General features: G+C 66.2%; 210 protein-coding genes and 7 pseudogenes (2 of these 217 running past the window's edge). 104 read left to right on the forward strand and 113 right to left on the reverse strand.

Going from position 1 to position 230686, the window contains the following annotated elements:
- The 5 genes from DM992_RS19730 to DM992_RS19750 all read right to left on the reverse strand — a co-directional run.
- On the reverse strand, positions 1-2276 hold the 5' portion of the coding sequence (locus DM992_RS19730) for a circularly permuted type 2 ATP-grasp protein (protein WP_111018281.1). 331 nt of this gene lie to the left of the window's left edge; the window shows 2276 of its 2607 coding nt (coding positions 1-2276); it begins with the start codon at positions 2274-2276; its stop codon lies off the left edge, out of view.
- A gap of 214 nt (positions 2277-2490) precedes the next feature.
- On the reverse strand, positions 2491-5907 hold the full coding sequence (locus DM992_RS19735) for a transglutaminase family protein (RefSeq protein WP_111018282.1): 3417 nt from the start codon (positions 5905-5907) through the stop codon (positions 2491-2493).
- A 93-nt stretch (positions 5908-6000) separates the two neighbouring features.
- Positions 6001-6996: a transglutaminase family protein gene (locus DM992_RS19740; RefSeq protein WP_111018283.1), complete on the reverse strand. Its 996-nt coding sequence runs from the start codon at positions 6994-6996 to the stop codon at positions 6001-6003.
- Positions 6997-7004: 8 nt separating this feature from the next.
- Positions 7005-7946: an alpha-E domain-containing protein gene (locus DM992_RS19745; protein WP_034179805.1), complete on the reverse strand. Its 942-nt coding sequence runs from the start codon at positions 7944-7946 to the stop codon at positions 7005-7007.
- A gap of 64 nt (positions 7947-8010) precedes the next feature.
- A complete protein-coding gene (locus DM992_RS19750) occupies positions 8011-9426 on the reverse strand; it encodes a circularly permuted type 2 ATP-grasp protein (protein WP_162631698.1) in 1416 nt (471 codons plus the stop codon).
- Between the two features lie 630 nt (positions 9427-10056).
- Between DM992_RS19750 and DM992_RS19760 the strand changes: the two genes are divergently transcribed.
- The 10 genes from DM992_RS19760 (at position 10057) to DM992_RS19805 (ending at position 23601) form a co-directional block, all read left to right on the forward strand.
- Positions 10057-11052 carry a LysR substrate-binding domain-containing protein gene (locus tag DM992_RS19760; RefSeq protein WP_111018285.1) on the forward strand — a complete coding sequence of 332 codons (996 nt, stop codon included), beginning with the start codon at positions 10057-10059 and terminating at the stop codon, positions 11050-11052.
- A gap of 704 nt (positions 11053-11756) precedes the next feature.
- Positions 11757-12167 (forward strand): hypothetical protein, encoded by a 411-nt coding sequence (locus tag DM992_RS19765; RefSeq protein ID WP_072436544.1) that lies wholly within the window; start codon positions 11757-11759, stop codon positions 12165-12167.
- Positions 12168-12230: 63 nt separating this feature from the next.
- Positions 12231-13004: a hypothetical protein gene (locus DM992_RS19770; RefSeq protein WP_111018286.1), complete on the forward strand. Its 774-nt coding sequence runs from the start codon at positions 12231-12233 to the stop codon at positions 13002-13004.
- A gap of 103 nt (positions 13005-13107) precedes the next feature.
- Entirely contained in the window at positions 13108-15420 is a 2313-nt protein-coding gene (gene pgaA, locus DM992_RS19775) for a poly-beta-1,6 N-acetyl-D-glucosamine export porin PgaA (RefSeq protein WP_111018287.1), read from the forward strand.
- A 15-nt stretch (positions 15421-15435) separates the two neighbouring features.
- The gene (pgaB, locus tag DM992_RS19780; protein ID WP_111018288.1) at positions 15436-17526 is read left to right on the forward strand and encodes a poly-beta-1,6-N-acetyl-D-glucosamine N-deacetylase PgaB; all 2091 of its coding nucleotides are present in this window, start codon (positions 15436-15438) and stop codon (positions 17524-17526) included.
- Entirely contained in the window at positions 17523-18794 is a 1272-nt protein-coding gene (pgaC, locus tag DM992_RS19785) for a poly-beta-1,6-N-acetyl-D-glucosamine synthase (RefSeq protein ID WP_111018289.1), read from the forward strand. Before pgaB ends, pgaC begins: the two co-directional genes overlap by 4 nt.
- On the forward strand, positions 18772-19260 hold the full coding sequence (locus tag DM992_RS19790; protein WP_111018290.1) for a Biofilm PGA synthesis auxiliary protein PgaD: 489 nt from the start codon (positions 18772-18774) through the stop codon (positions 19258-19260). The genes pgaC and DM992_RS19790 overlap by 23 nt, the downstream gene beginning before the upstream one ends.
- A 118-nt stretch (positions 19261-19378) precedes the next feature.
- The gene (gene glmS, locus DM992_RS19795) at positions 19379-21202 is read left to right on the forward strand and encodes a glutamine--fructose-6-phosphate transaminase (isomerizing) (RefSeq protein WP_111018291.1); all 1824 of its coding nucleotides are present in this window, start codon (positions 19379-19381) and stop codon (positions 21200-21202) included.
- Positions 21199-22482 carry a hypothetical protein gene (locus DM992_RS19800; protein ID WP_111018292.1) on the forward strand — a complete coding sequence of 428 codons (1284 nt, stop codon included), beginning with the start codon at positions 21199-21201 and terminating at the stop codon, positions 22480-22482. Before glmS ends, DM992_RS19800 begins: the two co-directional genes overlap by 4 nt.
- A 282-nt stretch (positions 22483-22764) precedes the next feature.
- Positions 22765-23601, forward strand: a complete 837-nt coding sequence (locus DM992_RS19805) for a cytochrome c (RefSeq protein ID WP_111018293.1) — start codon at positions 22765-22767, stop codon at positions 23599-23601.
- 173 nt (positions 23602-23774) lie between these two features.
- On the opposite strand, the gene DM992_RS19810 is transcribed toward DM992_RS19805, so the two are convergent.
- From DM992_RS19810 to DM992_RS19820, 3 genes are read right to left on the reverse strand one after another with little or no spacing between them, the layout of a single operon-like run.
- Complete coding sequence (locus tag DM992_RS19810; protein ID WP_111018294.1) at positions 23775-25025, reverse strand: Zn-dependent hydrolase; 1251 nt, start codon at positions 25023-25025, stop codon at positions 23775-23777.
- Complete coding sequence (locus tag DM992_RS19815) at positions 25018-25542, reverse strand: L-2-amino-thiazoline-4-carboxylic acid hydrolase (protein ID WP_111018295.1); 525 nt, start codon at positions 25540-25542, stop codon at positions 25018-25020. The genes DM992_RS19810 and DM992_RS19815 overlap by 8 nt, the downstream gene beginning before the upstream one ends.
- 18 nt (positions 25543-25560) lie before the next feature.
- Positions 25561-26727, reverse strand: a complete 1167-nt coding sequence (locus tag DM992_RS19820; protein WP_111018296.1) for a branched-chain amino acid ABC transporter substrate-binding protein — start codon at positions 26725-26727, stop codon at positions 25561-25563.
- 177 nt (positions 26728-26904) lie between these two features.
- On the opposite strand from DM992_RS19820, the gene DM992_RS19825 reads away from it, so the two are divergent.
- The 3 genes from DM992_RS19825 to DM992_RS19835 all read left to right on the forward strand — a co-directional run bounded on the left by DM992_RS19825 (position 26905) and on the right by DM992_RS19835 (position 28505).
- Positions 26905-27801: a LysR substrate-binding domain-containing protein gene (locus DM992_RS19825; protein WP_072436531.1), complete on the forward strand. Its 897-nt coding sequence runs from the start codon at positions 26905-26907 to the stop codon at positions 27799-27801.
- 126 nt (positions 27802-27927) lie between these two features.
- Entirely contained in the window at positions 27928-28146 is a 219-nt protein-coding gene (locus DM992_RS19830; RefSeq protein WP_111018297.1) for a ribbon-helix-helix protein, CopG family, read from the forward strand.
- Positions 28140-28505, forward strand: coding sequence for a type II toxin-antitoxin system VapC family toxin (locus tag DM992_RS19835; RefSeq protein WP_111018298.1), 366 nt, complete (start codon positions 28140-28142; stop codon positions 28503-28505). Before DM992_RS19830 ends, DM992_RS19835 begins: the two co-directional genes overlap by 7 nt.
- Before the next feature lie 99 nt (positions 28506-28604).
- Here DM992_RS19835 and DM992_RS19840 read toward each other — a convergent pair whose 3' ends face one another.
- Positions 28605-28886, reverse strand: coding sequence for a GNAT family N-acetyltransferase (locus DM992_RS19840; RefSeq protein ID WP_239511414.1), 282 nt, complete (start codon positions 28884-28886; stop codon positions 28605-28607).
- Positions 28887-29266: 380 nt separating this feature from the next.
- On the opposite strand from DM992_RS19840, the gene ahpC reads away from it, so the two are divergent.
- Entirely contained in the window at positions 29267-29830 is a 564-nt protein-coding gene (gene ahpC / locus DM992_RS19845; protein ID WP_034179823.1) for an alkyl hydroperoxide reductase subunit C, read from the forward strand.
- Between the two features lie 117 nt (positions 29831-29947).
- Complete coding sequence (gene ahpF / locus DM992_RS19850; protein ID WP_111018300.1) at positions 29948-31546, forward strand: alkyl hydroperoxide reductase subunit F; 1599 nt, start codon at positions 29948-29950, stop codon at positions 31544-31546.
- Positions 31547-32073: 527 nt separating this feature from the next.
- Here ahpF and DM992_RS19855 read toward each other — a convergent pair.
- Positions 32074-32820: a MipA/OmpV family protein gene (locus DM992_RS19855; protein WP_111018301.1), complete on the reverse strand. Its 747-nt coding sequence runs from the start codon at positions 32818-32820 to the stop codon at positions 32074-32076.
- 244 nt (positions 32821-33064) lie between these two features.
- On the opposite strand from DM992_RS19855, the gene DM992_RS19860 reads away from it, so the two are divergent.
- Positions 33065-33793 (forward strand): response regulator, encoded by a 729-nt coding sequence (locus DM992_RS19860; protein WP_111020305.1) that lies wholly within the window; start codon positions 33065-33067, stop codon positions 33791-33793.
- Positions 33794-35167: an ATP-binding protein gene (locus DM992_RS19865; protein ID WP_111018302.1), complete on the forward strand. Its 1374-nt coding sequence runs from the start codon at positions 33794-33796 to the stop codon at positions 35165-35167. It begins immediately after the preceding gene.
- A 112-nt stretch (positions 35168-35279) separates the two neighbouring features.
- Here DM992_RS19865 and DM992_RS42780 read toward each other — a convergent pair.
- The 7 genes and pseudogenes from DM992_RS42780 to DM992_RS19900 form a co-directional block, all read right to left on the reverse strand.
- Positions 35280-35369: pseudogene (locus tag DM992_RS42780) on the reverse strand (VapC toxin family PIN domain ribonuclease); the annotation flags it as partial.
- Entirely contained in the window at positions 35366-35611 is a 246-nt protein-coding gene (locus tag DM992_RS19875; protein ID WP_111018303.1) for an AbrB/MazE/SpoVT family DNA-binding domain-containing protein, read from the reverse strand. The pseudogene DM992_RS42780 and the gene DM992_RS19875, both read right to left, overlap by 4 nt.
- Before the next feature lie 170 nt (positions 35612-35781).
- Positions 35782-36579, reverse strand: a complete 798-nt coding sequence (locus DM992_RS19880; protein WP_111018304.1) for an extensin — start codon at positions 36577-36579, stop codon at positions 35782-35784.
- 151 nt (positions 36580-36730) lie between these two features.
- Complete coding sequence (locus tag DM992_RS19885; protein WP_111018305.1) at positions 36731-37285, reverse strand: carboxymuconolactone decarboxylase family protein; 555 nt, start codon at positions 37283-37285, stop codon at positions 36731-36733.
- Between the two features lie 36 nt (positions 37286-37321).
- The gene (locus DM992_RS19890) at positions 37322-38656 is read right to left on the reverse strand and encodes an aspartate aminotransferase family protein (protein WP_111018306.1); all 1335 of its coding nucleotides are present in this window, start codon (positions 38654-38656) and stop codon (positions 37322-37324) included.
- Between the two features lie 15 nt (positions 38657-38671).
- Positions 38672-39721, reverse strand: coding sequence for a C45 family peptidase (locus DM992_RS19895; protein ID WP_111018307.1), 1050 nt, complete (start codon positions 39719-39721; stop codon positions 38672-38674).
- 187 nt (positions 39722-39908) lie between these two features.
- A complete protein-coding gene (locus DM992_RS19900) occupies positions 39909-43448 on the reverse strand; it encodes an ABC transporter ATP-binding protein (protein WP_111018308.1) in 3540 nt (1179 codons plus the stop codon).
- Positions 43449-43568: 120 nt separating this feature from the next.
- On the opposite strand from DM992_RS19900, the gene DM992_RS19905 reads away from it, so the two are divergent.
- A complete protein-coding gene (locus DM992_RS19905) occupies positions 43569-44516 on the forward strand; it encodes a LysR family transcriptional regulator (protein WP_111018309.1) in 948 nt (315 codons plus the stop codon).
- Between the two features lie 43 nt (positions 44517-44559).
- Here DM992_RS19905 and DM992_RS19910 read toward each other — a convergent pair whose 3' ends face one another.
- On the reverse strand, positions 44560-44931 hold the full coding sequence (locus DM992_RS19910; protein ID WP_111018310.1) for an MAPEG family protein: 372 nt from the start codon (positions 44929-44931) through the stop codon (positions 44560-44562).
- Between the two features lie 301 nt (positions 44932-45232).
- Between DM992_RS19910 and alr the strand changes: the two genes are divergently transcribed.
- The gene (gene alr, locus DM992_RS19915) at positions 45233-46354 is read left to right on the forward strand and encodes an alanine racemase (protein ID WP_111018311.1); all 1122 of its coding nucleotides are present in this window, start codon (positions 45233-45235) and stop codon (positions 46352-46354) included.
- Between the two features lie 166 nt (positions 46355-46520).
- Here the strand turns inward: alr and DM992_RS19920 are convergent, their stop codons facing one another.
- The 10 genes and pseudogenes from DM992_RS19920 to DM992_RS19970 all read right to left on the reverse strand — a co-directional run bounded on the left by DM992_RS19920 (position 46521) and on the right by DM992_RS19970 (position 54634).
- Positions 46521-47315, reverse strand: coding sequence for an enoyl-CoA hydratase (locus DM992_RS19920; protein ID WP_111020306.1), 795 nt, complete (start codon positions 47313-47315; stop codon positions 46521-46523).
- 139 nt (positions 47316-47454) lie between these two features.
- A complete protein-coding gene (locus DM992_RS19925; RefSeq protein WP_034179837.1) occupies positions 47455-47907 on the reverse strand; it encodes a DUF3592 domain-containing protein in 453 nt (150 codons plus the stop codon).
- A gap of 10 nt (positions 47908-47917) precedes the next feature.
- On the reverse strand, positions 47918-48490 hold the full coding sequence (locus DM992_RS19930; protein WP_111018312.1) for a hypothetical protein: 573 nt from the start codon (positions 48488-48490) through the stop codon (positions 47918-47920).
- Between the two features lie 257 nt (positions 48491-48747).
- Positions 48748-49113, reverse strand: a complete 366-nt coding sequence (locus DM992_RS19935) for a response regulator (RefSeq protein ID WP_006486240.1) — start codon at positions 49111-49113, stop codon at positions 48748-48750.
- A gap of 36 nt (positions 49114-49149) precedes the next feature.
- Entirely contained in the window at positions 49150-50109 is a 960-nt protein-coding gene (locus DM992_RS19940) for a chemotaxis protein CheX (RefSeq protein WP_111018313.1), read from the reverse strand.
- 22 nt (positions 50110-50131) lie between these two features.
- Positions 50132-50704 (reverse strand): hypothetical protein, encoded by a 573-nt coding sequence (locus DM992_RS19945; protein WP_111018314.1) that lies wholly within the window; start codon positions 50702-50704, stop codon positions 50132-50134.
- Entirely contained in the window at positions 50701-51429 is a 729-nt protein-coding gene (locus DM992_RS19950; RefSeq protein WP_111020307.1) for a methyl-accepting chemotaxis protein, read from the reverse strand. The genes DM992_RS19945 and DM992_RS19950 overlap by 4 nt, the downstream gene beginning before the upstream one ends.
- Before the next feature lie 22 nt (positions 51430-51451).
- Positions 51452-53836 (reverse strand): MCP four helix bundle domain-containing protein, encoded by a 2385-nt coding sequence (locus DM992_RS19955; RefSeq protein ID WP_111018315.1) that lies wholly within the window; start codon positions 53834-53836, stop codon positions 51452-51454.
- Positions 53837-54267: 431 nt separating this feature from the next.
- A pseudogene (locus DM992_RS43520) lies at positions 54268-54456 on the reverse strand (PIN domain-containing protein); the annotation flags it as partial.
- Positions 54440-54634: an AbrB/MazE/SpoVT family DNA-binding domain-containing protein gene (locus tag DM992_RS19970; RefSeq protein ID WP_111018317.1), complete on the reverse strand. Its 195-nt coding sequence runs from the start codon at positions 54632-54634 to the stop codon at positions 54440-54442. The pseudogene DM992_RS43520 and the gene DM992_RS19970, both read right to left, overlap by 17 nt.
- 261 nt (positions 54635-54895) lie before the next feature.
- Here DM992_RS19970 and DM992_RS19975 point away from each other — a divergent pair, with 261 nt between their 5' ends.
- Positions 54896-55579, forward strand: a complete 684-nt coding sequence (locus tag DM992_RS19975; RefSeq protein WP_111018318.1) for a phospholipase — start codon at positions 54896-54898, stop codon at positions 55577-55579.
- 52 nt (positions 55580-55631) lie between these two features.
- Here the strand turns inward: DM992_RS19975 and DM992_RS19980 are convergent, their stop codons facing one another.
- On the reverse strand, positions 55632-57137 hold the full coding sequence (locus DM992_RS19980) for an amino acid permease (RefSeq protein WP_111018319.1): 1506 nt from the start codon (positions 57135-57137) through the stop codon (positions 55632-55634).
- Positions 57138-57240: 103 nt separating this feature from the next.
- Positions 57241-58647, reverse strand: a complete 1407-nt coding sequence (gene aspA, locus DM992_RS19985) for an aspartate ammonia-lyase (protein WP_111018320.1) — start codon at positions 58645-58647, stop codon at positions 57241-57243.
- Positions 58648-58788: 141 nt separating this feature from the next.
- Between aspA and DM992_RS19990 the strand changes: the two genes are divergently transcribed.
- Positions 58789-59763, forward strand: a complete 975-nt coding sequence (locus DM992_RS19990; protein WP_111018321.1) for a LysR family transcriptional regulator — start codon at positions 58789-58791, stop codon at positions 59761-59763.
- Between the two features lie 93 nt (positions 59764-59856).
- Here the strand turns inward: DM992_RS19990 and DM992_RS19995 are convergent, their stop codons facing one another.
- Positions 59857-60921: an asparaginase gene (locus tag DM992_RS19995; protein ID WP_111018322.1), complete on the reverse strand. Its 1065-nt coding sequence runs from the start codon at positions 60919-60921 to the stop codon at positions 59857-59859.
- Between the two features lie 329 nt (positions 60922-61250).
- Between DM992_RS19995 and DM992_RS20000 the strand changes: the two genes are divergently transcribed.
- On the forward strand, positions 61251-63479 hold the full coding sequence (locus DM992_RS20000) for a TonB-dependent receptor (RefSeq protein ID WP_111018323.1): 2229 nt from the start codon (positions 61251-61253) through the stop codon (positions 63477-63479).
- 171 nt (positions 63480-63650) lie between these two features.
- On the opposite strand, the gene DM992_RS20005 is transcribed toward DM992_RS20000, so the two are convergent.
- From DM992_RS20005 to DM992_RS20015, 3 genes are read right to left on the reverse strand one after another with little or no spacing between them, the layout of a single operon-like run.
- Entirely contained in the window at positions 63651-64673 is a 1023-nt protein-coding gene (locus tag DM992_RS20005; RefSeq protein ID WP_111020308.1) for a DUF2891 domain-containing protein, read from the reverse strand.
- Between the two features lie 19 nt (positions 64674-64692).
- On the reverse strand, positions 64693-65643 hold the full coding sequence (locus DM992_RS20010; RefSeq protein WP_111018324.1) for a DUF979 domain-containing protein: 951 nt from the start codon (positions 65641-65643) through the stop codon (positions 64693-64695).
- The gene (locus DM992_RS20015) at positions 65640-66329 is read right to left on the reverse strand and encodes a DUF969 domain-containing protein (RefSeq protein ID WP_111018325.1); all 690 of its coding nucleotides are present in this window, start codon (positions 66327-66329) and stop codon (positions 65640-65642) included. Before DM992_RS20015 ends, DM992_RS20010 begins: the two co-directional genes overlap by 4 nt.
- Before the next feature lie 345 nt (positions 66330-66674).
- Between DM992_RS20015 and DM992_RS20020 the strand changes: the two genes are divergently transcribed.
- Positions 66675-66899, forward strand: a complete 225-nt coding sequence (locus DM992_RS20020; RefSeq protein ID WP_072436500.1) for a hypothetical protein — start codon at positions 66675-66677, stop codon at positions 66897-66899.
- 49 nt (positions 66900-66948) lie between these two features.
- Here DM992_RS20020 and DM992_RS20025 read toward each other — a convergent pair whose 3' ends face one another.
- On the reverse strand, positions 66949-67377 hold the full coding sequence (locus DM992_RS20025) for a hypothetical protein (RefSeq protein WP_111018326.1): 429 nt from the start codon (positions 67375-67377) through the stop codon (positions 66949-66951).
- A 352-nt stretch (positions 67378-67729) separates the two neighbouring features.
- Between DM992_RS20025 and DM992_RS20030 the strand changes: the two genes are divergently transcribed.
- On the forward strand, positions 67730-68734 hold the full coding sequence (locus tag DM992_RS20030; RefSeq protein WP_111018327.1) for a chemotaxis response regulator protein-glutamate methylesterase: 1005 nt from the start codon (positions 67730-67732) through the stop codon (positions 68732-68734).
- 58 nt (positions 68735-68792) lie between these two features.
- A complete protein-coding gene (locus DM992_RS20035; RefSeq protein ID WP_111018328.1) occupies positions 68793-69860 on the forward strand; it encodes a diguanylate cyclase in 1068 nt (355 codons plus the stop codon).
- 13 nt (positions 69861-69873) lie between these two features.
- Here the strand turns inward: DM992_RS20035 and DM992_RS20040 are convergent, their stop codons facing one another.
- Positions 69874-72123 carry an EAL domain-containing protein gene (locus DM992_RS20040; protein ID WP_111018329.1) on the reverse strand — a complete coding sequence of 750 codons (2250 nt, stop codon included), beginning with the start codon at positions 72121-72123 and terminating at the stop codon, positions 69874-69876.
- Positions 72124-72155: 32 nt separating this feature from the next.
- On the opposite strand from DM992_RS20040, the gene DM992_RS42325 reads away from it, so the two are divergent.
- Entirely contained in the window at positions 72156-72395 is a 240-nt protein-coding gene (locus DM992_RS42325; RefSeq protein WP_204356159.1) for a hypothetical protein, read from the forward strand.
- Between the two features lie 216 nt (positions 72396-72611).
- Positions 72612-73334: a haloacid dehalogenase type II gene (locus DM992_RS20050; RefSeq protein WP_111020309.1), complete on the forward strand. Its 723-nt coding sequence runs from the start codon at positions 72612-72614 to the stop codon at positions 73332-73334.
- A 67-nt stretch (positions 73335-73401) separates the two neighbouring features.
- On the opposite strand, the gene DM992_RS20055 is transcribed toward DM992_RS20050, so the two are convergent.
- Positions 73402-74361, reverse strand: coding sequence for a LysR family transcriptional regulator (locus DM992_RS20055; protein WP_111018330.1), 960 nt, complete (start codon positions 74359-74361; stop codon positions 73402-73404).
- A gap of 157 nt (positions 74362-74518) precedes the next feature.
- On the opposite strand from DM992_RS20055, the gene DM992_RS20060 reads away from it, so the two are divergent.
- From DM992_RS20060 to mmsB, 3 genes are all read left to right on the forward strand, one after another.
- Positions 74519-75838 (forward strand): MFS transporter, encoded by a 1320-nt coding sequence (locus DM992_RS20060; protein ID WP_111018331.1) that lies wholly within the window; start codon positions 74519-74521, stop codon positions 75836-75838.
- Positions 75839-75954: 116 nt separating this feature from the next.
- Positions 75955-77481, forward strand: coding sequence for a CoA-acylating methylmalonate-semialdehyde dehydrogenase (locus tag DM992_RS20065; protein ID WP_111018332.1), 1527 nt, complete (start codon positions 75955-75957; stop codon positions 77479-77481).
- 15 nt (positions 77482-77496) lie between these two features.
- Positions 77497-78387 (forward strand): 3-hydroxyisobutyrate dehydrogenase, encoded by an 891-nt coding sequence (mmsB, locus tag DM992_RS20070; RefSeq protein ID WP_111018333.1) that lies wholly within the window; start codon positions 77497-77499, stop codon positions 78385-78387.
- Between the two features lie 131 nt (positions 78388-78518).
- Here the strand turns inward: mmsB and DM992_RS20075 are convergent, their stop codons facing one another.
- The 4 genes from DM992_RS20075 to DM992_RS20090 form a co-directional block, all read right to left on the reverse strand.
- Positions 78519-78851 carry a hypothetical protein gene (locus tag DM992_RS20075; protein ID WP_034179862.1) on the reverse strand — a complete coding sequence of 111 codons (333 nt, stop codon included), beginning with the start codon at positions 78849-78851 and terminating at the stop codon, positions 78519-78521.
- A gap of 224 nt (positions 78852-79075) precedes the next feature.
- Positions 79076-81502 carry a c-type cytochrome gene (locus tag DM992_RS20080; protein WP_111018334.1) on the reverse strand — a complete coding sequence of 809 codons (2427 nt, stop codon included), beginning with the start codon at positions 81500-81502 and terminating at the stop codon, positions 79076-79078.
- A complete protein-coding gene (locus tag DM992_RS20085) occupies positions 81492-81995 on the reverse strand; it encodes a (2Fe-2S)-binding protein (RefSeq protein ID WP_111018335.1) in 504 nt (167 codons plus the stop codon). Before DM992_RS20085 ends, DM992_RS20080 begins: the two co-directional genes overlap by 11 nt.
- 164 nt (positions 81996-82159) lie before the next feature.
- Positions 82160-83317 (reverse strand): FAD-dependent monooxygenase, encoded by a 1158-nt coding sequence (locus tag DM992_RS20090; RefSeq protein ID WP_111018336.1) that lies wholly within the window; start codon positions 83315-83317, stop codon positions 82160-82162.
- Positions 83318-83615: 298 nt separating this feature from the next.
- On the opposite strand from DM992_RS20090, the gene DM992_RS20095 reads away from it, so the two are divergent.
- From DM992_RS20095 to DM992_RS20115, 5 genes are all read left to right on the forward strand, one after another.
- Positions 83616-84368 carry an Asp/Glu racemase gene (locus DM992_RS20095; protein WP_111018337.1) on the forward strand — a complete coding sequence of 251 codons (753 nt, stop codon included), beginning with the start codon at positions 83616-83618 and terminating at the stop codon, positions 84366-84368.
- A gap of 27 nt (positions 84369-84395) precedes the next feature.
- A complete protein-coding gene (locus DM992_RS20100) occupies positions 84396-85226 on the forward strand; it encodes an alpha/beta hydrolase (protein ID WP_111018338.1) in 831 nt (276 codons plus the stop codon).
- A gap of 48 nt (positions 85227-85274) precedes the next feature.
- On the forward strand, positions 85275-86315 hold the full coding sequence (locus DM992_RS20105; RefSeq protein ID WP_111018339.1) for a 2,5-dihydroxypyridine 5,6-dioxygenase: 1041 nt from the start codon (positions 85275-85277) through the stop codon (positions 86313-86315).
- Between the two features lie 19 nt (positions 86316-86334).
- Positions 86335-86988 carry an isochorismatase family protein gene (locus DM992_RS20110; protein WP_111018340.1) on the forward strand — a complete coding sequence of 218 codons (654 nt, stop codon included), beginning with the start codon at positions 86335-86337 and terminating at the stop codon, positions 86986-86988.
- 146 nt (positions 86989-87134) lie between these two features.
- On the forward strand, positions 87135-89426 hold the full coding sequence (locus DM992_RS20115; RefSeq protein ID WP_111018341.1) for a molybdopterin cofactor-binding domain-containing protein: 2292 nt from the start codon (positions 87135-87137) through the stop codon (positions 89424-89426).
- A 25-nt stretch (positions 89427-89451) separates the two neighbouring features.
- Here the strand turns inward: DM992_RS20115 and DM992_RS20120 are convergent, their stop codons facing one another.
- On the reverse strand, positions 89452-89898 hold the full coding sequence (locus DM992_RS20120) for a MarR family winged helix-turn-helix transcriptional regulator (protein ID WP_111018342.1): 447 nt from the start codon (positions 89896-89898) through the stop codon (positions 89452-89454).
- Positions 89899-90430: 532 nt separating this feature from the next.
- Between DM992_RS20120 and DM992_RS20125 the strand changes: the two genes are divergently transcribed.
- Positions 90431-91738 carry an MFS transporter gene (locus DM992_RS20125; RefSeq protein ID WP_111018343.1) on the forward strand — a complete coding sequence of 436 codons (1308 nt, stop codon included), beginning with the start codon at positions 90431-90433 and terminating at the stop codon, positions 91736-91738.
- 273 nt (positions 91739-92011) lie between these two features.
- Positions 92012-92776, forward strand: a complete 765-nt coding sequence (locus DM992_RS20130; RefSeq protein WP_111018344.1) for a DUF4397 domain-containing protein — start codon at positions 92012-92014, stop codon at positions 92774-92776.
- A 63-nt stretch (positions 92777-92839) separates the two neighbouring features.
- Here the strand turns inward: DM992_RS20130 and DM992_RS20135 are convergent, their stop codons facing one another.
- The gene (locus DM992_RS20135; RefSeq protein ID WP_111018345.1) at positions 92840-93388 is read right to left on the reverse strand and encodes a DUF3005 domain-containing protein; all 549 of its coding nucleotides are present in this window, start codon (positions 93386-93388) and stop codon (positions 92840-92842) included.
- A gap of 72 nt (positions 93389-93460) precedes the next feature.
- Here DM992_RS20135 and DM992_RS20140 point away from each other — a divergent pair, with 72 nt between their 5' ends.
- The 7 genes from DM992_RS20140 (at position 93461) to DM992_RS41725 (ending at position 98571) form a co-directional block, all read left to right on the forward strand.
- Entirely contained in the window at positions 93461-93754 is a 294-nt protein-coding gene (locus DM992_RS20140) for a hypothetical protein (RefSeq protein ID WP_239511416.1), read from the forward strand.
- A gap of 315 nt (positions 93755-94069) precedes the next feature.
- Positions 94070-95620 carry an NCS1 family nucleobase:cation symporter-1 gene (locus DM992_RS20150; protein ID WP_111018346.1) on the forward strand — a complete coding sequence of 517 codons (1551 nt, stop codon included), beginning with the start codon at positions 94070-94072 and terminating at the stop codon, positions 95618-95620.
- Between the two features lie 22 nt (positions 95621-95642).
- Positions 95643-96371, forward strand: a complete 729-nt coding sequence (locus DM992_RS20155; protein WP_111018347.1) for an aspartate/glutamate racemase family protein — start codon at positions 95643-95645, stop codon at positions 96369-96371.
- 61 nt (positions 96372-96432) lie between these two features.
- Positions 96433-97599, forward strand: coding sequence for a LysR family transcriptional regulator (locus DM992_RS20160; protein ID WP_111018348.1), 1167 nt, complete (start codon positions 96433-96435; stop codon positions 97597-97599).
- Positions 97600-97629: 30 nt separating this feature from the next.
- Positions 97630-97794: a hypothetical protein gene (locus DM992_RS41720; protein ID WP_162631699.1), complete on the forward strand. Its 165-nt coding sequence runs from the start codon at positions 97630-97632 to the stop codon at positions 97792-97794.
- A 115-nt stretch (positions 97795-97909) separates the two neighbouring features.
- Positions 97910-98341 carry a DUF1090 family protein gene (locus DM992_RS20165; RefSeq protein ID WP_111018349.1) on the forward strand — a complete coding sequence of 144 codons (432 nt, stop codon included), beginning with the start codon at positions 97910-97912 and terminating at the stop codon, positions 98339-98341.
- 20 nt (positions 98342-98361) lie between these two features.
- Positions 98362-98571, forward strand: coding sequence for a hypothetical protein (locus DM992_RS41725; protein ID WP_162631700.1), 210 nt, complete (start codon positions 98362-98364; stop codon positions 98569-98571).
- 83 nt (positions 98572-98654) lie between these two features.
- On the opposite strand, the gene DM992_RS20175 is transcribed toward DM992_RS41725, so the two are convergent.
- Positions 98655-100223, reverse strand: a complete 1569-nt coding sequence (locus tag DM992_RS20175; RefSeq protein ID WP_111018351.1) for an MFS transporter — start codon at positions 100221-100223, stop codon at positions 98655-98657.
- A 100-nt stretch (positions 100224-100323) separates the two neighbouring features.
- Between DM992_RS20175 and DM992_RS20180 the strand changes: the two genes are divergently transcribed.
- Entirely contained in the window at positions 100324-101202 is an 879-nt protein-coding gene (locus DM992_RS20180; protein WP_111018352.1) for a LysR family transcriptional regulator, read from the forward strand.
- A 154-nt stretch (positions 101203-101356) separates the two neighbouring features.
- Positions 101357-102346 carry an ABC transporter substrate-binding protein gene (locus DM992_RS20185; protein ID WP_111020310.1) on the forward strand — a complete coding sequence of 330 codons (990 nt, stop codon included), beginning with the start codon at positions 101357-101359 and terminating at the stop codon, positions 102344-102346.
- A 35-nt stretch (positions 102347-102381) separates the two neighbouring features.
- On the opposite strand, the gene DM992_RS20190 is transcribed toward DM992_RS20185, so the two are convergent.
- A complete protein-coding gene (locus DM992_RS20190; RefSeq protein WP_111020311.1) occupies positions 102382-102762 on the reverse strand; it encodes a phage protein NinX family protein in 381 nt (126 codons plus the stop codon).
- A 226-nt stretch (positions 102763-102988) separates the two neighbouring features.
- On the opposite strand from DM992_RS20190, the gene DM992_RS20195 reads away from it, so the two are divergent.
- Together DM992_RS20195 and DM992_RS20200 are read left to right on the forward strand one after the other, a co-directional pair.
- The gene (locus DM992_RS20195) at positions 102989-104065 is read left to right on the forward strand and encodes a glycosyltransferase family 2 protein (RefSeq protein WP_111018353.1); all 1077 of its coding nucleotides are present in this window, start codon (positions 102989-102991) and stop codon (positions 104063-104065) included.
- Positions 104066-104079: 14 nt separating this feature from the next.
- Entirely contained in the window at positions 104080-105342 is a 1263-nt protein-coding gene (locus DM992_RS20200; RefSeq protein ID WP_111018354.1) for a glycosyltransferase family 87 protein, read from the forward strand.
- Here DM992_RS20200 and DM992_RS20205 read toward each other — a convergent pair.
- From DM992_RS20205 to DM992_RS20260, 12 genes are all read right to left on the reverse strand, one after another.
- Positions 105306-106346: a TadG family pilus assembly protein gene (locus DM992_RS20205; RefSeq protein ID WP_111018355.1), complete on the reverse strand. Its 1041-nt coding sequence runs from the start codon at positions 106344-106346 to the stop codon at positions 105306-105308. The two genes, DM992_RS20200 and DM992_RS20205, sit on opposite strands and share 37 nt — an antisense overlap.
- Complete coding sequence (locus tag DM992_RS20210) at positions 106339-106767, reverse strand: TadE/TadG family type IV pilus assembly protein (RefSeq protein ID WP_111018356.1); 429 nt, start codon at positions 106765-106767, stop codon at positions 106339-106341. Before DM992_RS20210 ends, DM992_RS20205 begins: the two co-directional genes overlap by 8 nt.
- Positions 106764-107624, reverse strand: coding sequence for a tetratricopeptide repeat protein (locus DM992_RS20215; protein WP_111018357.1), 861 nt, complete (start codon positions 107622-107624; stop codon positions 106764-106766). The genes DM992_RS20210 and DM992_RS20215 overlap by 4 nt, the downstream gene beginning before the upstream one ends.
- The gene (locus DM992_RS20220; protein WP_111018358.1) at positions 107621-108565 is read right to left on the reverse strand and encodes a type II secretion system F family protein; all 945 of its coding nucleotides are present in this window, start codon (positions 108563-108565) and stop codon (positions 107621-107623) included. Before DM992_RS20220 ends, DM992_RS20215 begins: the two co-directional genes overlap by 4 nt.
- A complete protein-coding gene (locus DM992_RS20225; protein ID WP_111018359.1) occupies positions 108562-109539 on the reverse strand; it encodes a type II secretion system F family protein in 978 nt (325 codons plus the stop codon). Before DM992_RS20225 ends, DM992_RS20220 begins: the two co-directional genes overlap by 4 nt.
- A complete protein-coding gene (locus tag DM992_RS20230; protein ID WP_111018360.1) occupies positions 109536-110942 on the reverse strand; it encodes a CpaF family protein in 1407 nt (468 codons plus the stop codon). Before DM992_RS20230 ends, DM992_RS20225 begins: the two co-directional genes overlap by 4 nt.
- Positions 110939-112162, reverse strand: a complete 1224-nt coding sequence (locus DM992_RS20235; protein ID WP_111018361.1) for an AAA family ATPase — start codon at positions 112160-112162, stop codon at positions 110939-110941. Before DM992_RS20235 ends, DM992_RS20230 begins: the two co-directional genes overlap by 4 nt.
- Before the next feature lie 24 nt (positions 112163-112186).
- Positions 112187-112570, reverse strand: coding sequence for a CpaD family pilus assembly lipoprotein (locus DM992_RS20240; protein WP_111018362.1), 384 nt, complete (start codon positions 112568-112570; stop codon positions 112187-112189).
- Between the two features lie 15 nt (positions 112571-112585).
- Positions 112586-113965: a type II and III secretion system protein family protein gene (locus tag DM992_RS20245; protein WP_111018363.1), complete on the reverse strand. Its 1380-nt coding sequence runs from the start codon at positions 113963-113965 to the stop codon at positions 112586-112588.
- 62 nt (positions 113966-114027) lie between these two features.
- Positions 114028-115056, reverse strand: a complete 1029-nt coding sequence (gene cpaB / locus DM992_RS20250) for a Flp pilus assembly protein CpaB (protein ID WP_111018364.1) — start codon at positions 115054-115056, stop codon at positions 114028-114030.
- Between the two features lie 19 nt (positions 115057-115075).
- Positions 115076-115555, reverse strand: coding sequence for an A24 family peptidase (locus tag DM992_RS20255; protein WP_111018365.1), 480 nt, complete (start codon positions 115553-115555; stop codon positions 115076-115078).
- A gap of 89 nt (positions 115556-115644) precedes the next feature.
- Complete coding sequence (locus tag DM992_RS20260; RefSeq protein ID WP_034179896.1) at positions 115645-115827, reverse strand: Flp family type IVb pilin; 183 nt, start codon at positions 115825-115827, stop codon at positions 115645-115647.
- Between the two features lie 916 nt (positions 115828-116743).
- Between DM992_RS20260 and DM992_RS20265 the strand changes: the two genes are divergently transcribed.
- From DM992_RS20265 to DM992_RS20290, 6 genes are all read left to right on the forward strand, one after another.
- Complete coding sequence (locus DM992_RS20265; RefSeq protein WP_111018366.1) at positions 116744-117823, forward strand: ABC transporter substrate-binding protein; 1080 nt, start codon at positions 116744-116746, stop codon at positions 117821-117823.
- A 15-nt stretch (positions 117824-117838) separates the two neighbouring features.
- Entirely contained in the window at positions 117839-118681 is an 843-nt protein-coding gene (locus DM992_RS20270) for an ABC transporter permease (RefSeq protein WP_111018367.1), read from the forward strand.
- A 34-nt stretch (positions 118682-118715) separates the two neighbouring features.
- Positions 118716-119546, forward strand: a complete 831-nt coding sequence (locus tag DM992_RS20275; RefSeq protein WP_111018368.1) for an ABC transporter permease — start codon at positions 118716-118718, stop codon at positions 119544-119546.
- A 40-nt stretch (positions 119547-119586) separates the two neighbouring features.
- Entirely contained in the window at positions 119587-120432 is an 846-nt protein-coding gene (locus DM992_RS20280) for an ABC transporter ATP-binding protein (RefSeq protein ID WP_111018369.1), read from the forward strand.
- A gap of 148 nt (positions 120433-120580) precedes the next feature.
- Positions 120581-121534 carry a TauD/TfdA family dioxygenase gene (locus DM992_RS20285; protein WP_111018370.1) on the forward strand — a complete coding sequence of 318 codons (954 nt, stop codon included), beginning with the start codon at positions 120581-120583 and terminating at the stop codon, positions 121532-121534.
- A gap of 159 nt (positions 121535-121693) precedes the next feature.
- Positions 121694-122641 (forward strand): TauD/TfdA family dioxygenase, encoded by a 948-nt coding sequence (locus DM992_RS20290; RefSeq protein ID WP_111018371.1) that lies wholly within the window; start codon positions 121694-121696, stop codon positions 122639-122641.
- 54 nt (positions 122642-122695) lie between these two features.
- Here the strand turns inward: DM992_RS20290 and DM992_RS20295 are convergent, their stop codons facing one another.
- Positions 122696-124357 (reverse strand): ABC transporter substrate-binding protein, encoded by a 1662-nt coding sequence (locus tag DM992_RS20295; protein ID WP_111018372.1) that lies wholly within the window; start codon positions 124355-124357, stop codon positions 122696-122698.
- Between the two features lie 298 nt (positions 124358-124655).
- Between DM992_RS20295 and DM992_RS20300 the strand changes: the two genes are divergently transcribed.
- Positions 124656-125063 carry a DUF427 domain-containing protein gene (locus DM992_RS20300; RefSeq protein ID WP_111018373.1) on the forward strand — a complete coding sequence of 136 codons (408 nt, stop codon included), beginning with the start codon at positions 124656-124658 and terminating at the stop codon, positions 125061-125063.
- 174 nt (positions 125064-125237) lie between these two features.
- Positions 125238-126230: a sulfonate ABC transporter substrate-binding protein gene (locus DM992_RS20305; protein WP_111018374.1), complete on the forward strand. Its 993-nt coding sequence runs from the start codon at positions 125238-125240 to the stop codon at positions 126228-126230.
- 27 nt (positions 126231-126257) lie between these two features.
- Here DM992_RS20305 and DM992_RS20310 read toward each other — a convergent pair whose 3' ends face one another.
- The 4 genes from DM992_RS20310 to DM992_RS20330 form a co-directional block, all read right to left on the reverse strand.
- Positions 126258-126842: a putative glycolipid-binding domain-containing protein gene (locus DM992_RS20310; protein ID WP_111018375.1), complete on the reverse strand. Its 585-nt coding sequence runs from the start codon at positions 126840-126842 to the stop codon at positions 126258-126260.
- Positions 126843-127113: 271 nt separating this feature from the next.
- On the reverse strand, positions 127114-128499 hold the full coding sequence (potE, locus tag DM992_RS20320; RefSeq protein WP_111018376.1) for a putrescine-ornithine antiporter: 1386 nt from the start codon (positions 128497-128499) through the stop codon (positions 127114-127116).
- Positions 128500-128545: 46 nt separating this feature from the next.
- A complete protein-coding gene (locus tag DM992_RS20325; protein ID WP_111018377.1) occupies positions 128546-130846 on the reverse strand; it encodes an Orn/Lys/Arg decarboxylase N-terminal domain-containing protein in 2301 nt (766 codons plus the stop codon).
- A 201-nt stretch (positions 130847-131047) separates the two neighbouring features.
- On the reverse strand, positions 131048-131251 hold the full coding sequence (locus DM992_RS20330; RefSeq protein ID WP_111018378.1) for a hypothetical protein: 204 nt from the start codon (positions 131249-131251) through the stop codon (positions 131048-131050).
- A 93-nt stretch (positions 131252-131344) separates the two neighbouring features.
- Here DM992_RS20330 and DM992_RS20335 point away from each other — a divergent pair, with 93 nt between their 5' ends.
- Complete coding sequence (locus DM992_RS20335) at positions 131345-133525, forward strand: ornithine decarboxylase (RefSeq protein ID WP_162631701.1); 2181 nt, start codon at positions 131345-131347, stop codon at positions 133523-133525.
- Between the two features lie 21 nt (positions 133526-133546).
- Here DM992_RS20335 and DM992_RS20340 read toward each other — a convergent pair whose 3' ends face one another.
- From DM992_RS20340 to DM992_RS20350, 3 genes are all read right to left on the reverse strand, one after another.
- Positions 133547-134704, reverse strand: a complete 1158-nt coding sequence (locus tag DM992_RS20340; RefSeq protein WP_111018380.1) for an iron-containing alcohol dehydrogenase — start codon at positions 134702-134704, stop codon at positions 133547-133549.
- Entirely contained in the window at positions 134701-135036 is a 336-nt protein-coding gene (locus tag DM992_RS20345) for a putative quinol monooxygenase (protein ID WP_111020312.1), read from the reverse strand. Before DM992_RS20345 ends, DM992_RS20340 begins: the two co-directional genes overlap by 4 nt.
- Before the next feature lie 260 nt (positions 135037-135296).
- Positions 135297-136013, reverse strand: a complete 717-nt coding sequence (locus DM992_RS20350) for an SDR family oxidoreductase (RefSeq protein WP_111018381.1) — start codon at positions 136011-136013, stop codon at positions 135297-135299.
- Positions 136014-136146: 133 nt separating this feature from the next.
- Here DM992_RS20350 and DM992_RS20355 point away from each other — a divergent pair, with 133 nt between their 5' ends.
- The 5 genes from DM992_RS20355 to DM992_RS20380 all read left to right on the forward strand — a co-directional run bounded on the left by DM992_RS20355 (position 136147) and on the right by DM992_RS20380 (position 139983).
- A complete protein-coding gene (locus DM992_RS20355; RefSeq protein WP_111018382.1) occupies positions 136147-137124 on the forward strand; it encodes a LysR family transcriptional regulator in 978 nt (325 codons plus the stop codon).
- 94 nt (positions 137125-137218) lie between these two features.
- Positions 137219-138607 carry a nucleobase:cation symporter-2 family protein gene (locus DM992_RS20365; RefSeq protein WP_111018383.1) on the forward strand — a complete coding sequence of 463 codons (1389 nt, stop codon included), beginning with the start codon at positions 137219-137221 and terminating at the stop codon, positions 138605-138607.
- A 361-nt stretch (positions 138608-138968) separates the two neighbouring features.
- On the forward strand, positions 138969-139166 hold the full coding sequence (locus DM992_RS20370; RefSeq protein WP_204356160.1) for a hypothetical protein: 198 nt from the start codon (positions 138969-138971) through the stop codon (positions 139164-139166).
- Between the two features lie 23 nt (positions 139167-139189).
- Positions 139190-139426 (forward strand): hypothetical protein, encoded by a 237-nt coding sequence (locus DM992_RS20375; RefSeq protein ID WP_111020313.1) that lies wholly within the window; start codon positions 139190-139192, stop codon positions 139424-139426.
- Positions 139427-139665: 239 nt separating this feature from the next.
- Positions 139666-139983, forward strand: a complete 318-nt coding sequence (locus DM992_RS20380) for a hypothetical protein (protein ID WP_111018384.1) — start codon at positions 139666-139668, stop codon at positions 139981-139983.
- A 491-nt stretch (positions 139984-140474) separates the two neighbouring features.
- Here DM992_RS20380 and DM992_RS20385 read toward each other — a convergent pair whose 3' ends face one another.
- Positions 140475-140714, reverse strand: a complete 240-nt coding sequence (locus DM992_RS20385; RefSeq protein ID WP_111018385.1) for a hypothetical protein — start codon at positions 140712-140714, stop codon at positions 140475-140477.
- 316 nt (positions 140715-141030) lie between these two features.
- Between DM992_RS20385 and DM992_RS20390 the strand changes: the two genes are divergently transcribed.
- Positions 141031-141435, forward strand: a complete 405-nt coding sequence (locus DM992_RS20390; RefSeq protein ID WP_111018386.1) for an NUDIX hydrolase — start codon at positions 141031-141033, stop codon at positions 141433-141435.
- Between the two features lie 105 nt (positions 141436-141540).
- Here DM992_RS20390 and DM992_RS20395 read toward each other — a convergent pair whose 3' ends face one another.
- Complete coding sequence (locus DM992_RS20395) at positions 141541-141753, reverse strand: hypothetical protein (protein ID WP_111020314.1); 213 nt, start codon at positions 141751-141753, stop codon at positions 141541-141543.
- A gap of 201 nt (positions 141754-141954) precedes the next feature.
- On the opposite strand from DM992_RS20395, the pseudogene DM992_RS20400 reads away from it, so the two are divergent.
- The 3 genes and pseudogenes from DM992_RS20400 to DM992_RS20405 all read left to right on the forward strand — a co-directional run.
- A pseudogene (locus tag DM992_RS20400) lies at positions 141955-142562 on the forward strand (outer membrane lipoprotein-sorting protein); the annotation flags it as partial.
- 3 nt (positions 142563-142565) lie between these two features.
- Entirely contained in the window at positions 142566-142904 is a 339-nt protein-coding gene (locus tag DM992_RS42785; RefSeq protein ID WP_239511417.1) for a hypothetical protein, read from the forward strand.
- A complete protein-coding gene (locus DM992_RS20405; RefSeq protein WP_239511418.1) occupies positions 142865-143605 on the forward strand; it encodes a hypothetical protein in 741 nt (246 codons plus the stop codon). The genes DM992_RS42785 and DM992_RS20405 overlap by 40 nt, the downstream gene beginning before the upstream one ends.
- 165 nt (positions 143606-143770) lie before the next feature.
- On the opposite strand, the gene DM992_RS20410 is transcribed toward DM992_RS20405, so the two are convergent.
- A complete protein-coding gene (locus DM992_RS20410) occupies positions 143771-144304 on the reverse strand; it encodes a DUF6622 family protein (RefSeq protein ID WP_111018387.1) in 534 nt (177 codons plus the stop codon).
- On the opposite strand from DM992_RS20410, the gene DM992_RS41730 reads away from it, so the two are divergent.
- The 4 genes and pseudogenes from DM992_RS41730 to DM992_RS20425 all read left to right on the forward strand — a co-directional run.
- The gene (locus DM992_RS41730) at positions 144303-144578 is read left to right on the forward strand and encodes a hypothetical protein (RefSeq protein ID WP_162631702.1); all 276 of its coding nucleotides are present in this window, start codon (positions 144303-144305) and stop codon (positions 144576-144578) included. The two genes, DM992_RS20410 and DM992_RS41730, sit on opposite strands and share 2 nt — an antisense overlap.
- Before the next feature lie 51 nt (positions 144579-144629).
- Complete coding sequence (locus DM992_RS20415) at positions 144630-145703, forward strand: histidine kinase (RefSeq protein ID WP_111018388.1); 1074 nt, start codon at positions 144630-144632, stop codon at positions 145701-145703.
- 1 nt (position 145704) lies between these two features.
- Positions 145705-146442, forward strand: a complete 738-nt coding sequence (locus DM992_RS20420) for a LytTR family DNA-binding domain-containing protein (protein WP_111018389.1) — start codon at positions 145705-145707, stop codon at positions 146440-146442.
- A 256-nt stretch (positions 146443-146698) separates the two neighbouring features.
- Positions 146699-146924: pseudogene (locus DM992_RS20425) on the forward strand (transposase); the annotation flags it as partial.
- Between the two features lie 136 nt (positions 146925-147060).
- Here the strand turns inward: DM992_RS20425 and DM992_RS20430 are convergent.
- Both DM992_RS20430 and DM992_RS20435 read right to left on the reverse strand, forming a co-directional pair.
- Positions 147061-147720: a response regulator transcription factor gene (locus tag DM992_RS20430; RefSeq protein ID WP_111018390.1), complete on the reverse strand. Its 660-nt coding sequence runs from the start codon at positions 147718-147720 to the stop codon at positions 147061-147063.
- Between the two features lie 741 nt (positions 147721-148461).
- Complete coding sequence (locus tag DM992_RS20435; protein WP_111018391.1) at positions 148462-149352, reverse strand: amino acid ABC transporter substrate-binding protein; 891 nt, start codon at positions 149350-149352, stop codon at positions 148462-148464.
- A gap of 327 nt (positions 149353-149679) precedes the next feature.
- Here DM992_RS20435 and DM992_RS20440 point away from each other — a divergent pair, with 327 nt between their 5' ends.
- Complete coding sequence (locus DM992_RS20440) at positions 149680-149922, forward strand: hypothetical protein (RefSeq protein ID WP_111018392.1); 243 nt, start codon at positions 149680-149682, stop codon at positions 149920-149922.
- A gap of 370 nt (positions 149923-150292) precedes the next feature.
- On the opposite strand, the gene DM992_RS20445 is transcribed toward DM992_RS20440, so the two are convergent.
- A complete protein-coding gene (locus DM992_RS20445) occupies positions 150293-150877 on the reverse strand; it encodes a DUF1003 domain-containing protein (RefSeq protein WP_111018393.1) in 585 nt (194 codons plus the stop codon).
- Positions 150878-150933: 56 nt separating this feature from the next.
- On the opposite strand from DM992_RS20445, the gene DM992_RS41735 reads away from it, so the two are divergent.
- The 4 genes from DM992_RS41735 (at position 150934) to groL (ending at position 155101) form a co-directional block, all read left to right on the forward strand.
- Positions 150934-151167: a hypothetical protein gene (locus DM992_RS41735; protein WP_162631679.1), complete on the forward strand. Its 234-nt coding sequence runs from the start codon at positions 150934-150936 to the stop codon at positions 151165-151167.
- 403 nt (positions 151168-151570) lie between these two features.
- The gene (locus tag DM992_RS20450) at positions 151571-151705 is read left to right on the forward strand and encodes an entericidin A/B family lipoprotein (protein WP_063500114.1); all 135 of its coding nucleotides are present in this window, start codon (positions 151571-151573) and stop codon (positions 151703-151705) included.
- A 399-nt stretch (positions 151706-152104) separates the two neighbouring features.
- The gene (locus DM992_RS20455; protein ID WP_111020315.1) at positions 152105-152341 is read left to right on the forward strand and encodes a hypothetical protein; all 237 of its coding nucleotides are present in this window, start codon (positions 152105-152107) and stop codon (positions 152339-152341) included.
- Positions 152342-153466: 1125 nt separating this feature from the next.
- Positions 153467-155101: a chaperonin GroEL gene (gene groL / locus DM992_RS20465; RefSeq protein ID WP_111018394.1), complete on the forward strand. Its 1635-nt coding sequence runs from the start codon at positions 153467-153469 to the stop codon at positions 155099-155101.
- Between the two features lie 124 nt (positions 155102-155225).
- Here the strand turns inward: groL and DM992_RS20470 are convergent, their stop codons facing one another.
- From DM992_RS20470 to DM992_RS20490, 6 genes are all read right to left on the reverse strand, one after another.
- The gene (locus DM992_RS20470) at positions 155226-156737 is read right to left on the reverse strand and encodes an efflux transporter outer membrane subunit (RefSeq protein ID WP_162631703.1); all 1512 of its coding nucleotides are present in this window, start codon (positions 156735-156737) and stop codon (positions 155226-155228) included.
- A gap of 55 nt (positions 156738-156792) precedes the next feature.
- The gene (locus tag DM992_RS20475; protein WP_111018396.1) at positions 156793-158916 is read right to left on the reverse strand and encodes an ABC transporter permease; all 2124 of its coding nucleotides are present in this window, start codon (positions 158914-158916) and stop codon (positions 156793-156795) included.
- Positions 158917-158931: 15 nt separating this feature from the next.
- Positions 158932-159720 carry an efflux RND transporter periplasmic adaptor subunit gene (locus DM992_RS42330; protein WP_204356177.1) on the reverse strand — a complete coding sequence of 263 codons (789 nt, stop codon included), beginning with the start codon at positions 159718-159720 and terminating at the stop codon, positions 158932-158934.
- A gap of 51 nt (positions 159721-159771) precedes the next feature.
- A complete protein-coding gene (locus DM992_RS42335) occupies positions 159772-160266 on the reverse strand; it encodes a hypothetical protein (RefSeq protein WP_239511466.1) in 495 nt (164 codons plus the stop codon).
- Positions 160230-160883 carry an alpha/beta family hydrolase gene (locus DM992_RS20485; RefSeq protein WP_111018397.1) on the reverse strand — a complete coding sequence of 218 codons (654 nt, stop codon included), beginning with the start codon at positions 160881-160883 and terminating at the stop codon, positions 160230-160232. Before DM992_RS20485 ends, DM992_RS42335 begins: the two co-directional genes overlap by 37 nt.
- A 146-nt stretch (positions 160884-161029) precedes the next feature.
- Entirely contained in the window at positions 161030-161218 is a 189-nt protein-coding gene (locus DM992_RS20490) for a hypothetical protein (protein WP_111018398.1), read from the reverse strand.
- Between the two features lie 390 nt (positions 161219-161608).
- Here DM992_RS20490 and DM992_RS20495 point away from each other — a divergent pair, with 390 nt between their 5' ends.
- On the forward strand, positions 161609-161947 hold the full coding sequence (locus tag DM992_RS20495; protein WP_111020316.1) for an HPF/RaiA family ribosome-associated protein: 339 nt from the start codon (positions 161609-161611) through the stop codon (positions 161945-161947).
- A gap of 38 nt (positions 161948-161985) precedes the next feature.
- Here the strand turns inward: DM992_RS20495 and DM992_RS20500 are convergent, their stop codons facing one another.
- On the reverse strand, positions 161986-162252 hold the full coding sequence (locus DM992_RS20500; RefSeq protein ID WP_111018399.1) for a hypothetical protein: 267 nt from the start codon (positions 162250-162252) through the stop codon (positions 161986-161988).
- 16 nt (positions 162253-162268) lie between these two features.
- On the opposite strand from DM992_RS20500, the pseudogene DM992_RS42790 reads away from it, so the two are divergent.
- The 3 genes and pseudogenes from DM992_RS42790 to fdhF all read left to right on the forward strand — a co-directional run.
- A pseudogene (locus DM992_RS42790) lies at positions 162269-162445 on the forward strand (IS3 family transposase); the annotation flags it as partial.
- A 173-nt stretch (positions 162446-162618) separates the two neighbouring features.
- The gene (locus DM992_RS20505) at positions 162619-164058 is read left to right on the forward strand and encodes an NADH-ubiquinone oxidoreductase-F iron-sulfur binding region domain-containing protein (protein ID WP_111018400.1); all 1440 of its coding nucleotides are present in this window, start codon (positions 162619-162621) and stop codon (positions 164056-164058) included.
- Entirely contained in the window at positions 164046-166760 is a 2715-nt protein-coding gene (gene fdhF / locus DM992_RS20510) for a formate dehydrogenase subunit alpha (protein WP_111018401.1), read from the forward strand. Before DM992_RS20505 ends, fdhF begins: the two co-directional genes overlap by 13 nt.
- A 117-nt stretch (positions 166761-166877) precedes the next feature.
- On the opposite strand, the gene DM992_RS20515 is transcribed toward fdhF, so the two are convergent.
- A complete protein-coding gene (locus tag DM992_RS20515) occupies positions 166878-167327 on the reverse strand; it encodes a CBS domain-containing protein (protein ID WP_111018402.1) in 450 nt (149 codons plus the stop codon).
- Between the two features lie 317 nt (positions 167328-167644).
- On the opposite strand from DM992_RS20515, the gene DM992_RS20520 reads away from it, so the two are divergent.
- Entirely contained in the window at positions 167645-168238 is a 594-nt protein-coding gene (locus DM992_RS20520) for a rhomboid family intramembrane serine protease (RefSeq protein WP_111018403.1), read from the forward strand.
- Here DM992_RS20520 and DM992_RS20525 read toward each other — a convergent pair.
- The 4 genes from DM992_RS20525 to DM992_RS20540 all read right to left on the reverse strand — a co-directional run bounded on the left by DM992_RS20525 (position 168235) and on the right by DM992_RS20540 (position 171363).
- The gene (locus DM992_RS20525) at positions 168235-168825 is read right to left on the reverse strand and encodes a hypothetical protein (protein ID WP_239511419.1); all 591 of its coding nucleotides are present in this window, start codon (positions 168823-168825) and stop codon (positions 168235-168237) included. The two genes, DM992_RS20520 and DM992_RS20525, sit on opposite strands and share 4 nt — an antisense overlap.
- 8 nt (positions 168826-168833) lie before the next feature.
- Positions 168834-169289: a carboxypeptidase regulatory-like domain-containing protein gene (locus tag DM992_RS20530; RefSeq protein ID WP_239511458.1), complete on the reverse strand. Its 456-nt coding sequence runs from the start codon at positions 169287-169289 to the stop codon at positions 168834-168836.
- Between the two features lie 101 nt (positions 169290-169390).
- Entirely contained in the window at positions 169391-170194 is an 804-nt protein-coding gene (locus DM992_RS20535; protein WP_239511420.1) for an Hsp20/alpha crystallin family protein, read from the reverse strand.
- A 209-nt stretch (positions 170195-170403) separates the two neighbouring features.
- Complete coding sequence (locus DM992_RS20540) at positions 170404-171363, reverse strand: acetyltransferase (protein WP_111018406.1); 960 nt, start codon at positions 171361-171363, stop codon at positions 170404-170406.
- 44 nt (positions 171364-171407) lie between these two features.
- Between DM992_RS20540 and DM992_RS20545 the strand changes: the two genes are divergently transcribed.
- Positions 171408-172394, forward strand: a complete 987-nt coding sequence (locus DM992_RS20545) for a ribose-phosphate pyrophosphokinase (protein ID WP_204356162.1) — start codon at positions 171408-171410, stop codon at positions 172392-172394.
- Here DM992_RS20545 and DM992_RS20550 read toward each other — a convergent pair.
- From DM992_RS20550 to DM992_RS41740, 7 genes are all read right to left on the reverse strand, one after another.
- The gene (locus DM992_RS20550) at positions 172372-173448 is read right to left on the reverse strand and encodes a hypothetical protein (protein ID WP_111018408.1); all 1077 of its coding nucleotides are present in this window, start codon (positions 173446-173448) and stop codon (positions 172372-172374) included. The genes DM992_RS20545 and DM992_RS20550 overlap by 23 nt on opposite strands.
- The gene (locus DM992_RS20555; RefSeq protein WP_111018409.1) at positions 173445-174821 is read right to left on the reverse strand and encodes a nicotinate phosphoribosyltransferase; all 1377 of its coding nucleotides are present in this window, start codon (positions 174819-174821) and stop codon (positions 173445-173447) included. Before DM992_RS20555 ends, DM992_RS20550 begins: the two co-directional genes overlap by 4 nt.
- A gap of 328 nt (positions 174822-175149) precedes the next feature.
- Positions 175150-175389 carry a hypothetical protein gene (locus DM992_RS20560; protein WP_111020317.1) on the reverse strand — a complete coding sequence of 80 codons (240 nt, stop codon included), beginning with the start codon at positions 175387-175389 and terminating at the stop codon, positions 175150-175152.
- 73 nt (positions 175390-175462) lie between these two features.
- Complete coding sequence (locus DM992_RS20565; protein ID WP_239511421.1) at positions 175463-175879, reverse strand: hypothetical protein; 417 nt, start codon at positions 175877-175879, stop codon at positions 175463-175465.
- Entirely contained in the window at positions 175872-176321 is a 450-nt protein-coding gene (locus tag DM992_RS20570; RefSeq protein WP_111018411.1) for a CBS domain-containing protein, read from the reverse strand. Before DM992_RS20570 ends, DM992_RS20565 begins: the two co-directional genes overlap by 8 nt.
- Positions 176322-176412: 91 nt before the next feature.
- Positions 176413-176682, reverse strand: a complete 270-nt coding sequence (locus tag DM992_RS43525) for a BON domain-containing protein (RefSeq protein ID WP_343212469.1) — start codon at positions 176680-176682, stop codon at positions 176413-176415.
- 136 nt (positions 176683-176818) lie between these two features.
- The gene (locus tag DM992_RS41740) at positions 176819-177016 is read right to left on the reverse strand and encodes a hypothetical protein (RefSeq protein WP_162631704.1); all 198 of its coding nucleotides are present in this window, start codon (positions 177014-177016) and stop codon (positions 176819-176821) included.
- A gap of 527 nt (positions 177017-177543) precedes the next feature.
- On the opposite strand from DM992_RS41740, the gene DM992_RS20580 reads away from it, so the two are divergent.
- Together DM992_RS20580 and phaZ are read left to right on the forward strand one after the other, a co-directional pair.
- Entirely contained in the window at positions 177544-177759 is a 216-nt protein-coding gene (locus tag DM992_RS20580) for a hypothetical protein (RefSeq protein ID WP_111018412.1), read from the forward strand.
- A gap of 835 nt (positions 177760-178594) precedes the next feature.
- Entirely contained in the window at positions 178595-179809 is a 1215-nt protein-coding gene (phaZ, locus tag DM992_RS20590; RefSeq protein WP_111018413.1) for a polyhydroxyalkanoate depolymerase, read from the forward strand.
- Between the two features lie 87 nt (positions 179810-179896).
- On the opposite strand, the gene ppsA is transcribed toward phaZ, so the two are convergent.
- Positions 179897-182305, reverse strand: coding sequence for a phosphoenolpyruvate synthase (gene ppsA / locus DM992_RS20595; RefSeq protein ID WP_111018414.1), 2409 nt, complete (start codon positions 182303-182305; stop codon positions 179897-179899).
- Between the two features lie 1545 nt (positions 182306-183850).
- Between ppsA and DM992_RS20605 the strand changes: the two genes are divergently transcribed.
- Genes DM992_RS20605 through DM992_RS20615 form a run of 3 tightly spaced genes read left to right on the forward strand, consistent with a single transcriptional unit; the run spans position 183851 to position 186194 of the window.
- On the forward strand, positions 183851-184258 hold the full coding sequence (locus tag DM992_RS20605) for a transposase (protein ID WP_034184983.1): 408 nt from the start codon (positions 183851-183853) through the stop codon (positions 184256-184258).
- Positions 184255-184602 (forward strand): IS66 family insertion sequence element accessory protein TnpB, encoded by a 348-nt coding sequence (tnpB, locus tag DM992_RS20610; RefSeq protein ID WP_034184982.1) that lies wholly within the window; start codon positions 184255-184257, stop codon positions 184600-184602. Before DM992_RS20605 ends, tnpB begins: the two co-directional genes overlap by 4 nt.
- Positions 184603-184631: 29 nt before the next feature.
- A complete protein-coding gene (locus tag DM992_RS20615; RefSeq protein ID WP_111018416.1) occupies positions 184632-186194 on the forward strand; it encodes an IS66 family transposase in 1563 nt (520 codons plus the stop codon).
- On the opposite strand, the gene DM992_RS20620 is transcribed toward DM992_RS20615, so the two are convergent.
- Positions 186191-186556 (reverse strand): hypothetical protein, encoded by a 366-nt coding sequence (locus DM992_RS20620; protein ID WP_034184980.1) that lies wholly within the window; start codon positions 186554-186556, stop codon positions 186191-186193. The two genes, DM992_RS20615 and DM992_RS20620, sit on opposite strands and share 4 nt — an antisense overlap.
- Before the next feature lie 327 nt (positions 186557-186883).
- On the opposite strand from DM992_RS20620, the gene DM992_RS20625 reads away from it, so the two are divergent.
- Positions 186884-187063, forward strand: coding sequence for a hypothetical protein (locus DM992_RS20625; RefSeq protein ID WP_111018417.1), 180 nt, complete (start codon positions 186884-186886; stop codon positions 187061-187063).
- Between the two features lie 222 nt (positions 187064-187285).
- On the opposite strand, the gene DM992_RS20630 is transcribed toward DM992_RS20625, so the two are convergent.
- Together DM992_RS20630 and DM992_RS20635 are read right to left on the reverse strand one after the other, a co-directional pair.
- A complete protein-coding gene (locus tag DM992_RS20630; protein ID WP_111020319.1) occupies positions 187286-188008 on the reverse strand; it encodes a Bax inhibitor-1/YccA family protein in 723 nt (240 codons plus the stop codon).
- Between the two features lie 130 nt (positions 188009-188138).
- Positions 188139-188831, reverse strand: a complete 693-nt coding sequence (locus tag DM992_RS20635; protein ID WP_111018418.1) for a CBS domain-containing protein — start codon at positions 188829-188831, stop codon at positions 188139-188141.
- A gap of 167 nt (positions 188832-188998) precedes the next feature.
- On the opposite strand from DM992_RS20635, the gene DM992_RS41745 reads away from it, so the two are divergent.
- Positions 188999-189205: a hypothetical protein gene (locus DM992_RS41745; RefSeq protein WP_162631680.1), complete on the forward strand. Its 207-nt coding sequence runs from the start codon at positions 188999-189001 to the stop codon at positions 189203-189205.
- 85 nt (positions 189206-189290) lie between these two features.
- On the opposite strand, the gene DM992_RS20645 is transcribed toward DM992_RS41745, so the two are convergent.
- A complete protein-coding gene (locus DM992_RS20645; RefSeq protein ID WP_111018420.1) occupies positions 189291-189986 on the reverse strand; it encodes a VIT family protein in 696 nt (231 codons plus the stop codon).
- Positions 189987-190224: 238 nt separating this feature from the next.
- Between DM992_RS20645 and DM992_RS42795 the strand changes: the two genes are divergently transcribed.
- From DM992_RS42795 to aspS, 3 genes and pseudogenes are all read left to right on the forward strand, one after another.
- Positions 190225-190527 carry an NAD-binding protein gene (locus DM992_RS42795; RefSeq protein ID WP_239511422.1) on the forward strand — a complete coding sequence of 101 codons (303 nt, stop codon included), beginning with the start codon at positions 190225-190227 and terminating at the stop codon, positions 190525-190527.
- Positions 190528-190721: 194 nt separating this feature from the next.
- A pseudogene (locus DM992_RS20655) lies at positions 190722-191495 on the forward strand (IS66 family transposase); the annotation flags it as partial.
- 367 nt (positions 191496-191862) lie between these two features.
- Positions 191863-193137 (forward strand): aspartate--tRNA(Asn) ligase, encoded by a 1275-nt coding sequence (gene aspS, locus DM992_RS20660; RefSeq protein ID WP_063897311.1) that lies wholly within the window; start codon positions 191863-191865, stop codon positions 193135-193137.
- A 550-nt stretch (positions 193138-193687) separates the two neighbouring features.
- Here the strand turns inward: aspS and DM992_RS20665 are convergent.
- Positions 193688-194911 (reverse strand): FAD-dependent monooxygenase, encoded by a 1224-nt coding sequence (locus DM992_RS20665; protein ID WP_111020320.1) that lies wholly within the window; start codon positions 194909-194911, stop codon positions 193688-193690.
- Between the two features lie 139 nt (positions 194912-195050).
- Between DM992_RS20665 and DM992_RS20670 the strand changes: the two genes are divergently transcribed.
- The 3 genes from DM992_RS20670 (at position 195051) to DM992_RS20680 (ending at position 198350) form a co-directional block, all read left to right on the forward strand.
- Complete coding sequence (locus DM992_RS20670) at positions 195051-195980, forward strand: LysR family transcriptional regulator (RefSeq protein ID WP_111020321.1); 930 nt, start codon at positions 195051-195053, stop codon at positions 195978-195980.
- A 315-nt stretch (positions 195981-196295) separates the two neighbouring features.
- Positions 196296-197534, forward strand: a complete 1239-nt coding sequence (locus tag DM992_RS20675; protein WP_111018421.1) for an MFS transporter — start codon at positions 196296-196298, stop codon at positions 197532-197534.
- A 432-nt stretch (positions 197535-197966) separates the two neighbouring features.
- A complete protein-coding gene (locus tag DM992_RS20680) occupies positions 197967-198350 on the forward strand; it encodes an ATP-dependent protease (protein ID WP_111018422.1) in 384 nt (127 codons plus the stop codon).
- A gap of 303 nt (positions 198351-198653) precedes the next feature.
- On the opposite strand, the gene DM992_RS20685 is transcribed toward DM992_RS20680, so the two are convergent.
- Positions 198654-200078 carry an MFS transporter gene (locus DM992_RS20685; RefSeq protein WP_111018423.1) on the reverse strand — a complete coding sequence of 475 codons (1425 nt, stop codon included), beginning with the start codon at positions 200076-200078 and terminating at the stop codon, positions 198654-198656.
- 95 nt (positions 200079-200173) lie between these two features.
- On the opposite strand from DM992_RS20685, the gene DM992_RS20690 reads away from it, so the two are divergent.
- Positions 200174-201046 carry a LysR family transcriptional regulator gene (locus DM992_RS20690; protein ID WP_111018424.1) on the forward strand — a complete coding sequence of 291 codons (873 nt, stop codon included), beginning with the start codon at positions 200174-200176 and terminating at the stop codon, positions 201044-201046.
- Between the two features lie 598 nt (positions 201047-201644).
- Here the strand turns inward: DM992_RS20690 and DM992_RS20695 are convergent.
- The gene (locus DM992_RS20695; protein WP_111018425.1) at positions 201645-202571 is read right to left on the reverse strand and encodes a DMT family transporter; all 927 of its coding nucleotides are present in this window, start codon (positions 202569-202571) and stop codon (positions 201645-201647) included.
- A gap of 153 nt (positions 202572-202724) precedes the next feature.
- Between DM992_RS20695 and DM992_RS20700 the strand changes: the two genes are divergently transcribed.
- Entirely contained in the window at positions 202725-203450 is a 726-nt protein-coding gene (locus DM992_RS20700) for a helix-turn-helix transcriptional regulator (RefSeq protein WP_111020322.1), read from the forward strand.
- 17 nt (positions 203451-203467) lie between these two features.
- Here the strand turns inward: DM992_RS20700 and DM992_RS20705 are convergent, their stop codons facing one another.
- The 11 genes and pseudogenes from DM992_RS20705 to urtA all read right to left on the reverse strand — a co-directional run bounded on the left by DM992_RS20705 (position 203468) and on the right by urtA (position 213885).
- Entirely contained in the window at positions 203468-204559 is a 1092-nt protein-coding gene (locus DM992_RS20705) for a sugar ABC transporter ATP-binding protein (RefSeq protein ID WP_111018426.1), read from the reverse strand.
- Between the two features lie 97 nt (positions 204560-204656).
- A complete protein-coding gene (locus tag DM992_RS20710) occupies positions 204657-205250 on the reverse strand; it encodes a substrate-binding domain-containing protein (protein WP_162631705.1) in 594 nt (197 codons plus the stop codon).
- A gap of 322 nt (positions 205251-205572) precedes the next feature.
- Positions 205573-205893, reverse strand: a pseudogene (locus DM992_RS20715) (transposase); the annotation flags it as partial.
- A gap of 272 nt (positions 205894-206165) precedes the next feature.
- The gene (locus DM992_RS20720) at positions 206166-207191 is read right to left on the reverse strand and encodes an aliphatic amidase (protein WP_111018428.1); all 1026 of its coding nucleotides are present in this window, start codon (positions 207189-207191) and stop codon (positions 206166-206168) included.
- Between the two features lie 77 nt (positions 207192-207268).
- Positions 207269-207604 (reverse strand): zinc ribbon domain-containing protein, encoded by a 336-nt coding sequence (locus DM992_RS20725; protein ID WP_111018429.1) that lies wholly within the window; start codon positions 207602-207604, stop codon positions 207269-207271.
- Between the two features lie 37 nt (positions 207605-207641).
- The gene (gene fmdA / locus DM992_RS20730; protein WP_111018430.1) at positions 207642-208880 is read right to left on the reverse strand and encodes a formamidase; all 1239 of its coding nucleotides are present in this window, start codon (positions 208878-208880) and stop codon (positions 207642-207644) included.
- 61 nt (positions 208881-208941) lie between these two features.
- On the reverse strand, positions 208942-209631 hold the full coding sequence (urtE, locus tag DM992_RS20735) for an urea ABC transporter ATP-binding subunit UrtE (protein ID WP_111018431.1): 690 nt from the start codon (positions 209629-209631) through the stop codon (positions 208942-208944).
- Positions 209632-209665: 34 nt separating this feature from the next.
- Positions 209666-210409: an urea ABC transporter ATP-binding protein UrtD gene (urtD, locus tag DM992_RS20740; protein WP_111018432.1), complete on the reverse strand. Its 744-nt coding sequence runs from the start codon at positions 210407-210409 to the stop codon at positions 209666-209668.
- Positions 210410-210412: 3 nt separating this feature from the next.
- On the reverse strand, positions 210413-211582 hold the full coding sequence (gene urtC / locus DM992_RS20745; RefSeq protein ID WP_111018433.1) for an urea ABC transporter permease subunit UrtC: 1170 nt from the start codon (positions 211580-211582) through the stop codon (positions 210413-210415).
- Positions 211583-211637: 55 nt separating this feature from the next.
- A complete protein-coding gene (urtB, locus tag DM992_RS20750; protein ID WP_111020323.1) occupies positions 211638-212555 on the reverse strand; it encodes an urea ABC transporter permease subunit UrtB in 918 nt (305 codons plus the stop codon).
- A gap of 55 nt (positions 212556-212610) precedes the next feature.
- Positions 212611-213885 carry an urea ABC transporter substrate-binding protein gene (gene urtA, locus DM992_RS20755; RefSeq protein ID WP_111020324.1) on the reverse strand — a complete coding sequence of 425 codons (1275 nt, stop codon included), beginning with the start codon at positions 213883-213885 and terminating at the stop codon, positions 212611-212613.
- A gap of 224 nt (positions 213886-214109) precedes the next feature.
- Between urtA and DM992_RS20760 the strand changes: the two genes are divergently transcribed.
- On the forward strand, positions 214110-217532 hold the full coding sequence (locus DM992_RS20760; protein WP_111018434.1) for an ATP-binding protein: 3423 nt from the start codon (positions 214110-214112) through the stop codon (positions 217530-217532).
- 67 nt (positions 217533-217599) lie between these two features.
- A complete protein-coding gene (locus DM992_RS20765) occupies positions 217600-218538 on the forward strand; it encodes a response regulator (protein WP_111020325.1) in 939 nt (312 codons plus the stop codon).
- A 146-nt stretch (positions 218539-218684) separates the two neighbouring features.
- Here the strand turns inward: DM992_RS20765 and DM992_RS20770 are convergent, their stop codons facing one another.
- Positions 218685-219059, reverse strand: coding sequence for a hypothetical protein (locus tag DM992_RS20770; protein ID WP_111018435.1), 375 nt, complete (start codon positions 219057-219059; stop codon positions 218685-218687).
- Between the two features lie 317 nt (positions 219060-219376).
- On the opposite strand from DM992_RS20770, the gene DM992_RS20775 reads away from it, so the two are divergent.
- The 5 genes from DM992_RS20775 (at position 219377) to DM992_RS20795 (ending at position 227059) form a co-directional block, all read left to right on the forward strand.
- Complete coding sequence (locus DM992_RS20775; protein WP_111018436.1) at positions 219377-220300, forward strand: LysR family transcriptional regulator; 924 nt, start codon at positions 219377-219379, stop codon at positions 220298-220300.
- Positions 220301-220321: 21 nt separating this feature from the next.
- Positions 220322-220996: a response regulator transcription factor gene (locus DM992_RS20780; protein ID WP_111018437.1), complete on the forward strand. Its 675-nt coding sequence runs from the start codon at positions 220322-220324 to the stop codon at positions 220994-220996.
- Positions 220997-221150: 154 nt separating this feature from the next.
- Positions 221151-224405, forward strand: coding sequence for an efflux RND transporter permease subunit (locus DM992_RS20785; protein WP_111018438.1), 3255 nt, complete (start codon positions 221151-221153; stop codon positions 224403-224405).
- A complete protein-coding gene (locus DM992_RS20790; protein WP_111018439.1) occupies positions 224395-225600 on the forward strand; it encodes an efflux RND transporter periplasmic adaptor subunit in 1206 nt (401 codons plus the stop codon). Before DM992_RS20785 ends, DM992_RS20790 begins: the two co-directional genes overlap by 11 nt.
- Positions 225593-227059: an efflux transporter outer membrane subunit gene (locus DM992_RS20795; protein WP_111018440.1), complete on the forward strand. Its 1467-nt coding sequence runs from the start codon at positions 225593-225595 to the stop codon at positions 227057-227059. Before DM992_RS20790 ends, DM992_RS20795 begins: the two co-directional genes overlap by 8 nt.
- A gap of 86 nt (positions 227060-227145) precedes the next feature.
- Here the strand turns inward: DM992_RS20795 and DM992_RS20800 are convergent, their stop codons facing one another.
- Entirely contained in the window at positions 227146-228321 is a 1176-nt protein-coding gene (locus DM992_RS20800; RefSeq protein ID WP_111018441.1) for a porin, read from the reverse strand.
- A gap of 328 nt (positions 228322-228649) precedes the next feature.
- On the opposite strand from DM992_RS20800, the gene DM992_RS20805 reads away from it, so the two are divergent.
- Entirely contained in the window at positions 228650-228922 is a 273-nt protein-coding gene (locus DM992_RS20805; RefSeq protein ID WP_111018442.1) for a DUF4148 domain-containing protein, read from the forward strand.
- Positions 228923-229228: 306 nt separating this feature from the next.
- Here DM992_RS20805 and DM992_RS20815 read toward each other — a convergent pair whose 3' ends face one another.
- The gene (locus DM992_RS20815; RefSeq protein ID WP_111018444.1) at positions 229229-229912 is read right to left on the reverse strand and encodes a response regulator transcription factor; all 684 of its coding nucleotides are present in this window, start codon (positions 229910-229912) and stop codon (positions 229229-229231) included.
- A gap of 58 nt (positions 229913-229970) precedes the next feature.
- On the reverse strand, positions 229971-230686 hold the 3' portion of the coding sequence (locus tag DM992_RS20820) for a HAMP domain-containing sensor histidine kinase (protein WP_239511459.1). 616 nt of this gene lie beyond the right edge of the window; only the last 716 of its 1332 coding nucleotides appear in the window; its start codon lies beyond the right edge, outside the window; the stop codon is at positions 229971-229973.

Below are 230686 nucleotides of genomic sequence, written 5' to 3' on the forward strand. Positions count from 1 at the left end.
AACCGCGAGCGGAACGTGATCGTGCTGTCGAACAGCTCCAGCACGAGCTCGAAGCCGTCCTGCCGGTACACGGCGCCTTCGTCGAACGCGAACTTCAGCACGCTGCACAGAAAGTCCAGCCGGTCGATCTGCCGGCCGATCGACAGCAGCCGCCAGCCGTCGTCGCGCGTCATGTGGTCGGTCTGCGCGCCCGTGATCGCGCCGAGCAGCAAGCCGAGGCGTTCCAGCAGCTGCAGCGCCTCGTTGCCGATCTGCTCGTCGGCTTCCGGATGGTCGGCGCTGTCCGCAAACAGTTGCGTCGCATCGTCGATCAACCGCCATTGATCGCTCGACAGCCGTTCGCGGATCGCGGCGGCCGCGCCGCGCATCCCGAACAGGCACGACGCGATTCCCGACGTGCGATCCGCGCCGCGCGTCAGCGACGTCGCGAGCGCGTGCAGGAACCCGCGCGGCGCATCGACGGCGTTCGGCGCGTCGGCCGCGATCAGGCCCGTGTCGCGGCACAGCGTGTCGAGCAGCTCCAGGTGCGCGGGGCTGTCGACGTCGTCCTCGCCGCGCAGCCGTTCGAGCGCGGCGCGCGCGAGGCGCATCAGGTTGGTCGCGCGCTCGGTGTAGCGGCCGAGCCAGAACAGGTTCTCGGCCGCGCGGCTCGCGATCGCGCGCGGCCGCTCGACGAGGTCGTCCGGGCCGAGGTGCGTCTGCAGCAGCGTCGTCGAATCGACGATGCCTTCGGTCATCACCCACGTATCGACGGTGCTGCCGCCGTGCGGCATCGGCGCGTTGAACAGCGTGTCGCGCGTGCCGACCCGCGACAGCCCGCCCGGCAGGAGCCGCCAGCGCTGCGCGCCGTCGGCGAGCGCGAACACGCGCAGCAGCAGCGGCTTCGGCACGATGCGCGCACCGCCGTTGCCGTCGGGCGTGCCGTGCCCCGGCCAGGTCGGCGCCTGCGACAGCGGCAGGTCGGCCTGCACCGTGTAGTGTTCGGGCTGCGCGAGTATCCGCGCGCGCCAGTCGGCAAGCTGCGCCTGCGTGAGCCGCGCGCCGATCACCGGGTCGAACGGGCCGCCCGCCTGCACGTCGGCCGGATACGACGCCTTCACGATGCAGCGCGCGAGCTGCGGCAGCGCGTCGTCGCACGCGGCCGCCTCGCCGCACCACCACGAATGCACGGCCGGCAGCGTCAGCGTTTCGCCGAGCAGGCCTTCCGCGAGACGCGGCATGAAGCCGAGCATGGCCGGCGATTCGAGGAACCCCGAGCCCGGCGCGTTCGCGAGCAGCACGTTGCCGGCGCGCACCGCCTGCAGCAGCCCCGGCACGCCGAGCATCGAATCGGGCCGCAGTTCGAGCGGATCGAGCCACGCGTCGTCGACGCGCCGCAGGATGCCGTGCACGGGTTCGAGCCCGCGCAGCGTCTTCAGGAATACGCGGTTGTCGCGCGCGGTCAGGTCGCCGCCCTCGACAAGCGTGAGGCCGAGGTAGCGCGCGAGATACGCATGCTCGAAATACGTCGCGCTGTGCGGCCCCGGCGTCAGCAGCACGATCCGCGAATTCCTGGCGGCCGGACTGAGCGCCTGCATGCTCTGCAGCAGCGCGCGGTACGCGGACGCGAGCCGCTGCACGCGCAACCCGCGAAACCCGCGCGGAAAGAGCCGCGACACGATCAGCCGGTTTTCGAGCAGATAACCGAGCCCGGCCGCGCCCTGCGTGTGCTGCGCGACGATCCGCCACTGCCCGTCCGGGCCGCGCGCGAGATCGAACGCGACGACGTGCAGCCATGTATCGCCCGGCACGCGCGCGCCGCGCATCGCGCGCAGGTAGCCCGGGTGGCCGGTCACGAGCGCGGGCGGCAGCAGCCCGCGCTGCAGGATCGTCTGCGGCCCGTACAGGTCGGCCATCGTCGCGTTGAGCAGCCGCACGCGCTGCAGCACGCCGCGCTCGATCGCGACCCAGTCCTCGGGCGTGACGATCAGCGGCAGCAGGTCGAGCGACCATGGGCCGGCCGCGCCGTCGCCGGCGCGCTGCTCGTGCAGCTGATAGAACAGGCCGTTCTCGCGCATGCGCCGGTGCAGCGCGTCGGCGCGGCGATCGAGGTCGGCCACGCCGTCGCTGCCGATCGATGTGAAGAAACTGCGCCATGCGGGCGCGAGCGCAGGCGCGTTCAGGCCGGCCGCGCTGCCGCGCAGTTCGTCGTAACGGCCGGCGGCCGCCGGCGCCGCGAGCGCGGCGGCCAGTTCGGCGGCGTCCGGCTGCGCGCCGGTATCGAATAGCGTGGGCATCGCGTCGGGGTCGGCGAGATGGTCGGAGTGAATGGGCTGCACGGTGTCGTTTCGTCGTCAGGGCGCGGCCGCGCAGGCACGCCGCCGCACGGGCGGCGGGCCGCGGCGTGCGGCCGCAATCTGCCCGCATCCTAGCATTCCGGCGGCGCCGCGATCGGCCGGCGCACCGGAAAGTCGCGAACCGCGCATTGTCGTCCGCTCCGTCATCGGCCGATCACGGCCGCCGCAGGTCGAGCGTGAACGGGAATTCGCGGCTCGGTGCGGCAGCCGACACGTTCATCCGCCCCGGTGTGTGCCCCATCTCGACGAAGCGCGCAAGCCGGCGGCTCTCGGCCTCGTATGCATTGACGGGGAACGTCGCGTAGTTGCGCCCGCCCGGATGCGCGACGTGATAACGGCAGCCGCCGAGCGAGCGCTGCAGCCACGTATCGACGATGTCGAACGTGAGCGGCGCATGCACGCCGATGGTCGGGTGCAGCGCCGACGGCGGCGACCACGCCTTGTAGCGCACGCCCGCGACGTATTCGCCGACGGTGCCGGTCGGCTGCAGCGGCAGCGCGCGACCGTTGACCGTCACGACGTGCCGGTTGTCGTTCAGCCCCGTCACGCGCACTTCGAGCCGCTCGACCGACGAATCGACGTAGCGCACCGTGCCGCCGGGCGCGCCCTCCTCGCCCATCACGTGCCACGGCTCCAGCCCGCCGCGCAGCGACAACTGCATGCCGTTCACCGCGATCTGGCCGAACAGCGGGAAGCGGAATTCGAAGTGCGGCGCGAACCACGCCGGATCGAACGCGAAACCGGCATCGCGCAATTCAGCCAGCACGTCGTCGAAATCCATCTGAAGGAATGCCGGCAGCATGAAACGGTCGTGCAGCGCGGTGCCCCAGCGCGTGAGCGGCGTCGTGTACGGCGCGGCCCAGAAGCGTGCGACCAGCGCGCGCAGCAGCAATTGCTGCACGATGCTCATCCGCGCATGCGGCGGCATCTCGAACGCGCGCAGTTCGAGCAGGCCAAGGCGGCCGGTCGACGAATCGGGCGAATACAGCTTGTCGATGCAGAACTCGCTGCGGTGCGTGTTGCCCGTCACGTCGATCAGCAGGTTGCGCAGCACGCGGTCGACGAGCCACGGCGGCATGTCCTGCCCGTAGAGCAGCTTGTTGCGCTGGATCTCCGCGAACGCGATGTCGAGTTCGTAGAGCTGGTCGTTGCGCGCTTCGTCGACGCGCGGCGCCTGGCTCGTCGGCCCGATGAAGAGCCCGGAGAACAGGTACGACAGCGACGGATGGTTGTGCCAGTACGCGATCAGGCTCGCAAGCAGGTCCGGGCGGCGCAGGAACGGGCTGTCGGCCGGCGTCGCGCCGCCGAGCACGAAGTGGTTGCCGCCGCCCGTGCCGACGTGGCGGCCGTCGACCATGAACTTCTCGCTGCACAGCCGCGACTGCCATGCAGCGTCGTACAGGAATTCGGTGTGATCGACGAGCTCGTCGAAGCTCGCGGCCGGATGGATGTTCACCTCGATCACGCCGGGATCGGGCGTCACCTGCAGCAGCTTCAGCCGCGCGTCGCGCGGCGGCGGATAGCCTTCGAGCACGAGCTTCACGCCGAGCGCGTGCGCGGTCAGCTCGATCGCGCCGAGCAGGTCGAGATAATCCTCGAGCGCGGCGAGCGGCGGCATGAACAGGTACAGGATGCCTTTGCGCACTTCGACGCACAGCGCGGTGCGCGTGATCCACGCGGCCGATTCGAAGCGCTCGGGCCGGCGCTGCGGGTCGTGCGCATGCGCGGCATGCCGCCCGCTGGCCGGGTCGTCGCCGCGCCATTGCATCACGGTCTGCGCGGACGCTTCGCGATGCACGCCGGACAGGTAGCGCGGCGCGTCGGCCGGGCCCGCGTAGCGCGCGCGGATGGCGGCGGCTTCCGGCAGCGCGTCGCGCGGCGCGAACGGATCGCGCTCGACCAGGTACGGATGGTCGGCGCGGGCGGCCCACGGCAGCGAATCGAGCGGCAGCCGATAGCCCATCGGCGAATCGCCGGGCACGAGGTACATCCGCTCGTCGCGGAAGAACCACGGGCCCGTCTGCCAGCGCGGGCCGTCGAGGCCCGGCGCATCGTCCGCACGCTTGACCGGCAGCACGTAGCCGACCACGCTGTCGAGCTGCTGCTCGAACACCTTGCGCAGCCGCGCGCGTTCGAGCTCGTCGTCGAGGCGCGAGTCGAACGGATCGACGTTGACGGGCAGCCGGCGTTCGCGCCACAGGTAATACCAGACGTCCTCGTAGCCGGGGCGGATGAATTCGCCGGTCAGGTTCAGCCGCGCTGCCAGCGCGTCGATGAAGCGCTTCGCGTCGTCGGTCGTATACGCGGACGGCTCGCGCTCGTCGGCGAACAGCGACGGATCGTGCCACACCGGCTGGCCGTCCGCGCGCCAGAAGATCGACAGCGCCCAGCGCGGCAGTTGCTCGCCCGGATACCACTTGCCCTGCCCGAAATGCAGGAAGCCGCCGTCGCCGTATTCGGCGCGCAGCCGCTGCACGAGCTCGGTCGCATAGCCGCGCTTGGTCGGGCCGAGCGCATCGGTGTTCCATTCGGCGCCGTCGCGATCGTCGATCGACACGAAGGTCGGCTCGCCGCCCTGCGTGAGCCGCACGTCGCCGGCCGCCAGCGCGCCGTCGACCTGCGTGCCGAGCGCGCGCACGGCATCCCATTGCGACTCCGTATACGGCTTCGTCACGCGCGGCGATTCGTACACGCGCGTCACGGCCATCTCGTGCTCGAACGACACCTCGCACTCGTCGATCAACCCTTCGACCGGCGCGGCGCTCGTCGGCTGCGGCGTGCACGCGAGCGGGATATGCCCTTCGCCGGCGAGCAGGCCCGACGTCGGATCGAAGCCGATCCATCCGGCGCCGGGCAGGTAGACCTCGCACCACGCGTGCAGGTCGGTGAAGTCGACCGACGTGCCGCTCGGGCCGTCGAGCGATTTCACGTCGGGCGTGAGCTGGATCAGGTAGCCCGACACGAAGCGCGCGGCGATGCCGAGATGGCGGCAAAGCTGCACGAGCAGCCACGCGCTGTCGCGGCACGAGCCGGATGCGAGTTTCAGCGTCTGTTCGGGTGTCTGTACGCCCGGCTCCATCCGGACGAGATAGCCGATGTCGTGCTGAAGCTGCTGGTTCAGCGCGACGAGAAAGTTCACGGTGCCGGCCGGCGTGCGGTCGACGCCGTCGACATACGCGCGGAACAGCGGCGACGCACTCGTTTGCGGATCGCATGCGAGATACGGCGCGAGCTCGGTCTTCAGCGCGTCGTCATAGTTGAACGGATATTGCTCCGCGCTCGCTTCCAGGAAGAAGTCGAACGGGTTGTACACCGACATCTCGGCGACGAGATCGATCGTGATCTCGAAGTATTCGGTGCGTTCCGGAAACACGAGCCGCGCGAGATAGTTCGAAAACGGGTCCTGCTGCCAGTTGATGAAGTGCTGCGCGGGCTCGACCGTCATCGAATACGCGAGGATCGGCGTCCGGCAGTGCGGCGCGGGCCGCAGCCGCACGACCTGCGGGCCGAGGTTGACGAGCCGGTCGTAACGGTAGCGGGTGGTGTGATGCAGCGCGACGTGGATGGACATGGGAGCTCGATTCGGGTTGGATCGTCCGCGCGCGCCGCGTCGCTGTCGACGCGGCGGCCCGGCATGGCGGATTCGGCGAAAGCGCGCGTCGGGTCAGACGAGTTCGGGCGTCTGCACGACGCTGATCTCGACGCCGACGGCCGTCGCGCCGAGCCCCGTCACCGGCTGCGCGTCGCGATAGTCGAGGCCGACCGCGATGCGCACGTAGCGCTCGTCCGGGCAGCGGTTCATGAACGGATCGAACCCGACCCAGCCGAGCCCTTCGACATAGGCCTCGGCCCATGCATGGCCGGCCGGCTGCTGCATCAGCGCGGCGGCTTGCGGCTGCGCGCCGAGCGCCGCCTGCGACTGGCCCTGCGACTGCGATTGCGACTGCGCGGCATGCGACGCGCCGAGCGCCTGCTGCATGCCCTCGCCGCTCTGCAACGCGAGCGCTTCCTCGCCTTCGTCTTCGTCGTCGCCCGCGTTCTGCTTCGCGTCCGCGATGCGCTGCATCGCGCTGTCGGCGAGCACGTAGCCCGAGATATAGCGGGCGGGAATCTTCAGCGCGCGCGCGGCCGCGATGAACGCGTGCGCATGGTCGCGGCTCGTGCCCTCGCCGCTTTGCAGCGCGGTTTCCGCATCGACGGGCGCGTCGGCGGCCAGGTTCGGCGCGTACGCGATCCGGCCGTGCACTTCCGTCATCAGCCAGTGCAATGCGTCGAGGCCGTACGGCTCGATCGGCAGCGCCTGCGCGAGCGCGCGCACGGTGTCGCCCGCCTTCGTGAGCGCGGTCTCGCGCTCGAAGATCCACGGCGGCGCATAACCCTCGGGATTGCCGAGAATGCCCGCGCGGTCCTGCGTCTCGACGACGCCGGCCGCGACGACGACGATCTCGGCCTTCGCGCCGCGGTCGTGACGCACGAGGTCGATCCGGTTGCCGAGCCCGTCGGCGTACGACAGCGTCGGCTCGACGCCGTCGATCGTGACCTGCCACGCGCGCACCGTCTGCCCGGGCCCGGACTGCGGGCGCAGCCGCAGCCGTTGCAGCGCATGGGTGGCTTGATCGTCGAACTGATAACGCGAAATGTGTCGGATGGCGAGTCGCATGGCAAGTCTCAGTCGAAGTTGTAGGCCTGGGCGATTTCGAGCCCGAGGCTGTTGTTGCGGCCGATGAAGTCGGTCAGGAACTCGTGCAGGCCGCTCTTGAAGATCCGCTCGACCGAGGTATCGGACAGCATCTGCAGGATCTTCGTGGCCGTGTCGTGACACGGGTGTGTCACGCCGTAATCCTTCGCGAGCAGGTTCAGGCTCGACACGACGCGCCCGTAGCAATAACGCAGCGAACGCGGCATGCGGCCGTTCAGGATCAGGTAGTCGGCGATGTTCATCGGCTTGTACTGCACGTCGTACACCCAGCGGTACGAACGGTGCGCGGCCACGCAGCGCAGGATCGTTTCCCACTGGTAGTTGTCGAGGATCGTGCCTACGTGCGACACCGACGGCAGCAGCAGGTGGTACTTCACGTCGATGATCCGCGCGGTGTTGTCCGCGCGCTCGACGAACGCGCCGATCTGCGCGAAATCGAAGATCTCGTTGCGCAGCATCGTGCTGTAGAAGCTGCCGAGGATCAGCGCGGTTTCGCGCTTCACCTCGTCGAGCACCGCCGGCAGCTCGCTCTCCGGCACCGGCCGCTCGAACGCGCGGCGCAGCGCGAGCCACGCGCCGTTCACGCTCTCCCACGCCTCGCGCGTCAGCGCCGTGCGCACCATCCGCGCGTTCGAGCGCGCCGCCTCGATGCACGACAACACGCTCGACGGGTTGTCGCGGTCGCGCAGCAGGTAGTCGGTCACGGTATCGGCCGCATACGCGTCGTATTTCTGCCGGTAGCCGTCGTCGGCGCCCGAGCTGACGAGCACCGACGACCATTCGGCCGGCGCGTCGGACGTGCGCGTGAGCGCCATCCGCAGCCCGGCATCGACGATGCGCGCGATGTTCTCCGCGCGCTCGATATAGCGGTACATCCAGTAGAGACCGCTTGCAGTACGTCCCAGAAGCATCTCGTGTCCACTCCGTCTTCGTTCGGTTGGCGCGCCGGCTCCGGCGCGCGCGGTCGTGTCCGGCTCAGTCGGCCAGCACCCAGGTGTCCTTGGTGCCGCCGCCCTGGCTCGAGTTGACGACGAGCGAGCCCTCCTTCAGCGCGACGCGGGTGAGCCCGCCCGGCGTGATGCGGATCCGGTCCGACACCAGCACGAACGGCCGCAGGTCGACATGGCGCGGCGCGAGGCCGGCTTCGGTCAGGATCGGCGTCGTGGACAACGCCAGCGTCGGTTGCGCGATGTAGTTCGCGGGCCGCGCGCGCAGCTTCGCGGAAAACGCGTCGATCTCGGCCTTCGACGCGCACGGGCCGACCAGCATCCCGTAGCCGCCCGAGCCGTGCACTTCCTTCACGACCAGTTCGTCGAGATGCTCGAGCACGTATTTCAGGCTGTCGGCCTCGCCGCAGCGCCAGGTCGGCACGTTCTCCAGCAGCGCCTTGCGGCCCGTGTAGAACTCGACGATCTCCGGCATGTACGAGTAGATCGCCTTGTCGTCGGCGATGCCGGTGCCGGGCGCGTTCGCGATCGTGATGTTGCCCGCGCGGTACACGTCCATGATCCCCGCGACGCCGAGCACCGAATCGGGGCGGAACGTGAGCGGATCGAGAAATGCGTCGTCGACGCGCCGGTACAGCACGTCGATCGGCTGGAAGCCTTCGGTCGTGCGCATCGCGACGCGGCCGTCGATCACCTGCAGGTCGCCGCCCTCGACGAGGTGCACGCCCATCTGGTCGGCGAGGAACGAATGTTCGTAGTACGCGGAATTGTGGATGCCGGGCGTCAGCACCGCGATGGTCGGGTTGTCGGCGTTGCCGCCTGGCGGGCATACCGCCGCGAGCGACTGGCGCAGCATCTGCGGATAGGTCTCGACCGGGCGCACCTTCACCTGCTGGAACAGCTCCGGGAAGAGCTGCATCATCGTCTCGCGGTTTTCCAGCATGTACGACACGCCGGACGGCGTGCGCGCGTTGTCCTCCAGCACGTAGAACTCGTTCTCGCCGGTGCGCACGATGTCGACGCCGATGATGTGGGTGTAAACGTTGCCGGGCGGCCGGAAGTCGATCATCTCCGGAATGAAGGCCTCGTTGTGCGCGATCAGGTGCTTCGGCACGATGCCCGCGCGCACGATCTCCTGGCGGTGGTAGATGTCGTCGAGGAACGCGTTGAGCGCCATCACGCGCTGCTCGATGCCGAGCGACAGCCGGCTCCATTCCGAACCCGAGATGATGCGCGGGACGATATCGAACGGAATCAGCCGCTCGGCGGCCTCCGCATCGCCGTAAACGGCGAACGTGATGCCCGTCTTGCGGAACACGCCCTCCGCGTCGTGGGCTTTCTGGGCGAGGCTCGCGGGATTCTGCGTGTCGAGCCATTGCTTCAGGCGCGCGTAAGGCGCCCTTACCATGTCGCCGGATTGCAGCATTTCATCGAATGGCTTCATCGATCTTTTCTCCATCGATCGTTTTCCCCGGCATTGCGCATGCCGGACCGGCGTAACGACTACTCTGCAAGGACCGTGCCTTGCGATATCCCCCCTTTTGCGCCGCGCCGGGCATGCCCGCGCGGCATGCCGCACCATTACGGTGCGGCGCGCGACGCCGATGGCGGCATCGATGCGCCGCGATCGCGCACGGCCGATGCTGCACCGCGTCTGCCGAACATAGTTCTCCCGCGTGTCACGAATGTGCAATCTGCACTGCACAAAAAGACGGCCCGCCCGGAGCGCCGAAGCGCCGGCCGCCGGATCGCCGGCCGCCGGATCGCCGGCCGCCGGAACCGAAGGGCGGGAAGGCGGGCCGGCACGCGTACCGCGCGGCCGGGCCCTGGGGAAGTACCGTCTGCGGCAGCACCGGCAGTTCGACGCGATGAACTAACCGGTTAGCCGGGTCCGGCACCTCAACGCTATGCAGCCGTAATCCCGCCGACAACGCCCATGCATATTTCGACTGACACCCATCGAAAAAAAACATCGGGACGACCGACGCGAGGCGCGGTACGCTAGAAAATTGTTGCAGCGAAGCGGCGCCGCCGCCGCCCTTCCGGCGCCCGACTATAAAAAGCGAAGATCGAAATGGAAGCAAAGTGGCTGGAAGATTTCCTGAGCCTTGCGGATACCAAGAGCTTTTCCCGTGCCGCGCGTAACCGGCACCTGACGCAGTCTGCATTCAGCAGACGAATCGCCGCACTCGAAACCTGGATGGACGCGAAGCTGGTCGACCGGAGCATCAACCCGATCACGCTGACACCGGCCGGACAGATGTTCCGCGGGCTCGCCGCGGACATCCTGCGCAGCATGTATGCGGCGCGCAATCTCGTGAACGGCTACGACCAGTTCGCGGCCAGCGACCAGGTCGTGCGTTTTGCCGTCGCGCATACGCTCGTCTTCACGCTGTTTCCCGAATGGCTCAAGCAGCTCAACGGCGAGGTCGGCCACGTGACCGCGCGCGTGAACGCGGTAAACGTGCCGGAAGGCGTGCAGCAGCTCGTCGAAGGCGAATGCGACCTGCTGCTGGGCTATCACCATCCGCAGTTGCCGATCGTGCTCGACCCGAACCACTTCCCGTTCGTCAGCCTCGGCGTCGAGCGGATCCTGCCGGTGTCGACGCCCGACGCGCGCGGCAAGCCCGTGTTCCAGCTGCCGGGCACGCCCGATGCCCCGCTGCCGCTGCTGGCCTACTCGTCGGGCGCGTTTCTCGGGAACATCGTCGAGATGCTGCTGCTGAATGCGACCGAGCCGTATGTGCTGCACCGGTGCTTCGAGACGCATATGTCCGAGGCATTGAAGGGCATGGTCGTGGCCGGGCACGGGATCGGCTGGCTGCCCGAAAGCTGCGTCGAGAAGGAGCTCGCGGAGGGCACGCTCGTGTGCGCGGGTTCCGGCGACTGGATCACCGAACTCGAAATCCGCCTGTATCGATCCGCGCGCAAGCGCGGGCTCGCGGCCGAGCAGCTGTGGACCTACATCATGAACCGGCCGCGCACGGCGGTCGACGGCGCGAGCGGTGCCGAGCAAGCGGCCGCGCCGGCGATGCGCATCGCGCGGCGAAGCGCGGGCGGCAGCCGCTGACATTCGTGTCCGCGGCACGAGCGCGGGTGCGATCCCGGGCAACGCGGCGTCCGCGTGCCTGAGGATCGTGCCGCTTCATATCGAGCGCGCCCTCCTTTCCTGAAGCAATCGGCAATCCCGCCGCAGCTCGCAAAATCATCTTGCAGGCCCGGAATCGATATCAAGGAAAATGCAAACGTTTGCGATTCAAAATCACATCTTTTAATCCCGTCGCGTCGATCCAGAATATCTCTTCTTATTTTAATATCAGAAATACCCTGTTACAGAACAAATAAAAAGTTTCTATTTGCCCATAACAAAATGAATATCAAAAAAACGTCGAGCCCCATTTAAAATCGCGTAACCTGTGTCTGGAATTCATCGGTTTGCCTTGAACACAGACGCAAAACTTGCTTTTATCAGTCGTTATTTTTCGGTACGAATTTCGATACCTCCGACTTGATTCAATGCGTGCCCGATCGTCTGTACCGAAATCAATATTCATATCTGGCAATATCGACTTTCGTCAGCGGCAAGCGGGTCATACAAATCCGCCGCAATCCTGTTTAGATAATATCTTTCACCGTCGTTCCATTCAAGCCACACGCGGTTGTTGATTCAAAATCCATCGGGTATCAATAGCGTGTCGCAAAAAAGAACGCTTGAAATTTGACTCGGAGACCCGGAATAAATGCGCTGCCATTGATTCCGGACGGGAGGTTGCAATGTCTTCCTCGTTTCGACAACATGCTCGCCCTTTCCTGAGCGTCGTCGTATCCGCGCTCTGCCTGAATGCCACGGCCCAGACACCCGCGTCCGGTTCCGGCTCAGGCCGCTACGTGATTTCGTATATCTGCGGCGATGCACAAATCGACGGTACCGCGCCGCTTCCCCCCGACGGCCGTCCGTACAACCTCGGCGTGTCGTTCGCGTCGGCCCGGACCGGGCAACCGCTTGCCAACGTACAGGTGCGCCTGAGGCGACACGGCCGCGTGCTCGTCGAATTCAACGCATCGGGATCGCGCTGCCTGTTCAGCGTGCCCGAGGCGAGCTACCGGGTCGAAGGGACCTATCAGGGCGCCACGCAGTTCGCGATCGTCGAAACGGGCGTACTCACCACGCAGTTGCGATGGTGAGCGCCGCCTGAAGCCGCTCCGATTGTGTCATTCACCACAGCGTATCGAATCGAGGAGCATCGAATGACTCGCGCAGAACGACCGGACGACCCGCCCGCCAGCCAGTCGAAACCCTCCTGGGGTCCCGGCAAGAATGCCGCACTCAGCTTCGTCGCGTTTGCCACGATCTTCGGTGTCTTCGCGTATGCCGAGCGGGACACGGCGTTCGGCCATGCAAGCGTGACGCACGACTTCTCCGGCGTGATCGCAACCGCCGTCGGGCAATACCGCACCGCGATCGTGGCCGCGACGTCCCGCGCAACCGCTGCGTCCGGCGTGTCCGGAACATCGGCCGCCCCCGGGCCGGCGCCGACGATCGCACCGGCCGCGCCACCGGTGCCGCCCGCTGCGGCAGCGCCGCCCGTCAAGCTCGCGGCCGAACCGGAAGCCGCACCTCGGGCAGCGTCCCGCGCCGCCGCGAAACACCGCCAACCGTCGCATGCGCCGCCCGTGGCACTGGCGGCGAATACGCATGCCGCGCCGGCCTACGACCGCGCCAACGCAAGGCTTGGCGATGCGCATCGCGCACCGCGAACCGAGACGCTGGCGGGCACGAGAAAGCGCATGGACCTCGCGCCGAAGCGGCAGTCGTACAGCACCGACACGGCACGCATGCAGACGGCAAGCGTCACGCACGCGGAACTGGAAGGCGCCCGCGCGCTGGCAAAGGCGCGCTGGTGCGCGCAGATCGACGAATGGAACTGTGTGGAGCAAAACGCAAGTCGGGCGCTCGCGATCGACCCGACGAACAGCGAATCGCGTGCGTTACTCGGGCAGGCGATCCGCAATCGTCTGTGAGCCGGTTCCGCATGACCGGGCCCTCGCCGTCCGGCAGCAAGGCGAGCGGCGGCGTGCATCGTCGGCGGCAACCGATGTGATCGTTTCGAAGTGAGGACATACCGTGGCCAACAATCGTAAACAACAATGCACCGCCGCCGCCCCGTCCAGCCGGCGGATCCTCCTGCATGCGCCGCTCGTGTTGCTGCTCGTCGCGTCCGGCCCCTGCTTCTCCGCCGAAGGCGACATGGAACCGGGCGGCGTCGGCGAAATCACCGGGACCAGCGGTACGCCGGATCCGAAGCCGCCGGGCATGCCGACACCGGGCGCGCTCGCGCCGGACGCGCCACCGCCGAATGCGCCGACCCCGATCGCGCAGGCCGCGAGTGCCCGGATGCCGAATGCCCAGGCGCCCGCTGCCCAGACGCCGACACCGCAGACACCCGGCGCGCCGATGCCGGATGCGCAGGCGCCTGGTGCCCAACCGCCAGGCGCCCAGATCCCCGACGTGGAAACCCCGAACGCGCAGATGCCCAACCTCCACACCGCCGATCCGGCCACCGTCCGCAACGACGTGTTCGGGCTCGCGTCGAGCGGCGGCGCGGTCATGGCGCTGGAGGAAGCGAAAGCGCGCCCCGACGTCTTCTCCGCCGCCGATCTCGCGCAGCTCGAGGAACTGTCGATTCGCCAGCAGGTGCGCGGCGGACGCGACAAGTCGCGCTCGATGACGAGCGCCGACCGCTTCGACGGGCTCGACAGCGCATTGCGCGCCGCGGACGACCTCGACAAGCGGATGCCGGCCACACCCGAGTATTCGCAGGTCAGGACGGCGCTCGCCGGCGACCGGACGATCGCCTACGCCGCGCGCGGCGAAATGAAGACGGCCGTCGCGACGTTCGAGACGATTCCGCCGGATGCGGAAATCTCGATCGACGCGCTGGCGGCCGTCGGCGACGCGTACCTGTACCTGAGCGAACCGGGCAAGGCCAACGCCGTGTACCAGCGCGCGCTGAAGCAGGCGACCGCGTCGCCGACGGACCGTGCGACGCGCGGCTTCCTGTATGGCGCGCGCACGCGTCCGATCGAATTGCGCGAGGGACTGTTCTGGTCGTACGTCGACCAGGCACGCGCGGCGGATGCGAGCCAGGTGCTCGACGACATGGGCAAATCGCTGCCGCCGGCCAACCAGGTGCGGGCGTGGGGGCCGGAAAACGACGACTACCTGCGCTACTACCGGCTGCAGGCGCAATACCTGATCTACACGGGCCGGGTTGAAGAAGGGATCGCCGCGCTGGAAAAGCTCGAGAAGGAAGTGCCGTTCAATGCCGAGGTCCGCGCCGCGCACGCCGACGCCGTATCGGGCCAGTCGCATCCGCGCCAGGCGATCGCGATGTATCGCGCGTCGCTGACCGACCACCCGGACAACGTGGAAATGCTCGCGGGGCTAGGCCGCGCATCGCTGACGGCCGACGACTACGCGACCGCGAAGAGCGTCGACCAGACCTTCGGCAACACGTTCCCGGACAGCGGCTCCGTGCGCGCGTTCAAGCGCGACTACAACGCGTACCGCAGCCCCTTGTTCACGACCGACCTGAGCTTCGAGCACGGCAACAGCGCACTGGCTGACAACAGCTTCTCGTCGGACAGCTATGTGTATTCGCAACCGTTCGGCGACAACTGGCGCGTGTTTTCCCACACGTTCTTCGGCCATGCGCAAACCGACGCAGGCAGCGTCAGCCGCACGCGCACGGGTGTCGGCGGCGACTACCGGCACGGGCCGCTCACGATCCAGGGCGAAGTCACGCGCTCGTTCGGCAGCGACGGGCGCACGGGCGGCCGCGGCTCCATCACGTACAACCTCAACGATTACTGGACGGTCAGCGGCGCGCTCGATTCCAACGACAACTCGCTGCCGTGGAAGGCGTATCTCGCGCACGTCTGGGGCCGCTCGGCGAACGTCGAGGTCGTGTATCGCCAGAACGACCGCCGCGAAGTCAAGCTGAGCTACGGCGTGAGCCGCTACAGCGATTCGAACCTGCACCAGGAGATTTCCGCGACCGGCACGCAGCGCGTGTACACGTCCGCGAACCAGCTCGTCAACGTATCGCTGAATCTCGGCACCGACAGCAACACGCGGCAGGACGCGCCCTACTTCAGCCCGGGCCGCGACTACGCAGCCGCGGCGACCGTCATGCATCAGCTGACGCTGTGGAAGAAGGGTGACATGTCGTTGCAGCAGCGTCTGTCGGCGTCCGGCGGCGTGTACAACGAGCGCGGCTTCGGCACCAGTCCGCTGTGGAGCGCCCGCCTCGCGCACACGTGGACGTTCAAGCACGACATCACGCTGACCTACGGCGTCGAGGTCAGCAGCCATGCATATGACGGCCAGCGCGAGCGTTCCGAAACCGGCTTCCTGTCGCTCAACCTGCCGTTTTAGAAAGGAGCTCGAACGATGCAATCCAGACGGTTCTTCATGTGCGGATGCCTCGGCACGTTTGCGGCCTGTTCGTTGTTCCCGGGCGTGACGAATGCGCGGATGATCGACCTGCTGCCGCCGTCCGATCCCGTCGACGGCAAGACGTTCCGCGTGATCTGCCTGCACGACGTGCGCGACAACCTGCTGTCGACGTTCGCCACGTCGACGATGGTCGATCCGTACGCGGTCGATACCGGTACGCTGACCGCCATCTTCTCGTGGCTGCAGACCAACAACTACCACACCGTCACGGTCAAGCAGATCGAGGCGTCGCGGCGCGGCGGCAAGCCGCTGCCGCCGCGCGCGGTGCTGCTGACGTTCGACGACGGCTACCGCAGCCACTACACGAAAGTCCTGCCGCTGCTCGAGCGCTTCAAGTATCCGGCCGTGATGGGCATCGTCACCGCATGGATCGACGCGCCGCCGGATACGCCGATCCGCATCAGCGACAGGATCCAGATGCCGCGCGACTACTTCATGTCGTGGGACGAGGTGCAGAAGGTCGGCAAGTCGAATCTCGTCGAGCTCGCGTGCCACACGCACAACCTCCATCACGGCGCGGTCGCGAATCCGCAGGGCAACGAATTGCCGGCCACCACGTCGCACCTGTACCTTCAGAACGAGAAGCGCTATGAAACCGATGCGGAGTTCGAAGCCCGCGTGCATGACGACCTTCAGACATGCGTGCGGCAGATTCGCGAACGCACCGGCATCGTCGCACGCTCGATGGTCTGGCCATACGGCGCGGAAAACCAGCCCGTGCGCAAGATTTCGACGTCGCTCGGCATGGACATCCAGTTCAGCCTCGACGCCGGCCCGAATACGCCGGACGTGCCGCTCGACCGGCTGCGGCGGATCCTGATGATGTACGACGTCGACATCGGCGGGTTCGAGCGGTCGATGCGCGAGCCGGCGACCAACCGCGGCGACGTCGATCGCCCCGAACGCGTCGTGCAGGTCGATCTCGACCAGGTCTACGATCCGGATCCGGCGCGGCAGGAAACGAATCTCGGCAAGCTCATCGAGCGCATCTACCGGATGCAGCCGAAATCGGTGTATCTGCAGGCGTTCGCCGATCCGAAGGGCACCGGCGTCGCGGAATCGCTGTACTTCCCGAACCGGCACCTGCCGATGCGCGCCGACCTGTTCTCGCGCGCCGCTTGGCAGCTCAACACGCGCGCCAACGTGCAGGTGTACGCATGGATGCCGGTGCTGGCGTTCCGCCCGCCGGCCGACAAGCATCGCGGGCTCGAGGCCGTCAGCGCGTACGGCGGCGCGCCCGCGCGCGAAAACGGCTCGCGCGTATACCGGCTGAGCCCGTTCGACCCGCAAGCGCGGCTGATGATCGAGCAGATCTACGAGGATCTCGGCAAGTACGCGTCGTTCAACGGCATCCTGTTCAGCGACGATGCCGTGCTCGACGATTACGAGGATGCGGGCCGGCACGCGCTGAGCGCGTATTCGCAGTGGGGGCTGCCGGCCGACATCGGCAAGATCCGCGCGACGCCGGACCTGATGAGCCGCTGGACGCGGCAGAAGACGCGCTACTTGATCGACCTGACGCGCCAGCTCGAACAGATCGTGCTCGCGAACCAGAATGCGGGCGACGTGCTGACCGCGCGCAACATCTTCGCGCTGCCGGTGCTGAAACCCGAGTCCGAAGCGTGGTACGCGCAGAACTACGACGACTTCCTCGCCGCCTACGACTTCGTCGCGCTGATGGCGATGCCGTACATGGAACAGGCACCGGACCCACAGCGCTGGATGGACCAGCTCGTCGGCGCCGTCCGCGCAAAACAGCGCGGCCTCGCACGCACCGTGTTCGAACTGCAGTCGTACGACTGGCGCGCGCGCAAGGACATTTCCGGCAGCGCGCTGATCGCGCAGATGCGGCGGCTGCGCAGCAACGGCGCGGTGAACTTCGGCTACTACCCGGACAAGTTCCTGAACAACCAGCCGGATCTCGACACGATGCGCGACGTGATGTCGCTGAAGTCGCGGCTCGATCCGACGTCGATCAACGCGCTGATGCAGATGCAGCATCCGCAGGGGACGAAGACACCATGACGACCCACAGCATCATCCAGCGCCTGCAGGATTTCGTCTTCTACTACCCGTTCTTCATGTCATATCTGTGGATGATTGGCGGCGTCGTGCACTACTTCCTGCTCGAAGAGGGTCGCGTGCTGTCGACGCGGACGATCGCGTCGAGCGGCATCCCGAAGATCTCGATCGTCGTGCCCTGCTTCAACGAAGCGGCGAACGCGCGCGCCGTGATCGGCCACCTGAACGCGATGCAGTACCCGAACTACGACATCATCGCGGTCAACGACGGCAGCAAGGATCGCACCGGCGAGATCCTCAACGAACTGGCCGCGGAGATCCCGCGGCTGCTCGTGATCCATCACGCGCGCAACGAAGGCAAGGCGGTCGGGCTCACGACCGCGGCGGCCGTATCGAACGCGGAATACCTGCTGTGCATCGACGGCGATTCGCTGCTCGCGCACGACGCGATCGGCTGGATGCTCGAGCACTTTCTGACCGATCCCGGCGTCGGCGCCGTGACCGGCAATCCGCGCATCCGCACGCGCACGTCGCTGCTCGGCCGCATGCAGGTCGGCGAATTCTCGTCGATCGTCGGACTGATCAAGCGCACGCAGCAGGTGTACGGTCGCATCTTCACGGTGTCTGGCGTCATCACGATGTTCCGCAAGACCGCGCTCGCCGACGTCGGCTACTGGAGCTCGGACATGCTGACCGAGGACATCGACATCAGCTGGAAGCTGCAGTGCCGCGACTGGCGCGTTGTATACGAACCGCACGCGCTGAGCTGGATCCTGATGCCCGAAACGGTAAAGGGGCTGTACCGGCAGCGGCTGCGCTGGGCGAAAGGCGGCATCCAGGTGCTGATGAAGTATGCGGGCACGCTCGCGCGGCCGACGCAGATGATGATGTGGCCGCTGTTCGTCGAGTACCTGATCGGCATCGCGTGGGCCTACTCGATGTCGTTCATCCTGCTGCTCGCGCTCGTCGATGTCGTTCATCCGCTGCCGCGGGACTGGCACGTGTCGGTCGTGCCGCACTGGCACGGAATGCTGCTGGTCGCCACCTGCATCCTGCAGTTGATCATCGGCAGCATGATAGATCGTCGTTACGACGAAAAACTCCTGATGTATTTCCTGGACACCGTCTGGTATCCCGTGGCCTTCTGGCTGATCAGCATGATCACCACCGTTGTCGCCCTGCCCGCCGTCGTATTGCGGGGCCGCGGCAAGCGGGCCGTATGGGTCAGCCCCGACCGAGGCATTCAACATGAAGAACGCACCGATTATTGATCTTTCCCTGCGCACGCCGCGCGAACTGATCGCCGAGCGCGGCCGCATCATCGGGCTCGTGCTGGTCGTCTGGTTCCGCCTCGTGCGACCCGCGCTGGTGGGCGCCGTGTGGGCATCGATCTGCATCTACACGTACCGCTACCTGCTGCCGTTCAACGAGGCCGAGATGCCGATCGAACAGATCGTGTTCTACGCGACCTGCATCGCGATCATCGCGGGCACGACCGTCACGTGGCTGATCGCGGGGCGCGTCGTGCATCCGCTCGCGTACCGGCTGCGCGTGTCGAAGATGCTGCGGCGCTCGGCCAGCGCGAAGGTGCGCGCGGTGCCGCCGACCGCGCTGGCCGGCGCCCGCCGGCGCGGCGCGCGGCGCACGACGCGCATTCTCGTCGCGTCGCACGACGCGAACGGGTCGATTTCCGGCATCGAGTGGGTAGCCCATGCGGGGCCGCCGCCCCGCGAGTAGGTCAGCGGAGACGCGCCGCCGCGCACGGGTCGGCATCCGTGCAGCGCGGCGCCGCTCCCGACGCCGCGCTGCCGTGCATCGCCGGCAGGCCGGCAACTTCTTGTGGACGAGGTGAATCATGTGCGGAATCGTCGGAGCAAGCGGTCTGAACAATCAGGTGCCGCAACTGGTCAATGCGCTGAGCCGGCTCGAGTATCGCGGCTACGATTCGTGCGGCATCGCCGCGCAAGGCAACGGACGCCTGCTCAGCGAACGCACGCTGCGGCGCGTGACGGACCTGCAGGATCGCGTGATGACGCTCGGTCTCGAAGCGCAGACCTGCATCGCGCATACGCGCTGGGCGACGCACGGCGCGCCGTCGGAAATGAACGCGCATCCGATCATGTCGGGCGACACGATCGCGGTCGTGCACAACGGCATCATCGAGAACCACGACGCGCTGCGCACCGAATTGCGGCAACGCGGCTACACGTTTCGCGGCGAAACCGACACCGAAGTGATCGCGCACCTGATCCACAGCCTCTATCGCGATGACCTGTTCGACGCGGTCATGCGCGCCGTCAAGCGGCTGCACGGCGCGTACGCGATCGCGGTCCTGAGCGCGCGCGAACCGCAGCGCCTCGTCGCCGCGCGCGCCGGCTCGCCGCTCGTGATCGGCATCGGCGCCGAACAGAACTACCTCGCGTCGGACTGCGCGGCGCTCGGCGACCTGACCGACCGCTTCGTCTACCTGGAAGACGGCGACGTCGCGCTGATCACGCCGGAGCGCATCGCCGTGGTCGACTCGGGCGGGCACGAAGCGCAACGCCCGCTGTGCCAAGTGAAGGCGCGCGACGGCGACGCCGCGCTCGGCCCGTACCAGCACTTCATGCAGAAGGAGATCTTCGAGCAACCGAAGGCAATCGCCAGCACGCTCGACGGCATCGACACGATCTCGCCGGCGCTGTTCGACGAGAGCGAAAGCACGCGCGCGCTGCTGTCGCGCGTTCGGAGCGTGCTGCTGCTCGGCTGCGGCACCAGCTACTACGCGGGCCTGACCGCGAAGTACTGGCTCGAAAGCATCGCGGGCGTGCCCGCGCAGGTCGAGATCGCCAGCGAATTCCGCTACCGTGACACCGTGGCCGATCCGCGCACGCTCGTGGTCGGCATCTCGCAGTCGGGCGAGACGGCCGACACGATCGGCGCGATCGAGCGTGCGCGCGAGATGGGCCAGGATCTGTCGATGGCGATCTGCAACGTGGCAACCAGCACGATCGCGCGCAACGCGCCGCTGCGATTCCTGACGCGGGCCGGCATCGAGCTGGGCGTCGCGTCGACCAAGGCGTTCACGACGCAGCTCGTCGCGCTGTTCGTGCTGACGCTGACGCTCGCGCAATTGCGCGGCCGGCTCGACGCCGCGCAGGTCGCGATGCACCTGAAACAGTTGCGCGCGCTGCCCGACCGCATCAGCCACGCGCTCGCGCTGGAAACGCAGATCATGGGCTGGGCCGCGAAGTTCGCGCGCACCGAGAACGCGCTGTTCCTCGGGCGCGGCATTCATTACCCCATCGCGATGGAAGGCGCGCTGAAGCTCAAGGAGGTGTCGTACATCCATGCGGAAGGCTATGCGGCCGGCGAACTGAAGCACGGCCCGCTCGCGCTCGTCACGAGCGCGATGCCGGTCGTCACGATCGCGCCGGACGACCGCCTGTTCCAGAAGCTGAAGTCCAACATGGCCGAGGTACGCGCGCGCGGCGGGCGGCTCTACGTGCTCGCCGGCAACCAGCTCATGATCGACGCCGATCGCGATACGCACCTGATCCGCGTGCGCGATTCGGGCGACCTGCTGTCGCCGATCGTCAACGTGATCCCGCTGCAGTTGCTCGCGTATCACGTCGGCTGCGCGCGCGGCGCCGACGTCGACAAGCCGCGCAACCTCGCGAAATCGGTGACCGTCGAATGACGGGGCGAACGCGCGCGGCGCAGGCGGGCGCGCGGCCGAGCCCGGCTCGCCGCGTCGCGGCTGCGCTCTGCGGCGCGTGCTGCGTCGTCGCGACACCGCCGTCGGCGCTGGCCGCCGCGCCCGTCGTGCATACGGTCACCGTTCAGGGCCCGGCAGTGCCGCAAGACACCGGCGACTCGCGGCGCTTCATGCACGGCATCGGCGTGGCCGACGCGGGCAACGGCAAACGCTGGGTGTTCTTCAGCAGCTCGGGCATCGTGCCGCGCGGCGCGATGCGCAACGGCAACTGGCCGCACGACGTGTATGTCGGCGAGTGGCTGCCCGGCAAGCCGCACCTGCTGCACGTCCGACCGTTCATCAGCCGCCCCGAGGCGCAGGAGCCCGTGTCGATCGCGCAGAACGCGCGCGGCGACATCTTCGTCACGTTCGAGGACGGCTGGAACGCGCCGCAGGAAGTCAGCCAGCGCTACGGCGTCTACCGTCGCGACCTGAAGCCCATCAAGCCCTACCCGAACGACGTCGAGCCGGGCGGCCACTCGGGGCATGTCGCGACGGTGGGCGAACGCTTCGTCGTGTTCTATTCCGCCGACTGGATCGACGGCGGCGGCGTCGACAACCTCGGCACCGGCAACGGCGTCTATCTGAAAACCTACGATGCGGCCGGGCGCATGCTGAACCATGTCGCGGTCGCGCCGCACCGCCGCGAGTGGTGGCCCGTGATCGCGGGCTCGCCGCGCAACGCGCTGCTCGTCTGGCAGAAATTCATCGACGGCAGCACGGACGCGACGCTCGAATACGCAATGTTCGATCCGGTCACGGCGAAGCTCGACAAGCTCGGGCCGCTGAACGGTGCGATCCGGTACTACGTGTACTCGTCGGCCTACGTGTCGGCGATCGACCGCTTCATCGTCGTCGCGACGACGGCGAACGATCGCGGTGTCGCGATGCTGATCGACCCGAACGGCCGCCGCACGGCGACGCTCGACTGCCTGCCGGCGTCGGTGCGCGAATCCGGCATCGGTGTCTCCGGCACGCATGCGTATGTGCCGACCCGCGACGGGCGGCTGCTGACGCTGGCACTTGCGCCGGCGGAAATTTCGGTGAGCGGCGCGCAGCACTCGCCGATTCCGTGGGGTACCACGGGCATTGCCGGTTTCCCGGCGCAAGGCGCGGCGATGCATTTCGTGTCGCTGACGCCGGCAGGCGCGCGCGAAGCCGATTTCGAACCGGAGCGGGACACGCCGCTGTCGAAGAATGAAGTGCCGTGTGCGAATCGCTGACGGTGGTCCGGTAACGGCAATCTCGTGAACGCGGGCAGTCCGCGTGCGCCACCCTGCCCTTCGTTTTCTCCCTGCCCGAACCGCGCTATGACAACGCCACACCAATTTGGCGGCCCGGTAGCCGGACATGCTGTCGCGGGCCTGTCCGATCGTAGCCGCCCAACCTTTCCCGCACCGAAGTCGCCAGCGCCGCGCGTACCGGATAGACTGTCGCCCGATTCCTTCCATCGGCTGCGGCTTGCGCGTCCTGCCGCCGCCGTAACGCCCCTTCCCGGAGAACGAATGCTGAAGCGCCAGTGGTTTTCGCTCGTGCTGCTGACGGTTTGCCTGATCGGACAACGCGCGTCGGCCCAGTCCACGCTCGAACTCGAGACCGACGGCACGGCCCGCACCCTGACGCGGCAGACGCTGCTCGCGCGCCCCGATGCGACGGAGATCCACGTGCCGCGCGACATCGCGTACGGCCGGCCGATGACGTTCCGCGCGGTGCCGTTCGCCGCGCTGCTCGGCGATACGCCGCTGCCGGCCGAAGGCGTGCTCGAAACGCGCGCGGCCGACGGCTTCGCCGCGCAACTGCCGCTGGATCTCGTGCGCCGCCGCGCGCCGGCCGGCGCCGTCGCATGGCTCGCGATCGAGGATTCGGCCCATCCGTGGCCGAAGCTGCCCGGCAAGCAGCTCAGCGCGGGGCCGTTCTATCTCGTGTGGGTCGGGCCGGACGCGCCGTCGGTGCGCGGCGAGCAGTGGCCCTACCAGATCGTGCGCGTCACGATCGAATCGTCGCCGGTCGCGCGCTGGCCGTCGCTCGCCGTCGATCCCGCGTTGCCCTCAAGCGATCCGGCCCGCGCGGGCCAGCACCTGTTCGTCACGCAATGCCTCGCGTGCCACCGCGTCGATGGCGCGGGCAGCAGCCATGCCGGCCCCGACCTGAACGCACCGATGAATCCGGTCGACTACTTCCAGCCCGCCGCGCTGCGCCGCTACATCCGCAATCCGGCGTCGGTGCGCGACTGGCCGGGCCGGAGCATGCCGGCGTTTCCGCCCGATCAGTTGAGCGATCGGGAGCTCGACCAGATCGTCGCGTATCTCGCGTATATGGCGCGGCGCAAGGCGGGCAAGTAACGCACGGCCTGACAATATAAGGAACGTTGACGACATCAGGCGACATGCTGTTCACCATCGCATCGATCGAGGCCGCGCAGACGCAACCGCTCAGGCGACGGTCCTGCTGAACGGCGATCCGAACGCTGCGAACTGCCGGCGAACACCCGCCCGCCGGGCCGCCTTCGTCACACTCAGGCTTCCTGCGCGCTCTGCAACACCGCACGCAACAGCACGTCGGCACCCGCCGCCGCCCATTCGGGCGTAATCGCTTCGGCTTCGTTGTGGCTCAGCCCGTCCACGCACGGCACGAAGATCATCCCGGTCGGCGCGACGCGCGCGACGTAGCACGCGTCATGCCCCGCACCGGACACGATATCCATATGCGACAGCCCGAGCGCCCGGGCCGCATCCCGCACCGCGTCGATGCAGCGCGGCGCGAACGGGATCGGCGGGTACTTGAAGATCTGTTCGATCTGCGCGCCGAGGCCGGTCTCGTCCGCCACGCGCGCGAGTTCCGCGCGCAGCGCCGCGTCCAGCTCGTCGAGCACCGCATCGTCGGGATGGCGAAACTCGACCGTGAAGAAACAGCCACCCGGCACCGTGTTGCGCGAATTCGGCCGCGCTTCGATCATCCCGACCGTCGCGCGCGCGTACGGCGCGTAACGGCGGCCGAGCACGTCGATGAACGAGATCATCCGCGCGGCGCCGACCAGCGCATCGCGACGGAATTCCATCGGCGTCGTGCCCGCGTGCGCATCGACACCAGTGAGCGTCACCTCGTACCAGCGCTGCCCCTGTCCGGCCGTCACGACGCCGATCGTCTTGCCGGCCCGTTCGAGAATCGCGCCCTGTTCGATATGCAGTTCGTATGCGGCATGCACCGGATAACCGCCGACGGGCTCCGCGCCCGCGTAGCCGATCCGCTCCAGTTCCTCGCCGATCGTCCTGCCCGCGCTGTCGGTGCGCGACAGCCCGTATTCGAGCGTATAGACACCCGCGAACACGCCGGCCGAGATCATCGCCGGCGCGAAGCGCGACCCTTCCTCGTTGGTCCAGATCACGACGTCGACCGGGCGCTCGGTTTCGATACCCGCGTCGTTCAGCGCGCGCACGACCTCGAGCCCGCCGAGCACGCCGTAGATGCCGTCGTAGCGGCCGCCCGTCGGCTGCGAATCGGCATGCGAGCCCGTCAGCACCGGCGCGGCATCGGGATTACGGCCTGCGCGGCGCGCGAACACGTTGCCCATCCGGTCCACCCGCACCGTGCAGCCGGCGTCGCGCGCCCACTGCACGAACAGATCGCGCGACTCGCGATCGAGATCGGTCAGCGCGAGACGGCAGACGCCGCCCTTCGGCGTCGCGCCGATCTGCGCCATCCGTTCGAGCGACGCCCACAGGCGGCCGCCGTCGACGCGCGGCGCATTCACGTTGTCGTCACGCATCGCCGTTCTCCGGCGCCCTCTGCAGTGCGTAGCGGAAATCGCAGCGCTTGCCGCCCTGCATGATCGTGCTGGTGCGCGTCAGCGCGATGTTCGGCGCATAGCCCTGGATGAAATAGCTGTCGCGCGCGCAGCTCAGCAGGTGGCCGATCTCGCCGAGCCCCATCGCGTGATACATCTCCGCGTAGCTGCAGCGATGCACGTCGTAGTCGTAGTGCGCGTCGTCCGCGCGCCGCACCTCGACATCGAGCGCGTCGTCCTTCTCCCACAGCACCTGCAGCGCGATGAACGACTTCACGCTCGTGCCGCCAGGCTCCTGCGCGGCGAACGTGCGGCCCGCATCGACGGCCGCGCCGCGCACGGCTTCCGCGATCACGGCCTGCGCGCGCTCTGCGCCGAATTCGCGCTTCATGATCTCGTAGATCGGCTTGATGATTTCCGCTTCGATGCGGCGCCGCGCGAGGATTCCGAGGCGCGTGTCCTCGGGTGCGGCGGCGGATGTCCGGGTCGGTTCGGTCATGGGGATCGTCCGTGTCGTTTATTTGGTCGTGGTGCGCGTGCCGCCGAGCACGTCGACGACGCTCCACTTGCCGCCGCGCACCTGGTAGATCGTGAAGGCCGGGGCCTTCAGGTTGCCTTCGCCGTCGAACGCGATCCGACCCGTCACGCCGGGCCGGTCGATCGCGCGGACCGCCGCGACCAGCTTCGCCGGTTGCGTCGTGCCGGCCTTCTGCGCGGCTGCGATCAGCGTGGCCGCCGCGTCGTACGCGAACGGCGCATGCAGTTCGATCGGTGCGCGGAAACGCGCCTGATACTGCGTGTCGAACGCCTTGCCGCCCGGCATCCGGTCGAGCGGCAGGCCCGGTTCGAGCGCGGTCACGCCGTCGCCGTCCTTGCCCACGAGCGACAGGAAGGTCTGGCTCACGAAGCCGCCCGCGCCGAGCAGCGGCGCGTTCACACCGAGCTGGCGCATCCGGCGCGCGATCGGCGCGGCCTGCGCATCGAGGCCGCCGAAGAACACGAGATCCGCGCGCTTGCCCTTGATCGCGGTCAGCACGCCGCTGAAGTCGGTGGTCTTGTCGTTCACGTACTGGCGATCGACGATCGCGCCGCCGTTCGCCTGCACGCCCTTGATGAACTGGTCGGCCAGCCCCGCGCCGAATGACGTGCGATCGTCGATCACCGCGATGCGCTTCGCCTTCAGCGTCTTCACCGCATACGCGCCGGTGAAGTTGCCGCCCGCATCGTCGTGACCCATGATGCGGAAGGCCGTCGCATAGCCCTGCTGCGTGTATTGATGGCCGGTGGACGCCGGCGCGATCTGCGGAATCCCCGCATCGCGGTAGACGCGCGACGCCGGCACGCTGCAGCCGGTGTTCCAGTGACCGACGACACCGATCACGTGCTGGTCGACCAGCTGCTGCGCGACTGCGACGGCCGTGCGCGGATCGGACTGGTCGTCAGCCGCGACGAGCTTGTAGACGACCGGTTTGCCGCCGATGGTCGGATGCTTCGCGTTCGCGTCGTCGATCGCGAGTTGCGCGCCGTTCTGCAGGTCCTTGCCGATACGTGCGGACGGGCCGGTGAGCGGCGCGGCGAGACCGATCAGGATCGTCTGCGGCGCGGACTGCGCGAACGCGGGAACGGGTGCGACCAGTGCGGCCGCCGAGAAAACGAGGCTGGCGTGAAGGAAGGCGATTTTCATGTGCGGGGATCGGTGATTCGGATCAAAACATGAAAAATATTAAATATTCAGCACCCAAGCCCCAAATACCCAATTGTTTGATGCTTATTCCGTTCTCGACACATTAACTCAACATATTGTAAATACAAGATATTTTCTTGTTGTCGCTTACCCTGACTTTTCGATAAAATTCGATACATGAAAAATATCGAACAATTGCCGCACGATCCGCCGTTGCGCGCGGTGCGTGCGTTCGAAGCGTTTGCGCGTCTCGGGTCGGTCACCGCGGCGGCGGGCGAACTCGACATCACGCCGTCGGCAGTCAGCCATCAACTGCAACTGCTCGAAGCATTCATCCAGACGCCGCTGACGGTGCGCGAAGGCCGGCTGCTCGCGCTCACCGACGAAGGGCGCGACTACTACCGCTCCATCAGCGCCGCATTCTCGGTGCTGCGCAGCGCGACGCGCTTCGTGCGCGACCGCTCGTCGCTGCGGCAGATCACCGTCAGCCTGATTCCGCTGCTCGGCATCGGCTGGTTCATTCCGCGGTTGCATTCGTTCCTGGCCGACAACACGGATGTCGACGTGACCGTGCTGTACGCGCATCACCGCAATTACCGAAGCGATGCGTCGGACCTGTCGATCCGCTTCGGCACCGGCGACTGGCCCGGCTACCGCTGCGAGCGGCTGCTGCCGGGCGCGATGGTGCCGATGTGCAGCCCGTCGTTCCTGAAGCGCCACGGGCCGTTCCGCACGCCGGCCGATCTCGCGCATGCGCCGCTCGTGCACGACGAGGATCGCAGCACGTGGGTCAACTGGCTGCAGGGCGCCGGCGTGCGGCATGTGTCGCACGCGGTGGGGCCGATGTTCGAAGATGGTCAGTTGACGCTGAGCGCCGCGCGGGCGGATCTCGGCGCCGCGCTGCTGCGCGCGCCGCTGGTCGAGCGCGAACTGGCGAACGGCGAGCTCGTGAAACTGTTCGATCACGCGCTCGACGACGGGCGCGATTATTACCTGTGCACGCGCGAGGACGCTGACATGCCGGACGGGGCACGGCGGCTGGCGGAGTGGTTGAGGAAGATGGCGGGGATTTGAGCGAAGGCGCCCTGTCGCTTGCCGGACAACGGTTTACGCGAAGGCGCCTCCCGCCGCACCCGATCCGGGTCTTGCATACCCTCGAACTGGTATATATGATATGCATATCATATATCGGAGGCTGTCATGAGCCGAATTCTGGTTGATCTGTCGGATGGCCAGCTCGACGAGTTGGCCGTCATCGTCAAGACTGAACGTCGTCCCCGCGCCGCGATCATCCGCGACGCGATTGATGCCTACATTGCCCTGCACAAGCGCCCGCTCGCCGACGACGTATTCGGCCTCTGGAAAGATCGCACGGTCGACGGGCTCGCGTATCAGGAGGAAATGCGCTCGGAATGGTAAAAGCTCTCTTCGACACCAACATCCTGATCGACTATCTGGGTGGCGTGGAATCCGCCCGCGCGGAGCTAGGCCGCTATGACTATCGTGCGATCAGCACGATCTCGTGGATGGAGGTTCTGGTCGGCACGTCCGCACGTAACGAAGCGCCGACTCGCGCATGGCTCTCGTCATTCGATGTCATCGCGCTCGACAGCACGGTGGCGAATCGTGCGGTGATCATTCGCAAGGAACGCCGCATACGCCTGCCTGACGCGATCGTCTGGGCATCGGCGCAAGTGAACGGGCTGCTGCTCGTGTCGCGCAACACGAAAGACTTCCCTCCCACCGAACCCGGCATTCGAATGCCGTATCAGATCTGAGCCGATAAGCGCGGCGGCAATGCAAATGCGTCAACTCGACGTAGACAAGCCGAACCGCTTCTGCAAAAAGTATCGCGTGTGCCCCGCCGGAAAATCGGCCTACTCGCCGAACACGACGTAGCCGAATCGCTCATAGAGCCGCTTCGCATCGGGATTGAAGGTGTCGATCCACGCGGCTGCGCACCCTCGTTCCGCCGCGACCTGTTCCGCGCGCACGAGCAGGCCGGACGCGTATCCCTGGCCGCGCGCGTGCTCCGCGACCCACAGCCACTGGACGAACAGCCATCCCCACGCGGTGTAGCCGATCAATCCTCCGGCGCAGTCGTCCGTGTCGCCGACCGAGACGGCCAAATCCTTGTAGTTCGACGGCCCTTTCGACACCGCGTTGAATCCGGCCAGCCCGTCTCCGATCAGATCGGGAAACGACGGCGGTATTTCGTCCAGAACGATCAGGCTTCTTTTCCTGGGATCCCGCGCTGTTCAGGTGAATCGGCTGCCCGCAGATAAAGGCCCTCACGCGGCATGCTTCAGATTGTATTGCGCCCGAAGCCACTCAGGCGCCGGGCGCCTTGCTCGGAGCTCCGCCCCCACCCAGCCCGCCCATACGTCAAGAGCACCTCCCCGCCACCCCACCCAATCAAGGGCCGGAAGCAGATAGAAATTCCCGATGCCCCGGATTGAAACAAGCAATTTCCCAAAGTCAGGGTGAACCCGGATACTGGCAACACTCCACTCACCACTGACGCAAAGGAAACCACCACATGCCGATCATCAACACCCAAATCAAGCCGTTCAAGGCAACCGCATACCACAACGGCGAGTTCGTGCCCGTCTCCGAAGAGAACTTCAAGGGCAAGTGGTCCGTCGTCGTGTTCTACCCGGCCGACTTCACGTTCGTCTGCCCGACCGAACTGGGCGACCTCGCCGACCGTTACGCGGAATTCCAGAAGCTGGGTGTCGAAATCTACGGCGTGTCGACCGACACGCACTTCACGCACAAGGCATGGCACGACACGTCGGACACGATCGGCAAGATCAAGTACCCGATGATCGGCGACCCGACGCTCACGCTGTCGCGCAACTTCGACGTGCTGATCGAGGAAGAAGGGATGGCGCTGCGCGGCACGTTCGTGATCAACCCGGAAGGCGAGATCAAGCTGTGCGAAATCCACGACAACGGCATCGGCCGCGACGCAGGCGAGCTGCTGCGCAAGGTGCAGGCTGCGCAATACATCGCGGCTCACCCGGGTGAAGTGTGCCCGGCCAAGTGGACGCCGGGTGCGGAAACGCTGACCCCGTCGCTCGACCTGATCGGCAAGATCTGACGATCGCTCCGCGCGCCTCGCACGAGGCGCGACGGCGGGCCGTCGCATCGCGCGGCCCGCGCCCTCCTCCGGCACGACGTGCCCGACCATAATCATTAATACGGAATCCGAAACGCCATGCTCGACGCCAATCTCAAGAACCAACTGAAAGCGTACCTCGAAAAAATCACGCGCCCGATCGAACTCGTCGCCTCGCTCGACGACAGCGCGAAATCGCAGGAACTGCTGGCGCTGCTGAACGAGATTGCGTCGCTGACGGATCGCGTGACCGTGGCCGAACGCCGCGACGACGCCGAGCGCAAGCCGTCGTTCTCGATCGGCGAGCCCGGCAAGCCGGCCGGCATCCGCTTTGCCGGCATCCCGATGGGCCATGAATTCACGTCGCTCGTGCTCGCGCTGCTGCAGACGGGCGGCCACCCGATCAAGCTCGACGACGACGTGATCGAACAGATCCGCGCGCTCGACGGCGACTACGCGTTCGAGACGTACTTCTCGCTGTCGTGCCAGAACTGCCCGGAAGTCGTGCAGGCGCTGAACGTGATGTCGCTGATCAACCCGCGCATCCGCCACGTCGCGATCGACGGCGCGCTGTTCCAGAATGAAGTCGAGTCGCGCCAGATCATGGCCGTGCCGACGATGTTCCTGAACGGCGCATCGTTCGGCCAGGGCCGCAGCAGCGTGAAGGAAATCCTCGCGAAGCTCGATACGGGTGCGAGCGAGCGCGCCGCGAAGTCGCTCGAAAACAAGCCGGTGTTCGATACGCTGATCGTCGGCGGCGGCCCGGCAGGCGCGGCCGCGGCAATCTACTCGGCGCGCAAGGGCATCGCAACGGGCGTCGTCGCCGAGCGTTTCGGCGGCCAGGTGCTCGACACGATGGCGATCGAGAACTTTGTGTCGGTGCAGGAAACCGAAGGGCCGAAGTTCGCGACCGCGCTCGAGCAGCACGTGAAGCAATACGACGTCGACATCATGGACGTGCAGCGCGCCGACGCGTTGATCCCGGGCGACGTGCACCAGATCCGCCTCGCGAACGGCGCGGTGCTGAAGGCGAAAACGATCGTACTCGCGACCGGTGCGCGCTGGCGTGAAATCAACGTGCCGGGCGAGCGCGAATACCGCAATCGCGGTGTCGCGTACTGCCCGCATTGCGACGGCCCGCTGTTCAAGGGCAAGCGCGTCGCGGTGGTCGGCGGTGGCAACTCGGGCGTCGAGGCCGCGATCGACCTCGCCGGCATCGTGAAGGAAGTCACGCTGATCGAATACGGCGCGCAACTGCGTGCGGACGAAGTGCTGCAGCGCAAGCTGCGCAGCCTGCCGAACGTGACGATCGTCACGCAGGCGCAGACGACCGAGCTGACCGGCAACGGCAGCAAGCTGAACGGGCTCGTCTACAAGGATCTGCGCTCGGGCGAAACGCAGCGCATCGATCTCGAAGGCGTGTTCGTGCAGATCGGCCTCGTGCCGAACACCGAATGGCTGAAAGGCACGGTCGAACTGTCGAAGCACGGCGAGATCGTCGTCGATGCGCGCGGCGCGACGTCGGTGCCCGGCGTGTTCGCGGCCGGCGACGTGACGACGGTACCGTTCAAGCAGATCGTGATCGCGGTCGGCGAAGGCGCGAAGGCATCGCTCGGCGCGTTCGACCACCTGATCCGGCAGGACGTGACGCCGGCGGCAGCCGCTCAGCCGCAGGCCGAAGAAGCGGTCGCCGCGTAACGCACGTCAGCGCATCGTCGCAACGGTTTGTCTCTCTTGGCCCCGCATGCCTTGGTCGGCGTGCGGGGTCCTTTTTCGTGTCGACGTATGGAGACGCAGAGGAATCGCGAATTGTCTTTAACTGTATAAGGCTGGACTAGACCCAACAGACGGCGTCAGATCGACTGACTCAGTTCGGCCACCTGCGGACGTTGGCCAGCGCTGCTGGATAGACATTACAGCGGCGGCTACGCCCAGATAACGGTCGTTGGTTGAACGCTACGAGCATGGCTCGACGCTTGCCGTGTCCCGCCGCGTAACCCACTGTCACAGTGCCCGTCACCTTCCCGGCTGGCCAGCCTCACCGTGATCGCGTGTTGTTCGACTCTCTAGTTTGATCACCTGATCGTGCAGTGATAAGAACGCATCTAACGACACAATTCGACAGCATCTACTATCTCTTGAAACCACACCTATACACGTACTCGATCGGTTTCTCCCCGTCGCGTCCCGGCGCAACATACGCGGCTGCGTTGTCGCTCAACGCTTCAGAACTTGTACGTCGCGCCGGCCATCCCATAGTAGTTGCTGCGCGTCTGGACGATCGGGCTGTCGCCGTAGCGCCCTAGCAGCCGCGTGAAGCCGCTGCTCGCGTGCACCGACCAGTGCCGCGACACCCCCCAGTTCCACGCAAGCGACAGCGTCGCACTGTCGACCCCGCCGCTCGTCGAGTACGGTCTGAATCCGCTGGCCCTCGACTGTGCGTCGGTCACGCCGTAGAAGGTCTGCATGTTGCGCCCCGTGCCTGCATGCACGCTGCCCGTCAAGACGACATCGTGCCGTCCGGCCTCAAACACGGGTATTGCGAGATCGACATGGCCGGACAAGCCGCGCGACGTGTGCGTGACCGGCGCATCGACCGTGACGCTCAATTCGCCGCCATCCAGCAGCTTCACACCCGCCCGCATGCCGACGAGCACCGCGCCCGGAATCCGACCCATCCCCTTCAAATGGTCCGAACCCGGCAGATCGAAACGACTTTCGTCGGTACGGCCTGCGGCGTAACCCACTGCCGCCGACACGAACGCACCGTTCGGCAGATTCAGCCGGTAGCCTGCGCCGGCGCTGGTGTCGATGAAGAAGCCGTTCCCGAACATCGCGGAGAACGAGGGCAAGACTACGGCGCGATACTGGTTGCTGCCCTGATAACGTGGGGCAAAGCCGCCGCCGAGCGAAATCGCGTACTGGTTTTCGGCGTGGGCCAACGTGGCGAGCGTCAGGCCGGCAAGCGGCATGTAACAGCAGAAGGAGCGGAGGGATGAACGCACAATATCGGGACAAGAGTGGCGGAGCCCGAAGTCTAGGTTCGACCGTGCGGCGCGACTGTCCGGAATCTGCGGTGAATGTGTGTTCAATTGTGATCGATTGTTCCCGATTGTCGTGTGCCGCCCGTGCCGCCGAAACGACGGATAGAATTCGGCCTCCGCGCCGCGCGCCCACGTGCAGGACGAAGGACGGTGCGTGCATTTCGAGGAGACCATGAACGACAATCCGCTCGAACACCGAGTGTTGCTGATCGAGGACGACGACCGACTCGCGCGGCTCGTGCGCGAATACCTCGACGGCTATGAATTTACCGTGAGGATCGTGCGGCGCGGCGACCTTGCGGTCGCCGCGGTACGCGAATACCGGCCCGCGCTCGTGATACTCGACCTGATGCTGCCGAATCTCGACGGGACGGAGGTATGCCGGCGCATTCGCGCGTTCACCAATGTCCCCGTGCTGATTCTCACTGCACGCGCCGACGTCTACGACCAGGTCGCGGGTCTCGAAAGCGGCGCCGACGACTACGTGACGAAGCCGATCGAGCCGCGCGTGCTGGTTGCGCGTGCCCGCGCGCTGCTGCGCCGTGCGGAGCCCGCCGTACCGGAGCCGGCCGCAGATGCGCAGCCGCACGCGCTCGTGTTCGGCGACCTGACGATTTCGCCGCCGAACCGCACGGTCACGTGGCGCGGCGATCTCGTCGACCTGAAGACCACCGAATTCAATTTGCTGCTGATCCTCGCGCACGCGGCCGGCACGGTACTGAGCCGCGACGACATCCTGAAGCAACTGCGCGGGATCGAGTTCGACGGAATCGACCGATCGGTCGACTCGAGCATCTCCAAGCTGCGCCGGCGCTTCGAGGACACATCATCAGAGCCGCACCGGATCAAGACGATTTGGGGCCACGGCTACCTGTTCAGCCCTTCTGCCTGGGACGAGTAAATGCTGCGCCCATTGATCAAGCTGTATCTCGTCGTAATTCTGAGCTGCACCGCGTCGATCCTGTTGATTCAATACTCGTTCAATAGGATTTTCTACGAACGCGTGGCGCAGGCACAGCGCGATTCGCTGACTACTTACGCGTTCGTGCTGAACGACTATATCGAACGTCATCCCGGCGCGAAGCGCATGCTCGCGCTGCGCGAACTCGCGCAGCACGGAAATGAGCAATTCGGTTTCTTGACGATGGCCTACGCTCGCAGCCAACTGAGCGGCGCGCCGCTACGCGACCTCGACGCTGGCAGGATCGCAATCAGTTACGACCGCAAGCATTACTACATGCCGCTCAAAGACGGCTCGGTATTGCATGCGAACCCGATCGGGCCGGCCGGCCTTGACATCAAGATCTATGCAAACGGCATGGTCGCGCTGGCGGCGCTGTTCGCCGTCGCGCTGTGGATCTCGTATCACTGGCGCGACCTTCGCCGGCTGCAAAACGCCGCTCGCGCCTTCGGCGCGGGGAACCTTGCAACGCGCGTGAAGCTGTCAAGCCGGTCGAACATCTACGATCTCTCGCAGCAGTTCAACGACATGGCCGAGCGAATCGAAGCATCGATCAAACAGCAACGGGAAATGATGCACGGGATCTCGCACGAGCTGAAGACGCCGCTCGCGCGCCTCGAATTCGCGCTTGCGCTGCTCGCCGAAGGCGACGACAGCACCCGGATGCGCGAGCGCCGCGAAGGGCTGCAGCGCGACGTGCGCGAACTCGACGAGCTCGTTACCGAGCTGCTGACGATCGGGCGGCTGGAACAAGGCGCGAGCGAGCTTGCACCGATGGAAGTCGACGTCGCTGCGCTGATCGACAGTGTTGCCGGCAATGTCGCGAACGATGTCGCCGATTGGGGTCTCACGCTCGGCGTGTCGACGACCGGTGCGCAGGCCACCCACGTGTGCGATCCAAAACTCGTCGCGCGCGCGCTACTGAACCTGATTCGCAACGGCTCGCGTTATGCGTCGCGCACGGTGCTGCTGTCGGCGGCGAGCGATGCGTCGGGTGGACTCGTGCTGAGCGTGGATGACGACGGTCCCGGCATTCCGGTCGACGAACGTGCACGCGTGTTCGAACCGTTCCAGCGGCTCGACTCGAGCCGCGACAGGCAGACCGGCGGATTCGGTCTCGGACTCGCGATCGTGCGGCGCGTCGCGCTCGTGCATGGCGGAAACGTGCGACTCGAGGACTCGCCGCTCGGCGGTGCGCGCTTCGTTATTTCGCTGCCAGCGCGGGCCCTGGTGGAGCGTGCGGGCGATGCGCGGGGGAAGACGGTGTACGGCCGGAACGAGTGCGCCGATCGCATCGCCGCGTCGAGATCGTGACGTTATCGCGCGGACGATCGCAACGGAGCGCCGCTTCGCCCGTGATGGCGCCGACGACATCCTCCGATCTCAGGCCGGAGCGCGACGTCGCGACTGAACGCGTCGCGTGCTGAGATTCGACCAGCCGGGTCGCCGTCTTCGATTGCACCAGGTCATCCTGCACGAGATATCTCACAAGCACATTCGTGTCGCGACCGATCATCGCGCCGACGCGCTCCGCTCCGCGATCGCGGCATTCATGTCCTCGATCGACACGGGTTTTGCCGGCTTGCGAATGATGCCTTCGAGAGAGGCAATCGAACCCGTGGCGGGAACGACTTCGTACCGCCCGGTCTGGTCGTTGAAAATGAACTCGATTCGATCCCCGGTCGCAAGGCCCAGGCGGGTCCTCGCGCCCACGGGTATGGTGGCCTGCCCGTTCGATGTCACGGTTGCCGATGCCATTGCGCCTCCGATTCGGATTTCCTTACTTTTAGGTAAGGAAGCGGAAACCGCAAGAATGCATGCATCAGCAGTCAGCAGGTCAGCCCCCTGCGACTGCCGGGCAACGGGCGCGTCAGCCGAATGCCGGATACCCGATCATTTCCAAAAAATTACCGCTCGAATCGTGCGGCTCACTTGGTCGCAGAAGAATCGCCGTTCGCCGGAGGCGGCGCCTTCAAACTGCTCGACTGCCTGACCAGTTGCTCGGTCATCGCAGCGGCAACCGGGTTCGCGCCCGACGACGAACCGCCCTGCCGAGTCGAACCGGAACTCGTCGACATCGACATCGACGACATCGGCGGCGGCGGCAACGACGGATCGAGCTTCGCCGATTCCCTGACGAGCTCGGCCGTCTCCGGCGTTTCGGATTTCGTTGCGGATTTCGGTGCGGCAGGCGCAGCGGCTGCGTGGCGTTCGAGGCTGTCGCGCTTGCGCGGTGCGCGCTGCGTGACCTGCGCCGGCGCGGCCGGCTGAGCCGGTTGCGCCTGTTGTGCGGCCGGCGGGGTCGAATCCTGCGCATCGACCGTCACGACGTTGACCTTGGGCGGCGGCGCGCTCGGTTTCGTCACCGGCTGCGCTTTCTCGCTGACAACCGGAACGGCGGGGACAGATGCAGGTGCGGCGCTGACGCGCGCGGGTGCTGCCGCCGGCGCAGTCACCGGTGCGGGTGTTGGCGGCAGGACAGCCGCCTGTTTCGGTGCCGTATCGGCATGGGCTGCCGTCGCGGCAGCGGGTGCCGGCGGCGCGATGGCGCCCTGCACCGCGTGATCGTTGTCCGCGGGCGCCGTGGCAACCGGCGCGGACGGATCGCCGATGCCGGCGTCTTCGATCGCACGGTGGTCCGCGCGCAGGAGCATCACGTATGCAGTGCCGGCTGCGGCTACCAGGAGCCCTCCGGCGATCATCAAGGTCTTGCGGGTACTCGTCATGCTTGCTCACCGATCATATCGACGTGAACAAGCCATCATACGCGGCCATCGGCCGTTGATCCCGCATGAATACATTTGGTTGCATTGATGCCGGCGGCGCGATCGTCAGACGTATCGCAGCCGCTGTTCCGGCACGGTCAATGCACGTCGATTACTCCGGAAACGGCAAATCGGCTTGCCCGTCCGCACGCATGCCGAACGTGTTGAGCGTCATCGCGACCAGCGCGTAGTAGCCGAGCAGCGCAACGAGATTCACGACGGTTTCGTGACCGAAGCGGGCCTGCGCACGCGCGAACGTCGCGTCGCTGACGCGCCGCGTGTCGTACAGCTCGCTCGCGAACGCATGGATCAACGCATCGTCGTCCGATTCGAATGCGGGTTCGACGCCGCGCCGGATCGCATCGGCCGTCGCGGCAGGTACGCCCGCGTCGAGCGCGATCGGATGATGGATGTGCCACTCGGCCTGCGAGCGCCAGCGCGCGGCCGTCACGAGAATCGCGAGTTCCGACAGCCGCAGCGGCAGGCCGGTGCGGTAACGGCAGAATGCACCAAGCTTCTGCGCGTGCTGGGCCAGCTCGGGGCTTGCGATCCAGCCGAGAAACGGCCCGTTCAGGTTGCCGCGCGGGCCGCTGAGTATGTCGGCCAGCACGGCCTTCTGTGCATCGGTGGCCGACGCGGGATCGAACGGCGGCAGTCTGTCTGTCATGGTGATGATCCGGTGAGGTTCAGTGCATCGATGCCGTCACGCGCCGGCCACGGCGAGCGCCGCGTCGATCGCGCCCGACAGCCGCTCGACGATCGTATCGATCTGCTGCGCGGTGCAGATGAACGGCGGCGCAATCAGGATGTGATCGCCGTGGACACCGTCGATCGTCCCGCCCATCGGATATACCATCAGGCCGCGCTGCATCGCTTCGCGCTTGACCGCCGCATGCAACTTCAGCGCGGGATCGAAGGTCGTCTTGCTGTCGCGATCGCGTACGAGCTCGACGCCGACGAACAGCCCGCGGCCGCGCACGTCGCCGACATGCGGATGCGTGCCGTAATGCTCGCGCAACGACGCGCGCAACTGCTCACCGCGCGCCTTCACGTTGTCGAGCAGCTTCTCTTCGGCGATCACGCGCTGCACCTCGAGCGCGGCCGCGCACGCGGTCGCATGGCCGAGGTACGTGTGGCCGTGCTGGAAGAAGCCCGACCCGTCGACGATCGTCCGGTAGATGCGGTCACTGACGAGCGTCGCGCCGATCGGCTGGTAGCCCGCGCCGAGCCCTTTCGCGATCGTCAGCAGGTCGGGCGCGACGCCGTCTTCATCGCATGCGTACAGGTAGCCCGTGCGCCCCATCCCCGACATGATCTCGTCGAGGATCAGCAGTACACCGTATTTGTCGCACACCGCGCGAATCTTCTTCAGGTATGTGCGCACCGGCGGCACCGCGCCGGCCGTTGCGCCCACCACCGTTTCCGCAACAAACGCCGCGACGTTTTCCGCGCCGAGTTCGACGATCTTCTGCTCCAACTCGTCCGCCAGGCGCCGCGCATACGCCTCGTCGGTTTCTCCCGCCTGCTGGTCGCGATACGCATAACACGGGCTCACGTGATGCGCTTCGATCAGCAACGGCAGGAACGGCTCGCGTCGCCACGCGTTGCCGCCGATCGCGAGCGCGCCGAGCGTATTGCCGTGATAGCTCTGGCGCCGCGCGATGAAATGGCGGCGCTGCGGCTCGCCCTTCTCGACGAAATACTGGCGTGCGAGCTTCAGCGCGGCCTCGATCGCCTCGGAGCCGCCCGACACGAAATACACGTGCTCGAGGCCGGCCGGCGCGCCGTCGACGAGCCGGTCGGCCAGTTCCTCGGCCACGTCGGTCGTGAAGAACGACGTATGTGCGTACGGCAGTTGCTGCGCCTGGCGCTTGATCGCATCGATCACGCGCTGGTTGCTGTGGCCGAGACACGAGACGGCCGCGCCGCCGCATGCGTCGATATAGCGTTTGCCGGTCGAGTCGATGATCTCGATGCCGTCGCCTGCGACGGCGACGGGCAAGGTGGCGCGCGGGGCGCGGTGGAAAACGGTCGTCATGCGCTGCCTCAAGGATCAGGACGCGCCGTGCGCGCGCCCGGACGGCACGATGCGCGTCGCGAAGTGCTGCGTGCCGTGCTGGTGAATGGTGAAATCGATCGCCGCCGCGCCGATCGCGAACACCGCGGTCGCGAGTGTGTTCTCGTCGTCGGGGTCGGCCGGGTCGTCGCGGTAGATCGGCAGCCCTTCCGGTGCGCGATCGCCGAGCACGCGCAGCAGCGCGGCTTCGTCGATAGCGTCGATGCAGGGCGTCAGCACATCGACGCGTCGCTGGCGGTCGGCCGACGATTGCGTGACGATCTGCGCTTCCGCTTCACAACCGGGATGCACGAGATGGTTCGCATGGCCCGCGAGCCGCGCGACATTGATCACCGAACAGCGCGCGGAGCTCGCTTCGATGCTCAGCAGCCGCGCATCGCCAGTTGCGCCGAGCGTGTGATGAAAGCCGCCCGCGCGTGGATGCAGGCGCAGCACGTCGGCCGCCGCGTCGAGCGACGTCGCGTCGAGCACGGCGCGCGCGAGGATCATCCGCGGCACGCCTGATGCCGGTGTGCGGATCCGCAGGTTGTTGATCGCCTGCGCGATGCCCGCGCGGTTCGCGGCAAACGTATGGCCCGGCAGCGAACCGGGGTAGTAGAAACTGATGAAGCCCGGCTTGCCTGCCGGCTGCACGTCGACGAGCAGACAGCGCTCGCGCAGGAACGGATCGCCGTCCTCGTTGTGCGCGATCCAGCGCGTACCGTCTGCGCCGCGCGCGGCGAGCGTCGTGCAGCCGTCCGGCGCGTTGTGGATCAGCTCGCCGCGGCAGTTCCACAGGAAGATGTCCTCGGCCGGCCAGCCGATGCCCGCCGCGATCCCGTCCAGTTCGGCGACGAGATCGGGATATGCGGCCAGCGCGGCCTGCCGCAGCGCGCCGACGAACGGATGGCCGCGCCAGCGGCGCACGGCCTGCCACGCGCTGCTCTGCTGCATGTACGCATCGAACACGGGACGGGCGAGTTCGCCGAGGCGCACGCCGATGTCGAACGGCGTGCCGGCGATGACGGGGGTAAGGGAAAGCGGCATGTCGGGCGAAAGGAGTCGGATTCCGTGGCGTGTAGCGTGCGCCCGGCTGGCGCGGCCCGTCAAATGAAGCCGGAACCTCCGTCGCCGGTCGCTCGCAACACGCGATGAAGAATTAGACAATCACACAACATATGTTGTCAATAGCCATGCACCGACAACATGGGATGCGGCCGCGCTCACCGGTCCGTTACGCCGCCACCCCGCTCGCCTGATGCGACACGAGCCGCGCATACGCGCCCTGCCGCGCCATCAGTTCCGCATGACGCCCCGCCTCGATGACGCGGCCCTGCTCGATCACGAGAATCGTGTCGGCATTGCGCACGGTCGACAGCCGGTGCGCAATGATGATCGACGTGCGTTGCGTCATCAGGTCCTCCAGCGCCGCGCGGATCTGCTGCTCGCTGATCGTGTCCAGATGGGACGTCGCCTCGTCGAGGATCAGCACCGGTGCATCCTTCAGGAACGCGCGCGCGATCGCGACACGCTGGCGCTGCCCGCCCGACAGCTGCACGCCGCGCTCGCCGACGCGTGTCGCGAGCCCGTCCGGCAGCCGCGCGACGAATTCGCCGAGCGCCGCATGATCGATCGCGCGCTGCACGTCCGCGTCTGACGCGTCGCTCGCGGCGAGCCGAATGTTCGCTTCGAGCGTGTCGTTGAACAGGTAGGTATCCTGCGCAACGAGCGCGATATGCTGCCGCAGGTCGTCGAGCCGCAGATCGCGCAGGTCGACGCCGCCGAGCGTCACGCGGCCCTGCTGCGGATCCCAGAAGCGCAGCAGCAGGCTCGCGACCGTCGACTTGCCGGCGCCCGACGCGCCGACCAGCGCGACCGTGCTGCCGGGCGGCACCTCGAAGCTTACGCGGTCGATCGCGGGCACGCTGCGGCCCGGATACGTGAAGCACGTTTCCTCGAAGCGCACCGCCGGGTCGCCGGACATCGGCTGCGTGCCATCCGTTACCGTCACGGGCTCCTTCTCGAGCGCGCGCAACCGTCGCGTCGACGCAATCGTGTCGGCGAGCTGGCGCGCGACCTGGCCGATCTCGGCAACCGGCATGAACGCGGCCACCGCGACCAGCACCAGCAGCGGCAACGACTCGCGCGGAAACCAGCCGCGCGCGCACAGCAGCGCACCGAGCGCCGCGACGGCCAGCCCGCCGAGCCCGCTCGCGATTTCCAGCGCGGCGCTTTGCGTCGACAGGTCGTCGAGCAGCTTCGCGCGCCGCTTGCGGTACGCATCGACCTCGGCCACGAACGCTTCGCGCCGGCGCGCGATCGCCTGGAACGCGGTCAACTCAGCGAGCCCCTGGATCGTTTCGGTCAGGTGCGCGCCGAGCCGGCCGAGCGCTTCGCGCGCGCCGGTGCCGAGCCGGTCGACGTCGCGGCGGGCCAGCACGGGTGCCAGCCCCGCCCACAGCAGGAACGGCAGCAGCACGAGCGCGAGCGGCCACGCGACCGACGCGAGCAGCACCAGCACGCCGGCCGGCACGAGCACCGCGACGAACGCGGGCGCCAGCGTATGCGCGTAGAAATACTCGACCGTCTCCACGTCCTGCGTCGCGAGCGCGACGAGATCGCCGGAGCGGCGGCGCAGCAGCCCGGCCGGTGCGAGGCGTTCGAGCGTCGCGAACAGCGCAATGCGCATTTCCGCGAGCAGCCGGTATGCCATGTCGTGCGCGAGCCACGATTCGAGCCAGTGCAGCACGGCCGCCACCGGCGCGATCACGAGCAGCGCCGCGACGAGGGCGGTGCTCGCGTGACCGGCCGACACGGCGCCGACCACCAGCGCGCCGATCACGCCGACGCCGATGAACGCGAGCACGCGGCCGATCCCGAACAGCACGGTCAGCGCGACCTTGCCCTTCCATGGACGCACGAAGCGCAGCAGCGTCCGCAACGTTTCCGGCCAGCCGATCGTCGCCGCGTCGTCGTTCAGCGGCCTGACCTGCGGGCCCGACGACGCACGCGCGGTGGCGCCGGCCGTCGTCGCCGCGCCGATCGATTCGGCGACCGCCTCCAGTTGCGGCCCCATCAGCCGGCGATACGGGCCGTCGCGCGCGATCAGCGCCGCGTGCGTCCCTTCGTCGACCACCTGCCCCTGGTCGAGCACCAGGATGCGGTCGGCGCCGATCACGCTGGACAGCCGGTGCGCGAGCACGAGTGTCGTCCGCCCGCGCGTGAGCCGGTCGAGCGCCTGCTGGATCAGCGCTTCGTTCTCCGCGTCGACCGACGACAGCGCCTCGTCGAGCAGCAGGATCGGCGCATCGCGCAGCAGTGCGCGGGCAATCGCGATGCGCTGGCGCTGGCCGCCCGACAGCATCAGCCCGCGTTCGCCGATGCGCGTCGCATAACCGTCGGGCAGCGCCGAGATGAAATCGTGCGCGTTGGCGGCGCGCGCGGCCGCGATCATGTCCGCGTCGCTCGCGTCGGGGCGGCCGAGCCGCAGGTTGTCGGCAACGCTGCCGTCGAACAGCGTCGCATCCTGCGCGACGACCGCGATCATCCCGCGCACCTGGTCGGCGTCGAGCGTGCGGACGTCATGGCCGCCAATGCGGATCGCGCCGCCCTGCGCATCGTGCTGGCGCAGCAGCAGGCGCACGATGGTCGACTTGCCCGCACCGCTCGGGCCGACGATCGCCACCGTCTCTCCTTCGCGAACCGAGAAGCTCAGCGCCGCATGCGCTTCCGCACGGCGCCCCGGATACGCGAAGCTGACGCGGTCGAACGCGATCTCCGGCCGCAAGCCCGTCACGCGCGGCGCGTCGGCGGCCGGCGCGTGGCTGCCCGCGTCGAGCAGCGCGTGGATCGCATTCGCCGCCGACTGGCCGATCATCCCCTGATGCAGCACCGCGCGCAGGTCGCGTAGCGGCCGGAAGATCTCGCTGCCGGCCATCAGCACGATCAGCAGCGCCTCGAGGCTCATGTCGCCGTGCCGCACGCGCCACGCGCCGACCGCGATAGCCGCGGCCGCGCCGAGGCCGCTGCCGAGATCGGTGAAGAGCCGCGTCAGCAGGCCGAGCGCGAGCACCCAGAACGTGCTGTCGGACAGCGCGCGCGCCTTCGCGGCCAGCTTCGCGCCGAACGCGGTGCTCTGCCCGAACGCCTTCAATGTCGGCAGGCCCTGCACCGCATCGAGAAACTCCTCGCCGAATGCCTTGAAGGCGGCCGAGCGTGCGAGCGCCGCGCGCCGGTCGGCGCGATGCACGAGCTGCGGCAGCGCGAGCGTGACGAGCGCCGCGACCAGCAGGATCGCGGCCGTCGGCGCGTCCCACCACGCGAGCACCGCGAAGATCATCACCGGCGCGCACGCGGCGATCACGAGCTGCGGCAGGTAGACGCCGAAGAAGGTCTGCAGCTGCTCGACGCCGTCGACGACGGCCAGCATCACGCCGCCCGTGCGTTCGCCGCTGAACCATGCGGGGCCGAGTGCGGCGATCCGGTCGAACAGCCGCGCGCGCAGCGTGGCCTGCACGCGGCCCGCCGTATGCTGCGCGAGCACCGTGCGGCGATGGTCGAGCCATGCGCGCAGCAGCACGCAGGCCGCCGTTGCAACGACGGCTTCTACGATGCTGCGCACCGGCGCGCCGGAAAAGACCAGCGCTAGCACGCGGCCGAGAAACACGAAACGGAGGATGCCGACACCCATCGCGAGCAGCCCGAGCGCGACGGCCGCGGCCACCCGCCCGCGCAATCCCGCCATCATTGCCCATAGTCGTCGGTCGAAATACATGAAGCCCTCCAGTCGATGTTTCGGTGCGGTTTTTCTTGACCGGATCGAGGCTACCCGCGCGGCCTGCGCGCGGCAAAAGATGATTTTTCAACGGGTGTTGAGTCAACTACAATACCCCGCATGTCGCACCTTCCTCCCCTCAGCGCACTGCGTGCTTTCGAGGCAGCTATCCGCCTCGGCGGGTTCGCGCGCGCGGCGGCCGAGCTGAGCGTATCGACCAGCGCGGTCAGCCACCAGATCCGCGCGCTCGAGGAGTCGCTCGGTGCGCGGCTGCTCGAACGCAGCACGGGGCTCGGCGGCATCGGCCTCACGCCGGCCGGCGCACGCCTGCTGCCGGCCGTCAGCGATGCGCTGTCGCGCCTGACCGACGCCTGCGCCGAGATTCGCGGCACCGCGCAACGGCTCACCGTTTCCGCCAATGCGCCGTTTTCGTCGATGTGGCTCGCACGCCGTCTCGCGGAATTCTCGTCGCTTCATCCCGAAACGCCGCTGCATGCCGTCGTGCTCGAAGATGAACCGGATTTCGCGCGCAGCGGCATCGATCTGGCGATCGTGCACGTGCCCGCGAACCGGCTGCGGGCCGACGACGACGTGCTGATGCGGGAGACCGTGTTTCCGGTATGCAGCCCCGAGCTCTACCCGCACGCATCGGGGTATGTGTGCCGCTCGCGGCTGCTGCAGGAGATGCACGAAAACAGCCCCGAGATCGACTGGCGCAACTGGGCATCGGAGTTCGGCCTGCCGGACGATTTCGAAACGAAGATCGTCCGTTACAGCAGTTTCAGCCAGGTGATCGGCGCGGCACTCGGCGGCGCGGGCATCGCGCTCGGCCGCGTGCCGCTCATCGAGCCCGAACTGCGCAGCGGGCGTCTGGTGCCGCTGGTGCCGGGCCTCCAGTGCGATGCGTCATGGCGCTTCGTGCTGCGCCGCCATCCGTCGACGCGGCACCGCCTGCTCGATCCGCTGATCGCGTTCCTGCGCCGCGAAGCGGACGCGCCGCCGTTCGTCGCCAAGATCGTTGCGCCCGCATCCAACGACAGTCACGCGCGCGGCGCGGGCGGCGCATAGCAGTGCAGGCACGCGAAGCCGGCACCGCCTGCTCACCGGCCGGTCACGGCGTGGCGAAGAACAGCGCGACGACGCACGCCATCCCCGCGAACCACACGAGCGAACGCAGCGACGCCCAGTTCAGCAGGTACATCAGCGTATAGACGACGCGGATCGCAACGAAACCCATCGCGAGCTGGTCGACGTGATGCGCGTTCGCGCCGTTGTGCCACGCGACCACCAGCGCCGCCGTGAACAGCGCAAGCGCTTCCCACGCGTTCTGGTGCGCGGCCTGCGCCCGTGCGCGCCAGCCTTCGAGTTTCGCCAGGTAGTCGCGCGGCGCACGGTTGTCGTAGCCCTTGCGCGCCTTGGCCAGGAACGTCAGCGGGAACGGCAACAGCGCCACGATGAACAGGCACAGCTGGGACGTCGTCATCAAAGTCTCCTCCTTTATGGTTACATTGTCCAATGACAAGATCGCCGAGAGCTTAGCATCGCGCCGTGCTGTTCGCGCACCGGTTTTCTAGACGGGAGACTCGGCTGCACGGGCCGCCAACGGCCGCGGTCAGCGTAGTCCGCCACCCGAATTTCCACCAAATCGTCCACAAATACGTTAATTAAAACTGGTCGAACACCAATAAGATAGCGCTCAACACTAGCTTGACGCGTAACCGCGCCAGCCTGCCGATCCGGACGCGCCGCCGCGCGCCGAACGACATCCGACCCGAGCCATCGCCATGCCCCGTCCCATCGTCGCCCATATCCGCCCCGACGCCGTCCGCCACAACCTCGACTTCATCCGCCGCACCGCCGCGCAATCGCGCGTGTGGGCCGTGATCAAGGCCAACGCATACGGCCACGGCATCGAACGGATCTACCCGGGCCTCGCGGCCGCCGACGGCATCGGTCTGCTCGATCTCGACGAAGCCGTGCGCGTGCGCGAACTCGGCTGGGACAAGCCCGTGCTGCTGCTCGAAGGGATCTTCGAGCCGACCGACGTCGAGCTGGCCGATCGCCACCGGCTGACGGTGACCGTGCACTGCGACGAGCAGCTCGACCTGCTGATCGCCGCGAAGCCGCAGCAGCCGATCGACATCCAGCTCAAGATGAATTCCGGGATGAACCGGCTCGGCTACCGGCCCGCCGCGTTCCGCGCCGCGTGGGAACGCGCGGCGAGCGCACCGTCGATCGGCAGGATCACGCTGATGATGCATTTCGCGAACGCCGACGAAGGCGAGGTCGACTGGCAGCTCGATCAATTCGACGCGACCACGGCCGGGATTCCAGGCGAGCGCTCGGTGTCGAATTCGGCGGCCGTGCTGTGGCATCCGCGCGCGCACCGCGACTGGGTGCGGCCCGGCACGATCCTGTACGGCGCGTCGCCGACGGGCACGGCGCGGCATATCGCCGACACGCCGCTAATGGCCGCGATGACGCTGACGAGCAGGATCATCGGCGTGCAGACGCTGTCGCCGGACGAAACCGTCGGCTACGGCCGCCGCTTCACGGCCGACCGGCCGATGCGGATCGGCGTCGTCGCGTGCGGCTACGCGGACGGCTATCCGCGCCATGCGCCGACCGGCACGCCGATCGCGGTGGACGGCGTGATGACGCGCGTCGTCGGCCGCGTGTCGATGGACATGCTGACCGTCGACCTGGCGCCGTGCCCGAACGCGGGCATCGGGTCGAGTGTCGAGCTGTGGGGCGACCAGGTGAAGGTGGACGACGTCGCGGAAGCCAGCGGCACGATCGGCTACGAGCTGATGTGCGCGCTGGCGCGCCGTGTGCCGGTCGTGATCGTGCCGCCCGGCGCGTCGACCGCGCAGCCGGCGCTGCGGACCGGAAGCTACGGGCGCTGACCGGGAGCGATGCTGCGGCGCGCTACCGCGTCGCAGCGTATGCCAGGTCACTTGCGGGCCGCCTCGGGCGGTTCGTTTGCGTTCCGGCGGACGGGAAACCCGAGCCGGAGAATACGCGTTTGTTACAGCACTTCCGCTCCGCTCGACCTGCCTGTCCGGCGGCGTACTACGAACGCCACGTTGGCTTCCGCTTCTCGAGGAACGCGTCGATCCCTTCGCCCGCATCCTCTTCCATCATGTTGCGTGCCATCACGTCGCCCGCATACGCATATGCTTCGTCGAGCGGCAATTCGCGCTGGCGATAGAACATCTGCTTGCCGTAGCGCACCGCGGCCGGGCTCTTCGCGACGATCTCCGCGACCTTGCGCGCAACGGCCGCGTCGAGCGCGTCCTCGGGCACGGCCTCGTTGACAAGCCCCCACGCGGCGGCCGTCGCCGCATCGACGAAGCGCCCGGTCACGAGCATGTCGAACGCTCGCTTCGCCGTGACGTTGCGGCTCAGCGCGACGGCCGGCGTCGAACAGAACAGCCCGACGTTGATGCCCGATACCGCGAAACGCGCGGTATCCGCCGCGATGGCGAGGTCGCACGCGGCCACGAGCTGGCAGCCGGCAGCCGTCGCGATGCCGTGCACGCGCGCGATCACCGGCACCGGCAACGCGCGCATCGCGAGCATCACGCGGCTGCACTGCGCGAACAGCGAGCGGTAGTAGTCGAGTTCCGGCTTGCCGCGCATCTGCCGCAGGTCGTGGCCGGCGCAGAACGCCTTGCCTTGCGCGGCCAGCACGACGCAGCGCACGTGCGGATCGGCTGCCAGCGCACCGAACGCGTCGTGCAGGCTCGCGAGCATCGCTTCGGACAACGCGTTGAACTGCTGCGGCCGGTTCAGCCGCAGCGTGACGACGCCGCCGCGCACCTCGCGCAACAGGATCGGCTCGGCAATCTCTTGATCGGGTTCCATGATGTTCCGCTCGACGGGGTTCGGCAGGATTCGGTGCGGCACGAACGGGCGGCGATGGCGCACGCGCGTTCGCGGCATGTCGGTGAAATGGTCCTCCACATTCCGCGCGGCGTCCAGTCCAGTCGCGTGGCACCGGCGCTCAAGCGCGCGTGCGCCCGCTGTGCCATGCACGCACGCCCGACCAAAGGTGCCCGATACCGGCCAGGAAAAAAACGGCACCCATGACACCAAAGGTCAGCACGTCGCCCCAGATCGCGCCGAACGTATTCATTCGCGCGGTCATCGCGGGCGCCTCCGGCGCGTAGCGCACCTCGACCGTCGCGCCGTCCTTCACGCTGACGTCGCCGCCCTGCGGGTATTCGACATGCTCGCCCGCAAGCGTCGTGAACGCGATCTCCGGATGATGCGGGCCCGCGTTCAGCCTCACGACGTGGCCCGGCACGACGACCGACGTCCGCAGGAACTCGCGCGTCGATTGCGCATACATGACGACGCCGATCAGCATGCACGTGCCCACCACGGCAAAGAAGACGCCCTTCACGATCAGCATCTCCATGTGCTGCGCGGCCGCACGCGCCGATTCGGGCACCATCTCGCCAGCCCTACGGGCGTGACTGATGGAACGACACGTCGATCTTCGACGGTGTCTTGCAGCGGTACATCGCGCCGTGCCCCGCTTCGTCGGTCACACCTTCGTACGGGCCGTTGCAGCCCGTGACCTTGTAAGCCGCGAACGGGATGCGCCGGCCGTCCGTCGGCCGGACCAGCACCGGAATACGTGCGGTCGGGCCGACGCCGATCATGCTGACGAGCACCATGCGCGAAGCATCGATCGGCGCGGCGGAGCGCACATACGCCGTGCGCCCCTTCTCGTCGGTCGTGCCTTCGACTTCGAGTTCCTTGGTGTTCTGGGCCGCGCTCGTGTAAAGCGCAAATGCATAGCGCGTATTCGGCAGCGCCCGTTTCGTCGCGGGATCGTGCAGCACGAAATAGCAACCGTTGGCTCCCCCTCCGGCCGACACCTGCCCGTCGGCTTGCGTACGATTGCAGGTGTACGACGAACCGCTGTCGGCGGCGGCCTGCTGCCCGGTGCTTGCACATCCGCCCATCAGCGCGGCCACCAGCGCCACGCATGCGCCGCGCGCGGGCGCTGCCCGATCGATTTCGATTTTCATTGGAATCCCGTTCCCGATTGTTACGGATGCCGGGCATGATGCGCATGACGCGCAGGCACGCCGCCCTCGGCATCCGGCAGGATACGGATATCGCCGTGCGCTGTAAATTGCGCGCGCTATTCGCCACCATCAAGCGCTGCCCGCCGCGCGCGATCGTCTGCCGCAGCCTGATGTGCGCGACGGCGCAGCAGCCGTGCAACCCGGGCCGCAGCGTTGAACGCGGTACCGGTATCGGGCCCGCTCCAGCCCGATGCGCGTCAGCCCGCGAGCTTCTTCAGCGCGTCGAGCACCGCATCGCCCTTGAACGGCTTCACGATCCAGCCCTTCACGCCGGCCGCCTTGCCGCGCTCCTTCATCGCCGGGCTGCTTTCTGTCGTCAGCATCACGACGTTGACCGCCGTGTTCGCCAGTTCACCGCGGATTTTCTCGACCATCGTCAGGCCGTCCATGTTCGGCATGTTCACGTCGCTGATCACGAGGCGCACGCCGGGCGTCGCCTTGAGCTTCGCGAGCCCGTCCTTGCCGTCGACGGCCGTCGCGACGTCGAGCCCGTGATTGCGCAGGAAGCCCGCGACCTCGTCGCGCACCGTGCCCGAATCGTCGACCACCAGAATCTTTGCCATGTCGTATTCCCCTTCCTTTCTTTCGGACTTCAAAATTCAAAACAGTTCGAGTTCGCCCGACTCGACCATCTGCCCCACGTCCGGCACCGATTCGCGGAAATCCTCCGGCGACCAGCTCAGACTGAACACGAAACGCTGGTCGAGACAGACGGCGCGCCCCGATGCCGGGTCGGTCATCCGGTACTTGAAGCAGAGCTGCGGACAGTCGCCGCCGAACGAGATGAACTTCTGCTTGTGATTGACGACGAGCGGCACCTGCACCGGATGGCGCGCGAGCGCCTCGGCATCGCCGAGATAGCGGTTCTTGAACGCGCCCCACACGAGGTTGGTCAGCTCGCCGAGCACGCTGTTCACGTCGCGGAAATCCGGAGCGCGGCCGTCCTCGCGCGTGCCGCCGATCATGTCGAGCAGCGGCTGCTCGCTCGTCTGCAGCAGCATGTAGCCGCGGCACCATGCGCTTTCGAGCGCGATCAGGCTGAACACTTCGCCGAAGATGATCTGGTCGCGGACGATGCACGGCGTTTCGTGCTCGATCGTCATGCCCGGAAACAGGCTGTCGATGCGCGCCTCGGTGATCTCCGAGATGCCGCGCACGAGCGCGTTCGGGTAGTCGCGGCCGAACAGGTATTCGTCGATCGCGCGCTCGAGCGGCGTCATGTCGTCGGCGGCATAGGCCGCGCATGCCACCCGCGCGAGCGCGTCGGGCAGCCCGTCGCGCGATGCAAGCGATTCGCGGCGCAGGATGATCGGCAGCTCGGGCCGCAGCGCATCGATCTGCGTCGCGATGATCGCGCTCTCGACCGGCGAGCCGCCGTAATCTTCGGCGAGCAGGATCGCGCCGAGATCGATGTTCGAGCGCAGCACCTTCAGCAGCCGGCTGCGCCGCACGGTCAGGCCGACCAGGTTGTGCTCGTCGCAGAAACGCTTGATCGCATCGGCATGCGTGCGGCTGTCGTCGAGCACGAGCACCTTGCTGACGGGTTGGTCTTCGGTCATCTCAAGGGTTCCTCATGGTCGATCAGAACAGTTCGAGTTCGCCGCCGGTATCCACCGCGGCCGTTTCCGGCACATGGAAATCGACCGGTGCGTTCGCGCACACGCACAGCGTCGCGCCGACCCGCACGTCGCCGTCGAGCGTCAGATCGTAGGCGGCCACGTAATCGGGTGCGAGCGCAGGCAGCCAGTCGATACTCGCGCCGCTCAGCAGGGAAGGCGTCGACATCCCGAGATCGGGAAACGGCGCGGTCAGCGCCTGGTTGATCGCGCCGCAGCACAGGTTCGCGACTTCCATGAACGCTTCGGGCAGCGGCCGCTGCCCACTGGTGCCCGCCGTCGGGCCGGCGAAATGGCCGCGCGTCGCATCGTCGTCGCTGAAGCGCAGCGCGAGCAGCAGACGGAAATGCATCGCCGATATCGTCAGTACCACGACGTACTCGGGCACCTTCGGTTTCGATCGCGAAGTCACGCGCGCGGAATCGTGCGCATCGCCTGCCGACGGCCGGATGTCGCACGCGCCGCCGGACGCGAGCCGCGTGCGCGCCGCATCGAAGAAGATCCGCTCGAAGCCGGCTTTCGCCTGAGCGCTGATCACGCCGCCGCTCCTTCGATCCGAGCGTGCAGTTGCCCGGCCAGCGTCTCGACGGTCGCGAGCGCGGCCGTGATCATCTTGCCGCCGGCCTGGATGTCCTGGAACGTCGCGGCCGTCACGAGATCGTTGCGGTTCAGGCTGTCGCGATAGCTGTTCGACAGCTGCTGCGAGCGCGCGGCCAGCCCGCGCACCTCGCTCGCGACGATCGAGAAGCCGCGCCCGGCCGTGCCCGCGCGCGCCGCCTCGATCGATGCGTTCAGCGACACGATCGACACGTGCGCGACGATCGCCGACAGTTCCTGGTTCTTCGAGCGCATGTCCTGGTTCTGCGTGGTCAGCGAGATCATCTGCTCGTGCCAGCGCTCGAACGTGCCGGCGAGCCCGCGCAGGCGCGCGGCTTCGTCGGCGATCTTCATCGCATGCTGCGCGAGCGCGGCGCGGTCGGCCGACAGCGCCTGCAGCGCGTCGCGCTGCGTGCCGGCCGCGGACGCCTCGCGCGCCAGCGCATCCTCGAGCTGCGCCTCGCGTTGCGCCCATGCGTCGGCGGCTTCGGCATGTGCCGACGCCGCTTCTGCCGCCCTCGCGGTGGCCGCGTCGAGCGCGCTGCGCAACGCATGCGCGTCGCGTTCCATCGCCGCGACGAGCCGCTTGCGCGTCACGCGAAACACGACCGCCGCCGCCACCGCGATGACGAGGCCGCCCGCCAGCGCAGCGGCAATCTGGATCATCCACGCCTGCACGATCACGCCATCACTCCGCTGCGCCGACGTCTGCAATGCGCGCACGCTCGTGCGCGGCGCCGTGACCGGCACCGTCCGCCGCGAAGCGCGCCGGCAGCGACACGATCGTCTCGAACGCGCGATACGGCGCGCCAACGCGATCATCGGTGAAGCGCAGCGCTATATCGCCGCCGTCGCGCTTCAGGAAGTTGCGCACCGCGTCCATGCCGACGCCGCGGCCCGACACCTCGGTTACCGCGTGCGCGGTCGAGAAGCCGGGCCGGAAGATCAGCTCGGCCACCGCTTCGTCGGTGAGCGCCGCTTCGTTGCCGGCATCGATCCACCCGCGCTCGCGCGCGACGCCGCGAATCCGGTCGAGCGCGAGGCCGCGTCCGTCGTCGCTCAACACGAACCACAACTCGCCGCCGCCGACGCCGACCGCGATGTCGATCGTGCCGGACGCCGCCTTGCCGGCCGCGCGCCGCTCTTCGGACGATTCGATCCCGTGGTCGATCGAATTGCGCAGCAGGTGCATGAACACGTTCTTCAGCGTCGCGCCGATCTCGCTTCGCACGCGATGGCCGTGGCTGTCGATATGCACAACGGGCGCCGGCTTGCCGAGTTCGGCCGCAAGCGATGGCAGCGACTCGATCACGCCGCCGAGCGCATCGCCGATGCCTTGCGTGCCGAGCTGGCTCAGCATACGGCGCACGGCATCGCGTGCCGCATGCCAGTCGGCCGCGTTCGCCGGATCAGCGCCGTCGAGCACGCGCAGGCTTTCGCTGATGTGCGCGCGTTCGACCATCAGGTAATCGGCGCCGCCCTGCGCCGGTTCGCCGCTGCGACCGAGCGTGACGGAGTTGATCGTCGCGTAGCGTTCGACGGCCTCGCGCACGCGCGCCAGATCGTCCATCAACGCGTCGCGGTTCCACTCGGGGCCGCCGTCCGCACGGCGCAGCGATTCGTATGCCTGCTCCGCTTCGTGGACGATGTTCGTCAGGTGCTGCAGGCTGTACGTGCGCGCATTGCCCTTGATCGTGTGCATGTTGCGGAACAGCGCCGCGACGATCGAGTGGTCGGCACGCTCGTGCTGGCGGATCATCCGCTCGTTCTCGCTGAGGAAGCCCTTCGCGCTGTGCACGAAGTCGTGGAACTTGTCCTGGCTGATCGACAGAATCTCGCCGATCATCTCGAGGCGGCGCTGCTGCTCGCCGGCCTGCGCGGTCAGCTCGCGAATCTCGGTCACGTCGCGCACGCACAGCATCAGGCGCACGACAGTATCGGTCTCGTCGGTGATTGCCGACCAGCTCAGGTCGAGCCATTTCTCGCGGCCGTCCGGCATCCGCTTCGCGACTTCGTTGACGAGCAGGTGCGCGTTGAATTCGAAGTTCATGCTGTCTTCGCCGAGGCACGCGTGCACGGCCGCATCGACCTGCGAGCGCGCGTCGGCGCCGATCGTCGAATCGTCGAACACGAGCGCCATCAGGTCGCGGCCGGCGATGTCGTTCGTCTCGAAGATGGTTTCGAGGTACGCCGAATACTCCGCGTGCACGACGCCGCCTTCGACGACGGTCAGGATCCCCTGCTGCATGTTCTGCAGCATCGCCTGGATGTCCGCCGTCTTCTGCTTGAGCTGCGCGGCGTTCTCCTGGATCTTCTCGATCATCCCGTTGAACGCGACGATCGAATGGCCGATCTCGTCCATCCGGCCCACCGGCACGCGGCGCGTGAAATCCTGGCTCGTCGCGATCTCGCTCATCATCGTCTGCATCCCGATCAGCGGACGCGTGATCTGGCGATACAGCACGAAGCCGAGCGCGGTCAGCAGCACGATCACCGTGCCCGCGACGCCCGCGATCGCGGTTGCCGTCGTCGCGAGCATCCCGTTCAGCGCGCTGATCGCGTCGTCCTTCTGGCGGTTCTTCTCGACGCGCAGCGTGTCGACGATGCTTTCGAGTTCGTCGCGATACTGCGCGACGTTCGCGAACAGGTAGGCCTGCGCCATCTCGGCCTTGCCGTCGGCCTTCATCCTGACGGTGTCGTCGATCGCCGCGAAATAGTTCGCGGCGCTGTCCTTCGCCTGCGCGACGAGGCCTTCCTGCGCGCGGCCGACCGCCGATTGCGCCTGCGCGTCGAGCGCGGCGCGCAGCGCGGCCTGCTTCGCCTTCAGCTCGTCGCGCGCCTGCGCGGCGGTGTTCGCGTCGGGCGCGTAGACGAGCGTCATCGTCGCGATCTGGATGTTCTTCACATCGGCGACGAGATCGGCCGACGCGAGCGCGCTCGGCACGATGCCCTGGGTGACCTGGCGCACCTCGGACGCGCTCTTGCGCGTCTGGTACACGGCATAGATGCCGATCGCGGACAGCGCGAAGAACGTCAGGACGACTAGCAGCGTAATGCGATGACGGATGGTCATGAGTACAGCTCCCCGCAGCGATCCGGCTTCGACCGCCCATTGGTCTAATGAAAGAATGTGAGCGCCGAATTATCGGGGATGGTGTATGACTGTCCGATGACCGTTAATCAATCGATCATTGAGGAAATTGGAATGATTAATTGCAGCAGGAGAGACCTAAAGTTTTTCGCTGGTTTGCCGTTAATTACCGGGCCCCAGCACCGATGCGGCTGCAGGCTTTGCCGAATCTGCGGAGTAGCGGATATTCATTGTTTTATTCGCACCCCGGCAATTCGATCTTATTGAATATCGGTAAAACGTTTGCGCATTATCGGCTAATCGATTCGTTTCGGAATTTTTCTATAATCGATGCGTCGTTCAGTAAGCAGATTCGTCAATGCGTGGGCGCGAACCCCTCCCCGCAGCAGATCCGAACATGCACGGCATACCGTTCAGCCTTCGCGCGGCACAGCGAGCCAGTCTTCGACTTGCAGCCCCGGGACACGCTCGAATTCCCGGATGTTATGCGTGACAAGCACCAGTTGCCGGGCGCGCGCCTGCCCTGCGATCAATGCGTCGTAAGGGTCGATCGGCGTACCGGCCGCGATCAGATGAGCCCGAATTTCACCGGCATGTCTCGAAGCCGGCGTCGACCGGACCGATCAGCGGCGTCAGCCATGCCCAGTCTCGCGGCATCGGCTCGAGAATGACGGACGCTCCGTGGCGGCGAATCCTGACCTCGGTCGTGTCGAAGCGGAAATCCTTCGGCAGCCGGACGGCCTGCGATCCGCCATGCTTGAAGATCTTGGCAATATCCATCTTCGCGCCCTAACGTATCTACAGAATGTATCTGTTTTATCAACTGCTCATGAGGATGACGAGTCGTCCGATTGGCCTGTCGTCAGTGAATGATTCTGCCTTCTGCGCGCGCTGTGCGTCGCGATATCAGCAATCTGTCCCTCGATATGAACCGTAGCCGAATTCATTCCTGCCAGGAAACAATCAATCGCCACCCGACGATTCACCTCCCCGTCCGCACGCTCTAGACTGTCGCATTCGTTCCCTTTCCGGACCCACGCGATGACCGACGTCCTGCCGCTGACCACCGATCCCGATTCGGGCCTCCAGTACCGGCTGCGCCCGGCTGCCGGCCGCCCCGCCGCCCGCCTGTTGCTGCTGCATGGCGTCGGCGGCAACGAGACCAACCTGCTGAACGTTGCCGATGTGATCGATCCGCGCGTCGAGATCGCGTTCGTGCGCGGCCCGCTGACCTTCGGCCCCGACCAGCACGCGTGGTTTCCGGTGCGTTTCGGCCCGAACGGCCCCGAAATCGATGCGGCCCGCGCGGACGCCAGCCGCCTCCAGTTGATTGCGCTGCTGCGCGCATTCCGCGCGCGGGACGGCGCGGGCTCCGCGCTGCCGGCCGTGATCGCCGGCTTCAGCCAGGGCGGCATCATGAGCGCGAGCGTCGGCCTCACGTCGCCGGCCGACGTCGCCGCGTTCGCCGTGCTGTGCGGACGCATCCTGCCGGAAATCGATCCGCTGATCGCGCCGCGCGATGCGCTTCGCCCGTTGCGCGCGCTGATCGTGCACGGCCGCTTCGACGACAAGCTGCCCGTCGCATGGGCCGACACCGCCGATGCAAAGCTCACGGCGCTCGGCGTCGCGCACGACACGCGGCTGTACGCAGCCGGCCACGAACTGACCAGGGAAATGGCCGCCGATTTCGGCCGATGGGTCGGCGAACGCACCGGATTGAACTGACCGCACTGGTGAAGCCGGCCCGCGAACGGACCGGCGCCCCCGGCGCGTACCGTCACGCGTTCTGCGCAGGATCTGCGACGGCGCGCACGGCCGCCGGCGCGGCAACCGCCCGCTCACGCTCGGCACCGCGCTTCGCGAGCTTCCAGCCGATGACCAACGCGACCACGACAACCGGAATCGTCGCGACGGTCCACGTGCCGCCCGGGTAGTCGAACGCCATCAGCACCAGCACGCCGACGAGGAATGCGAGCGTGAGCCACGACGTGAACGGCGCGCCGGGCATCCGGAACGACACGGCCTTCAGTTCGCCGCGATCGACCGCGCGGCGGAACAGGATCTGGCTCATCACGATGAAGCCCCACGTCGTGATGATCCCGAGCGACGCCATGTTCAGCACGATCTCGAACGCCTGGGCCGGCACGATGTAGTTCAGCGGCACGCCGATCGCATTGATCGCGACCGTGATCAGGATCCCGCCGTACGGCACGCCGCGCGCGTTCATCCGCGCCACGAAGCGCGGCGCCGACCCGCCCATCGCGAGCGAGCGCAGCACTCGCCCCGTCGAATAGAGGCCCGAATTCAGGCTCGACAGCGCGGCGGTCAGCACCACGACGTTCATCACCGTGCCGACGTACGGCACACCGAGCTTGCCGAAGAACGTCACGAACGGGCTTTCGTGCGCGCTGTATGCGGTCCACGGCAGCAGCAGCGTCAACAGCACGACCGAACCGACGTAGAACAGCGCGATGCGCCACATCACGCCGTTGATGGCCTTCGGCAGCACCTTGCGCGCATCGGCCGTCTCGCCCGCCGCGACGCCGACGAGCTCGATGCTGGCATACGCAAACACGACGCCCTGCACGATCAGCACGGCCGGCAGGATGCCGTGCGGAAAGATCCCGCCGTGATCCGCGACGAGATGAAGCCCCGGCATCTGGCCGGCGACCGGATGGCCGCTCGCGAGGAACACGGCGCCGACCGCGAGGAACACCGCGAGCGTGCCCACCTTGACGAGCGAGAACCAGAACTCCATCTCGCCGAACACCTTCACGCCGATCATGTTCATCACCGACACGATCCCGAGCGCGCCGAGTGCGAATACCCATTGCGGCACGTCCGTGAACACGGCCCAGTACTTCATGTAGATCGCGACCGCGGTGATATCGACGATGCCGGTCGTCGCCCAGTTCAGGTAGTACATCCAGCCCGCGACGAACGACGCGCGCTCGCCCATGAACTCCCGCGCATACGACACGAAGCTGCCGCTGGTCGGCCGGTGCATCACGAGCTCGCCGAGCGCGCGCATGATCAGGAACGCGAACACGCCGCAGACGAGATACACGAGCGCCAGTGCGGGCCCCGCGCTTTGCAGGCGCCCGCCCGCGCCAAGAAAGAGGCCGGTGCCGATCGCACCGCCCATCGCGATCATCTGCACGTGCCGCGGCTTCAAATGCTTCGCATAACCGGCTTCGTGCGATGCGAACATCGCGTCGGGATCGGCATGACGGGAATCCGCGCCGCCGGCCGTTTCGGCCGGCCGCTCGCTGGTGTGTTTCATGTTGTGTCTCCGTTTATTGATGTGTCGCGCCCCGCTCCGGGGCGCTTTTTGAACGGTCGCGCGCAGGCCGCCGGCGGCACGCGCCGGCACCGCGCGGCCGGTGTCAAAGCACGCGCGGCCGGATCAGCGCTTCGGGCTGCAGCGCGTCGTCCAGTTGCGCGTCGGTCATCAGTTCGCGCTCCAGCACGACCTCGCGGATCGACTTGCCGGTTGCGTGCGCTTCAGCGGCCACGGCGGTCGCGCGCTTGTAGCCGATGTACGGGTTCAGCGCGGTCGCGAGCGCGACCGAGCGCTCCATCGTTTCGCGCAGCCGCTCGGGATTCGCGGTGATCCCGCTCACGCACCGCTGCTCGAGCGTCGTGCATGCGGCCGTCAGGTGGCTGAAGCTGCGGAACAGCGCGCTGGCGATCACCGGCTCGAATGCGTTGAGCTGAAGCTGTCCGGCCTCGGCGGCGAAGGTCACGGTCAGGTCGTTGCCGAACACCTCGAACGCGACCTGGTTGACGACTTCCGGGATCACCGGATTCACCTTGCCCGGCATGATCGACGAGCCGGCCTGCACGGGCGGCAGGTTGATCTCGCCGAACCCCGCGCGCGGGCCGCTCGACAGCAGCCGCAGGTCGTTGCAGATCTTCGACAGCTTGACGGCGATCCGCTTGAGCACGCCCGAGACCTGCACGAACGCGCCGCAATCCTGCGTCGCCTCGATCAGGTTCGGCGCGGTGCTCAGGTCGAGCCCGGTAATGCGCCGCAGCGCCGCCAGCGCCTTCTCCGCGTACTGCGGATGCGCGGTGATCCCGGTGCCGATCGCGGTCGCGCCGAGATTGATCTCGCGGATCAGCCAGCCGGCTTCCTGCAGCCGCGCGATGTCTTCGGTCAGCATCACCGCGTACGTCGAGAATTCCTGGCCGAGCGTCATCGGCACCGCGTCCTGCAACTGCGTACGGCCGAGCTTCAGCAGGCCCGCGAACGCGTCGGCCCGCTCCGCGAACGCATCGCGCAGCCGCGCCATCGCCTCGAGCAGGTGCTCGACCGCGAAGCACGTCGCGATCCGGATCGCGGTCGGATAGACGTCGTTGGTGCTCTGCGCGAGATTGACGTGCTCGTTCGGATGCAGATATTCGTACTGCCCGCGCGCGTGCCCCATGATTTCGAGTGCGCGGTTGCAGATCACCTCGTTCGCGTTCATGTTGGTCGACGTGCCGGCCCCGCCCTGGATGACGTCGACGACGAACTGGTCGTGCAGGCGCCCTTCGCGGATCTCGACGCACGCGGCGGCGATCGCATCGCGATACGGCCGCGGCAGCAGCCCGAGCTCGCAGTTGGCGTCGGCCGCGGCTTCCTTCACTGCCGCGAGCGCCATCACGAAGTACGGCAGCGTCGCGATACTGCGGCCGGAAATGTCGAAATTCTCTTTCGCGCGCAGCGTATGAACGCCGTAGTAGGCCGCATCCGGAATACTTCGTTTACCTAAAAGATCCGCTTCGACGCGGAAGCCGTTTTCTGCCATCGTGCCCTCCTGGGTGTCTCGTGCCGCTCGTCGTGCGCCGCTTCCCGACGCGACGGGTTCGCATTCTATGCCTTTGCAAAAACAAGCTCGCCTATGTATTATCGAAAGCGGTTTTGCGTAGGACGCAACAGCGAGAATCGAATGAAGAAAGGCGTGAGAGAGACAGGCATCGATCACCTCGGCGCGATGCGCGCGTTCGTGAGAGTGGTCGAAACGGGGAGTTTTTCGGCGGTCGCGAAGGAGATGCACGTGTCGACGTCGACCGTCGCGCGCAAGGTGACGGCGATCGAGGAAACGCTCGGCGTCGCTCTGCTGCACCGTTCGACGCACAGCGTGACGCTGACCGAGGCCGGCCACATCTACCTGGAACGCGCCGTCACGCTGATCGCCGATCTCGACGACACGCTGCGCGTGGTCGCCGAGCTGAATGCGCAGCCGAGCGGCCCGCTGAAGCTCACCGCGCCGGTCGCGTTCGGCCGCCGTCACCTCGCACCGCTGATCGCGCCGTTCCTCGCGCGCTACCCGACGATCCAGCTCGACGTGCGGCTCACCGACAACCACAACGACCTCGTGGCCGGCGGCTTCGATCTCGACATCCACGAAGGCGAGAACTACCTGGACAACCTGGTCGTCCACCGGCTGTCGCGCAACGACAGCATCCTGTGCGCGACACCCGGCTATCTCGATCGCTGCGGGCGCCCGTCGGCGCCGGACGACCTGAAGCACCACAACTGCCTGCGCTACGTGCACCCGGAAGGCGATCCGCGCTGGGAGCTCGTGAACGGCGACGCGCGGCACAGCGTGCTGCCGGCCGGCAATCTCGTCACCGACCATTCGGAGCTGCTGCTCGAAGCGACCTGCGCGGGGCTCGGCATCGCGGAGTTCGAGATCTGGCTGGTGCGCGACCTGCTCGCGAGCGGGCAACTCGAAGCCGTGCTGCCGCGCTACCGGCTGCAGAACCGACTGACGGGCGAATTCATCTACATCGCGTATCTGGCGAACCGGCGCAGCTCGGCGAAGCTGCGCGTGCTGAAGGACTTTCTCGCGGAGCATCTTGCGCAGATCGGCGAGCTGTCTGACATCGAGCTGGCGAAGATTCGCGGCGCGCGCGCATAGCGCCCGCGTTCGTGCTCGGATCGATCGGCCGGCGGGCGGGCGCCGATGCGCGGCCCGGTTCGCGGACCGGCGGCATCGGTGCGGTGACGACGCTCAGGCTGGCTGCAGTTCGAACGGGAACGTGGCGTGCCCGATCTCGATGCCCTGCGTATTGAGCATCGGCGGCCGGTGGAAGCCGGCCAGTTGCGCGCGCTGCGCGGTCGTACCGATCTGCAGCCGCTCGAGAATCTCGCTGACGACCATGTAGAGCACGTCGAGATTGCCGTCCTCGATCTTCACCGAGATGCCGAGCGCGCCGTCGGCGCCGAGTCGCCGCGTATTTTCCGATGCGCGCACGCCGAGCCCGTAGCACGCATCGGCGCCGAGCTTGCCGACGACCTGCCCGTCGAATGCGTTCATCAGCACCGTGCAATAGCGCCCGTCGCCGGCGACCAGTTCGGGATGCGCCGTCATCGCACGATGAATGCGCGCCAGCGCGCGAACACGTTCGGGGACCCCGCCGCCGCCCGCTTCCACCGTGTCCGCGCCGTCGGCCAGCGATGCGTAGAGACGCGCCAGCCGATCCAGCGAAAACGCCGGCGTCGGCAGGTTGCACCCGTCGATCGCCCAGTCGACTTCGTCGTCGCGCAAGCCGCACGCTTCGGCCACGACACGCTTCACGCGCACCTGCATCGGATGGTCGGGCAGATGGTAATCGGCCATCGCGGCGCCGATCGCCTGCGCACCGGCCAGCATCCCGACATGCTTGCCCGAACAGTTGCTGCACACGCCGGTCGGCGTGTAGTCGCGCTTGATCCACGACCGGTACACCGCATCGGACAATGGCGGATGGCCGCCGCAACGCAAATCCGACTCGTGCGCGGCGACCTTGGCGAGCATCGCCCGCGTGCGTTCGATGTGCCGGTCCTCGCTGCTGTGCGACGCGCACATCAGCGCGATGTCCGCGTCGTCGAAGCCGAAGCGCTCGGGCGCGCCCGTCTCGATCACCGACAGCGCCTGGGCCGGCTTGGCTGCCGAGCGCGCCAGCGTCATCCGGAACGGATCGCCGAACCGGGCGAGCAACCTGCCGCTTGCATCCACCACCGCCACATGGGCGACGTGCGTGTTCTCGATCGCATTGCCGCGGTACGTGACGACCGCTGCGCGTTGGATGTCCATCGTGTCCTGTCTCCTCCTTGCTCGGGCCTGCTTGCCGGGGCCCGTCCAACCGGTACGGAAGTGTATCGAGTCGTCACCGCGGCGAGCGGACCGGGCAATGGAAAGCGGTGTTGCACGTGACGCAAAGGCAGCAGCCGCGCCGCCCACGAAAACCCGACCGAATTAATACAAAAACCATTCAATCGTTTACATATTTGGCACCAATTCGTACAATTGCGCCTGCGAACGCGAATCATACGCATTCGCATTATCGCCCCTCGATGTTTGGAGCCTGTGCTGCCGGCATCGAGAAAACGCGCCCGATCACCGAACCACCGTTGCTTCCCGATATGCCCGCCCAGTTCAAGACGAAGCCCCGTGCCCTCGTGTCGGCGCTTTACTGCTCCGTTTTCCTGACGCCGCTGCTCGCCTCCGCCGAAGCCGCTCCCGCCGCCGGTCAGCCTGCCGCCACCGCCGACGCACCGGCGACGCTGCCGACGATCTCGGTCCAGTCGTCCGCGCTGTCGGACATGCAGGTGAAGCGCTCGCCGTCGTACAAGTTCACCGCGCCGCTGCTCGACACGCCGCGTTCGGTCACGGTGATCCCCGAGCAACTGATCAAGGAAAAGAACGTTACGTCGTTCGCGGACGCGCTGCGCTCGGTGCCGGGCATCACGTTCCTCGGCGGCGACGCGGCCGCGAACCCGTCGGCCGACCGTCCGGTGATCCGCGGCTTCGAATCGCGCAATTCGATCTTCGTCGACGGGATGCGCGACTCGGGGCTGCAGAACCGCGAGACGTTCGCCGTCGAGCAAATCAGCGTGATCAAGGGCCCCGATTCGGTCTATGCGGGCCGCGGCTCGGTGGGCGGCAGCGTCGACATCGTCACGAAGACGCCGAAAAACGACAACTTCATCAACAGCAGCATCGGCTTCGGCACCGACGGCTACAAGCGCGCGACGGTCGACGCGAACCGCAAGATCGGCGACACGACCGCCGTGCGCCTGAACGTGATGGGCCACGACGCGAACCAGGCCGGCCGCAACGACGTATACAACAAGCGCTGGGGCGTCGCGCCGTCGATCGTATTCGGGTTGAACACGCCGACCACGGTCACGGTCAGCTACTACCACATGAACTCGTACGACATGCCGGACTTCAGCGTGCCGTTCCGCGCGTCGGGCGGCACGCCGGTGCCGACCGATCGCGGGCAGTTCTTCGGGCTGAACACGCGCGACTACCGCTACGGGCAGACCGACACCGGGGAAGTGCGCGTCGAGCATCGCATCAACGACGACTGGAAGCTGAAGAACACGACGATGTTCGGCCGCACCACGCTCGACTACGTGGCGACGAATCCGCAGATCCTCGCGTCGAATCCGAACATGCTGGGCCTGCAGGCGAAGAGCGGCAAGTACGCGACCAACGGCATCGCGAACCAGACCGAAGTGACCGGCCGCACGAACCTGTTCGGCATGCAGCACACGCTGACGGCCGGCGTCGAATTCAGCCTGGAACAGAACCGCTACGAGGGCTACCTCGTGACAGACGCGAAAGGCAACAACATCCGCACGGGCGGCCCGTGCACGGTGCCAGGGAACTGCACGCCGCTCGCGGGCGGCTGGAACCCGAACATGCCATGGACCGGCAATATCGTGCTGAACGGCGACAAGGGCTTTCCCGGCGCGACGACCAACACGCGCACCGCCACTGCGTCGGCGTACGTCTTCGATACGATCAGGCTGACCGAGCAGTGGCTGTTCAACGCGGGGCTGCGTTTCGACCGCTACGACCTCACCGCGAAGCAGGCCGGCGCGGCCAACCTGTCGAATACGTCGAACCTGTTCAGCTACCAGTTCGGTCTCGTCTACAAGCCCGTGCGCACCGTGAGCCTGTATGCGTCGTACGGCACGTCGTCGAACCCGCCCGGCTCGAACGGCGGTCTCGGCGGCGGCACCGACCAGATCACGGCGAGAAACCAGAACCTGACGCCCGAGCGCACGCGCAACATCGAGGTCGGCGCGAAGTGGGACGTGATCGACCAGCAGCTTTCGTTGACGTCCGCGCTGTTCGACACCGAGAAAACCAATGCGCAGGTCAGCGACGGCCTCGGCCATACGATCAACGCGGGCAAGCAGCGCGTGCGCGGCGCCGAATTGGGCTTCGCGGGCAACCTGACGGACAAGTGGCACGTGTTCGGCGGCTATACGTACCTGAACGCGGTGACGGTCGATGCCGGCCCCGGCAATCGTGGCGGCGCCGGCCTGCCGATGGTGATGGTGCCGAAGCACAGCTTCACGCTGTGGACGAGCTACGACGTGATGCCGAAGCTGACGCTCGGCGCGGGTGCGACGGTGATGAGCAAGACCTACGCGTCGGTTTCGCCGGCTGTGAAGAAATGGACGCCCGGCTATGCGCGCTTCGACGCGGCCGCAACGTGGCGCGTGAACAAGACGATGGACGTTCAGCTGAACGTGCAGAACCTGTTCGACAAGAAGTATTACTCGAGCGCGTATCCGATCTACGCGACGTGGGCGCCGGGCCGTTCGGCGATGGTCACGCTCAACTTCTATCAGTAACACCCATCATGCCGGCTGCGGCGGGAGGGCACGACGCGCCCTTCCCGCCCGCGCTCGCCACGGCAGCGAATACGTCTTCACGTTCGTGAAACGCTTCATCGCTTCCTGCACGCGCTCCTGGTAGCCGCGCCCCCGATGACCTTGCCGCCGGCGGGGTTTCGCTCTCGTGCGCTACGCTTCCAGCGCGAGCAACGCGAACGTCGCGAGCCAGTGCTCGCCCATGTAATCGCCGGCCACGTGCGCGAGCGCGCTCGCGAGATGCCGGCCGGCCGCGTCGAGCAGCTTCGCGCGCCGCGCATCGCCTTCCGGCAGCGCGCCGGCGAGCGCCCGCTGGCACCATGCGCGGCTCAGGTTCAACCCGTCGAGGTGCGCGATCTTGCCGTCGCTGCGGTCGCTGACCGTCGCCGGCTCGAACAGCGTCGCCGGCTCGCCGTGCGCGAGATCCGGCAGGAAGCGCGCGAACCAGCCGTCGAATTCGTCCGCCGGCAGCACGCGCCGCATCAGCTCCGCTTCCATCAGCGCGGGCGACAGGAATTCGTCGCCCGACGGCTCCCACGCCTGGCACGCGACGTCGTTCAGGTGCCAGCGCTTCGCGGTGTCGACGATCAGCGCCGCGAGCCCGTCGCGCTGCGTGTCGCGCGCGAAGTCGAGCGTGAGCGCCAGCGCGAACGCGGTGTTGAAGTGCGTGCCGACACGCAGCGGATAGGTCGCTTTCGGCAGGAAGGTTTCGAAGCGCGACACGAACAGGTCGGTGAGCGGCGCCATCGTCTTCGCCCAGCGCGCGGCCTGCGGCAGCACGCCCTTCAGCGCGAGCCGCTCGAGCTGCGCGGACAGCGCGAGCAGCCACGCCCAGCCGTACGGCCGCTCGAAGCCGCCGTTGTGCGGCAGCGCGAGATACGCGCGCTCGCCGGCAACGTTCGCGTCGGTGAAGTGCGCGTCGACGATCGCGACGATGCGCTCGGCCTCCGGCAGCGCCGGATAGCGTTCGAGCACGCGCAGCACGAGCCAGTAGCCGTGCACGCACGAGTGCCAGTCGTAGCTGCCGTAGAAGATCGGGTGCAGCGCGCGCGGCCCCTGCACGTCGTGCGGGCCCGCGAGCGAATGCGTGAGCTTGTTCGGATATTCGCGGGTCAGGTGCGCGAGCGCGAGCGACGCGAATTTCGACGCGAGTTCGGGCGTGAGTCGATCGGTCATGAGGATCTCGTCCATCGAGTCAGAAACGGAATACGAATGCGTACATCAGCAGCGTGTTCACGGCCAGCAGCAGCACGGCCGTCGGCCATTGCGCCTTGATCACGCCGTTCTTGTCCTTCAGTTCGAGCAGCGCCGCCGGCACGATGTTGAAGTTCGCGGCCATCGGCGTCATCAACGTACCGCAGAAGCCGCTCAGCATCCCGATCGCGCCGACGATCGCCGGGTTGCCGTGGAACTGGTGGACGATCAGCGGCAGGCCGATGCCGGCCGTCATCACCGGGAACGCGGCGAAGCCGTTGCCCATGATCATCGTGAACAGCGCCATGCCGACCGTATAGGCCGCGACGACCGCGAACGGCGAATCGATCGGCACCCAGTCCTTCACGAGCCCCGACACCACGCCGCCGACACCGGCGACCGCGAACAGCGCGCCGAGCGCCGCGAGCATCTGCGGCAGGATCGCCGCCCAGCCGACCGCGTCCATCGTGTGGCGCGCTTCCTTCAGCGCATGCACGGGCGAATCGCGCAGCATCGCGAGCGCGACGACGAACGCGACGATCGTGCCGAGCACGAGCGAGATCAGCGTCACGCTCTTCGGGTCGACGAGCGGCACGCGCTTCAGTGCGAACGTGCCGATCAGCGTGACCACCGGAATCAGCAGCGCGGGCAGGAACAGCCGGTTGCCGAAGCGCTGCGCGAGCGACTCGCGCCGCACGGCCGCCGCTTCGCCGGCTTCGTCCGACTTGCCGCGCCCGAGCTTGCCCGAGCCGGCGATCACCGCGAGCCCGATCGCGAGGCAGCCCGTCACGAAATGCGGCAGCAGCGCGCCGAACAGGAACGTGGCCGCATAGATCGCCCAGAACGCGAAATTGACGATGCGGCGCGGGTTGGTGCGGTCCGTCAGGTTGAAGCACGCGAACGCGGCGAACATCAGCCCCGCGAGCGTGTACAGCGATTCGAGGCCGATCATCGCGCGCCCTCCTGCGCCAGCAAGCCGCAGCCGCGCGCCAGCCGGCGGTCGAGCAGCGCGAGGCGCGTGCAGTGGATCAGCAGCGCGGCGATCGCGGTCGGGATCGCCCATACCGACAGGTGCAGCGGCTCGACGACAATCCCGTTCTGTTCGAGAAAGCCCTTGATCAGCAGGATCGACTGGATCGCGATGAAGATGTCCTCGCCGAAGAACACGGCGATGTTGTCGACGCCCGACGCGTGCGCGCGAATCTGCTGGCGTACCGACTCGGGCAGTTCGCCGTGCCGGCCGACGGCGGCGGCCTCGGCCATCGGCGCGATCAGCGGCCGCACCATCTGCGCATGGCCGCCGAGCGACGTGAGGCCGAGCGCGGCCGTCGCCTGGCGCAGCACGAAATAGAGCATCAGCACGCGGCCCGTGGTCGCCGCCTGCACGCGCGAGATCATCCGCTTCGCCTGCTCCTTGAGCCCGTTGCGCTCGAGCAGCGCGATCACCGGCAGCGTCAGCCAGATGAGGCCCATGTAGCGGTTTTCGGTGAACGCCTTGCCGAACGCGCTGACGATGTCGACGAGATTCAGCCCGCCCGCCAGCCCCGTCGCGAGCCCCGCGATCGTGACCACCAGCAGCGCATTGAAGCGCAGCGCGAAACCGATCACGACGATCGGCACCCCAATCAGCACCAGCATTGCTCCTCCTTTTGTTGGACGCGCGGCGCGTTCGCGACGCGCCGCATGCCCGGTTTGGACCGGGCTCTGACCGCGAAATCTAACACGAGACTTTATCGATAAAAAGTCGACGATTTGCTGGTTCGGGTAAACGTTGAAGCATGCGGACACCGTGCACGGACCATGTGTCGGCGGCGTTTCATCGGAGGAATCGATCGCCGGTCAGGCGGCGCAGCCGCAGGCGTTGCGGCATGCCGTTCCCCGCATTCGCGCGGCCGGCGCACGCCGGCACAGGCCGCCGCGCGTGGCGGAGCCCCGGTGCGCCGACTAAACTGGAAAGTATCTGCAACGTACGGGAGAGCCGCCATGATTGACGTATTCCAGACCATCGGCAGCCGCGCGTTCTCCGCTCATCTGGCGAAGGACGGGATGGTGACGCTGATGGAACAGCGCAATGAAGTCGACCGCGTGACGCTCGCGACCGCCTATGCCGCGCTCGTCGAGGAGGCCGAACAGGAATCCGACCTGCTCGACGCGACGGTCGAAGGGATGATGCGCGCGCTGATCCAGGGGTACGCGCGCAGCCATTGACGGCGCGGCCGCGCATCCGGTGCGCGGCCGGGTGCCCGGTTGCGACCCGCTATGCGGCCGGCGTGCCGGCGCCCGCGCCGAACCACCGGCCCGCGCGCAATTGCCCGTAGTCGGCCTGCGTGAAGATCCTCAACAGGTTCGATACGGCGCCGTTGCTGTCGCGGTCGATCTGCGTCAGGAACGTTTCGACCTCGTCGCGGCCGGCAAACAGGATCGTGCTGAAGTAGCGTTCGCGCTCGGCGTCGGACAGGTTCGTCGCGCGCAACTGGTACGGATGATGAAGCGCCGCGAACAGGAAGTAGTAGCGCTCGGCGTCGTCGCGCAGCACGCGCACCGCGTCGGGCTCGACCGGAAACTCGCGGTAGAACGACGCGTGCCCGCTCTCGATGTCGATCCGGTACAGCAACCGGCCGTCGCGTTCGATCACGACCGGCGCGTATGGGTCGCGGCTGACGAGCGTGGTGTCGGGCGCGGTCATCCGGTTCTCCTCGTGCTTTTTGTCGAAGCCGGCACGGTAACATGCGTGCTGCTGCAGCCTGCCGCGGCGAGCTCGCATGGCCCCGGCATGCACGCGTGCGCCGGCCCGGTTCCGTTACCGGCCGGAAACGCCGCACCGTCATCGTCATAGAGGAAACGCACTGAAACGGCGCAATGCGCAAATTTTTCGATTGCCGCCGCCCGCGCCGCATGACAGCATTCGGGGCGTCGCCAACCGAAAAAGAATGCCGCGCCGTCCGGCCACCGCTGCCGTCCGGCAGCGCCGAACAGGCAGCCCCTTCCATGAACCCGGCCTACCTCCAACATTACGAACCGACCGGAGAATTCCGCTTGTGAACATCGGCATCGTCAACGACCTCCCGCTTGCCGTCGAGGCGATGCGCCGCGCGATCGCGCGTCGGCCCGAGCACCGCGTGCTGTGGGTCGCGACCGACGGCGCGCAGGCCGTCGAACTGTGCGCCACGCAGCCGCCCGACGTCGTGCTGATGGACCTGATCATGCCGAAATTCGACGGGATCGAAGCGACGCGGCGGATCATGCGATCCGAACGACCGTGCGCGATCCTGATCGTGACGAGCTGCATCGGCGCGAACGCGTGGCGCGTGTACGAGGCGATGGGCGCCGGCGCGCTCGACGCGGTCGACACGCCGCGGCTCGGCGATGGCGCGGCCGGCGACACGACCCGGTTACTGCTTGCGAAGATCGACCAGATCGGCCGCCTGCTCGATGCACCCGGCGGCACGCGCATTGCCGGCACGGCCACCCGCGCCGGCGGCGGCCCGCTGGTCGCGATCGGCGCATCGGCCGGCGGCCCCGGCGCGCTCGCGTCGATCCTCGGCGCCCTGCCGGCCGATTTCAGCGCGCCGATCGTGATCGTGCAGCACGTCGACCGCGCATTCGCCGAAGGCATGGCGCAATGGCTCGACGGCCAGACGCCGCTCGCCGTGCGCGTCGCACGCGAAGGCGACCGCCCGCAGCCTGGCGTCGCGCTGCTCGCCGCGACCGACGATCACCTGCGCATCACGCGCGCCGGCACGCTCGAATACACGCGCGAGCCGGCCGCCACGCCGTATCGGCCGTCGGTCGACGTGTTCTTCAACAGCCTGACCGAGTACTGGCCCGGCCGCGTGATCGGCGTGCTGCTCACCGGGATGGGGCGCGACGGCGCGATCGGCCTGAAGGCGCTGCGGATGAAGGGCTACCATACGATCGCGCAGGACGAGGCGACGAGCGCCGTGTACGGCATGCCGAAGGCGGCCGCGACGCTCGGCGCGGCGCGCGCAATCCTGCCGCTCGGCCGCATCGCGGGCGAGCTCGCGGCGCTCGCGCGAATCTGATCCCGACGATGAACACGCGCAACACCCATGCCTGCCCCTGCAACAACCCGCATCGATCATGACTAGCGACCTGACTCGCCCACCGGGCGGCCCGCATACGCCGCCCGTCGACGTGCCGGCAATGGTGTTGCTGGTCGACGACCAGACGATCGTCGCGGAAGCCGTGCGACGCGCGCTCGTCGACGAGGAAAGCATCGACTTCCACTACTGCCCGCGCTCGGACGACGCGATGGCTACCGCGATCGAGACGAGGCCGACCGTGATCCTGCAGGACCTCGTGATGCCCGGCACCGACGGGCTGAGCCTCGTGAAGACGTACCGCGCGAATCCGGCGACGCGCGACGTCCCGATCATCGTGCTGTCGACGCAGGAAGAGCCCGTGATCAAGAGCGCCGCATTCGCGGCCGGCGCGAACGACTATCTCGTGAAGCTGCCCGATCGCATCGAGCTCGTTGCGCGCATCCGCTACCACTCACGCTCGTACATGAACCTGCTGCAGCGCGACGAGGCCTATCGCGCGCTGCGGCAATCGCAGCAGCAACTGCTCGAGGCCAATCTCGAACTGCGGCGTCTCACGCACTCGGACGGGCTGACCGGGCTGTCCAACCGCCGCTATCTCGACGAATACCTGGCCGCCGAATGGCGGCGCGGCACGCGCGAGCGCAGCGAGCTGTCGCTGCTGATGATCGACGTCGACAATTTCAAGCTGTACAACGACACGTACGGGCACGTGTCGGGCGACAGCGTGCTCAAGCAGATCGCGTCGACCATCGAGCGCTGTCTCGGGCAGTCGGGCGATCTCGCCGCGCGCTTCGGCGGCGAGGAATTCGCGGTCGTGATGCCGGCCACGTCGCCGGGCGCAGCGCGGCTGCTCGGCGAGAAGATCCGTCTTGCGGTCGAGGCGCTGCGGCTGCGGCACGCGCATTCGTCGACGGGCAACACCGTGACGATCAGCATCGGCGGAGCGAGCATCGTGCCGGCGCCCGGCCTGCCGACGACCGTGCTGATCGAGGCCGCCGATCGCGCGCTGTACCGTGCGAAGCACGAAGGCAAGAACCGCGTCGAAATCGATGTGTCGGCACCGTGGCCAGGCGCCGGCGAATTCGGCGCGCCGCGCGACGACTGAGCGTGCGCCGCGCTCACGCGGCGCCGAGCCGGCGCGCGTAGTCGTCCGCGTCGAGCGGGCGGCTGAACAGGTAGCCCTGCTGCATGTCGCAGCCGATCTGCTGCAGGAACCACGATTGCGCCTGCGTCTCGACGCCTTCGGCCGTGACCTTCATCCCGAGCGAATGCGCCATCGCAACGACGGCCTGCGTGATCGCGACCGAATCGTGATGATCGGGCACGCCCGATACGAACGAGCGGTCGACCTTCAGGTTGTGCAGCGGAAAGCGCTTCAGGTACGCGAGCGACGAATAACCTGTGCCAAAATCGTCGACCGAGATCCGCACGTTCATGTCCGTGAGCGCTTCGAGCATCGGCAGCACGGTGTCCGTGTCATTCATCAGCAGTCCTTCCGTGATCTCGAGCTCGAGCGCGGACGGATCGAGCCGCGTTTGCGCGAGACAGCGGCCGACCGATTCGACGAGCCCTTCGTGGAACTGCCGCGGCGACAGATTGACGGCCAGCATCAGGTCCGGCGCGATCGTGCGGCGCCATTCGGCCGCCTGCCGGCACGCGGTTTCGAGCACCCACTGGCCGATCGCGACGATCAGCCCCGTATCTTCGGCGACCGGAATGAATTCCGCGGGCGAAATCGGCCCGAGTTCGGGGCTCGTCCAGCGCAGCAGCGCCTCGGCGCCGACCGTGCGGCCGCTGCGTGCGTCGACGACAGGCTGATACGCGAGCCGCAGCATGTCCGACGCGAGCGCGCGCCGCAGCGACTGCTCGACCGCGAAACGGCGCTGCAGCCGCAGGTTGAGCTGCGCGGTGAAGAACGTGAAGTGGTTGCGGCCGCGCTGCTTCGCGTCGTACATCGCCGAATCGGCGTTGCGCATCAGCGTGACGGCGTCGTCGCCGTCGCGCGGCGCAACGCTGATCCCGATCGACACGCCGAGCCAGTACTCGTTGTTCGCGATCTCGAACGGCTTCGCGATCGCGTCGATCACCTCGCGTGCGAGCACCGCGAGACAGTCCGGATCGTCGCAGTCCTCGACGAGGATCACGAACTCGTCGCCGCCGACGCGCGTGAGCGCATGCCGGCCGCCCGCGCAGGCCTCGAGCCGCGCCGCGACGCTGCGCAGCAGCGCGTCGCCGGCATCGTGGCCGGCCGTGTCGTTGACCTTCTTGAAGCCGACGAGATCGATGAACAGGATCGCGACGCGCGCGGGCCCGGCCGCCGCATCGTGCCGGCCGAACAACTCGCGCATCCGGTCGCCGAGCCAGCGGCGGTTGTAGAGGCCCGTCAGCGCATCGCGCGTCGCCAGGTAGCGCAACTGCTGCTGCGCTTCGCGCACCGGGCCGATGTCGTTGAACGACACGAGCACCGAGTCGGCCTGCGTCTCGCCCGGCTTCACGATCGGCACCGCGTTGCCGCGCACCCAGATGATGTCGCCGTCCGCCAGGCCGAAGCCGACCGTGTAGCCGAGCTGCGGCGTGGCCGTCACGAGCGCGAGCCGGCTCGGCCAGTCGTCCGGCGCGATCGGCGTGCCGTCCTCGTGCAGCTTGCGCAGGATCACCGTCGACAGCCGGCGGCCGACGAGGTCGCCCTTCACGCGCATCATCCGGTTCGCGCTCGGGTTGCTCGCGACCACGATGCCGTCGCGCGACACCACGAGAATCCCTTCGTTCAGGCTGTTGACGACGAGCCGGTGATGTTCCTCGCTGCGCGCAAGCTGCCGCACCATCCGGTCCTGGTGAACCGCGAGGCCGACGCTGTTGCCGATATCGCGCAACAGTGCGGTTTGCTCGTCGCTCGGCCGGCGCGGCGTGCGGTAATAGACGGCGAACGCGCCGAGCACCGCGCCTGCCTCGTCGAGGAACGGCACCGACCAGCACGCGCGCAGGCCCAGCGGCAACGCGACGGAACGGTAGTCGGCCCACAGCGGATCGGTTTCGATATCTTCGACGGCGACCATCCGGCGCTCGTACATCGCCGTGCCGCATGAGCCCGCCGCCGGCCCGATCGACGCGCCGTCGATCGCGGCGCTGTACTGCGCGGGCAACGACGGCGCCGCGCCGACACGCACGTGCACGCCGTCCGTATCGAGCAGCAGGATCGTGCACGATGCACCGCCGCCGAGCAAAGTCTCGGCGCGCCGGCAGACTTCCATCAACAGTTCCGGCAGCGGCGTGTTGCGCGTGATCAGCCTCAGCACGCTCTGCTCCGACGCGAGCACTTCCGCGGCGAGTCCGAGGCTGTAACGAGAACTTTGCGGTTCGGTATTCAAGTTGAATCCTGCCGTCTGTCCGATCGGGTCTGATGCGCCCGATTCGTTTTCGATCCTTCGTGCCGTTTTCGCTCCGGGTTTACGCCGATGCCCGGTGCGCCCCGTTGCGCGCCGAGCCAGAACGCGCCGAAATGTATTTAACACCAATCCGTGACAACCCGCGCGTCCACGCGCATCAGGGCTTACGCGCGGTTGATGCGTCGGCGTTCGTGAACCTGTTCATCGAAACCGGCGGCACGGCCGGCATCCGGTTCTCGTACGACAGGAGCTGAGCGGCCCGACGCGCACGGCCGCCGGTGTTTTCGGGCCGGCGGCCACGCCCTTGCCCCGCCCTTGCCCTTTCCCCCGTTCCGGTGGCACCCGGAAGACATCCCGGCCCCGCCAAGCCGCGTTTTCGTATCCGTGATTCAATGTCGATCGAACCGGCGTCGCGCATTCCGGCGGCACGGCGATGTGTGTCCTCATCGAACGACCTTCACTGGATCACCATGACGAACCCCACCGAAATCAAGGCGCTCGTTTTCGATGTCTTCGGAACGATCGTCGACTGGAGAAGCGGTGTCGCACGCGGCGCTGCCGCGTTTCTGGAGCGCCACGCGCCGGCGCTCGATCCGTTCGCGTTCGCCGATGCATGGCGAGCCGAATATTCGCCGTCGATGGAAGAAATCCGCAGCGGGCGCCGCCGCTACGTGCGGCTCGACGTGCTGCATCGCGAGAACCTCGTGCGCACGCTCGACCGCTACGGGATCGTCGACGTGCCCGACGCGGACATCGATGCGCTCAACCTCGCGTGGCACAGCCTCGACCCGTGGCCCGACGCGGTCGCCGCGCTGCACCGGCTGAAGCGGCGCTTCATCATCGCGCCGCTGTCGAACGGCAACATCCGGCTGATGGTCGACGTCGCGAAACGCGCGGGGCTGCCGTGGGACGCGATCCTCGGTGCGGAAGTCGTCCGCGCGTACAAGCCGTCGCCGCAGGTATACAGCGACACGGTCGACATTCTCGGCGTCGCGCCGGCCGAGCTGTGCCTGGTCGCGGCCCACAACGGCGATCTCGCCGCCGCGCGCCGGCTCGGGCTGTCGACCGCGTTCGTGCTGCGCCCGACCGAACACGGGCCCGGCCAGACGACCGACCTGGAAGCCGACGATGCGTGGGACTTCGATGTCAGGGACCTGAACGAACTCGCGGATCGGCTCGGCTGCCCGGGTTGAATGCCGGCTGCGCGGTTTGCCCCTTCGCCGCGAGCGCCGCGCGAATCGCCGCCGCTTCCGTCACCGGCTAATCGGCCTCGCCGACGAATTCCAACGTCCCCGACTCCCCCATCAGCAATTCCCGGTTCGCATCCGCCGCCGCGCGCAGGTAATCCCACAGCGCGGTCACGCGCCGCAGCTTGCGCAGATCCTCGCGGCAGGTCAGCCAGAAACACCGCGTAACGACCACGTCATCCGGCAGCACCGGCACCAGCGCCGGCTGCGTGGCCGCCATGAAGCACGGCAGGATCGCGAGCCCGCCGCCCTGCAGCGCCGCGAAATATTGCGCGATCACGCTCGTCGTGCGCAGCCCGGCCGTCGCGCCCGGCACTGCACGGTCCAGGTACAGCAGCTCGCTGCTGAACGCGAGATCGTCGACATAGCTGATGAACGCGTGCCGCGCGAGATCGCCGGTGCACACGATCGGCGCATGGTTCGCGAGATAGTCGCGCGTCGCGTAGAGCCGCAACTGGTAGTCGCACAGCTTCGTGACCACGTAAGGCCCACGCTCGGGCCGCTCGAGCGTGATCGCCAGGTCGGCCTCGCGCTTCGGCAGGTTGACGAAATGCGGAACCGGCAGCAGGTCGACCGTCACGTGCGGATGCGCGGCGCGAAACTGCGCGAGCTGCGGCGCCAGGAAAAAGCAGCCGAACCCCTCGGTCGACCCGATCCGCACGTGGCCCGACAGCGCCTCGCCGGTGTTCGCGACCTGATCGCATGCGGACTGCACGGTCGTCTCCATCGCGTCCGCATACGCGACGAGCCGCTGCCCTTCGGCCGTCAGCGTGAAGCCGCCGGAGCGCGACTTGTCGAACAGCAGCGTGCCCATCGCGGCCTCGAGCGCGCGGACGCGCCGCGCGACGGTCGTGTAGTCGACCCCGAGCCGCTTCGCCGCGCCGCTCGCGCGCTGCGTACGCGCGACTTCGAGGAAGAATCGCAGGTCGTCCCAGTTCAGGTTGCCGGAAACCGGCTCGGTGGCATGTCGCATCGGCGAGGAAAAAGGGGCTGGAGTCTCCGGGCCGGCCGTCGATATGCATAATTGCACATCCAACCGGTTTCTTTATCGGTACATCATGAATCTGCGCATAACTATACTCGACCGTGACCTGCGGACCATGAGCCGCGGCACCCACCACGGAGACACCATGCAGACCCGATCCACCCTCGATGAGCATGCGACAGTCGCGACGCCGGCCCCCGCCCGCACCGCGAAGCACTACCTGCTGGCCGGCTGGGCCAGCATGGCCGGCACGACAATCGAGTGGTACGACTTCTTCCTGTACGGCACGGCCGCCGCGCTCGTATTCAACCGCATCTTCTTCCCGTCGCTGGACCCCGTCGTCGGCACGCTCGCCGCGTTCGGCACGTTCGCGGTCGGCTTCATCGGCCGGCCGATGGGCGGCATCGTGTTCGGCCACTTCGGCGACCGGATCGGCCGCAAGTCGATGCTGATGATCACGCTGCTGCTGATGGGCGTGCCGAGCATGATCATCGGGCTGATCCCGTCGTACGACAGCATCGGCTACTGGGCGGCCGCGCTGCTGATCGCGATGCGCTTCTTGCAGGGGATGGCGGTCGGCGGCGAATGGGGAGGCGCGGTGCTGATGGCCGTCGAACACGCGCCGAAGGGCCGCAAGGGGCTGTTCGGCAGCCTGCCGCAGACGGGTGTCGGGCTCGGCCTGATCCTGTCGTCGCTCGCGATGGCCGCGGTGGCCGCGCTGCCGGAAGCCGACATGCTGTCGTGGGGCTGGCGGGTGCCGTTCCTCGCGAGCATCGCGCTCGTCGGCCTCGGCTGGTTCATCCGCGCGAAGGTGCCCGAGTCGCCCGACTTCGAGAAGATGCGGCGCCAGGGCAAGGCCGAGAAGTCGCCGGTGACGGCCGCGCTGCGCCGCCATCCGCGCGAAGTGCTGACGATCGTCGGCGCGCGCGCCGCCGAGAACACGTGGTTCTACATGGTCGTCACGTTCGCGCTCGCATACGCGACGCAGCAGCTTCATCTGCCGAAGGCCGAGATGCTGCACGCGATCACGGCCGGCGCCGTGCTGTCGCTCGTCACGATGCCGCTGTGCGGCCACCTGAGCGACCGCATCGGCCAGCGCCGGATGTTCGCGATCGGCCTCGTGCTGATGTGCGCGTTCGCCGCCCCTTTCTTCATGATGCTCGGCACGCAGCAGACGTCGTACGCATGGTGGGCGATCGTGCTCGGCCTCGGCGTCGTGTTCCCGATCCTCTATGCGCCGGAATCGCTGCTGTTCGCTCAGCAGTTCCCGGCGGAAATCCGCTACAGCGGCATCTCGCTGTCGGTGCAGCTCGCCGGCGTGATCGGCGGCGGCTTCGCGCCGATGATCGCGACGTCGCTGCTGAAGGCCGGCGGCGGCCAGCCGCATTACGTCGTTGCGTACCTCGTCGGCTTCGGCGTGTTCGCGCTCGTGTGTACCGCACTGATGCGGCCGCCGCGCGCCTGAGCACGCCAGCTGGCATCCGCCCTAATCCAGTTCGTCCTGCTGTCCGCCGTGCCTGCACGTGCGGCGGATACAGGCTCCCTTTTCAACGCAACACCGCTTCCTTCCCGGAGAGTTCCATGAACGCCGCAGTTCCCCAGACCACCCTCGCCCTGCCCACCGCCAAGCTGCTGATCGACGGTGCGTTCGTCGAATCGCAAAGCGCCGAATGGGGCGACATCGTCAACCCCGCGACGCAGGAAACGATCGGCCGCGTGCCGTATGCGACGCTCGACGAGGTCGACGCCGCGATCGCGTCCGCGCAGCGCGCATTCCAGACGTGGAAGACGACGCCGATCGGCGCACGGCTGCGCATCATGCTGAAGTTCCAGGATCTCGTGCGCCGCAATCTCGAACGGATCGCGCACACGCTGACGGCCGAGCAAGGCAAGACGCTGCCCGACGCTCAGGGCGACATCTTCCGCGGCCTGGAAGTCGTCGAACACGCGTGCTCGATCGGCACGCTGCAGCAAGGCGAATTCGCGGAGAACGTCGCGGGCGGCGTCGATACCTATACGCTGCGCCAGCCGATCGGCGTGTGCGCGGGCATCACGCCGTTCAACTTCCCCGGCATGATTCCGCTGTGGATGTTCCCGATGGCGATCGTGTGCGGCAACACGTTCGTGCTGAAGCCGTCGGAGCAGGACCCGCTGTCGACGATGCAGCTCGTCGAACTCGCGATCGAGGCCGGCGTGCCCAAAGGTGTACTGAACGTCGTGCACGGCGGCAAGACGGCGGTCGACCGCCTGTGCACGCACCCGGACATCAAGGCGATCTCGTTCGTCGGCTCGACGCGCGTCGGCACGCACGTGTACAACCTCGGCAGCCAGCACGGCAAGCGCGTGCAGTCGATGATGGGCGCGAAGAACCACGCGGTGGTGCTGCCCGACGCGCACCGTGAGCAATCGATCAACGCGCTCGTCGGCGCAGGCTTCGGCGCAGCCGGCCAGCGCTGCATGGCGACGTCGGTCGTCGTGCTCGTCGGCCAGGCGCGCGACTGGCTGCCCGAACTCGTCGAGAAGGCGAAGCTCTTGAAGGTGAATGCGGGCGCGGAAGCCGGCACCGACGTCGGCCCGGTCGTGTCGAAGGCCGCGAAGGAACGCATCCTGTCGCTGATCGACGAAGGCGTGAAGGCCGGCGCGAAGCTCGAACTCGACGGCCGCAACGTGAAGGTGCCCGGCTACGAGCGCGGCAACTTCGTCGGCCCGACGATCTTCTCGGGCGTGACGACCGACATGTCGATCTACACGGAAGAAATCTTCGGGCCGGTGGTGGTCGTGCTCGAAGCAGACACGCTCGACGAAGCGATCGCGCTCGTCAACCGCAACCCGATGGGCAACGGCGTCGGGCTGTTCACGCAGAGCGGCGCGGCCGCGCGCAAGTTCCAGAGCGAGATCGACATCGGCCAGGTCGGCATCAACATCCCGATTCCGGTGCCGGTGCCCTACTTCAGCTTCACGGGTTCGCGCGGCTCGAAGCTCGGCGATCTCGGCCCGTACGGCAAGCAGGTCGTGCAGTTCTACACGCAGACGAAGACGGTCACCGCGCGCTGGTTCGACGACGACGCGACGGCCGGTACCGTGAACACGACGATCGCGCTGCGCTGATTGAGGGGCTCGCACATGGAAATCGCATTCATCGGGCTCGGCAACATGGGCGGCCCCATGGCCGCCAACCTGCTCAAGGCCGGCCACGCGCTGACGGTGTTCGACCTCGACGCGAACGCGGTCGACGCCGCGGTGCGCGCGGGCGCGACGGCGGCCGGCTCGCCGCGCGACGCGGCCGCGCGCGGGGCGGTCGTGATCACGATGCTGCCGGCCGCGCAGCACGTGCGCGCCGTCTACCTCGGCGACGACGGCGTGCTGGCCGGCGCGCGCGCGGGCGCGGCGCTGATCGACTGCAGCACGATCGACCCCGGCACCGTGCGCGCGGTGGCGGAAGCCGCCGCGCAGCGCGGCTTCCCGCTCGCCGACGCGCCCGTGTCGGGCGGCACCGGCGGCGCGCAGGCCGGCACGCTGACCTTCATGGTCGGCGCGGACGCCGCGCTGTTCGAGCGCATCCGCCCCGTGCTGCTCGACATGGGCAGGAACGTCGTGCATTGCGGCGGCACCGGCACCGGGCAGATCGCGAAGATCTGCAACAACCTGCTGCTCGGGATCTCGATGATGGGCGTGTCGGAAGCGATGGCGCTCGGCGCCGCGCTCGGGATCGAGCCGGCGGTGCTGGCCGGCATCATCAACACGTCGACCGGCCGCTGCTGGAGCTCGGACACGTACAACCCGTATCCGGGCGTGAACGACGCGGCGCCGGCCGCGCGCGGTTATGCGGGCGGTTTCGCGGCGAACCTGATGCTGAAGGATCTCGGGCTCGCGACCGAAGCCGCACGAAGCGCGCATCAGCCGGTGTGGATGGGCGCGCTCGCGCAGCAGCTCTATCAGTCGATGAGCCAGCAAGGGCTCGGCGCGCTCGACTTTTCCGCGTGCGTGAAGCTGTACGAGGCGCAGCCGGCGTAGCCGACCTGACCAACGCCGGACGTGCGCCGCCCCGCGATGCGCTTGCGCGTATCGCGGGGCGGATTGCATGCGGGGAAGGAAAGCGCAGGTGCAACTTCAGGCGGCGGTCGCACGGCAATGCCGCGTGCCGTTCAACCGCGCGGGTTCGACGCCGTCTCGAAGGTCGGATGGCACTCGAACGCGAGTTCGGAGCGTGCATCGACGCGGCGGCCGCCGGTCAGCGATTCCTGCTTCATGCTCGCGCGCATCCCGCGCTGCGTGCAGTAGTTGGTGGCTTCGTTGACGGCCTTCTCATGGGCGTCGGCCCACGTCGTCGACACGCCGACCGTGCGCGTCGTCACGGTAAATACGTTCGGGTTCGACGTCGCGGTCACGTCGGAAGCGGTTGAACACGCGGCGAGCAAGCATGCGGCAGCCGCGACGGTCAACCATCGCAGGGTTCGAAAAGAAACTGACATGGACATGGGGGCAGGCACACGTCGGCCCGACGTGCATTGAACAACATAGGCGCCAGTATGCCTGCCAGATCGCCGGAGATCATGCCCTTTTCAGTGAACACATTGTTTCTAATGGTTAAACGATGGCTGATTCAGGCAAGATTTACAGTCCGGCACCACGCCCGCTTTCATCCCGTGAGTAGTTTTGCCCTGCCGATGCGTCGTTTCGTGCCCTCACGCCCATGCGCCGGTCAATGCGCGCGCTCCTGCCTGATCCTCGCCGATGCGTCCGCCAGGTTCCGCCACGCCGGCTGCCCCGGCGCATAGCGCGCGCGGATGTATGCGGCGAGTTCGGCCATCTGCCGGTCGTCGAACGCGTCGCCGAAGCCCGGCATATAACCGAGCTGATCGGTGGCCGGCTGGTCGATCCCGTGGTGCAGCACGCGCAGCAGGTTGTCCGGCGCCGCCTGGCTGACGCTCGTGTTGAGCCCCATCAGCGGGCGCACGCCGAAATGCCCGACGCCGCCCGATTCCGCGTGACAGACCGCGCACGCCGCGTCGAATGCGCGGCGGCCGCTCTCGAGGCCGAGCGTCGCGACGGTTTCCGCGCCGCGTGCCTGCCGGGCTGCCGCATCGGCGGCCACCGCGGCGTCGACCGGCGGCGACAGCGACGTCAGATAGTGCGCAATCGCCCGCACGTCAGTCTCCGGCAGCGACGCGAGCCCCGCGACGACGGGCGCCATCGGCCCGGCCGCGACGCCGTGCTGCGCGGAGAAGCCCGTGCGCAGGTAGTCGAACAGCGCGCCTTCGGTCCACGGCACCGGTGCGGCCGGCGACGCGACGAGCGGCGGTGCGACCCATCCTTCCGCTTCGCCCCCCGACAGGTACGCGAAGCCGCCCTTCTCCGCGCCCAGCGCGTTGCGCGGCGTGTGGCACGCGCCGCAGTGCCCGGCGCCGTCGACCAGATACTTGCCGCGATTCCACATCGCGGAGCGTGCCGGGTCCGGCGCGAACGGCCGCGCGTCGTGAAACAGCCAGTTCCAGCCGGCGACGAGCCGCCGCTGGTCGAGCGGAAACGGCAGCTTCGTCTTCGGCGGCACGTGCTTCACCGGCGGCTGCGACATCAGGTACGCATAGAGCGCGAGCAGGTCCGGCTCGCTCAGCTTCGCGAACGCCGTGTACGGGAACGCCGGGTACAGGTGCGTGCCGTCGCGCGAGATGCCTTCGCGCATCGCACGCGCGAACGCCGGATACGACCACGTGCCGATGCCGGTTTCCGGATCGGGCGTGAGGTTCGTCGTGTAGATCGTGCCGAACGGCGTATCGAGCGCGAGCCCGCCCGCGTTGGTCGCGCCGCCGGGCGCGGTGTGGCACACCGCGCAATCACCTGCGAGTGCGACCTGGCGGCCGCGTTCGAGCGTCGCCGCGCTCCACATCGCGCCGTCTGCGCCGCCGGGCGTGACAGGCGCGATCGGTGCGGGCCCCGGCAGGATCGCGCACGCGAGCCCGATCAGCCCGCCGACCACGCCGCCCGCGCCGCCGCCGGCCAGCCAGCGGCGCCAGCGCGAAACGCGGCGCGGCGTGACATGCGGCCCGTCGCCGCAATCGACCGGCGCCGGCTGCGCGAGGGCCGCGCGAATACGCACGGCATCGAACGGCGGTGCGCGAAAACGCACGCCCGTCGCGTCGTACAGCGCGTTCGCGATCGCCGCCGCGGCCGGTGCCGCCGCCTGCTCGATCCGGCGCGCATCGTGCGCGGACAGTTCGCCGTGCGCGCGATGCGCCGCGTCGTCGAACGCAACCAGTTCATGCGCGATCGCGTCCGGCTGCGCACCGGCATCGCTCTCGTCGTGCGCGGGCCGCGCCGACAACCGCGCGCCCATCACGCGCGAAATCGCCGCCTCGATCTGCCACGCGGGCAAACCGGCCATCGACGCGTCGCCCGGCTCGCCGGCACCTTGCCCGGCCACGACGCGCCGCACCGCGACGTCGCCCGTCGCGCGGTCGACATCGAGATCGACGACCCATGCGGACCAGCGCGTGTCGACGTCATGTGCGGCATCTGCTGCCGGTGGTTCGTCGCCGGACGGTGCCGCAAGCGCGCCGGCGCCATCGAATGCGAAGCCGCGACCGCTGACGCGCGAACGCGCGTTCGCGTCGGCCGCGACCGGCGCGCCCCATGCGGCGCGTTCGCTGACCATCCGGATAATCTCGCGCGGCCCCGCATCCCGCGATGCATCGAGATGCTGCAGCCGCAACGCGACCGGGTCGCGCCGCAACGCACCCGCGAGTTCGTCGACGAAGGATTCGCGGGCGAACACGTGCGCATGACCGGGAATTGCATGATCGACGTCGGCCAGTTCGATCGACGTCTGCGCGTGCCGGTAGACGAACGGCGATGCGAGGCCGGAATGCTTGCCCTCGATCGTCGAACTGCGAAGATCGTCCGTTACCGCGGACACCGTGCTAACCGCCTGCGCGCGGTAGCGCCAGCTCGTCATCCGCCCGTCGGGCGCGATCCGCGTTTCGACATCGAGCGATGCGTGCGTGCGCGTATCGCCGACCGGCCATTCGTAGCGTGCGTGATGCGTATGCGATGCGTCCGCGGCGCCTTCGTCGCGCGGCTCGTGCGCCGCCACGCGCTCCGGCCCGACGGGCAGGCCCAGGTCATGTTTCATCGCCGTCCCGCAGATAGCGTGCGGCGCGATGCACGGCCCGGATGATTTCGAGGTGCGTGCCGCAGCGGCACAGGTTGAAACGCAGCGCGTCGCGGATCGCAGCATCGTCCGGCGCGGGGTTGCGGTCGAGCAGCGCCTTCGTGCTCATGATCATCCCGTTCAGGCAATAACCGCATTGCGCGGCCTGCTCGTCGATAAACGCGCGCTGGATCGGATGCGGCTCGGCGAGCGACCCCAGCCCTTCCAGCGTCGTGACGTCGCGCCCGCTCGCGGCGGCGGCCGGCACCACGCACGAACGCGTCGCCTGCCCGTCGACGAGCACCGTGCACGCGCCGCACTGCCCGAGCCCGCAGCCGTATTTCGGGCCGTTGAGCGCGCAGTCGTTGCGCAGGACCAGCAGCAGCGGCGCGTCGGGCGCGGCATCGTCGAAGGTGTGCGGCGTGCCGTTCACGCGAAACGCCAGCGGCCACGACGGAGAAGCGGAATGGGACATGAATGGATCCGGAATGCGGCGGGCGGGCAGAGGGCCGGCCGACGGCGTGCGCTGCCGCTGGCTGGCGCACGCCTGACGACATATAACACGCCGAAAAACACGGGTTCCGGCGCATCGATCCCCGCGACGGCGAAGCGCCGGCCGGCGCGGGAATCGCGCGCGCGTCAGGCCGCGGCCGCCACGTTGTTGCGCGACGGCGAGACGAGCGGCACGTCGAACACGTCGTAGCCGAACACCCACGACGGATCCTCGTTCGTGCGCAGCCACGTGTTGTTGTGCGACACGAGCTGCACCTTCGACGCGCGCGCCGCGCGATTCGCCTCGTACAGCGCGAACGCACCCGCGTAGTCGCCGATACCGACTTCGTCGAGACAGCGCGCGAGCATCGCCGCATCCTCGATCGCCATCGCCGCGCCCTGCGCCATGTGCGGCTTCATCGGATGGCACGCGTCGCCGAGCAGCACGAGGCGGCCGCGGCTCCACAGCGGCAGCGGATCGCGTTCGAGCAGCGGCCACTTGGTGATCGACGGCGACACGTCGATCAGGTGCTGGATGTCGGCATGGAAACCCGCGAACGCGTCGCGCATCTCGTCGCGGCTGCTGTCGACCATCGACACGCCTTCGGGCCATTCGGCCTGCGGCACGCCGGTCACGTAGTAATACTCGTCGCGCTTCTCGGTCACGTAGTAGACCATCATGTGGCGATCCTCCGACCACCACTTCACGCACATGTCGTACGGCTTGTTGCCGAGCAGCGATGCCGGAAACACCGCGCGGTGCGCGACATAACCCGTATAGCGCGGCGGTTCCGCGCCGAGCAGGTGCTCGCGGATCCGCGAATTCACGCCGTCCGCGCCGATCACGATGTCGGCCGTCTCGACGCTGCCGTCGGAGAACGTCAGGCGCACCGCGTCGCCGGTGTCCTCCACCGATGCGAGCCGCTTGCCGAAGCGGATCGTGCCTGGCGTCACCGCCTGCGTCATCAATGCGTGGAAATCGCCGCGATGCACGGTCAGGTAGCTCGCGCCGTAGGTCTTGCGCGCGTAGTCGCCGAGCGGGATCTGCGCGAGCACGTCGGCTGTCTGCCAGTCGCGGCTGTACCAGAAATCCGGATGCGAACCCATCGTGTCCAGCGCGTCCTCGCAGCCGATGCGCCGCATGATCTTCATCACGTTCGGACCGAGATGGATGCCCGCGCCGAGGCGCGAGAACGCCGGCGCCTGCTCGTACAGCGCGACGTCGTAGCCGCCGCGCTGAAGCAGCGCCGCGGCGGCCGTGCCGCCGAGACCGGCGCCGATGATTGCGATACGGGGTGTGCTCATGCGGATCTCCTGATCGTGGGCCCGTCGCCGAACGCGGCACGAGAACGGGCGGATTGAATGGCGTTTATTTAGCGTACACACTCAATTTATTCAGGACAAGAGGATTGTTGATCGCTGCAATCGTATTCGGGAAAACACCAATAAATTCTCGAATTCACCTACACAAAAACGTTCAACACGCGTCGATCATCATTTTGATCCATTGCCATTTTCAAATGTACACACTAGACTTTTCTCGAAATCCGGCGATCCCGCGCCAGCGTGCCGCCCCTCCCTTACCGACACGGAGCCTCCCGTCATGAGCAAGACCTACCGCATCGGCCAGATCGTGCCGAGTTCCAACACGACAATGGAAACCGAGATCCCCGCGATGCTGCGGTTGCGCGAAGCGATCCGCCCCGAGCGCTTCACGTATCACTCGAGCCGGATGCGGATGAAGAAGGTCGTCAAGGAGGAACTGGCGGCGATGGATGCCGAATCCGACCGCTGCGCGGTCGAACTGAGCGACGCGCGCGTCGACGTGCTCGGCTACGCATGCCTCGTCGCGATCATGGCGATGGGGCACGGCTATCACCGCGTGTCGCAGGCGCGCCTGACGAAGCACACGGCCGACAACGGCGCGCAGGCGCCCGTGCTGACGAGCGCGGGTGCGCTCGTCGACGCGCTGAAGGTGATCGGCGCGAAGCGCATCGTCGTCGTCGCGCCGTACATGAAGCCGTTGACGGAACTCGTGGTCGACTACATCCGCAACGAAGGCTTTGAAGTGCTCGGCTACCGCGCGCTGGAAATTCCCGACAACCTCGACGTCGGCCGTCACGATCCGGCGCGCCTGCCCGACATCGTGAAAACGCTGCCGTACCAGGACGCCGACGCGATCGTGCTGTCCGCGTGCGTACAGATGCCGTCGCTGCCGGCCGTCGCGAAGGTCGAGGCGATGACGGGCAAGCCGGTGATCACGGCCGCGATCGCGACCACCTACGCGATGCTGCGCGAGCTCGACCTCGAGCCGGTCGTGCCCGGCGCCGGCGCGCTGCTGTCCGGCGCGTACTGAACGCCACCCTTCCGACGGAGTCCATTCATGCCCTCGACTTTCCTGTACGGCGCGAACATCCGCGCGAACGGCATTCGCCAGCACTACCTGCGCTACGGCGGCGCGACCGGCGCGCGTGCATCGCGCCCTGCGATCGTGCTGATTCCCGGCATCACGAGCCCCGCGATCACGTGGGGCTTCGTCGGCGAAACCTTCGGCGCGGCGTTCGACACCTATGTGCTCGACGTACGCGGACGCGGGCTGTCCGACGCGTCGCCGTCGCTCGACTACAGCCTCGATGCGCAGGCCGACGACGTCGCGGCGCTCGTCGCCGCGCTCGGCCTGCCGCGCACGAGCCTCGTCGGCCATTCGATGGGCGCGCGGATCGCCGCGCGCGCGGCGCGGCGCGGCATCCGCGGGCTCGCATCCGTCGTGCTCGTCGATCCGCCCGTGTCGGGCCCGAACCGCCGCGACTATCCGGGCAAGCTGCCGTGGTATATCGACTCGATGGCGCTCGCGCGCGCCGGCACCGACGCCGAAGGCATGCGCGCGTTCTGCCCGACCTGGACCGATGCAGAACTGCAGTTGCGCGCCGAGTGGCTGCATACCTGCGACGAGCGCGCGGTGCGCGCGAGCTACGAAGGATTCCATACCGACGATTTCCATGCGGACGCCGCGCAACTGGCCGTGCCGTCGCTGCTGATCACGGCCGAACGCGGCGACGTGGTGCGCGACGACGATGTCGCGCAACTGCAGCGCGCGACGCCGTCGATGCGGCACGTGCGCGTGCCCGACGCCGGCCACATGATCCCGTGGGACAACGCGCCGGGCTTCTACGCGGCGTTCGGCGACTTCCTCGGCACGCCGCTCGCGGCCTGATCGCTCGGCGCCCGCCCCTTTTCCCTCACGCCTTTACCGGAGCCGACGATGCCAGTCAGCGACACCCAACTGATCGACGCGTGGAAGCAGGTGCTCACGCTGTCGCGCCTCGAACCGGGCCAGACCGTCACGATCCTGACGAGCGCGGCCACCCACCCGCAGACGCTGTCGTGCGCGCTGATCGCGACGCAATCGATGGGCGCGATCGTCAACCGGCTCGACCTGCCGCCGGTCAACGGCGAGAAAGCGTTCAGCCGCGACCCGCTCGCATATCTCGGCACGACGCCGCTGACCGGCAACAAGGCCGCGATCGCCGCGCTGCGCGAGAGCGACCTCGTGCTCGACCTGATGACGCTGCTGTTCTCGCCGGAACAGCACGAGATCCTGAAATCCGGCACGAAGATCCTGCTCGCGGTCGAGCCGCCCGAAGTGCTCGTGCGGATGGTGCCGACGCCGGCCGACCGCACGCGCGTGCTCGCCGCGGCGAAGCAAATCGCCGCCGCCCGCGAGATGCGCGTGACGTCTGCGGCCGGCACCGCACTCACCTGCCCGCTCGGCGATTTCCCGCCGACCGCCGAATACGGCTTCGTCGACGCGCCCGGCCGCTGGGATCACTGGCCGAGCGGCTTCGCGCTGACCTACCCGAACGACCGCACCGCACGCGGCACGATCGTGATCGATCGCGGCGACATCCTGCTGCCGCAGAAGCACTACGTAAGCGAGCCGATCGCGCTGACCGTCGAAGGCGGTTATGCGACGCGCATCGAAGGCGGCGTCGACGCCGACCTGCTGCGCGACTACATGGAGACGTTCGCGGACCCCGAAGGCTATGCGATCTCGCATATCGGCTGGGGGCTGCAGCCGCGGGCGCGCTGGTCGACGCTCGGGCTGTACGACCGCGAGGCGACGATCGGGATGGACGCGCGCGCGTTCGAGGGCAACTTCCTGCTCTCGCTCGGCCCGAACAACGAAGGCGGCGGCAACCGCACGACCACCTGCCACATCGACATTCCGCTGCGCCGCTGCACGGTCGAACTCGACGGCGAGACCGTCGTGCGCGACGGCCGCGTGACCGATCAACCCGTGTGACCGACGAGCGCCCGACACCATGAACGATCTTTCCCACCACGCCGAAGCGAACGTCTACCGCCAGCAGGGTTTCGGTACGCCGCTGCCGCCGCACGGCAACATCGGCCTGCTGATCGTCGATTTCGTGGTCGGCTTCGCCGATCCCGCGACGTTCGGCGGCGGCAACATCGCACCGGCGATCGCGCGCACGACCCGTGCGCTCGCGCTGGCGCGCGAACGCGGCTGGCCCGTCGCGCACAGCCGCATCGTGTACGCGGACGACGGCAGCGACGACAACGTGTTCTCGCTGAAGGTGCCCGGCATGGCGACGCTGACCGAGCACCATCCGAACAGTGCGATCGTGCCCGAACTCACACCCGCAGCCGGCGAACTCGTCGTGCGCAAGACCGTGCCGTCGGCGTTCTTCGGCACCCAGCTCGCACCCTGGCTTGCGCAGCGCGCGGTGCAGACGCTGCTCGTCGCCGGCGCCGTGACGAGCGGCTGCGTGCGCGCGAGCGTCGTCGATGCGATGTCGCACGGGTTCCGCCCGCTCGTGCTCGCCGATTGCGTCGGCGATCGCGCGATCGCACCGCACGACGCGAACCTGTTCGACATGCAGCAGAAATATGCGGCCGTGATGCCGCTCGACGACGCGGTCGCAGCAATCGACGCCCTACAGGCACACGCGCGCTGAGTGGCGACGGATCTCGGGCGGCGCATGCGTCGCCCGCGATTGACGCTGCGCTTTTGGCGGCCTAGATTGGTTCGTCGCGCGCCGCCCGAACCCTCCCCGACGCAACCGGTCGCCGGCCGCGCCGCTCCCGACAGGACACCTCCCCCGTGAACCGCTCCGAACTGCTCGTGCGCAACGGCTGCCTGACCGTGATCCGGCCGCCCGCGCCGCCCGTCAAGCCGGCGCCCGGCCAGCCGGGCAGCCTGTCGTCCTACGTGCCGGCGCTGCCCGAAGTCTTCGTCGCGATTCTCGACGATGGCCGCATCCTCGCGTTCAACGGACACGTCGATCTCGGCACCGGCATCCGCACGTCGCTCGCGCAGATCGTCGCCGAAGAACTCGACGTGCCGGCCGCGCGCGTGACGATGGTGCTCGGCGACACGGCCACGACACCGAACCAGGGCCCGACCATCGCGAGCGCAACGATCCAGATTTCCGCGACGCCGCTGCGCTGCGCGGCCGCGCAGGCGCGCCACGCGCTGCTGGCACTCGCCGCCGAGCGATTCGGTGTCGACGCGGAGCGGCTGGCCATCGGCGACGGGACCATTTCGGCAGACGAACAAACGGCGACGTTCGCGGCGCTCGTCGCCGCGCGTCGCATCGCGCTGACGCTGGACCTGAACACACGCACGAAGGATCCCGCGCTGTACCGGATCGTCGGCAAGTCGTCGCCGCGCGTCGACCTGCCCGCGAAAGCGACCGGCCAGCTCACGTTCGTGCACGACATGCGCGTACCGGGCATGCTGCACGGCCGTGTCGTGCGGCCGCCGTATGCTGGCCACGACAGCGGGCCGTTCGTCGGCACCTCGCTCGTCGACGTCGATCGCGCGTCGGTCGCCGACGTGCCGGGGCTGGTGGCCGTCGTCTCGATCGGCGATTTCGTCGGCGTGGTCGCCGAGCGCGAGGAACATGCGATCCGCGCGGCGCGCCAGTTGCGCGTGACGTGGCGGCCCCATGCCGCGCTGCCGCCGCTCGACGAGCCGGCCGCCGCGATCGCCGCCGCGCCGGCCAAGCGCCGCGTGCTGCTCGACGAAGGCGATGTCGACGCGGCGCGCGCGCAGCCCGGCACGATCACGCTGTCGCGCACCTATGCGTGGCCGTTCCAGATGCACGGCTCGATCGGCCCGTCATGCGCGCTCGCCGATTACCGGGAACCGGGCGACGGCCGGATCACCGTATGGTCCGGCACGCAGAATCCCGTATCGCTGCGCTACGACCTCGCGACGCTCGTCGCGCGCGACGAAGCCGATTTCGACATCGTGCGGATGGAAGCGGCCGGCTGCTACGGCCGCAACGGCGCGGACGACGTGTGCGGCGACGCGCTGCTGCTGTCGCGCGCGGTCGGCCGCCCGGTGCGCGTGCAGTTGTCGCGTGCGGACGAGCATCTGTGGGAACCGAAAGGCGCCGGCCAGTCAATGCAGGTAACCGGCACCGTCACCCGAGACGGCCGCCTGCTCGGCTATGACTTCACGACGCGCTATCCGTCGAACGACGCGCCGCTGCTCGCGGCCTTGCTGACCGGCACGATCGCGCCCGAGCCGCGCGTGTTCGAGATGGGCGATCGCACGGCCGTATCGCCGTACGCGAGCCCGCATCGCCGCTTCGTCTGCGAGGATCTCGCGCCGCTCGTGCGCGCGTCGTGGCTGCGCGGCGTGTCGGCGCTGCCGAACTCGTTCGCGCACGATGCGTTCGTCGACGAATGCGCGGCGTTGACGGGCGTCGATCCGCTCGCGTTCCGGCTGCGCCATCTGCAGGACTCGCGCGCGGCCGAACTGCTGCAGGCAGTGGCCGACCGCGCGGGCTGGACGCCGCGCACGACGCACACGCGTCGCGAACACGAACGCGACGGCGCGCGGCTCGCGCGCGGCCGCGGCGTCGCGTATGCGCGCTACGTGCACAGCCGCTTCCCCGGCTTCGGCGCCGCGTGGTCAGCATGGATCGTCGACCTGAGCGTCGATCGCGTGTCGGGCGAGATACGCATCGAACGCGTGACGGTCGGCCAGGACACCGGCACGATGATCAACCCGGATGGCGTGCGCCATCAAATCCACGGCAACGTGATCCAGGTATTGAGCCGCACGCTGAAGGAGCGCGTGCGGTTCGCGGACGGCAAGGTCGCGTCGCGCGAATGGGCGAGCTATCCGATCCTGACGTTCGCGGAAGTGCCGGACGTCGATGTCGTGCTGATGCCGAGGCAAGGCGAGCCGCCGCTCGGCGCGGGCGAATCGGCATCGGTGCCGGGCCCGGCCGCGATTGCGAACGCGCTGTTCGATGCGACCGGCGTGCGGTTCTACGCGCCGCCGTTTACACCCGAAGCGGTGCGAGCCGCGCTGCGCGAGGCAGGCCGGCTGATGCGCGCCGACGAAGCCGGCACGCCTGCAACCGCCGGCGCGGCGTAGGCCCGGCCGGCGCCCGGCGTGTGCATCACGCCTCGCCGTCTTCTTCCATCATCTTGCGCAGCAGGAACTGCAGCGCGACCCGCTCGCCCGGATTGAGCGAGCCATACGTGCGCTCGGTCACCTGCCGTGCAAACGGCACCGTGCGGTCGATCAGCGCGAGGCCGGTCGCGGTTGCGCGCACGATCAGCTTGCGGCCGTCGTTCGGGTCGGGCAGCACCTCGATCAGCGCACGCGCCTTCAAGCGCTCGACGACGCCGCGAATCGTCGCCTGGTCGATCGCGGTCGCCTTGACGATGTCGTTCAGCGAGCACGCCTGGCGCTCCTTGACCGCGCACAGCGTCACGAACTGCGCGGCCGTGAGATCCGAATCGGGGATCGCTTCCTGGAAGATCGACACGTGCCGCTGATACGCTCGGCGCAGCAGATGTCCGACCTGGTCGTGAAAGTCGTAGGAATCCTTGGAAGACGCCATGAAAGTAAAGGCCCGTGCCGCATGCAAATGAAAGGCAAGCAGTGTACACCCTCAATTCGGCGCAACCCGCGGCCGGGTGCCCGCTTCATTGCGGTGCATCAGGATTCGCGGCACCCGGCACGCATCGCGCCTGACGATCGCCTGACAGTGGCGGATCACCGGCAGATACCGTCGCCGAACAGTTGCCCCGTGCGTCCGAACCTGCTGCCGCACGTGCATTTGCGCGCCGCGACAAGCTTTCGCGCACACACTTCGCTTTTGAGCGCATACGCACGAATTTCGTGCATGCTTCCGCGCGTTTACAGGGCATTTCCACAGGCGTTTTCGATCGTCCAGAACCCTATCAAAAGCTCGGTTTTTCTCATGCAATCGCTTACCTCGGAGCGGCCGGATTCATGCCAGTTCGATTCGGTATTTTCTAGTGTGTACGCTATTTAATTGCCGTGATATACAGACTCCGGTGCGCGGCGAAATGTCCGTCCGCGTCGATCGGCCACCCATTCATCCGTCACACTCGAACAGGGGCAATCCCATGTCTACCGCACACCCGAGCTCCGCCGTTTCCCCCGACGACGCGCTGCACGGCAATCTCTACCGCAAGGTCACGCTGCGCCTGATCACCCTCTTCTGCCTGTGTTACTTCGCGGCCTATCTCGACCGCATCAACATCGGGCTCGCAAAACTCCAGATGCTCGACGCGCTGAAATTCAGCGATACCGTGTACGGCCTCGGCGCCGGCCTGTTCTTCGCCGGCTACATCCTGTTCGAAGTCCCAAGCAACCTGGTGCTGCAGCGCGTCGGCGCGAAGCTGTGGATCGCGCGGATCATGATCACGTGGGGCCTGCTGTCGGGTGCGACGATGTTCGTGCACACGCCGATGCAGTTCTATATCGTGCGCTTTCTGCTCGGCGCCGCCGAAGCCGGCTTCCTGCCGGGCGTGCTGCTGTACCTGACACAGTGGTATCCCGATGCGCGCCGCGCGCGGATCGTCGCACTGTTCATGGTCGGCCTGCCGCTGTCGAGCATGATCGGCAGCCCGATCTCCGGCTGGATCATGCGCGCGTTCGACGGCACGCACGGTCTCGGCGGCTGGCAGTGGCTGTTCCTGCTCGAAGCGCTGCCGTCGGTACTGCTCGGCTTCGCGGTGCTGCGCTGGCTGCCCAACGGCATCGAATCCGCACAATGGCTGAACGCCGATGAAAAGCGGGCGCTGCGCACGAATCTCGACGCCGATCCGTCCGGCAACAAGAGTCACGCGCTCGGCAAGGCCTTCTCCGATCCGAAGGTATGGGCGCTCGGCCTGATCGACCTGTGCGTGCTGCTCGGCCTGTATGCGGTGAGCTTCTGGCTGCCGACGATCCTGCGCGACACCGGCGTGAAGGACGCGTATCACATCGGCTGGCTGATGGTGATCCCGAATGCCGCGGCCGTGCTCGCCACGCTGTATTGCGGCGCGAGCTCGGATCGTGCGCGCGAACGCCGTTGGCATATCGTCGTACCGTTCATGGTATCGGCCGTCGCGCTGGCGATCGCGGCCTCGTCGTCGCACGGCACGCTCGGGACGGTGCTGCTGTTTTCGCTGATCAACGCAGGCGCGGCCGCCGCGATGCCGGTCGTCTGGGCGCTGCCGTCCACGTTCCTGAAGGGCTCGGCCGCGGCCGGCGGGATCGCGTTCGCGTGCTCGATCGCGAACCTCGGCGGGTTCGGCAGCACCTACTTCATCGGCTGGCTGCGCGACACTTTCCATTCGCAAAGCGCGGGGCTGTACGGCTTCGCCGCGTGCATGCTGGTCGGCTGCGCACTCGCGCTCGCGTATCCGGCCAGGCTCGTGAACCGCTGACGCATCGCGTCGCCTGCCGCGACGCTGTCTTTTTTACACCCGCCCGCGTCAGGCTCGTTCGCCACACGCCCCCTCGTTTCGCGCCCGCGCCGCCACCCCACGCGCGCGGGCGCGGGTTTCCCGCCTCCGTCGACCGCGCAGGCACATCGCTTGCGCCATCCACGCGCCCGCCTCCCCGGCGGACAGCATCCTTCACCCAACCTGCGCTGCGCACCGCGCGAACCAGCGCGGCGTTCCCGCATCGCCAGCAGGTTCCCTGAACGAGAGGACGACATGAAATCAATACGAACACTGGTGGCCCTGTGCTCCGTCATTTCCGTGCTCGCGGCGTGCGGCGGCGACGGCAACGACGTCGGCACCGAACTCGGCATCTCGAAGCCGCAGGCGCGCTTCATCAACGCGGTCCCGGCCGGGCCGAATCTCGACTACTACCTGAATGCGAAGATCGACCAGTCGGGCGTCGCGTACAAGGGCGTGACGCGCTATCACGACATCGACTCGGGCACGCAGAACGCGAGCTACGACATCTCGGGCACGACGACGACCATCGCCGCGCAGTCGTTCAGCGCGGCGAACGGCCATCACTACACGACGATCGCGCTGCCAAGCAAATCGTCGGCGATTTCCGTCATCGACGATCCGTACAACAAGGGCCTGCTGTCGGACAAGGCACGCGTGCGCAGCTTCAACGCGTCGCCGAACACGCAGAACGTCGACGTATACGTCGTTCCGCCCGGCACCGACATCACGACGCAAAGCCCGACGCTGGCGGGCGCGGCCTACCAGAACGCGGTGCCGGCATCGACGCAGGATTCGATCTACCTCAATGGCGGCAGCTACCAGGTGATCGTTACGGTGGCCGGCAGCAAAGCGCCGATCCTCAAGACCGCGCCGGTCACCATCAACAACAACGCCGACTGGCTGCTCTTGACGATTCCGTCGGGCGGGATCGGCGACGTGACGCCGAACGACATTCACGTGCTCGTTGCACAGGGCAACGACGCCGATACGTCGGCACTGGAACTGGGCCCGCAGTAAGGGCTCCAAGCGGCCGCGGCGGCCGGTGCGGTTGCGCCGGCCGCCGGACCTCGAGCCTCGGTGTCAGTCGACCCGCTCGAGACGGATCACATGCTCGGCGCGCGTGCCGGTGCCGTGCTCGACATCGATATCGCCGACATGGCGCACGCGCCAGCCCGGCCGCGTCGCGATCTGCGGCAGGTTGCCGGACGGGCGGCTCTCGATCCCGCCGAGCCCTTCGTCGGGCGTATCGACCGCGTCGTCGAGCGACGCATTCGAATGGATCACGTTGTCGTGCCACTCCGACGCGCCTGCGGCGGCTTCCATGCCCTTGCCGTCGACGTCGACCGTGTTGTCGGTCATCGCCATGTTCGCGTTGTCGAGCGTGACGATCCGGCCGGCCGCGCGTCGCACTGGGTCGCCGCTGTCGACCGCGTGCGCGCCAACGTCGATCGGCGGCAGGCCGGTCGGCATTTTCCCCGCGACCGCCTCCGGCGTCAGCGGGTGCCGCGCCACCTCGGCGGCCTGGGTCGCCGCGTCGGGCATGTCGCCGGCCGCCGGCGTCCTTATCGGGCTCTTCTCGATCTGTTCCCGCTGCTTTTGCGGGTCAGGGTTCGATTCCGCGTTTTGCATCGCACCTCCTGTCCGACCGGCGTGCGCCGGCTCGGGCCGTCGCCGCCGGTCCTGAAATCGCTTCAACGATCCTTGCAAATCTTTCATGCGCACGGCCGCGCACACGCGCGCCACCCCGCGCACGTGCGAAGCCCGCACGGCACTCGACCCGCGAACGACGCGCCCGTGCGCGGCTTGCGCGCCGTCCGCCCAGTCGTTCAGCCGCCCCGTCAGCCGCCGCTCGCGCCGCCCGGCGCGGAAGCCGCGCCCGGCATGCTTGCGGCGCTTCCGGCCGCTCCGCTGCCCGGCATGCCCGACGGTGCGGTGGACGGCGCGGCCGACATGCCGCTCGTTGCGCCCGACTCGCCGCTGTCGCTCTTCTTCTGACAACCCGCGCCTGCCGCAAGGCCCGCGATCAGGATGCCGGCGAAGACGGCTCGCGATACATGACGAAATGAATATCGCTGCATGACACCTCCGCTGATGTCGATGTGGATGGAGCCCGCTGGCGAGCAATTCGCATGCCGCGCCCGGCCACCGCAGCCGACAGCATTCCATTCATTTTTCAAATGACGCCCAGCCGAATATTTAATTTCCCATCATCGCGCCGGCCACCCATACTCGCGAACAAATCCGAGACATAAGGTCCACGGCGGCCGGGCCGGCACTGCGTGTACACGCAGCCGGTTTCGCGCCCCGCACATGGAAGGAGACAACGGCGTGCAACTGGAAGCCACTCACCGCCCGGGCCTCGTGCTCGGCACGGACGACGCACCGCATCGAACCGACACGGCTACGCGCGACCCCGCGCTGAGCCCGCGGCTGCACAACCCCGACCTCGCGCCGACCAGGGCCGAGGGCCGGACCTGGGGCCGCTACAGCATCTTTGCGCTGTGGACCAACGACGTGCACAACATCGCGAACTACTCGTTCGCGATCGGGCTGTTCGCGCTCGGCCTGTCGGGCTGGCAAATGCTCGCATCGCTCGCGATCGGCGCGGTGCTCGTGTACTGCTTCATGAACCTCACCGGCTACATGGGCCAGAAGACCGGCGTGCCGTTCCCGGTGATCAGCCGGATGAGCTTCGGCATCTATGGCGCGCTGTTGCCCGCGATGATCCGCGCGGTGATCGCGATCGCTTGGTTCGGCATCCAGACCTATCTCGCGTCCGTCGTGCTGCGCGTGCTGCTCACCGCGATCTGGCCGGGCCTCGCCGCATTCGACCAAAACGCGATCTTCGGGCTGTCGACGCTCGGCTGGATCACGTTCGTCGCGATCTGGCTCGTGCAGATCGGCATCCTCACATACGGGATGGAAATGGTCCGCAAATACGAGGGACTCGCCGGCCCGGTGATCCTCGTCACGACGCTGTCGCTCGCCGCGTGGATGTTCGGCCGTACGGGCGGCCATCTCGCGATGTCGATCGGCAAGCCGATGACCGGCGTGAAAATGTGGACGGAGATCTTCGCGGGCGGTTCGCTGTGGCTCGCGATCTACGGCACGCTGGTGCTCAACTTCTGCGATTTCGCCCGCTCGTCGCCGAGCGCGAAGACGGTGCGCGTCGGCAACTTCTGGGGCCTGCCGGTGAACATCCTCGTGTTCGCGACGATCAGCTTCGTGCTCGCCGGTGCGCAGTTCAAGCTGAACGGCCAGATCATCCACAGTCCGACGGAAATCATCGCGACGGTGCCGAACAAGCTGTTCCTCGTGCTCGGCTGCCTCGCATTCCTGATCGTGACGGTCGCCGTGAACATCATGGCGAACTTCGTCGCGCCGGCGTTCGTGCTGACGAGCCTCGCGCCGCACCGCCTGTCGTTCCGCCGCGCGGGCCTGATCAGCGCGACGATCGCCGTGCTGATCCTGCCGTGGAACCTGTACAACAGCCCGATTGTGATCGTCTACTTCCTGTCCGGCCTCGGCGCGCTGCTCGGCCCGCTGTACGGGATCATCACGGTCGACTACTGGCTCGTGCGCAAGCAGCGCGTAAACGTGCCCGATCTCTATACCGAAGCGCCGACCGGCACCTATTTCTACACGCGCGGCGTGAACCGCAAGGCGCTCGCGGCGCTCGTGCCTTCCGCGCTGATCTCGATCACGCTCGCGGTCGTGCCGGCCTTCGGTGCGATGACGCCGTTCTCCTGGCTGCTCGGCGCGGCCATCGCGGGCAGCGTGTACTGGCTGCTGGCCGATCGCAAACGGCAATACGACGAGCGCTCGGGCGAACACATCGCGGTCGCCTGCGCGCAACACTGAACCCACGCATACGGAGTGCCCGATGAGGATCCTGGTAGTCAACGTCAACACGACCGAGTCGATCACCGACGCGATCGCCGCGCAGGCGCAGGCCGCCGCGTCGCCCGGCACGGAGATCGTCGGGCTGACGCCGCGCTTCGGCGCGGAGTCGGTCGAAGGCAACTTCGAGAGCTACCTCGCGGCGATCGCCGTGATGGATCGCGTGTTGAGCTACGACGAGCCGTACGACGCGGTGATCCAGGCCGGCTACGGCGAACACGGCCGCGAAGGCCTGCAGGAACTGCTGACCGTGCCCGTCGTCGACATCACCGAAGCGGCCGCGAGCATCGCGATGCTGCTCGGCCATCGCTACTCGGTCGTCACGACACTCGACCGCACGGTGCCGCTGATCGAGGATCGCCTGAAGCTCGCCGGGCTCGACGCGCGCTGCGCGTCGGTGCGCGCGAGCGGCCTCGCGGTGCTCGAGCTCGAAGAGAACCCGGCCCGCGCGATCGAGTCGATCGTCGGACAGGCGCAGCGCGCGGTGAAGGAGGATCGCGCGGAAGTGATCTGCCTCGGCTGCGGCGGAATGGCCGGCCTCGACCGGCAGATCGAGGAATGCACGGGCGTGCCGGTGGTCGACGGCGTATCGGCCGCGGTCGCGCTCGCCGAGTCGCTGGTACGCTTGAAGCTGAAGACGTCGAAGGTCCGCACGTATGCGCCGCCGCGTCCGAAGCGGATCGTCGGCTGGCCGGGGACCTTCGCAAAATGACGGGCCGCCGGCCGGCCGCCGCGTCGCGCTCGGGCATCGTGTCGCCGGGAGGCGTATCGGCATGCGGGACCCGCTAGACCCGAATGCCCCGCCCTTCGACGCGTCCGCCGCCACGGACGTGCTCGACGTACTGGATGCGCGGCTGATGCGCATCCTGCTGGTGCTGCTGACCGAGCGCACCGTGTCGCGCGCGGCCGTGCGCCTGAACATGTCGCAGCCGGCGACGAGCGCCGCGCTCAAGCGCCTGCGCACGCTGCTCGGCGATCCGCTGCTCGTGCGCAGCCGCTACGGGATGGTGCCGACCGAGTTCGGCGCGCGGCTGATCGAACCGCTGCGCAACGCGCTGCGCGTGATCGACTTCATTCGCATCCAGCAACCGACGTTCGACGCGCGCACGTCGGTGCGCACCTACCGGATCGGCTGCCCCGATTACCTGAACGTGCTGTTCGTGCCGAAGCTCGTGGCACTGTTCCGCGAGCGCGCGCCGGACGCGCAGCTCGTGTTCCATCCGCTCGGCGACGGGTTCGACGACGAGCGCGCACTCGCCGACGGCGAGCTCGACGTCGTGATCGACAATCGCCCGGCCCGCTCGTCGCGGTTCCGGCAGGACGACCTGTTCGACGACCGCGTCGTATGCCTGATGCGTGCGACGCATCCGCTCGCGCGGCGCGGCGCGATGACGGCCGCCGATTTCGCGGCAGCGCCGCAGCTGTGCCCGACGCCGTCGTGGCTCGAAGCATCCGGCGCGATCGACCGGCACCTCGAACGCGTGGGGCTGCGGCGGCGAATCGTCGTCACGCTGCCGCACTTCGAACTCGCCGCGCATGCGCTCGTGCGCTCCGACATGATCCTGACCACCACGTACCGGCTCGCGCGGCACTATGCGAAGCCGCTGCCGCTCGCCGCCGTCGCGCTGCCGGTCGAACCGCCCGATATCGCGTACCGGATGACGTGGAACGAATCGGGTTCGTGCGTCGAGGGCGTGCGCTGGCTGCGCGGGCTGGTCGCCGAAGCGACGCGCCGCTGGCTCGACGCCGAGGCCGCGCTGCCGGCGGTTGCAGCGGTTGCGGCGGTTGCGGCGGTTGCGGCCGCAACCGTACCGGAGACGCCCGCGCCCGAGCCGCCACGTCCGCCGCGAGCACGCAAGACAACGCACTGCCGTGCCGCGCGCCGGCCGCTCGTCGCACGCGTCGCGCGTCGTCCGCGCCACACGGCGAAATCGCACTGAACCGCGAGCGAACCGCGGCGAACGCGCGTCATGTCGCTGCACGCGCATCGCACCGGTTGTCGTCGCATCGATCGCTGCGACGCTGCGCGCAGCCTGCTCGCGGCCGATACATCGGCGATCCGGCGCGATCCGCCGATCCGATCGCGCTTTTTCCTCTGCTTTCCTCCGCGCACCGGCGACTGCATGTCAGACTAATCCTATTTACCCGCGTCGGTCCGCTCTTGCACAATGCAGTCCAGCGAACGCCATGCGTCGTCATGCGTCTCTCCAACAACAAGCTTGCCACGGGCAGCACACCGAGGAATCCCCGATGAAACACACGCTGATTGCCATCACGCTCCCGATCGCATTGCTCGCCAGCACCGCCGCAATGGCCGATACGCAGGATTGCGCGACGCGCGTCCGCGCGCTGCAGACGCAGATCGACTACGCGAAGCAGCACGGCAATACGCAACAAGCCATGCGCCAGCAGGCGGCGCTGGAGAAGATCAGGACGAACTGCACGGACGCGGGCCAGCTCGCACGCGCCGAACGCAAGATGCGCGACAAGCAGCGCGACGTCGAGAAGGCGCGGGCTGAAGTACGCAACGCTGAATCGGACCTGCGGCAAGCCGAAGCACGCGGCTACGCGGGCAAGCTCGCGAAGGCACAGCGCAAGCTTGCCGACAAGCAGCGCAAGCTGCACGACGCGACCCGCGCGCTGCATGATGCCGAAATCGGTCGCGACGCGCTGAAGCGCTGACGCGGCCCGATCCGCGCGCCGTGCGCGACATCAGCCGTGGCGCGCGATCATCGGCAACACCGAACAGCGACACGATCGACCCCAGCGTCGACAACAGGATCGTGCGCGACGTCACACGCTTCGCGTCCATGGAATTCCGCCTGCATGTACGGCCGCGTGCCGACCGTCAGCGCAGCGAGCACGACGGCGATCTGCGCGAGCACGCGCAACAGATTCTCGATCGTCGATGACATCTTGAATACGCTGCGCGAATCCGGAACGCGCAAGCTTGATGATTCTGTCGTGGCGCGTGCGAAACATGCCAAACACCCCGCTACGCGTCGCGCATCGGTTGCGCAAGCAACTTGTATGCACCGACGGCCGTAACGAGCGCGAGCACACCGCTCACCGTGAGCGCATCGGCGAACCCGCTCGCGAACGCGACGGGCGCGGCCTGTGCGAGCGCGCCGGCCGCCGACCGCGGCACGCGGTCGAGCGCCCGCGCCAGATCGCCGGCCAGCAGGCTCGACATGAACGGCGCGTCGGCGAACACGCGCAGGCCGGGCGCGGCGGACAGCAGCCGGTCGAGCCGCGCATGCGTGCTCGCCGCCAGCACCGCGCCGAGCACGCCAACGGCCGTAACGATCGCCGAGAAGCGCGTCGTCGTGCTGATGCCCGACGCCATGCCCGTGCGGTCCGGCGGCACGCACGCCATGATCGCCTTCTGCGTATCGCCGTTCATGATGCCTGCGCCGCAGCCCGTCACGAACATGCCGATCGCGACGAGCCGGTAGTCGCCGCTGGCCGTCAGCGCCGCGGTCGCGAGGTTGCCCGCGCCGATCAGCGCGAGTCCGCCCGCCAGCACGCCGCCGGACGACACGCGCGCGGCGAGCGCCGCACCGAGCGACGGCCCGGCGATCATCGCGAACGCGAACGGCAGCATCCCGAGGCCCGCGTCGATCGCCGACATCCCGAACGCGTTCTGCAGGTATAGCGGCAGGAACGTCATCATCACCTGCGCGCACGCCGCATAACCGAACATCGCGAGCACGGCGCCGACGAAGCGCGGCTGGCGAAACAGCGCGAGATCGATCATCGGCCGCGCCTGCCAGCGCTCGGCGCCGACGAAAGCGGCAAGCAGCGCGACGGCGAGCGCAAGCCGGCCGAGGGTCGCGGCCGACAGCCAGCCGTGCGACGGTGCGCCGATCAGCGCGGCGATCGCGCATGCGAGCGCCGCGCCAAACAGCAGGCTGCCGGCGGCGTCCACGCGTTTCGCGTGCGGATCGCGCGATTCGTCGATCGCGACGCGCGCGCCAACCGCCAGCAGCGCGCAGACGGGCAGGTTCAGCAGGAACACCCAGCGCCAGCCGATCCATTGCGTGATCGCGCCGCCGACGAGCGGCGCGATCGCCGTCGCGATCCCCATGCACATCCCCCAGATCGCCCACGCGCGCGCCCGTTCGCGGCCATCCGGAAAACGATTCGCGATCACCGCGAGTGCGGCCGTCAGCAGCAGCGCGGCGCCGCCGCCCTTCAGCGCGCGCGCGGCGATCAGCCAGCCGGCCGACGGCGCGATGCCGCAGCCGAGCGACGCGAGAAAAAAGAGCGCGAGCCCCGCGCCGAGCATCCGCTTGCGCCCGAAGCGGTCGGCGAGCCCGCCGGCCGGCAGCAGGCAAGCGGCGAACGCGGTCATGTACGCGCTGACGACCCATTCGATATCGGCGAAGCTCGCATGAAAACTGCGCGCGATGCTCGGCAGCGACACAGCGACGACGTTCGTGTCGAGCACGATCAGCGAACAGGTCGCCGACGCAACGGCGAGCGTCGCTACGGCCGGCAGGCGGGCACCCGCATGCGGGGCAGCGCCCGCGCCGGCGCGCGACGCCGGTGAGGACTGGGACATCGGCAACTCCTGCGCAGGATGAACGAGCCGTATGCTAGGCTTGCCCGGTATTGCCTGTCATTGACACTCCGATGCTGTTTTATTGACGAAAATTGCAATCATGGACCGGCTCGAATTCCGTCACGTGCGCGCATTCCTGAGCGTCGCGCAGCACCTGCATTTCGCCCGCGCGGCCGACGCGCTCGACATGGCGCCGCCCGCGCTCACGCGGCAGATCCAGGAAGCCGAACGCGTGCTCGGCGTGCGGCTCTTTCACCGGTCGCGCCGCGCGGTCACGCTGAGCGCGGCCGGCGAGGCCTATCTCGCCGAGGCGAGGGCCGCGTTCGAGCACCTGCAGCGCGGCCGCGAACTCGCCGCGCTGGCCGAGCGCGGCGAACTCGGCCGGATCGAGATCGGCTACGTATCGTCCGCCGTCTATTCGGGCACGCTGCAGCGCACGGTCGGCGCGTTCCGCGCCGCGCACCCGCGCATCGAGCTGAACCTGCGCGAAGTGCCGATGGACGATGTCGCGAACCAGCTCGACGCGGGCCGGCTCGACCTCGCGTACGTGCGCCCGCCGCTGCCGCTGCCCGGCGGCCTGCGGATCGTCACGCTGCAGCGCGACGTGTTCGTCGCGGCCGTGCCGACCGATTCGCGCTACGCGTCGACGGCGGCCGTACGCGCAGCCGACCTCGCCGACGCGCGCTTCGCGGTGCCGGAACAGGAGCTCGGCACGCTCGAAGTCGCGCGCCGCGGCCGTTTCGCGCCGGTGATCGCCGCGCGGCCGGGCGGCTTGCTCGCGGTGCTCGCGTGCGTGTCCGTGAACGGCTGGGTCGCCGTGATTCCCGACGCGCTGGCCGGTTGCGTGTCGCTGCCGGGCGTCGTGTACCGGCCGATCGCCGGCAAGCCGATCATGTCGGAACTCGCGCTCGCGCACCGGCGGTTCGAAAAGGCGCCGGCGGTGAGGGCGTTCCTGCGCACGGTTTCGTCGGCCGCATAGCCGCCCGCGCGCGTCTGGCGTCGCGATCGGCCGCCCCGGCCGTCGCCGCGCGAATATGCATTTCACGATTCGATGTTTGTCGGCCGGAAACCGATTCCGTAACCTGCCCGGCAGCCGCGCCGCACGCGCGCGGATCACCGAGGACACCCCGCCGATGAATCCCTCTTCCGCCACGGCACGCCGCCGCGTGCTGCAGCGTCTTGCCGCCCTCGCCGCCGCGCCGCTCGCCGGCGGCGTCGCACTGCCAGCCCGCGCGGCCGGCGCCGACCTGTCGGGCGTCACGCTCGTGCTCGGCGACCAGGCCGGCGGCCTGCGCGCGCTGGCCGAAGCCGCGCACGTGCTCGACGGCACGCCGTACCGGTTCCGCTGGGCCAATTTCCAGGGCGCCGCGCCGCTGTTCGAGGCACAGCGCGCGGGCGCGATCGATCTCGCGCCGGCCGGCGACCTGCCCGTGCTGACGGCCGCGCTCGGCGATCCGTCGCTGCGGATCGTCGCGACGCGGGTCGGCTCGCCGGCGTCGCTCGGCATCGTCGTGCAGCCCGACTCGCCGGTCCGCACCGTCGCCGACCTGAAAGGGCAAACCGTCGTCGTGTCGTCCGCGCGCGGCAGCATCTCCCAATACCAGTTGTACGGCGCGCTGCGCGAACACGGCCTCGCGCCGCGCGACGTCGACGTGCGTTTCGTGCTGCCCGTCGATGCGTTCGCGGCGTTCGAGGCCAGGCGGATCGGCATCTGGGCGACCTTCGACCCGTACTACGGCCATGCGGTACGACGCGGCGCGCGCATCGTCCGCGACGGCAGCGGCATCAATTCGGGGCTCGCGTTCCTCACGTCGCCGGTCGACACGCTCGACGACCGCGCGAAGCGCGCGGCGCTCGCTGACGTGCTCGCACGGCTGACCCGCGCGGGCCAATGGGCGCTCGCGCACCCGGCCGACTACGCGACCGTCTATGCGTCGCTGACGCGCCTGCCGCCCGACGCGGCCGCCGACATCGCGCGCCGCGCAGCGCTCGCGCAACGCAGCCTCAGCGGCGCCGACATCGACGTGCTGCAGCGCGTCGCCGATCGCGCGGCGGCGGATGCGATCCTGCCGCGGCGCGTCGATGTCGCATCGATCGCGATCCGGAATCTGTCTGCCGGATAGAAGGCAGGAGGCGCCAGGCACTGCAACGCGGCGGGCTACGCTCGGCGCGGCTTCGACATGTCGAGATCCGGCACGTCGTCGCCGAAGGTCGACGCGACGAGCGTGCGCATCGCGGCGATCAGCAGCGTCGGCCCCGACTGGTTGAACGTGCAGCGCTCGCCGGCAGCCGGCACCGCGCGATGCAGCACGGCCCGCCACGCACCGTGCCCGCCGTCGCGCTCGAACGCGGAGAACGGCAGCCGCTCGACGATCGGGCCGCCGTCCGTCCATGAAGACGACGGCGCGAACGACACGCTCGCGCCGCCCGTCTCGCGGATCGCCCGGCATGCGCCGCCGGCGACGCACGGCGCGCCGAGGCCTTCGGCCAGCGCCACCCAGTAGTCCAGCGCTGCGCCGGTCAGGTCCTGAACTTGCATTGCGCTCTCCTTCGACATCGAAAAACCTCGTCCCGGCGCCCGCGCACGCCGCCGGCCGTCGGCGAACCGTGCATCGACGGCGCAACAGCCCGCCGCGCAACCCGCGCATCGGTATTACGAATCGCCGATTTCTGCCTACAATGATCGTAACGCCTGTCGTCCGGCCTGCGGTGGACGACAACCGGATCCATACGGTGCAGCGCAGGCCGGATCTCTCGGGGGACGCATGCCCACGCACGCCAGAAAGCCGCTGGTCTCGCTCGTCGTGCCGTTTCACGACGAAGACGAAACGATCGACGCATTCTTTGCCGAAACGCTGCCCGTCCTCGAGTCGCTCGACGCGGTCCGCTTCGAGATCGTCTGCATCAACGACGGCAGCCGCGATCGCACGCTCGACCGGCTGCTCGAGGTCATGGCCGGCGACCCGCGCGTGCGCGTCGTCGATCTCACGCGCCGCTTCGGCAAGGAGGCCGCGCTCACCGCCGGCCTCGACGAAGCGGCCGGCGCCGCGGTGATCCTGATCGACGCCGACCTGCAGGACCCGCCCGCGTTGATCCCCGCGATGATCGAGCGCTGGCTCGCGGGCGCCGAGGTCGTTGCCGCGAAGCGCACCGACCGGATGTGCGACCCATACCTGCAGCGCGCGGCGGCCGCGCTCTACTACCGCGTGCACAACCGGCTCTCCGAAGTCGAGATGCCGGAGAACGTCGGCGATTTCCGGCTGATGGACCGTCAGGTCGTCGACGCGCTGCGCGCGCTGCCCGAGCGGCGACGCTTCATGAAAGGCCTGTTCGCGTGGGTCGGCTTTCGCACCGCGATCGTCGAATACACGCGCGCGCCGCGCAGCGGCGGCCGGTCGAAGTTCTCCGGATGGAAGCGCTGGAACTTCGCGCTCGAAGGCATCACGAGCTTCAGCACGGTGCCGCTGCGCGTGTGGACCTACGTCGGCCTCACGTTCGCGATGCTCGCGCTCGTCTACGGCGCGTTCATCGTCGTGCGCACGCTGCTGCTCGGCAACCCGGTGCATGGCTACGCGTCGCTGATTTCCGTCGTGCTGTTCATCGGCGGCATCCAGCTGGTCGGCATCGGCGTGATCGGCGAATACCTCGGCCGCATCTATCACGAGTCGAAGCAGCGCCCGGTCTATCTGGTGCGGTCGCGCTACCGCGCCGAGCGGGATGCCGTCGCGCATCCGGCGTCGAAGCTGCTGCAGTTCCCGCTCAAGCGCGCGCACGCGGCCCGCCGCCGGCCGGCGATGCCCGCGGCCACCGGCCACGCCGCCAGGAAAATTTCCGTCAAGTAACCGGCACGCGGCGCATGGACATTCCCCGGCAATCGACGCGCTCGGCGGAGCGCCCCGTCCGCGCGTGGCTGACGCCCCGGCGCGTCGTCGCGTACAGCGCGTTCGTGCTCGTGTTCCACGTGCTGTTCCTGGCGATCTGGACATACGTGATCCGCTACACGCCCGGCACCGCCATCGCGAGCCCGGGTGCGGACTACTCGGTGTTCTGGTCGGCGTCGTACGTGATGCTGCACGGCGCGCCATGGCAGGCGTACGATTTCCCGACCTTCTCGCGGCTGGCGGCCGCGTTGTTCCCGTATTTCCGCAGCGAAGGCCTCGTCGCCTGGCTGTACCCGCCCACCTACCTGCTGCTCGTGACGCCGTTCGCGCTGCTGCCCTTTGCGATCGGCTATCCGCTGTTCGTCGCGCTCGGCATCGTCGTGTTCGGATTCGCCGCGTGGCGTGTGTCGGGCCTCGGCGCGATGCCCGGCGTGCGGCGCGTCGGCGCGTTCGCGCTGGTCGGCGCCCCATGCGTGTTCGTCACCGCGATGCTCGGGCAGAACGCGTTCCTGACCGCTTCGTGCGCGGCGCTGGCCGTCTACTGGGCCGACCGGCGACCGATGTGGGCCGGCCTCTGCATCGGCCTGCTGTCGGTCAAGCCGCAGATGGCGCTGCTGTTCCCGTTCGTGCTGGTCGCCGCGCGCGCGTGGCGCACGATCGCGTGGGCCGCGCTCGCGACCGCCGCGTTAGGCGCGTTGAGCGTGCTGGTGTGCGGCGTCGAGTCGCTGCGCCTGTTCGTTGCCAGCGCGGGGCTCGCGCGGTCGCTCATTCTCGAGCATGGCGTGATGTTCTGGTTCGCGTCGCCGACGCCGTTCGCGGCGTTTCGCCTCGCCGGCCTGCCGCTCGGTGCCGCGTATGCCGCGCACGCGTGCGTCGCGGCGATCGCGATCGCGGCTGCATGCGTCGTGTGGGCGCGCTCGCGCGACACCCGCGTGCGCGCGGCGGTGCTGGCGGCCGCAACGCTCGCGGCGAACCCGTACGTTTGGCATTACGAGCTCGCGTGGCTCGGCCTCGCGATCGCCTGCATGCTGGCGACCGGCTGGCGCGACGGCTGGCTGCGCGGCGAGCAGGCCACGATCGCGCTGATGTGGGCGCTGCCGCTCTACGAATACCTGAACCCGTGGCAGCAGCTGCCGCAGATCGGCCCGGCCGTGACGCTCGCCGCCGTCCTCGCGCTGCTGCGCCGCGTGCGGTCCGGCGCTTACAGCGCGAGTCGCGGCGGCACGTACACGCCGTAGTACGGCCCGACGCCGGTCGCGACGCCGGTCATCTTCACGCCGGCGACGAAGTGGCCCTGGATGTACTTGTACGAGCCCCCGAGCGACACGTCGATGCGGAACGCCGCGAACGCGACGATCGGCACGTAGGTGCTGGTCGACGTCTGCGTGACGACCGGCAGCACCACCGTCGTGCCGACCGGCACCGACGTATAGAGCGTCGCCTTCACGCCGGTCGCGAGGTAAATGCTGTCGCCGATATTGAGCGTCGTCGGGTTGCCGGTCACCATCAGCCCGCCCATCGTCGTCGTGTCGGTCGCCGTCGACTGGAACGACGTCCACTGCCCGCCCATGCACAGGGTGCCGTAGGTCTGGCCGTTCGTGATCGAGAACTCGTACGGCTGGCCCGTCAGCGGATTGATCAGCGGCTGGTTGGTCGCCGCGTTCCAGTACTGGTTGTACACGCACTGGTCGATCGCGATCGGAAACAGCCCGCCGGCCGCCACCCCGCCCGGCGCGGCCAGCACCGCCACCGCGGTCGCGCTGCCGGACGCGCCGGGAATCCCCAGCAGCCCGCCGAGCAGCAGCGGAATCGAGCCGCCGTTCACGCCCGGCGCGCGCGTCACGGTGACCTGCACGGCCGGCACGTCGTACGAGCCGGGTGTAATCGTCGTCGCCTGCATGGATGCGGGGCTGCGCGTCACGTTCCAGTAGCCGGTGGTCACCGTGCCGGTCGACAGCGCGGCGCCGGCCGCCGAGTTCTGCGCGATCACGCCGTTTGCCGCCGGCGCGGCCTGCGACCAGTTCAGCGCGCCGCCGCTCGGCGACATCATCGCGTCGGCCCCCGCGAGCGCGGCCGCGTCGGCGGCGTTCTGCAACTGGTTGCGCACCGTGGCCACCCACGCGACGTCGATCGCCAGCGCGCCGAACGACAGCAGCGGAATCAGGAACAGCAGGAAGAACAGCGCGACCGAGCCGCGCTGCCGCGCGGGGCCGGGAGCGCGCGTGTCGCTCGCGTCATTCATAAAGCATCACCGAAGTGGCCGAGACCGTCACCGGGCCGGTCAGCGCGCTGAACGCGGAACCCAGCACCATCCCCGAATACGTGTAGGTCACCGTCACCGTCAGCGCGGTGCCCGACGTCGTGCCGTTCGCCTGGGTCACGGTCACGGCCGGCGCCGTCGGTGTGCCGCCGGTGATCAGGCTGTTCTGCATGTAGGTCTGCGCGACGTTGGCGATCTGCGTCGTGGTCAGCATCGGCACGCGCAGCATGACGCCGGCGCGCGCGGCCTCGCGGCTCGCGTTCGTGATGACGGCCTTGTCGCACAGGATCAGGCTCGTGTCGATGATGCCGATCAGCACCATCAGCAGGAACGGCAGCATCAGCACGAACTCGAGGGACACGACACCGCGCGCGCGGCGGGCGCCCGTCGCCCCGCGTGTCATTTTGCGGCCCCCGCTCCCGGCTGCGCGACGCCCGACTCCAGCGCCGCCCCCGACAGCGGCGGCGCGCCGCCGGCAGCCCCGCGCGACGCGAGCCGCGCGCGCACCGCCTGGTAGAAGCGCAGGTTGTCGGCCACCGCCGATGCGGGCAGGTCCGCGGACAACAGCTTCTTCGCCGAATCGGTGTTGCCGAGCACGCCATACGCGAACGCGAGGTTCTGGCGCGCCTGCCACGGCGCATCGGGCAGCCCCGCGACGTCGAGCAGCACGTTCACGCCCTCGCGCGGCCGGTTGCTCAGCACGAGCGACAGCCCGAGGTCGATGCGCAGCCCCTGCGCGTCCGGGTGCGCGCGCAGCGCGTCGCGATACACGGCCTGCGCATCCGCATGACGCCCCTGCAGGTCGAGCACGGTGCCGAGCCCTTCCGCCGCGAGCGGATGATTCGGCTGCGCGGCCAGCAGGTCGCGATAGCGCTGCGCGGCTTCGTCGAGCCGGCGCTGCCGCAACGCGACGCGCGCGAGCCCGAGCCGCGGGCCGAGTTCCGCGGGCGACTGCCGCTGCGCTTCGTCGTAGAGGATGCGTGCGCGCTCCAGGTCGCCGGCACGATAGTTGACGTCGCCGAGCCCCAGCCGCGCCGCGAGCGAATCGGGATGCTTCGCGAGCACCTTCTCGTACAGCGTCGACGCGAGATCGACGTTGCCGCCCGCGAGCGCGCTGTCCGCGATGCGCAGTTCGGCCTGCGGGTCGTCGCTCTTGTGCGACAGCACCGGCCGCGTCTGGACGCCCGGCGCGCCGCAGCCGCCGGCCAGCACCGGCAGCACGGCCGCGAGCGCGAACATGCGTACGACGGATCGTGTCATTTGAATACCTCGAGCAGGCGGATCGCCGCCGGGCCCGCCGCGATCAGGCCGACCGTCGGCAGGATGAACAGCATCATCGGCAGCGTGATCTTCGGCGCGAGCTTCGCGGCCTTTTCCTCGAGCGCGACGATCTGCTCGGTGCGCTCGCTGCGCGACAGGGTTCGCAGTGCCTGGGTGATCGGCGTGCCGAACCGCTGCGACTGCGTGAGCGTCGTCGCGAGCGAGCGCGCCGACGCGAAATCGACACGCGTCGCAAAATGCGTGAGCGTCGCGGATACGTTGCCGCTCAGCGTGAGTTCGTCCGCGCACACCGTCAGCTCGTCGGCGAGCGGCGGGCAGATGCGCGCCAGTTCGTGCGCGACGCGCCGGATGCCCGAAGCGAGACTGTTGCCGGCCATCGTGCAGATCACGAGCAGGTCGAGCGCGTCCGGAAAACACGCGGCGATGATCCGCCGCCGCCGCCGGATCATCGCGCCGAGCACGTACTCGGGCACGATCACGCCGATCACGAACGCGGCGACCATCGCCAGCGCGCGGATCACGAAGTATTCGCCGAGTCGTGGAATGTACGGGCTGAACACGATCGCCACGCTCGCGAACAGCACGCCGCAGCTCAGCTTGATGCCGATCATCGACGACACCGCGCGGCGGTCGCGAAATCCCGCGCGCGCCAATTGCAGGCCGAGCTTCACGCGCTGCATCGGGTCGAGCACCGGCAGCCGCTCGCCGAGCTGCGCGAGCCGGCGCGTCAGGCCCTGGCGAACCTCGCCCGGCTGCAGCCGCCCCGCCGACAGCGACGGCGCGCGCTGCCCGGCCGCCTGCTGCACGCGCATGGCGATGCGCCGGCGCGTGCCGCCGCCGGGCGTGACGAGCGCCACGCCGACGCAAGCGAGCAACAGCAGCAGTTCGAGGCCGCGGGCGGCCAGCATCGACATCGTCATCGCGCGGTATCCAGTCTCGAGATCTTGCGAATCGACAGCAACCCGACCGTCAGCAGCCCGGCGGCGATCGTCAGCATCGTGTTGCCGGCGTGCGTCGTGAACAGCAGCATCACATAGGGGCGGTTCACGAGGAACAGCGCGCCGATCATCACGAACGGCACCGCCGAAATGATCTTCGTCGTGATCCGCCCTTCGGCGGTCAGCGCGCGGGTCTTCAGGCGGATGTCGCGGCGCGTGCGGATGATGCTCGACAATTCGTCGAGCGTCTCGCCGAGGCTGCCGCCGGTTTCGCGCTGCAGCAGCAGGTAAACGGTGAAGAACGAGAAGTCCGCGATCATCAGCCGGTCCGCCGCCTGCGTGAGCACGTCCTTGAGATCCGCGCCGACCCGCAGGCTGTCGCCCATCGTGCGGAACGTCGAGCGCACCGGCTCGGCCGCGCCGTCGCCGACCGTGCTGATCGCCTGCGTGACCGGAATGCCCGCGCGCACGGCCCGCACGATCAGGTCGATCGCGTCCGGGAACGCTTCGAGGAAACGAATCCGGAAACGCTCGACCAGCGAGCGGTAGCTGGCGCGCATCGCGAGCAGCGGCAACCCGACGCAGATCAGCGGACGCAGGAAGTCCGGCGGCCCGATCAGCTTCACCGCGACGATCGCCGCGATCGCGCCGGCGATCGTGCTGGCCACGACGATCCGCACGCCGCCTTCGCCGCCCACCGCGCGCACGCGCGTCACGTAGCGCTGCAGCCACGTGCGCACGCGGCTTTGCCGGCGTTCGAGACTGAACAACGCGACGCCGGAGCCGGCAGACGCGCCCGCATCGCGGCCCGCGAGCAACGGCGACAGGCGCCGCATCCGCTCGCGAATGCGCTGCGCCGGCGTGCGGCGCGCGCGATCGAGCAGCGACGACAGCGCGAGCCCGATCGCGAGGATCACGACGAACGCGCCCGCCGCGAACAGGTCGGCGGCCCTCATTGGCGGAACACCTCGGCGAGCGCGTCCTCGACGCCGTAATACGCGGCGCGCGCCGCGAACGCCGGCCGCAGCGACGACGCGTCGAACACGCCCTTGACCGCGTCGCGCGTCGTTTCGCCTTCCTGGCGGAACGCGAACAGGTCCTGCGTAATGACCACCTCGCCCTCCATCCCGACGATCTCGGTAATCCGCGTGACGCGCCGCACGCCGTCACGCATCCGCTCGATCTGCACGAACAGGTGCACGGCGCTTGCGATCTGGCGCCTGATCGACAGCAGCTGCAGGTTCGCGTTCGCCATCATGACCATGCTCTCGAGCCGGCTGATCGCGTCGCGCGGCGAGTTCGCGTGGATCGTCGTCATCGAGCCGTCGTGGCCGGTGTTCATCGCCTGCAGCACGTCGAACGCCTCCGGGCCGCGAATCTCGCCGAGGATGATGCGATCGGGCCGCATCCGCAGCGCGTTGCGCACGAGGTCGTGCTGCGAGATTCCGCCGAGCCCCTCGGTATTCTCCGGCCGCGTCTCGAGGCTGACGACGTGCGGCTGCTGCAGTTGCAGCTCGGCCGCGTCCTCGATCGTCACGATCCGTTCGTGCTGCTCGATATGCTGGGACAGCGCGTTGAGCAGCGTCGTCTTGCCCGAACCCGTGCCGCCCGAGATCACGATGTTCAGCCGGCACGAACACGCCACCTTCAGCACCTGCAGCATCGGATGCGAGATGTTGCCCTGATGCGCCATCCGCGCGAGCGTGATGTCGCGCTTCGCGAACTTGCGGATCGAGATCGACGGGCCGCGCATCGCGATCGGCGGCAGCACGACGTTCACGCGGCTGCCGTCGGCGAGGCGCGCGTCGACCATCGGACTGCTCTCGTCGACGCGCCGGCCCACCGCCGCCGCGATCCGCTGCGCGACGCTCGTCACGTGCGCATCGTCGCGAAATTTCAGCGACGTGAGCTCGAGCCGGCCCGCGCGCTCGACGTAGACCTGGTCGGGCCCGTTGACGAGGATATCGGTGACCGTCTCGTCGGCGAGCAGCGGCTCGATCGGCCCGACGCCGAACATGTCGTTCAGGATCGCATCGACGATCAGCACCTGCTCGCCGGCCGTGATCCTCAGGCGCTCGCGCTCGACCGTGTGCGCCGCCACCTGCTCGATGCCCGCGCGCACTTCGTCGCGCGTCTTCATCAGCGCCGCCGACATGTTCATCGACGCAAACACCGCGGTGCGGATCGCGTCGAACTTGCCGGAGCGGATCAGCGCCTCGTGGGTGTCGGCGGCCGCGGGCGCGCGGGCCGGCGGCGGCGTGGGCGTGGGCGCGGCCGCCGGCGCCGGCGCGCGCGGCGCCGCGGGCGTGGCGGCCGGCGCAGGGTCCGGCGAAGGACGGTTGCGGTTACCGAACGTCACGATCCTTTCCTCCACTTGACGAAGCGCGCATACCACGGTTCGACGATGGCCATCGGTTCGCCGGTGATGCCGTTCGCGAGCTGCCGGATCCCGTCCAGGAAGCCATGGCGCTTCGCGCCTTCGATCGGCTCGCCGAGGTTCTCGGCAACCGCGAGCGTCTGCGGCTCGTGCGGCAGCTCGCGCAGCGTCGCGCCGCCGAATGCCTCCGCGAAATCGGCCGGCTCGACGCGGCCCGCGACCGGCGCGAGCGGGTTGTTCAGCACCATCGACAGCAGCCGCTCGCCCGGCAGCTCGTGCACGAAGCGCGCGAGCCGCGCCGATTCGTACGCGGCGTGCACCGAGCGGTCGGCGACGACGTAGACGAGATCGGACGCGTCGAGCGCATCCTCGAACAGCTTGCCGGCGCCGCTGCCGACGTCGAACAGCACGTAGTGGAAGCGGTCCTTCAGCATGTCGACCAGGCGTGCGACCACCCCGTCGCTCAGCGGCACGTCGGCGCCGTATGCGAGCTCGGCCGACAGCACGTGCAGGCGGTCGCCCTTCGTGACGAACATGCGGTCGAACAGTGCGTCGTCGGGGCGCTGCTCCATGTTCAGCAACTCGACCAGCCCGTTGTTGCTGGACAGCCCGAGCATCGAGTTCGCGCCGCCGCCGTGCAGGTTCAGGTCGATATACGCGACGCGGCGGCGCTTCTCGCCCGCCAGGCAGCGCGCGAGGCTCACCGCGATGGTCGTCGTGCCGACGCCGCCGCGTGCGCCGACGAAGCTGACGATCTTGCCGGTGCGCACCTGCACGACCGATTCCGTCGCCGTCAGCGCGCGCCGCATCAGCTCGACGGTCAGCGGCTTGACGATGTAGTCCTGCACGCCGATGCCGAGCAGGTTGCGAAACAGCCCGACGTCGTTCTGCGTGCCGATCGCGACGACCCGCACCGACGGATCGCACACGTCGGCGAGCCGCATCAGGTCCGACACCGGCAGCACCGAATCCGACACGTCGATGACCAGCTGGCGCGGCGAACGCTCGTGCTGCTGCAGCAGCCGGATCGCGTCGTCGCAGGTGCCCGTCTGCAGGTGCACGCGCGTGATCGACAAATCGTGCGCGACGCGCCGGATCACGTCCTCGCTGCCCGGATCGGACACGACCGCGACGAGATCCGTCGCGCCGGCGGACGCGGCGCGCTTGGCGTTCTGGCGATCGAGGACATTCATGGGCGGCATCGCGATGGCATCCGGAATCTCGGTTCAATGGCCGGCCGAGCCGGTCGTCGTCTGCGTCCTGCCGGGCGTCGGCTGCTTCACGCGATCCTCGACGTAGCGGCGCACCGCGCCGGCCGCGACTTCCGCATCGGCGCCGCCGTACGGCACCGGCGCGACGAGATCCTGCGGTCGCGCGAGCATGGCCGCGAGGTTCGTGTAGGTCGCGCAGCCGAACGGCACGCCCGGCCGCCCGAAGCCCGCGTCGACGAGATGCGACGGCTGCATCAGCTTCGCGCAGTCGGGCCGCACCGCCTGCACGCCGTCGAAGCCGATCGACCGCGCGTCGGGCAGGTTCAGCGGCGGCGGCGCCGACATGCAGCCCGCCAGCGCCAGCGGCAGCAGTGCGGAGACGGTGGTTCGAGCTCGCATGGGCACTCCTCCGGTTCAGTACACGAAGCCCGCGGCGCCGACGAGGCGCGGCGTGTCGCCCGACAGCAGGTCGAGCCCGAGGTTGCGCTGCACCGCGAATTCCAGATCGCTGCTCGGCCGCGCGACGGTGTCGATCGCCTGCTCGAGCTGGCCGGGCCCGGTCGGCTGCACGATGTACGGCGTGACGATCACGACCACCTCGGTCTTGTTGTCCTGGAAATTCTTCGACGAAAACAGCCGGCCGATGATTGGCAGCCGGCCGAGCCCCGGGATCTGCGACACGGTGTCGGCCGTCTGGCTCTGCAGCAGCCCGCCGATCGCGAAGCTCTGCCCGCTCGACAGCTCGACCGTCGTCTCGACGCGTCGCACGGTGAGCGCCGGCACCCTGATGCTGCCCGTCGTCACGCTGTTGCTCGCGTCGACCTCGCTCACTTCCGGCCGCACTTTCAGGCTGATGCGGTTTTCGGAGAGCACGGTCGGCGTGAAGTCGAGCGACACGCCGAACGGCTTGTACTCGACCGTGATCACCCCCGTGTTGCCGCTCTGCGCAACGGGGATCGGAATCTCGCCGCCCGCGAGGAAGCTCGCCGTCTCGCCCGACATCGCGGTCAGATTCGGCTCCGCGAGCATCGTGATCAGCCCTTCCTGATCGAGCGCATCGAGCACGACGTCGATCGACCAGCGCCCCGCGCGAAAGCCGCCGAGCACCGAGAATGCGCCGGTCGGAGACAAGTTGAACAGGCCGTTCGTCGGGTCGAACAGCGTGCGCCCGTTGAACAGCCCGCCGACGAAGTTGCCGGCGGCGCCGAGCGAGCTCCAGTTGATGCCGAGCTGCTGCGTGACGTTGCGGCTCACCTCGGTCACCCGCACGCGCAGGTTCACCTGGATCGGGCGCGACAGCGTCATCCGGTTGACGATCTTTTCCTTGTCGTGCAGGTACGGCGTGAGCGACTGCATCACGGCGTCCGCGTCGGCCGCGCCCGGCACCTTGCCCGACACCATCAGCGAGCCCGGCGCGCCGGACACCGACAGCTTCAGCTGCGGAAAGCGGCTGTCGAGCACCGCCTGCAGCGACGCCGTGTCGACCTGCACGATCACCGTCCTGCGCAGGATCGGCCGATGGTTCGCGCCGAGCGCGATCAGCGTGGTCGTGCCGGCCTTCTTGCCGAACACGAACACGGTGCGCGGCGACGGCACCTGGATGTCGGCGATGGTCGGATCGGCAACGAACATCGCGACCGCTGGCTCGGGCAGCGACAGCATCTCGCCCTTGCCGGTCGCGATCGACAGCGCCGCACCGGCGTCCGGCGTGCGCACGCCCTGCGCGAACGCAACGCCGGGCGCGACGAGGCCGGCCAGGCACCAGAGAGCGATCCAACGAACCATGCGCACCATGCGTGTTCCCGTCATCCCGTCAAATGCCGGCCGCCGCGCGGCCGGCCCGCTCCGTCGATCCGTCATTGCGGCACCGCCGCCCGCGGCGGCTGCGCCGTCCCGTCCGCCGCCGCGACATTGCCGCCGCCCGGCAGCGCCGGCATTCCCGGCATCCCAGGCAGGCCGGACGGCAGCGGCGGCAGGCCCGGCGTGCCGGTGCCGCCGCCGCGCGACCCGTCGTCGATCGACGAACCGCGATAGATCACGACCGTGTTGCCCTGTCCCGTCGGCCGTGCGCCGCCGGCCGCCGGCCCGGCGGTCTGCGCGCGCGCGGCCTCGCGGGCCGCACGCGATACGTCGCCCGCCCACACCGGCTGCGTATCCGGCTCCTGCTCGTCGCCGCCCGCCGGTTGCCGCCGGTCGCTGGTCGCGAAGCTGCGCAGCGCGAGCGACAGCGAGCCGAGGCGCGTCGCGACCAGCACGACCTGCGCGGTGCGCGGCGCAACCTCGAGCGTGACCGTGCGCGCGCGCGCCGTCGCGTCCGGCGCGCTCGCGGGCGTCTTCGCGCGCTGGAATTCCGAGCCGACCGCAAGCACGCGCGCGCGCCGCACGACCGTCTCCGCTTCGAAGGTGCCGGGCGACGTCGCCGAGCCGCCGATCTGCTGCGTGAGCACCACGTCGACGAAGTCGCCCGGCTGGATCAGCCCCGCGTTGCCCGACACGTCGTCGACCGGTACCGAGATCGCACGCATGCCGGGCTGCAGCGCGGCCGCGAGAAAATCCGGCGCGTCGGCCGGAATCACGTTGTCCGTGCGAATCGGCGTGCCGGCCCCGACGCGGTTGCGCAGCAGCGCGCCCTTCAGGTCGGCGCCCGGCTGCGACTCGACGAATGTGCCCGGCGGCACCTGCGCACGCGGCATGCGCTTCCATGCGAGATCGTTGTCGCGCAGCAGCAGCCCTTCCGGCAGATCGGCGGCCGCGACGCGCACGCGCGCCTGATCCGGTTCGCCGGGTGCCGACGGTGTCGACGCGGCAACGTACAGTTCGCGCAGGATGAATGCGCCGATGCCGGCAGCGATGATCAACACGGCCATTCTCAGAGGTTTGGGCATGGCGGCGTGCGTCCCCCGGCTAGGTAAGCGAAACCGCGTGCGGAAACGGCGCCCAGACGGCCAGCGCACCGCCGAGCGCGAGCGCGAGCCCGTACGGCACGCCGCGCGCGGCGATCGCGCGGGAGGGCGCGGCGCGCCGCTGCCACGCGACGGCCGCGAGCGCGGCGAGGCCGCATAACGCGCCACCCGCGCCGACGATCGTCAACACGGGGAACGCCAGCGTCGGGCCCGCCCACAGAAATACCGCCGCCGCCAGCTTGACGTCGCCGCCGCCGATCCAGCCAGCGTGGCGCAGGCCGCCGAACAGCAGCAGCATCGCCGCGGCGGTCGCAAGGTGGCCGGCCAGCGACGCGGGCCCTTCGCGTGCGAGCGCCGCTGCGACGAAATACAGCATCGCGAACGCCAGCACCGCGCGATTGGACAAGTGCCGGTCGCGCAGGTCCTGCGCCGCGAGCGACGCCAGCACGACCGTGGCCACCGACTGCACGAGAGTGAGCATGGGAGAGCCGTCCATCGGCGCACCCCCGGCTGGATACGTTCTACCGCTGCGGATCCGTGTATTCGTCGGCGGCGCGCGGGTTCAGGGGATCAGATCAGGCTCGTCACCTTCGTGATCAGCGCCGTGAACACGCTCGGCAAGCCGCCGGAAGTGCTGCTGAGGATCACGCCGACCGCCGCCAGCGCGACCACGACGATGCCGGCCAGCACCGCATATTCGAGCGAGCTGACGCCACGTTCATCACGCAGCAGGGACTTGACGTATTGCAGCATGGCAACCTCCGTGTGACGGGGTCGATGATCGACCGTTGAACGTAAAGACGCTGCATGGGTCCGGCGGCTGCATATGGCGTTCGCCCATTTGCGACTCATGCGGACGGCCCACGCATGAGGCCGTTCGCATTCCCCGAAGTCCACTCGATCGCTGCGACGCGCGGCATGCAACGACGGCATCGATCGTTTCATTCGCGCACCTGCCGTGCAGCCGCGCCGATACGAGCCGACCACACCGATTCGTCTAGGGTATAGACAATTTTTGAGACGATTTCAAATAATTTGGCGTCGGAATGCATTTATGGATAGCACCCTGCAACGATGAAGTTCATAGAGGTTGTCTGCCGCAATTGTTGCGCACGGCATTCCGCCTGGTGCAGACGCCCAAGTAAGAATGTCAACTGTCGCGATGCGTTATTTCCCGTCCGGCGGATAATCTATTTTCATTCGATTTTCCGAATGCGGATGGGGCCGTGCGCCCCGTTTCTCGCGGCGGCTCGCATGTGCCGGCCGGTAATCCGTTCACGCTCCGCCCGACTGAACCGGCAATAAATTCGACAGGTCCGGATCGTTTTTCCGGCCGCTCGATGCCGGCTTCACTGCACGTTTCACCGCCCGGATTCGCCGGCCGATCGGCGTGCGAATCCGCGAATCTGCATTTCGCCGTTTCACGCATTTTCCGGTCGGCGCTTGCCTGACTGGCAGTCGACGCCAATCGACATGATCGGAATCCTGAACGATTTCCCGATACATGCGAACCCGCTTTGCGTCCACGGAACACGGCGCGCCCGGCCCGGCAACCCGACCAGCGGCGATAAGCATAGTTCAAATCGTTGCTTGTCCCGCGCCGGCAGCGTCCACCAGAATGGCGCGACGCCTCCCGGCCCGATTTCATCTTCTCGCTACCCGACGCACCATGACCGATCGATTCCCGTTTCCGCTGCGCCTGCTGCGATCGCTGCTGGCGGCCACGCTGATGACGCTGGCGGCCGCCGCGCACGCCGACAATCCCGCCACCATCCGCATCGGCGTCGCCCAGCAAGGCGCCGGCGATCCACCGACCTTCGGCGGCTCGAGCGCCGCCACCGCGCAGTTGCAGCAACTGGTCGAAAAGGAATTCGCGGCCGACGGCATCAAGGTGCAGTGGCTGTTCTTCAAGGGCGCTGGGCCGGCCGTCAACGAGGCGATCGCCAACAAGGCGCTCGACTTCGCGTACCAGGGCGACCTGCCCGCCGTGCTCGCACGCTCGAACGGGATCAAGACGCACCTGCTGCTTGCCGCGAGTGTGCGCTCGGGCGTGAAGATCGCGGTGCCGCCCGACTCCGGCATCCGTTCGATCACGGACCTGAAAGACCGCCGCGTATCGATCTTCCGCGGCACGAACCTGCAGCTCGTCGCCGACAACGCGCTCGCGAAGAATGGCCTCGGCGAACGCGACCTGCGCGTGATCAACCTCGACGCCGCGAGCTCGCTCGCCGCGCTCGCGTCGAAAGGCATCGACGCGTCGGTGGGCGACTACCAGCTATACAGGCTGCGCGACGCGGGGCTCGCGAAGATCATCTACGAATCGCAGAACGACGGCCCGCAGTACACGCGCCAGACCCACCTGCTCGTGCTCGACGATTTCGAACGCGCGCATCCGGACATCGTGCAGCGCGTCGTCAACGCGCTGGTCAAGGGCGCGCAATGGTCGTCCGACGAGGCGAACCGCGATGCGCTGTTCAAGCTGTGGGCGAAGAGCGGCGTCCCGTATTCGTCATGGCAGGCCGACTATGCGAACCAGCGCCTGAAGGATCGCCTGTCGCCGCTGATCGATCCGTTCCTCGTCGCGCGCTACAAGGCCGTCGCGCAGGATGCGCTGAAGCTGAAGCTGATCCGCCAGCCGGTCGACATCGACGGCTGGTTCGAGCCGAAGTATCTCGACAACGCGCTGCGCACGCTGAAGCTCGAACACTACTGGCCGCGCTACGACGCGGCCGGCAAGCCCCTTTCCTGACCCGGACCCGCCCCGATGAGCGACACCGCGATCCCGATTCCGTCGTCCGAGCCGCATGCACTCGCCGCGCCGCAGCGCCGCGCGGCGGGCGTGAAGCGGCTGGCGTGGCAGCTCGCGCCGTGGGTACTGCCCGCGCTGCTGTTCGCGCTGTGGAGCGTCGGCAGCGCGCGCGGCTGGATCGCACCGCAGATCCTGCCGCCGCCCGAACGCGTGTACGACGCGCTCGCCGAGCTTGCGACCAGCGGCGATCTCGCGCGCCACACGCTGATCAGCCTGCAGCGCGTGCTGGTCGGCTTCGCGGCCGGCTCGCTGCTCGGTTTCGCGATCGGCGTCGCGCTCGGCCTGTCGCGCACGCTGGAAGCCTATGTGCTGCCGAGCTTCAACGCGCTCGTGCAGATTCCGGTGCTCGGCTGGCTGCCGTTCCTGTTGCTGCTCGTCGGCGTCGGCGAACCGCTCAAGTACCTGCTGATCGCGCATGCGGCGCTCGTCCCCGTCACGATGAGCACGTTGCAGGGGTTTCGCCAGACGCCGCCCGCGCTCGACGAAGTCGCGCGCGGGTTCGGCTACACGCGCCGGCAACGCATCGTCCACGTCGTGCTGCCGGCCGCGATCCCGACACTCGCGACCGGCGTGCGGCTCGCGTTTACGAAGTCGTGGCTCGCGCTCGTCGTCGTCGAGCTGGTCGCGTCTTCCGAAGGGCTCGGCTACCTGATCGAATACGGCCGGCAACTGTTCCAGCTCGATCTCGTGATGGCCGCCGTGGTCGTGGTCGGCGCGGTCGGGCTGCTGATCAACCGGCTGCTCGACGCACTCGAAGCGCGCCTGCGCCGCGGCGTACCGTCCGCGTTCCGCGGCTGAACCGGCCTGCCCGCACAACCGAAGGAGACTACCGATGCCGCACTCCGCCACGTCGACGCTCGCGCCGGATGCCGCGCCGTCGCCCGTCGCGGCCGCCCGCCGCCCGCATGCGCCCGGCTGGCGCGGCTTCGTACTGCCGCTCGCCGCGTTCGCGCTCTGGTGGGCGATCGCTTCCACGCACGTCGTGAAAAGCGGGCTGCTCGTCGGCCCGGCCGACGTGCTGCACACCGCATGGTCGCAGGTCACGAGCGGCGCGCTCGGCCGCGCACTGTCCGCGTCGCTCGCGCGCGAAGCCTGCGGTTTCGCGATCGGCGCGACGGGCGGGCTGCTGCTCGGCATCGCGCTCGGGCTGTCGCGCATCGCCGCGCGCATGGTCGGCCCGAGCTTCGACACGTTCAAGCAGATCTCGCTGTTCGCGTGGATTCCGCTGATTTCCGTGTGGTTCGGCCTCGGCGACGTCGCCAAGGTCGTGTTCCTGTCGCTCGCCGCGCTGCTGCCCGTCGCCGCGCACACGTGCGACGGCATTCACGCGGTGCCGCGTGCGTATGTCGACGTCGCCCGCGCGCTGCGCTATTCGCGGCTCCAGCTCGTCCGCTACGTGATCCTGCCGGCCGCACTGCCGTCGATCTTCACCGGGCTGTACCTCGGCCTCATCTATTCGTGGCTCGCGACGCTCGGCGCCGAATACCTGCTCGTCGCGGGCAGCGGGATCGGCAACACGCTGATCGACGGCAGCGAGCAGTTCCGGATGGATCTCGTGCTGTTCGGGATCGTCGTGGTCGGCGTGACCGGCTGGGCACTGAACGCGGTCGCGCGTGCGATCGAACGCACGGTGCTGGCCCGGCGCGGCGACCTGCCGCGGTGATCTCGCGCTCCTTCCCTGTCGCATCCTTCTTCGCTCCGCCATGACGACCCTCGCCTCCGACTCGCTCGACATCCTCCATGTAAGCAAGCACTACGCACAACGCGGCGCGGCGCTCGCCGTGCTCGACGACGTGTCGCTGCACGTGCGCGCCGGCGAATTCGTCACGATCGTCGGCGCGAGCGGCTGCGGCAAGTCCACGCTGCTGCGGCTGATCGCGGGGCTCGACACCGACTACTCCGGCGAGATCCGCGCCGGCGACGAACGCGTGCGCGACACGTCGCTGCAGCGCGGGATCGTGTTCCAGGATCACCGGCTGTTCCCGTGGCTCACCGTCGAACAGAACATCGGCGCCGCGCTGCGCAACGCGCCGCTCGACGCGGCCGCGAAGCGGCGAGCGGTAGCCGACCACATCGCACTCGTCGGGCTGAACGGCTTCGAGCACGCGTTTCCGAACCAGTTGTCGGGCGGGATGGCGCAGCGCGTCGCGATCGCGCGCGGCCTCGTGAACCGGCCTCGCGTACTGCTGCTCGACGAGCCGTTCGGCGCGCTCGACGCGCAGACGCGCGCGCGAATGCAGAACGAATTACTGCGCATCTGGGAACAGGAGCACATCACGATGATCCTCGTCACGCACGACGTCGACGAAGCCGTCTATCTCGGCGACCGCGTCGTCACGATGGCGCCGCGCCCGGGCCGCATCGAACGCATCGTCGATGTCGCGCTGCCGCGGCCGCGCCGGCGCGATTCACCGGAATTCGCGCGGTTGCGCGACACGGTGCTCGCCGATTTCGACGATAGCGAACCGCCGCGCGACGACGGCGCGGGCGGCAAGCGCATCGACACGCCACATGCGCACCGGATCGGTGAATGGCGGCTCGCGTGGTAGGCGTAAGTCGCGGCAGTATTGCTCAGCATGACGACACATATCGATCATCACAGCACGCACGCTAAGGTTGTGACGATTCATCGGTTCCGGTTCCGCGCGGACCCTGCTTGAATGGAGACTCGACCGACCCGACTCCAGGAGACTCCCGATGTCCGAAGTCCAGCACGCCGCTCACCCGTCTTCGCATGCTTCGCACGCCGCGCCGCACACGGCCGCCGCCCCGCACCAGCTTCGCCAGGTTGCCGGCAGGATCGGCGCCGAGATCGCCGGCGTCCGGCTGTCGGCCACGCTCGACGACGCGACGTTCGATGCGATCCAGGCCGCGCTGCTGCGCCACAAGGTGCTGTTCTTCCGTGGCCAGCACCATCTCGACGATATCGCGCAAGAAGCGTTCGCGCGCCGCTTCGGCGACACGGTCGCGCACCCGACCGTGCCGTCCGTCGACGGCAGCGCGCATCTGCTCGAACTCGATTCCGCGCACGGCGCACGGGCGAATTCGTGGCACACCGACGTGACGTTCGTCGATGCATACCCGAAGATCTCGATCCTGCGCGCGGTCGTGATTCCGCCGTTCGGCGGCGATACGGTATGGGCCAATACGGCCGCCGCGTACACGCATCTTCCCGACCCGCTGCGCGCGCTCGCCGACACGCTGTGGGCGATCCATACGAACGCATACGACTACGCGTCGACGCACGTGCATGCCGACGACACGCAACTGAAGCGCTACCGCGAAGTGTTCACGTCGACCGTCTACGAAACCGAGCATCCGGTCGTGCGTGTGCATCCGGAAACCGGCGAACGCACGCTCGTGCTCGGGCACTTCGTGCAGCGGCTCAAGGGGCTGTCGGCACAGGATTCCGCGCACCTGCTGCAGGTCTTCCACGAGCACGTGACGCGTCTCGAGAACACCGTGCGCTGGAACTGGCAGGTAGGCGACGTCGCGATCTGGGACAACCGCGCGACGCAGCACTACGCGATCAACGACTACGGCGATGCGCGCCGCGTCGTGCGCCGAGCGACCGTTCACGGCGACGTGCCGGTCGGCATCGACGGCCGCCAGAGCGTCGTGCTGAAGGGGCCGGGCTCGACGCTGCAATGACGCCCGAGTACCGCGGCGGCGCCGTTTCGTGCGCGCCGCCGCGCGTTCCGCTCCATTCGCCGCCGGACATACCACCACGAACCTCCCGCCACCGCATCGACGCTTGCACGCGCAACGATGTCGGCCATCCGCCCCGTTCACTTCCGCCAGGAGCGTCGCATGAGCGCCCTACCCGAACCCGCCGCCCAGCCGGTCGACGTGATCCCGCTGTCCGCCCATATCGGCGCGGAAGTCCGCGGCGTCGACCTCACGCAACCGTTGACCACGCCGCAGATCGCGGCCATCCGCACCGCACTGCTTAAATGGCGCGTCGTCTTCTTCCGCGAACAATTCCTCACGCACGATCAGCACGTCGCGTTCTCCGCGCAGTTCGGCGAGCCGACGGTCGGCCACCCGGTGTTCGGGCACGTCGAGGGCCACCCGGCCGTCTATTCGATCGCGAAGCACCGCAAGGCGACGCGCTTCGAAGGCGAACCGGTGCGCCGGCCGTGGACGGGCTGGCACACCGACGTGACGGCCGCGGTGAACCCGCCGTGGGCGTCGATCCTGCGCGGCGTGACGATCCCGCCGTACGGTGGCGACACGCACTGGACCAATCTCGTACGCGCGTATGAAACGCTGTCCGCGCCGCTGCGCGGTTTCGTCGACGGCTTGCGCGGCATCCATCGCTTCACGCCGCCGGCCGGTGCGCGCGCCACCGGCGCGTTCGACGACGCGGTCGAACGCCGCCCGCTCGTGACCGAACATCCGCTCGTCCGCGTGCATCCGGAGACCGGTGAACGCGCGCTGTACGTGAGCCCGAGCTTTCTGAAATCGATCGTCGGGCTGACGCCGCGCGAGAGCCAGGCGCTGCTCGAACTGCTGTGGGAACACGTGACGCGGCCGGAATTCACGATCCGCTTCAAATGGGAACCCCGCAGCATCGCGTTCTGGGACAACCGCGCGACCGCGCACCTCGCGCCGGTCGACATCTTCGATCTCGACTTCGACCGCCAGCTCTACCGCACGACGCTCACCGGCGACGTGCCGGTCGGCCCCGACGGCCGGCCATCGGTCGCACTCGAAGGCTCGCCGGTCGAAACGGCGGCGGCCGTCGCGCTCAACTGACCGCACCGGCACCGGCGCGCGCGAGCGCGCCGGCCCTTCGCCCATCGATCTCCGTCAATCCAGCCACACGCCGTCGAACCGGTGCCCGCCGAGCGGCGAGAACGTCAGCCCGTGCACGCGTTTCGACACCGGCAGCGACACGATCGACGTCGCGATCGGCGTGAACGGCACCTGGTCCTTGAACACCACCTGCGCCTGTTCGTACAGCGCCGTGCGCTTCGCGACGTCCGCATTCGAGCGCGCCGCGCTCACCAGCCTCTCGAAATCCTGATTGCACCACTTCGCGAGGTTGCTGCCGTGCACCGCGTCGCAGCCGAGCAGCGTGCCGAGCCAGTTGTCGGGATCGCCGTTGTCGCCCGACCAGCCGTACAGGATCGCGTCGTGCTGCCCGTCGTGCTTCGCGCGGCGGTTGTATTCGCCCCACTCGTAGCTGACGATCTTCGCGCGCACGCCGATCTTCGCCCAGTCCTGCTGGATCAGTTGCGCCATCAACTGCGCATTCGGGTTGTACGGGCGCTGCACGGGCATCGCCCACAGCGTCAGGTCGAAGCCGTTGGGGAAGCCGGCCTGCGCGAGCAGCGCCTTCGCGGCGGCCGGATCGCGCGGCGCATCCTTCAGGCGCGGGTTGTACGACCATTGCGCGGGCGGCATCGGGTTCGTCGCGATCTTCGCGTCGCCGTTGAAGACGGTCCTCACGATCGCCGTCTTGTCGATCGCGATGTCGAGCGCGCGCCGCACGTCGACGCGATCGAGCGGCGCATGCTGCGTGTTGTACGCGACGAAACCGACGTTGAAGCCCATTCCCGAGAACAGTTCCAGCTTCGGGTCGCGCCGCACCGTGTCGAGATCGGCCGGCCGCGGGAACACCGATACCTGGCACTCGCCGGCCACCAGCTTCTGAAGGCGGGCGGCCGGATCGGGCGTGATCGCGAACACGAGCCGCGCGAGCTTCACGTCGTCCGGCTTCCAGTAGTCGGGGTTCGCTTCGTAGCGGATCAGCGCATCCTTCTGATACGTGCGCAGCAGGAACGGCCCGGTGCCGACCGGGAACTGGTTGATGTCGGCCTCGCGATGGCGCGCCGCGAGCTGTGACGCATATTCGGCCGAGAGGACCGACGCGAACGCCATCGCGAGGTTGCGCACGAACACGACGTCGGGCGTCTTCAGCACGAAGCGCACCGTGTAGTCGTCGACCTTCTCGATGCGCTCGACGTTGCGGTCGAAGCCGAGATCGCTGAAGTACGGGAAGCTGACCGGGTAAGCCTTGCGGAATGGATCGTCGGGGTCGAGCATCCGTCGGAACGTGAACACGACGTCGTCGGCCTGGAACGGCCGCGTCGGCTTGAACCATGCGGTCGTCTGGAATTTCACGCCACGCCGCAGGTGGAACGTGATCGTGCGCTGGTCGGGCGACACGTCCCAGCTCGTCGCGAGCGACGGTTCGAGATCGAGCGTGCCGCGCCTGAACTGCACGAGCCCGTTGTAGATCGTGTACGTGCTCGCGTCGAAATCGGTGCTCGTCGTGTGCTGGCCCGGATCGAAGCCGGCCGGGCTGCCTTCGCTGCAGTACACGAGCGTCTTGCCGGCCGGCGCGGCGAGCGCCTGCGTGGCCGCGCCGGCGAGCAGCAGCGACGCGGCCACGCAACGAAGTGCGACAACGGCATGCGGTGCGCGACGCGCACGGCGCGCGGCTGACGAAACGAAAGAATTCTTCATGGTGGCGGAAAGAAGGAATGGGTCATGCGAATGACGACGGCCGATCTTCGCGCGCCTCCCGCCGATCGCTTACCAATTAATTCGACGTTGCTTATCGCCGCGGATGCATCCCGCTGCCCGTGCATGAATATGTCCGCGCGAGCGCCGGGGCATCGCCCGGCAGCCTTGCCGCGCCACCGCCTTGCGGCCCCCTGCAGATTCTCCGGAATTGGCGCATCGTATCGGCTGGCAAACGCCGGCAGAGGCGCGCCGGGATCCGCCCGGCGCCGCCGCGCCGCCGATTCCTGGAGGACCCACGATGTCGATCAGTTCCGATACGCCCTCTCGTCCCGTGAAGTCGCCGGGCCCCGATCATCCGATCGCGATCGAGCCGCATCCGTGGCGCGTGGTGGTCACGGTGGCCGGCAAGGTCGTCGCCGATACACGCCGCGCGCTGGCGCTGCGCGAGGCCAGCTATCCGGCCGTGCTCTACATCCCGCGCGAAGACGCCGACATGTCGCAGCTGCGCCGCACCGACCACGCGACGTACTGCCCGTACAAGGGCGACTGCGCGTACTACTCGATCCCCGCCGGCGGCGCACGCGCGACCAATGCAGTGTGGACCTACGAGCATCCGTATCCGGCCGTCGAAGCGATTCGCGGGCACCTCGCGTTCTATCCGGACCGCGTCGATTCGATCGAGGAAAGCGCCGCCGACGCAGCCTGAACGCCGCTGATTTGCATATGCGCATTCATTGGTTGGCCACCGGCCCGCGCGGCCGTATCGTCCTGAATCCGGCGCGGGCCGGCCCGTTGCGAGCATCGCCCGCATCCAGCCCCGTCCTGCGCCGGCCGCGCCGCCTTTGCGCGCGACCCGTGAACCCGCACGCAGGACACCCCGATGAGCGACACACCGCACGCAGACGTTGAAACGCCCCCGGCGAACCCGCGCCGCCGCCAATGGCTGCACGGCGCGGCCGCCGGGCTCGCCGGGCTCGCACTCGCACCGCTCGCGACCCTGCCCGTGCAAGCCCAGGGCAACGGCACGCGGCTGCGCATCGGCTTCCAGAAATACGGCAACTTCGTCGTGCTGAAGGCCCGCGGCACGCTCGAGAAGCGCCTTGCGAGCCAGGGCGTCGCGGTGCAATGGCTCGAATTCCCGGCCGGCCCGCAACTGCTCGAAGGGCTGAATGCCGGCGCGATCGACGTCGGCACGGTCGGCGAAACGCCGCCGATCTTCGCGCAGGCGGCCGGCGTCGATTTCGTCTATATCGGCAACGAGCCGCCCGCGCCGCAGGGCGAAGCGATCGTCGTGCTGCCCGATTCGCCGATCCGCAACGTCGCCCAGTTGCGCGGCAAGAAGGTCGCGTTCAACAAGGGCTCGAACGTCCACTACCTGCTCGTGAAGGCGCTGGAACACGCGGGCCTCGCGTATGCGGACATCCAGCCGATCTACCTGACGCCCGCCGACGCGCGCGCCGCGTTCGTGCAGCGCAGCGTCGATGCGTGGGTGATCTGGGATCCGTATCTGGCGGCCGCCGAACGGCAGCTCGGCGCGCGCGCGATCGCGACCGGCGAAGGGCTCGTGCGCAACACGCAGTACTACCTCGCCGCGCGCAAGTACGCGGCCGCTCACCCGCAGGTGCTGCGCGCGCTGCTCGACGAGGTCGACGCGGTCGATCGCTGGGCGCGCGACCACACGCCCGACGTCGCCGCGCAACTGTCGCCGCTCGTCGGCCTCGACGCGCCGACGCTCGAAGTCGCACTCAAGCGCGCCGGCTATGGCGTGCAGCCCGTCACCGACGCGACGGTCGCGTATCAGCAGAACATCGCCGACACGTTCAGCACGCTGAAGCTGATTCCGGGGAAGCTGACGGTCGCCAACGCGCGCTGATGTGCCGCCGACGCGCGATGCGACGCGTTACGGCGCAGGCGCCGCGCCGATGCGCCGCCATTCGTCGTAGTCGATGACGAGGCCCGCTTCGTCGATCGCGATATCGGCCGCATAGGTGCCGCTCTCGTAGCGATACACGTGTGGCGCCGTATGCGTATAACGCTGCTGGCCGCGCACGATGGCGAAATCCGGAAAGCGCAGCCATGCGGTATGGATCGTCGCAGCGTCGCCGACGGCCAGCGCCAGCCGCCGGATCGGCAGCGTATTGGTCGACGGGCTGAAACCGAGGTCGATGTCGGTCGCGCCCGCGAGCAGCGGCGCGTCGACGCCGTCGATCGTCCAGCGCCCTTCCTCGCATGCGAGGTCCAGTTGTTGCGGTGGCAACGTGCCGAGCCAGCGTGTCACGCGCGCCGAGCGCGTGAGCCAGTCGGCACCGCATGCGATCGCATAGTCGATGCGAAACGGCGTGCCGTCGATCGCGCCCGATACCGAACCCGACAGATCGATTCCCGTTCGCGTCTCCGCGAGTCGGCACCATTCGGCCGCCTGCCACGTCTGCACGATCTGCCATGCGACGCATCGCGTGCGCATCGCTTCATCCTGTTGCGTCATGTCGCCGTCTCCTGTCGGTCGCGCGAAAGCCGATTTTCGCTCATCGTGTCGGTGAACACACGTGGCTTCGGCGACAGGATATGCCGGCTCCGGTCGTCCTCGGGACGTCTGGATTCTTCCGCGGAACGTGATCGCCGACTTCGCGCTCAACGCGCTCGTGCAGGCGCAGCGGCCGCCGCCGCCGCGCGTGCGCGCTGTCGTCGATCTACTGAAGAAGAAAGTCCCGCCGCTGTCGACGCGGCGTATCGGTCGGCAGCAGCGAGCCCCGCCCTCACGCCTGCAACGACTTCCCCGGCTCCTTCACGTGCGCGTCGACTTCCATCTGGTAGAAGCGCGCGCTGACGAACCCGAACAGCGTCCAGCCCAGGAACACGCACAGGCCGCCGAGCATCAGCGCCTGCTCGCCCGAGCTGAACAGCGCATAGAAGCTGTACGCGGTGGCGACCATCGCGATCACGTTCGTCACCAGCGCCTTGGCCGGCGGCACGTTCGCGACCTTCTGGATCGTGATCAGCGCGGCCATCGACATCACGTACGGCACGAGGTTCGTGACGACCGCGAGATCGACGATCTTCTGGAACTGGCTGCTCAGCTCCGGGCTGATCGTCATCAGCGCCAGCGCGACCTGCGCGACGAGCAGGATCACCATGCCGACGATCGGCGTACCCGTGCGCGTCGCACGCGCGAACACCGGCAGGAAGTAGCCGACGTCCGCCGAGCTCTTGAACACCTGCGCGACCGTGAACTGCCAGCCGAGCAGCGAGCCGATGCACGCGATCACCATCAGCGCGGTGACGATCGTGCCGACCGTCGGCGTGAACATCGTCGCGAACGCGATGCCGAACGGCGCGTTCGATTTCGCGAGGATCGCGTTCGGCACGATCCCCGCGATCACGTTGGTCGACACAATGTAGAAGATCGCCGATGCGATCGTGCCGCCGAGCACGGCGATCGGCACGTTGCGCTCCGGGTTCTCCACCGCATCCGAGTTCGCACACGCCGATTCGAGCCCGAGGAACGCCCACAGCGTCACCGCGATCGAACTGCCGACGGCCGGCCCGAACGGCATGCCGTGCGGATTCCAAGCAGCGCCCCAGGTCGCGCCGCTGAACCAGAACCAGCCGATCAGCGACACGATGACGACCGGAATGATCACGCCCCATACGGTCACCGAGCCGATCCGGCCGGTGATGCGCGAGCCGCCGAAGTTCGCGACCGTCGTGAGCACGAGCAGGAAGATCGTCCACAGGCCCGTCTGCAGCGGCGACAGCGTCGCGTCGAACAGCACGGTGCCGTAGCCGACCGCCGTGACGCCGATCGCGACGTTGGCGATCACGAGCGACAGCCCGTACGTGTAGTTCGCCATGTAGTTGCCGGCCTTGCCGAACGCGTATTCCGCGTAGCCGCCCATCCCGCCCGGCTTGCGGCTCAACATCCCGCAGCGCGCGAACGCATAGGCCAGCGCGAGCGATCCGCCGGCCGTGACGATCCACGACAGCAGCGAGATCGTGCCGACCTGCGCAAGCTTCGCCGGCAGCAGGATGATGCCGGAGCCCATCATGTTGACCGCCGTGAGGATGGTGAGCTGCCAGACATTCATCCGGTTCTTCGCCGCGGCCGCCGGGGCCGCGGCGGACATGTGCGCTGCGTTTTCCATGATCTCGATCCTTCGATGTGATGCCGCCGCGCGGCCGGTCGCTCGTTCAGGCCGTCAGGCAGTACACGCGGTACGTGCCGTCCTCGACTTCCACGCCGTGCGTATCGTGCGCGAAGCCCGGAAAGCGCCGGTCGTACGCTTCGAGCGCCTTCAGGTAGCCGAGCACCGGGCCGCCTGCCGGCCCCGCGTTCTCGCCCGGCATCAGCAGCGGAATGCCCGGCGGATACGGCACGACGCCGGTGGCGACCGTGCGCCCGGCCAGCTCGTCGAGCGTGACCTGCTCGACGCGGCCCCGCACGAGATGCTCGTACGCGCGCACCGGGCTCATCTCCGGCTTCGGCAGGATCGAGAACGCCTCCGACATCAGCCGCGTCGTGCCGAGCTGCTCCATCGCCGCGAACATCGTGTCGGCCAGGTCCTTCAGCCCCATGCCCGCATAGCGCGCACCGTGTTCCTTCGCGAGCGACGGAATCGCCATGTCGAGCGGCAGGTTCGCATCGTAGTCGCGCTTGAAGTCGCACAGCGCGCTGACGAGCGAGCCCCACTTGCCCTTCGTGATGCCGATCGAGAACAGGAACAGGATCGTGAAGTCGGTCGTCTTCTCGACGACGATCCCGCGCGCATCGAGATAGGCGGTGACGACGCTTGCCGGAATGCCGACCGGCATCAGGCCGCCGGCCGGCGCGACGCCCGGCGTGACGATCGACACCTTGATCGGATCGAGCATGCAGTAGCCGTCCTCGATATTGCCGAAGCCGTGCCATTGCGCGCCGGGGCGCAGCACCCAGCACGACGGATCGCTCGCGAGCAGCTCGGGCGGCGCATCGTGGAACGGCAGCGTGCGGCCCGTGCGTGCCTCGAGCACGGTGTCGGGCTGCCAGCATTCGAAGAACCAGTCGCCCTTCGCGTCGAACTCGTTGTTCATCCGCGCGATCATCTGCCGGAATGCGACGGCCTCCTCGATCGACTCGTGCGTCAGCGCTTCGCCGCCGGGGCCGTCCATCATCGCGGCCGCGACGTCGTTCGACGCGATGATCGCGTAGTTCGGCGAAGTCGACGCGTGCATCATGAACGTTTCGTTAAACTGACCATGCGGAATCGGGCTGCGGCCATCGCGCACATGGATGTACGACGCTTGCGACAGCGCGGTCAGCAGCTTGTGCGTCGACTGCGTCGCGAACACCGTGGGCCGGTCCGCACGATGGTCGCGCGGGTCGCCGTGCATCGCATGGCGGTCTCGGTAGATCGGGTTGAAGCGCGCGTAGCCGTACCACGCTTCGTCGAAGTGCAGGCGGTCGACGCTCGCACCGAGCAATTCTTCGACGCGCGCGACGTTGTAGCAGAGGCCGTCGTAAGTCGAGTTCGTGACGATCGCATGCTTCGGCTGGCGATCGGCAAGCCCGGCCGCGAGCGGGTTCGATGCGATCGCCTCGCGGATCGCCGCCTGCGTGAGGCGCTCGGACGCGATCGGCCCGATGATCCCGTAGCGGTTGCGCGTCGGTACCAGGTACGTCGGGATCGCGCCCGACATCGTGATCGCATGCTCGGCCGACTTGTGGCAGTTGCGGTCGCACAGCGCGATCTGGTCGCGGCTCACGCTCGCCATCAGAATGATGCGGTTCGACGTCGACGAGCCGTTCGTCACGTGATACGTACGATGCGCGCCGAACACGCGCGCCGCGTAGCGCTCGCTTTCGCCGATCGGGCCCGAGTGGTCGAGCAGCGAGCCAAGTTCGCCGACCGAGATCGACAGGTCGGAGCGGAACAGCGATTCGCCGAAGTATTCGAAGAACGCGCGGCCGACCGGCGACTTCAGGAAGCCCGTGCCGCCCGTGTGGCCGGGCGTATGCCACGAGTATTCGTAGACGCGCGAGAACTTCGCGAGCGCGCCGAACATCGGCGGCAGCACGGTCGAACGATAGCGTTCGATCGCCGCGTGGATGCGCCCGCCAATGAAGTCGGCCGTATCCTCGAGCAGCCATACGAAATCGTCGACCTGGCCCATGACCGCGGACGGCACCGACGACGCGACGCTGCGGTCGGCCAGCAGGAAGATCGGCACGTTGGCATTGCGATGCCGGATCGCTTCGACCACGGCCTCGGACGGCCCGTGGCCGTCCACACCAAGATCCCAGTCGAGCAGCACACACTGGATCGACGGATCGGAACGGACCAGCATGATCGCATCGTCGGCGGACGTCGCCGTGAGCACGTCGATGTCGCGTTGCGCGAGCTCCGCGCTGAGTGTGCGGACCGCGCGTCCGGTTGCCGTTTCCTGCGTGATTTCGTCGTCGACCAGCAGCGCACGCATGCCGAGACGACGAATGCCGCCGGCGGATGTATTCATGATGTTGCCCTCGCTGTTCCGATGCTTCGTTGGTGTTGTTCGTCTCACGAGCACGCGGACAGCAGGCCACGGTCGGCGACATGAGACGCTCTTAATTCCGGTTTGATTCGCCATCCGATTCGGATGCCGACTATGCCATGGATGCCTTTGGATGAAAAGCCGACGATTCGGCGAAAACGTCGATCCCTTTCAAATCGGATTTCATAATTGGATCATTTTTATGTGCGTTGCAGCACGCCAATTCCCGCTTATTTGATCCTTCTCATCTTTCAATGACATTATCGTTTCCGGTCGATTGAATTCGCCGGATTTTGTTGCTACGATCGGCTGCGTCGCGCACTGACCGGCGGCAGCCGTGCCTCGCCGCGCAAGGCTGCTTCTGCGGCGCGCATCGGCGTTCAGCATTCGCGGGAGCGTTTCAATCGGCTGCAGCGCGTGTCGAATTACGCATCGGCACGAATGCGGTTCCCGTTTCCGCACATTTACCGGAGAGTTCGCGTGAGCCTGTTGAAAATCGCAGTCGAGCCGGCGCTGATTGGCGCCTTTCTCACCACGCACGAACAGGTCGACGTATTTCAGACCGATTTCACGAATATCGCGGCAATCGTCGTCGGAATCGATGCGGCGCAGAAGATCCTGAAAACGGTCGAAAGAACCGGCTTCGCGATTCCGTTCTTCGTCGCGGTCGAGCCCGACCAGGAAGTGCCGCCGTCGGTCCTGCCGAGCGCGAGCGGCGTGATCCAGCTCGGGCACGGCAGCCGCCACTACTACGGCCGGCAGATTTCAGCCGCCGCCGATATCTATAGCGAGAACCTGCTGCCGCCGTTCTTCAAGGTCATGCGCGAATACGTGCAGCGCGGCTACGTCGAGTTCGACTGCCCCGGCCACCAGGGCGGCCAGTTCTTCTCGAATCATCCGCTCGGCCGAATGTTCGTCGACTTCTTCGGCGAGACACTGTTTCGCGCCGACCTCTGCAACGCGGACGTCCGGCTCGGCGACCTGCTGATCCACGAAGGCCCGGCGCTGGAAGCGCAGCGCAACGCCGCGCGGATCTACAACGCCGACAAGACCTGGTTCGTGCTGAACGGCACGTCGACGTCGAACAAGGTCGTCACGAGCGCGCTGCTCGCGCCCGACGATCTCGTGCTGTTCGATCGCAACAACCACAAGTCGGTGCACCTCGGCGCGCTCGTGGTGTCCGGCGCGCGGCCGGTCTACCTCGAAACCGCGCGCAACGCGTGGGGCCTCATCGGCGGCGTCGACAGCGCGGCGCTCGGCGAAGCGCGCATTCGCGACGCGATCCGCGACGTCGCGCCCGAACGCGCCGACCTGCCGCGCCCGTTCCGGCTCGCGGTGATCCAGCTCGGCACCTACGACGGCACGATCTACAACGCGCGGGAAATCGTCGACCGGATCGGGCATCTGTGCGACTACATCCTGTTCGATTCGGCGTGGGTCGGCTACGAGCAGTTCATCCCGATGATGCAGGACTGCTCGCCGCTGATGCTGACGCTCGGCCCCGACGATCCCGGCATCTTCGTCACGCAGTCGGTGCACAAGCAGCAGGCCGGCTTCTCACAGACGTCGCAGATCCACAAGAAGGACAGCCACATCGAAGGCCAGAAGCGTTTCTGCGATCACCGGCGCTTCAACAACGCGTACATGATCCATGCGTCGACGAGCCCGTTCTATCCGATGTTCGCGGCGCTCGACGTCAATGCACAGATGCACGCGGGCCCGGCCGGCAAGCGCTTGTGGCGCGACTGCGTCGCGCACGGCGTCGATGCGCGCAAGCTGCTGCTGAAGACCTGCCGCCAGATCCGTCCGTTCGTTCCGCAGCATGTCGACGGCCGCCCGTGGGCCGACTACCCGACCGAGCAGATCGTCGACGACCTGCGCTTCTTCCGCTTCCATCCGGCCGACACGTGGCATGGCTTCGAAGGCTATGCGAACGACCAGTACTTCGTCGATCCGTGCAAGCTGCTGCTGACGACACCCGGCATCGATCGCGACACGCACGAGTACGCGCCGTTCGGCGCGCCGGCGCCGATCCTCGCGCGCTACCTGCGCGAGCACGGCGTCGTGCCCGAGAAGGCCGACCTGTACACGATCCTGTTCCTGCTCACGCCGTCCGAGAGCCTCGGCAAGCTGCAGCATCTGATCGCGCACCTCGCGCAGTTCGAACGCCACCTCGACCAGGACACGCCGCTGCGCGAAGCGATCCCGTCGTTGTGCGAAGCGTATCCGGAGCTGTACGGCAACATGCGCCTGCGGCAGTTGTGCCAGCGCATGCACGATTTCTATCGCAGCCACGACATGAAGCATCTGCAGAAGCAGATGTTCCGGCGTGCACAGTTCCCGAAGCAGGCGATGCTGCCGCAGGCCGCGAATGCCGAGCTGATCCGCAACAACGTCGAGCTCGTCACGCTCGATCGCATCGAAGGCCGGATCGCGACCGAAGGCGCGCTGCCCTATCCGCCCGGCATCTTCTGCGTGGTGCCCGGCGAAGCGTGGGGCGGCCCGGCGCTCGACTACTTCCGCGCGCTCGAAGCCGGGATCAACGCGCTGCCGGGGTTCGAGCCGGAGATTCAGGGCGTCTACCTGCAGACAAAGCCGGACGGCACGAAGCAGGCATCGGCGTACGTGGTGGCCGACGACACGCGCGCGTCGCTGGCCTGACCGCGCAGCCCGCCCGCCGCATCACCACGCCTGCCGATAGATCGCCAGCGCGTCGGTCTCCGACACCTCGCGCGGATTGTTCACCAGTAGGCGCGTCTGCAGCATCGCGTCCGACGCCATTCTCGGCAGATCGCCCTCGCCGATACCGACTTCGCGCAGCGTGCGCGGGATGCCCGTAGCGACGATCAGCCGGTCGATCTCCGCGATCAGCGCATGCGTCCTCGCTTCGTCGCTGCCCGTCGCCGACGGCGCGACGATCGCCGCGAGTTCCGCGTACAGCGGCGCCGCGGCCGGCGCGTTGAAGCGCAGCACGTGCGGCAGCACGAGCGCATTCGACAGCCCGTGCGGCACGTGGAAGATCCCGCCGACCGGATAGGCCAGCGCATGCACGGCCGCGACCGGCGCGTTCGCGAACGCCTGCCCGGCGAACATCGCGCCGACCAGCATCGACTCGCGCGCGTGGCGGTTGCGGCCGTCGTCGCAGGCCGCGAGCAGGTTGCGCGACAGCAGCGTCAGCGCGTGCACGGCCAGCATGTCGGACACCGGATTCTTCAGCCGCGCGGACGTATAGGCTTCGATTGCATGCACCATCGCGTCGATGCCCGTCGCGGCCGTCGCCGCGCGCGGCAGGCCGAGCGTCAGCTCGGCGTCGAGGATCGCGACGTCCGCGAACAGGTGCGGCGACACGACGCCCATCTTGCGCGCCTCGCCGACCGTGACGATCGATACGGCCGTCACTTCGGAGCCCGTGCCGGCAGTAGTCGGCATCTGCACGAGCGGCAGCCGCGCGCTCGCGACCTTGTCGACGCCGTACATGTCGGTCAGCGCCTGCTGCCCCGGCGCGAGCACCGCGATCAGCTTCGCGACGTCCATCGACGATCCGCCGCCCAGGCCGAGCACGACCTCTGCATCGGCCGCGACGGCCCGCGCAGTCGCTTCGAGCACCACGTGCTCGGGCGGATCGGCGATCACGTCGTCGATCACGGTGACCTGCCAGCCGTGCGCGGCGAGGCTCTCCAGCGCGGGCGCGAGCACGCCGCTGCGATGCAGGAACGCGTCGGTGACGACGCACAACCGCACGAGCGCCGGAAAGCGTTCGCGCAACAACGCGCCGAGCCGGCGCGCGGCGCCGAATTCGACGATCTGCGTCGGAACGGTACGGAATTGAAACGGGTTCATCGGGTGCCTCCCGGTGGCGTCGCCGTGCCGGTGTCCGGCTGCACCATGTAGCGCGACACGTCGCGGCGATCGAGCAACGGAATGATCGCCCCGACACCGATGCGCTGGAAATGCGGCGTTTCCCGATGCACGTCGAGGCCGTCCGCGTCGCTGTAACGCTCGAGGATCACGATGTGGTCGGGATCCTCCGGTGACCGGAAATACGCATAGTCGAGATTCTTCGGCTCGGCGCGCGTCGCGGGCGCGAGCTCCGCGAGCAGTTCGATCACGCGGTCGCCGTTGCCCGGCTTCGCGAAGTAATGTGCGATGACCTGCAGGTAGGGTTCGTTCATGCGGTGCTCCGTGTTCGACAAACGCCCGTCACGACGGGGGCGCACGCAATCCGCTGCGAACCGGATGGATTCAACCGCGATGGCGCGACACCGTGTCACTGACTCGTCGTCGCATTGTATTGAATCGGCAATGCCTTCGCAGTACCGCGACTGCACAGCGCAACAGATGTCGAATCTCGCAGCACTTTCACGGCGAATCGGTTCGTAACCAGCAGCCACCGGCCGCCCGCCGATACGCCGATACGCCGACATGCCGACGACTACCACGGCACCGTCCGCCCCAGATAGTCGAGGTATTCGAGCCCGGGGCGCGCCCGCTTCGCGATCAGCACGTCGACGAGGCTCGGCACGCTCTCGTCGATGGTCAGGCGTGCATCGGGCCCGCCCAGCTCCGTGCGGACCCAGCCGGGCGCCATCAGCGCCAGCGCACGCGGCGTGTCGGCCTGCCGCGCCGCGAAGCTGCGCATGAACTGATTCAGCGCGGCCTTGCTGCCGCGATAGACCTCGCGCATTCCGCTGACGTTGTTCGCGACGCTGCCCTGCCCCGACGACATCGCGCCGATCAGGCCGTCAGCGGTTACAAGATCCTGCAACGCCTCGATCACGCGCATCGGTGCAAGCGCATTCGTGATCATCACGCGCACGAATTCGTCGGTCGTCACTTCGCCGATCGTTTCGTTCGGGTCGTTGGTCGTCCCCGCATTCACGAACAGCACGTCGAAGTGCCTGCCCGACAGGCGCTCGCGCAGCGCCGCCAGTTGCGCCGGCTCGCAGATGTCGAGCGTCTCGATCCCGAGCCGGCCGTCGAACCGGTCCGCCAGGTCGTGCAGCTTCGTGCGTCCCGATCCTTCACGCACGGTGCCCGTTACGTTCCAGCCCTTGTTCAGGAATTGCTCCGCCATCGCAAGCCCGAGGCCGCGCGAAGCCGCGACGAGCAGGATCGAGGGTGCGTTGGGGTTCGATACGGTCGAGTGCATGGTTGCCGCCTTTGCCGGGTTTCACGATGCGCCCACTATAGGCGCGCACCGAACCATGCACCAGACGCACCGGATTCAATCAATAGTTGCATTGAACGCCATGCCAGACCGCGCAGTGGCGTATCCTGTCCGCATGGAAGACATCGACCTGAACCTCGTCACCGCGCTCGACGCGCTGCTGTCGGAAGGCAGCGTGACAGGCGCCGCGCGCCGGCTTGGCCTGAGCACATCCGCAATGAGCCGCACGCTCACGCGGCTGCGGCTGTCAACCGGCGACCCGTTGCTCGTGCGCGCCGGGCGCAAGCTCGTGCCGACACCGCACGCGGCCGCATTGCGCGACCGCGTGCATGCGATCGCGAGCGACGCACGCGCCGTGCTGCGGCCGGCGACGGCCGACGTCGACATGGCGACGCTCGCATCCACGTTCACCATTCGCGCGTCGGCGTCGTTCATGGAAATGCTGTCCGGCCCGGTGGTCGCCGCGATCGGCGAAGTCGCGCCGCACGTGCGCGTCCGCTTCGTGCCCAAGCCCGACCGCGATCCGCAAGCGCTGCGCGACGGCACCGTCGATCTGGAAATCGGCAAGCGCGGCGACGACGCGCCCGAACTGCACACACGCATGCTCGGTCACGACTGGCACGTCGCGGTGGCCCGCGCCGGACATCCGCTGTTCGCGTCGGCCAGGATCACGCCCGCACGCTATGCGGCCTGCCGTCACGTGATGGCATCGCAGCTCGGCGATTTCGGCGGACCAGCCGACGACTCGACCGACCGGTCCGGCCCGGGCCAGACCGTGCACGTCGTCGTCCCCGGCTACCCCGATGCAATGCGTGTCGCGGCCAGCACCGACCTGATCGCGCTGGTGCCGCGCTCGAGCCTCGGCAACGCGTTCACACCGGGGCTCGCGGACGCCCTCGGGCTGCGCAGCTTCGAGATCCCGGTCCGCCTGCCCGCGATCCTCGTCGCCGCGCTATGGCATCCGCGCAATCACGGCGACCCCGTCCATCGCCGCCTGCGCGACGCGGTCATTGCGGTCTGCCAGCGCGCGTATCCGGATTCCCGCGCGCCACGCACACCGGCGCGCAGCGCGGGAACACGCACGGCCGGCTGACGCCGGGCGCGTACCTGAAGCCGGGCGCCCCGGCGGCGCCGACGGGCCCTTCGGCTAAAATGCCGCACTTTCCACCTTGTCCGGCCCGCTCGCCATGCAACCCGCTTCCCACGCCCAACCCGCCTCCCACGGCGCCGCCGCCGCAGAATCGGCCCGCGACCTCGTCTACGGCCCGAACGACCGGCCGGCGCCGATGGTCGCCTTCGTCGCCGCGCTGCAGCACCTGCTGGCGATCATCGTGCCGATCGTCACGCCCGGCCTGCTGATCTGCCAGGCGCTCGGCGTGTCCAGCCGCGATACAACCCTGATCGTGTCGATGTCGCTGGTGATTTCCGGCATCGCCACCTTCGTCCAGTGCAAGCGCTTCGGCCCGCTGGGCGCCGGCCTGCTGATCGTCCAGGGCACCAGCTTCAACTTCGTCGGCCCGCTGATCGCGGGCGGCAGCCTGATGGTCAAGCAGGGCACGCCGGTCGAGACCGTGATGGCCGCGATCTTCGGCGTCGTGATTGCCGGTTCGTTCGTCGAGATGAGCGTGTCGCGCATCCTGCCGTTCGTGAAGCGCCTGATCACGCCGCTCGTCACCGGCATCGTCGTGCTGCTGATCGGACTCACGCTGATCAAGGTCGGCCTCGTCAGCATGGGCGGCGGCTATGGCGCGATGGCCAAGGGCACGTTCGCGAGCGCGGAGAACCTGACGCTGTCCGGCCTCGTGCTCGGCACGATCATCCTGCTGAACCGCGTGCCGATCGTCTGGGTGCGCAGCACCGCGCTCGTCATCGCGCTCGCGATCGGCTACCTCGCGGCTGCGTTCCTCGGCCGCCTCGACTTCACCGGCATGCACCAGGCCGCGCTGTTCCAGGTCCCGACGCCGCTGCATTTCGGCATCGGCTTCTCGTGGTCGCTGTTCGTGCCGATGCTGATCATCTACCTCGTCACGTCGCTCGAAGCGATCGGCGACGTCACGGCCACCAGCAAGATCTCGAACGAGCCGGTCGAGGGGCCGGTGTGGATGCAACGAATCAAGGGCGGCGTGCTCGTCAACGGCGCGAACTCGCTGCTGGCCGGCGTGTTCAATACGTTCCCGAGCTCCGTGTTCGCGCAGAACAACGGCGTGATCCAGATCACCGGCGTCGCGAGCCGCCATGTCGGCATCTGGATCGCGGGGATGCTGGTGGTGCTCGGCCTGTTCCCGGTCGTCGCCGGCGTGCTGCAGGCCGTGCCGGAGCCCGTGCTCGGCGGCGCGGCGATGGTGATGTTCGGCGCGGTGGCCGCATCGGGCATCAACATTCTCGCGGGCGTCCAGCTCGACCGCCGCGCGCTGCTGATCATCGCGGTGTCGCTGGCGCTTGGCCTCGGCGTATCGCAGGTGCCGGACATTCTGAACAGCCTGCCGCACGCGCTGAAGAACGTGCTGGAATCGGGCGTCGCAACGGGCGGCATCTGCGCGCTCGTGATGAACTGGTTCCTGCCGGAAAAGAAGTAAGAACGGGACACGTGGCAATCGCGCGGTGTTTCAGGCACCGCGTCGGCCAGCCCGCACGCCGGTTCAACCCGACCGCGCCGGACAGCCGCAGCCTCGGACCAGAGGCAATCCGCGTCGCCCGAAATAAGATGGCCACCCGAAGGGCGACGCGCGTATGATGAACTCATTAGGGCATTCGTGAGCCGTTCGACTGCTCGCCCTCCATCTCCCTTCTTGCTGCATCGTGCTCACGTTCGCACGCAGCGTTACGCCTTACGCCCTACCCCGTCGCGCCACACTGGCGATACTGGCCGGACGCGTTCGTGCCGCGATTCGTCGCGACAGAACGTTCAGAAGCTCGTCATGAGCGTGCGTCTCTATCGTGGATTCGAATATTGCCCGCTCATTTGCCCCCATGTGCCGGCGCAGAACGGCCGGCCCGCATGATGACGACACCGGCTTCGACGCAGTGGTCGAGATTTACGCGCGGGCACTGACGACAACATCGCTCGAAATTGGCCCGCACGACGGCTTTCGGGTGAAATCAAACGCGCTCGCCGTGCAGCAAGCCAAGAAGTGAACCATAACCGGGAGTTGACAAAAATGAGCTGGTACTGCGATGTGGAGCGCGAACTGGCTCATATTAGGGGAGCAATCGGACTGCTCGAGCAGACACACGACGCCTTCACCAACCGATCGCCAGTGAGCGATCCGGCGTATTGGCGAGTCAAGCTCGACACACTCCGGACACGATTTGAGCGCAATAAAGTACTCGAATACCAGATCAATCAGCTTTCCGCTCGCCTCGATCGAATCCGGGATCCGAACTTCCGCGAATAAGAATCTGCCACGCACGTCCGAGAATTCGGTTGCACATCAATTCGGGACCCAACACGTGTTGAATGCCGGATTGCAGGCCGCGGAACAGCTCGGCGAACGCAGTATCAGCGGCGGCGGCCGTCGCGAGAGTCGCCTTGACCCGGCCTCACTCGCAAGTCGGTTCGTCATCCATATCGTTTTCCGGCATGCATCCCGGGATGCGACCAAACCGGTCTCATGCCGGACTTCGGAGCAACATCATGACTGACGCCAACCCAAACAGCACCTTTAGGCACCTTCCGCTGACTCCCGAACAGGACGCGGAAATCCGGCACTACATCAGGAAGAAAGAACAGCGGGGCGAACCATGGGACACCCCGGAACTGGCGACGATGCTCAGGGACATGCTCGACCCTCCCGTCAACGACGACGAGGAGCCCGACGCCGACGTCGAGGAAACGAAGCTGGCCTGCGAGTATGCATTGGCCTCGATCGACGAGGCCATGGAACCTGTTTCCGCGAGCGAGGAACGAAACGCGGCAATGGAAGCCGAGGAGATGAAACACCCCAGGCGGTAGCACGCGCCCAGATCCGAAACTCGAGCCGAAGCTGCGCCGCCGTCCTGATCTTCATTGCCTTTGTGTCGCCCTTCCGTATCGTTGCCGCTTGCAAAAGGCGGAGCGAATGCGTTGGACAAGATCCCGACGCCGCAAGCTGCATCGACACCGGGCCCGAAGACAGGCGATGTCGCGCAAAGCCCGGTCGACGCGAGCGAACTCCGTGGAGACTCGCCCCAGGCAAGTTTTGCCTTCAACCTGGACCGGCCGGCCCCCCTTCCGACCACTTTGTGGCCTTTGTCGCGTATGCAACAGCATCGTCACGCGCTTCGAAGCCGGCCAGATCGCCGCTGGCATGCGCTTGTCCCTGGCGGCGGACGCGATCGCGAATTGCTTCCGATCCGATCGCAGGAATGACGCCTGCACCGATTGCGTTTCGCGATCCTGACCGAATCCCTTTCGAGCAAACCGCGGCAGCGCACGACCTGTGCAGACGACCGTTCAGAAGAAGTTCAGTGCGCCCATAGCTGGCCACGCCGCTCGATCGCGGCCACAACGATATTCAACACATGGCGGACGACGTCCTCATCCGTCATACCCGCATCAAGATACTGGCGGACCTTCATGATCTGCGGCTGATGAGAACCGTCATCATTGTCCATCACGAAAATACTTGCCGTTGCGGTGTCGGTCATCAGGGCTACCTGAATGGTCTTGCCGCAAATGATGGTTTGCATGCTCAAGGTAGTCATCGCCTGTCCGGTCTGGTCATTGAGCCCACAAGTATGCGCCCCTATAGCCGGGCGAATCCTCCTGTAAACGCTCCTTTTCCAGCCGATTCGCGGGTTATTCGCATGCTGCGAGCAGCTTTGACTTATCGACGCAATTGCTGTGCCGATCGCTCGGATTTGTTTTGCATTGCGGATTCGCCCCGTCGGTTCCCGGTGCTCGCATAAGTCACCCTGGACATAACCGGTTTCCGTCTGATCGACCGGTTCCGGCAGATGCCGTCTTGGCACCGTGATTAACGCTGGCTAGAATCTCGCCAGTGTCCATGCCCCTGAGCCCATGAGTTCTCCCCAACCGACCGAAGTACCCGTTAAAGAACGGGCGACGATCGTCTGCTATCGCGACGGCCAAGTGTTGCTCGTCGCGCGCGCGTCGTCGCGCTGGGCCCTTCCGGGCGGCACGATCAAGCGCGGGGAACCGCCGCTCGAAGCCGCGCATCGCGAGTTGCGCGAAGAAACCGGCATGACCGGCCAGACTCTCGTTTACTCGATGCAATTCACCGGGCTCGCGAAGGCACATCACGTGTTCTTCACGGAAGTCGGCCCGGACCAGACGCCGCAAGCGAACAACGAGATCGAGAAATGCAGGTGGTTTCCGGTCGACGGCGTCGACGAACTGCGCGCGAGCATCCCGACGAAGCGAATCGTCGAACTCGTCTATAACCACGAAATCCGCAAGTCGTAGCCCGCACGAAATCCCGTGCAGCTCATGCGCATAGAGGACAAGCGCATTCCCGAGCCGTCTCCGGCCCGAGTCGTTTTCCGTGGATCACAGCGGCCGCGCAGCCGCTCAGTGCGCGCGCTTTCTTCGTAACTCGTGCGTGGAATAAACGACGAGGAAGATGCCCAGCATCGCGGCACCGGACGCCGTGAAGTCGTTTGCGGTTCCCGAGCTGTGCAGGGACGTCGGGAAGATGCCGAGACTCAGTCCTGCGGCGGCAAGAAGCAATCCTGCAGCCACACCCCAGATCGGTCCGGCGGTCTTTTCGATTTTATTTTTCATGCAGCACCCGTCTACAGTCATTACCTGGTCGGTATCGGCAAAAGGCGCCGCGCCTACCTCCAGTGGTTCCACTATAGCCGGGAAATAATTCGCAAACTTTCAGTGCTTTTCCCGATCAAGTTTGCCCGGTCACAGCCGTTTTTCAGCGGCCGGCCCGCGACGCAAGTGCGCGCCATCCAAAGCACGCCGATTCGCAGGAAAACCCTGCTCAAATTTCGCAATGGACAGCAGACCGACGCCGAGATACCGAAGGTCTACTCGAAGGCGGACCCGGCAACCGGCCAGTTCCGCACGCTGGTGCAGTTCGTCGCCCCTGCCCGCGATGCGAACAAGCTGATGCTGAAGAACGGCAACGATCTGTGGTTCTACGACCCGTCCAGCCAGGCCAGCGTGCGGATCTCGCCGCAGCATCTGCTCGGCCAGGCCGCGAACGGCGACGTCGTGACGATCAGCTGGGCGACGACTACGAGACGTCGCTCGCAGGCGAGGAGAACGTGGCGGACGGCGAGCACCAGACCCGGCGCTGTTACCGGCTGCACCTGACGGTGCGCGCACCGGATGTCACGTATCATGCGATCGACCTGTGGATCGCGAGCGACACGAAGCGGCCCGTCAAGGCGCGCTTCTTCGCGGCGAGCGGCAGCGTGCTGAAAATCGCGTACTACCGGCACCGGCCGACGGAGACCGTGATCATCGACGGCCTCGATCCCGGCTGGGTCACGGTGATGCACTACTCGGACTACGCGTGGCGCGACATTCCTGACGCGTGGCTGCAGCGCGCTTACCTGTCGCGCTTCAAGGCCGACTAAGCGATGGCGCGATCCCGTGTCGCGGCGCTCGTCTGCGCGGCAGGCCTCGCGGCCACGCAGCCCGCGCTCGCGGCGGGCGACGCGAACGGCGACGCGCTGCGGCTTGCCGACACGGCGACTGCCGCGCCCGTGACCCCGAGCAACTGGCGCGGAACGTTCGAGGCGGCCTTGGCGAACTACACGGCGGCGAACCAGACCGGGCCCGTGACGCTCAACGACAACGCGCGCGTGTCGAACACGCTGTCGTACGACGGCACGTTCGGCAACTGGCGGGCGATCCTGTCGAATCGCTTCGATGCAGGATGGCGCGCGGGCAGCTGCTGTGGAACGGCGGCTCGGTGACCGCCCTGGTGTCGCCACGGCTCGACACGCACCGGAACGACGCGACCTTCAATCCCGACCTCGGCGCGACGAATGCGCGCACGCGCTACATGCTGAGCGGATCGCAGCGCCAGATCGGCGACTTCGCGCCGCAGTGGCTGCTGTACGGCGGCGAAGGCATCGCGCCGCAACTGGGCCTGAACGCCACCACGCTGATCGACAACTCGACGGTCGGGTTCCTCGAATACGTGATCGGCCGCGGTAGCGCGACCGCGGACTTCGCGCAGACCTCGTCGTCATGGGCATCGAAGCTCGCGACGGGCGTCACGCATACCTTCGCAAACAAGCTGTCGCTGACGCTCGAGTACGACTACGACGGCGCCAGCGCGAGCGCTGCCGCCTGGCGTGCGCTACAAGGGGACCCGTCGCGATACTGGCGCTATCGCGAGACAGCGAGCGTCGCGCAGGAGTTGATGACGCGGCACTCGCTGTTCGTCTACGCGTCGATGCCCGACGTCTTCGTCCAGCATCTGGCGCTGGCCGCGATGGCGCGCTACAACCTCGACGATCATAGCTTCTTTATGTGGCTCGAGCCCCGCTATCACTGGCCGCGCACGGACTTCGCCGTGCAGTGGCAGAGCAACCATGGCTCGGCGCGCAGCGTCTACGGAGGTCAGGCGCAAAGCGAGATCGTGCAGGGGATCGTGACGTTCTTCTTTTGAGCGGGCGCTGGCCGCGACGATGCCCGGCCCGACGGTGCCGGGGAGCGAGGCCGACGGACAGGTTGCTTCGTGACGCGGAAAGCGAATCGCCCGGCGCAATGCGTCGGGCGAGGAAGAAGATCGCGGCGCGAGAGTCCCGATGACTTCGCCGGCAACCGTGCCGGTTCAGCGCGACTCGAACGCCGGCACGGCGCCTTCGTCGGACGATCCGTTCACATGACGGATGCAGCGCGTGACCACGTTGACCGCGCGTCCGAGCGGCATGCCGACGAGCAAGCCCCAGACCGCGAACGACAGGACCGCGAAGGTTCCGGTGGCGGCCCACGGCCGCGACGTGGCGATCGCGTAATGAATGAACGTCTCGGCGGCGAAGGTCAGGAGCAGCGTGACCAGCAGACTCGCGTCGCCGGGCAGGCGCACGAGCATGCCTTCGGGCCCGGTCCTGAACTGCAGCCGCCAGCGGCGCGCGTGGAACCAGCCGCCCGTCGCGCCCAGCGCGAGCGCGGCCAGCGCGGCCGCGTAGGCATCGCCCCCGGCCCGCGGAAACAGGTGGCCGAGGCTCGACAGGCCGAGCCCGATGAACACGATCGGAAACAGGATCGGACGCACGGGCCGGACTTCGCGCGCGAAGCAGCGCTTGACGCCGAGATAGACGAGCACGCAGAACAACACGTAGACGTATGTCGGGAAATGTTGCATGGGGTACCTGTTCGGGAGCGCCGCGCGCGGCGGATATGTCGACGACTATAGCGGCCGGAAGGTCCGCCTGCCGCGCTTTGCGATGAACGGCAGGAATTGGCCGATGAACGGCGCCTGCGACCGGCGAATGTCCGTGGTGCGGGGCCGCTTCGTCGTCGCGCCAGCCCAAGCGCGTTGCTGCATTGCAGCAACGCGACGGCGCGGCACATCCACGCCGGGCGCCTGCGCGCATCGAGGCCACCGCGCATGGGTTGCGGCCGATCGCTGGTGGTGACGCTGCAGCAAATTACGTTACCATCTCCGCTATCCGCACTCGCCCGCTGCCATGCAAAGCAGGCTCATCCCGTTCCTGTCGTCCGCGCCCCATGCTGGCCCCGCCCATCGAGGCCGATCGCTGCTGGGCCTCCTTTTTTTCAACACCGGTGTCGGACTGATCTTCTGGGCCACCCGCCACAACGAGGCGCCACTGCCGTATCTGGTCGTCGCGAACGGCATCGGTTTCAGCGCGACGCTGCTCAGCGTCGTCGTCGACAGGCTCGTGCGCGGCAAGCTAGCGCTGGTGCCGAAGATCCTGATCGTCGCGCCGGCCAGCGTGTTCATCGGTTTCGAGATCGCGGCATCGACGATCGGGCACGTTCCGCACCTGATCGGACATGCGGGCGTCAAGGTATGGCTGGCCTACGGCTCGTCGTTCGTTGTCGCCGGCGCGGCCTGCGCGTTCGTCTCGGTGTTCGTGCAGGCCGCGCGCATGCGCGCGTCGCTCGAAACGCAGCGGCGCGAGGCCGCCGAGGCGCGCCAGGCCGAAACGGCCGCACGGCTCGCGCTGCTGCAGGCCCAGATCGAGCCGCATTTCCTGTTCAACACGCTGGCGAACGTGCAAAGCCTGATCGAGCGAGATCCGGCCCGCGCCACGACGATGCTCGACAGCCTGAACCGCTATCTGCGCGCGAGCCTGAGCCGGACGCGCGAGGCCACCTCCACCCTGGAGGAGGAACTGGAACTGGTCGAGGCGCTGCTGAAGATCGCGACAATCCGGCTCGGCGAGGAACGCCTGCGCTATGCGATCGACGTACCGGCCGCGCTGCGGGCCTTGCCGCTGTCGCCGCTCCTGCTGCAACCGCTCGTCGAGAACGCGCTGCTGCACGGCATCGAGCCGTCGGTCGACGGCGGCGAAGTGCGCATTCGCGGCACGCGCGACGACGACCTGCTCGTCCTGAGCGTGAGCGACACGGGCGTGGGACTCGGCAACAGCGGCACGAAGCTGCACGGCGGCGTGGGGCTCGCGAACGTTCGCGCGCGGATGATCAGTCTTTATGGCGAGCGCGGCCGCGTGTCGGTCGGCGCGAATACCGACGCCATGCGGGGCGTGACCGCAACCTTAGAGATCCCGATAGCCTGATATGCCGACCGCCCTGATTGCCGACGACGAACCCAACCTGTCCGCGGAGCTTGCCGCGCGCCTCGCACCGCTGTGGCCGGAACTCGAGATCGTCGGGATGCCCCGCAACGGCGTGGACGCACTCGCCGAGCTGAATGCGAAGCGCCCGGATTTCGCGTTCCTCGACATCCGGATGCCGGGTATCGACGGCCTGAAAATCGCGAGTCTCGTGCCGCACGTGCATATCGTGTTCGTGACGTCCTATGACGAGTACGCGGTCCAGGCGTTCGACCAGTCAGCGATCGACTATTTGCTGAAACCGGTAACCGACGAGCGCCTGCTGCGCTGCATCGTCAAGCTGCAGCGCGGCGGCCCGGCGCCCGCCGACACCGCCCTGCTAGCGCACACGCACGCGCGCGAGCAGCGGGATGCCGCGCCGATCCGCTGGCTGACCGTGGGCCTCAGGGACACGACGCGGCTCGTGTCGGTGGACGAGGTGCTGTACTTCCAGGCCACGGACAAATATACGGAGGTCGTGACCGGGGGCGAGCGACATGTGATCCGCACGCCGCTCAAGGACATGCTGCAGCGGCTCGATACCGAGCGCTTCGCGCAGGTGCATCGCGGCGTAATCGTCGCCTACGCGGCCATCGATCACATCGAACGTGATCTGCTCGGCCGGCTGCGTATCCATTTGCGCGGGTACAACGACGTCCTGCCCGTCAGCCGCGCGTGCGCGGGCCTCTTCAAGCGGATGTGATGCTCGGCGTCCCGTCTCAGCTCATGACCAAACCAGACCAGCACGGTACAGTCTGATCACCGCTAAGGTAACCGAACCGGATCGTGTAGCCTGAGACCGTCTGGAGTCGGCGAGTCAGCTCGCCAGCTCGCACCTGAGTTGATTGCGCACGTTCTGCATGCTGGTCTTCCTGAGGCCCGAACGGTTAGTCGAGCGGTTTGACACCAGCTCGCATGCACAAGAAAGGGATATGAAGACCATGTCTGGATCATCCGTAATGGTGGGCATCGATGTGGCGAATACCCATGTCGATTTGGCGTGCCTGGGGGCTACCTTGCCAGCCGAACCGACACCCATCAGCAATGACACCGAGGGGCACGTCGCGCTGGCAGACGCCCTGACGAAGCTTGCAGCCCGGACTTGTGCTGACGGAGGCCGCTGGCGGCTATGAGGCGGCATTGGCTTGCACGCTGCAAGCAGCCGGGTTGCGTGTGGCCGTGATCACGGTTACTCAGGTCACGGCGACGCGTCCAGGTCACCACCACCAAGACCTCATCGGCGGTTCCCTATGGCAGAGGCACCTCACCCATTCATCTCACGTATCGAGTTTCAAATGGCCATATGATGAGAGCGCTATTCTCAAGCATCTACTTCTTCGCTACTGTCGTCGGGAATAACTTTGTGGTGGTATGCGTAGCGGACGAGCGCCGCGTCGGTCTGTAGTCCAAGTTTTTCGAGAACGTGCGCTTTGTGCGTACCGATAGTTTTTTTACTCACGCCAAGGGCATATGCTATTGCATCAAGCGATTCTCCAGAAGCAATACGCACGAGTACATCAAGCTCCCGGCCCGACAAACCGTGGTGGGGAAATGCCTCGACCCTATTGTCGAGGCTACATGCCAATTGATCCGCAAACGCGAGACTGACATAAATACCACCACGCGCAATTTTTCGAACTGCGGCAACCAGATCTGCAGCCGGGCTAAATTTGCTAACAAACCCCGATGCGCCGCTCTTGAACGCTCGGACGGCCCACTCCTCCTCCGATCGCCTCGTCAGAACGAGTACACGAAGCAAAGGGCAATCCTTCCGAATCAACTCGATGAGTTCAACGCCGCTCACGCCGGGCATTATGAGACCAAGCGTCAGCACATCCGCGTCAGTCGAGTGCACTAGCGCGAGAGTGCTGTCGCGATCGAAAGCTTCGCCCACGACCGTGAATTCATCAGTCGCCTCAAGCGTGCCCCGCACTCCCGAGCGTATCACTGAGTGAGCATCGGAGATCGCCACTTTGATCATACGGAACGTCTCCGGAATTGGCCGTGCGTGGTGAAAGATACCGAACCCTGTTCAGATATTAGCAAGAATTCTTTCTGCTTGATGTGCTCGGCTTGCCTGCTGCCGGCCGCTGCCCGGACTGTCGCGATCACTACACCCATACCTACGCCGACGGTCCCCTTTCCCAGCGTAAATCCGCGCCCACCACGATAGCGAGCGTGCTTTAATTGAGCTCGGAACCGGTGCATTAGCCATCGCGTTGCAATCCGCAGACTATTTGAGTCATGTGCCAAGAGGCGTGACAGCAAGCGGACAAATTCTTCAGAGGCTGAGGCACATGCATTGCCAAGCTTGCACGCGAATGTGCACGATCCCGGATCAGGTCGCACATGACGAATTGGTGGAATTGCACAAGCCAAAAAGGTTGCGACCGCTAGGACGGCCCGCAATAGTCGTCCGACAGTATCACTGCCGTCAGTGTGGTACAAACTGGCTGTCGGAGTCCGATCCGCTGCAACCCGGTACCACAGAGTGGCTCTGTCTCAATGAGGCATCGAACATTCTCGCCCCCGCCTCGATGGCGCAGCCAGGCATCAGCGAGGTTGCATCCGGGCACTCCGGAGAAGCAGCCATCGAGAACACGGCAATGTCGCTTACACCGTCAAACGCCCGCTTCAGTTGGCCGCATTGAGGGGCCAGTAAGTCGCAACGCAACGACCGCGATTCAAGCGCGGCGCTTAGCTATGTCCGCACCATGGCTAGTCATTGCGCAGGCCGATCACTGCGCGTGACGAGATTTCCCTTTAACGCCGCGCTCATCGGCATGTTGAGATTCGCGCCGCGCGGCGGAATCGGTGATTCGAACCACTTTGCGTACAGGCGAGTGAATTCGCCACTCTTCATCAGCCGAGTGAGCGTGCCATCGACGAGGCGCTTGAATACCGGATCGTCTTTGCGCACCATACATGCATACGGCTCCACCTGCAGTGCGTCCCCGGTGACGACCCACGTACTCGGGTCGTCAGCGTTCGCCCTCAATCCATACAGCAGAACGTCATCGAGCGCGAGTGCTGCTGCTTTGTCGTCCGCGACGATCTTCAGGGCCTCGGCGTAGTCTTTTGTCAGCACGACTTCGGCATCGATGTGCTGCGCTTCGAGTTGGCGTCGCAGCGTTTTTTCATTCGTACTTCCGCCGACCGTCACGACAGCCTTATGCGCGAGGTCGGAATAATCGCCAATGTGCGACGCCCGTTTCGCCATCAGCCGCGTACCGGCATAAAAGTAATTGATCGAAAAGGTGACGTCCTTGCTGCGCGCCGACGTGTTTGTCGTCGACCCACACTCCAGGTCGTAGGTGCCATCGACGAGCAGCGGAATTCGATTTTGTCCGGTAACCGGCACATAGGCGACCCTCAGATCCGGCCTGCGAAGTGCCTTGCGAACGTCGTCGACGATTGCTTCGGTTACGTCCATCGAAAAGCCCACGGCTTTATGCGGCGTCAGCAGATAGCTGAACGGCACGGCGGCTTCCCTGTACGAAACAACGATTTGATTGGACCGGGAGATTTTGTCTAACGTCTGCGCGCAGGCAGTCGTCGACGTGGCATACCCCGCAAAGAGTGCGGCGAGCATGGCAATGGATTGATATCTCATGATGCCTCTGTTCACGACGTCTACCCCTGCAAAAGCTCGATTCCCCGAGCCGTTTCCGTCAGCGGCAGACCCGTGGTATCCCTTACCGCGCGCCCATCAAGTCCGACGTGAATTTACTTTAAGCGGAGTCGATCGCCGCCGATTGACTCAGGTCAACGGCGCAGTCGCCATGGAACGAATGCCGGGAGAGAGCTTCGGCTCCTTTCCATCGAAAAGTCCGCCGAAAACTCGCTCACATGATGGCGCTGTCTACTGGGAGCCGCACACTTCCTGCAATCCCGGTCTCCGTCGCGTGCTACGATGACCATTGCGTGATCGGAGTGAGCAATGGACCTGGACGGATTCAAGCCATATCGCGGCTACTTCTATCGAGTTTCTGCAAATTTCAGCCAGGATGGCCAGTGGCGCGGCACGATTGATGTTATTCGGCATCATTGGAACGGCACCACCGAAACCGTGATTTCGGAGATGAATGTGCCAGGCACATTCATCTCCGAGGACTTGGCCCGCGACGCCTCTGACGCCTACTGTCACATGCTCATCGATGAAGGGAATTTCGGGGAAAAGTAGTCTCAAGACGCCCACTTTTTTCATCTAGGACTGCCCCCCTCAAACATCAGAAGCGCCAGTTTGGTGCCGAGCCAATCGCTTGGATCGCCGCCCCGCTTTCGGCAATCCCGCCTATTAGCGTCCGATCTCACGTCGCACAAGCCAGGCGCCGGGCAACATCGGGAGCCCAAAGGTCATTCCGCGCAGCAAGAACGTCGCGACCCTTGACTTGATCCTTGTTCATGATGAACGCTCCATATGCAACTGCCAGTCGAATGACCTGATGCCTGCCGCGATCGGCATCCCGATGCCCCGTGTACAGCAATTTCGGAAATCAGACCCGACCCAGTCGATCCGAAACAACAGTCCGTCGCCGTCCCATCATGTCGTTTCACGTAGCGGGCGTCCCCGGTACCCTGCCGCTCGACTTCTTGCTGGACACGAGCAGGTCCCTCAGCGCCTCCATCTGCTCCTTCTGAATGTTCAGCAGTTCTGTCCATTGCTCGTCACGCAGGATATCCACTTTTTCATGCAGCAGCATGATCTCGAGCTCGGCCTTCAGATTGATCTCGTAGTCGTGCTCGGCGGACATTCGGTCCCTGTATGACTGCCTGTTCTGGGCCATCAGGATGATAGGGGCCTGGATCGCCGCGAGCATCGACAGAAACAGGTTTAGCAGAATGTACGGGTATGGATCAAACGCATTGCCATACCTTGCCAGAATCACCGAATTCAAGCCAACCCAGACAATCATGATCGCGATAAAACAGCTGATGAATATCCACGATCCGCCGAAAGCCGCCACGGCATCCGCTGCGCGCTGACCCCGCGTCATCGCGACGTCCAGTTCTTTCGCCCCATCTCTTGCTACGTGCCGACGCTCGGCGACCAGCCGCGCAACATTCTTCGCGCGTTCATCCAGCGCTTCGTAAGGTACGCCAAGGAATTTCTCGGCAAGCTCAGCGGGCTCTAGCATTTTGGCCTCGAAATAGTTTTGTCAGTCGAAAACGGGTCTGTGCTACGGACAGATCGGTGAACACGCTTCGCGACGGCGAGCTGAAATCAGCGCATACTGCTTCTCTACTCGAGCTTTCTGTCGAGCACCGATACCACTGGAGTAGTGTGATGGCAAAAGGTCAGTTGCGCAGCAGTCGCGAAGCAAAGAAACCGAAGCAGCCGAAGAAGCCGCCGCCCGTTTTGTCACCGTCCAAATCGGTCCAACCCAGCGTGCGGCCCAGTTCTGCGGAAGGGCAAAAAAAGCGCTGAGGAGGCGTGGCTCTTCATGCGCATACCGTCGCTTGCCGAGGTCCTCTGTTACGTGCATAGCCGACGTCTGAAGGTCCGGGCGGCGGCGTGAACGATTGTCCTCTTCTGGCCGAACCCGGCCGGTTACCGCCCCGGCAGTCCGCCACGAGTTCAAACCGCACCCCGTCTCGGCCGTTCGTCGAAGCGCCAGCGCACGGCAGCTACCAGGATGGAACATGCATTCGTGGCTCCGTTCAGGCTGGATTGCAACGTGACCTGGATTCGACGCATAGTTGGCCAACGCCCCTCCTACAATAGGACTCGTACGGACATCCGCGCCGGATGGATAGGTGCTCAATGCGCCCGCGCATGTTCCAACTCGCCACCGTATTCTTTCGCCAAAAATCTGCTGAAGGAGGACAACATGACGCGACTCATCGCTCTGTTTCTTATCGCCGGTACCGCTCTCCTCGCGGGCTGCAACACCGTTGCAGGTGCGGGCGAAGACATTTCGAAGGGTGGTCAGGCCATTCATAACACGGCCGAACAAGCCAAATAGACGACGCTGCCGTTTCGGGCGCGCCGCCCGATATGGTCCACTACGTTGTCTGACGCTCATTTGCAGGACCGGAGTGCCTGCTCGTGGCGCAAGACAGTGGACAACCGACCCGTGCAGGCTGAAAACGGCAACCTACGTGACCAAAGTGGCGTTTGCGCCATGAGGTGCGAGTTCGCTGGACGACGGGTGCCAGCCAACCTGGCGCTGGAGAAGTCCGGCTGCGACGAAGGTCGGTGCCCTGACGCAATCGCATTGCGCGCGTACGGCGCTGGCCAATAGTCGCCCACTCGGGATCGAAATTCGGTTCCACCGCTCATCGCGATGAACTGAATTCATCGGATGACATCGGCAAGCGGACGCTATATTCAGGTGGTGACACTGCTGGAACCGGAGGTTTTCGTGCAACGAACGATCGAATATCGCGGATTCGAGATTCACGTTGACTTGCGGTCCACATCAAAGGACATGTTCGACGTCTGGTTTCGAATCGATGGGCCAGCCAAACCTCCGGGCGTGGCAGCGCTGGGTGAGCGCATCAAGATGCGAGGCGGCCCGTTTTCCCGTCGTTGGGCGTATCTTGTCGCGGAGATCGCCGGCCAAGCCGCTATCGATGTGATTCTTGGTCCCATTGAGTAGGCGCAGACGGCGGGGCGCTCTTTGCTGCTTATGGTCTTGGCACGGAGGCACGGAACCGCGCTCGGAGGTTCGTTGCGGGCTGCAACGCCGACGTTCGCGTGTCCGGATAAGAGCGCGAGCCAACGTCTGCAGTTGTCCGGCAGGAGCCGGTCGTCATCTCCGGCAACTGGCCGAACGGCAGACCTCGCGCTTGCACTTCCAGGCCGCTGGAAAACTCGGGCTGCCAAAGCAACTTTCTCGGGTCACATAAACACTCGACCCACCGACGTGGCGCGACAGCACCAAGGGCACCTGGAGCACCCCCAGCACGTGATGCTTGGGCCAGCCACCGGCCTTAGAACTAGCCATCTCCACGATTGAGTCGCGAGTTGTATGACGCGCTTGGGTCAATGCATCCCAAGCGCTCGATATGTACCGTCTGTTCATGAAGGCGCAACGCAGGCAACCTGGTTCCCATCAAATCTGGGGCCTCGCCGCGTGCCGCGAACGTGCAGTGACTCATACACGAGGAAGAAACGATATGCACATCGTCTGCACTCACTGCTTCGCAGTCAATCGGCTCGATGCCGACCGCCTCGCGAAAGCCCGCTTTGCGGTACATGCGGCTCGCCGTTGTTGACTGGCGAACCTGCAGTTCCCGACGAACGTCATTTCGCGACATTCGTAAGCCGGAACGGCCTGCCTGTGGTTGTGGATTTCTCGGCTAGCTGGTGCGGACACACCATACGATGGCGCCGCCATGCTCGGGCACGTTGAGCAGCGTGCCGAGGGCAAGTGGCTGCCGGCCTCGGAGCAACGAGTGTTCGAGTCAGTGCCCGCTCGCCCACCTTACTGTCGCCTTAATGCGCACAACCGGCTGCGCGCACGCCAGTCGATGACACCCTCGCATTCGTCCACCGTTCTGCCCCTGGCATGCATCAGCGCACGACGGTCAGTGCGATCGCCTCTGCGAGCCTGCGCGTGGCCTGCGCGTGGCCTGCTCGGCGAATGCTGCGAGCATATGGCCGCACGCAACGCTTCGCGCTTGTTGATCCAGGTCAATCGGCGCGAAGCGCCGGCAGGTGGAATATCGATAGCCGGTTTCGCGACGTTTCGTGTCCGGCTTCGTGGAAGAGGAGACGTATCGTGCCCGCAAAATCGCTGGTCTTTCATCAGGACGCCCGGCAACGGCTACTCAGAGGTGTCAACGCGATAGCCGAGGCAGTCAAGATTACGCTGGGACCGGGCGGGCGCAACGTGATCGTCGAGCAGGCCGGCACCGCGCCGCTGGTCGCGAACTCGGGCGTCGTCGTCGCCGGCTCTGTCGACCTGCCCGATCCGTTCGAGGCAATGGGCGCCCGCTTGCTGCGCGAAGTGGCGACCCGCACGAGCGAAGTCGCCGGCGACGGCACGACCACCGCCACCACCCTCGCCCAGGCCATCGTCGCAGAAGGGATCAAGTGCGTCACTGCCGGTCACGACCCGATGGCGCTCAAGCGCGCGATCGAGGCCGCCGGCCGTGACGTTGTCGCCGAACTGCATCGCGTGTCGAAACCTTGCGCGAGCGCGGATGAAATGCGCCAGATCGCGACGATTTCCGCAAGCGGCGACAGCACGATCGGCTCGCTCGTCGCACAGGCCGTCGAGCGGGTGGGCAAGGACGGCGCGATCAGCATAGAGGACGGTACGAAGCTCGACGACGAACTCGAGACGGTGGACGGCTCGCTGATCGACCGCGGCTATCTGTCGCCGCTGTTCGTCGAATCGGACAATCATCGCGTCATCCTTGAGGAGCCGCGCATCTTGCTGTGCGACATGAACATCAATTCGATCGCGCAAATGTTGCCGGTGCTTGAGGCGCTCAGCAGCACCGGCAAGCCCCTTCTCGTCGTCGCGAACGAAGTGGAAGGCGAAGCGCTTGCGACCCTCGTCGTCAACCATCTGCGCGGCACGCTGAAATCGTGCGCGATCCGCTCGCCGGGATTCGGCGAGGCGCGCACCGAGCAGCTCGCCGACCTCGCCGCGCTGACCGGCGCGACGGTCATTTCAGCTCAGGCAGGACGCACACTCGAGCGCACGACGCTGGACGATCTCGGCGCCGCGCGTCGTGTGGAGATTACACGCGAGACAACGACCGTCATCGCCGGGCGCGGCGAGCGCAAGCGCATCGACGACCGTGTCCAGGCGCTGCGTACGCGTGTTGCCACGACACCGCCCGGATACGAGCGCGACGCGCTGACGCGCCGTCTGACGAAGCTCGCGGGCGGCGTCGCGGTGATTCGTGTCGGCGCCGCGACGGAAACTGCGCTGCGCGAGCGCAAGAATCGCTTCGAGGATGCATTGCACGCGACGCGCGCCGCGATGGAGGAAGGCATTGTGCCCGGCGGCGGCGTCGCACTGCTGCGTGCGCGGCGCGCACTCGAAGCCAATGGCGCGGACCTGACGGATGTGCAGCGCACCGGCGCGAGAATCGTGCACGACGCGCTGGCGTCGCCGCTGCGCCAGATCGCGGAGAATGCGGGAGCAGACGCACAGGCTGTCGTACACGCGGTCGATGCCGGGACCGGGCCATTCGGATATGACGCGGCGACGGCGACATATGGCGACATGATCGCAGCCGGGATCGTCGACCCGGTCAAGGTTGCACGCTCGGCGCTGCAGAACGCGATCTCGGTCGCGTCGCTGCTGCTCACAACGGACTGCATGATCGTGAATCGCCCACACTCGGCCCCTTCACCAGGCGCGCCGGGCCCGGGACACTGGGGTGACGGGCTGGGCTGATCCGTCCGCATAGGTGGCCCCGCACCTGGGGCTCATGCACGACTTCGTCGTGCTGGCCGCTTTCCTCACGATGATGGTGATCGTCAGCGCGCGGCGCTATCTGCATATCGCCCGCTGATGCGGCTTAGCGGTCCTCGCCGCGTGCCCTGCCCGCGTCGGGACGGAGACTGTCGCGACCAGCGCCGGCGGCCGGTTCTCCCTGCCCGGCATCGCGTTGCGTCCACGCGTGCGCGTCACCGCCCATCGCGACGTAAAGCTGGGCCGTGTCGACATACCGCTGCCCTTTCGCCCTCGCGTAGCCGACGCGCGCCTGCGCGTACAGGCGCTGTGCCTGCAGCACGTCAACGAGGCTCGCGATTCCGACACGATAGCTCTCCTGTTCGAGGTCGAGCGACGCTTTCGCCGTGTCGAGCGCTTCACGTTGCGCAGCGAGCGCGTCGGCATCGTGCTCGAGCGCGCGCAGCGTATCGGTAACCTGGCCGAACGCCGTCAGCACCGTTTGCCGGTAGGTGCCGAGCTGCGCGTCGAACGCATCGATCGCCTCGCGCTGCTGCGCCTTCAGCGTGCCGCCATGAAACACCGGCGCGGTCAGCGCGGCCGCGACGGACCACAGACGGTTCGCCGATTCGAACAGCGGCCCCATCGCGCTCGCCGCCTGCGTCCACGAAGCGCTCAACGTCACGTCCGGATAGAGCTGTGCCGTTGCGACGCCGATCGCGGCGCTTGCGGCATGGAGCTGCGCCTGAGCGGCCCGAATGTCGGGTCGTGCCTGCACCCATGCCGACGGCAGGCTGACGGGAATGTCGAGCGGCAGCGCGATCGTGCCGAAATCGAAACGCGGCGCCTGCCAGCGTGCGGGCGTTTGGCCGACCAGGATCGCGAGTGCGTCCTCGGCCGCGCTCAACTGCTGCGCGAGCGGCGGCGCCAGCGCGAGGTCGGATGCCAGCTGGCTGCGAGCCGCGAGGACATCGCTGTCCGACGCCTTGCCCACTTCCCGCTCGATGCGGACGAGTTCGACGTTGTGCCGGTCCACGGCGACAACGTCGTCGACGGCGGCCATCTGCTCGCGCGCGCTCGCCGCCGTCAGCGCCTGCGTGACCGTGTTGCCGGTCAACGCGAGATAGACGGCGGCGAGCGCGTCACGCTGGAACTCGGCCAGCGCCGTCTGCTGTTCAACCTGCCGCCGCACGCGGCCGAACAGGTCGAGGTCGTAGCTGACGGTCGGGCCGACGGTGAGCAGATTGCGGACCGCATGGGCGGCCCCGTCGACGCCCGTGCGGGCACGTTCGCCGCTGGCCGTGATATCCGCTTGCGGGAACAGCCCGCCGCGGGCCGCCAGGATCGCCTGCTGAGCCTGTGCGAGCGTCGCGCGCGCGGTGTCGAGCGTCGGGCTGCCGGCGATCGCCTGCGCGACCGTGTCGTCAAGTCGCGGCGAAGCGAACGCGCTCCACCAGCGTTCGGGCACGGCAGCGCCCGTTTGCGAATGCTGGGTGCCGTCGCCTCGGCCCGCCGGCGGGAACGCCGCGGGCGACGGCAGGAAGCCGGTGTCGGACGGCGGCGCGGGCGGCACGTAGTCGGGCCCTGCCGCGCACCCGGCGAGCAGCGGGACCGCGCCCAGCAGCGCGCCCGCCCGCATGCGCCGGAGCCATCGGCGGCACGGCGGGAGACGGCGGCGGGCCAGGTCGGACCGGTCACTCATAGCGCAGCGCCTCGATCGGGTTGAGCCGGGACGCCTTCCTCGCCGGGTAGTAGCCGAAGAAGATGCCCACGGCGGCCGAAAACGCGAAACCGCCCGCGATGGCCGCCGGCGACAGCAGGATCGGCCAGTGCGCAATGGCCGTGATCAGTTCCGACGCGGCGATGCCGAAGACGATCCCGCCCACGCCGCCCGCGACGCTGAGGAAGACGGCCTCGACGAGGAACTGCAGCAGCACGTGCAGACGGCGGGCGCCGATCGCCATGCGCAGCCCGATCTCGCGCGTACGCTCGGTGACCGACACGAGCAGGATGTTCATGATGCCGATGCCGCCGACGAGCAGCGAGATCGACGCGACGGTCGCCAGCAGGAGCGCCATGATGCGGCTGCTGCCCTCCGCCGTTTCCGCGATCTGGCTCAGGTTGCGCACCGCGAAATCGCTGCTGTCGGCCGCTCGCAGGTGATGCCGGCGCCGCAGCGTGTCAGTCACCTGGCCGATCGCGGTCTGCACGAGCGCCGGGCTCGTGGCCTGCACGTAGATCTGGTTGACGTAGCCGGTGAGGCGCGGAACGGTGCCGTACGGATTCGCGACGGGCGGGAAATACGGATCGGCCGACGTCTGGGCCTGGGTCGGCACCGCGACGCCGAGCACCTTCTGTTCGGCCGCGCTGAACGGCAGGATCAGCACGTCGTCCTGGTCCTGCCCGTACGCCGTCTGCCCTTTTGCCGCGAGCAGGCCGACGACGCGCAGCGGCGCGCCCTTCACGAGAATCTTCGCGCCGACGGGGTTTTCGCCTTGCACAAACAGTTGCTGATAGACGGTTTGCCCGATCAGCGCGACCATCGCGGCGTCCCGCTCGTCGCTTTCGTCGAGCGCGCGCCCGGCCGCGATGTGCCAGCCCGTGGTATCGAGATAGCCGGGGGCGATCCCCTGGATGCTCGTCGACCAGTTCTTGCCGCTGTACTCGATCTGCCCGATCTGGCGGATCAGGTAGCTGACCGATCTGACGGCCGTGTCCTCGCGCCGCAGCGCGCGCGCGTCGTCGACGGTCAGCGTCGACGCGCTGCCGGAGCCGGCGCGCACGCCCGTGGCCGTCGTCGCGCCGGGGACGACGACGAGCAGGTTGGTGCCGAGGCTCTCGATCTGCTTTCGGACCGCCTCGTTGGCGCCCCTGCCGACGGCGACCATCGCGATCAGCGCGGCGACGCCGATGAAGACGCCGAGCACGGTGAGCGCCGAGCGCATCTTGTTGCGCCAGAGCGCGAGCGCGGCGGCGGACAGCGTCATCGCCGCGAAGCCCGGCAGCGGCTGGCCGCCCGGCATCGCCGGGGGGCCGAGCGGCATCGGGGCAGGCTCACCGCCGGGCGGCGCCTCGGCCGTCTTGCCCGCGCCGGCACCTCCGCAGACGCCGGCACGCGTGTCGCGACGCTCGTCGGACACGATCCTGCCGTCGCGCATCGTCACGACGCGGTCCGTATAGGCGGCTATGTCGGCCTCGTGCGTAACGACCACGATCGTCATCCCATGTTCGCGATTGAGCGCGGCCAGCATCGACATGATGTCGTGCGACGTGCGCGTGTCGAGATTGCCGGTAGGCTCGTCGGCCAGCAAAATGCTCGGGTTGCCGACCAGCGCCCGCGCGATCGCGACGCGCTGCTGCTGGCCGCCGGAGAGCTGGCTGCAAGTATTGCGCTCGCGATCGGCAAGACCCACGAAGCGCAACGCCTGCCGCGAGCGCACCACACGCTCCGTGCGGCTCGCGGGCCCCGTCGACGCGTAGAAGAGCGGCAGCGCGACGTTTTCGAGCGCGCTCGTGCGTGCGAGCAGATTGAAGCTCTGGAACACGAAGCCGATCCGGCCGCTGCGGATGCGCGCGAGCTCGGGCTCGGAGAGGCCGGCAGTGTCTACCGCTTCCAGCACGTAGCGGCCGCCGCTCGGCCGATCGAGGCAGCCGAGCACGTTCATCAGCGTCGATTTGCCGGAACCCGACGAACCCATGATTGCGATGAATTCGCCGCGTTCGATGCGGAGGCTGACGCCGTCGAGCGCGCGCACTTCGACGCCGCCCGTCGCATAGACCTTCGTCACGTCCGTCAGCTCGACTACGATCTCGCCCATCCACGCCTCGCGTCGTCATCGGCGCAACTGGGGCGCGGCGACGGTACCGGGGCCGGCGCCCGTGCCGGCGTGCGCAGCCGCTTCGGCGACGATCACACGATCGCCCTCCGTGAGCGCGCCGCGCGTCACCTCGGAATACGTGTCGTCGTCGAGCCCGGTCGCCACGGCGACCGCGACGGGACGACCGTCGCGAAGCACCCAGACCCGCGCCGCGGACGGCTGCCCCGCCAGGTTCGCGCCCGCGCCGGACGGTGTGTAGCGCAGCGCCTGATCCGGCACGCGCAGCGCGCGGTCATGCCGGTCGATGACGATGTGCGTCGTCGCCGTCATCCCCGGCTTCAGGTTCAGATCGTCGTTCGCGACGCCGACCACGACGTCGTACGTCACGACATTCTGCACGGTCTGCGGCGCCTGCCTCACCTGCACGACCTGTCCTTTGAACTGCCGTTTCGGAAACGCTTCTACGGTGAAGGTCGCGGCATAGCCTTCATGCAGGTCGCCGACGTCGCTCTCGCTGACGTTCGTGTCCACCTGCATGCGCGTCAGGTCGGTCGCGATCAGGAAAAGCGTCGGCGTCTGGAAGCTCGCGGCGACGGTCTGGCCGATCGTGATATTGCGCGAGACTACGGTGCCGTCGACGGGCGACACGATGTCGGTGTAGCCGAGGTTGACGAGCGCGGTGTCGAGAACGGCTGACTTTTCCTCGATCGCCGCCGCATCGACGGCGACTTGCGCCTTCGCCTGCTCGTAGGCGCTGCGCGCGTTGTCGGCGCTGTCCTGGGACACGATGCCGTGGCTCAGCAGTTTCGCGTTGCGTTCGTTGTTCTGCCGTGCGTAATCGAGTTGGGCGCGATCCTAGACGATCTGCGCGCGCGCATTCGCCAGTTCGGCGCGCGCCTGATTGACGACGGTCTGGTAGGGGCGCGGATCGATTTTCGCGCAGAGCTGGCCTTTGTGAACCTTGGTATTGAAATCGCAAAACTGGCTCTGGATCACGCCGGACACGTAGCTGCCGATGATGATCGTCAGAACGGGGTTAACCGTGCCGGTCGCCGTGACCGTGCGCGCGATCGGCCCGCGCGTGACGGGCGCCGTCACGTAACGGACAGGCTCGCTGCGGTTCGCGGCGAACCACCACGCCACGGATCCGGCGCCGAGCAGCAGCAGACCGGCGACAGCCAGCCACGTCCGGGCGACATGCCGCTGGTGCGGGCGCGGGACGCAGCCGGCACGGCGCGCCACCGAGCCGCCGTCAGCGGCTTGCGCATTCAGAACGTCGCTTTTGTCAGGCGAATCGGCCACGAACGAACCCTCTATCGGAGACCGGCCGAAAGCCAGCGAATGAACCATGACGCAGCGAGCCGCGCAACCGTGTCGAGCGCGCCTGGCTCCTCAAACAGATGGGTGGCGCCGGGTACGACTTCGATCGCGGTTTCGCACGTCAGGCGCGCAGCAGCCAGCCGGTTCAGATGCAGAACCTGCTCGTCACATGCGCCGACGATCAGCAGCGTCGGCGCGCTCACGTGCTCGAGCGCGTCGCCGGCCAGGTCGGGACGGCCGCCGCGAGACACGACGGCGCCGACGGCCGGATCATGTGCGGCCGCGACGAGGGCGGCCGCCGCGCCCGTGCTCGCGCCGAACAGGCCGATCCGCAATGATCCGATATCCGTCTGCGCCCGTGCCCATGCAATCGCGGCCGACAAGCGATCTGCGAGCAGCTGGATATCGAAGCGATAGATTGCCGTGCGACTGTCGACGCGTTCCTCGTTGCGATCGAGCAGATCGAACAGGAGTGTCGCGAACCCCGCATTCACGAGCGTCGCCGCAACCGCGCGGTTGCGCGGACTCAGGCGACTGCTACCACTGCCGTGCGCGAACATGACGAGGCCGCGCGCCTCATACGGCGTCGTCAGCACGCCATCGAGCCGCGTTCCGTCGATCGACATCACGATGTCGCGCGTTTGCATGCGATGCTCCGCTTGCGTTGGTCCGAGTTGGTCACCGATACCGGCCACGGTAGGCCATGCGCTGAAGGGTGCGGTTGATGCAGATCAGCGGGTGGCAAACCCGTCCGGGTCGCAAGCCCGGACACGGGTGAATTTCCCGTGCCGGGCTACCACGGGTCGCGGCGCGCCGCGTGCGAGCCGGCCCAGCGCCTTGCCTGCGCAATCGCGATGCGAATCGCACTGCCCTCGCTACGGCCCTGCCTCAGCAGCGCGTTCGCGATCTCGATCGCCTTGTCGCGCACCCACGGCGGCAGGTTGCGCATCGACGGCGGGTAACGGTCTGAATCCCAAGGCATCGTCCGGCAGCCGCATGCAGGTTCCGAGTGTGAAGGAGGCATCGCCGGACCCGCCTCGGCGCCGGCACGACGACGTCGGCGTGTCCCGCATACGCGGGCAACGCTTGCTCGAGCTGGCGCCCCGCGTCAGCGATCGAGGAACGGGTTCGTCACGATCGGCTCCCGAAGCGCGGCGGCGGCATCATCCGCTATGCGCGAAAACGTTGTTTCTCGTCGAGCGATCAGGTTAGGCGTGGCGGCCCGGCAAGCTTGATCTGTGTCATGCCGTAACAAACCGCAGATCACACAATCGGGGTTGTCCGTATTCCTTCCGCTCCACCGACCGGTTCATGAGCATGCGAAAACATTCGCCTCTGCATGGATCGATCGCAACTTCGAGTGAACCAGACCATGAAACTACCGTTGGAAATTTCCTTTCAAGGCATGCCGCTCTCGGACGCCATCGAGCAGGCTGTGAGAACGCATGCTTCGAAGCTCGACAAATTCTGCCCCGACATCATGCGCTGCCGCGTCAGCGTGATTCTGGACGAGAAGCACAAGCATCGGGGCAAGCCGTTCAATGTCCGCATCGACTTGACGATTCCCGGGCATGAACTGGTGTCGGACAGGGAACGTGACGAAGACGTGTACATCGCGCTGCGCGATGCGTTCAACGACATCACGCGGATGCTCGAAGACGCGGTGCGCAAACTGCATGGTCAGGTCAAACGGCACGCGGAACGTCTGTAGGGCTCCCCGGCATGGCGCTCCATCCGGCGCGAGGCGCGCTAATGGCAACGCCATCGGCGCCGGGGTTGACGAATGCACACCACCGCCCCCTCGCGTTCCCGGACAATCAGCGCATCGCCGGGTATCTGCTGGAGGCAGCCCGGCGTCTCGACGCGCAAGGCGCCAATCCATTCCGGGCCGGTGCGAATCGCACTGCTGCGAACACCGTCGCTCATCTCGGCTCGGATATCCGCGCCCTCTTTGACGAAGGGGCGCGATGCGCTCGATGCAATACCAAGCGTCGGCAGGGGCATTTCGAGCGCCATCGCCGCGGGTTCCTGTCACCGCCGAGCACCGTGGAAAACCGGGGAATCCGTGGAACTCGCCACATTGCAATGGGTGCACCGGTTCAGCCCTATCCGACTGCTTGAGCCAGTCGGATACATACCATCGGCTGACGCCGAGCCAAACCACTGGCAGAAACCCGCCCGCGAGGCCGTTGAACCGGTCTTGACTTGAACCAGCCGGCCTCCTCGGAAACCGTGGCGATTCAAATAGCGCCAGAGACACATCAACGGCATCGCCCGCTTTGATTTGGCTCAACGGCAGCGCTCGTTACTTGGATAATGTGAAGAAAATGCCGACCGACACAATACGGGCAGAAACCGCTGGTCCTTGTCGTGAGGAATCCGATGAAGCCGCTAAGCTGCCACGCAGCCGCGCACACCTTCTATCATCTTGACGAACGCGCCATCACCGGCCTCGCGTGCACGGGCCTGGCGTGTTTCGCCGCACGCTCCGACCGGCCGGAGCGCTGGCAGACAGCTGTCACTCAAAGGCCGGTCGTGTATTGCCTGGGCAAGTGCTACGACGGGCCCAGCGACAGCGAGCACGATATTCGACCACACATCAGCAGTCACGCGCGTCGTACCGTACTGCTGGACAATGTGCTCGCCGGCGGGGTCCGCGACCTGGGCAAGTATCGCGAGCGTGGCGGTGGCGCGGCGCTCTCCAGGGCCCGAATCTCCCCGCCGGAAGAGCTGGTGCGTCTTGTACTCGCCTCCGGATTGCGCGGGCGCGGTGGAGCCGGTTTTCCGGCAGGAATCAAATGGCGGGCGGTCTTGAATGAGCAGGCCTCGACCAAGTACGTGGTCGTCAATGCCGACGAGGGAGATCCCGGCGCATTTTCCGATCGTTTCCTGCTTGAAGATGATCCATTTCGGGTAATCGAAGGGGCTGCAATCGCGGCGCACGCCGTTGGCGCGCACCACGGTTACATCTACCTGCGCAAGGAATACCCGTTTGCCGCACAGGTCATGTCACGAGCACTGGAGCAGGCGCGCGCCGCCGGGTGGTTACAGCCGGCGTTCGAGCTCGAGCTGGTCGTTGGGCGAGGCGCCTACATCTGCGGCGAGGAGACCTCGCTGCTGAATGCGCTCGAAGGTCGCCGCCCGGAAGTGCGACCACGACCACCCCAGATTACCCAGAACGGACTCTTTGGCGCACCCACGCTGGTACAGAATGTAGAAACGCTGTCTGCGGTGCCATGGATCGTCACACAGGGCGCAGCAGCCCATGCGGATCTTGGATTTTCGCGCAGCCGTGGCACCAAACTCCTGTCGCTCAATTCCCTGTTTCAGCGTCCGGGCCTGTATGAGGTGGAATTCGGTATACCGTTGACGGATATCGTCGACCATCTCGGCCAGGGATTGCGCCGCGGCAAGCTCAAAGGCCTGATGATCGGTGGACCGCTCGCCGGCATCGTTCCGCCAGAGCGCTTGGCCACCAGGCTCGGCTACGAGGAAATGCAGGCCATCGACTGTGCGGTCGGGCACGGCGGCGTCATTGCATTTGCTGACGACACGCCGATCATGAAGATCATCGCAGAGGTGTTCCGGTTCGGCGCACGCGAGTCATGTGGAAAATGCACGCCCTGTCATCTCGGCGCACCGGTGTTGGCAGCCATGGCCGATGCCGCGGCGGCGGGCGCTACGATCGACGCTGCCTATTGTCGGCAACTGATCGAGGCACTTGCAGCGACAAGCTTGTGCGGCCATGGACGCGGGCTGGCGGAGTTCGCCCTTTCCGTGCAGCGACATTACCAGGCGGAGTTGCTCGAATGGTCAGTCTGATCATCGACGGCATTCCTCACGAAGCGACGGAAGGCACGCTGCTGATCGACGCACTGGCCGCAGCCGGCGCGACCGTTCCGAGCTTGTGCCACGACAAGCGCCTGAAGCCGTCCGGCGCCTGCCGTCTGTGCATAGTGGAACTGGAAGGCCACTCGCGGCCGGCTGCAAGCTGTACGCTCGAGGTAAGCGATGGAATGATCGTGCGCACCCGCAGCGAAGCCATCCTGGCATTACGCCGCACGAACCTCAAGCTGATCGCCGCGCACTACCCGTTGTCCGCATCCATCGCCGAGCCAAACCATCCATTCCATCGCCTGCTTGCAGAGTATGGGGTACTGCCGGGGGACGTGCGGGAGGACGGGTTGTTTCAGGACGACACTCACCCCTATCTCGGCGTGTCGATGGACCGCTGCATTTATTGCGAGCGCTGCATCCGGATATGCGAGGAAGTTCAAGGTCAGTTCGTTTGGGAGGCTCGGGGTCGCAGCGACGCGACGCGCATCGTAACGGGCAAAGGGCCGACGCTGCTCTCCGGTGGATGTGTAAGTTGCGGGGCTTGCGTGGACAGTTGTCCCAGCGGCGCCTTGTTCGACAAGCGGGTTCATGTCGAGCCGACCGTGTGGACGCGCACTACTTGCGTGTATTGCGGCGTGGGCTGCCAGATGAACGTGGGGACTGCAGAGGGTCGGGTGGTGGCAGTGCGTCCTGCCGACAGTCCGGTCAACCGAGGTCATTTGTGCGTGAAGGGACGCTACGCGTTCGAGTTCAACCACGCTACCGACCGCATTACGCGCCCAATGATTCGCCGCGGCGGCACGTGGCACACCGTGAGCTGGGACGAGGCGCTCGACTTTACCGCCGCCCGGTTGCGGGAGATTGTCGCGCGTGACGGACCCGATGCGGTCGGCGTGCTCGGCTCGGCACGTGCGACCAATGAAGAAAACTACCTCGTCCAGAAGTTCGCCCGCGTGGTGCTCGGCACCCACAACGTCGACTGCTGTGCACGCGTGTGTCACACACCCAGCGCCAAGGCACTGAAGACGATGCTTGGTATCGGTGCGGCCACCAACAGTTTCGATGACATCGATCAGGCGCATGGATTTCTGGTCTGCGGGGCGAACCCGACCGAGAACCATCCGATCGTTGGTGCGCGCATCAGGCAGGCCGTGCTCGACGGTGCGTCCCTCATCGTCATCGATCCGCGCCGCACCGAGCTGGCGGCGCTAGCCGACGTGCACCTGGCCGTACGCCCAGGCCACAATGTGCCGGTGCTCAACGCAATGGCCGCGACGCTGATCGAAGAAGGGCTCATCGACCCACCATTCCTGGCCGAGCGCGTGACCGGCTTCGATGCTTTTTCCATGCACACCCTCCGCTATTTGCCGGAGACGGTGGCCGCAGCCAGTGGCGTCCCCGCCATGGCAATCCGCGAGGCCGCACGGCTCTACGCTCGTGGCAGACCATCGATGTGCTTTCACGGGCTTGGCGTGACAGAGCATCTGCAGGGCACCGAGGGCGTGATGGCACTCGTCAATCTGGCGCTGCTGACCGGCAACCTCGGCCGCCCCGGCGCCGGGATCAATCCGCTGCGCGGCCAGAACAACGTACAGGGAGCGGCTCAGATGGGATGCGACCCAAGATCGCTGACGGGCGCACAGGCAATCGACAGGGCTGGCGCGCACTTCGAGCAGGTGTGGGGCGCCAGATTGCCGTCCGGCCGTGGCCTCGATCTGCTCGAGATGATCGACGCGGCGCGGACCGGCCGGCTCCAGGCCATTTGGGCGGTAGGCTACGACATCTATCTTTCGCTGGCCAATGCAAACGACACGGCCGCGGCACTTGCCGCACTTGATCTGGTGATCGTGCAGGACCTGTTCCTGAACCAGACGGCCGAGACATTCGGCACGGTGTTCCTGCCGGCCGCCTCGTTCTTCGAGAAGGATGGCACCTTCATGAATGCCGACCGGCGCGTACAGCGAATTCGTGCTGCCGTGCCGGCCCCCGGCGACGCGCGGCCGGACTGGTGGATCGTTCAGGCGCTGGCAGCCCGCCTGGGCAACGCGCACGGATTTGAATTCGCGGGACCGCAAGCCGTCTGGGACGAAGTGCGTGCGCTATGGCCGGATGCCGCCGGGCTCACGTATCCGCGGCTGGAGCGCGAAGACCTGCATTGGCCTTGCCCCGATGAAAACCATCCGGGTACGCCAGTGCTGCATCGTGAGCACTTCGCTTGCGGGAAGACCGCGATGCTGGTCCCGATTGAATACGTCCCGACGACCGAGCAGCCTGATGACACGTATCCCTTGTTGCTGACCACCGGCCGCACGCTTCACCATTTCAATGCCGGCACGATGAGCTACCGAACCATCAATGCCACGCTACGGCCGTCGGACACACTGGACATGGCGCCCGCCGATGCGGCGCGCTACGGCGTGGCCGAAGGCGAGACGGTGCGGATATCGAGCCGCTACGGCACAACCATTCTACCGGTCCACATCACCCCTGCTTTACAGGCGGGACAGTTGTTCTGCACCTTCCATCGGCCCGATCTGTTCGTCAACCGGCTGACTTCGCCGGTGCGCGACCGTCTGGTGCACGCGCCGGAGTACAAGGTGGCCGCAGTCAGGGTGGACAAGCTGAGCGGCGATGCGCATTCCGTACTGCGTCCTGGAGGGGCTGAAGGATCTCCGCATCCGAAGTGACCAACCCGCTTCACCACCACGGCAGAGCTTGCCACGCCGAGAACTTCGCAGATCCCGAGTCACGTCGAAACCGACTGCGAAGCCGCAGCCTCCCGAAGCCACGCATTCCGGGCGCCGCTACGCGCGGAAGCGCTGCTCCTCGATCTGCTGCAGCTTGCTGACTTCTGCGACGCCCCCAAGCAGTCCTGCAAGATGCTCGACGATATCGTCGAGCGTAACAATGCCCGTGAGTCGACCCGCATCGTCGACGACCGGCATCCGCCGGACACCGGAACGGCGCATCTCTTCGAGCGCGACGCCGATTTCGTCGTTCTCGGATACGACGATCAGGCCGCGCGACATGATCTGGCCGGCAGTCACGTCGCCCGGATCGTCGCCGCGGGCCATCACCTGGATTACCAGATCGCGATCCGTGACCACGCCGATCGGAATGGCCTCGCCATTGCGATACTCGATCACGACGATATCGCCGACATGCGCATGCCGCATGCGATCGGCCAGTTCAAGCGCACTGCATTCCGCCGTACACGATTCGACCGGCTGGGTACTGATTCGTCCGATATGCATGATGAGGCTCCCGTTACACGCTCCGTGGACAATGCACGCACCTGCCGTCCGGCATCGCGTGCCTACTGCGATCAGGGTAGATGCGGTGCCGCGCGCGGAATTGACGCACGTCAACGCACCGGCCGCCCCGCACGGCTGGTACATGACGAACGACAGGTTCCCGGCAGGTTCGCTGGTGGCGGAAACTGCGCGTGATCTGGCTCAACGTCCAAGCGCGCCGCGCGCATAACGTGATGAAATGCCGTAACGCCCGATTCGGGCGTTGCCGCAGCCCGTGCAGTGCACCTCTTCGTTTCGATTCATCGGGTTCGGTTGCCATGACCGTTGCGTTGATCCTCGTGAATCTTGCGGTGTTTGTCGCCGAGGCAAGCGGCTGGCCGCCGCTCGTCGAGCGCTTTGCGCTGTGGCCGCCGGCGCAACCGGGCGGACCGGCGACACCGGCATTCCACATCTGGCAACTGCTTACATACGGCATGCTGCATGCCAGCGTCGCCCATGTCGCTTTCAACATGTTCGGGCTTTATATGTTCGGACGCGACGTCGAGCGCGGGCTTGGACGCATGCGCTTCCTCGGACTCTATCTGGCGAGCGTCCTCGCGGGCGGAATCACGCAACTCGCGGTCATGCAGGCATCGCCACCCACCGGCATGCCGACCGTGGGCGCATCGGCCGGCGTGTTCGGCACACTCATCGCCTACGCGGTGCTGTTTCCGCAGCGACGCGTCGTGCTGCTGTTTCCGCCGGTGCCGATGCCGGCCTGGCTCTTCGCGGCCGGCTATGCGTTGACCGAACTGCTGTCCGGCATCAGCGGTGCTACGAGCGGCGTCGCGCATTTTGCCCATCTGGGCGGAATGCTCGGCGCACTCGTCTGCCTCGCCTGCTGGAGGAAACGAGCGCACGTATCCGGCTAGATGCTGAGATAGCCCTGGAAAAGCCAAGTCGCGCCCATGCGCCTGCCCGACGTGCAGTCGCCGGCGCCGGTCGCGCACATGCCCGAAAATCCAGGCGAGCCGTCCGGACGGAAGACCGGCGCGAACGCATACTCGCCGTTGATCGTCACGAAGAAATCCGGATTGAACTGCGACGGCGCGAAAATCGACACCGTGCGGAAGAACGGTTCGGCATCGCCATACCCTGCAACGCGAGCGGCAAGAGGTGCCGTGGCTTCATAGCGTGCCGGCAACGTATAGATCCGCCCGTCACGCTCCACTTTTTCCGCCGGCGAAAAAACGAGCTCGACGCCCGGGTATGGCAGACTATGAGGCGGCCGGCATACCGGACCATCGGGTCCGAGTACGAGCGGCGGGTGGGCCCAGAGCGACAGCGACAGCGGGCTGGTGCGCTGCGCGAAGTATTCGGAAAGCCAGTTCATGGCCAGTTCTCCTGGAAACGATCCCTTGGCATGGAGATGCGGAGCATGTCTGCCGATTCGTCGCGGTCGCGCCGATGGCCCATCAAGCGTCGCATGCTTCGTCGCGCGACGCTTGATAACGATCAAGCGTGCGTCTAGCGTGCTGCGCCCGGACGCGGCCCCGGGCAGCTAGCACACAGCCGCATCGCGCCGGATCGATCGGGATCTCGCCAGTAAAAGCGCACGTCGACGGCACCGCGAGCCGGGACGACCACATGCCGGACCTCCTGCACACCGCGATCGTGCGCCGATATCGCATATCGTCCGGGTGGCACGCGCGCAAACAGGAACGGTCCGGCCGTATGCGCATCGAGAATCGACACCTTGCCCGACGAGATCGTGATGTCGACGTCGGACAGGTATTCACCTGCCTTCGATGCCAGGGTGATCCGCAAGTTGTATCGTGGAGCGACCGCACGGAACGCCGCAATTTCATCTGCGCCTACCCCGCCAGTTACGTACGCAATGCCGTTCTGCCGGATTGCCGCAGGCACGGACTGGGCAAACGCAACGTTCGGCGCGGCCGAAGACAGGACGCACGCAAGCAGCATGCAGGGAAATCGTATCAACATTGGCTTCTCCGGATGACGGGACCATCGAGGTCGTGGCGTGCGGCTCACAAGCAACCAGTGGCCGCCGCGGCCGCACATCGTCAACCCGCCTTGATCTCGATGCGCTTCTCGCCTTGGGATGCTTCGGCGGTCTTCGGCAGCGTGATCTTCAGCACGCCCTTGTCGAACGACGCCGCGATCTTTTCGGCATCGACACCATCGGGCATCGGGAAGTAGCGTTCGAATGAGCCGAAGCGCCGTTCGCGCATGTAGTAGCCCTTGTGCGTTTCCTTCTTGCCCTCGTATTTCTGGCCGCGAATCGACAAGCCGCCGTTCACCAGCTTGACCTCGATGTCCTGCTCGCTCATGCCCGGCAATTCGGCCGTGATCTCGTAGGTCTGGTCGGTTTCGGAAACGTCGACGGCGGGCGCCGCGTCCCAACTCCTGTCGCGGTGCCGGAACGGTTCGAGATCGAACAGCGAGCGTCGCATCGCCGACAGGCGCGCACCGGGGGCGAAATCATCGAACAGCCGATCAATCTCGCGCCGCAACGTTTCGATCGGATGCCGGAACGGCGTCGCCAGCGAACGCCCGGCGTGTTCCGGCGCCTGCTCCGCGGGCGGCTGCTTGTCGGCGGAATCGTTCATGTCGCTTCTCCTTTGCATCAGCGGAGATTTCATTTTCGATCGCGCTTTACCGACAGCGTTGATGAAGGTCACCGACGCAGCAGCATGCCGATGCGCTTCGCCATGTCTGCAACCTCCGTCGAGCAATGCCGCGGCGATGTCGCGCCAGCCCGGTGCGGGCAACGTCCACCGCCCTCCCCGCGACACCTCTGCACGGTGCTCCACGACGCCTCTCCCGCGATGATGGCGGTTTATCTTCTCGACGAGGCCGACCGGCACGCCTGGCCTGCGTCAACCGTCGCGCGACGGTATCGCTTTCGGAGCCGCCGGAGCCGATCGGTGCGCGGGCCATGTCCGCTGCGCTTGAAGCCTTGATGTCCGTCAACGCGTACCCACGCCCGCGAGCCACCATACACACGAGGGTGCGGCCATTTGGCCGCCGGTTAGTCCGTATCGCGTTAACGCGTGGTCGCCGGGTGGCCAGCGCCTCACGCGACGGGATACGCCTTGGCGAGCGCTTCGACGAACGCGTCGAGCCGATCGGGTGCGAGCCGGTTGATGCCGGCGGCCCCTTCCCGGCCGCCGCCGTCCGGAAATGCGCGGCAGAGACGGTCGGCGCCGCGCGGCGCGGCGATCGGCGCGCGAACGCTGACGGTATACCCGCCGCCCGATGCACACGTCAGCACCGCGTGGGCTCGCATCGGTGCGCCGCGTGCGAGGCGGTTGGCGAAGACGCCGCGCACCCGGCGCGCCCAACGGGCATCGGGAAGGATATAAACGTCGGCCCCCGGCAGCACGATGGCGGCGCGCTGCCGTTCCGCACGCACGATATCGCGCTGCCGATTGGCGTCGAGCCGGCGCGCCAGCGGCGACATCGCGAAATCGAGCGGGTTCGCATATGGCCGAAGGGTCAGGTAGACGGCAAGCGGTGCCATGAACAGGTCGTCGGGAAGATCGCCGTAGCCGTTGTAGTTGACGGCTTCGCCGAGCCCCTGCAACCGGTGCGAATCGGCGTCCGTGAGGCCGCAATCGGCGGCGAGCCGGCCGGCGACGTGGACGAGGTTGTCGCCGTACGCCCCGACCACCGCCCAGAGGCGTTGCCGGCCCGCCAGGTATCGGTCGACGATCACGCTCGTGCAGATGTCCGGCGCCGTATCGATATGCGCACGAAGGAGTGGATGATCCGGCACGTCGCCGGGCACGTGGTGATCGAAATAATCGACCTCGACCCCGCGCGCGAGCAGCATGCCGAGTGCCTCGCGGTTCACGTCGAGCGACACGTCGAGAACGGTGACCACATCGCCTCGCGCGCCCGGCACGCGCGCCAACAATGCGATGTCGCGCTTCGGCCCCGTCACGAGCACCGACTCGGCCGGCATCGCGAGCCGAAGCTGTTGAAGCGCGCAGATGCCGTCCGCGTCGCCGTTGAATACGTCAAAGCGGGTCATGGGACGTGACTCCGGATGGCCGCATGAATCGAGGAGCTTGCATCATGGAACATAGCCCGTTCAGTCTGTTTGCCTTCGCCTCCAGCCGCGCCTTCGGCGAGCGAATCGCGGCCCATCTCGGCGTGACGCTTGCCGCGCACGAGGAGCGTCCGTTCGAGGACGGCGAACACAAGACGCGTCCGCTCGCCAGCGTGCGCGGGCACGACGTCTACGTCGTCCAGTCGCTGCACGGCGAGCCGGGCAGCTCCGTCAACGACAAGCTTTGCCGGCTGCTGCTGTTCGTCGCCGCGCTGAAGGACGCGTCCGCCGCACGCGTGTGCGCGGTGACGCCCTACCTGTGCTATTCGCGCAAGGACCGCCGCTCGCAGCCGCGCGATCCGGTGTCCACGCGCTACGTCGCGACGTTGCTCGAGGCGGTGGGCGTCGACCGCGTCGTCGCAATCGACGTGCATAACCTCGCGGCGTTCCAGAATGCGTTTCGCTGCCCTACCGAGCATCTCGAGGCGAACGGCATGCTGGTCGAATGGTTCGCCGGGCAAGCCGGCGACCGGCCGGTCGTGGTCGTATCGCCCGACGCTGGCGGCGTGCGGCGGGCGGAGGATTTCCGGGCGCGACTGGAAGCCCGCCTCGGACGCCCGGTCGACGCCGCGTTCGCCGGCAAGCTGCGCAGCGGCGGCATCGTGACGGCCAAGCCGATCGTCGGTGAGGTCGCGGGCCGCTGCGCGGTCATCGTCGACGACCTGATCGGCGCCGGCACGACGCTCGCCCATACGGCCGAGGATTGCCGGGCGCTTGGCGCGCAAGCCGTCTACGCGGTCGCGACGCACGGCATGTTTTTCGACGGCGCTGCCGAACGGCTCGGCAGCAGCGCACTCACCGCCATCGCGGTCACCGATACGGTGCCGCCCTGGCGTGTGCCGCCCGGTCCGCTCAGGGACAAGCTCGCGATACTCGACAGCGCGCCACTCTTCGCCGAGGCCATTTCGCGCATCCATCGCGGCGGCTCGCTCACGGACCTGCTGCGGCGCTGACGTGGCTCGCTACCCACGCGCGTTCGCAGTCGTCGAGATGCCGCCATGCCAGCGCAACATAGGCGCGTGCGCGATCGCGCCAAGCCGACGTCGCCCGGAATGCAGGCTCGCGCAAGTGCCAGGCGGCGAGACGCGCGCGCGTCATCGCGCGACAGCTCTGGTAGAAGTGCACGCAGCCGCTGTCGACAGCGTCGCCGCTTGCCGCGCGATAGGCATTCAGCAGCGTGTCCGCGAACCAGGAAGCGCCGAGCCGCTCGCATTCGAGCGCGAGGAAGCCGATTTCGTCGGCGGCATCCTGTACTCTCAGCCTCCGGCAGAATTCAAGGCAATCGATGATCGCGACCGGATCGTCGACGCAGACATGCTCGGGCCTCAGGTCGCCGTGCCCTTCGACGATGCGTCCCTGTCGCACCCGCCGGTCGAAGCGCGCGGCGTCGCCCGCCAGCAGCGCGTGCTGCCGCGCGCAGATCGCACGCACGGCATCGACTGATTGGCCCGCAATCGGCTTGCGCAGCGCGCGTTCGTTGCTGTCGATCGTGCAGCTCAGCGCGTCGAGATACCCCGCTTCGCCGATGCGCGCGGGCGCCAGCGAGCGGTAGAACGTGCCCAGGCGGGCGGCGATGCGGCGCGCATCGTCCGGCTTGGCCATTCCGCTCGACAGCATACGATCGAGCATGCGCCCGGCCGGCAGGCGCCGCATCTTGACCAGCCAGTCGACGATTTCGCCAAGTCCGCCCGCTTGCAAGCCGCCTCGGGCATCCATGACCAGTGGCACCGCGTCGAGGTAGACGTCGGCCGCAAGCCGTCGGTTCAGGCGCACTTCCTCGTGGCAAAAGCGCCGACGCGCGGCAAGCGAGCGGAAGTCGAGCTGCGGCGCACGCACCGGTTTCTTGAGCTTCCACGCGTGCCGATCGGTCAGGAATACCCACGACATGTGCGTTTCCACCGCGGTGATTGTCGTCGTGCCGTCCGGCCACGCACCGGGCGTGCGCAACGCGGCCACCTTTTCGTTCAGCGCGATTGTGCGATGGCTCGGGGCGTGGGCGTCGTTCATGCGGCTTGCTGTCCGGCGTGCTCGTCCGGTGCCGTGCCCAGCCTGGTGACGAGGGCCGCCAGCGACGGGGATATCGACGGCTGCGGCGCCATGACAGGCTCCAGCGCGCGCATGGGCTCCGGCAACGTCGACAACTCCCGCAGCGCATGCACACGGCTCGCGTCGAGCGCGGGTGCCGCGAGCCGCATTCCGTCGATCATGACCGGCCGCAGCAGCGGCGTTCCTTCGATGCGCTCGCCATCGAGACCGAGGCAGTCGCCGGCCATCCGGCCATCCGGGCCATACAGCCGGAACACCTGCTTGCGGCCGGGCAGCGTCGCCTTGCCTTCGGCGCGCTTGCAGCGCGGCGCGCCTGCATACTCGACGAGCTTGTACGCGCAGTCGAGATACGGTGCGTCCGCCGACGTGCTCATCCGCGTGCCGATCCCGAAGCCGTCGATCGGTGCATGCTGGCGAACGAGATCCTGCAGCCGGTATTCGTCGAGATCGCCGCTCGCGAAGATGGTCGCGTCGGTCAGCCCGCCCTGGTCGAGAATCGTCCGAACGCTGCGCGCATTGGCAGCCAGGTCGCCGCTATCGATCCGCACGCCCTTGATGCGCAGGCGCTCGGGCGCCAGCCGGCGCGCAAGTTCGACCACCTTGTGCGCCGCGTGCGCGGTATCGTACGTGTCGATCAGCAGCAACGCGTTATCCGGCTGGGATCTCGCAAAGTGCTCGAATGCCAGCGATTCGTCGTCGTGCACCTGGACGAACGAATGCGCCATCGTGCCGTAAGTGGGAATGCCGTAGCGCAAGCCGGCGAGTAGCGTCGCCGTCCCGGAGAATCCCGCCAGATAGCTGGATCGCGCGGACAGCATGGCCGCTTCCGCGCCATGCGCGCGCCGCAGGCCGAAGTCGACGAGCAATCTGCCATGCGCGACGAGTGTGGCGCGCGCAGCCTTGCTGGCGACCAGCGTCGCGTAGTGGAGCAGGTTCATCACGCGGCTTTCGACGAACTGCGCCTCTCGAAGCGGCGCCGTGATGCGCAGAATCGGCTCGTCGGCGAAGAACACCGTGCCTTCCGGCATCGCGTCGACCGTGCCGGTGAAGCGAAAGTCGGCGAGCGATGCCAGGAAATTCGCGCGAAAGCGCGCTGTTGCGGCCAGCCGCTCGATGCCAGGCGTGCCGAAGCGCACCCCCTCCAGATAGTCGAGCACGGGTTCCAGCCCCGCCGCCATCAGGAAACCGCGCGACCGCGGCAGCGCACGCACGAAAAATTCGAAGCTGGCCACGTCGTTCATTCCCGCATCGAAGCCGGCCTGCATCATCGTCAGTTCGTACAAATCCGCGAGCAGCACGTCATCACCACCCGTGTCGGGCAAGGATCTGGCCATCATGCATCCTTTCATGTCGCCCGTGCGCGATCGTGCGGCCGTCGTTCAGCCGCCCCCGCGCGGGATGCCGGCACACCGCTCCATTGCGGGCGGCCATGCCTGCACAATTCAGCATAGATCGCCGTCCGGTACAGGAATTGCGCGAGATCAAGGGGGCCAAGCGGCACGTACGCCAAGCCCCCTTGACCGAGGTCAATCCGCAAAGCGACTAGAATCCCTGCCGTTCGTGCTCGCCGGTGCGCTCGTGTTACAGGTTAGCCGTGAGCGCGCGGCTCTATCCGCATATCGTGCGCTGACGAGTGACGGGCGACCGCCGCCGAGCGGCCCGTCAGACCGTGAACGTCTGAGATTTCCTCATTTCGATCCATGTCATGCCGCTTCGCAAGCCCTCCAGCGCCGCTTCGCGCTCGGTCGCGAACACCCTGTGGTGGGGAAACTCGCGTTCGCACGTACTGTCCGGCGACCGGACCGTCACATGGATGCGGCATTGGTAGCCCCCTGTCTCGACGGCGATCGTCTCGATCGCAACGGTCCAGTCTGCGTCATGAAGCTCGCCCGAGAGCGCCATCGCCATTCTCCGTTCATTGCCGCGTGCCGACCTGCCGGTTTCCCCGCGCCCATGCCCCGCCCTTCACGCTCCATCACCTCAGCCGCCGGACGATCAGCATCGAGACCGCGACGACGGCCGAGATTGCTGCAGATAGCAGCAACACGTATCCGATCAGTCGCCAGAATTCGGCGACGCGCTGCTCCAGTATCCATGCGCGATAAGACGTCACGTTGCTCGCTGCATCGGCATACGACGCGCGATAAACGAAAAGCGGCATGCACACGTCGTGCTCGGGTATCGGTGAAGTCAGCAATGATCCTGCCCGCAGTTGTCCCACAGCCGCGCATTCCGCCGTATTCATTCCGTCAACGATTGCCGTGCTGATCGGATGGTCGTAAATCGCGCCGATCCACGTAGCGGCACTCGACAGCAGTACGCAAAGACCGATGCCGGCAAGCCAGCGGCGCGGCATCGGAAAGCGGAAAGCGTGCCGGGGCGCGCTACCCACGCTGCTCCTCCTCGAAATACGGCTGACGTACCGCGACGAGACGCAACTCGTCGAGCAACGCCGCGGCGGCACGCAACAGATCGTCGAGCGTGACGATGCCGACCAGCTGGCCGTCGTCGCCGACGACCGGAAGCCTGCGTATGCCATGCTGCCGCATACGCTTTGCGAGCAGCCAGACATCTTCGTCACCGCTTGCGATCGCGACGGGTTCCGACATGATGTCCCCGACGAACAGCGCGCGCGCCTCCGCGTCCGGGCTCACCACGGCGAGCACGATGTCGCGGTCGGTCACCATGCCGACCGGCAGAAGGCGCCCCTCCCGTTCATGCACCACGACCAGATCGCCAGCGTGCGCATCGCGCATCCGTTCGGCTGCCTCGACGACCGTGATCGTTGCGAAACACGTGGCGACATCGCGAGTGCAGAGCATCGCAGCATTCATGGCATCTCCTGGTTGTCCCGGGTGACGCGAATCGTCACCGCGGTTCGGACATCCTTGACCGTCGATCAACGTCTGTCCTGCTCCGAACCCATCAGGCACCCGACAGTTGATCGGCGACTTCGCGCACACCCGGCGCCGGTCGGGCGGCATCGAACGCAAGCCGCCGTTCGCTCAGCGAATCCACGCGCCCGGTCAACGTCACGCAGCCCCCTGAACGGGGATGCAGACGTGTCCCGCTTGTTCCGCCGCGCGGCGAATCAGCGCCGCTTCGATCTTGACGGCGATATCGGACTGCGTCGATCGATGGATCCCGCTCGAGCTCCCATTCGACGTCCTTCCCCGGCCCACTGTCCGCGTTCATGATCGTTGGCTCTAGTTCGCTCCCGGTTAAGACAACGGTAGCGCAGTACCGCAGGCAAGAATTGACGCAGGTCAGTGCGAAAGCCCGTGCGGGCGCACAGTAGATATCGTAGCCGGTATCGTCCGACGCACGGTCATTACAGCCCCGGCGCGGTTTGATCCGTCCGGCCAGGTTTGATGAGGCGCAGGACGATCCGGCGTCCGTGTGTCGACAGGCTGGCGTGCGCCTCCGCGATCGACGTCGTATCCAGCCGAACGAGACCGCGCTCGGCCAGGCAGTGAAGATCGGCAGGATCGCCCGGTCGGCACCGCTGTTCGCTCGCGAGAACCATCATGATCGCGATTTCATGGGGCTCAGCAGCCTGTCTGCATTCGTATCGACCGGCCATTCGCCATAAGGCGCGACAGATCCCGAGCGGGAAATGTTCGGGCAATTGGCCGCGTCCTTGAAAGTCGAGGGCATGATGTGATCCGTATCGTGAACGTAAAGACGCAAACGGGACGAAACCGTGTCTGTGTCGATCTTGACCGACATGCGCAACGTTCAATGTTCGCGCTTGTCGGCGAGTCGTTCTTGATGCAGGCCAGCAACGGATCGAAGGCGTTCGGGATGCGCACAAACTCCAGGCGAAGCGCCTCCGACCTCCGAAAGAATCTGTGCGAGCGCAGGTCGGAACCGTGTCATGTCGAACGTGTGACCCTGCTGGCGAGCGGGTTCGTGTGCCATCACCAATGAAATCTGTAGTACGAATCGAGATGTCGTATTACGAAAGCGGACAGCATGCGATGGATTGAGTGAAATCAATGTGCGCTCGGCGCAGGAAAGCCAACATGAATCGTCCAACCCGAGAGGGAGTCGCGCATGAACCGGTACTGCGAAGTCGAACGCGAGCTGGCCCATATCGAAGGATCCATTCGTCTGCTTGAACAGACCCGGGCCTACTTCCACAAAAAGACGTCGGTAAGCGATCCCGCGTACTGGCGCGCAAGGCTGCATGCCGTCAGGGAGACAGCCGAACAGAACAAGACGCTGCTACGCCGGACCGATGAAGTCCTCGCATTGCTCGAACGACTTTGAGATCGGCTCGCTGCCAATTGCCCAGCCGCTCCTCGCGGCCGCTCCGCTGCTGAATCCAATGTTCGCACACGTGACCGTGCGCCAATTAGTCCCCCTCTCGCGAGGCCGCCGCCGGCCAGCACGTAGTCGAAGCGACGCTCGTGCGCGATCTGCGCCGGCACGTTGCTCACCCCGCGCTCGCGTGCGGCTCGCGCACAGTGAGCCCGCCGGCAATCGACCGGGCAAAGCCCGACCGTTTTCCGGAAGCGGCGCCGTCGCGGATATCGCGCCTCGAGATCGCGCAGGTCGCGACAGGCCGGTGCAATACCAGCGCCGCCATCTGGCCGAATGCGGTCTGATCGCCTCGACCGCCCATCGTGCAGAAGAAGGCAGTCGATCTCAGTGCATGCCCGTGACGCGCGAGCCAGGTCGATACAGGTGTCGATGCACGTCCCGCCCACACCGGCGTGCCGATCACGACGGCGTCGTAAGCCGACGGTTCGCACGTGGTCGGCTGAAGGTCCGCAACGCGGTGATGCATGACGTCCGCCAGCGAACGCAGGTAGCCGATCACGCCCGAGCGCCGCCGATTGTCGGTTTCCTGCAACCGTTCGCAATCCGCATCGAGTTCGGCGGCCAGTTGCCGCGCGAACGCGGCTGTCGTTTCGCTGCGCGAGTAGAAGACGACAAGGATGCGTCGAGGTACGTTCATGATTCGCTCCATGCACCGGTCGAAGGCCCGGAAACCAGCTTATGTGCCGGATATCGGAATGGCGCTGACGCAGGTCAACATGCCCTCGGCTGGCCGGTCGACAGTATTGCTGTGCGAGTACCATCGATACCCCGGACATTTGCCATGTGGTATGACCTGATCGAACTGCAACGGCAATGGCTGCGTGCGTGCCATGCAGGAGCACGGCATGCGTATGGCCTGTGGCCCGACGCAGCGTCGGGATGTTACGCCGATCTGCTGGAACCCTTGCTCGACCTGGATGCCGCCGCGCCGCCATTCGCAATCGGCGCGATCGAGCTGGCTGGCCGGCGCATCGAGGTCGCCGACACGGTTGTTGCGCATACCCCGTTCTGCTCGCTGCGCCGCTTCTCCCGCCCGAGTGCCCAACGGGCGATCCTGCTCTGCGCGCCGCTTGCCGGACACGCGGCCGTGATGATGCGCGAGACGGTCGAAACGCTGCTTGCCGACGGCGACGTGTTCATCACCGACTGGATCAATGCGCGCGATGTGCCGCTCGCCGCGGGTCGGTTCGGCCTCGACGAATACGTGTCGATGCTCGACGGTTTCATCGATGCGCTTCCGCCTGACGGCCGGCCGGCACATGTCGTCGCCGTCTGTCAGGCGACCTTTCCTTCGCTCGGCGCAATCGCGTTGCGCGCGCAACGCGGGGCTGTCCTACCGGCGAGCGTGACACTGATCGGCGGCCCGCTCGATGCACGAATCAATCCAAGTGCGCTCGGGATCGCGGCGCGCTCGCATTCGCTCGGCTGGTGTCGCGACACGCTGATCGACGTGGTGCCATCCGGGTTCGCAGGACGTGGGCGCCACGTGTTCCCGGCCTATTTGCAGCGCGCCGAAATCGCGATCGCGTATCCGCAACGGTATCTCGCACTGCTCGAACGTTATCGGCTAGCCGTATCGAGCGGCAATGCGAACTCGCTCGCAACCGCGCGCCGTGCGTTGCATGAATATCTTGCGCTCGTCGACATGCCGGCCGAGTATTTCCTCGATACCGTCGACATCGTCTTCCAGCGTGCCTGCCTGGCGAGTCGGACATGGAACGTCCGGGGCGTGCGGGTCGAACCCGCTGCGCTTCACGACATCGTCCTGACGACTGTCGAGGGGACGCGCGATGCCGTCACCGGCGCCGGGCAAACCCACGCTGCACTGGATATGTGCAGCGGCCTCGCACCGGGCGCGCGGCAACGCATCGACGTCGAGGGCTGCGACCACTACGGACTGTTTACGGGTGAACACTGGAGCGCCGACGTGCATCCGGCGTTGCAGGCGGCATTCGCCCGCGCCGAACACGGCCAACGACGCTCGCGCGCGGCTTGAGACGGCTGCGTCCCCTGGGTTCCGCATGTCCGTCTTGCGCGGCGCGAACCGTGCCTCCGGCAAGTCAGGCCGGAACGATCGCGCTCGCTACGGTTGCGGACGCTCGTTGCGCGCGGCCTGTTCCGCAGCCGCCACGCGGCGCTTGACCGTGAGGAAGCTGTCAGGGCTGACCGAAATCGAATCGATTCCGCACGCGACGAGAAAATCGGCGAATTCCGGGTGGTCGCTCGGCGCCTGTCCGCACAGACCGACCTTGGTGCCCGCCTTGTGCGCGGCCTCGATCACGCTGGCGATCATCCACTTCACGGCTTCGTTCTGCTCGTCGAACAGGCCGGCCAGCTCCGCGGAATCCCGGTCGACTCCGAGCGTCAGCTGGGTCAGGTCGTTGCTGCCGATCGAAAACCCGTCGAAACGTTGCGCGAATGCGCTCGCCAGAATCACGTTCGACGGTATCTCGCACATCACGTAGACCTGCAAACCGTCTTCGCCGCGCCTGAGTCCGTTCTCGGCCAGCACGTCGAGTACCTGGTCGGCTTCTTCGGGCGACCGGCAGAACGGGATCATCACGATCACGTTCCTGAAGCCCATGTCGTTGCGCAGTCGCGCGATCGCCCGACATTCGAGCGCGAAGCCGGCGCGGTAGCGCGGCGAATAGTAGCGCGACGCGCCGCGGAACCCGAGCATCGGATTCTCTTCGTGCGGCTCGAATTGCGCGCCGCCGATCAGATGCGCGTATTCGTTCGTCTTGAAGTCGCTCATGCGGACGATGACCGGTGCAGGATGGAAGACTGCCGCGATGCGCGCGAGACCGCGCGCCAGTCGATCGACGAAATAGTCGGACGGTTCGTCGTAGCCCGCGGTCAGGGTCGCGATAGTCCGCTTCACTCGCTCGTCCTTCAGTGCATCGTAGTGCGCCAGCGCCATCGGATGGACCCTGATATGGTTGCCGATCACGAATTCCATGCGCGCGAGCCCGATCCCGTCGACAGGCATGCGCCACCAGCGAAAAGCCGCGGCCGGGTTCGCCAGGTTCAGCATGACCCGGGTACGGGTTGCGGGAATATTCGTCAGGTCGATCGCTTCCACGTCGTATTGCGCGATGCCCTCGTAAACGAAGCCCGCCTCGCCCTCTGCACACGACACCGTCACCTCCTGCTGATCGTGCAGCAGATGGGTCGCATTGCCCGTGCCGACGATGGCCGGCAACCCCAGTTCACGGCTCACGATGGCGGCATGCGAGGTACGGCCGCCATGATCGGTGATGATCGCCGCGGCGCGACGCATCACCGGAACCCAGTCCGGATCCGTCGTGCGCGTCACGAGCACCGCGCCGTCGACGAAGCGCGCGATGTCGCGCGGACTGTCGATCACGCAGACGCTGCCGACCGCGATGGCCTCGCCGACGCTCACGCCGGCGAGGAGCTTCCGGCCGGTCAGGCCGAGACGGTAGGTCTTCACGGCGCTGGCTTCGCGGCGGGACTGCACCGTTTCGGGACGGGCCTGGACGACGAACAGTTCCCCGCTCATGCCGTCCTTTGCCCATTCGATGTCCATCGGCTGGCCATAGTGCGTCTCGATCGCGCAGGCCCAGCGCGCGAGCGTCAGGATGTCGGAGTCCGGGAGGACAAAGGTCGCGCGCTCGGCCTTCGAGGTCGGCACGTTGCGGGTCGGCGCGTCCTTGTCGCGCGTATAGACCAGCTTGCGCGCCTTTTCGCCGAGCGTCTTGCCTATGACCGGGCTGCGCGCCGGATCGGCGAGCAGCGGCTTGAACACTTCATATTCGTCCGGGTTGACCGTGCCCTGCACCACGTTCTCGCCGAGCCCCCACGCTGCGCTGATCAGCACCACCTTGTCGAAGCCGGTTTCCGTATCGAGCGAGAACATGACGCCGGCCGCGCCGAGATCCGAACGCACCATGCGCTGAACGCCGATCGACAGCGCGACGCGCAGATGATCGAAGCCCTTCTCTTCGCGGTATGCGATCGCACGGTCGGTGAACAACGATGCGTAGCAACGGCGGCACGCGGCAAGCAGCGCGCGCTCACCGCGCACATTCAGGTAGGTTTCCTGCTGACCGGCAAAGCTCGCGTCCGCGAGATCCTCGGCCGTGGCGCTCGAACGCACGGCCACGTCGACGTCGTCCTGCCCGGCCTGGCGGCACATCTGACGGTAGGCTTCCCTGATCGCGTCGGCGATCTCGGCGGGCCATTCGGCGTGGAGAATTGCCTGCCGGATCGACGCGCCGGTTTCGGCGAGCGCCGTCTTGCGCGCATCGAACGCTTCGAGGGTGCTGCCGATGCTCAGCCGCAATCCATTGGCATCGATGAACCGCCAGTACGCATCCGCGGTCGTCGCGAAACCAGGCGGCACTGCCACGCCCTGCGCGGACAGATTGGCGATCAGTTCGCCCAGCGACGCATTCTTTCCGCCGACGCGCGCGACGTCGCCGCGACGCAGATCGTCGAACCAGACGATGTGTTCATTCCCTTGATTCATGACTGATCTCCGGTCGTCGCGGCGGGGTTGCCAGCGAATGGCGCGCGTTGGTCGAGCCCGGCCGGTTTCGCCGGTGCGGCCTGCCGGACACGACGAATGCACGTTCATGCTGGCTCCGCGTCGCGGTCTTGCAGCTGACCTGAATCAAGAACGGGTGCCGCACGCCGCGCGGATGACGTTTCTCTCGTGTCGCGCGTTAAGGACGCGACGCTTTTGCCACAAACCAACACTTCGATTGGAGAAGCAGAACGATGCTGCGCCCACATGAAATCGCAGCTTTGATGATTCTTGCGGATGCACCGTCGCCGTTCCGCAGCGAACACGTGGAATTGCATCAGCTCGTCGATGACGGTCTAGTCGTCGTCGAAACGGATCCTATTGCACGCTCCACCCACGTTCGCTTATCGGAGCAAGGCCGAAAGCTCGTGCAGCGCCTAACGAGCGCTCGACGCCAAGCGTAAGATGATTTGAGGCATGCTTCCGCAGATCACCGACTCGTCGCGCTCGACTGACGATTGCATACCGGACCAGATCGACTTGGCCGCGGAGCCCCATTACTCCTATGATATTTGGGCGATCGATGCTTACAGTTTTCGAGCTTGCGCCCAGAGTGGCCACGAGTTCATCCACTGCCTGGCCATACGCGACGCGAAAAGTATGGTGCTCCATGGGCGTCAGCCGCTCATGCGGTAAGCCACCCGCAACCGTTGCCGCGTCGAACCTCGGCATGATCGGACGCTTCAAGGTTCACACAAATGCCACCTGACGTGAACTTTCGAACGGCTGCGAACAATTCGTGCGACGGGCTGGGGTTGACCACGAAGCCAGAGGCCCCTGCCGCGAAACTCAGACTGCCAACGTTGGCTTTCGATAGCCTCGTAACGACGAGAATTCTCGATAACTGCTCAGTCTGATTGAATTCCCGGATAAGGTGCGTCCCGCTCATGCTCGACACGGCGAGACACAACGTAGGCTCGTCAGAGGACTCCGCCCGTGATCATTGAGTAATCCTTGACATGGTTTCTCGTGTTCCGATCATTTCGAAGCCTTACCAACCTCCGGGTTGGCCTCCAATCTTTTGCAACAGTCACTTTTGCGGTAGCTCGCCCCGCTCCTTGCCACCCGTCCGGGTCTGGCAACTGGCGATTGAGTTAAATCAAGTCCGCCGCCATCGTACGCACTAAAAATTTCTAATGTGACGTGTCTCAGGTTTCTGCGGTTCCGGCTGTCAATGAAAAAATGCAGTCGGTCTGGTCAACCTGCCGGTGCCAACGACAACTGGTCATATTCTGGCCTGATGCGATCTTTTTAGCTCAGGCCGGCCTGCGAGGACGCGTGGTCGGTCAATGAGCGATTGAGAAGTAACATATGGAAAACAAGCTGCGCCCCGAAGAAAATCACCTGCTTGTGGCTTTTCCCCAAGCGGAGTTGACACGCTTTGCGAGGCATCTGGTGAGAGTCGAATTGCCGTTGGGACGTAAGCGTGTCCCCAGCACCGTCTCGACTGGGTGAAAAGAAGTTGCCAGAGTAGTCCCCACCAAAGTAGTGGAGACCAAATTGGCAACAGACGCACCGAAAAGAACTTCACGCAAAGGCATCCCGAATCACCCGATCGAATTTCGACGGCATCTGGCCAAGCTGGCGTGCGAGCCGGGCGTATCGGTGGCGCGCCTGGCGATGGATCATGGGGTGAATCCGAACCTGGTGTTCAAATGGCGCCGAGCGTTGCGTGCCGGCGAATACGATCCGGTGGATTTGCTGCCCGTGACCGTGGAAGCACCGGCGCAAGAGATGGAGCAGCCGACCCCGGCCCCAGTCGCCAGTGCCGCTCCGGCGGGCGCCATCGAGATCAGCGTGGGCAACACCCGCGTGCGCATCGAAGGCTCGCCCCACGAAGCCACGCTGTTGCTGGTGCTCCGCATGCTGCGCGGCGCGTCGGGACCGACAGCATGATCGGGCTGCCCAGCCACACGAAGATCTGGCTGGCTGCCGGCGTGACCGACATGCGTTCGGGCTTCAATAGCTTGGCCGCGAAGGTCCAGACCGTGCTGGAGCGAGACCCGTTCAGCGGCCACGTGTTCGTGTTCCGCGGCAAGCGTGGCGATCTGGTCAAAGTGTTGTGGTGGAGCGGCGACGGCATGTGTCTGCTGATGAAACGCCTGGAGCGCGGTCGGTTCGTGTGGCCACGTGCCGATGGTGGCGTGGTGTGCCTGAGCCAGGCGCAACTGTCGATGCTGCTCGAAGGCATCGATTGGCGGCAGCCGATACGCACGGCGGAGCCGACCTCGGCGTTGTAAACCTGCTGGCCGCCGCGTAGACTGCCGGCATGACTACGGCAAACGCCTATCCAGACGACATCGAAGCGCTCAAGGCTATGCTGCTTGAGCGTGATGCGCGCATCGGACATCTGGAAGACGTGGTCGAATCGCACGAGGCGGCGAACGCTACCGCCAAGGCCGAGATCGAGCATCTGAAGCTGCTGATCGCAAAGCTGCGCCGCATGCAGTTCGGCCGCAGTTCCGAGAAACTGGACCGCCAGATTGAGCAGCTTGAGTTGCGACTGGAGGAACTCGAGGCCGACGAAGGTGCTGCTCCCATCGAGATTCCGAAGGCAACGCGCACTGCACCGGAGCAAGCGCCGCGCAAACCGCTTCCCGAGCATCTGCCGCGCGAGATCCTGACGTACTGGCCGGAATCAGGCGAAACCTGCACTGCGTGTGGTGGCCCTATGAGGCAACTCGGCGAAGACGTCTCCGAACAGCTTGAATATGTACCGGCCAGCTTCCGCGTGATCCGCCATGTGCGCCCGAAACTGGCGTGTACGTGCTGCGACCATATCGCGCAAGCGGCTGCGCCGAGCCGCCCCATCGAGCGTGGCCTGGCTGGTCCGGGCTTGCTGGCCCATGTGCTGGTCGCGAAGTTCGCGGATCACCTGCCGTTGTATCGCCAGTCAGTGATCTACGCGCGCGAGGGTGTCGATCTGGATCGCTCGTTGCTGGCGAAATGGGTGGGCCATGGCGCGAACCTGCTGCGACCGCTGGTCGACGCCTTACGCCGGCACGTCATGGCGGCCACGAAACTGCATGCCGACGATACGCCGGTACCGGTACTCGTGCCGGGTAATGGCAAGACCAAGACCGGACGGCTGTGGGTCTATGTGCGCGACGACCGAAACTCGGCCGACATGACGCCGCCAGCCGTCTGGTTCACCTATACGCCCGACCGCAAGGGCATCCATCCGCAGCAGCATCTCCAGCCGTTCAACGGTACGTTGCAAGCCGATGCGTACGGCGGATACCAGGCGATTTACGAAACCGGGCAGGTAACAGAAGCAGCCTGCTGGGCCCATGCCCGGCGACAGTTCTATGAACTGCATGCCGCGCGACCGAATGCCTTGAACACCGAGGCGCTGGAGCGTATCGGCGCGTTGTACAAGATCGAGGAAGCGATCCGGGGCAAGCCGCCCGATGAACGGCGGGCGTACCGGCAAACCCACGCCAGGCCATTGCTTGAACAGTTCCATACGTGGCTGAGTGCCACGTTGGAAACGCTCTCGCGCAAATCCGACACGAGCCGGGCGATCCTCTATGCGCTGAATCGGTGGGAGGCGCTCACACGCTACTGTGACGACGGGCAGTTGGAGATCGACAACCTGCCGGTCGAGCGCGCACTGCGCGGCGTAGCTATCGGACGGCGCAACTACTTGTTCGCGGGGGCAGACTCAGGTGGCGAGCGCGCTGCCGCTATCTACAGCCTGATTGGCACCGCCAAGCTCAATGACATCGATCCGGAAGCATATCTGCGCCATGTGCTGGCGCGCATTGCGGATCATCCGATCAACCGGATTGATGACCTGCTGCCCTGGCCTCTGGCACAGGATCTGGCTTAGTCCTCGTACGAGATCGGCGCTTCGGCGCAATCCAGGACAATCGAGTGCATGCGGATCTCACACCACTCCTTGAATAGCTTGAGCGTACGACCTTGCGGCCATAGACGCTCGTCGACATACCAGTCCTCGAGCATGCGTTCGAAAATGACCTGCCAGTGCTTCTGTAACCAACGCTTGGCAGCGGCATCGGGATCGCTACCGGATGCAGGAACCAGAAAAGCGTTTGCGTTCTCGCTGGCTTGTTCCAGCGTCAATGCCATGCCTGGGGCAGAATCGACGCTGTTGATCCAGGTAACAAACGGAGCCTTCGGCACCACGATGGCAACAACTCGGTTCGCGATAAAACGTGGCTCCACTGGCATCTCGGCGATCTCGATTGGAAAGCCGCCATGCTAAAGCAATACGGTGTCGGTGCCACGCTTACGTTGGGACGGGTCGTATGACTGCATCACTTCCATCGTCTCCGCATTCGTTTTGAGCGCCATGCCGACATTCACGGCACGTTCCTCAAACTCGGTTGCTGCCTCGCTAACCGGGAAAACGCACGGAAATCAAGGCCGCCCCAAGTTGCGCCTCCTTGATCCAGATCAGCGCCCAAGGCAGGTTAATGAGGATGCTGTTCGTACGGCATCAAGGATGTTGCGACCTGCCGTCCAACGTAGTTCCATCCACACGCCAAAGGAGTCGCCATGCACGCCGAACGGATAAAGGAGATGTGGGCCGAATTCGATGACCTTGCTTCGAAAAGCGAAAACGAGGATGTTCAATTTCTGATCCGGGCGATCAAGCTGCATGCGGAACTGATGAATGCCCGACTCGCCGCGCTCGAGGCGTTGGGCGGTGTCAACTCTCAGACTAAACCGACATGATATGTGGCCGGTTTCGGCAGGCGATGCCGGGGACACATCCCTGCCCTCGGCCTGGTCGCGTGGACAGGGGTTTTCCGCCGGCACGAGTGCTCGACCCGTGCCGCCCGGAGCGGCTTGGGGTGTCTTGACGCTGACTACTTTCCCAACGATCTCCGCTTGCTCCGGCGGCGATCCTGCAGAGGCTTGCCGCGGCGCTCTCGGTCCCGATCCTCAATCGTTCACCTAGCTGCGGCGGCGGTCGCCAAAGAGTCGCATCAGCATCAGGAAGAGGTTGAGGAAATCGAGATAGAGGGCAAGCGCGCCCATGATCGCCTTCTTGCCGGCGATCTCGTCATCTTCGCCCGCTGTATAGATGTTCTTGATCCGTTGCGTGTCGTATGCCGTAAGGCCCGTGAACACGAGCACGCCGATCACGGATACGACGAACTGGAGTGCCGTGGAACCCACGAAGAAATTCACGAGCCCGGCGATGACGATCCCGATAAGCCCCATGAACAGAAACGAGCCGAAGCGTGAGAGGTCGGCCCGCGTCGAGTAACCATAGATGCTCATTGCGCCGAAGGTGGCCGCACTGATGAAGAACACACGCGCGATGCTCTCGCCCGTATATACGAGGAAGATCCCGGCAAGGGATAGTCCGACTAGCCCCGCATAGACCCAGAAACTGATCTGCGCTGCGCCAAGGCGGATGCGCTCGATGCGGAAGCTCAGAAACATGACCAACCCCAGCGGGGCAAGCAGCACGACCCAGATGAGGGGCGTTCCGGTGATCGCCACGTAAAAGCCACTCGTTGCTCCAACGTAAGCAACGACGCCTGTCAGTGCCAGCCCCCCGGCCATATAGTTATAAACGCGACGCAAATACTGCAGAAGGCCGATGTCGCCAGTGTCCAATAAAGGCCGATGCGCTTCTGCCCGAACCGCCTTGGGACGGTCGTTTGCCATGGTCAACCTCCTGAGATCGCAGCACCGGGCGTGCCATCCATCGACACTGCCATTCATATGGCCAATCTCGCACCGCGAGGCCCGCGGGTGTGCTGCGGACGTGCTGCCGATAGCGCGGATTTGTGTACTTTTACATGGACGGAAGCGTAACCGGATAGACAAGATGGCTGATTACCCGTTTAACGCCCGGTACAGTCTGTGCTGCAACGCACACTGCTTTGCGCTCCTCCTCGCTGAAGATCACGCCCCAGAGATGTACCTCTCCTTTCTTGACGATGACCTGGCCCCGCGTTAGCGCCCAACGTTGGCCAGACATCGCGTGTAGTATCGCCTCGCGTATCTCTGCGTCAGCACGCGCCACCGGCTGCCGATTGTCGTGCGTATCGCTGGCCAGCGCACGCACGAGATCCGCGCGACTTACCAATCCTGTCACCTTGTCGTTCTTGACGACTGGCACACGCTTGATGCGATAGCGCTCCAGCAATTCGGCAACTTCAGAGAGGGGCGTGTCTTCGTCGACGGTTACGACGTTGACGCTCATCAGATCCTTCACCGTCTGCGCATGCTCTTTCACATACTGGCTGGCCAGTTCACGGCTGGATGCAAGCAACTCCAGCCACCAGGAGCGCCGCCTGGCGCCGGTGCCGATCTCGACGCGGCGCACTAGATCGCCTTCGCTGATGATACCAATCAGCTTGCCGTCTGCATCTGCTACTGGAACCGCGCTAATCGAGTGTTCGACGAGCAGCTTGGCGGTCTCCTGCACGCCCATCTCCGGAGTAGCGAAAATGACCGGCGTTGTCATCACGTCGCGCGCCCACATGAAGACTCTCCTTCAATGCACTGGCCCTTCACCGGCCTGTCGGCGGCAGAAGCTGCGCTCGCCGTCACGGAAACCGACCGGCCTACAGGATGAATGCTTCACTCGGAAATGCAGGATGAGTTTGACCGATATCAACTGGCGGCGGATCGTATGGCAGATGGAGCGGCATGGCCGCTCAAACAACGTCGCAATCGATAAAAACCACTAAGCGACGTCGTCCCGACGACATCGATATCAGCGGTGCGGCCCATTCGTCAACGACGCTCGGGCTGACGCGCTTTGGATACTTCGGCTCGACGGCATCGGTCTGCCTCAGCCAGCTGCGCACCGTGTTTCGGGTACAGCTCGACCGCCCGAACGCGGTCTTCGTATGAATACATGGACTACCTCCAAAGTAGTCCAAGATTTTGTCCGCATCCCGGGAGGGCAATTCTGCGTGGACATCAACAGTCCGGCGCTTCAGACAACTGCGCCAAACAACGCGCCGACGCCTGAGGATACGCCCATTGCCAGAGCACTCCAGAACACGACGCGAAGGACACCTGGGCCAACTTTCGCGCCGCCCGCTTTAGCGGCCAGACCACCTAGCGCGGCTAGCGAAACGAGAGCAGAGACGACTATGGCTGGAATCAGTACCGATTCGGGCGCAAGCGCAGCAACGATAGCCGGCAACGTGGCGCCAACCGCAAAACTGGAGGCAGAAGCCAGCGCGGCTTGAAGAGGTCGGGCAGACGTCACCTCCGAAATGCCCAGCTCGTCACGCGCATGCGCACCGAGTGCGTCATGCGCCATCAGCTTTTCGGCAACCTGCCTGGCAAGCGGCACATCCAGGCCGCGACGTACGTAGATTGCAGTCAATTCTCGATGTTCGCGCGGGAAGTCGGCATTGAGTTCGGCCTGCTCCTGGACGAGGGAGGCCTTTTCGGTATCCGCCTGCGAGGAAACAGAAACATATTCCCCGGTCGCCATTGACATCGCACCAGCCACCAAGCCGGCCACGGCGGTGAGCACAACGCTTCCATGAGGGGTGTGCGCAGAGGCCACGCCGGCGACGAGGCTCGCCGTCGAGACAATGCCATCATTGGCGCCCAATACAGCGGCACGCAACCAGTTCATGGATCCGAGACGATGCAGTTCAAGATGGCGCAGCAGCATAGTGCCTCCGTTAGGAATCGTGCCAGCGAGTTCAAGCAGCAGTATCGTTCAACCGAAGCCACCCGGGCCATTCTTCAAGATTAAAATGGGCTGAAGAAATCAGGCAGATCACATCGAGCGGCAGGTGTCGCCTATGTGGCCGCTCCAGTGCTCGGGCGGCCGGATGTAGCCGCCAGGGGGTGAACTCAACGTCCTCGCCGCCGGCGCGCTGGAAGTCATTAGCAAACAGGTTTGGGACATGGGCGATGCCCCGTCCACGGCCTATGCTGCCAAGATCGCCTGCAACATGATGATCACGATGGCAATGGAGGCGATGGCGGAAGCCGTGGTTCTAACAGAGACGAACGGACTTTCGCGAGAGCGCTTCTTCGAATTGATCCTGGGTGCGCTGTTCGGCAGTCGCCCCTATCAGACCTATTCCCGCAATATCATCCGGAATGGATACCAACCCGGAGTCGACGCAATGCTTGGCCTCAAGGATCTTCGTCTGGCGAAGCAGGCCGCCACCGACGCAGGACGCCGCAAACGCGGGTTTCGGTGATCGTGACTGGTCCGCAATTGCGAAGCTCACAATAGATCACAGCTAAGGATGCTCTGCACAAAGCGGGATCCAGTGTGCTTGACCGGTAAAGGACAATGAACGTGTTTCGTCGCAGGCCTGTCACCCTGGCGCGAATCCACCCGGCATGCACGGCCCCGCTTGCGGGCTCCGCGCCAGCCGGCGACAATGCTCATGTGCAGCATGAGCTACCCGAGTCTGAACGATTCTGCGCGCGCGACAGCCGTGCCCTCGTGGAGATCGGCGTCGAGACGAGCGAACAGCTCGACGTGATTCCCGAGCAAGTGCGCGCCGTTCAGCACCATCGCGTCAAGTACGCGTGTCCGTGCTTCGACCTTGACATCAAGGTCATGCCCGCACCGGCGCACATCATTCCTCGCGGGCTGCTCACGGAATCCGCACCGGCGTGGATCATCACTGGCAAGTACCAGTACGGTAGGCCGCTATATCGTCAGGCCACGTTGCTGCGTCGTTTCGACGGCGACATCTCGTCGAACACGTTGGCCGCCAGCGTGGTGCGGGTCGGACTGGCCACACAGCCGGTGATCAACGTGATGCGCGACGCATTGCTCGAATCGGACCTGATCTACGGCGACGAGACAACGTTCCAGGTGCTGAAGAAGCCAGGACGAAGGCCGCAGGCGAAGAGTTGCCTATGGGCGCAGATCAACGGTTCAGGGCCGCCTGTGCGGATGTTCTCGTACTCCCCGGGGCGCGGTGCCCAACATGCGCAGAAGCTCAATGCCGGCGTGCAGCCCGGCACCGTGTTGATGACGGACGGGTACGAACTCTAAAACGGCATCGCCCACGATCACCAGCTCGTGCATCTCGGATGCTGGGCGCACGTACGCGGCGGCTTCATCAAAGCCGAGGAGTCGGTACCGAAGGCTGCACGCTCGCCGGATCTGCAAGCCACACGCTCCGTCATGCTGATCGGCAAGCTGTTCGCGGACCGCTTACGAATGAGACACATTTCTCGACGCTGCCTGCGACCAAATCGCCAGCATGATCGCCACGGACACTCCACTTAAAAATATAAAAAACTGTCCGACCGCGCGAATCACCTCTTTACACCCTATTCCACTTTATATTACCTTAGCAGTACATTGCGCGTTGCGCGCTTCATTGCACGTCCTCGTACATCTGTCCAATATCTATCCTGCGTTCATGTCGCGTTTCAGCCTGAATCAACACAATAATCCGATGTCGCCTTTGGGTGACAGGAGCGTGTTTGACTGCTGAGACAGCTCGCCCTGCTTCACACCAAAGGCTCTCGATTCGAGAGCCTTTTTTTATTTCTACTCGCCGAGGCCATTCATGCAGATATCCGTTCGAGACGCTGCCACCCATATCGGACAGACGGTCAGTCTTTATCTCACGCTCGATGTTCTGCGTGACCAAAAACATGTCCAGTTTCTGTTGGCTCACGATCCATCCGGAGAGCCGATACAACTGGTCGTCGACAAGGCTGACAGAACATGCCATACGCAAATCAGCCACTGGCTGACGGGCACAACGTTTCGTGCAACCGGGGAACTCATTGCGGCACCGCAGAGCAAAACATCTGGTATTGAGCTTCGTGTCCATGCTGTGGATGTTTTTTCTGTCGCCCAGCCATTTCCTATTGGGCCAGAGAGCGGCTTGGACTTACGCTTTTCGCACCGCGTCGTTGATCTCAAATCTCCCGCCTGGCTTTGCATGTTGCGCCTGCGCAGTGAGTTCGAGGCGGCTTGTCGAGAATTTGCGCTGATGCACAACTGCACCGAGATTCATACTCCCAAGTTGATGGGTAACGCGAGTGAAAGCGGTGCGCAGGTCTTTCGCGTCGAGTACTTCGACCGCACTGCGTATCTCGCCCAGTCGCCACAGTTCTACAAGCAGATGGCCATTGCGGCAGGTCTGGCGGGGACGTTTGAAATCGGCCCGGTGTTTCGGGCGGAAGATAGTCGCAGCAGTCGTCACTTGACCGAATTTACTGGTCTCGATGTTGAGCTTGCGTGGGTCTTCGATACTCAAGACGTCATGTCCTTCGAGGAGGCGATGCTCCGCCACGCTTTCGCTCGCCTTGAGCGCTTTGCACCCGAGGTTCGCCAGCACTTCGGCGTTGATTTACCGCTGGAGCCTAGCGTAGCGTACCTATCGTTGGCCGAGGCCAAGGCGCTTCTGGCTCATCACGGGATGCAACTGCGGCCCGAAGACGACTTACCCGATGAAGGCGAGCGCCAGCTTTACGTCTTGCTCGAGCGAGATCTGATTTTCGTCCACGATTATCCGATCGTAAAACGCCCGTTTTATCACCGTTACGATCATGACGCTGGTACGACTCATAGCTTCGACCTGGTATTCAAAGGCATCGAAATCACGACTGGCGCTATTCGCGAACATCGGTACGAGACTGTGCGGGCCCAGGCGATTGATAAAGGTTTGGCCCCTGAGACGATTTCGCACTATCTCGATAACTTCCGTTACGGCTGCCCTCCTCACGGAGGATTCGGACTCGGTATCGAGCGTGTGATAACGAAACTTCTCGGGTTAGGCACCGTCAAGGAGGCCGCGCTCGTGCCGCGCGATCCGGATCGGATTTTGCCTTGAGGTATTTGGAGCGGTCTCTGGCCATGTCACTCCGAGAGACCTCTCAGCATTGCGGATTCAACCCGTCTGTGCAACACACTTGAGGCTGCATAGCAGCGAGGAGTGTTGCATCGACGGGTTGAATCCGCAGTCGATTGGAGCCGGTCCCGGGCCACCGGGACCGCAGCTGGCCGAGTCCGCCGCCACTTTCTGTCATTCGCGAGCACGACATGTGCGGCGGCTTTCCGAGGCGCAACGGACGGTTCGCGTCATTGCCGCGACGGCCCGTAAAGGGGGCGAACTGATGCCTCCGCTCCGCTTGTTTTTTGTTCACCGCGGATTACCGGGGTACGCGGCGCAGACTGTCGGCGATCGCAAGGAACAGACAGTCGAACTTGCGCCCTGAGTCGACGACAATCCCGGGAAGCAAGCAAAATCCCTCGCCCAGACCCAAGTGAGAACGGCCACGGTCCAGCTAGATTGCTCTGCGGGCAAAAGGCATGGAACCAGGTTCACAGTGAGGCGTCTCGCGGCTGGAGACGTCGTGCGGTGTTTGGATTGGCACGGCCGTTCAGAGGCGATACAGACTCCGGAAGCCAGCACGGTCCACTGGCGTGCCGTCCCCGCAACCGGGCATCGGCAAGCCTTGCGCCCATCCTGCCGCCAAGACCTGCACGTCATGCAAGGGATCGGACGCCTTGGCACGCTCATTGCGAATGCGGCAGGTTTCAGGATCGGTGGCGAACAGACTGCGCGCGAAGACTCGGCCCTGCTCGGCCAGCCTCGCGGTCTTCGGCCCGCGGATCTCCGCGAAGCGCAGCAAGGCTTCATCGAGGCTGCCGACCTTCCCATCCAGGCATCGAGCCAGATGCCAAGCGTCTTCCAACGCCTGACAAGCGCCTTGGCCCGACGTCGGCAACGGCGCGTGCGCCGCATCACCTACCAGCAGCACATTCGCCCGGCTCCATGTGCTCAGCGGCTCCAAGTCATGCACGGCAATCAGTCGGATGGCGTGCGCCGGCGTCGCCTGGATGACCCGGGTGACTAGCTCCGGCCATCCCGAAAACAGATCCTCAATCTCCTGGCGCATATCCGCTGCCTGCGATGTCCCAAGCAGCGGTCGCGCCTGCGCCGCAGCCCAGTAGACCAACTCCGGCCGGACCACAACGCAACCGAAGCGCTTGCCCGAACCCCAATAATCCTGAATCGCGATATCGTCCACTAGCGCGTCCCGCTCCTGCGCCACACCTATCCAGTTCACAAAGCCCCGATAAACTGGTGTGTTGTCCCCCGCGACAAACGTGCGTGCCACAGAGTCCATGCGGCCATCGGCACCGATAAGCAGATCCGGACGGATGCTCACCCCGTTTTCGAACCGAGCCACGGCCTTGCCACTAGCGTCCAGGTCGATCGCCACCGCCCGATGCCCGAATTCCATCCGGATCCCGGCCTGCACCGCATGGTCCAGCAGCACTGCCTGCAGGTCCCTGCGCAAAATCGTATGGGTCGGATATCCCATCATCCGGTCCAGCAGCGCAATATCGATCCCCCCCAACGAATTGCCCGCAGCATCCTGACGGCGCATTGCCACTGGCCGGCCGCCCGCTGCCGCGATGTCCTGGAGCAGCCCCAGTTCCTCCAGCACAAAGCCAGCGTTTGGCCAGAGCGTCACGCCAGCCCCCATGGTCGCGGGCACCGCCCAGCGCTCATATACCCGGACACTGTACCCTCGCTTGCGCAACGCAAGCGCCACGCTCAAGCCAGCAATGCCGCCGCCAAGAATTCCGATTTCCATGCTGAAGCTCTCCTGTTCAATCCGCCCCGACACGCCGCCAGTGACGACTCTTCGGGACGAAGACGGCATCTTAGACTCCGTCAACGCAGAGGATTAGCATGTAAAAATGGGCCGTTTTTATACCTTATACGGGATAATGATGCGCAACGCCCTCGACCTGAATACCATCCGCGTCTACGCGGCGGTCGTCGATGAACAAAGCTTTGCCGGCGCGGCGCGGCTGCTGGCTCTGCCATCATCTAACGTCAGCCGCCACGTCGCCTCGCTGGAACGCAGGCTGGGCGTCCGCTTGCTGGAACGCAGCACCCGTCACCTGCGCATAACGGAAGCCGGCCGGCTGCTCTACGAACGCGCAAAACCCCTGCTCGACGCCTTGCTCGCCACCGAAGAAGAACTCGGCACGATGCAGCGTGAACTGCGTGGTCCCCTAAAGATGTGCATGCCAGGCGAAGCGCCAAGACTGCTGGCTCCCATTCTGGCCGAATTCTGTAGTCTCCATCCCGGCGTCGAACTGGAATGCGACACGCGCCTGACAGGTCTGGATGCGCTCCGAGAAGACGTGGACCTCTCCATTGTCTTCCATCGTGGCCGCCAGGATGACAGCACCTTTATCACCCGCGAACTCGCTACGCTGCCCAGCATCGTGGTCGCGGCGCCCGCACTGCTGGCCAAAACCGGAACACCCCGCCAAGTGCGCGAACTCAAGTCCTTGCCTTGCATCACTACTCTGAATGCGCTGAAGGGCCAGCCCTGGCAGTTTCTCGACGCAACAGGCGAGATCGTCAAAGTGCCTGTCCGCAGCCGCTATCGAGTCAACAGCGGCGAACTGGCATTGGCGGGCGCGCGGCAAGGCATCGGCTTCGCGATAGTGGCGGCTTTTCCATGCCAGGACGATCTTGCTGCGGGCCGATTGCGGGAAGTGCCGCTGGACCTGTGCCCTGCGCCGCTGCAATTGCTTGGCGCGTACAGCCACCGGCTTTCCGTGACTGCGCGGGTTCGGGCGTTGCTGGAATTGATACAGGTGCGGTTGGACGGGGTGGGAAGCGGTTCAAGATGGAAGTCGAATTGAGCTACGCGTCCGAATGGCCGAGCGTTTCCTTCGGGTCGGCTACGGAATTTTGTCATCGGAACGAATTCCGCCCCTGGACGTTCGCGAAGGCCGCTCCAAGGCAGTCGGTCCGAGGTACCTCGGACCATTCGTGTTCTACCGGTGCACTTGTCGCCGATAGAATAGTCACAAGCCCGAGCGGGCGTCACGGCATGGGTCGAGGTCAAAGATATGCAAGTATGCTTGCCTTGTAACAGTTCGCCTTGACCCTGCAAGGAGTGCCTACAACTTTCGATACCACCCGCGGCGATTCCACGCGATTACGGACAGCAACTCGTGCGCATTAACTACCCTGCATTCTTCGCATCTCTATTTCTGTCCCGACTGGCGGATCAGGTGCTGCTTTTCCTGGTGCCACTGGTCGTATTCCAGACTACGCAAAAGGTGACCTGGTCGGGGATCGCGTTTTTTATCGAGGCGCTACCGAGATATCTCGTCTTTCCGATTTGCGGTGCCTTATGTGACCGGATATCTCCGGTCAAGGTGTTGCGTATTAGCCAGCTATATCGGGCGCTGGCCTGCATTGGTGGTGTTGTCGGCTATGGCGTGTTTGGCGGAATCGGCTGGCTTATCGCTCTCTCCGCGTGCTGCGGTGCGCTGACCAGCCAGGGGCTTGTCGCGCGAGAAGTATTGTTGCCTCAGGTTTTCAAGCTCCACAGATTCGAAAGGGTTCTGTCCTATTCCCAACTTGCCGATCAACTGGGAGTTGTCCTCGGCCCCATGCTGGCAGCGCTACTGCTTGGCTGGTGGAATTGGGAATTTGTCGTCGCCGCAGCGGCGGTTTTGTTCTTCGCGGCTGACGGCGCGACGATCCTCTGGCAACGTACGAGCGATTTCGAATTGACGGCCCCCGAGCCGGCGCCGGGCCATTGGGTCCTGCCAATCAAGATCGGCCTCATGCATGTCGCTTGCCTGCCGGGGCTTAGGAAACTGGTCGCGTTGGCCGCAGCCGAGAACTTGGTCATCGGGGTTACGCTGGCAACTTCCGCTGCGATGGTGACTGGATTGCATCATCGGTCAGACGCGTTCTACGCATCCTTGCAGGCAGCAGGGGCGATTGCCACGATCCTGATTTTGTTGCTGATCGCGAGGACGTCGATTTCACGGAGAGCATTGGGTTTGTTCTCGTTCATGTCGATCTTGCTGGGCGGCCTCATTTCCGGTACGAGTTCGTTCGCCTGGGGCTATGTTGTCGGATTCCTGCTGATAGTGGGCTTCGACAAGATGTTCAGCATTTACATTCGCAGCGCTCGACAGGAAATCATTCCCGCGAAGGACTATGGCAAGACGCTGGGCGTCATCATCATGTTGAATAACCTGACGCAACCGCTTGCGGGGTTAGTGGTCGGAATGTTTTCCGGGCGCGGCCGGATGAGTGCCGTCATCGTATTGATTTCCCTAAGCATGGGCGTCATAGGAACTGTGATTGCAGCGGTCGGTGTTCGGGATGCTCGACGCAAAGGTGAAATGCAAACGGCGGGGCTCGCTGACCAAAGTTCCAATGGCATCAGGTAAATGGCTTGAGCTAATGTCATTGCACTGACCCTTCGAATCCAATAGCGCGACGATCAAAGGGGCGTCGCAATAGAGGCGCCTGTGTCTCATCGAGGCGGCAACCTGAATCGGGCAGAGACCGGCCATTATGAGCCACGTCCGGCGCCCGATTTGGCGCTTCAGTGCCGGCGCGATGCTCGCGGCGATACGCTCGAAACTTGTTCTGCGATCTACCGCGCCCGCTTGCTTTCATCACAGTGCTTGCGGTGCAGCAAAACGAGTGTCCTGTCGCCCGTGCGGCCTCGGCGCACTCGAAGGCGTGAACCTCCCGGTATGGTGCCTTTGCACGGGCCAAACGTCGGCGCGCAGGGGCACGTTGCACCATCCGGATTCGAGGCACCTGCCCGGGTGCCGCCCGTGCGATGATGTGCCATGACCAACATGAGAGATGGAATGACGACAACATTCGACGAGGCGACAACGGCGGCGATCGCCGCGTTTGCCCAATTGGATTTCTACACGGCTGTGCAAGCGATGCGCGCCGAGGCCGATTACGACCGCGAACGAGACCAGTGGATCTCGCGCTACATCGACGAGCACGGCAGCGCCGCGGACGATGCAGCATACGACGCCTTGCACGCGCAGGCCCAGGCAACCCCGGAATACGCGCAGTTCGTCGATGCGGTTCGCCGGGAAATCCTGGAATACTTCGGCGTGAGCGACAATCAACTGGACTGGATGGTCCTGCTGCGCAATGACGACAGCGATGAGCTTTGGGCGGAAGTCAACCAGCGGCGGAGCGCGCTGGGAACCGGTGAAGTGCGCGGAGATCTCTGACCATTGCTTACCATTGGGGTCTCAAGTCGTGCCGGGTGCGGGGCTAGAGTCAGGTCAGTCACGTGGTGCGCCCGGCTCTCAGTTGCTGCAACCGATCTGCTAAGAGAGGACAAGCTTTCGGATCTTCGGAACGGGTGACCGTTGTGCTCTGACACCCATCGTTCGAGCTGCAACGGCTCGACCGGCAGCAACGGGACGGTGCCCGCCGTCTCCGGGCGCAGACCCGGCCGCCCAGAGCGGCAGCGCCCCGACGGTCGGAGGCCGGCCACCATCAGCCACTCGTGCCCTGCGACGCAACGACACTTAAACGTCCGCTTCGGAGCGGACAACGGCCGTACTCCGTCGACGGGTTTGAATGTGCCGCTCCGTTGTCGCACTCAGGTATCGGAAGGCGGTCACGGCACCCACAACCAACAACACGACGGAAGCGATTAGCGCCTGCTCCATGCCGCGCATGAATGCGATCATCTCGGTATGGCGAACCAAGAAGCCGAACAACGCTACGCCCATCACGCCTCCGACCTGGCGGGCCGCGTTCAGCAACCCGGACGCAATACCCGATTGTGCAGTGCATATCGCGGCAAGCATTGCATCGGTAATGGTCGGTATCGTCAGGGCGATGCCGCTGCCAGCCAGCAGCATGGGCAACGCGAGTAGCCAGTGCGACTGCGCGGCAAGCGCCGGCAGCATCGCCAGATAACCGACAGCGGAAATCAGCATGCCGGCCGTTGCCAGTGTGCGTGCGCTGATCCGGCTCGCCAGTCGCCCCGCGGCGACGTTAACGATCATGAGAATACCCATCATCGGCAAGAACGCCACGCCCGTGCGTACGGGCGTCATATGCCAGCCCCACTGAAAGAGCAGGCTCAATGTAAAGACGATGCCGTAGAAGACGAGATTCGCGATCATGCCGATCACGGTCGTGCTGCGAACCGTCCTGTCCCGCCATAACGCGAGCGGTAGCATTGCGGCGGGGTTGCCCGCTTGCAGCCGGATGAATGCGATGCCCGATGCAATGCACAGTGCGAATGCGCCGAGAATGACCGGACTCCGCCAACTCAGGGCGCTTGCTTCAGTCAACGCGAATGTGAGCGCAGCCAGTGTGAGTGCGCCGGTCAGTTGCCCGGGAACATCCAGTCTGCGGCCGCGTTGTGCGCCGGTGTCGGGCGCAAAGCGCCACGTCATCGAGATGCCGGCGACGCCGACGGGCACGTTCACTAGGAAGATGCTGCGCCATCCGAGCGCGGTGACAAGCAATCCGCCGATCACCGGGCCGGCGGCCAGCGCGATGCCGCCGCCTGCTCCCCACCATCCGATCGCCCGGCTACGGGCCGCAGTGTCCTGAAATGCCAGTCGCAGGATGACGAGCGAATTCGGAACCAGCAGTGACGCGCCCACACCCTGGACAAGACGCCAGGCGATCAGCTCCGGCAGGGACCACGCAATGCCGCAGCCGATCGACGCAAACGTAAAGATAGCGTAGCCGGCCATGAATGCGCGCTTTGCTCCGAACCGGTCGCCGAGCGCGCCCGCCAACAGCAGCGACGACGCGAAGACGAGCGCATACGCGTTAACGACCCATTGCAGACCGGTGATGTCTGCTCGAAAGACGGCTCGCAAAGCGTCGAGCGCCACATTGACGACGCTGACGTCGATCAGCACGACGACGAAACCGAGGCATGTCGCGATCTGAACCAGTCCAGGATGGAGTCTTGAGGGTGTCTGCATTGGCGATCCTTCGAATTTGGAAGGTGCAGCGTAAAGGATCGCTCTCTGTGCGGATATTCCGTAAAATCGCACATCAAACCGGAGAAAATGCACCGATGTTCGACTGGGAAAACCTTCGCTTCTTCGTCGCCATCGCACAATCGGGCAGCCTCTCGGCAGCAGCCCGACGGCTGAAGGTCGACCACGCAACGGTCAGCCGACGCTTGAGCGCGCTCGAAGCCGAGTTGAACATGCGCCTCGTCGACCGGTTGCCACGCGCCTGTCGACTGACCGCCACGGGCAGGCAGATTCTCGGGTTCGCCGCGAAGATGGAGGAGGACGCCTTCGCCATCGAACGGCTCGCACTGGCAGAGCAGGCGCCCATGCAGGGTACAGTGACGATCAGCGCGCCGCCGGTCCTCGCGAATAATCTCTTCGCGAACCACCTGCATGTGTTCGCGCAATCGCATCCCGGCATTCGGTTGGCGATTGCCAGTCAAGCGCAAAGCGTGTCGCTGGGGCGTCGCGAAGCAGACATCGCGGTGCGCTTGTTTCGTCCCGAGGAGCCACAAAGCGTCACCCGAAAACTCGGCGAAATGGACTTCGGGCTATATGCAAGCTGTGAATATGTGCAGGCGTTGGAAGCGGACAATTGGGCATTCATCGGCTATGAAGCGCAATACGCAGAGATGCCGCATCAGAAGTGGCTTCAGTCGATCGCTCAAGGTCGCCGAATCGTCTGCGAAGTGAGTGATATCACCACACAGCAGGCGGCCGCACGCACGGGAATCGGTGTTGCGGGCCTGCCGGTGTTCATGGGCGATCGTGATCCCGCACTGCAGCGCCTGCCATTCGACGGTGAGCCTTTCCATCGCGAAATCTGGTTGGTTGTGCACCCCGATCTCAGGCATTCTCCGATGATTCGCGCGGTCATTGACTTTATCGTGGACGTTATCCGTAAGACATTCGAGTCGATTGCCAAATCGTAACGCCATTCGACACTCGCAAACTTGGGCGTCGGCGTCCGACATGCATGCCTGAGCGGGCATTCTTTGCGTGAATTCACGATTGTCCGGATAGGGTTGCGGATTCAACCCGTCGAAGCGGCCATTCGGTATCGCACGCGGTCGCTCGTGGACCTCGTAGAACGGCGTAGTAACGAGATAAGCTGCGACGGGGCGACGAGCAGTTGACAGCGGTCTTCGCGCCCCCCGCCCAGTGACAACTTTATTGCGCGGCGTGCAATTTCATGAGTTCCTGAGCGTTTCGCATCTGCCGGTCGACGACGACCGGAGAAGTGACATCCTTGCTTCGCAAACGGTGACGACTTTACTGTGGTCTACGCGAACTGAGCGAAGGATTCAACATCATTGTCTACGACGAGACAGGCAAGGTCCGTTGCCGGGCAGGGTCATGACACTCGAATGTCGGATTGGAGGCGAAACTGATGCCCGCTTGTGGCCGGACTCGGCCAACTGCGGTCCCGGCGGCCCGGGACCGGTTGAATCCGCCACCCTTTTGAGCCGTCCGGAATGGTGGGCTGGAGTGGCTGTTCCGTATCGATGAGCGGACCGATCCTCGATACGCTCATCGTCCTGCCGATTTTTGCATTGCTGCATGCGCTGTGTCGGTGAACAACGGTCGTCGCAATGTCTGGGCCAACAACACCCCAATGAGCGCTGTCCCACCCCCGAGCAGATGATACACATGAAGATGCTCACCAAATGATCCGACGGCAATCGCCGCCGTTGCAACCGGCAGCAGGTTCATGAACATGCTGCAACGGTTAGGGCCGAGATGTTTGATTCCCTGCATCCAGAAGAATGGCAATACAACCGATGCGAGCGTTCCTGCGTAGGCAATCAACGGCAAACTCGCCTGGTTCGGGAGTGCTGCATGCACCGGCAGCCGCACTTCAAGAAGCAGCATAAAGACCAATGCGGCGATGGCCTGAAGATACGTCGACTGCCATGACGGTAATCCAACGTGCCAACGGCGCACCAGGACTCCATACAGCGCATAAGCGAGCGCTGCCATTAGCATCAGCAGATCCCCGGCGTGCACACCGCCGGCAAAGAGCGCGGCTGGGTTTCCAGAGCTGATCAGATAGATCAGGCCGCCGAATGACAGAACACCACCACATAGCATTCCGACGGTTGGCACCTCCTTCAACAACGGAACAGAAAGAAGCATCGTCAGCAACGGCACGAGCGAGGTCATGATCGCCATGTTGGTCGCCGTGGTGGTCTTCGCTGCCTCGTACGACAGGCACTGAAACAGCGCCATCGCGAGAAAGCCGAGGAAAGCGAGCTTCGGCAGTTGCGGCGCGATAGCAGCGCGATTTCGCCACGCTGGTTTCAGAACGAACAAGGTCATCAATGCAACAGCAAGTACCAGCCGCCAGAACGTGATGGCCGTCGGATCAATCGTATGCGCAGACAGCTTCGACACCATCACATTGCCGGCCCAGAGCATTATCGCGATAAGGGGAAACAGGAAGTAAAGACCGGGCATGACGAAGCGCTCCTTGAAAAATGAACGAAGCCAAATCGTGCCGGTGGGGAGGCAGTCTGTCTCACGCTAAAATGACTCAACCTATCGCAAAAATGTCACCCCATGATTCCGCGCCCGCCTCATGACATCCACGTCCCTTTCGAGCACACACCGATGCCGGTCGCGGTGCTGGCTGCCGATTATCCGCACGGTGCCTTTGTGGCATTGCATAGGCATCGTCGTGCGCAATTGCTTTATGCGGTCGAAGGAGTCATGTTGATCGAGGCGCGGGCGGGACGCTGGGTCGTACCACCTACGCGCGCCGTGTGGCTAGATGCAGGACTGGACCATACCGTCCGCATGAGTGGCAACGTCAAGATGCGCACGGTATTCGTCGAGCCCGGTACGGTCGATCATTTGCCGAGCAGCAATTGCGTGGTGGAGGTTCATCCGCTTCTTCGCGAACTGATCCTCGCTGCTGTCGATGTGCCGTTCGATTATGCACGCGGCAGTCGCCATGAACTTTTGATGCAACTGCTACTCGCCGAGTTAGCGGCGATTCCTCGGCTACCGCTGTATCTCGCATGGCCGACTGACACGAAACTTCGGACGATATGTGACGCGATCATGGCCTCGCCGGATCAGCGCCATGCCGTCGCAGACTGGGCGGAGGTGCTCGGTATCGCAGAAAAGACCCTGCACCGAATGTTTCATCGCGAAACAGGGATGACATTCGGGCGCTGGCGGCAACACGCTCGACTGTTTCTGGCACTCGAGCAACTGGCTCGCGGAGAGAAAATCGTCGATGTCGCGCTTGAGCATGGATATACGAGTCAGAGCGCGTTCGCAGCGATGTTCAAACGACACTTTGGCGTTGCGCCTTCCGCGTTTTATAACTAATACCTTCAACGGCACTGTCACGTTGTTGGTGGTGATCGCGTAGGATGGGGCGTGACGAATCCCAAATCGACCGATGGCGCGTGGTGCGCCCGCCGCCAGAGCGACCGGCCGCGCAGGAGGCCGAGTTCGATGTTGTCGCGCACCGACAGCCCGAGATACAACCCTTCCGACTTGCGGTCTTCCGGCATCGGCGCAATGCCCTGCCGCACCGCAGCCTGCACGCCGCGCACAGGGTCGTACGGCGCCATCGCGCCGCGCCTCTCCGAGACGCTGATCTCGCTCTTCGCCGACACATCGATGCCGGCGAGCGTCCGCAGGATCTCCCGCTGGCCGTGGCCTTCGAGCCCCGCAATGCCGACGATTTCGCCGCGGCCAACCGACAGCGAAACGTCGGGACCGCCCGCGCGCACCGACAGCAAGGCGACGTCGAGCGCCGGCTCGTCGTGGCTGGCGGGCCGACGCGGCGGAAACAGCGCCGTCAGTTCGCGCCCGACCATGAGCTTAACCAGCCGCCGCTCCGACAGCTCGGCGGCAGCGTGAGTCGCGACGTGGCGGCCGTCCTTCAGCACCGACACGGTGTCGCAGAAGCGAAAGATTTCGTCGAGCCGATGGCTGATGTAGAAGACGAGCTTGCCTTCGTGCCTGAGCCGAACGAGCACCGCTTCGAGCGTGTCGATCTCGGCGCGGTTGAGCGGCGCGGTCGGCTCGTCGAAGATGAATACGCCCGCATCGTCGACGAGCCCCTTCGCGATTTCCAGCATCTGCTGCTCCGCGATCGTCAGGTCGCCGCAGAGTCGTTTCGGCGCGAGCGCGACACCGCTGCGTTCCAGCACCTCGATCGCATTGCGCACGATGCCGCGACGGTCGAGCGCGCCGCACCGCCGCGGCTCGCGCCCCAGGCACAGGTTCTCGGCCACCGTCAGGGTCGGCAGGATCGTCAGCTCCTGAAATACCGTGGATACGCCCGCGCGTCTTGCCTGCGCAGGCGTCGCGAGCCTCACGCGCTCGCCATCGACACGGATCTCGCCCGTGCCGGGCAAGTGGACGCCCGACAGCAGCTTCATCAGCGTCGATTTGCCCGCGCCGTTCTCGCCGGTGATCGCATGCATCGATCCGCGCTCGCCGGCTGCCCAGACAGCACGAGGTTCTCGCAGAGCTGCCTGCCCTTCACGTAGCTCCAGTCGCCGAACACCTCATTGCTTATCTTCAGCCCGCACGCATCGACCGTCTTGCGGAATCCGTCATAGCGCAGCTGTTCCTCGTCGACACCTGCCGCGCCGCGAAACGCCCAGATCTTCCCCTTGCCGTGCAGTTCGTTGCAGAGGAATTCCGCACCCTGCGGCCGAAAACCAGTCCGCCGCCCATGATCTCTACCGTCGACTTCGTGTTGCCGCCGCACGCGCCGAACGTCACGACCGGAATACCGCGCTGCGCGGCCTCCGCGATCAGCGGTGCGCCGATCGCTTCGGAAATCGGCCCGATGATCAGCAGGTCGATCTTGCGTATCAGCAGATCCTCGACGTCCGACACCTGCTTGGCCGCCTTCCAGTCGGCCTCGGTGAAGATGAACTGGCCGATCTCCTTGTGCAGCGCCGCCTCGTCGCGCATTCCCTGGATCATCTGCACGATCCGTCTGTTGCCGACGCCGGCGAACGACACGCCGATACGCCGATACGCCGCGGCGGCGCCTTCTTTAACGCGTCGCGCGGCGTCGACGTCGGGGACAGCAGATCGCCCGGCAGCAATTGCCTGTCGGCAGCGTACGCACCGAACGCTGCGCACCCGATCAAAACGCCACACAGCGCGTGTGCGAGTTTTCTCATCACGGCATTCATGTTCGTCTCCTTCAGAACGTGTGGCGGATACCGACGACGGCTCCGCTCGTCGAGCCCTCGCTCGCATAGAGCGCACCGTTCAGGGAAAGCCCCGTATTCATCTTTCCGTGGTTGTTGACGAACGCGAATTGCCCGTACAGCGTCGTGCGCCTGGACAGGAAGTATTCGACGCCGACGCCGGTCAGGATCGAATTTCAGGCACTGCCCGCAGGAATACAGCCGGCGCGTCGATGTTGCCTGAGTAAACGATCAGCGGAAGCCACCCGCCACCAGCAGATGTTCGCCGGTCAGCCAGCACGCTCCGTAGGAAGTATGCCTTCTCGCATAAGTTGCGACGATCGCGGTGCCCACTGGCGCCACGCCCGTGTGGCCAGCAGCTTGCCGCGCGCCATCCACAGGTTGGACAACGCGAACAAGGTCATGAGTTGCCCGGTGCTCTTCCTCAGCCCGCGATAGCGGACCTTGGCGTAACCGAACTGCCGTTTGACCACTCCGAACGGGTGTTCGACCTTGGCGCGGATGCCGGCCTTGATTCGCTCGACCTGATCGATGAGCGCATCAAGCGGCTTGCTTTTGTCCAAGGTACGGCGGCGCCCCGACTTCATCGCCACGTCGCGCTGCGGGTGCGCTTCGTCGACAGGTTCAGTCCAAGGTCCGTTTGTTTCATGCCCTCCATGCTCCTTGGCTCGACGATTCATTGCAAGCACACCCGGATATGAGTTGTGCAGAGTTTCCTTAACCCTGAACTCTCCGCGCTTCAGCGCGCGCCGTTGTTCAGCAACAATAGACGTACACGTAACATCGCGAAAAAGGAATCACCACTCAATGGAGTGGCTGCACTTTCCGCACAATGAACGCCCGATGCCTACGGCACGAGTATTCAGTCCTCATGCGGAATTCCTCCGATCGGGCACTCAGGCGTGCCGGGAGTTGCGCGCGTAAGCGCTTCGACACGGTGACGCATGGCCTCGGGGTCGGCGACCCAGTCGCGATAGAAACCGAACGGGCAATTGGCCACGCCGTTCGCGCCATCACCGGAATTAATCGTGCCGGTATAGCCGCGATGCAGCAGTTTGTATAGATGATTCTGCGACTGCATGTTACGCCGCGCGTCGCGAATCATGCCGAGCGACAGCTCCGCATACTGCACGCCCATTTCCTCCTCGCCGCATTCGCCAAGCGTGCGTCCGTCGAACCCGACGATCGCCGAATGGCCGAAGTACGAATACACCCCGTCCCAGCCCGTCGCGTTGGCCACCGCCACGTATGTGTTGTTCATCCACGCCATGGCCTTCGCGACCATCACCTGCTGCTCTTTCGCCGGATACATATAGCCCTGGCAGCGCACGATCAGCTCCGCGCCATTCATCGCGCAGTCGCGCCAGATCTCCGGATAATTTCCGTCATCGCAGATGATCAGGCTGATTCTGAGGCCCTTCGGCCCGTCCGTCACATAGGTACGGTCGCCCGGATACCAGCCTTCGATCGGTGTCCACGGCATGATCTTGCGATACTTTTGCACGATCTCGCCGCGATTGTCGATCAACACGAGCGTGTTGTACGGCACCTTGCGCGGATGCTCCTCGTGGCGCTCGCCCGTGATCGAGAACACGCCCCATACGTTGGCCTTGCGGCACGCCGCCGCGAAAATGTCGGTCTCTTCGCCGGGGATCGTCGATGCCGTATCGAACATCTCCTGACGGTCGTACATGATGCCGTGGGTCGAATACTCGGGGAACACCACGAGATCCATGCCAGGCAAACCCTGCTTCATGCCGACCACCATGTCGGCGATGTGGCGCGCGTTGTCGAGCACCTCCGCCTTCGTGTGCAGACGCGGCATCTTGTAGTTGACCACCGCGACCCCCACACAATCGCGGCTGCTCGAAATATCACCATGTCGCATGATGCTTCCTCCTCGAACGCGTTGACTCCGCGCGCGACAGCCGCTGCTTCCGGGCATCGGCTCGCGCGCGGCACACCTTAGTGGCTAATCATCCAAGGCCGTCCCGCCGGCCGCTTGAGGCCGTCCGATGCCGTGCCTGCCAGCTTCGCCGCGCCACCCGAGCAGCAACTGCAGCCGGCGCGATGGCGCAGCGGCGGCCCGTCGCCGGACTGACGCGGCGCGTGCGCGGCACGCTCGTTGGTCGCGTGCGCGGCGCGGCGCGCCCCCGTCATCAGCGCCAGCGATGGCGCGCTGATGACGCGTGCGCCTTCTGCGCCGCAGTCGGGACAGCAGCACGATTTTTCGCGATCCGCGATGCGGCGCATGACGGAGAACGGCCCGCAGCTTGCGCACTCGAAGTCGTAGATTGGCATGACAGCCTCATTTTCCTGCGTAATTTCAGTGTGTCGGTCACGCCTTCGCGAGATCCGGCGAACACGGCAGATCCACACCGCCCTGGATGTGCAGGATCGGGCCGTCAGCATTCGGGCGAATGTCGAAGTCGAAGATCTGCGTGGGCAGCCACAGGGTTGCACACGCGTTTGGAATATCCACCACGCCGCTGATATGTCCCTGCACCGGCGCACAGCCAAGCAGCGAATACGCTTGCGCGCCCGAATAACCGAATTTCTTCAGATACTCGATGGCGTTCAGACACGCCTGGCGATACGCGGTGGTTACGTCGAGATAATGCTGGCCACCCTGCTCGTCGACGGAAATGCCTTCGAAAATGAGGTAATCGTTATAGGTTGGCGTGATCGGGCTGGGCTGAAAGACGGGATTGCGAATACCGTATTTCGCCATGCCACCCTTGATGAGATTCACGCGCATATGCACCCAGCCGGCCATTTCGATCGCGCCGCAGAACGTGATCTCGCCGTCGCCCTGGCTGAAGTGCAGGTCGCCGACCGAAAGACCCGCACCATCCACGTAGACCGGGAAAAACACCTTCGAGCCGCGCGACAGATCCTTGATGTCGCAATTGCCGCCATGCTCGCGCGGCGGCACCGTGCGTGCGCCCTGCGCGGCGGCCTTGTCGCGCGCCTCGCCTGCGAGCTTGCCCATATGCGCGGTGGCCGCGAACGGCGGATTCGCGAGCGGCGGCACGCGATTCGGCTCAGTCGCGATCAGGCCGGTTTCGCGCGCGTTCCAGGTCTCCAGCAATTTCGGATCGGGCAGGCAGCCGATCAGGCCTGGGTGAATCAGGCCCGCGAAATTGACGCCCGGAATATGGCGCGAACTCGTATAGACACCGTGAAAATCCCAGATCGATTTTTGCGCGCTGGGGAAATGATCGGTGAGAAAGCCGCCACCGTTGGTCTTCGAAAAGAAGCCGTTGAAGCCCCATTGACTATCGGCCTTCGCGCCGATGTCGAGCAGGTCGACCACCAGCAGATCGCCAGGCTCCGCGCCGTGCACGCCCACCGGGCCGGAGAGAAAGTGCACGATCGACAGGTCGATGTCGCGCACGTCGTCGGCGCTGTCGTCGTTCTTGATGAAACCGCCGGTCCAGTCGTAGGTTTCGAGGATGAAATCGTCACCGGGCTTGACCCAGCAGGCCATCGGAATGTCGGGGTGCCAGCGATTGTGCACCTGTTCGTTTTCGTAGGCCGACTGGTTCAGATCGACCTTGATGAGAGTCTCGGGCATTGCATTCGCTCCTGGGTTCGCGGGTTGACATGCGGTGCGGCGCGCGGACGCCGCGCCGCGCTCAGACGGAGAGGTATTCGCGGATGCGGTCGGTGTCGCCCGCGTCGCGCGTGCTTTGATGCACGAAGCGCCCGCCCTCGATCACGAACAGGCGGTCGGCCACGTCGAGCGCGAAGCTCAACACCTGTTCCGAGACAACGATGGCGATATTGCGGCTCGTGCGAATCTGGTTGAGCGCCTTGGCGATGTCCTTGATGACGGACGGCTGGATGCCTTCGGTCGGCTCGTCGAGCAGCAGCACTTTCGGGTCGGTCGCGAGTGCACGCGCAATCGCGAGTTGCTGTTGCTGGCCGCCCGAGAGATTGCCGCCCTTACGCTTTCTCATGTCGAACAGCACGGGAAACAACGCGTAAAGTTCGTCGGGCACGCGCTGGCTCTGCGCGTTTTCGAGGCCCGTCTGAATGTTTTCCTCGACGGTCAGCGAGGCGAAAATCTGCCGTCCTTGCGGCACGTAGCCGATTCCTTTCGAAACGCGGCGGTAGCTCTCGTCCTTCGAGACGTCGGCGCCGGCCACACGCACCGTGCCGCGATTGGCGGGCAGCATGCCGATCAGCGCCTTGAACAGTGTGGTCTTGCCCATGCCGTTGCGGCCCATCACGGCCACGCTTTCGCCTTCCGCAACGGAAAAGCCGATGCCGTGCAGCACTTCGCTCTGGCCGTAGCTGACGACGAGATCGTCGATTTCCAGCATGATGTGTTCTCCGTGTTGTCGTTCGGTTGCCGACTCAGTGGCCCAAGTAGACGTCGATCACGCGCGGATCGGCCTGTACCTGCGCCATCGGCCCTTCCGCGAGGATCTTCCCCTGATGCATGACCGTGACCTTGTGCGCGATGCGCTCCACGAAGGCCATGTCGTGTTCGATCACGATCATCGAGCGGTTACGGCAGATGCGGTCGAGCAGATCGGCGGTCAGTTCGCGCTCGCGCACGCTCATGCCCGCAATTGGCTCGTCCAGCATCAACAGTTCAGGATCCTGCATAAGCAGCATGCCGATTTCGAGCCACTGTTTCTGGCCGTGCGAAAGCAGCCCCGCTTCCAGATCGAGCGCGGCGGCGAGGCCAATTTCATTGGCCACGTCGCGCACGCGATCAGCCACTTCGGCGTCCTCGCGATAGGCGAGCGCGCCAAACACACTGCGACCGCGCGGAAACGACACTTCGAGGTTCTGCGCCACGCTCAGGTTTTCGTAAATAGACGGCGTCTGGAACTTTCGGCCAATCCCTTTACGCACGCGGCGGAATTCCGCGAGATTCGTGATTTCCTCGTTGCGGAACTTGATGCTGCCCGCCGTTTCCTTGGTCTTTCCGCAGATGAGATCGAGCAGCGTGGTCTTGCCCGCGCCGTTCGGGCCAATCACCACGCGCAGCTCGCCGCGTTCGAGATAGAGATTGAGCGAATCGATCGCCTTGAAGCCGTCGAACGACACGGTCAGGTCTTCAATCGCGAGCAGAAAGTCGGTATTGCTCATGCTTCACGCCTCCTTGTTCGCCGCGCCGAGCAGCCGCCGCACGCGCGGGCGCACATGCTCTTCGTAAAGACCCGCCAGCCCGTTCGGAAACACCATCACCACGCCGATGAACATCGCTGCCATCAGATAGAGCCAGAGGTTCGGAAAGCTCTCCGAGAACCAGCTCTTGCCGAGATTGACGAGAATCGCGCCATACACCGCGCCGACCAGCGACATGCGCCCGCCAATGGCAGCGTAGATCACCATTTCGATCGACGGCACGATGCCGACGAACGACGGCGACATGAAGCCCACCTGCAACGTGAACATCGCGCCGCCGACGGCCGCGAGCATCGCCGCGAGACAGAACGCGAACACCTTGAACATGGCGACGTCGTAGCCCGAGAAACGCACGCGGTCTTCCTTGTCGCGCATCGCGAGCAGCAGCGTGCCGAGCTTGCTGCGCTGAACCCAGCGGCAGGCGAGCAGTGCGCCGATCAGCAGCGCGGCGTTCACGAAGTACAGGATCAGCTTCGCGTGATCGGTGCGGATGTCCCACCCGAGTAGCGTGCGCAGGTCGGTGATGCCGTTCACGCCGCCCGTATAGCCTTGCTGGCCGATGATGAGCACCGAGAGAATCAGCGCGACCGCCTGCGTGATGATCGCGAAGTACACGCCGCCCACGCGCCGCTTGAACATCGCGTAGCCGATCACGAAAGCGAGCGCCGTCGGCACGACGAGCACCGCGAGTATCGAGAACGGGAAGTAATGAAACGGCTTCCACCACGCGGGCAGCGCGGTGAGCTGGTTCCAGTCCATGAAGTCGGGAATGCCCGGCGTGGTCTGCGTGCGCGTGGCGGCCGGATCGGACGCCTCGAGCTTGAGAAACATCGCCATCGCGTAACCGCCGAGGCCGAAGAACACGCCCTGGCCGAGACTCAGCACGCCGCCGTAGCCCCACGCGATCACGAGGCCGATCGCCACGAACGCGTAGGTCAGGTACTTGCCCATCAGGTTCAGGCGGAACGTGTCGAGCGCGAGCGGAAACACGACCACGATCAGCAGCGCGAGCAACACGATGCCCGCGTAGCCCGAGGCGTCGAGCCGCGCCACGCGAGCGCGCCAGCCGGCCGGCGGCGCGCCCAGGCCGGATCGCGGGGATACGCCGCCCGCCGTGGGTTGGATGGGTTCCATGTCCATCTCTCCATACGAATGAAGCTGTGAATGAGGCTTGTGCATTAACGCGCGCTTAAACTCGTCGCACCTTCGAGGCGAACAGGCCCTGCGGACGCAGCATGAGAATCACCACGACGGTGAGCAGCGTGAGCACGCGCGCAATCGAGCCCGAGAGAAAGAACTCGCTGATCGACTGCATCTGCGCGATGCCGAACGCCGACGCCACGGTACCGAGCAGACTCGCCGCACCGCCGAACGTCACGACGAGAAACGAATCGACGATATAGAGCGAGCCGCTCGTCGGTCCCGTCGAGCCGATCGCGGTGAAGGCCGCGCCCGCCACGCCCGCGATGCCGCAGCCAATCGCAAAAGTCATGCGGTCGGTGCGCCGCGTGTTGATGCCCGCCGCGTTCGCCATCGGACGATTCGCGACCGTGGCACGCACACGCAAGCCCCAGCGCGAGCGATAGAGTGCGAGCAGCAGGCCGCCCGTCATCAGCAGCGCGAGGCCCATCACGAACATGCCGCTCACCGGAATGTCGAGGCCGGGCGTGGGCTCCCACGAACCCATCAGCCAGTCGGGCAGCGCCGGACTCACCTCCTTCGGTCCGAAGGTCGAGCGGAACACCTGCTGCATGCCGAGGCTCAGGCCCCAGGTGGCAAGCAGCGTGTCGAGCGGGCGCTTGTAGAGATGGCGGATCAGCATCCATTCGGCGAGCCAGCCAGCCGCGAAGGCCAGCACGAACGCCGCGAGAATCGCGAAGAAGAAATACACGGGTGTGAGCGCGTGCCAGATGTTCTGCGAAAACCACGAAAACATGTAGACCGTATAGGCGCCGATCGTCATGAATTCACCGTGCGCCATGTTGATCACGCCCATCTGGCCGAAGATCACGGCGAGCCCGAGCCCCATCAGGAGCAGGACGCTGAACAGGCTCAGACCGGCGAAGCCCTGCATCAGCGTGATGTTGAAAATGTCGGTAGCGGACATCGAATGCTCCTCGCGCAGCGGCGTCATGGGCCGCCGCGCCGCTGCGGTTGACGGATTACATGTAGCCCTTCGGGAACGGATTCGGCTGGATCGGCTGCTCCGACTGCGCGACGACCTTGAACTGGCCGTCCGCTTGGCCCTGGCCGATCAGCGAGCGGCTCCAGAGGTGGTGGTTCGCATCGACCTTCGCATAGCCTTGTGGCGCGTTCGCCACCTCGATGCCGGCCGAGTGCGCGACCACCTTGTCCACGTCGAAGCTGCCCGCTCGCTCGCACGCAGCCTTCCAGATCCACGGGCCGAGATAGGCGGCCTGGGTCACGTCGCCGATCACCGACTTCTGGCCGTAGCGCGCCTTGAACGCAGCGACGAACTTCTTGTTTTTTTCGTTATCGAGCGACTGGAAATACTTCATCGATGAATAGAAGCCCGCGAAGTTGTCGCCGCCAATGCCGAGCACTTCGTCTTCCGTGACCGACAGTGTCAGCAGGAACTGCTTCTGCGGTGTGATGCCCGCGGCCTTGAGCTGTTTGTAGAACGCCACGTTCGAGCCGCCCACCACGGTCGCGAAGATGCAGTCCGGGCGCGCGAGCTTGATCTTGTTCATCAGCGAGGCGAACTCGGTGGTGCCGAGCGGGTAATACTCCTCGCCCGCTACCTTCGCGTGCAGATGCTGTTCGATATGGCGGCGCGCAATCTTGTTCGACGTCCGCGGCCAGATGTAGTCGGAGCCGATCAGAAAGAACGTCTTGGCCTTCTTGGTGTTCGAGGCCCAGTCGAGCGCCCAGAGAATCTGCTGGGTCGCTTCCTGGCCCGTGTAGAACACGTTCTTCGACTGTTCGAGGCCTTCGTAGAAGGTCGGGTAATAGAGCAGGCCGTTATCCTTCTCGAACACCGGCAGCACCGCCTTGCGCGAGGCCGAGGTCCAGCAGCCGAACACCGCCGCGACGTGGTCGTTCTCCAGCAGCTTCTTCGATTTTTCGGCGAAGGTCGGCCAGTCGGAGGCGCCGTCTTCCTGAATGATCTGCACCTTGCGGCCGAGCACGCCGCCCATCGCGTTGATCTGCTCGATGGCGAGGCGCTCGGCCTGGATCGAGCCGGTCTCGGAGATCGCCATCGTGCCCGTGGCCGAGTGAAGCTGGCCGACCGTCACCGTGGTGTCCGTGACCGCGAGGCCAGTGGTGTTGACCTTCGCCGTAGGCGGCGTTTGCGCAAACGCGCCGCGCGGCAGGCCCAGCGCCAGCAGCGGCGCGGCGGCCAGGCCACCGAGCATTTTCCGGCGCAGCGGCGAAGGCATCTGGACATCGTCATCGAGTCGATCGTCTGCGGACATCACGTTCTCCTTATCGGGTGCCCGGCGCTGGTCGCTGCGGGCTGGGTCGAGGTTGGACGCAATGTAGAAAGCCAATTTGACGACCGGAATACGTCAATCGACGTATTCCCGGCGCGCGTACTGGAATGTAATTTGCATTGCAGGTCGATCCTGAGCGGTGTCGTCCGCCGTCATGCCGTTCGCACCCCGCTCGTGCCGCCTTCGCACCAATTCGGATCATCGTCATGTCCCAGAGTCACCCATCGGTGGGCGCACCCGGTACACAACGCATCGTCAAGGTGCGCCGCGACTACAACGCCTGGGTCGGCGACGAAACCCTCGAGGACTACGCGCTGCGTTTCACGCCGCGTTCGTTCCGGCGCTGGTCGGAACTGCGCGTGGCCAACACTGCGATTGGCGCCGTGTCGTTTCTGGTCCTGGAAGCGATAGGCGGAAGTCTCGTCGTCAACTATGGCTTCACGAACGCGTTCTGGGCCATTGCAGCCGTTTCCGTGCTGATCTGGATCACGAGCCTGCCCATCAGCTACTATGCGGCGCGCTACGGCGTGGATATGGACCTGCTCACGCGCGGCGCGGGCTTTGGTTATATCGGCTCGACGGTCACTTCGCTACTGTACGCGGTGTTCACGTTCATTTTTTTTGCGCTCGAAGCGGCCATCATGTCGCTTGCGCTCCAGCTTTATTTCCATATTTCTCTGGCGATTGCCTACGTCGTGAGTTCGCTTGTGGTGATTCCGATCGTCATGTTCGGCATCACGCTGATCAACCGCCTGCAAAGCTGGACGCAGCCGCTGTGGCTCGTATTGTTCGTGCTGCCCTACGCAGCCGTGCTGTGGCGCCATCCCGACCTGCTCGCGCAATGGACCACCTTCGCGGGCTTCGCGCCGCAAGGCCGCGCTTTCAGCCTGATCGCCTTCGGTCAAGCATCGACGGTCGTGTTCGCGCTGATCGTACAGGTGGGTGAACAGGTGGACTATCTGCGTTTCCTGCCGCCGCTCACCGCGAAGAACCGCACGCGGTGGTGGTTCGCGTTGCTCTCGACGGGGCCGGGCTGGATCGTGCCCGGTGCGCTCAAGATGCTGGGCGGCGCATTTCTCGCCTTCATTGCGCTCCAGTATGAAGTCGATGCCAGCCACGCAACCCAACCTACGCAGATGTACCTCGTCGCCTATCATCTGCTGCTCGATCCGTTGGGGCTCGCGAGTTGGGCGCTGCCCGCGATGACGCTGTTCGTGATCGTCTCGCAGTTGAAGATCAACGTGACCAATGCATATGCGGGCTCGCTCGCCTGGTCCAATTTTTTCGCAAGGCTCACGCACAGCCATCCGGGCCGCGTGGTATGGCTCGTGTTCAATGTCATGATCGCGTTGCTTCTCGTGGAAATGGGCGTGTTCGATGCGATCGCCAAGGTGCTGTCGCTATACGCGAACATCGCGATTGCGTGGGTCGGCGCTTTGTTCGCCGATCTCGTCATCAACAAGCCGCTCGGCTATAGCCCACGACATATCGAGTTCAAGCGCGCGCATCTCTACGATGTGAATCCCGTTGGCGTCGGTGCGATGCTGATCGCAGCCGCCGTCGCGATGCTCGCGCATAGCGGTCTATTCGGCCTGCTCGCCCAGGCGATGTCGTCGTTCATCGCGTTCGGTGCGGCGTTCGCATGCGCGCCCGTGCTTGCGGTACTCACTCGCGGGCGCTATTACATTGCCCGCGCCGCGCAACCCACCGGCGACGCTACCTCGCTGCGCTGCGCGATCTGCGAAAACACCTTCGAGCCCGACGATACGGCCTACTGCCCGGCCTATGGCGGCACGATTTGCTCGCTGTGCTGCTCGCTCGATTCGCGCTGCCACGATCGCTGCAAACCGCACGCGCGCTTCGCCTCGCAGGCCGACCGCGCGCTGCATCGCGTGCTGCCAGGCGCGCGACTCGGTCCAGCCGCGCTGCGCCTCATTCACTATGCGAGCCTCGTGTTCGCGATGCTCGCGGTGCTGGGCAGCGTGCTCTATCTGATCTGGTCGCAAAGCGCGACTTCGATGATCGCCGCCGGGCCGGCGATCGGCCATGCGCTCTCGGGTAGCTTCCTGAAGATCTTTTTCGCGCTCTCGCTGGTGGGCTGCATCGCGGCGTGGTGGTTCGTGCTGGAACGCGAAAGCCGCCGCGTCACGCAGGAAGAGTCACAGCGGCAAAACGAATTGCTGATGCTCGAAATCGACGCGCATCAGAAAACCGACGCGGCGCTCAAGCGCGCGACCGCCGCCGCCGAATCGGCCAATCAGGCCAAAAGCCGTTACGTGTCCGGCTTGAGTCACGAGTTGCGCACGCCGCTGAACAGCATTCTCGGCTACGCACAATTGCTGCTGCAGGCAAAGGAAGAACTCCCGCCCATGCGCTACAACGCCGTGCGCACGATCCATCGCAGCGGCGAGCATTTGCTCGCGCTCGTCGACGGACTGCTCGACATCGCGCGCATCGAGGCCGGCAAGCTTCAGTTGAACATCGCCAAGGTGTCCCTCGCCGATTTCGTCGCGCACCTCACATCGATGCTACGTCCGCAGGCGCTCGAAAAGGCGCTCGCGTTCGACGTGCAGACGGTCGGTCGGCTGCCCGCCACCGTGCGCACCGACCAGAAGTGCATGAGCCAGATTCTCACCAACCTGATCGGCAATGCGATCCGCTTCACGTCGAGCGGCACGATCACGCTGCGTGTGAGTCACGTGCTCGACACACTCAAATTCGAGGTGGTCGATACCGGCCCCGGCATCCCGCCGGCCGAAATGGAGCGTCTGTTCCTGCCGTTCGAACGCGGTGAAGCGGCCCATGCGCACGATCATGGCGCGGGCCTCGGGCTCACGATCTGCCGCCTGCTCACGCAAGCGCTCGGCGGCAGCCTGGAAGTGGACAGCGAAGTCGGGCACGGCACGCGCTTCGTGGTACACCTGTTCGCCCCTGCCGTCGACACGGCCGCCGAAACTCACACCGAACTTGCGTCGATTCGCGGCTATACGGGTGCGCGCCGCGCAATTCTCGTGGTCGACGACCTCGACGATCAGCGCGACATCGTCGTGCAATTGCTCACGCCGCTCGGCTTCGATGTCGCTGAAGCGGCCAGCGGCACCGATGCGCTGCGCTGGCTTGCGATGCACACGGCGGACGCCATCATCATGGACATTTCGATGCCGTTGATGGACGGCTACGAAACCAGCCGCCTGATCTCCGAGAATCAGTTGTCGAACGCACCCATCATTCTGCTCTCCGCCAACGCGTTCGCCGACGACCGTGATCGCGCGCGCGCGACCGGGTGCGAGGGTTATCTGGTGAAACCGCTGCAGGTGAATCTGCTGCTAGACAAGCTTGCACAACTGCTTGCACTCGACTGGATTGCTTCCGATACCAGCGCGAGCGCGCTACCGGCCGAGGCCCAGCCGCCCGCGCCCGCCGTGTGGCCACGCGAACTCATCGAACATCTGCATGTGCATCTAGAAGTCGGCTACATACAGGGCGTAGTCGAACAGCTCGACGCCGCCCACGAGACTTGGCCCGAGTTGCAGGATCAAATCGACGCGTTGCGCTCGTTGGCGGAACGTTTTCAACTAAGGGAACTGGAGCATGAACTTGACCGACTCGCGCGCGGCGCCGACGCGTGACGCGCACGCCACGATCGCGGCCTCTCCGCTCGTCGACGATTCGGCCGCGTGGCTGCGCGAACGGCCCGTGATACTGATCGTCGACGATACGCCGGACAACCTCGCCTTTCTTTCCGACACGCTGCAGGCGCACGGCTACGCGGTTCTCGTCGCTCTGTCCGGCGAGGACGCGCTTAAACGCCTCGCGCGCGTAACGCCCGACGTGGTGTTGCTTGACGCAATGATGCCCGACATGGACGGCTTCGAAACGTGCCTGCGTATAAAGCAGGACGGACGGTACGAGCATCTCCCCGTCATCTTCATGACCGCGTTGACGGAGACTGAGCACGTAGTACGCGGCTTTCGCGTGGGCGGCATCGATTACGTGACCAAGCCGGTGCAGCCCGAGGAATTGTGCGCGCGCATCGGTGCCCACGTACGGCGTTCACGCGCGCAGTTGTACGCGGAGGCGGCACTGTCGCTCGACACGCGCGCGGCGCTGATCGTCGGCGCGGACGGCACGATTCGGTGGCAGAGTCCGCAGGCTGCACATCATATCGCTGCATACACGACTGCACATGACGACCCCGCCGATGCCCGGCAAAGCACGAACGCACGCGATGCCGATGCGCCGCCGAAGCTGCCTGCGCTGCTGCGCACCTGGTTCATCGACTGGCTCGCGCGCGGCACCCAAGGCGACGCCGTGCACGAATTCAGCTCGGGCCAGATACGTCGCTCGGCCAGTGCGACGCTCGGTCCGGAACCGGGCGAATGGATCGTCATCCTCAAGGAAAAAGATGACACTGTGCATTGCAATGCGCTCGCTGAACGCTTCGGCCTGACCATGCGAGAGGCCGAAGTGCTGCTCTGGGTGTCGCACGGCAAGACAAACCGCGATATCGGCGACATTCTGGGCATAGCCCCGCGCACGGTGAACAAGCATCTCGAACACCTGTTCCGCAAGTTACATGTCGAGACCCGTGCGGGAGCGGCCGCCGCGGCGATCAAGATGCTCGAACGTGCCTGAAGAGAGCAAATTCCGGACTTGTCCTTCCACTATACCCATACCGTGGCTCGGTTCGCGTGGCGATACCCCATAGCGCGGTGTTCCCGCCTCCTACCGCGCGACTCCGTGACGACGACACTGAATGCAAGCGCACCCACGAGACAGCTTCAGTGAGGCAGAGAAATCATCTGCTGCTCGTCCTCGAGCAGTTGCGTCAGCGAACCGTGCAAACGTTCAAGGCTGTGCAGCGGTAGTGCGAAGCTTGTCCAACCGAGCCCGCTATGACGCAGCAACAGCACCACGCCTCCCTGCAGCGGATGGCGCTCGGCATACCAGCAGGGATCCATCTCCGTCACGAATTGCTGCTCGTGCGGCGGACGTTCCGGCACGGCAGGCTGCATCGACGCGCGCAGCAAGCTCAAGTACTGGATGACTGCGTCCACATCTTCCGGATCGAGCACTGCCGCGCCCCGTTCAATCGACATCAGCACAACGAGCTTGCCGCGCTCTTCGATCATCTTGATGCTCAACGGTTGTGCCATCTTCGTCGTCCTTGCCGCAGTTACGTGATCGTATTATCGACCTCGGTACACGTTAGCCGCCTGAAGATTTGTGATCTGCGCATGAATTTTTTTTTAGAAAGCTTTAGAAAGCACATCGTGCTGTCGTCTATCGGGCTCCGCCGCTTTCTAAACGAAATTTCATCCGACCAGCACTGTTTTTTTAGCCTCCCGCACCCGCGTGCCTTTCATAATGGATTCGCTGCCCGACCCAGCAGGCGCAGCGCGATGCGCCGACGTAGCCCGCTGAAGACGGACGCGCCGCCCCGTATTTCCGGCAAATCCATTCCTCGCCGATCATGAACCAACTGCAAGCGATGCGTGTCTTTACGCGTGTGGTGGAGTTATCGAGCTTCAGTCTCGCCGCACGTCAGCTCGGCATGTCGGCCGCCGCGGTCACGCGCAGCGTCGGCATGCTCGAGGCACATCTGAACATGCGCCTGTTGAACCGGACCACACGCAGCCTGTCGCTCACCGAGACAGGCCGCGAATATCTCGACGGCTGCCGCACGATCATCGAGAAGCTCGACGAGATCGAATCGAACCTCGCGCAGGTCAATCGCGACCCGCACGGTACGCTGCGCATCGCCGCGTCGGCAACCTCGATTGCGGCCGGGCTTTGCGCGCCGCTGTCCACGTATCGCATCGAGCATCCGCGCGTGCGATTCGACGTGACGACATTCGATATCCAGGTCGACATGGTGGAAGGCGGCTACGACGTGTGCTTCTGTGACGATCACCGCCTCGTCAACTCGACCTTCGTGTCGCGGACTTTGACGAGCGTGCGTGACGTGGTCGTCGCGTCTCCAGACTACCTCGCGCGCCACGGCACGCCTGTCGAGCCCGTCGAACTGAATACGCACAGCCTGCTGACCGTGTCGAGCGGTGCCGCGCGCAACTGGGAGTTTTCGGATGCCGACGGTTCCTGTCGCATCTATACCGGCAATGCGCTGGCGTCGACCAGCAACACGATGGTGCGGATCGCGGCACTCAATCACATGGGCATCGCGCAATTGCCGCATCCGCTCGTTGCCGACGATCTCTCGCGCGGCACCTTGCTGCCGATTCTCGAACGCTACGAAGTAAACGGCGGCCCGCGCTGCGTATCGATCCTCTACCCGAGTCGCAATTATCTGTCCACGAAAGTGCGCAGCTTCATCGACTACGTGGTCGACTACTATCGCACGCCTGATCGCACCGCCATGCAGCTTGCCGCTGCCTGATTCCGCCGGATCGCGCGCGCCATGGCACACATCCTGACGATCGAAGACGATCCGCTGATCGCGGATCACATTGCGCACACGCTGCGTGCCGCAGGCCACCAGATCGACGTCGCGCGCACCGGCCGAGACGGCATGGCCAGGGTGATGAGCGCGAACTACGACGTCGTCACGCTCGATCGAATGTTACCTGACCTCGACGGTCTGACGATCCTCGCAACGATGCGCGGCGTCGGCCTCGATACGCCGGTGCTCGTGATGAGTGCCATGTCCGAGGTCGATCAGCGTATCCAGGGGCTGCGCGCAGGCGGCGACGACTACCTCGTCAAGCCGTTCTCGCTCGAGGAGATGTGCGCGCGCATCGACGTGCTGATTCGCCGGCGGCCGCGCGGCACGCACGTCGAGACAGTGCTGCGCGCCGGCGAGCTGGAACTCGACCTGGTGCGGCGACGCGCCACGCTCGGCACGCGCGAGCTCGCCCTGCTGCCGACCGAGTCCCGCGTGCTCGAATTCATGATGCGCAACGCCGGTCGCGTGCTCACGCGCACGATGATCTTCGAGGCCGTGTGGGGCTGCCGCTTCGATCCGGGTACGAACCTGATCGACGTGCACATCGGCCGCCTGCGCAAGAAGGTGAACCGGCCAGGCGCGACGCCACTGATCCGCACGATCCGCGGCTCGGGCTACATGCTCGGTTGAGTCTGCCCGCTACTTAAAACTTGTTTCATCTTTTTAGCGACCCGCTGTTAGGGGCTGCTCCGCAGAATGCGGTCATCGGATGCGCATCGGTGTTTTCCCGAAGACGCGCACATCCGGCTCTTCTTCACGACGATTTTGAACGGAGCAGCACCTCATGCTGAAAATTGTCCGGCTCGCGCTCACGCGGCCCTATACGTTCGTCGTACTGGCGCTGCTGATCCTGATCGCGGGCCCGCTCGCGGCAGTCCGAACGCCCATCGACATCTTCCCGGACATCCGCATTCCGGTGATCAGCGTCGTCTGGAACTACGCCGGCCTGCAGCCGGACGACATGTCCGGACGCGTGATCACGTACTACGAGCGCACGCTCGGCACGACGGTCAACGATGTCCAGCATATCGAGTCGCAATCGTTTCGCGGCTACGGCATCGTGAAGATCTTCTTTCAGCCGACCGTCGATATCCGCACGGCGACCGCGCAGGTCACATCGATCTCGCAGACCGTGCTCAAACAGATGCCGCCCGGCACCACGCCGCCGCAGATCCTCAACTACAACGCGTCGACCGTGCCCGTGCTGCAGATCGCGCTGACCAGCAACACGCTCGACGAACAGAAGCTGGAGGATTACGCAGTCAACTTCATTCGACCGCAGTTGCTGTCGGTGCCTGGCGTCGCGATTCCGACGCCGTACGGCGGCAAGGCACGTGAAGTTCAGATCGACCTCGACCCGCAGGCGCTGCAGTCGAAAGGACTGTCGGCGCAGGACGTCGCGCACGCGCTCGCGCAGCAGAATCAGATCATCCCGGCCGGCACGCAGAAGATCGGCCGCTTCGAATACAACATCAAGCTCAACAACAGCCCGCTCGCGCTCGACGCGTTGAACGACCTGCCGATCAAGTCGGTGGACGGCACGACGATTTATATACGTGACGTCGCACATGTGCGTGACGGCTACCCGCCGCAGGGCAACATCGTGCGCGTGGACGGCCACCGCGCGGTGCTGATGAGTATCCTGAAGAACGGCTCGGCATCGACGCTCGACATCATCGCGGGCGTGAAGGCGAAGCTGCCGCTGGTCGAACAGACGCTGCCGCCGGGCCTGAAGCTCGTCACGATGGGCGACCAGTCGACCTTCGTGAACGGCGCCGTCAGCGGCGTGGCGCGCGAAGGCATCATCGCCGCCGCGCTGACCTCGCTGATGATCCTGCTGTTCCTCGGCTCGTGGCGCTCGACGCTGATTATCGCCGCCTCGATCCCGCTGGCCGTGCTCTCGGCGATCGCGCTGCTCGCGGCCACCGGCGAAACGCTGAACGTGATGACGCTCGGCGGCCTCGCGCTCGCGGTCGGGATCCTGGTCGACGATGCGACGGTGACGATCGAGAACGTGAACTGGCACCTCGAACAGGGCAAGGACACGCGCACCGCGATCGTCGACGGCGCGAAACAGATCGTGATGCCGGCGCTGGTCTCGCTGATGTGCATCTGCATCGTGTTCGTGCCGATGTTGATGCTCGACGGCATCTCGCGCTTTCTGTTCGTGCCGATGGCCAAGGCGGTGATCTTCTCGATGGTTTCGTCGTTCGTGCTGTCGCGCACCTTCGTGCCGATGCTCGCGCAATACCTGCTCAAGCCGCACGCATCGGCCGGTCACGCGTCGAGCGAACTGGCCGCGGTCATGGATCCGCATGCGGGCCATGTCGGCGCGCACGACGTCCCGCCGTCGCGCAATCCGCTGGTGCGCTTCCAGCGCGCATTCGAGCGCCGGTTCGAGTCCGTGCGCGCGTCGTACCGGATCCTGCTGGGCCTCGCGCTCACGCGCCGCAAGCCGTTCGTCGTCGCATTCCTCTGCATCGTGGCGGCGTCCTTCCTGCTTGCGCCGTCGCTCGGTCGCAATTTCTTCCCGACCATCGATTCCGGCGAAATCGCGCTGCACGTGCGCGCGCCGGTCGGCACGCGTGTCGAGGAAACCGCCGCCGAACTCGACCGCATCGAAAACACGATTCGTGGCGTGATCCCGCCCGCGCAGTTGCGCGAAATGATCGACAACATCGGCCTGCCAAACAGCGGGATCAACCTGACCTACAACAACAGCGGCACGCTCGGACCGCAGGACGGCGACATCCTGATCTCGCTGTCGCGCAATCACGCGCCGACCGCCGACTACGTGCGCAAGCTGCGCGAACGCCTGCCGCGCGCCTATCCGGGCACCACGTTCTCGTTCCTGCCCGCCGACATCGTCAGCCAGATCCTCAACTTCGGCGCACCGGCCCCGGTCGACCTGCAGGTGGCCGGCCCCAACCAGCAGGCAAACCTCGCCTATGCGCACGAGCTGTACCGCAAGCTGCGCCTGATCGCAGGGGTCGCCGACCCGCGTATCCAGCAGGCCAGCACCTATCCGCAGTTCACGGTGACGGTCGACCGCACGCGCGCCGACCAGCTCGGCATCACCGAGCAGGACGTGACGAACTCGGTGGTCGCGACGCTCGCCGGCACCAGCCAGGTCGACCCGACCTACTGGCTCAACCCGCACAACGGCGTGTCCTATCCGATCGTCGCGCAAACGCCGCAGTACAAGATGACGACGCTGTCGGCGCTGCAGAACCTGCCGGTCACGGGCGCGAATGGCCAGTCCCAGCTGCTGGGCGGTCTGGCCACGATCACTCGGGGTGTCGGCAACGCGGTCGTGTCGCACTACAACATCGAACCGCTCTTCGACATCTACGCGACCACCCAGGGGCGCGACCTCGGCGCGGTCGCGGCCGACATCGACGGCATCGTCAAGGCCACCGCAAAGGATCTGCCCAAGGGCTCGACCGTCACGCTGCGCGGTCAGGTGCAGGCCATGAACGGCGCGTTCGCCGGCCTGCTGCTCGGCCTCGTGGGCGCGATCGTGCTGATCTACCTGCTGATCGTCGTGAACTTCCACTCGTGGGCCGACGCATCCGTGATCGTCTCGGCACTGCCGGCGGCGCTGGCCGGCATCGTCTGGATGCTGTTCACCACGCATACGCCGCTGTCGGTGCCGGCGCTGACCGGCGCGATCCTGTGCATGGGCGTGGCCACAGCAAACTCGATCCTCGTCGTCAGTTTCGCGCGCGAGCGCCTGGCCGAAACCGGCAACGCGCTGGCATCCGCGCTCGAAGCCGGTTTCACGCGTTTCCGCCCGGTGCTGATGACCGCGCTCGCGATGATCATCGGCATGGCGCCGATGGCGCTCGGCCTCGGCGACGGCGGCGAGCAGAACGCGCCGCTCGGCCGCGCGGTGATCGGCGGCCTCGCGTGCGCGACGATCGCGACGCTGTTCTTCGTTCCTGTCGTGTTCAGCCTCGTGCATCGGCGCGACGCGCTGAAGCACGACGCTTCCCGCGCTTCCTCCCCTTCCGCGTCCGGAGCTTCCCATGTCCACTGAGATCGATATCAAATCGCCGAAACGGCTGCCCAACCTCAAGCTCGTCGCCACGGTCACCGCGCTGATCGCGGTCGGCATCGTGGCGACCGGCATCGTCGGCCGCGCGCACGCGAAACAGGAAATGACCAACTGGTCCGCCGAACAAGCCGTGCCGACCGTGGTCGCGTACACGCCGTCGACCGGCGGCGAAAGCGCAACGCTCGTGCTGCCCGGCCACCTGTCCGCGTTCGAGAGCGCGCCGATCCACGCGCAGGTGTCGGGCTACCTGCATGCGTGGTACACCGATATCGGCGCGCACGTGAAGTCGGGGCAACTGCTCGGGCAGATCGATACGCCCGAGCTCGACCAGCAACTGCTGCAGGCGCGCGCCGACCTGCAGAGCTCGCTCGCCAATGAGAAGCTTGCCGCGTCCACGGCCGCGCGCTGGACCAAGATGCTCGCGCAGGATTCGGTGTCGCAGCAGGAAACCGACGAGAAGACCAGCGACCTCGCGGCCAAGCAGGCGATCGTCGCAGCCAACGAGGCCAACGTGCGGCGCCTCGAGGCGCTGGAGGCGTTCAAGCGCATCGTCGCGCCGTTCGACGGCGTCGTCACCGCGCGCAAGACCGACATCGGCCAATTGATCTCGGCCGGCGGCGGCACTGGCCCCGAACTGTTTGCCGTGTCCGACGTACACCGGATGCGCGTCTACGTGAGCGTGCCGCAGAACGAGGCCGCCGCGATCCGGCCCGGCATGACGGCCACGCTGACCGTGCCGGAGCATCCGGGCGAGACTTTCCGTGCGACGCTCGCCGACACCAACGACTCGATCACCGATTCGACCGGCACGCTGCTCGTACAGTTGATGGTCGACAACCCCGACGGCAAGCTGATTCCCGGCGAATACACCGAAGTGCATTTCGCGCTGCCGGCCGGCAGCACCCACGTGCTGACGATTCCGGCCAGCTCGTTGATCTTCCGGCAGGCCGGCCTGCAGGTCGCCGTGGTCGGCAAGGACAATCACGCGGTATTCAAGCCCGTGACGATCGCAACCGACCTCGGCACGCACGTGCAAATCGCGACCGGCCTCGCGCCGGACGATCGCGTGATCGACAACCCGCCCGACTCGCTCGCCGCCGGCGACCCGGTCAGGCTCGCGGCGCCCGCCCGCACCGTCGCTTCGGCCGCGCGCGATACGGAGCATGCGAATGGCTAACCGGCTTCGGCTCTGCGCGATGCTCGCCGGCGTCGCGTTCCTCTCCGCGTGCTCGTTCGCGCCCGCCTATCACGCGCCGCAGACGGCGCTGCCGGCCAGCTTCAAGGAAGCGGGAGGCTGGCAGGCCGCGAAGCCGGCCGACCGCATCGCGCACGACGGCTGGTGGAAGGCGTTCCGCGATCCCGTGCTCGACCGGCTCGAAGCACAGGTGGCCGCGGCCAACCCTGACGTGGCCGCGGCCGTGGCCCGCCACGACGAAGCGGCCGCGCTGTTCGATCAGGCGCGCTCGGGGCTGTTCCCGACCATCGGCCTCGGCGCGCAGGTCTCGAGCAACCGTCAATCGGCCACGCGGCCGCTGCGCGGCTCGAACCAGCCGAACGTCTATGGCGCCAACACGCTCGACGCCGGCTTCGACTACGACCTCGACTTGTGGGGGAAAGTCCGGAACGAAGTCGCGGCCGGGCGCGCCGACGCACAGGCCAGCGCGGACGATCTCGCGTCGGTGCGGCTGAGCCTGCAGGCCAGCCTCGCAAGCGCGTACTTCAGCCTGCGCGGGCTCGATCAGCAGCAACAGCTGCTGGCCGACACGATCGACACGTATCAGCGCGCGCTGCGCCTGACGATGAGCCGGCACGCGGGCGGCATCGCCTCCGATCTCGACGTCTCGCGCGCGCAGACGCAGCTCGATTCGGCCCGCGCGTCGGCCGAGGACGTACGGGCGCGGCGCGCGCTCTACGAGCACTCGATCGCGACGCTCACGGGCATACCGGCGTCGTCGTTCTCGCTGACGCCGGACCTGAACGCGGCGTATCTGCCGACGATCCCGACCGGCATTCCCGCGACGCTGCTGCAGCGGCGTCCCGACGTCGCGGCCGCCGAGCGCCGCATGGCCGCCGCCAACGCGAAGATCGGCGTGGTGCGCGCGGCGTTCTTCCCCGACATCACGCTCGGGCTGATCGGCGGCTACCAGAGTTCGGGCCTCGGCCACTGGCTCAGCGCGCCGAACGAGATCTGGTCGATCGGGCCCAGCCTCGCGCTGACGCTGTTCGACGGCGGCCGGCGCCAGGCGCTCACCGACCAGGCGCGCGCGCAGCTGGCCGAGAACGGCGCGAAATACCGCGCCGTGGTGCTCGGCGCGTGCCAGCAGGTAGAAGACAACCTCGCACTCACGCACCACCTCGGCGACGAAGCCGATCGCGAGCAGGAGGCGCTCGACGCGGCCGAACGCACGTTGCAGTTGTCGATGTCGCGCTATCGGGACGGCGTCGTCAGCTATCTCGACGTGGTGACGGCGCAGACCACCGAACTCAATACGAAGGTCGCGATGCTGGAGCTGGACACGCGCCGGCAACTGGCGGCGGTGGGGTTGATCGCCGCGCTGGGCGGCGGGTGGTCGACCGATGAAGCCGCATCCGGTACGCAAGCACCGGCCGCGACGCCGGCCCGTTCAACGAACTGAATCCTTCGCGACATGTACGAGGCGTGTTGCATTTCAAGGCACCCATCGCGATGACGGGTGCCGTTTTTTTACGTCAGTCCGGCGGCTCAGAACTTGTGACGGATGCCGGCCGCGACCACGGCCTGACGATCGTTGCCTGATGCTGCCAGGTTGAAGATCCCAGCGTTGCCGAGCACCGCGACGCCGTCCGCGCCCGTCACGCGCTGGTACACGCCTTCCAGATAGAGGTCGGTGCGGCGCGACAGCGCATAGTCGGCCTGAAGCATGAACTGGTTCCACTTCGGCGCGACGCTGCGGCCCGCATCGTCGAAGCGACCCTGCGTGAACGTATAGGAGCCGCCCAGCGAGAAGGCCGGCGTCAGGAAATAGCGCGCATTCAGTTCGTAGTTGCTGAAGGTCAGCAACTGGCCGTTCACGCGGCCATACGCGCCGCCCTGCGACAGTTCGCGCGGGTCGTTCAGGATCGTTCTGGTGTAAACGAAGCCGATCGCGGCATGGTCGAACGCATAGTGCGCGCCGGCGCCGAACGTGCGCCAGCGGCCGCCGGCCAGCATCGCATCGCCATCCGAACTGCTCAGCGAGCCGCCGGCGTTCTGCGGCGCGTCGACACCGCCCGGCTGGTTCGACTGCAGGTACGCAGCGGCGAGGTCGACCGGGCCGTTCACATACTGCGCGCCGACGCTGTATGCGTTGTTGTTGCTGAACCCGCCGCCCTGATTGCTGAAGCCGTACGCGCCGCCGAACGTGAAGCCGCCGTAGTCGGTACTGCGGAACTTCACCGCGTTGTTCATCCGCGTGTCGTTGGCGAGGTTGTCGTTGTCGTACGGATGATCGGCGAGGTTGCCGCCGAACCCCGACCCCGTGGCCGACAGCGGCGCGACGAAGTCAACCAGGAAATCGTACTGGCGGCCAAGCGTAACCATGCCCCACTGGCGGCTCGCGAGGCCGGCCCACGCCTGGCGGCCGAACTCGTCGCCGCCGTTGCCGAACTTGCCGTTCGCTACGTTGAAGCCGTTCTCAAGGGTGAACACGGCGGCCAGGCCGCCGCCGAGATCCTCGTTGCCGCGCAGCCCCCAGCGCGACGTGCTGACGTTGCCGCTCTGGACACCGTAGACGGGCCCCGCGCCTGCGGCCGATTTCTGGTTGCTGATGTAGTCCAGGCCCGCGTCGATCGTGCCATACAGCGTAACGCTGCTCTGCGCATGCGCCGCGCTCGCAAGCAGGCATGCGACCGCTGCCGGAATTGCCACATATTTCTTCATGATGGTTTCGTTAGAGTGGATCGGTCTGCTCGCATCGCCGGCCCGTGCGACATGGCCGCTCGTTTGCGATGCGATGGCGCACAATTTAGGCAGCGGGCATGACAGCGCCGTTATCGAAACGGCCCGAAAAATGAAACCTTCTTCACCGTTACGACATACCGGTTTCACGTCCCCGCGAATTCGCGCCGGTGCATGAATTTCTTTTCACGTTGCGTATGCCGATCCGCTAACGCCCCTCCTCTATGCTGTCGTCAACCCGTGCGCGACGCCGTTACCGACACGCCGCGCCAGGGGAGATACCCAGTCAATCATCATGAGGACTCCAAACATGAAAACCGTTAATATCGTCGCCACCGCCATGCTCGCCGCAATCGGCACGCTGTCCGTTCCCGCGTTTGCACTGACCGCCGGCCAACCGATGCAGATGTCCCCGGCCGCCACCAAGGACGGCGGGCCCGGCACTCAGGCTGCCGGCCAGTGGGTGCCGCCTTACGGCCAGCCGATCCACGAGAAGACGCGCGCCGAGGTCCGTGCCGAACTCGTACACGCCGAACAGGACGGACAGCTCAAGTACCTGAACTCCACGCTCTATGCGCATTGATGCGCGCGACCGTGCGGCCGGGCGCGGTGCCCGGCTCACGCGCCGCCAGCGGCGACGCCGCGTGCTCAGCGAATTGCTCGCCATCCATGAAGCTTCGTCACTCGCTCGTTCGGCCGGCCTCACGCTTCTCGCGATTGCTGCAGGCGTCGTGTTGTCCGGCTGTGCCTCCGTGCAGCCCGACGGCCCCGGCGATTGTGTCGGGCCGCCCGACTTCTGCGTGCCATTCTTCGGCTCGTAAACGCATGACGGGCGCGCTGCCGCCGGCAGGGCGCCCGTCATGTTCGTTGCGCGGCCGGAACCGCGCGTTCATGCGTCCGGCAGCGTCACCTGGTAGCCGTAACGGCTCACCGTATCGATTCGGAAGTCGGGCAGATGCCGCGCGAGCTTACGGCGCAGCCGCGACACCACGAGATTGACGCTCGATGGATCGACATCCTCCTTGTCCTGCCATACATACCGGATCAATTGGTCGCGCGGCACCGGCGCGTTGGGATGGCGCATCAGGCATTCGAGCAACAGGAATTCCCGCCGCGTCACGGCGAGGCGCAGCTTGCCGTCCTTGAGTTCGCGCGCCAGTGTCTCGAACGCGGACGCCCTCGCGATCGGACGGTCCGCATCGCGCGGCCCGGCCAGCCGCTGCAACGCCTGCAGGCGTTCGTGCAGCTCGATGAACGAATAAGGCGCGCACAAACACGCATCGGCGCCCGCGCGCAGCACATGTATGCGTTCGCGCGCCGACGCCTCGCCGATCAACACCACGAGCGCGGCGCCGCCGCCGTCGGCAACGAAACGCGGCAGCATCGCAATCAGCGCGGCATCGCTGCCGGGCTCGAACGCTGTCGCGACGATCGCGTCGAAAGCCTCCTGCGAGGCGAGGAACAGGCCGTCGCGCAGATCGTCGGCGCGCTGCACGCTGTGCCCGCTTTCCTGCAGCGCCTTGTGCAGCCACGCCGCCTCCGGATGCGGCGAAGTCACGAGCAGGATGCGCATCGTCAACCGGCCTCGTGGCTGAAATACGCAAGCACATGCCGCCTCGTCCGGACGGCCATCATCCCAGCGACCTCGGCCAGCATTCGATCGTCACGCGCGTGCCGGGCTCGGCATTGCCTATCCGCAGCGTGAAATCGTGCACGTTGACGACCGTCGACACAATACTCAGGCCGAGCCCGGCCCCGGCGAGATGCCCGGTACGGTGGCTGCGGTACCGATACCGCAGCACCGCCTCGCGCTCGTCGGCTGCGATGCCCGGGCCGTTGTCGATCACGTCGATGCGCGGACCGGACGGCGTGTCATGAAGTTCAAGGCGTACCGTATCGCCCGACGTCGTGTACTTGAGCGCATTGTCGAGCAAGTTGCTCAGCGCCTCGAACAAGAGTGCGCGATCGCCGTGAATCCGCGCCACCGGCTCGACGGACTGCACGAAGTGGATCGCGCGACTGTCCGCGAGCGGTTCGAACAACTGCCCGACGTCCATGACCAAATCCTCCAGCGACAGCTCCGCAAATCCGCCTCGCCGCTTCAAGGAACCGATTTCGGCGATACGCAGCATCGCCCGGAAACGACTGAGCAACACGTCGGTTTCGTTGCGCGCACGCGAAACGAGACTCGCCAGCACGGCATCGTCGAACCGCGCCGCACGCTGCGCCGCCTGCGCGAGCAGCGTGTGCACGTGTGCGAGCGGTGTCCGCAAGTCATGCGCGATGCCGTCGCAGACACCCTTTACCTCGTTCATCAGCCGCTCGATCTCCTCGAGCATATGGTTGA

The organism is Burkholderia sp. JP2-270 (assembly GCF_003233675.1).
Lineage (GTDB): Bacteria > Pseudomonadota > Gammaproteobacteria > Burkholderiales > Burkholderiaceae > Burkholderia > Burkholderia pyrrocinia_C.

Coding starts and splice junctions, on each gene's coding strand:
- DM992_RS20090 (WP_111018336.1), bottom strand. CDS start 83,317: ATGAGCACACCCCGTATCGCAATCATCGGCGCCGGTCTCGGCGGCACG.
- DM992_RS20540 (WP_111018406.1), bottom strand. CDS start 171,363: ATGACCCGCTTTGACGTATTCAACGGCGACGCGGACGGCATCTGCGCG.
- ahpF (WP_111018300.1), top strand. CDS start 29,948: ATGCTCGACGCCAATCTCAAGAACCAACTGAAAGCGTACCTCGAAAAA.
- DM992_RS20390 (WP_111018386.1), top strand. CDS start 141,031: ATGAGTTCTCCCCAACCGACCGAAGTACCCGTTAAAGAACGGGCGACG.
- DM992_RS19765 (WP_072436544.1), top strand. CDS start 11,757: ATGTCTTCCTCGTTTCGACAACATGCTCGCCCTTTCCTGAGCGTCGTC.
- DM992_RS20265 (WP_111018366.1), top strand. CDS start 116,744: ATGACCGATCGATTCCCGTTTCCGCTGCGCCTGCTGCGATCGCTGCTG.
- DM992_RS20295 (WP_111018372.1), bottom strand. CDS start 124,357: ATGAAGAATTCTTTCGTTTCGTCAGCCGCGCGCCGTGCGCGTCGCGCA.
- DM992_RS19995 (WP_111018322.1), bottom strand. CDS start 60,921: ATGGACATCCAACGCGCAGCGGTCGTCACGTACCGCGGCAATGCGATC.
- DM992_RS19935 (WP_006486240.1), bottom strand. CDS start 49,113: ATGGCAAAGATTCTGGTGGTCGACGATTCGGGCACGGTGCGCGACGAG.
- DM992_RS19865 (WP_111018302.1), top strand. CDS start 33,794: ATGCTGCGCCCATTGATCAAGCTGTATCTCGTCGTAATTCTGAGCTGC.
- DM992_RS20385 (WP_111018385.1), bottom strand. CDS start 140,714: ATGACTACCTTGAGCATGCAAACCATCATTTGCGGCAAGACCATTCAG.
- DM992_RS19750 (WP_162631698.1), bottom strand. CDS start 9,426: ATGAAGCCATTCGATGAAATGCTGCAATCCGGCGACATGGTAAGGGCG.
- DM992_RS20365 (WP_111018383.1), top strand. CDS start 137,219: ATGCAACCCGCTTCCCACGCCCAACCCGCCTCCCACGGCGCCGCCGCC.
- DM992_RS20475 (WP_111018396.1), bottom strand. CDS start 158,916: ATGGGCGAGATCGTAGTCGAGCTGACGGACGTGACGAAGGTCTATGCG.
- DM992_RS20615 (WP_111018416.1), top strand. CDS start 184,632: ATGACTACGGCAAACGCCTATCCAGACGACATCGAAGCGCTCAAGGCT.
- DM992_RS19955 (WP_111018315.1), bottom strand. CDS start 53,836: ATGACCATCCGTCATCGCATTACGCTGCTAGTCGTCCTGACGTTCTTC.
- DM992_RS20515 (WP_111018402.1), bottom strand. CDS start 167,327: ATGCATATCGGACGAATCAGTACCCAGCCGGTCGAATCGTGTACGGCG.
- DM992_RS20790 (WP_111018439.1), top strand. CDS start 224,395: ATGTCCACTGAGATCGATATCAAATCGCCGAAACGGCTGCCCAACCTC.
- DM992_RS19910 (WP_111018310.1), bottom strand. CDS start 44,931: ATGACGACGTCCCAGCTGTGCCTGTTCATCGTGGCGCTGTTGCCGTTC.
- DM992_RS20620 (WP_034184980.1), bottom strand. CDS start 186,556: ATGCCAGTGGAGCCACGTTTTATCGCGAACCGAGTTGTTGCCATCGTG.
- DM992_RS20150 (WP_111018346.1), top strand. CDS start 94,070: ATGGAAGGAGACAACGGCGTGCAACTGGAAGCCACTCACCGCCCGGGC.
- glmS (WP_111018291.1), top strand. CDS start 19,379: ATGTGCGGAATCGTCGGAGCAAGCGGTCTGAACAATCAGGTGCCGCAA.
- DM992_RS20080 (WP_111018334.1), bottom strand. CDS start 81,502: ATGAAACATGACCTGGGCCTGCCCGTCGGGCCGGAGCGCGTGGCGGCG.
- aspS (WP_063897311.1), top strand. CDS start 191,863: ATGCAGATATCCGTTCGAGACGCTGCCACCCATATCGGACAGACGGTC.
- DM992_RS41745 (WP_162631680.1), top strand. CDS start 188,999: ATGGCCGCTCAAACAACGTCGCAATCGATAAAAACCACTAAGCGACGT.
- DM992_RS20520 (WP_111018403.1), top strand. CDS start 167,645: ATGACCGTTGCGTTGATCCTCGTGAATCTTGCGGTGTTTGTCGCCGAG.
- DM992_RS19855 (WP_111018301.1), bottom strand. CDS start 32,820: ATGCCGCTTGCCGGCCTGACGCTCGCCACGTTGGCCCACGCCGAAAAC.
- DM992_RS20305 (WP_111018374.1), top strand. CDS start 125,238: ATGAGCGACACACCGCACGCAGACGTTGAAACGCCCCCGGCGAACCCG.
- DM992_RS20405 (WP_239511418.1), top strand. CDS start 142,865: ATGGCGCGCGGGCAGCTGCTGTGGAACGGCGGCTCGGTGACCGCCCTG.
- mmsB (WP_111018333.1), top strand. CDS start 77,497: ATGGAAATCGCATTCATCGGGCTCGGCAACATGGGCGGCCCCATGGCC.
- DM992_RS19830 (WP_111018297.1), top strand. CDS start 27,928: ATGAGCCGAATTCTGGTTGATCTGTCGGATGGCCAGCTCGACGAGTTG.
- DM992_RS20310 (WP_111018375.1), bottom strand. CDS start 126,842: ATGACGCAACAGGATGAAGCGATGCGCACGCGATGCGTCGCATGGCAG.
- DM992_RS20205 (WP_111018355.1), bottom strand. CDS start 106,346: ATGAATGACGCGAGCGACACGCGCGCTCCCGGCCCCGCGCGGCAGCGC.
- DM992_RS42335 (WP_239511466.1), bottom strand. CDS start 160,266: ATGGTTCATTCGCTGGCTTTCGGCCGGTCTCCGATAGAGGGTTCGTTC.
- DM992_RS20105 (WP_111018339.1), top strand. CDS start 85,275: ATGCCAGTCAGCGACACCCAACTGATCGACGCGTGGAAGCAGGTGCTC.
- DM992_RS20010 (WP_111018324.1), bottom strand. CDS start 65,643: ATGATCGGCCTCGAATCGCTGTACACGCTCGCGGGGCTGATGTTCGCC.
- DM992_RS20760 (WP_111018434.1), top strand. CDS start 214,110: ATGTCCCAGAGTCACCCATCGGTGGGCGCACCCGGTACACAACGCATC.
- fmdA (WP_111018430.1), bottom strand. CDS start 208,880: ATGCCCGAGACTCTCATCAAGGTCGATCTGAACCAGTCGGCCTACGAA.
- DM992_RS20005 (WP_111020308.1), bottom strand. CDS start 64,673: ATGACCGATCGACTCACGCCCGAACTCGCGTCGAAATTCGCGTCGCTC.
- DM992_RS19990 (WP_111018321.1), top strand. CDS start 58,789: ATGAAGAAAGGCGTGAGAGAGACAGGCATCGATCACCTCGGCGCGATG.
- DM992_RS20690 (WP_111018424.1), top strand. CDS start 200,174: ATGTTCGACTGGGAAAACCTTCGCTTCTTCGTCGCCATCGCACAATCG.
- DM992_RS19800 (WP_111018292.1), top strand. CDS start 21,199: ATGACGGGGCGAACGCGCGCGGCGCAGGCGGGCGCGCGGCCGAGCCCG.
- tnpB (WP_034184982.1), top strand. CDS start 184,255: ATGATCGGGCTGCCCAGCCACACGAAGATCTGGCTGGCTGCCGGCGTG.
- DM992_RS20555 (WP_111018409.1), bottom strand. CDS start 174,821: ATGGCCAGATCCTTGCCCGACACGGGTGGTGATGACGTGCTGCTCGCG.
- pgaB (WP_111018288.1), top strand. CDS start 15,436: ATGCAATCCAGACGGTTCTTCATGTGCGGATGCCTCGGCACGTTTGCG.
- DM992_RS20500 (WP_111018399.1), bottom strand. CDS start 162,252: ATGGCGCTCGAAATGCCCCTGCCGACGCTTGGTATTGCATCGAGCGCA.
- cpaB (WP_111018364.1), bottom strand. CDS start 115,056: ATGCCCAAACCTCTGAGAATGGCCGTGTTGATCATCGCTGCCGGCATC.
- DM992_RS20485 (WP_111018397.1), bottom strand. CDS start 160,883: ATGCAAACGCGCGACATCGTGATGTCGATCGACGGAACGCGGCTCGAT.
- DM992_RS20245 (WP_111018363.1), bottom strand. CDS start 113,965: ATGGTGCGCATGGTTCGTTGGATCGCTCTCTGGTGCCTGGCCGGCCTC.
- DM992_RS20065 (WP_111018332.1), top strand. CDS start 75,955: ATGAACGCCGCAGTTCCCCAGACCACCCTCGCCCTGCCCACCGCCAAG.
- DM992_RS19740 (WP_111018283.1), bottom strand. CDS start 6,996: ATGCGACTCGCCATCCGACACATTTCGCGTTATCAGTTCGACGATCAA.
- DM992_RS20815 (WP_111018444.1), bottom strand. CDS start 229,912: ATGCGCATCCTGCTCGTGACTTCGCCGCATCCGGAGGCGGCGTGGCTG.
- DM992_RS20580 (WP_111018412.1), top strand. CDS start 177,544: ATGAACCGGTACTGCGAAGTCGAACGCGAGCTGGCCCATATCGAAGGA.
- DM992_RS20380 (WP_111018384.1), top strand. CDS start 139,666: ATGACTGACGCCAACCCAAACAGCACCTTTAGGCACCTTCCGCTGACT.
- DM992_RS20785 (WP_111018438.1), top strand. CDS start 221,151: ATGCTGAAAATTGTCCGGCTCGCGCTCACGCGGCCCTATACGTTCGTC.
- DM992_RS19885 (WP_111018305.1), bottom strand. CDS start 37,285: ATGACAGACAGACTGCCGCCGTTCGATCCCGCGTCGGCCACCGATGCA.
- DM992_RS19980 (WP_111018319.1), bottom strand. CDS start 57,137: ATGAAACACACCAGCGAGCGGCCGGCCGAAACGGCCGGCGGCGCGGAT.
- DM992_RS20430 (WP_111018390.1), bottom strand. CDS start 147,720: ATGATCAAAGTGGCGATCTCCGATGCTCACTCAGTGATACGCTCGGGA.
- DM992_RS20160 (WP_111018348.1), top strand. CDS start 96,433: ATGCGGGACCCGCTAGACCCGAATGCCCCGCCCTTCGACGCGTCCGCC.
- DM992_RS20175 (WP_111018351.1), bottom strand. CDS start 100,223: ATGTCCCAGTCCTCACCGGCGTCGCGCGCCGGCGCGGGCGCTGCCCCG.
- DM992_RS20725 (WP_111018429.1), bottom strand. CDS start 207,604: ATGCCAATCTACGACTTCGAGTGCGCAAGCTGCGGGCCGTTCTCCGTC.
- urtA (WP_111020324.1), bottom strand. CDS start 213,885: ATGTCCGCAGACGATCGACTCGATGACGATGTCCAGATGCCTTCGCCG.
- DM992_RS19940 (WP_111018313.1), bottom strand. CDS start 50,109: ATGACCGAAGACCAACCCGTCAGCAAGGTGCTCGTGCTCGACGACAGC.
- DM992_RS20255 (WP_111018365.1), bottom strand. CDS start 115,555: ATGCTCACTCTCGTGCAGTCGGTGGCCACGGTCGTGCTGGCGTCGCTC.
- DM992_RS20055 (WP_111018330.1), bottom strand. CDS start 74,361: ATGCGACATGCCACCGAGCCGGTTTCCGGCAACCTGAACTGGGACGAC.
- DM992_RS20420 (WP_111018389.1), top strand. CDS start 145,705: ATGCCGACCGCCCTGATTGCCGACGACGAACCCAACCTGTCCGCGGAG.
- DM992_RS20700 (WP_111020322.1), top strand. CDS start 202,725: ATGCCGGTCGCGGTGCTGGCTGCCGATTATCCGCACGGTGCCTTTGTG.
- potE (WP_111018376.1), bottom strand. CDS start 128,499: ATGGAAAACGCAGCGCACATGTCCGCCGCGGCCCCGGCGGCCGCGGCG.
- DM992_RS20505 (WP_111018400.1), top strand. CDS start 162,619: ATGAAGCCGCTAAGCTGCCACGCAGCCGCGCACACCTTCTATCATCTT.
- DM992_RS19970 (WP_111018317.1), bottom strand. CDS start 54,634: ATGGATATTGCCAAGATCTTCAAGCATGGCGGATCGCAGGCCGTCCGG.
- DM992_RS20035 (WP_111018328.1), top strand. CDS start 68,793: ATGACTAGCGACCTGACTCGCCCACCGGGCGGCCCGCATACGCCGCCC.
- DM992_RS20625 (WP_111018417.1), top strand. CDS start 186,884: ATGCACGCCGAACGGATAAAGGAGATGTGGGCCGAATTCGATGACCTT.
- DM992_RS20350 (WP_111018381.1), bottom strand. CDS start 136,013: ATGCACTCGACCGTATCGAACCCCAACGCACCCTCGATCCTGCTCGTC.
- pgaC (WP_111018289.1), top strand. CDS start 17,523: ATGACGACCCACAGCATCATCCAGCGCCTGCAGGATTTCGTCTTCTAC.
- DM992_RS20280 (WP_111018369.1), top strand. CDS start 119,587: ATGACGACCCTCGCCTCCGACTCGCTCGACATCCTCCATGTAAGCAAG.
- urtB (WP_111020323.1), bottom strand. CDS start 212,555: ATGTCCGCTACCGACATTTTCAACATCACGCTGATGCAGGGCTTCGCC.
- DM992_RS20285 (WP_111018370.1), top strand. CDS start 120,581: ATGTCCGAAGTCCAGCACGCCGCTCACCCGTCTTCGCATGCTTCGCAC.
- DM992_RS20190 (WP_111020311.1), bottom strand. CDS start 102,762: ATGCAAGTTCAGGACCTGACCGGCGCAGCGCTGGACTACTGGGTGGCG.
- DM992_RS20720 (WP_111018428.1), bottom strand. CDS start 207,191: ATGCGACATGGTGATATTTCGAGCAGCCGCGATTGTGTGGGGGTCGCG.
- DM992_RS20125 (WP_111018343.1), top strand. CDS start 90,431: ATGTCTACCGCACACCCGAGCTCCGCCGTTTCCCCCGACGACGCGCTG.
- DM992_RS19820 (WP_111018296.1), bottom strand. CDS start 26,727: ATGAAAATCGCCTTCCTTCACGCCAGCCTCGTTTTCTCGGCGGCCGCA.
- DM992_RS20440 (WP_111018392.1), top strand. CDS start 149,680: ATGGACCTGGACGGATTCAAGCCATATCGCGGCTACTTCTATCGAGTT.
- DM992_RS20545 (WP_204356162.1), top strand. CDS start 171,408: ATGGAACATAGCCCGTTCAGTCTGTTTGCCTTCGCCTCCAGCCGCGCC.
- DM992_RS20095 (WP_111018337.1), top strand. CDS start 83,616: ATGAGCAAGACCTACCGCATCGGCCAGATCGTGCCGAGTTCCAACACG.
- fdhF (WP_111018401.1), top strand. CDS start 164,046: ATGGTCAGTCTGATCATCGACGGCATTCCTCACGAAGCGACGGAAGGC.
- DM992_RS20075 (WP_034179862.1), bottom strand. CDS start 78,851: ATGTCCATGTCAGTTTCTTTTCGAACCCTGCGATGGTTGACCGTCGCG.
- DM992_RS20270 (WP_111018367.1), top strand. CDS start 117,839: ATGAGCGACACCGCGATCCCGATTCCGTCGTCCGAGCCGCATGCACTC.
- DM992_RS19835 (WP_111018298.1), top strand. CDS start 28,140: ATGGTAAAAGCTCTCTTCGACACCAACATCCTGATCGACTATCTGGGT.
- DM992_RS20415 (WP_111018388.1), top strand. CDS start 144,630: ATGCAAAGCAGGCTCATCCCGTTCCTGTCGTCCGCGCCCCATGCTGGC.
- DM992_RS19735 (WP_111018282.1), bottom strand. CDS start 5,907: ATGTCCATCCACGTCGCGCTGCATCACACCACCCGCTACCGTTACGAC.
- DM992_RS20635 (WP_111018418.1), bottom strand. CDS start 188,831: ATGTGGGCGCGCGACGTGATGACAACGCCGGTCATTTTCGCTACTCCG.
- DM992_RS20260 (WP_034179896.1), bottom strand. CDS start 115,827: ATGCTGCAATACGTCAAGTCCCTGCTGCGTGATGAACGTGGCGTCAGC.
- DM992_RS20570 (WP_111018411.1), bottom strand. CDS start 176,321: ATGAATGCTGCGATGCTCTGCACTCGCGATGTCGCCACGTGTTTCGCA.
- DM992_RS41740 (WP_162631704.1), bottom strand. CDS start 177,016: ATGATGGTTCTCGCGAGCGAACAGCGGTGCCGACCGGGCGATCCTGCC.
- DM992_RS20805 (WP_111018442.1), top strand. CDS start 228,650: ATGAAAACCGTTAATATCGTCGCCACCGCCATGCTCGCCGCAATCGGC.
- DM992_RS20325 (WP_111018377.1), bottom strand. CDS start 130,846: ATGAATACATCCGCCGGCGGCATTCGTCGTCTCGGCATGCGTGCGCTG.
- DM992_RS19890 (WP_111018306.1), bottom strand. CDS start 38,656: ATGACGACCGTTTTCCACCGCGCCCCGCGCGCCACCTTGCCCGTCGCC.
- DM992_RS41720 (WP_162631699.1), top strand. CDS start 97,630: ATGTCGCTGCACGCGCATCGCACCGGTTGTCGTCGCATCGATCGCTGC.
- DM992_RS20530 (WP_239511458.1), bottom strand. CDS start 169,289: ATGCTGCTTGCGTGCGTCCTGTCTTCGGCCGCGCCGAACGTTGCGTTT.
- DM992_RS20685 (WP_111018423.1), bottom strand. CDS start 200,078: ATGCAGACACCCTCAAGACTCCATCCTGGACTGGTTCAGATCGCGACA.
- DM992_RS42325 (WP_204356159.1), top strand. CDS start 72,156: ATGCGCCCGATTCGTTTTCGATCCTTCGTGCCGTTTTCGCTCCGGGTT.
- DM992_RS19875 (WP_111018303.1), bottom strand. CDS start 35,611: ATGGCATCGGCAACCGTGACATCGAACGGGCAGGCCACCATACCCGTG.
- DM992_RS20085 (WP_111018335.1), bottom strand. CDS start 81,995: ATGTCCCATTCCGCTTCTCCGTCGTGGCCGCTGGCGTTTCGCGTGAAC.
- DM992_RS20645 (WP_111018420.1), bottom strand. CDS start 189,986: ATGCTGCTGCGCCATCTTGAACTGCATCGTCTCGGATCCATGAACTGG.
- DM992_RS20490 (WP_111018398.1), bottom strand. CDS start 161,218: ATGCCTTGGGATTCAGACCGTTACCCGCCGTCGATGCGCAACCTGCCG.
- DM992_RS19900 (WP_111018308.1), bottom strand. CDS start 43,448: ATGTATTTCGACCGACGACTATGGGCAATGATGGCGGGATTGCGCGGG.
- DM992_RS20795 (WP_111018440.1), top strand. CDS start 225,593: ATGGCTAACCGGCTTCGGCTCTGCGCGATGCTCGCCGGCGTCGCGTTC.
- DM992_RS20220 (WP_111018358.1), bottom strand. CDS start 108,565: ATGACGATGTCGATGCTGGCCGCCCGCGGCCTCGAACTGCTGCTGTTG.
- DM992_RS20200 (WP_111018354.1), top strand. CDS start 104,080: ATGGACATTCCCCGGCAATCGACGCGCTCGGCGGAGCGCCCCGTCCGC.
- DM992_RS20775 (WP_111018436.1), top strand. CDS start 219,377: ATGAACCAACTGCAAGCGATGCGTGTCTTTACGCGTGTGGTGGAGTTA.
- DM992_RS20550 (WP_111018408.1), bottom strand. CDS start 173,448: ATGAACGACGCCCACGCCCCGAGCCATCGCACAATCGCGCTGAACGAA.
- DM992_RS20215 (WP_111018357.1), bottom strand. CDS start 107,624: ATGACACGATCCGTCGTACGCATGTTCGCGCTCGCGGCCGTGCTGCCG.
- DM992_RS20020 (WP_072436500.1), top strand. CDS start 66,675: ATGATTGACGTATTCCAGACCATCGGCAGCCGCGCGTTCTCCGCTCAT.
- DM992_RS19860 (WP_111020305.1), top strand. CDS start 33,065: ATGAACGACAATCCGCTCGAACACCGAGTGTTGCTGATCGAGGACGAC.
- urtC (WP_111018433.1), bottom strand. CDS start 211,582: ATGGAACCCATCCAACCCACGGCGGGCGGCGTATCCCCGCGATCCGGC.
- DM992_RS20000 (WP_111018323.1), top strand. CDS start 61,251: ATGCCCGCCCAGTTCAAGACGAAGCCCCGTGCCCTCGTGTCGGCGCTT.
- DM992_RS20195 (WP_111018353.1), top strand. CDS start 102,989: ATGCCCACGCACGCCAGAAAGCCGCTGGTCTCGCTCGTCGTGCCGTTT.
- DM992_RS20470 (WP_162631703.1), bottom strand. CDS start 156,737: ATGCGGGCGGGCGCGCTGCTGGGCGCGGTCCCGCTGCTCGCCGGGTGC.
- DM992_RS20665 (WP_111020320.1), bottom strand. CDS start 194,911: ATGGAAATCGGAATTCTTGGCGGCGGCATTGCTGGCTTGAGCGTGGCG.
- DM992_RS20680 (WP_111018422.1), top strand. CDS start 197,967: ATGACGACAACATTCGACGAGGCGACAACGGCGGCGATCGCCGCGTTT.
- DM992_RS20495 (WP_111020316.1), top strand. CDS start 161,609: ATGAAACTACCGTTGGAAATTTCCTTTCAAGGCATGCCGCTCTCGGAC.
- DM992_RS19815 (WP_111018295.1), bottom strand. CDS start 25,542: ATGACCGAACCGACCCGGACATCCGCCGCCGCACCCGAGGACACGCGC.
- DM992_RS20410 (WP_111018387.1), bottom strand. CDS start 144,304: ATGCAACATTTCCCGACATACGTCTACGTGTTGTTCTGCGTGCTCGTC.
- DM992_RS20345 (WP_111020312.1), bottom strand. CDS start 135,036: ATGAACGAACCCTACCTGCAGGTCATCGCACATTACTTCGCGAAGCCG.
- DM992_RS20770 (WP_111018435.1), bottom strand. CDS start 219,059: ATGGCACAACCGTTGAGCATCAAGATGATCGAAGAGCGCGGCAAGCTC.
- DM992_RS20225 (WP_111018359.1), bottom strand. CDS start 109,539: ATGAGGGCCGCCGACCTGTTCGCGGCGGGCGCGTTCGTCGTGATCCTC.
- DM992_RS20155 (WP_111018347.1), top strand. CDS start 95,643: ATGAGGATCCTGGTAGTCAACGTCAACACGACCGAGTCGATCACCGAC.
- DM992_RS19880 (WP_111018304.1), bottom strand. CDS start 36,579: ATGACGAGTACCCGCAAGACCTTGATGATCGCCGGAGGGCTCCTGGTA.
- DM992_RS20050 (WP_111020309.1), top strand. CDS start 72,612: ATGACGAACCCCACCGAAATCAAGGCGCTCGTTTTCGATGTCTTCGGA.
- DM992_RS20110 (WP_111018340.1), top strand. CDS start 86,335: ATGAACGATCTTTCCCACCACGCCGAAGCGAACGTCTACCGCCAGCAG.
- ahpC (WP_034179823.1), top strand. CDS start 29,267: ATGCCGATCATCAACACCCAAATCAAGCCGTTCAAGGCAACCGCATAC.
- DM992_RS20450 (WP_063500114.1), top strand. CDS start 151,571: ATGACGCGACTCATCGCTCTGTTTCTTATCGCCGGTACCGCTCTCCTC.
- DM992_RS20060 (WP_111018331.1), top strand. CDS start 74,519: ATGCAGACCCGATCCACCCTCGATGAGCATGCGACAGTCGCGACGCCG.
- DM992_RS19905 (WP_111018309.1), top strand. CDS start 43,569: ATGTCGCACCTTCCTCCCCTCAGCGCACTGCGTGCTTTCGAGGCAGCT.
- DM992_RS41730 (WP_162631702.1), top strand. CDS start 144,303: ATGGGGTACCTGTTCGGGAGCGCCGCGCGCGGCGGATATGTCGACGAC.
- DM992_RS19895 (WP_111018307.1), bottom strand. CDS start 39,721: ATGCCGCTTTCCCTTACCCCCGTCATCGCCGGCACGCCGTTCGACATC.
- DM992_RS19825 (WP_072436531.1), top strand. CDS start 26,905: ATGAAAAATATCGAACAATTGCCGCACGATCCGCCGTTGCGCGCGGTG.
- DM992_RS19805 (WP_111018293.1), top strand. CDS start 22,765: ATGCTGAAGCGCCAGTGGTTTTCGCTCGTGCTGCTGACGGTTTGCCTG.
- DM992_RS20340 (WP_111018380.1), bottom strand. CDS start 134,704: ATGAACCCGTTTCAATTCCGTACCGTTCCGACGCAGATCGTCGAATTC.
- DM992_RS20025 (WP_111018326.1), bottom strand. CDS start 67,377: ATGACCGCGCCCGACACCACGCTCGTCAGCCGCGACCCATACGCGCCG.
- DM992_RS20395 (WP_111020314.1), bottom strand. CDS start 141,753: ATGAAAAATAAAATCGAAAAGACCGCCGGACCGATCTGGGGTGTGGCT.
- DM992_RS19920 (WP_111020306.1), bottom strand. CDS start 47,315: ATGGAACCCGATCAAGAGATTGCCGAGCCGATCCTGTTGCGCGAGGTG.
- DM992_RS20375 (WP_111020313.1), top strand. CDS start 139,190: ATGAGCTGGTACTGCGATGTGGAGCGCGAACTGGCTCATATTAGGGGA.
- DM992_RS20240 (WP_111018362.1), bottom strand. CDS start 112,570: ATGCGAGCTCGAACCACCGTCTCCGCACTGCTGCCGCTGGCGCTGGCG.
- DM992_RS20780 (WP_111018437.1), top strand. CDS start 220,322: ATGGCACACATCCTGACGATCGAAGACGATCCGCTGATCGCGGATCAC.
- DM992_RS20300 (WP_111018373.1), top strand. CDS start 124,656: ATGTCGATCAGTTCCGATACGCCCTCTCGTCCCGTGAAGTCGCCGGGC.
- DM992_RS20015 (WP_111018325.1), bottom strand. CDS start 66,329: ATGCTGGTGCTGATTGGGGTGCCGATCGTCGTGATCGGTTTCGCGCTG.
- DM992_RS20800 (WP_111018441.1), bottom strand. CDS start 228,321: ATGAAGAAATATGTGGCAATTCCGGCAGCGGTCGCATGCCTGCTTGCG.
- DM992_RS20435 (WP_111018391.1), bottom strand. CDS start 149,352: ATGAGATATCAATCCATTGCCATGCTCGCCGCACTCTTTGCGGGGTAT.
- DM992_RS43525 (WP_343212469.1), bottom strand. CDS start 176,682: ATGAACGCGGACAGTGGGCCGGGGAAGGACGTCGAATGGGAGCTCGAG.
- DM992_RS20445 (WP_111018393.1), bottom strand. CDS start 150,877: ATGCTAGAGCCCGCTGAGCTTGCCGAGAAATTCCTTGGCGTACCTTAC.
- alr (WP_111018311.1), top strand. CDS start 45,233: ATGCCCCGTCCCATCGTCGCCCATATCCGCCCCGACGCCGTCCGCCAC.
- DM992_RS19925 (WP_034179837.1), bottom strand. CDS start 47,907: ATGGTGCCCGAATCGGCGCGTGCGGCCGCGCAGCACATGGAGATGCTG.
- DM992_RS19770 (WP_111018286.1), top strand. CDS start 12,231: ATGACTCGCGCAGAACGACCGGACGACCCGCCCGCCAGCCAGTCGAAA.
- DM992_RS20135 (WP_111018345.1), bottom strand. CDS start 93,388: ATGCAAAACGCGGAATCGAACCCTGACCCGCAAAAGCAGCGGGAACAG.
- DM992_RS20705 (WP_111018426.1), bottom strand. CDS start 204,559: ATGCATGCGATCACCGGCGAGAACGGCGCGGGCAAATCGACGCTGATG.
- urtD (WP_111018432.1), bottom strand. CDS start 210,409: ATGAGCAATACCGACTTTCTGCTCGCGATTGAAGACCTGACCGTGTCG.
- DM992_RS20235 (WP_111018361.1), bottom strand. CDS start 112,162: ATGCCGCCCATGAATGTCCTCGATCGCCAGAACGCCAAGCGCGCCGCG.
- DM992_RS20185 (WP_111020310.1), top strand. CDS start 101,357: ATGAATCCCTCTTCCGCCACGGCACGCCGCCGCGTGCTGCAGCGTCTT.
- DM992_RS20100 (WP_111018338.1), top strand. CDS start 84,396: ATGCCCTCGACTTTCCTGTACGGCGCGAACATCCGCGCGAACGGCATT.
- phaZ (WP_111018413.1), top strand. CDS start 178,595: ATGTGGTATGACCTGATCGAACTGCAACGGCAATGGCTGCGTGCGTGC.
- DM992_RS20120 (WP_111018342.1), bottom strand. CDS start 89,898: ATGGCGTCTTCCAAGGATTCCTACGACTTTCACGACCAGGTCGGACAT.
- DM992_RS42785 (WP_239511417.1), top strand. CDS start 142,566: ATGGCGCGATCCCGTGTCGCGGCGCTCGTCTGCGCGGCAGGCCTCGCG.
- DM992_RS20670 (WP_111020321.1), top strand. CDS start 195,051: ATGCGCAACGCCCTCGACCTGAATACCATCCGCGTCTACGCGGCGGTC.
- DM992_RS20165 (WP_111018349.1), top strand. CDS start 97,910: ATGAAACACACGCTGATTGCCATCACGCTCCCGATCGCATTGCTCGCC.
- DM992_RS20130 (WP_111018344.1), top strand. CDS start 92,012: ATGAAATCAATACGAACACTGGTGGCCCTGTGCTCCGTCATTTCCGTG.
- DM992_RS20355 (WP_111018382.1), top strand. CDS start 136,147: ATGGAAGACATCGACCTGAACCTCGTCACCGCGCTCGACGCGCTGCTG.
- DM992_RS20695 (WP_111018425.1), bottom strand. CDS start 202,571: ATGCCCGGTCTTTACTTCCTGTTTCCCCTTATCGCGATAATGCTCTGG.
- DM992_RS20330 (WP_111018378.1), bottom strand. CDS start 131,251: ATGCTGAACGCCGATGCGCGCCGCAGAAGCAGCCTTGCGCGGCGAGGC.
- urtE (WP_111018431.1), bottom strand. CDS start 209,631: ATGCTGGAAATCGACGATCTCGTCGTCAGCTACGGCCAGAGCGAAGTG.
- DM992_RS19760 (WP_111018285.1), top strand. CDS start 10,057: ATGGAAGCAAAGTGGCTGGAAGATTTCCTGAGCCTTGCGGATACCAAG.
- DM992_RS19745 (WP_034179805.1), bottom strand. CDS start 7,946: ATGCTTCTGGGACGTACTGCAAGCGGTCTCTACTGGATGTACCGCTAT.
- DM992_RS20630 (WP_111020319.1), bottom strand. CDS start 188,008: ATGGCAAACGACCGTCCCAAGGCGGTTCGGGCAGAAGCGCATCGGCCT.
- DM992_RS19790 (WP_111018290.1), top strand. CDS start 18,772: ATGAAGAACGCACCGATTATTGATCTTTCCCTGCGCACGCCGCGCGAA.
- DM992_RS19810 (WP_111018294.1), bottom strand. CDS start 25,025: ATGCGTGACGACAACGTGAATGCGCCGCGCGTCGACGGCGGCCGCCTG.
- DM992_RS19930 (WP_111018312.1), bottom strand. CDS start 48,490: ATGAAAATCGAAATCGATCGGGCAGCGCCCGCGCGCGGCGCATGCGTG.
- DM992_RS20290 (WP_111018371.1), top strand. CDS start 121,694: ATGAGCGCCCTACCCGAACCCGCCGCCCAGCCGGTCGACGTGATCCCG.
- DM992_RS20210 (WP_111018356.1), bottom strand. CDS start 106,767: ATGACACGCGGGGCGACGGGCGCCCGCCGCGCGCGCGGTGTCGTGTCC.
- DM992_RS20180 (WP_111018352.1), top strand. CDS start 100,324: ATGGACCGGCTCGAATTCCGTCACGTGCGCGCATTCCTGAGCGTCGCG.
- DM992_RS42795 (WP_239511422.1), top strand. CDS start 190,225: ATGGGCGATGCCCCGTCCACGGCCTATGCTGCCAAGATCGCCTGCAAC.
- DM992_RS19950 (WP_111020307.1), bottom strand. CDS start 51,429: ATGATCCAGATTGCCGCTGCGCTGGCGGGCGGCCTCGTCATCGCGGTG.
- aspA (WP_111018320.1), bottom strand. CDS start 58,647: ATGGCAGAAAACGGCTTCCGCGTCGAAGCGGATCTTTTAGGTAAACGA.
- DM992_RS20560 (WP_111020317.1), bottom strand. CDS start 175,389: ATGGCGCTCTCGGGCGAGCTTCATGACGCAGACTGGACCGTTGCGATC.
- DM992_RS19975 (WP_111018318.1), top strand. CDS start 54,896: ATGACCGACGTCCTGCCGCTGACCACCGATCCCGATTCGGGCCTCCAG.
- DM992_RS20275 (WP_111018368.1), top strand. CDS start 118,716: ATGCCGCACTCCGCCACGTCGACGCTCGCGCCGGATGCCGCGCCGTCG.
- ppsA (WP_111018414.1), bottom strand. CDS start 182,305: ATGAATCAAGGGAATGAACACATCGTCTGGTTCGACGATCTGCGTCGC.